The organism is Enterobacter sp. WPR_3_1 (genome assembly GCF_003635055.1).
Classification (GTDB): Bacteria; Pseudomonadota; Gammaproteobacteria; order Enterobacterales; family Enterobacteriaceae; genus Enterobacter; species Enterobacter ludwigii.
In genome coordinates this window covers 1-230686 of the sequence record NZ_RBXU01000008.1, presented here as the reverse complement: position 1 = coordinate 230686, position 230686 = coordinate 1, and the positions used below count along the sequence as shown (strand labels likewise).

General features: G+C 55.5%; 206 protein-coding genes, 7 tRNA genes, 2 rRNA genes and 1 other RNA gene (1 of these 216 cut by a window edge). 77 read left to right on the top strand and 139 right to left on the bottom strand.

The window, feature by feature from the left end:
- From BJ887_RS02900 to pdxB, 14 genes are all read right to left on the bottom strand, one after another.
- Positions 1–635, bottom strand: partial view of an ABC transporter permease gene (locus BJ887_RS02900; protein WP_008502590.1) — the 5' portion only. The gene continues 82 nt to the left of window position 1, outside the view; only the first 635 of its 717 coding nucleotides appear in the window; the start codon lies at positions 633–635; its stop codon lies beyond the left edge, outside the window.
- On the bottom strand, positions 632–1318 hold the full coding sequence (locus BJ887_RS02895) for a histidine ABC transporter permease HisQ (RefSeq protein WP_020883127.1): 687 nt from the start codon (positions 1316–1318) through the stop codon (positions 632–634). The genes BJ887_RS02900 and BJ887_RS02895 overlap by 4 nt, the downstream gene beginning before the upstream one ends.
- Positions 1319–1406: 88 nt before the next feature.
- Positions 1407–2189 carry a histidine ABC transporter substrate-binding protein HisJ gene (gene hisJ, locus BJ887_RS02890; protein WP_020883126.1) on the bottom strand — a complete coding sequence of 261 codons (783 nt, stop codon included), beginning with the start codon at positions 2187–2189 and terminating at the stop codon, positions 1407–1409.
- A 226-nt stretch (positions 2190–2415) separates the two neighbouring features.
- Positions 2416–3198: a lysine/arginine/ornithine ABC transporter substrate-binding protein ArgT gene (gene argT / locus BJ887_RS02885; RefSeq protein WP_014171026.1), complete on the bottom strand. Its 783-nt coding sequence runs from the start codon at positions 3196–3198 to the stop codon at positions 2416–2418.
- Between the two features lie 305 nt (positions 3199–3503).
- Complete coding sequence (locus BJ887_RS02880) at positions 3504–4073, bottom strand: UbiX family flavin prenyltransferase (protein WP_014171027.1); 570 nt, start codon at positions 4071–4073, stop codon at positions 3504–3506.
- 89 nt (positions 4074–4162) lie between these two features.
- Positions 4163–5680, bottom strand: coding sequence for an amidophosphoribosyltransferase (gene purF, locus BJ887_RS02875; protein WP_014171028.1), 1518 nt, complete (start codon positions 5678–5680; stop codon positions 4163–4165).
- Between the two features lie 36 nt (positions 5681–5716).
- The gene (gene cvpA, locus BJ887_RS02870; protein WP_000262116.1) at positions 5717–6205 is read right to left on the bottom strand and encodes a colicin V production protein; all 489 of its coding nucleotides are present in this window, start codon (positions 6203–6205) and stop codon (positions 5717–5719) included.
- Between the two features lie 210 nt (positions 6206–6415).
- On the bottom strand, positions 6416–7117 hold the full coding sequence (dedD, locus tag BJ887_RS02865; protein ID WP_121339216.1) for a cell division protein DedD: 702 nt from the start codon (positions 7115–7117) through the stop codon (positions 6416–6418).
- Positions 7107–8375 carry a bifunctional tetrahydrofolate synthase/dihydrofolate synthase gene (gene folC / locus BJ887_RS02860; protein ID WP_121339214.1) on the bottom strand — a complete coding sequence of 423 codons (1269 nt, stop codon included), beginning with the start codon at positions 8373–8375 and terminating at the stop codon, positions 7107–7109. Before folC ends, dedD begins: the two co-directional genes overlap by 11 nt.
- Positions 8376–8442: 67 nt before the next feature.
- The gene (accD, locus tag BJ887_RS02855; protein ID WP_108647979.1) at positions 8443–9348 is read right to left on the bottom strand and encodes an acetyl-CoA carboxylase, carboxyltransferase subunit beta; all 906 of its coding nucleotides are present in this window, start codon (positions 9346–9348) and stop codon (positions 8443–8445) included.
- A 154-nt stretch (positions 9349–9502) separates the two neighbouring features.
- The gene (locus BJ887_RS02850; RefSeq protein WP_121339212.1) at positions 9503–10162 is read right to left on the bottom strand and encodes a DedA family protein; all 660 of its coding nucleotides are present in this window, start codon (positions 10160–10162) and stop codon (positions 9503–9505) included.
- Between the two features lie 28 nt (positions 10163–10190).
- Positions 10191–11003, bottom strand: a complete 813-nt coding sequence (truA, locus tag BJ887_RS02845) for a tRNA pseudouridine(38-40) synthase TruA (RefSeq protein WP_025203571.1) — start codon at positions 11001–11003, stop codon at positions 10191–10193.
- A complete protein-coding gene (locus BJ887_RS02840) occupies positions 11003–12016 on the bottom strand; it encodes an aspartate-semialdehyde dehydrogenase (protein ID WP_014171035.1) in 1014 nt (337 codons plus the stop codon). Before BJ887_RS02840 ends, truA begins: the two co-directional genes overlap by 1 nt.
- Before the next feature lie 67 nt (positions 12017–12083).
- On the bottom strand, positions 12084–13220 hold the full coding sequence (pdxB, locus tag BJ887_RS02835; protein ID WP_121339210.1) for a 4-phosphoerythronate dehydrogenase PdxB: 1137 nt from the start codon (positions 13218–13220) through the stop codon (positions 12084–12086).
- Between the two features lie 113 nt (positions 13221–13333).
- On the opposite strand from pdxB, the gene flk reads away from it, so the two are divergent.
- Positions 13334–14338: a flagella biosynthesis regulator Flk gene (flk, locus tag BJ887_RS02830; RefSeq protein ID WP_025203569.1), complete on the top strand. Its 1005-nt coding sequence runs from the start codon at positions 13334–13336 to the stop codon at positions 14336–14338.
- Positions 14339–14414: 76 nt separating this feature from the next.
- On the opposite strand, the gene BJ887_RS02825 is transcribed toward flk, so the two are convergent.
- Together BJ887_RS02825 and fabB are read right to left on the bottom strand one after the other, a co-directional pair.
- A complete protein-coding gene (locus BJ887_RS02825; RefSeq protein WP_121339208.1) occupies positions 14415–15593 on the bottom strand; it encodes an MFS transporter in 1179 nt (392 codons plus the stop codon).
- A 206-nt stretch (positions 15594–15799) separates the two neighbouring features.
- Positions 15800–17017, bottom strand: coding sequence for a beta-ketoacyl-ACP synthase I (gene fabB, locus BJ887_RS02820; protein ID WP_014171039.1), 1218 nt, complete (start codon positions 17015–17017; stop codon positions 15800–15802).
- Between the two features lie 158 nt (positions 17018–17175).
- On the opposite strand from fabB, the gene mnmC reads away from it, so the two are divergent.
- Positions 17176–19173 carry a bifunctional tRNA (5-methylaminomethyl-2-thiouridine)(34)-methyltransferase MnmD/FAD-dependent 5-carboxymethylaminomethyl-2-thiouridine(34) oxidoreductase MnmC gene (mnmC, locus tag BJ887_RS02815; protein ID WP_121339206.1) on the top strand — a complete coding sequence of 666 codons (1998 nt, stop codon included), beginning with the start codon at positions 17176–17178 and terminating at the stop codon, positions 19171–19173.
- 50 nt (positions 19174–19223) lie between these two features.
- Here mnmC and BJ887_RS02810 read toward each other — a convergent pair whose 3' ends face one another.
- The 6 genes from BJ887_RS02810 to prmB are packed head-to-tail and all read right to left on the bottom strand — an operon-like array spanning position 19224 to position 23775.
- Positions 19224–19502 carry a YfcL family protein gene (locus BJ887_RS02810; RefSeq protein WP_020883115.1) on the bottom strand — a complete coding sequence of 93 codons (279 nt, stop codon included), beginning with the start codon at positions 19500–19502 and terminating at the stop codon, positions 19224–19226.
- Positions 19503–19515: 13 nt separating this feature from the next.
- A complete protein-coding gene (locus tag BJ887_RS02805) occupies positions 19516–20061 on the bottom strand; it encodes an elongation factor P hydroxylase (RefSeq protein ID WP_121339204.1) in 546 nt (181 codons plus the stop codon).
- Positions 20061–20870: a sulfite exporter TauE/SafE family protein gene (locus BJ887_RS02800; protein ID WP_014171043.1), complete on the bottom strand. Its 810-nt coding sequence runs from the start codon at positions 20868–20870 to the stop codon at positions 20061–20063. The genes BJ887_RS02805 and BJ887_RS02800 overlap by 1 nt, the downstream gene beginning before the upstream one ends.
- Complete coding sequence (mepA, locus tag BJ887_RS02795) at positions 20870–21694, bottom strand: penicillin-insensitive murein endopeptidase (protein WP_014171044.1); 825 nt, start codon at positions 21692–21694, stop codon at positions 20870–20872. Before mepA ends, BJ887_RS02800 begins: the two co-directional genes overlap by 1 nt.
- A gap of 2 nt (positions 21695–21696) precedes the next feature.
- On the bottom strand, positions 21697–22782 hold the full coding sequence (aroC, locus tag BJ887_RS02790; RefSeq protein ID WP_121339202.1) for a chorismate synthase: 1086 nt from the start codon (positions 22780–22782) through the stop codon (positions 21697–21699).
- A gap of 60 nt (positions 22783–22842) precedes the next feature.
- Positions 22843–23775 (bottom strand): 50S ribosomal protein L3 N(5)-glutamine methyltransferase, encoded by a 933-nt coding sequence (gene prmB / locus BJ887_RS02785; protein ID WP_014171046.1) that lies wholly within the window; start codon positions 23773–23775, stop codon positions 22843–22845.
- A 145-nt stretch (positions 23776–23920) separates the two neighbouring features.
- Here prmB and smrB point away from each other — a divergent pair, with 145 nt between their 5' ends.
- Entirely contained in the window at positions 23921–24472 is a 552-nt protein-coding gene (gene smrB / locus BJ887_RS02780; RefSeq protein ID WP_014171047.1) for an endonuclease SmrB, read from the top strand.
- Between the two features lie 48 nt (positions 24473–24520).
- Here smrB and sixA read toward each other — a convergent pair whose 3' ends face one another.
- The 4 genes from sixA to BJ887_RS02760 form a co-directional block, all read right to left on the bottom strand.
- On the bottom strand, positions 24521–25006 hold the full coding sequence (gene sixA / locus BJ887_RS02775; protein ID WP_014171048.1) for a phosphohistidine phosphatase SixA: 486 nt from the start codon (positions 25004–25006) through the stop codon (positions 24521–24523).
- A gap of 209 nt (positions 25007–25215) precedes the next feature.
- Positions 25216–27363, bottom strand: coding sequence for a fatty acid oxidation complex subunit alpha FadJ (gene fadJ, locus BJ887_RS02770; protein ID WP_121339200.1), 2148 nt, complete (start codon positions 27361–27363; stop codon positions 25216–25218).
- Positions 27363–28673: an acetyl-CoA C-acyltransferase FadI gene (gene fadI / locus BJ887_RS02765; RefSeq protein ID WP_032678623.1), complete on the bottom strand. Its 1311-nt coding sequence runs from the start codon at positions 28671–28673 to the stop codon at positions 27363–27365. Before fadI ends, fadJ begins: the two co-directional genes overlap by 1 nt.
- A gap of 239 nt (positions 28674–28912) precedes the next feature.
- A complete protein-coding gene (locus BJ887_RS02760) occupies positions 28913–29197 on the bottom strand; it encodes a YfcZ/YiiS family protein (protein WP_121339199.1) in 285 nt (94 codons plus the stop codon).
- Positions 29198–29569: 372 nt separating this feature from the next.
- Between BJ887_RS02760 and fadL the strand changes: the two genes are divergently transcribed.
- Positions 29570–30898, top strand: a complete 1329-nt coding sequence (fadL, locus tag BJ887_RS02755; protein ID WP_020883109.1) for a long-chain fatty acid transporter FadL — start codon at positions 29570–29572, stop codon at positions 30896–30898.
- Between the two features lie 63 nt (positions 30899–30961).
- Here fadL and mlaA read toward each other — a convergent pair whose 3' ends face one another.
- Positions 30962–31714 carry a phospholipid-binding lipoprotein MlaA gene (gene mlaA / locus BJ887_RS02750; protein ID WP_020883108.1) on the bottom strand — a complete coding sequence of 251 codons (753 nt, stop codon included), beginning with the start codon at positions 31712–31714 and terminating at the stop codon, positions 30962–30964.
- 315 nt (positions 31715–32029) lie between these two features.
- Here mlaA and BJ887_RS02745 point away from each other — a divergent pair, with 315 nt between their 5' ends.
- Positions 32030–32959, top strand: coding sequence for a formate/nitrite transporter family protein (locus tag BJ887_RS02745; RefSeq protein ID WP_020883107.1), 930 nt, complete (start codon positions 32030–32032; stop codon positions 32957–32959).
- A gap of 75 nt (positions 32960–33034) precedes the next feature.
- A tRNA-Arg gene (locus BJ887_RS02740) sits at positions 33035–33109 on the top strand.
- On the opposite strand, the gene BJ887_RS02735 is transcribed toward BJ887_RS02740, so the two are convergent.
- On the bottom strand, positions 33069–33743 hold the full coding sequence (locus BJ887_RS02735; RefSeq protein WP_121339732.1) for a helix-turn-helix domain-containing protein: 675 nt from the start codon (positions 33741–33743) through the stop codon (positions 33069–33071). The two genes, BJ887_RS02740 and BJ887_RS02735, sit on opposite strands and share 41 nt — an antisense overlap.
- A gap of 173 nt (positions 33744–33916) precedes the next feature.
- On the opposite strand from BJ887_RS02735, the gene BJ887_RS02730 reads away from it, so the two are divergent.
- The 3 genes from BJ887_RS02730 to ypdK all read left to right on the top strand — a co-directional run bounded on the left by BJ887_RS02730 (position 33917) and on the right by ypdK (position 36023).
- Positions 33917–34393 (top strand): WbuC family cupin fold metalloprotein, encoded by a 477-nt coding sequence (locus BJ887_RS02730; RefSeq protein WP_025203513.1) that lies wholly within the window; start codon positions 33917–33919, stop codon positions 34391–34393.
- A 283-nt stretch (positions 34394–34676) separates the two neighbouring features.
- Positions 34677–35597, top strand: a complete 921-nt coding sequence (gene lpxP / locus BJ887_RS02725) for a kdo(2)-lipid IV(A) palmitoleoyltransferase (protein ID WP_025203512.1) — start codon at positions 34677–34679, stop codon at positions 35595–35597.
- Between the two features lie 354 nt (positions 35598–35951).
- A complete protein-coding gene (gene ypdK / locus BJ887_RS02720) occupies positions 35952–36023 on the top strand; it encodes a membrane protein YpdK (RefSeq protein ID WP_099458937.1) in 72 nt (23 codons plus the stop codon).
- A 52-nt stretch (positions 36024–36075) separates the two neighbouring features.
- On the opposite strand, the gene alaC is transcribed toward ypdK, so the two are convergent.
- Positions 36076–37314, bottom strand: coding sequence for an alanine transaminase (gene alaC / locus BJ887_RS02715; protein ID WP_025203511.1), 1239 nt, complete (start codon positions 37312–37314; stop codon positions 36076–36078).
- Positions 37315–37699: 385 nt separating this feature from the next.
- Here alaC and BJ887_RS02710 point away from each other — a divergent pair, with 385 nt between their 5' ends.
- Both BJ887_RS02710 and BJ887_RS02705 read left to right on the top strand, forming a co-directional pair.
- Positions 37700–39397 (top strand): sensor histidine kinase, encoded by a 1698-nt coding sequence (locus BJ887_RS02710; protein ID WP_025203510.1) that lies wholly within the window; start codon positions 37700–37702, stop codon positions 39395–39397.
- Positions 39398–39410: 13 nt separating this feature from the next.
- Positions 39411–40142 (top strand): LytTR family DNA-binding domain-containing protein, encoded by a 732-nt coding sequence (locus BJ887_RS02705; RefSeq protein WP_020883103.1) that lies wholly within the window; start codon positions 39411–39413, stop codon positions 40140–40142.
- Positions 40143–40174: 32 nt separating this feature from the next.
- Here BJ887_RS02705 and glk read toward each other — a convergent pair whose 3' ends face one another.
- Positions 40175–41140: a glucokinase gene (glk, locus tag BJ887_RS02700; RefSeq protein WP_020883102.1), complete on the bottom strand. Its 966-nt coding sequence runs from the start codon at positions 41138–41140 to the stop codon at positions 40175–40177.
- Positions 41141–41345: 205 nt separating this feature from the next.
- Between glk and BJ887_RS02695 the strand changes: the two genes are divergently transcribed.
- Complete coding sequence (locus BJ887_RS02695; protein WP_047955921.1) at positions 41346–42581, top strand: ion channel protein; 1236 nt, start codon at positions 41346–41348, stop codon at positions 42579–42581.
- Here BJ887_RS02695 and ipdC read toward each other — a convergent pair whose 3' ends face one another.
- Entirely contained in the window at positions 42582–44240 is a 1659-nt protein-coding gene (ipdC, locus tag BJ887_RS02690) for an indolepyruvate decarboxylase (RefSeq protein ID WP_121339197.1), read from the bottom strand.
- 184 nt (positions 44241–44424) lie between these two features.
- Here ipdC and mgrA point away from each other — a divergent pair, with 184 nt between their 5' ends.
- Both mgrA and BJ887_RS02680 read left to right on the top strand, forming a co-directional pair.
- Positions 44425–45423 carry an L-glyceraldehyde 3-phosphate reductase gene (gene mgrA, locus BJ887_RS02685; protein WP_032678648.1) on the top strand — a complete coding sequence of 333 codons (999 nt, stop codon included), beginning with the start codon at positions 44425–44427 and terminating at the stop codon, positions 45421–45423.
- A gap of 127 nt (positions 45424–45550) precedes the next feature.
- Entirely contained in the window at positions 45551–45898 is a 348-nt protein-coding gene (locus BJ887_RS02680) for a DUF2502 domain-containing protein (RefSeq protein WP_014171067.1), read from the top strand.
- Positions 45899–45973: 75 nt separating this feature from the next.
- Here BJ887_RS02680 and BJ887_RS02675 read toward each other — a convergent pair whose 3' ends face one another.
- Positions 45974–47212: an Nramp family divalent metal transporter gene (locus BJ887_RS02675; protein ID WP_121339195.1), complete on the bottom strand. Its 1239-nt coding sequence runs from the start codon at positions 47210–47212 to the stop codon at positions 45974–45976.
- A gap of 350 nt (positions 47213–47562) precedes the next feature.
- On the opposite strand from BJ887_RS02675, the gene BJ887_RS02670 reads away from it, so the two are divergent.
- Positions 47563–48750 (top strand): NupC/NupG family nucleoside CNT transporter, encoded by a 1188-nt coding sequence (locus BJ887_RS02670; RefSeq protein ID WP_014171069.1) that lies wholly within the window; start codon positions 47563–47565, stop codon positions 48748–48750.
- Positions 48751–48794: 44 nt separating this feature from the next.
- On the opposite strand, the gene BJ887_RS02665 is transcribed toward BJ887_RS02670, so the two are convergent.
- From BJ887_RS02665 to BJ887_RS02655, 3 genes are all read right to left on the bottom strand, one after another.
- On the bottom strand, positions 48795–50984 hold the full coding sequence (locus tag BJ887_RS02665) for an EAL domain-containing protein (RefSeq protein WP_025203504.1): 2190 nt from the start codon (positions 50982–50984) through the stop codon (positions 48795–48797).
- Between the two features lie 213 nt (positions 50985–51197).
- Positions 51198–51273, bottom strand: a tRNA-Ala gene (locus tag BJ887_RS02660).
- Between the two features lie 42 nt (positions 51274–51315).
- Positions 51316–51391: transfer RNA gene (locus tag BJ887_RS02655), tRNA-Ala, on the bottom strand.
- Between the two features lie 217 nt (positions 51392–51608).
- Between BJ887_RS02655 and BJ887_RS02650 the strand changes: the two genes are divergently transcribed.
- Positions 51609–51971 carry a YfeC-like transcriptional regulator gene (locus tag BJ887_RS02650; protein ID WP_014171072.1) on the top strand — a complete coding sequence of 121 codons (363 nt, stop codon included), beginning with the start codon at positions 51609–51611 and terminating at the stop codon, positions 51969–51971.
- A 1-nt stretch (position 51972) separates the two neighbouring features.
- The gene (locus tag BJ887_RS02645) at positions 51973–52365 is read left to right on the top strand and encodes a YfeC-like transcriptional regulator (protein ID WP_014171073.1); all 393 of its coding nucleotides are present in this window, start codon (positions 51973–51975) and stop codon (positions 52363–52365) included.
- 44 nt (positions 52366–52409) lie between these two features.
- Here BJ887_RS02645 and gltX read toward each other — a convergent pair whose 3' ends face one another.
- A complete protein-coding gene (gene gltX, locus BJ887_RS02640; protein ID WP_014171074.1) occupies positions 52410–53825 on the bottom strand; it encodes a glutamate--tRNA ligase in 1416 nt (471 codons plus the stop codon).
- Positions 53826–54083: 258 nt separating this feature from the next.
- On the opposite strand from gltX, the gene BJ887_RS02635 reads away from it, so the two are divergent.
- The 5 genes from BJ887_RS02635 to BJ887_RS02615 all read left to right on the top strand — a co-directional run bounded on the left by BJ887_RS02635 (position 54084) and on the right by BJ887_RS02615 (position 54616).
- Positions 54084–54159, top strand: a tRNA-Val gene (locus BJ887_RS02635).
- 41 nt (positions 54160–54200) lie between these two features.
- Positions 54201–54276 (top strand) — tRNA-Val (locus BJ887_RS02630).
- A gap of 29 nt (positions 54277–54305) precedes the next feature.
- Positions 54306–54381, top strand: a tRNA-Val gene (locus tag BJ887_RS02625).
- 4 nt (positions 54382–54385) lie between these two features.
- Positions 54386–54461, top strand: a tRNA-Lys gene (locus tag BJ887_RS02620).
- A gap of 27 nt (positions 54462–54488) precedes the next feature.
- Positions 54489–54616: non-coding RNA, RtT sRNA (locus BJ887_RS02615), on the top strand.
- A 49-nt stretch (positions 54617–54665) separates the two neighbouring features.
- Here the strand turns inward: BJ887_RS02615 and BJ887_RS02610 are convergent.
- The 3 genes from BJ887_RS02610 to xapA form a co-directional block, all read right to left on the bottom strand.
- Positions 54666–55553, bottom strand: coding sequence for a LysR family transcriptional regulator (locus BJ887_RS02610; RefSeq protein ID WP_121339193.1), 888 nt, complete (start codon positions 55551–55553; stop codon positions 54666–54668).
- Between the two features lie 68 nt (positions 55554–55621).
- Positions 55622–56878 carry a nucleoside permease gene (locus BJ887_RS02605; protein WP_121339191.1) on the bottom strand — a complete coding sequence of 419 codons (1257 nt, stop codon included), beginning with the start codon at positions 56876–56878 and terminating at the stop codon, positions 55622–55624.
- A gap of 51 nt (positions 56879–56929) precedes the next feature.
- A complete protein-coding gene (gene xapA / locus BJ887_RS02600) occupies positions 56930–57754 on the bottom strand; it encodes a xanthosine phosphorylase (RefSeq protein ID WP_121339190.1) in 825 nt (274 codons plus the stop codon).
- A gap of 207 nt (positions 57755–57961) precedes the next feature.
- On the opposite strand from xapA, the gene BJ887_RS02595 reads away from it, so the two are divergent.
- On the top strand, positions 57962–58303 hold the full coding sequence (locus BJ887_RS02595) for a FlxA-like family protein (RefSeq protein ID WP_020883093.1): 342 nt from the start codon (positions 57962–57964) through the stop codon (positions 58301–58303).
- Here the strand turns inward: BJ887_RS02595 and BJ887_RS02590 are convergent.
- Positions 58300–59235 (bottom strand): LysR family transcriptional regulator, encoded by a 936-nt coding sequence (locus BJ887_RS02590; protein WP_014171080.1) that lies wholly within the window; start codon positions 59233–59235, stop codon positions 58300–58302. The genes BJ887_RS02595 and BJ887_RS02590 overlap by 4 nt on opposite strands.
- An 89-nt stretch (positions 59236–59324) precedes the next feature.
- On the opposite strand from BJ887_RS02590, the gene BJ887_RS02585 reads away from it, so the two are divergent.
- Entirely contained in the window at positions 59325–60320 is a 996-nt protein-coding gene (locus BJ887_RS02585; protein WP_014171081.1) for a bile acid:sodium symporter family protein, read from the top strand.
- On the opposite strand, the gene BJ887_RS02580 is transcribed toward BJ887_RS02585, so the two are convergent.
- From BJ887_RS02580 to zipA, 3 genes are all read right to left on the bottom strand, one after another.
- Complete coding sequence (locus BJ887_RS02580) at positions 60317–60532, bottom strand: putative quorum-sensing-regulated virulence factor (protein WP_121339188.1); 216 nt, start codon at positions 60530–60532, stop codon at positions 60317–60319. The two genes, BJ887_RS02585 and BJ887_RS02580, sit on opposite strands and share 4 nt — an antisense overlap.
- A 1-nt stretch (position 60533) precedes the next feature.
- Positions 60534–62549: an NAD-dependent DNA ligase LigA gene (gene ligA / locus BJ887_RS02575; protein WP_121339186.1), complete on the bottom strand. Its 2016-nt coding sequence runs from the start codon at positions 62547–62549 to the stop codon at positions 60534–60536.
- A 69-nt stretch (positions 62550–62618) separates the two neighbouring features.
- The gene (gene zipA / locus BJ887_RS02570; RefSeq protein WP_020883089.1) at positions 62619–63605 is read right to left on the bottom strand and encodes a cell division protein ZipA; all 987 of its coding nucleotides are present in this window, start codon (positions 63603–63605) and stop codon (positions 62619–62621) included.
- Between the two features lie 230 nt (positions 63606–63835).
- Here zipA and cysZ point away from each other — a divergent pair, with 230 nt between their 5' ends.
- The 5 genes from cysZ to crr all read left to right on the top strand — a co-directional run bounded on the left by cysZ (position 63836) and on the right by crr (position 68629).
- Positions 63836–64597, top strand: a complete 762-nt coding sequence (gene cysZ / locus BJ887_RS02565; protein WP_121339184.1) for a sulfate transporter CysZ — start codon at positions 63836–63838, stop codon at positions 64595–64597.
- A gap of 163 nt (positions 64598–64760) precedes the next feature.
- Positions 64761–65732: a cysteine synthase A gene (gene cysK, locus BJ887_RS02560; protein WP_020883087.1), complete on the top strand. Its 972-nt coding sequence runs from the start codon at positions 64761–64763 to the stop codon at positions 65730–65732.
- 317 nt (positions 65733–66049) lie between these two features.
- Positions 66050–66307 carry a phosphocarrier protein Hpr gene (ptsH, locus tag BJ887_RS02545; protein ID WP_000487600.1) on the top strand — a complete coding sequence of 86 codons (258 nt, stop codon included), beginning with the start codon at positions 66050–66052 and terminating at the stop codon, positions 66305–66307.
- 44 nt (positions 66308–66351) lie between these two features.
- The gene (gene ptsI / locus BJ887_RS02540) at positions 66352–68079 is read left to right on the top strand and encodes a phosphoenolpyruvate-protein phosphotransferase PtsI (RefSeq protein WP_014171087.1); all 1728 of its coding nucleotides are present in this window, start codon (positions 66352–66354) and stop codon (positions 68077–68079) included.
- A 40-nt stretch (positions 68080–68119) separates the two neighbouring features.
- The gene (crr, locus tag BJ887_RS02535; protein WP_003861316.1) at positions 68120–68629 is read left to right on the top strand and encodes a PTS glucose transporter subunit IIA; all 510 of its coding nucleotides are present in this window, start codon (positions 68120–68122) and stop codon (positions 68627–68629) included.
- 44 nt (positions 68630–68673) lie between these two features.
- On the opposite strand, the gene pdxK is transcribed toward crr, so the two are convergent.
- From pdxK to BJ887_RS02485, 10 genes are all read right to left on the bottom strand, one after another.
- Complete coding sequence (gene pdxK, locus BJ887_RS02530) at positions 68674–69510, bottom strand: pyridoxine/pyridoxal/pyridoxamine kinase (RefSeq protein ID WP_121339183.1); 837 nt, start codon at positions 69508–69510, stop codon at positions 68674–68676.
- 5 nt (positions 69511–69515) lie between these two features.
- A complete protein-coding gene (gene cysM / locus BJ887_RS02525) occupies positions 69516–70427 on the bottom strand; it encodes a cysteine synthase CysM (protein ID WP_121339181.1) in 912 nt (303 codons plus the stop codon).
- A gap of 112 nt (positions 70428–70539) precedes the next feature.
- The gene (gene cysA, locus BJ887_RS02520) at positions 70540–71634 is read right to left on the bottom strand and encodes a sulfate/thiosulfate ABC transporter ATP-binding protein CysA (protein WP_121339179.1); all 1095 of its coding nucleotides are present in this window, start codon (positions 71632–71634) and stop codon (positions 70540–70542) included.
- Positions 71624–72499 (bottom strand): sulfate/thiosulfate ABC transporter permease CysW, encoded by an 876-nt coding sequence (gene cysW / locus BJ887_RS02515; protein WP_020883085.1) that lies wholly within the window; start codon positions 72497–72499, stop codon positions 71624–71626. The genes cysA and cysW overlap by 11 nt, the downstream gene beginning before the upstream one ends.
- Positions 72499–73332 carry a sulfate/thiosulfate ABC transporter permease CysT gene (gene cysT / locus BJ887_RS02510; RefSeq protein WP_020883084.1) on the bottom strand — a complete coding sequence of 278 codons (834 nt, stop codon included), beginning with the start codon at positions 73330–73332 and terminating at the stop codon, positions 72499–72501. The genes cysW and cysT overlap by 1 nt, the downstream gene beginning before the upstream one ends.
- Positions 73332–74345, bottom strand: a complete 1014-nt coding sequence (gene cysP / locus BJ887_RS02505) for a thiosulfate/sulfate ABC transporter substrate-binding protein CysP (protein WP_014171093.1) — start codon at positions 74343–74345, stop codon at positions 73332–73334. Before cysP ends, cysT begins: the two co-directional genes overlap by 1 nt.
- A 175-nt stretch (positions 74346–74520) precedes the next feature.
- Positions 74521–75420: a Dyp-type peroxidase gene (locus BJ887_RS02500; RefSeq protein ID WP_121339177.1), complete on the bottom strand. Its 900-nt coding sequence runs from the start codon at positions 75418–75420 to the stop codon at positions 74521–74523.
- 92 nt (positions 75421–75512) lie between these two features.
- Positions 75513–76088 (bottom strand): RpoE-regulated lipoprotein, encoded by a 576-nt coding sequence (locus tag BJ887_RS02495; RefSeq protein WP_121339175.1) that lies wholly within the window; start codon positions 76086–76088, stop codon positions 75513–75515.
- 63 nt (positions 76089–76151) lie between these two features.
- Positions 76152–76601 carry a DUF2919 domain-containing protein gene (locus tag BJ887_RS02490; RefSeq protein WP_079231805.1) on the bottom strand — a complete coding sequence of 150 codons (450 nt, stop codon included), beginning with the start codon at positions 76599–76601 and terminating at the stop codon, positions 76152–76154.
- Positions 76588–77013, bottom strand: a complete 426-nt coding sequence (locus tag BJ887_RS02485) for a GNAT family acetyltransferase (RefSeq protein ID WP_020883079.1) — start codon at positions 77011–77013, stop codon at positions 76588–76590. The genes BJ887_RS02490 and BJ887_RS02485 overlap by 14 nt, the downstream gene beginning before the upstream one ends.
- A 212-nt stretch (positions 77014–77225) precedes the next feature.
- On the opposite strand from BJ887_RS02485, the gene amiA reads away from it, so the two are divergent.
- Both amiA and hemF read left to right on the top strand, forming a co-directional pair.
- Positions 77226–78101: an N-acetylmuramoyl-L-alanine amidase AmiA gene (amiA, locus tag BJ887_RS02480; RefSeq protein ID WP_014171098.1), complete on the top strand. Its 876-nt coding sequence runs from the start codon at positions 77226–77228 to the stop codon at positions 78099–78101.
- On the top strand, positions 78101–79000 hold the full coding sequence (gene hemF, locus BJ887_RS02475; protein ID WP_025203494.1) for an oxygen-dependent coproporphyrinogen oxidase: 900 nt from the start codon (positions 78101–78103) through the stop codon (positions 78998–79000). Before amiA ends, hemF begins: the two co-directional genes overlap by 1 nt.
- Before the next feature lie 18 nt (positions 79001–79018).
- Here the strand turns inward: hemF and maeB are convergent, their stop codons facing one another.
- Positions 79019–81298, bottom strand: coding sequence for an NADP-dependent oxaloacetate-decarboxylating malate dehydrogenase (gene maeB, locus BJ887_RS02470; RefSeq protein WP_014171100.1), 2280 nt, complete (start codon positions 81296–81298; stop codon positions 79019–79021).
- A 290-nt stretch (positions 81299–81588) separates the two neighbouring features.
- Here maeB and tal point away from each other — a divergent pair, with 290 nt between their 5' ends.
- Both tal and tkt read left to right on the top strand, forming a co-directional pair.
- Positions 81589–82539, top strand: a complete 951-nt coding sequence (gene tal / locus BJ887_RS02465) for a transaldolase (RefSeq protein ID WP_014171101.1) — start codon at positions 81589–81591, stop codon at positions 82537–82539.
- 19 nt (positions 82540–82558) lie between these two features.
- Positions 82559–84547, top strand: coding sequence for a transketolase (gene tkt, locus BJ887_RS02460; RefSeq protein ID WP_025203492.1), 1989 nt, complete (start codon positions 82559–82561; stop codon positions 84545–84547).
- Here the strand turns inward: tkt and BJ887_RS02455 are convergent.
- The 3 genes from BJ887_RS02455 to aegA all read right to left on the bottom strand — a co-directional run bounded on the left by BJ887_RS02455 (position 84544) and on the right by aegA (position 88330).
- Positions 84544–85587, bottom strand: coding sequence for a DUF1176 domain-containing protein (locus tag BJ887_RS02455; RefSeq protein ID WP_020883076.1), 1044 nt, complete (start codon positions 85585–85587; stop codon positions 84544–84546). The two genes, tkt and BJ887_RS02455, sit on opposite strands and share 4 nt — an antisense overlap.
- Before the next feature lie 108 nt (positions 85588–85695).
- Positions 85696–86286, bottom strand: a complete 591-nt coding sequence (gene nudK / locus BJ887_RS02450) for a GDP-mannose pyrophosphatase NudK (RefSeq protein ID WP_020883075.1) — start codon at positions 86284–86286, stop codon at positions 85696–85698.
- Positions 86287–86353: 67 nt separating this feature from the next.
- Entirely contained in the window at positions 86354–88330 is a 1977-nt protein-coding gene (gene aegA / locus BJ887_RS02445) for a formate-dependent uric acid utilization protein AegA (protein ID WP_121339173.1), read from the bottom strand.
- A gap of 152 nt (positions 88331–88482) precedes the next feature.
- On the opposite strand from aegA, the gene narQ reads away from it, so the two are divergent.
- Complete coding sequence (gene narQ, locus BJ887_RS02435; protein WP_121339169.1) at positions 88483–90177, top strand: nitrate/nitrite two-component system sensor histidine kinase NarQ; 1695 nt, start codon at positions 88483–88485, stop codon at positions 90175–90177.
- 142 nt (positions 90178–90319) lie between these two features.
- Positions 90320–93433 (top strand): multidrug efflux RND transporter permease AcrD, encoded by a 3114-nt coding sequence (acrD, locus tag BJ887_RS02430; RefSeq protein ID WP_121339167.1) that lies wholly within the window; start codon positions 90320–90322, stop codon positions 93431–93433.
- A gap of 109 nt (positions 93434–93542) precedes the next feature.
- Here acrD and ypfM read toward each other — a convergent pair whose 3' ends face one another.
- Positions 93543–93602, bottom strand: coding sequence for a protein YpfM (gene ypfM / locus BJ887_RS02425; RefSeq protein ID WP_015572204.1), 60 nt, complete (start codon positions 93600–93602; stop codon positions 93543–93545).
- A 387-nt stretch (positions 93603–93989) separates the two neighbouring features.
- On the opposite strand from ypfM, the gene BJ887_RS02420 reads away from it, so the two are divergent.
- The 3 genes from BJ887_RS02420 to BJ887_RS02410 are packed head-to-tail and all read left to right on the top strand — an operon-like array spanning position 93990 to position 95700.
- Entirely contained in the window at positions 93990–94340 is a 351-nt protein-coding gene (locus tag BJ887_RS02420; RefSeq protein WP_121339165.1) for an ArsC family reductase, read from the top strand.
- A gap of 10 nt (positions 94341–94350) precedes the next feature.
- Positions 94351–95478, top strand: coding sequence for a succinyl-diaminopimelate desuccinylase (dapE, locus tag BJ887_RS02415; RefSeq protein ID WP_014171110.1), 1128 nt, complete (start codon positions 94351–94353; stop codon positions 95476–95478).
- Positions 95479–95502: 24 nt separating this feature from the next.
- Positions 95503–95700 carry a YpfN family protein gene (locus BJ887_RS02410; protein ID WP_014171111.1) on the top strand — a complete coding sequence of 66 codons (198 nt, stop codon included), beginning with the start codon at positions 95503–95505 and terminating at the stop codon, positions 95698–95700.
- Between the two features lie 36 nt (positions 95701–95736).
- On the opposite strand, the gene ypfH is transcribed toward BJ887_RS02410, so the two are convergent.
- From ypfH to dapA, 6 genes are all read right to left on the bottom strand, one after another.
- Positions 95737–96432: an esterase gene (gene ypfH / locus BJ887_RS02405; protein WP_020883070.1), complete on the bottom strand. Its 696-nt coding sequence runs from the start codon at positions 96430–96432 to the stop codon at positions 95737–95739.
- Positions 96433–96505: 73 nt separating this feature from the next.
- Positions 96506–98479, bottom strand: a complete 1974-nt coding sequence (locus BJ887_RS02400; protein WP_032678662.1) for a tRNA(Met) cytidine acetyltransferase TmcA — start codon at positions 98477–98479, stop codon at positions 96506–96508.
- The gene (locus BJ887_RS02395) at positions 98479–99348 is read right to left on the bottom strand and encodes a neutral zinc metallopeptidase (protein ID WP_121339163.1); all 870 of its coding nucleotides are present in this window, start codon (positions 99346–99348) and stop codon (positions 98479–98481) included. The genes BJ887_RS02400 and BJ887_RS02395 overlap by 1 nt, the downstream gene beginning before the upstream one ends.
- Positions 99349–99467: 119 nt before the next feature.
- Positions 99468–100181: a phosphoribosylaminoimidazolesuccinocarboxamide synthase gene (purC, locus tag BJ887_RS02390; protein WP_008501631.1), complete on the bottom strand. Its 714-nt coding sequence runs from the start codon at positions 100179–100181 to the stop codon at positions 99468–99470.
- Between the two features lie 109 nt (positions 100182–100290).
- A complete protein-coding gene (bamC, locus tag BJ887_RS02385) occupies positions 100291–101325 on the bottom strand; it encodes an outer membrane protein assembly factor BamC (protein WP_020883067.1) in 1035 nt (344 codons plus the stop codon).
- Positions 101326–101341: 16 nt separating this feature from the next.
- A complete protein-coding gene (dapA, locus tag BJ887_RS02380; protein ID WP_014171117.1) occupies positions 101342–102220 on the bottom strand; it encodes a 4-hydroxy-tetrahydrodipicolinate synthase in 879 nt (292 codons plus the stop codon).
- 145 nt (positions 102221–102365) lie between these two features.
- On the opposite strand from dapA, the gene BJ887_RS02375 reads away from it, so the two are divergent.
- Positions 102366–102935 carry a glycine cleavage system transcriptional repressor gene (locus tag BJ887_RS02375; protein WP_047356595.1) on the top strand — a complete coding sequence of 190 codons (570 nt, stop codon included), beginning with the start codon at positions 102366–102368 and terminating at the stop codon, positions 102933–102935.
- On the top strand, positions 102935–103405 hold the full coding sequence (gene bcp, locus BJ887_RS02370) for a thioredoxin-dependent thiol peroxidase (RefSeq protein WP_047743042.1): 471 nt from the start codon (positions 102935–102937) through the stop codon (positions 103403–103405). The genes BJ887_RS02375 and bcp overlap by 1 nt, the downstream gene beginning before the upstream one ends.
- Before the next feature lie 121 nt (positions 103406–103526).
- Here the strand turns inward: bcp and BJ887_RS02365 are convergent, their stop codons facing one another.
- Positions 103527–104591, bottom strand: a complete 1065-nt coding sequence (locus BJ887_RS02365) for an AI-2E family transporter (RefSeq protein WP_014171120.1) — start codon at positions 104589–104591, stop codon at positions 103527–103529.
- Positions 104592–104812: 221 nt separating this feature from the next.
- Between BJ887_RS02365 and bepA the strand changes: the two genes are divergently transcribed.
- Together bepA and arsC are read left to right on the top strand one after the other, a co-directional pair.
- Positions 104813–106276, top strand: coding sequence for a beta-barrel assembly-enhancing protease (gene bepA / locus BJ887_RS02360; RefSeq protein ID WP_020883065.1), 1464 nt, complete (start codon positions 104813–104815; stop codon positions 106274–106276).
- Positions 106277–106294: 18 nt separating this feature from the next.
- Positions 106295–106651 (top strand): arsenate reductase (glutaredoxin), encoded by a 357-nt coding sequence (arsC, locus tag BJ887_RS02355; protein WP_014171122.1) that lies wholly within the window; start codon positions 106295–106297, stop codon positions 106649–106651.
- Here the strand turns inward: arsC and BJ887_RS02350 are convergent.
- Positions 106648–107472 carry an XRE family transcriptional regulator gene (locus BJ887_RS02350; protein WP_121339161.1) on the bottom strand — a complete coding sequence of 275 codons (825 nt, stop codon included), beginning with the start codon at positions 107470–107472 and terminating at the stop codon, positions 106648–106650. The two genes, arsC and BJ887_RS02350, sit on opposite strands and share 4 nt — an antisense overlap.
- Before the next feature lie 145 nt (positions 107473–107617).
- On the opposite strand from BJ887_RS02350, the gene celB reads away from it, so the two are divergent.
- From celB to BJ887_RS02335, 3 genes are read left to right on the top strand one after another with little or no spacing between them, the layout of a single operon-like run.
- Positions 107618–108937 (top strand): PTS cellobiose transporter subunit IIC, encoded by a 1320-nt coding sequence (celB, locus tag BJ887_RS02345; protein WP_014171124.1) that lies wholly within the window; start codon positions 107618–107620, stop codon positions 108935–108937.
- 3 nt (positions 108938–108940) lie between these two features.
- Positions 108941–109900: a N(4)-(beta-N-acetylglucosaminyl)-L-asparaginase gene (locus BJ887_RS02340; protein WP_113656118.1), complete on the top strand. Its 960-nt coding sequence runs from the start codon at positions 108941–108943 to the stop codon at positions 109898–109900.
- The gene (locus tag BJ887_RS02335) at positions 109897–111318 is read left to right on the top strand and encodes a M17 family metallopeptidase (RefSeq protein ID WP_063924712.1); all 1422 of its coding nucleotides are present in this window, start codon (positions 109897–109899) and stop codon (positions 111316–111318) included. The genes BJ887_RS02340 and BJ887_RS02335 overlap by 4 nt, the downstream gene beginning before the upstream one ends.
- A 56-nt stretch (positions 111319–111374) precedes the next feature.
- On the opposite strand, the gene BJ887_RS02330 is transcribed toward BJ887_RS02335, so the two are convergent.
- From BJ887_RS02330 to BJ887_RS02315, 4 genes are all read right to left on the bottom strand, one after another.
- Positions 111375–112076, bottom strand: a complete 702-nt coding sequence (locus tag BJ887_RS02330; protein WP_212479862.1) for a DnaA inactivator Hda — start codon at positions 112074–112076, stop codon at positions 111375–111377.
- A 95-nt stretch (positions 112077–112171) separates the two neighbouring features.
- A complete protein-coding gene (gene uraA / locus BJ887_RS02325) occupies positions 112172–113461 on the bottom strand; it encodes a uracil permease (RefSeq protein WP_014171128.1) in 1290 nt (429 codons plus the stop codon).
- A gap of 86 nt (positions 113462–113547) precedes the next feature.
- Positions 113548–114174, bottom strand: a complete 627-nt coding sequence (upp, locus tag BJ887_RS02320; protein ID WP_020883061.1) for a uracil phosphoribosyltransferase — start codon at positions 114172–114174, stop codon at positions 113548–113550.
- A 165-nt stretch (positions 114175–114339) separates the two neighbouring features.
- The gene (locus tag BJ887_RS02315) at positions 114340–115770 is read right to left on the bottom strand and encodes a 6-phospho-beta-glucosidase (RefSeq protein WP_025203484.1); all 1431 of its coding nucleotides are present in this window, start codon (positions 115768–115770) and stop codon (positions 114340–114342) included.
- Between the two features lie 266 nt (positions 115771–116036).
- On the opposite strand from BJ887_RS02315, the gene purM reads away from it, so the two are divergent.
- From purM to ppx, 4 genes are all read left to right on the top strand, one after another.
- Entirely contained in the window at positions 116037–117074 is a 1038-nt protein-coding gene (gene purM / locus BJ887_RS02310) for a phosphoribosylformylglycinamidine cyclo-ligase (RefSeq protein WP_014171131.1), read from the top strand.
- Positions 117071–117712: a phosphoribosylglycinamide formyltransferase gene (purN, locus tag BJ887_RS02305; RefSeq protein ID WP_014171132.1), complete on the top strand. Its 642-nt coding sequence runs from the start codon at positions 117071–117073 to the stop codon at positions 117710–117712. The genes purM and purN overlap by 4 nt, the downstream gene beginning before the upstream one ends.
- Positions 117713–117941: 229 nt before the next feature.
- Positions 117942–120002: a polyphosphate kinase 1 gene (gene ppk1 / locus BJ887_RS02300; protein ID WP_014171133.1), complete on the top strand. Its 2061-nt coding sequence runs from the start codon at positions 117942–117944 to the stop codon at positions 120000–120002.
- A gap of 3 nt (positions 120003–120005) precedes the next feature.
- The gene (ppx, locus tag BJ887_RS02295; RefSeq protein WP_020883058.1) at positions 120006–121544 is read left to right on the top strand and encodes an exopolyphosphatase; all 1539 of its coding nucleotides are present in this window, start codon (positions 120006–120008) and stop codon (positions 121542–121544) included.
- A 4-nt stretch (positions 121545–121548) separates the two neighbouring features.
- On the opposite strand, the gene BJ887_RS02290 is transcribed toward ppx, so the two are convergent.
- Positions 121549–123789 carry an EAL domain-containing protein gene (locus BJ887_RS02290; RefSeq protein ID WP_078774689.1) on the bottom strand — a complete coding sequence of 747 codons (2241 nt, stop codon included), beginning with the start codon at positions 123787–123789 and terminating at the stop codon, positions 121549–121551.
- Between the two features lie 370 nt (positions 123790–124159).
- On the opposite strand from BJ887_RS02290, the gene BJ887_RS02285 reads away from it, so the two are divergent.
- Positions 124160–124330, top strand: coding sequence for a YfgG family protein (locus BJ887_RS02285; protein WP_020883056.1), 171 nt, complete (start codon positions 124160–124162; stop codon positions 124328–124330).
- On the opposite strand, the gene BJ887_RS02280 is transcribed toward BJ887_RS02285, so the two are convergent.
- Positions 124327–125217 carry a LysR family transcriptional regulator gene (locus BJ887_RS02280; protein WP_040018114.1) on the bottom strand — a complete coding sequence of 297 codons (891 nt, stop codon included), beginning with the start codon at positions 125215–125217 and terminating at the stop codon, positions 124327–124329. The two genes, BJ887_RS02285 and BJ887_RS02280, sit on opposite strands and share 4 nt — an antisense overlap.
- A 97-nt stretch (positions 125218–125314) precedes the next feature.
- Between BJ887_RS02280 and BJ887_RS02275 the strand changes: the two genes are divergently transcribed.
- From BJ887_RS02275 to BJ887_RS02265, 3 genes are all read left to right on the top strand, one after another.
- Positions 125315–126508 (top strand): MFS transporter, encoded by a 1194-nt coding sequence (locus tag BJ887_RS02275; RefSeq protein ID WP_121339159.1) that lies wholly within the window; start codon positions 125315–125317, stop codon positions 126506–126508.
- Positions 126509–126619: 111 nt separating this feature from the next.
- The gene (locus BJ887_RS02270) at positions 126620–127087 is read left to right on the top strand and encodes a DUF6130 family protein (protein WP_020883054.1); all 468 of its coding nucleotides are present in this window, start codon (positions 126620–126622) and stop codon (positions 127085–127087) included.
- An 11-nt stretch (positions 127088–127098) separates the two neighbouring features.
- The gene (locus BJ887_RS02265) at positions 127099–127842 is read left to right on the top strand and encodes an alpha/beta fold hydrolase (RefSeq protein ID WP_047743058.1); all 744 of its coding nucleotides are present in this window, start codon (positions 127099–127101) and stop codon (positions 127840–127842) included.
- Positions 127843–127887: 45 nt separating this feature from the next.
- On the opposite strand, the gene BJ887_RS02260 is transcribed toward BJ887_RS02265, so the two are convergent.
- On the bottom strand, positions 127888–128334 hold the full coding sequence (locus BJ887_RS02260) for a helix-turn-helix domain-containing protein (protein WP_121339157.1): 447 nt from the start codon (positions 128332–128334) through the stop codon (positions 127888–127890).
- 113 nt (positions 128335–128447) lie between these two features.
- On the opposite strand from BJ887_RS02260, the gene BJ887_RS02255 reads away from it, so the two are divergent.
- Complete coding sequence (locus BJ887_RS02255; protein WP_121339155.1) at positions 128448–129665, top strand: MFS transporter; 1218 nt, start codon at positions 128448–128450, stop codon at positions 129663–129665.
- 41 nt (positions 129666–129706) lie between these two features.
- Here BJ887_RS02255 and iolB read toward each other — a convergent pair whose 3' ends face one another.
- The 10 genes from iolB to BJ887_RS02205 form a co-directional block, all read right to left on the bottom strand.
- Positions 129707–130519, bottom strand: a complete 813-nt coding sequence (gene iolB / locus BJ887_RS02250) for a 5-deoxy-glucuronate isomerase (RefSeq protein ID WP_121339154.1) — start codon at positions 130517–130519, stop codon at positions 129707–129709.
- A 9-nt stretch (positions 130520–130528) separates the two neighbouring features.
- Positions 130529–131419, bottom strand: a complete 891-nt coding sequence (gene iolE, locus BJ887_RS02245) for a myo-inosose-2 dehydratase (protein ID WP_121339152.1) — start codon at positions 131417–131419, stop codon at positions 130529–130531.
- Positions 131420–131433: 14 nt separating this feature from the next.
- Positions 131434–133338, bottom strand: a complete 1905-nt coding sequence (gene iolC, locus BJ887_RS02240; RefSeq protein ID WP_032680495.1) for a 5-dehydro-2-deoxygluconokinase — start codon at positions 133336–133338, stop codon at positions 131434–131436.
- 12 nt (positions 133339–133350) lie between these two features.
- Positions 133351–134484 carry a Gfo/Idh/MocA family protein gene (locus BJ887_RS02235; RefSeq protein ID WP_020883047.1) on the bottom strand — a complete coding sequence of 378 codons (1134 nt, stop codon included), beginning with the start codon at positions 134482–134484 and terminating at the stop codon, positions 133351–133353.
- Between the two features lie 8 nt (positions 134485–134492).
- On the bottom strand, positions 134493–135521 hold the full coding sequence (locus BJ887_RS02230; protein ID WP_014171147.1) for an ABC transporter permease: 1029 nt from the start codon (positions 135519–135521) through the stop codon (positions 134493–134495).
- Positions 135522–135532: 11 nt separating this feature from the next.
- Entirely contained in the window at positions 135533–137080 is a 1548-nt protein-coding gene (locus BJ887_RS02225; RefSeq protein ID WP_014171148.1) for a sugar ABC transporter ATP-binding protein, read from the bottom strand.
- 54 nt (positions 137081–137134) lie between these two features.
- On the bottom strand, positions 137135–138064 hold the full coding sequence (locus BJ887_RS02220) for a sugar ABC transporter substrate-binding protein (RefSeq protein WP_020883045.1): 930 nt from the start codon (positions 138062–138064) through the stop codon (positions 137135–137137).
- 31 nt (positions 138065–138095) lie between these two features.
- Positions 138096–139082, bottom strand: coding sequence for an inositol 2-dehydrogenase (gene iolG / locus BJ887_RS02215; RefSeq protein ID WP_025203474.1), 987 nt, complete (start codon positions 139080–139082; stop codon positions 138096–138098).
- Between the two features lie 301 nt (positions 139083–139383).
- Positions 139384–141309, bottom strand: a complete 1926-nt coding sequence (iolD, locus tag BJ887_RS02210) for a 3D-(3,5/4)-trihydroxycyclohexane-1,2-dione acylhydrolase (decyclizing) (protein ID WP_121339150.1) — start codon at positions 141307–141309, stop codon at positions 139384–139386.
- Between the two features lie 11 nt (positions 141310–141320).
- Positions 141321–142826 carry a CoA-acylating methylmalonate-semialdehyde dehydrogenase gene (locus BJ887_RS02205; protein ID WP_121339148.1) on the bottom strand — a complete coding sequence of 502 codons (1506 nt, stop codon included), beginning with the start codon at positions 142824–142826 and terminating at the stop codon, positions 141321–141323.
- A gap of 278 nt (positions 142827–143104) precedes the next feature.
- Between BJ887_RS02205 and BJ887_RS02200 the strand changes: the two genes are divergently transcribed.
- Positions 143105–143935, top strand: a complete 831-nt coding sequence (locus tag BJ887_RS02200) for a MurR/RpiR family transcriptional regulator (RefSeq protein ID WP_032680493.1) — start codon at positions 143105–143107, stop codon at positions 143933–143935.
- Between the two features lie 57 nt (positions 143936–143992).
- Here BJ887_RS02200 and guaA read toward each other — a convergent pair whose 3' ends face one another.
- Positions 143993–145570: a glutamine-hydrolyzing GMP synthase gene (gene guaA / locus BJ887_RS02195; protein WP_014171154.1), complete on the bottom strand. Its 1578-nt coding sequence runs from the start codon at positions 145568–145570 to the stop codon at positions 143993–143995.
- Between the two features lie 67 nt (positions 145571–145637).
- Entirely contained in the window at positions 145638–147104 is a 1467-nt protein-coding gene (guaB, locus tag BJ887_RS02190) for an IMP dehydrogenase (RefSeq protein ID WP_020883040.1), read from the bottom strand.
- A gap of 162 nt (positions 147105–147266) precedes the next feature.
- Between guaB and xseA the strand changes: the two genes are divergently transcribed.
- From xseA to BJ887_RS02175, 3 genes are all read left to right on the top strand, one after another.
- Entirely contained in the window at positions 147267–148640 is a 1374-nt protein-coding gene (gene xseA / locus BJ887_RS02185) for an exodeoxyribonuclease VII large subunit (protein ID WP_121339147.1), read from the top strand.
- 72 nt (positions 148641–148712) lie between these two features.
- Positions 148713–149732: a M4 family metallopeptidase gene (locus BJ887_RS02180; protein WP_014171157.1), complete on the top strand. Its 1020-nt coding sequence runs from the start codon at positions 148713–148715 to the stop codon at positions 149730–149732.
- Positions 149733–150083 (top strand): protealysin inhibitor emfourin, encoded by a 351-nt coding sequence (locus tag BJ887_RS02175; protein WP_032678683.1) that lies wholly within the window; start codon positions 149733–149735, stop codon positions 150081–150083.
- Here BJ887_RS02175 and BJ887_RS02170 read toward each other — a convergent pair.
- The 13 genes from BJ887_RS02170 to BJ887_RS02110 form a co-directional block, all read right to left on the bottom strand.
- A complete protein-coding gene (locus tag BJ887_RS02170; protein ID WP_025203470.1) occupies positions 150080–150301 on the bottom strand; it encodes a zinc ribbon domain-containing protein in 222 nt (73 codons plus the stop codon). The genes BJ887_RS02175 and BJ887_RS02170 overlap by 4 nt on opposite strands.
- A 52-nt stretch (positions 150302–150353) precedes the next feature.
- A complete protein-coding gene (locus BJ887_RS02165; RefSeq protein WP_040018145.1) occupies positions 150354–151388 on the bottom strand; it encodes an oxidoreductase in 1035 nt (344 codons plus the stop codon).
- A 65-nt stretch (positions 151389–151453) separates the two neighbouring features.
- A complete protein-coding gene (locus tag BJ887_RS02160; RefSeq protein WP_025203468.1) occupies positions 151454–152995 on the bottom strand; it encodes a peptide MFS transporter in 1542 nt (513 codons plus the stop codon).
- Between the two features lie 300 nt (positions 152996–153295).
- Positions 153296–154768, bottom strand: a complete 1473-nt coding sequence (gene der, locus BJ887_RS02155; RefSeq protein WP_020883033.1) for a ribosome biogenesis GTPase Der — start codon at positions 154766–154768, stop codon at positions 153296–153298.
- Positions 154769–154880: 112 nt separating this feature from the next.
- Entirely contained in the window at positions 154881–156059 is a 1179-nt protein-coding gene (gene bamB / locus BJ887_RS02150) for an outer membrane protein assembly factor BamB (protein WP_014171163.1), read from the bottom strand.
- A 10-nt stretch (positions 156060–156069) separates the two neighbouring features.
- On the bottom strand, positions 156070–156690 hold the full coding sequence (locus BJ887_RS02145; protein WP_020883032.1) for a YfgM family protein: 621 nt from the start codon (positions 156688–156690) through the stop codon (positions 156070–156072).
- Between the two features lie 13 nt (positions 156691–156703).
- A complete protein-coding gene (hisS, locus tag BJ887_RS02140; protein ID WP_020883031.1) occupies positions 156704–157978 on the bottom strand; it encodes a histidine--tRNA ligase in 1275 nt (424 codons plus the stop codon).
- An 81-nt stretch (positions 157979–158059) separates the two neighbouring features.
- Complete coding sequence (gene ispG, locus BJ887_RS02135) at positions 158060–159178, bottom strand: flavodoxin-dependent (E)-4-hydroxy-3-methylbut-2-enyl-diphosphate synthase (protein ID WP_014171166.1); 1119 nt, start codon at positions 159176–159178, stop codon at positions 158060–158062.
- Between the two features lie 26 nt (positions 159179–159204).
- The gene (gene rodZ, locus BJ887_RS02130; protein WP_014171167.1) at positions 159205–160221 is read right to left on the bottom strand and encodes a cytoskeleton protein RodZ; all 1017 of its coding nucleotides are present in this window, start codon (positions 160219–160221) and stop codon (positions 159205–159207) included.
- Between the two features lie 293 nt (positions 160222–160514).
- Positions 160515–161681: a bifunctional tRNA (adenosine(37)-C2)-methyltransferase TrmG/ribosomal RNA large subunit methyltransferase RlmN gene (locus tag BJ887_RS02125; protein WP_014171168.1), complete on the bottom strand. Its 1167-nt coding sequence runs from the start codon at positions 161679–161681 to the stop codon at positions 160515–160517.
- A gap of 169 nt (positions 161682–161850) precedes the next feature.
- A complete protein-coding gene (gene ndk, locus BJ887_RS02120; RefSeq protein ID WP_003860625.1) occupies positions 161851–162282 on the bottom strand; it encodes a nucleoside-diphosphate kinase in 432 nt (143 codons plus the stop codon).
- Positions 162283–162438: 156 nt separating this feature from the next.
- A complete protein-coding gene (gene pbpC / locus BJ887_RS02115) occupies positions 162439–164763 on the bottom strand; it encodes a peptidoglycan glycosyltransferase PbpC (protein WP_063156702.1) in 2325 nt (774 codons plus the stop codon).
- Between the two features lies 1 nt (position 164764).
- The gene (locus tag BJ887_RS02110) at positions 164765–169726 is read right to left on the bottom strand and encodes an alpha-2-macroglobulin (protein WP_121339145.1); all 4962 of its coding nucleotides are present in this window, start codon (positions 169724–169726) and stop codon (positions 164765–164767) included.
- 285 nt (positions 169727–170011) lie between these two features.
- On the opposite strand from BJ887_RS02110, the gene BJ887_RS02105 reads away from it, so the two are divergent.
- The 4 genes from BJ887_RS02105 to BJ887_RS02090 all read left to right on the top strand — a co-directional run bounded on the left by BJ887_RS02105 (position 170012) and on the right by BJ887_RS02090 (position 174645).
- Positions 170012–171556 (top strand): PTS transporter subunit EIIC, encoded by a 1545-nt coding sequence (locus BJ887_RS02105; RefSeq protein ID WP_121339143.1) that lies wholly within the window; start codon positions 170012–170014, stop codon positions 171554–171556.
- 12 nt (positions 171557–171568) lie between these two features.
- Positions 171569–172936 carry a 6-phospho-alpha-glucosidase gene (locus BJ887_RS02100; protein ID WP_121339141.1) on the top strand — a complete coding sequence of 456 codons (1368 nt, stop codon included), beginning with the start codon at positions 171569–171571 and terminating at the stop codon, positions 172934–172936.
- 90 nt (positions 172937–173026) lie between these two features.
- Positions 173027–173875 carry a 3-mercaptopyruvate sulfurtransferase gene (gene sseA, locus BJ887_RS02095; protein WP_121339139.1) on the top strand — a complete coding sequence of 283 codons (849 nt, stop codon included), beginning with the start codon at positions 173027–173029 and terminating at the stop codon, positions 173873–173875.
- Complete coding sequence (locus tag BJ887_RS02090) at positions 173875–174645, top strand: MurR/RpiR family transcriptional regulator (protein ID WP_121339137.1); 771 nt, start codon at positions 173875–173877, stop codon at positions 174643–174645. The genes sseA and BJ887_RS02090 overlap by 1 nt, the downstream gene beginning before the upstream one ends.
- Positions 174646–174662: 17 nt before the next feature.
- On the opposite strand, the gene sseB is transcribed toward BJ887_RS02090, so the two are convergent.
- From sseB to trmJ, 11 genes are all read right to left on the bottom strand, one after another.
- Positions 174663–175439: an enhanced serine sensitivity protein SseB gene (gene sseB / locus BJ887_RS02085; RefSeq protein WP_020883025.1), complete on the bottom strand. Its 777-nt coding sequence runs from the start codon at positions 175437–175439 to the stop codon at positions 174663–174665.
- Positions 175440–175535: 96 nt separating this feature from the next.
- Positions 175536–176822 (bottom strand): aminopeptidase PepB, encoded by a 1287-nt coding sequence (gene pepB, locus BJ887_RS02080; protein WP_020883024.1) that lies wholly within the window; start codon positions 176820–176822, stop codon positions 175536–175538.
- A gap of 53 nt (positions 176823–176875) precedes the next feature.
- Complete coding sequence (gene iscX, locus BJ887_RS02075; protein WP_014171178.1) at positions 176876–177076, bottom strand: Fe-S cluster assembly protein IscX; 201 nt, start codon at positions 177074–177076, stop codon at positions 176876–176878.
- A gap of 1 nt (position 177077) precedes the next feature.
- A complete protein-coding gene (gene fdx, locus BJ887_RS02070; RefSeq protein ID WP_014171179.1) occupies positions 177078–177413 on the bottom strand; it encodes an ISC system 2Fe-2S type ferredoxin in 336 nt (111 codons plus the stop codon).
- 1 nt (position 177414) lies between these two features.
- Positions 177415–179265, bottom strand: a complete 1851-nt coding sequence (gene hscA / locus BJ887_RS02065) for a Fe-S protein assembly chaperone HscA (protein WP_025203461.1) — start codon at positions 179263–179265, stop codon at positions 177415–177417.
- A 14-nt stretch (positions 179266–179279) separates the two neighbouring features.
- The gene (hscB, locus tag BJ887_RS02060) at positions 179280–179795 is read right to left on the bottom strand and encodes a co-chaperone HscB (RefSeq protein WP_014171181.1); all 516 of its coding nucleotides are present in this window, start codon (positions 179793–179795) and stop codon (positions 179280–179282) included.
- 76 nt (positions 179796–179871) lie between these two features.
- Positions 179872–180195 (bottom strand): iron-sulfur cluster assembly protein IscA, encoded by a 324-nt coding sequence (gene iscA / locus BJ887_RS02055; RefSeq protein ID WP_003860659.1) that lies wholly within the window; start codon positions 180193–180195, stop codon positions 179872–179874.
- Positions 180196–180208: 13 nt separating this feature from the next.
- Positions 180209–180595: a Fe-S cluster assembly scaffold IscU gene (iscU, locus tag BJ887_RS02050; RefSeq protein ID WP_003860661.1), complete on the bottom strand. Its 387-nt coding sequence runs from the start codon at positions 180593–180595 to the stop codon at positions 180209–180211.
- Between the two features lie 23 nt (positions 180596–180618).
- On the bottom strand, positions 180619–181833 hold the full coding sequence (gene iscS, locus BJ887_RS02045; protein WP_020883022.1) for a cysteine desulfurase: 1215 nt from the start codon (positions 181831–181833) through the stop codon (positions 180619–180621).
- A gap of 119 nt (positions 181834–181952) precedes the next feature.
- Positions 181953–182444, bottom strand: coding sequence for a Fe-S cluster assembly transcriptional regulator IscR (gene iscR / locus BJ887_RS02040; protein WP_020883021.1), 492 nt, complete (start codon positions 182442–182444; stop codon positions 181953–181955).
- A gap of 165 nt (positions 182445–182609) precedes the next feature.
- Positions 182610–183338 (bottom strand): tRNA (cytosine(32)/uridine(32)-2'-O)-methyltransferase TrmJ, encoded by a 729-nt coding sequence (trmJ, locus tag BJ887_RS02035; RefSeq protein ID WP_032669904.1) that lies wholly within the window; start codon positions 183336–183338, stop codon positions 182610–182612.
- Positions 183339–183468: 130 nt separating this feature from the next.
- On the opposite strand from trmJ, the gene suhB reads away from it, so the two are divergent.
- Entirely contained in the window at positions 183469–184272 is an 804-nt protein-coding gene (gene suhB, locus BJ887_RS02030) for an inositol-1-monophosphatase (RefSeq protein ID WP_020883019.1), read from the top strand.
- A 52-nt stretch (positions 184273–184324) separates the two neighbouring features.
- On the opposite strand, the gene BJ887_RS02025 is transcribed toward suhB, so the two are convergent.
- Positions 184325–185305: a nickel/cobalt transporter gene (locus BJ887_RS02025; RefSeq protein WP_121339135.1), complete on the bottom strand. Its 981-nt coding sequence runs from the start codon at positions 185303–185305 to the stop codon at positions 184325–184327.
- A complete protein-coding gene (locus BJ887_RS02020; RefSeq protein ID WP_047743086.1) occupies positions 185296–185934 on the bottom strand; it encodes a DUF1007 family protein in 639 nt (212 codons plus the stop codon). The genes BJ887_RS02025 and BJ887_RS02020 overlap by 10 nt, the downstream gene beginning before the upstream one ends.
- A gap of 125 nt (positions 185935–186059) precedes the next feature.
- Between BJ887_RS02020 and csiE the strand changes: the two genes are divergently transcribed.
- Positions 186060–187337: a stationary phase inducible protein CsiE gene (gene csiE / locus BJ887_RS02015; RefSeq protein WP_014171189.1), complete on the top strand. Its 1278-nt coding sequence runs from the start codon at positions 186060–186062 to the stop codon at positions 187335–187337.
- Here the strand turns inward: csiE and BJ887_RS02010 are convergent, their stop codons facing one another.
- The gene (locus BJ887_RS02010) at positions 187338–188477 is read right to left on the bottom strand and encodes a 3-phenylpropionate MFS transporter (RefSeq protein WP_040018154.1); all 1140 of its coding nucleotides are present in this window, start codon (positions 188475–188477) and stop codon (positions 187338–187340) included.
- A 173-nt stretch (positions 188478–188650) separates the two neighbouring features.
- Here BJ887_RS02010 and BJ887_RS02005 point away from each other — a divergent pair, with 173 nt between their 5' ends.
- A complete protein-coding gene (locus tag BJ887_RS02005; RefSeq protein ID WP_014171191.1) occupies positions 188651–189073 on the top strand; it encodes a DoxX family protein in 423 nt (140 codons plus the stop codon).
- Between the two features lie 54 nt (positions 189074–189127).
- Here BJ887_RS02005 and glyA read toward each other — a convergent pair whose 3' ends face one another.
- Positions 189128–190381, bottom strand: a complete 1254-nt coding sequence (glyA, locus tag BJ887_RS02000; RefSeq protein ID WP_040018155.1) for a serine hydroxymethyltransferase — start codon at positions 190379–190381, stop codon at positions 189128–189130.
- 304 nt (positions 190382–190685) lie between these two features.
- Between glyA and hmpA the strand changes: the two genes are divergently transcribed.
- Positions 190686–191876 carry an NO-inducible flavohemoprotein gene (gene hmpA, locus BJ887_RS01990; protein WP_121339134.1) on the top strand — a complete coding sequence of 397 codons (1191 nt, stop codon included), beginning with the start codon at positions 190686–190688 and terminating at the stop codon, positions 191874–191876.
- A gap of 95 nt (positions 191877–191971) precedes the next feature.
- On the opposite strand, the gene glnB is transcribed toward hmpA, so the two are convergent.
- From glnB to purL, 5 genes are all read right to left on the bottom strand, one after another.
- A complete protein-coding gene (glnB, locus tag BJ887_RS01985; protein ID WP_003860685.1) occupies positions 191972–192310 on the bottom strand; it encodes a nitrogen regulatory protein P-II in 339 nt (112 codons plus the stop codon).
- Positions 192311–192390: 80 nt separating this feature from the next.
- Positions 192391–193728, bottom strand: a complete 1338-nt coding sequence (gene glrR, locus BJ887_RS01980; RefSeq protein ID WP_121339132.1) for a two-component system response regulator GlrR — start codon at positions 193726–193728, stop codon at positions 192391–192393.
- The gene (gene qseG / locus BJ887_RS01975) at positions 193725–194474 is read right to left on the bottom strand and encodes a two-component system QseEF-associated lipoprotein QseG (RefSeq protein WP_025203454.1); all 750 of its coding nucleotides are present in this window, start codon (positions 194472–194474) and stop codon (positions 193725–193727) included. The genes glrR and qseG overlap by 4 nt, the downstream gene beginning before the upstream one ends.
- Before the next feature lies 1 nt (position 194475).
- A complete protein-coding gene (qseE, locus tag BJ887_RS01970) occupies positions 194476–195903 on the bottom strand; it encodes a two component system sensor histidine kinase QseE/GlrK (protein WP_025203453.1) in 1428 nt (475 codons plus the stop codon).
- Positions 195904–196437: 534 nt separating this feature from the next.
- Positions 196438–200325, bottom strand: coding sequence for a phosphoribosylformylglycinamidine synthase (gene purL, locus BJ887_RS01965; RefSeq protein ID WP_121339130.1), 3888 nt, complete (start codon positions 200323–200325; stop codon positions 196438–196440).
- A 267-nt stretch (positions 200326–200592) separates the two neighbouring features.
- Between purL and mltF the strand changes: the two genes are divergently transcribed.
- Positions 200593–202143: a membrane-bound lytic murein transglycosylase MltF gene (gene mltF, locus BJ887_RS01960; protein ID WP_014171200.1), complete on the top strand. Its 1551-nt coding sequence runs from the start codon at positions 200593–200595 to the stop codon at positions 202141–202143.
- On the opposite strand, the gene tadA is transcribed toward mltF, so the two are convergent.
- The 4 genes from tadA to murQ are packed head-to-tail and all read right to left on the bottom strand — an operon-like array spanning position 202031 to position 205500.
- Complete coding sequence (gene tadA, locus BJ887_RS01955; RefSeq protein WP_020883010.1) at positions 202031–202570, bottom strand: tRNA adenosine(34) deaminase TadA; 540 nt, start codon at positions 202568–202570, stop codon at positions 202031–202033. The genes mltF and tadA overlap by 113 nt on opposite strands.
- Positions 202571–202594: 24 nt before the next feature.
- The gene (gene yfhb / locus BJ887_RS01950) at positions 202595–203230 is read right to left on the bottom strand and encodes a phosphatidylglycerophosphatase C (protein ID WP_121339128.1); all 636 of its coding nucleotides are present in this window, start codon (positions 203228–203230) and stop codon (positions 202595–202597) included.
- A 3-nt stretch (positions 203231–203233) separates the two neighbouring features.
- Positions 203234–204595, bottom strand: a complete 1362-nt coding sequence (locus tag BJ887_RS01945) for a PTS transporter subunit EIIC (protein WP_014171204.1) — start codon at positions 204593–204595, stop codon at positions 203234–203236.
- An 11-nt stretch (positions 204596–204606) separates the two neighbouring features.
- Positions 204607–205500 carry an N-acetylmuramic acid 6-phosphate etherase gene (gene murQ / locus BJ887_RS01940; RefSeq protein WP_014171205.1) on the bottom strand — a complete coding sequence of 298 codons (894 nt, stop codon included), beginning with the start codon at positions 205498–205500 and terminating at the stop codon, positions 204607–204609.
- Positions 205501–205618: 118 nt separating this feature from the next.
- Here murQ and BJ887_RS01935 point away from each other — a divergent pair, with 118 nt between their 5' ends.
- Positions 205619–206467: a MurR/RpiR family transcriptional regulator gene (locus tag BJ887_RS01935; RefSeq protein WP_014171207.1), complete on the top strand. Its 849-nt coding sequence runs from the start codon at positions 205619–205621 to the stop codon at positions 206465–206467.
- Positions 206468–206523: 56 nt separating this feature from the next.
- Positions 206524–206784 (top strand): YfhL family 4Fe-4S dicluster ferredoxin, encoded by a 261-nt coding sequence (locus BJ887_RS01930; protein ID WP_020883006.1) that lies wholly within the window; start codon positions 206524–206526, stop codon positions 206782–206784.
- Here the strand turns inward: BJ887_RS01930 and acpS are convergent.
- The 11 genes from acpS to rpoE all read right to left on the bottom strand — a co-directional run bounded on the left by acpS (position 206781) and on the right by rpoE (position 216152).
- Positions 206781–207161, bottom strand: a complete 381-nt coding sequence (acpS, locus tag BJ887_RS01925) for a holo-ACP synthase (protein ID WP_040018160.1) — start codon at positions 207159–207161, stop codon at positions 206781–206783. The genes BJ887_RS01930 and acpS overlap by 4 nt on opposite strands.
- Complete coding sequence (pdxJ, locus tag BJ887_RS01920) at positions 207161–207892, bottom strand: pyridoxine 5'-phosphate synthase (protein ID WP_014171210.1); 732 nt, start codon at positions 207890–207892, stop codon at positions 207161–207163. Before pdxJ ends, acpS begins: the two co-directional genes overlap by 1 nt.
- Before the next feature lie 77 nt (positions 207893–207969).
- Positions 207970–208677: a DNA repair protein RecO gene (gene recO, locus BJ887_RS01915; RefSeq protein WP_121339126.1), complete on the bottom strand. Its 708-nt coding sequence runs from the start codon at positions 208675–208677 to the stop codon at positions 207970–207972.
- Between the two features lie 11 nt (positions 208678–208688).
- Positions 208689–209594 (bottom strand): GTPase Era, encoded by a 906-nt coding sequence (era, locus tag BJ887_RS01910; RefSeq protein WP_014171212.1) that lies wholly within the window; start codon positions 209592–209594, stop codon positions 208689–208691.
- Positions 209591–210271 (bottom strand): ribonuclease III, encoded by a 681-nt coding sequence (gene rnc, locus BJ887_RS01905; RefSeq protein ID WP_003860711.1) that lies wholly within the window; start codon positions 210269–210271, stop codon positions 209591–209593. Before rnc ends, era begins: the two co-directional genes overlap by 4 nt.
- A 222-nt stretch (positions 210272–210493) precedes the next feature.
- Positions 210494–211468, bottom strand: coding sequence for a signal peptidase I (gene lepB, locus BJ887_RS01900; protein WP_014171215.1), 975 nt, complete (start codon positions 211466–211468; stop codon positions 210494–210496).
- A gap of 15 nt (positions 211469–211483) precedes the next feature.
- Positions 211484–213283 carry a translation elongation factor 4 gene (gene lepA, locus BJ887_RS01895; protein WP_014171216.1) on the bottom strand — a complete coding sequence of 600 codons (1800 nt, stop codon included), beginning with the start codon at positions 213281–213283 and terminating at the stop codon, positions 211484–211486.
- Between the two features lie 185 nt (positions 213284–213468).
- Positions 213469–213945: a SoxR-reducing system protein RseC gene (rseC, locus tag BJ887_RS01890; protein WP_014171217.1), complete on the bottom strand. Its 477-nt coding sequence runs from the start codon at positions 213943–213945 to the stop codon at positions 213469–213471.
- Positions 213942–214895: a sigma-E factor regulatory protein RseB gene (gene rseB / locus BJ887_RS01885; protein WP_014171218.1), complete on the bottom strand. Its 954-nt coding sequence runs from the start codon at positions 214893–214895 to the stop codon at positions 213942–213944. Before rseB ends, rseC begins: the two co-directional genes overlap by 4 nt.
- Entirely contained in the window at positions 214895–215545 is a 651-nt protein-coding gene (rseA, locus tag BJ887_RS01880; protein WP_025203448.1) for an anti-sigma-E factor RseA, read from the bottom strand. Before rseA ends, rseB begins: the two co-directional genes overlap by 1 nt.
- Positions 215546–215576: 31 nt before the next feature.
- A complete protein-coding gene (gene rpoE / locus BJ887_RS01875; RefSeq protein ID WP_006176728.1) occupies positions 215577–216152 on the bottom strand; it encodes an RNA polymerase sigma factor RpoE in 576 nt (191 codons plus the stop codon).
- Between the two features lie 424 nt (positions 216153–216576).
- On the opposite strand from rpoE, the gene nadB reads away from it, so the two are divergent.
- A complete protein-coding gene (gene nadB / locus BJ887_RS01865; RefSeq protein WP_121339125.1) occupies positions 216577–218196 on the top strand; it encodes an L-aspartate oxidase in 1620 nt (539 codons plus the stop codon).
- On the opposite strand, the gene BJ887_RS01860 is transcribed toward nadB, so the two are convergent.
- Positions 218181–218918, bottom strand: a complete 738-nt coding sequence (locus BJ887_RS01860; RefSeq protein ID WP_040018164.1) for a tRNA1(Val) (adenine(37)-N6)-methyltransferase — start codon at positions 218916–218918, stop codon at positions 218181–218183. The two genes, nadB and BJ887_RS01860, sit on opposite strands and share 16 nt — an antisense overlap.
- A gap of 132 nt (positions 218919–219050) precedes the next feature.
- On the opposite strand from BJ887_RS01860, the gene srmB reads away from it, so the two are divergent.
- Complete coding sequence (gene srmB, locus BJ887_RS01855; RefSeq protein ID WP_020882998.1) at positions 219051–220379, top strand: ATP-dependent RNA helicase SrmB; 1329 nt, start codon at positions 219051–219053, stop codon at positions 220377–220379.
- 52 nt (positions 220380–220431) lie between these two features.
- On the opposite strand, the gene grcA is transcribed toward srmB, so the two are convergent.
- Complete coding sequence (grcA, locus tag BJ887_RS01850; protein WP_013098327.1) at positions 220432–220815, bottom strand: autonomous glycyl radical cofactor GrcA; 384 nt, start codon at positions 220813–220815, stop codon at positions 220432–220434.
- A gap of 314 nt (positions 220816–221129) precedes the next feature.
- Here grcA and ung point away from each other — a divergent pair, with 314 nt between their 5' ends.
- Positions 221130–221819 (top strand): uracil-DNA glycosylase, encoded by a 690-nt coding sequence (gene ung, locus BJ887_RS01845; RefSeq protein WP_025203444.1) that lies wholly within the window; start codon positions 221130–221132, stop codon positions 221817–221819.
- Positions 221820–221865: 46 nt separating this feature from the next.
- Here ung and BJ887_RS01840 read toward each other — a convergent pair whose 3' ends face one another.
- Positions 221866–222951 (bottom strand): tRNA/rRNA methyltransferase, encoded by a 1086-nt coding sequence (locus BJ887_RS01840; RefSeq protein ID WP_121339123.1) that lies wholly within the window; start codon positions 222949–222951, stop codon positions 221866–221868.
- Between the two features lie 204 nt (positions 222952–223155).
- On the opposite strand from BJ887_RS01840, the gene trxC reads away from it, so the two are divergent.
- From trxC to BJ887_RS01810, 5 genes are all read left to right on the top strand, one after another.
- On the top strand, positions 223156–223575 hold the full coding sequence (trxC, locus tag BJ887_RS01830; RefSeq protein WP_014171226.1) for a thioredoxin TrxC: 420 nt from the start codon (positions 223156–223158) through the stop codon (positions 223573–223575).
- A 69-nt stretch (positions 223576–223644) separates the two neighbouring features.
- Complete coding sequence (gene tapT, locus BJ887_RS01825) at positions 223645–224343, top strand: tRNA-uridine aminocarboxypropyltransferase (RefSeq protein WP_020882995.1); 699 nt, start codon at positions 223645–223647, stop codon at positions 224341–224343.
- Positions 224344–224378: 35 nt separating this feature from the next.
- Positions 224379–227042, top strand: coding sequence for a protein lysine acetyltransferase (gene pat / locus BJ887_RS01820; protein WP_121339121.1), 2664 nt, complete (start codon positions 224379–224381; stop codon positions 227040–227042).
- A gap of 110 nt (positions 227043–227152) precedes the next feature.
- Positions 227153–228508, top strand: a complete 1356-nt coding sequence (gene pssA, locus BJ887_RS01815) for a CDP-diacylglycerol--serine O-phosphatidyltransferase (RefSeq protein WP_020882993.1) — start codon at positions 227153–227155, stop codon at positions 228506–228508.
- Positions 228509–228553: 45 nt separating this feature from the next.
- The gene (locus tag BJ887_RS01810) at positions 228554–228877 is read left to right on the top strand and encodes a YfiM family lipoprotein (RefSeq protein ID WP_014171230.1); all 324 of its coding nucleotides are present in this window, start codon (positions 228554–228556) and stop codon (positions 228875–228877) included.
- On the opposite strand, the gene BJ887_RS01805 is transcribed toward BJ887_RS01810, so the two are convergent.
- The 3 genes from BJ887_RS01805 to BJ887_RS01795 all read right to left on the bottom strand — a co-directional run.
- Positions 228874–230169, bottom strand: a complete 1296-nt coding sequence (locus BJ887_RS01805; protein WP_020882991.1) for an MFS transporter — start codon at positions 230167–230169, stop codon at positions 228874–228876. The genes BJ887_RS01810 and BJ887_RS01805 overlap by 4 nt on opposite strands.
- 255 nt (positions 230170–230424) lie before the next feature.
- Positions 230425–230540: ribosomal RNA gene (gene rrf / locus BJ887_RS01800) — 5S ribosomal RNA — on the bottom strand.
- 63 nt (positions 230541–230603) lie between these two features.
- A 23S ribosomal RNA gene (locus BJ887_RS01795) occupies positions 230604–230686 on the bottom strand; the annotation flags it as partial.

Here is a 230686-nt window from a genome sequence, read left to right as displayed (position 1 = left end):
ATCAAATAAAGCACTGCCGCAATACCGAATGCGGTAAACGGCTGATAGGTTGCCGAGTTAATATCCCGGGCAATCTTCAGTAAGTCCGGCACCGTGGCGGTAAAGGCCAGCGCCGTGGAGTGCAGCATCAGAATCACTTCGTTACTGTACGCCGGTAACGCAATACGCAGCGCCGACGGCAGAATGATGCAACGGTAAAGCTTCACGGAGGAGAAGCCGTACGCACGCGCCGCTTCAATTTCACCGTACGGGACAGAGCGAATCGCCCCTGCGAAAATCTCGGTGGTATAGGCGCAGGTATTGAGCGTCAATGCCAGCACCGTACAGTTCAGACCGCTGCGGAAGAACGCATTGAGCATTTCAGTGCCTTTTACGATCTCAAGCGTGTACATCCCCGAATAGAACACCAGCAGCTGCACGTATAGCGGCGTACCGCGAAACACATAGGTAAACAACCAGATTGGGAACTGGATAAATTTATTGTTCGACACACGACCAATGGCAAGAAATACCGCCAGAATGCCGCCCATCACCACGGAGGAGATCAGAAGCCAGAGCGTAATGGCGACGCCGGTGAAGCGATAGCCATCTGTCCACAGCAGCGATTTCCAGTATTCCTGAATAATCTCAATCACAGATCAGCCCTCTTCACACCCACGGAGTAGCGACGTTCGAGCAGAAGCAGCACACCATTGGAGGCGGTCGTAAAGACCAGATAGATTACGCCACATACCACCGCAAAGTAGAACGGCTCCCAGGTGCTTTTGCCGGCAAGCTGGGTCGCTTTCACCACATCTTCCAGGCCAAGCAGAGAGACCAGCGCGGTTGCCTTAAGAATAACCTGCCAGTTGTTACCGATACCTGGAAGCGCATAGCGCATCATGGCCGGAAACATGATTCGACGAAACGTCTGTGAGGAGGTGAAACCGAATGCGGTTGCCGCTTCAATGTGGCCTTTCGGCACAGCCATATACGCGCCGCGGAAGGTTTCGGTGAAGTAGGCCCCGTAGATAAAACCGAGCGTAATAATACCGGCCACCATCGGGTCGATATCGATTTGTCCCATACCCATTGCGTCCGTCACGCTGTTAAGCGCAATCTGCAGACCGTAAAAGATCAGAAGCATCAGCACCAGATCGGGAACACCGCGAATCAGCGTCGTATAGCCTTCAAAAATCAGCGCCAGCGGCTTGTTAGCCGAAAGCTTCGCCCCTGCGCCCGCCAGACCTATCAGCACCGCCAGCACCACGGAGCTGAGAGCCAGCTCAAGGGTGACAAGCGCGCCCTGTAAAATAACGCCAGAAAATCCGTACAGCATACCGCGAGCCCTGTCGTATCGTGAGTGGTGGAACCGTGTCTTTTCCCCTCCCACAGTGGGAGGGGCTGCACGTTATTTGACGGGGCGATTAGCCGCCGTAAACATTGAAATCGAAGTATTTTTTCGCAATTTTCTCGTACGTGCCGTCAGCGCGCATTTCGGCAAACGCTTTGTTCAGCGCTTCACGCAGTTCGTTGTCTTCCTTGCGCAGGCCCATACCGGTGCCTACACCAAACAACTTCACATCCTTGATGGATGGACCGCCAAACTTATAGTCTTTGCCGACCGGCTGCTTCAGGAAGCCTTCGCTCGCCGCGACTTCATCCTGGAACGCCGCGTCAATGCGACCTGCCGTCAGGTCAGCGTAGATATTTTCCTGGCCCTGATAAGAGACGATTTCAATCCCTTTCGGCGCCCAGTGTTCGTTACCGTAGGTTTCCTGAGTAGTCCCCTGCAGCACGCCAACGCGTTTGCCTTTCAGCGACTCGAGAGTGGGCTGAATGTCGGAAGATTTGGCGACCACCAGACGTGAATCTGCCGCGTAGAGTTTGTCCGTGAAAGCAATCTCCTGCTGGCGTTTTTCAGTGATGGAGAGCGAGGACATAATCACGTCGATTTTTTTCGCTTTCAGCGACGGGATCAGCGCGTCCAGTGGGTTCTCAACGTAGGTACACTGCGCTTTGATGCGTTTGCACAGTTCGTTGGCCAGATCAATGTCAAAACCAACCAATTCACCTTTAGAATTCTTCGATTCGAACGGTGCATAGGTAGGATCGGTACCGATTCGAATTTTCTGCGGAATTGCTGCGAATGCCGCGGTGGCGCTGGAAAAGGCCAGCACCAGAGAAAGTGACAATACTAGTTTTTTCATATCTGTCCTCAACAAACTGTCTACATACGGGATTTTTACGACGACGGGGTGGTGCTAATGTGCCATCAATCCCCTCCGTCAGGCAAAGAATAATGCCTTTGAGCCGGGATTTTTTGCATTATAAATGCGTAAGTATGCACACAGCGATCCAATACAGTGCATTAATTGCACCATATTGGATCATCCCGCCCGACAATGCACCTCAGCAGTGCATTGCCGTCAGGTATTAGTCACCGTAGACGTTGAAGTCGAAGTATTTCTTCGCCAGTTTGTCGTAGGTACCGTCTTTACGCAGCTCAGCAAACGCTTTGTCGAAGGCGGCTTTCAGCTCGGTATCGTCCTTGCGCAGGCCGATACCCGTACCGTCACCAAAGTACTTTTTGTCTTTCACGGACGGGCCAGCAAAAGCGTACTCTTTGCCCGCTGGCTGTTTCAGGAAGCCTTCGCTCGCGGCGACTTCATCCTGGAATGCCGCATCCAGACGGCCTGCAGCCAGGTCAGAGTAGATCAGATCCTGGTTCTGGTACGCCACTACGTCGACGCCCTTCTCACGCCAGTTCGCATTGGCAAACCCTTCCTGCGTTGAGCCCTGAAGCACGCCGACATGCTTGCCTTTCAGCGAGTCGATGGTGGGTTGAATCGGGGAGCCTTTAGCGGCAATCAGACGTGAATCTGCAGCGTAAAGCTTGTCAGAGAAGGCAATCTCCTGCTGACGTTTTTCGGTGATAGAGAGAGAAGAGATAATGGCGTCGATTTTCTTGGCTTTCAGCGACGGGATTAACGCATCAAAGTCGCTGCCCACCCATGTGCATTTCACCGCAATGCGTTTGCACATTTCATTTCCCAGATCGATATCAAACCCAACGAAATCGCCTTTCGCATCCTTGGAAGAGAATGGCGCGTAGGTTGCGTCTGTACCGATACGAACTGTCTGTGGAAGCGCTGCGTAGCTACCTGCTGCCGCACTTAACCCCACCAGCAAAGACAGAGCCAGAACCGTCTTCTTCATACATTTACCCTCAAGTACCGTGATTTTATTATGTATTGTGTTGTGTGTTGTGTGTTGTGTGTTGTGTTGCAGGCTTCTCTATGCAGGTCTTATGCCACATTGCCGTCTGGTGAAAAGTTCGACGTTAAATATGTTAATAAAACGTTGCGATATTGCCTTAATGGTGAAAGATAGCAGGTCTGCCGAACGAACCGGAAAGAGAAAAAGGGAAAAAGCGAATTAAATGTCGAGGATATGATCGCCGTTGCATAATTGCCCTGAAACAGGGCACGTTATCTTTTCATGCACGCTGTGAGTGCACAGATTCAGGCACCCTGCCAGCGGGTGAAAAGGTCTTCAGGCAGGTCGATATCAAACTGATCGAGAACGCGGTTAACCGTCTGATTAATCACATCATCCAGTGAAACGGGCCGGTGATAGAACGCCGGTACCGGTGGCATGATCACCGCGCCGAGTTCAGCAGCCTGAGTCATTAAACGCAGATGTCCCAGGTGCAGCGGCGTTTCCCGCACGCAGAGAACCAGAGGACGACGCTCCTTCAGCACCACGTCCGCGGCGCGGGTGACCAGCGTGTCGGTATAGCTGTTTACAATGCCGGAGAGCGTTTTAATGGAACAAGGCAGGATAACCATGCCGGCCGTTTTAAACGAGCCTGAGGAGATGCTGGCGGCGATATCGCGGGCATCGTGGACCACATCCGCCAGCGCCTGGACATCACGCAGTGAGAGGTCGGTTTCAAGAGAGAGGGTCTGACGTGCCGCCTGGCTCATGACCAGATGCGTTTCCACTTCTGCCACGTCGCGCAGCACCTGTAACAGACGTACGCCGTAAATCGCGCCACTGGCACCACTGAGCCCAACAATGAGTCGTTTCATGATTTTCGCCCTAACTGATTTCAGGGCAGACTGTGCAGGATTTTGCGGGGAGTTGCAAGTGAGGGCAAATGCCCTCACTTGCACAGACATCAACCTTCGTTGTGCATCTCTAAACTTTCGAGATCGTTTTGCAGCTGGACGGCTTTCGCATCGTCGTTGCGCAGCGAATCAAGGTAGTCGAGGTACTGCTGGTCAACGTCTTTCGTCACGTAGACGCCATTAAACACGGAGCATTCGAACTGCTGAATATCCGGGTTCTCAGCGCGTACTGCGTCGATAAGATCGTTCAGATCCTGGAAAATCAGGCCGTCGGCACCGATGATCTGACGAATTTCGTCCACTTCACGACCGTGAGCGATCAGCTCGTTGGCGGTTGGCATATCGATGCCGTACACGTTCGGGAAACGAATTTCCGGTGCGGCTGAGGCCAGATACACTTTCTTCGCACCCGCTTCGCGCGCCATCTCAATAATCTGTTCTGAGGTGGTGCCACGAACGATGGAGTCATCCACCAGCAGGACGTTTTTATCGCGGAACTCAGCGCGGTTTGCGTTCAGTTTACGACGCACGGACTTACGGCGCAGCTGCTGACCCGGCATGATAAAGGTACGACCAACGTAGCGGTTTTTCACAAACCCCTGACGGTATGGCTTGTCCAGAATGCGGGCGATTTCCAGAGCGATATCGCAGGACGTTTCCGGAATAGGAATAACGACGTCGATATCCAGATCGTCCCATTCGCGGGCAATCTTCTCGCCAAGTTTTGTCCCCATGTTCACGCGCGCGCTGTAGACGGAAATCTTGTCGATAAACGAGTCCGGACGGGCGAAGTAAACATATTCAAACAGGCACGGATTGCTCACCGGGTTGTCAGCACACTGGCGGGTGAACAGCTGGCCCTTCTCAGTGATATAGACCGCTTCGCCAGGCGCAACATCACGCAGAAACTCGAAGCCCAGGGTATCCAGCGCCACGCTTTCAGAGGCAACCATGTATTCGGTACGACCATCACCGAGATCGCGCTTACCGAGTACCAGCGGGCGGATGCCGTTTGGATCGCGGAAGGCAACCATCCCGTGGCCGATAATCATCGCCACGCAGGCATACGCACCACGGATCTGGCGGTTAGTCGCGGCAACGGCGGCAAAAATGTTGTCTGCTTCCAGCGGGTAGTGACGGAAGTTATCCAGCTCGCTGGCAAAGATATTGAGCAGAATTTCAGAATCAGAGGTGGTATTAATGTGGCGACGTTTCTCTTCGAACAACTTCTTACGCAGCTCGTGCGCGTTGGTCAGGTTGCCATTGTGGGCAAGCGTGATGCCATACGGTGAGTTGACGTAGAAAGGCTGAGCCTCAGAGGCGCTGGAACTGCCAGCAGTAGGATAACGAACGTGACCGATCCCCATATTACCTTGCAGACGCTGCATATGGCGGGCTTCAAACACATCATTTACCAGACCATTCGCCTTACGTAAACGGAAGCAGTTGTTTGCATCAATGGTGATGATACCCGCAGCATCCTGCCCACGGTGCTGAAGCACCGTTAACGCGTCATAAATCGACTGGTTTACCGGCATGAAACCGGCGATACCGACAATACCGCACATTCGTCTTTTCCTCGTTAAGCCACATCTCAGAGCGCATTACGCTCTGGGCAAGAAACTCGACGAGCTTTGCAGATAGTCAAAGAACCATCTGATGATGAAACTGAACTCTGGAATGAGCTGCGATTTTTGCCAGTCTTCACTTTTGGAGAACCCGGTAAAGGTATCCAGGAAGAACAGGATCGCGGCCACAATCAGCACGCCTCGTAGTGCGCCGAAACAGATCCCGAGTACCCTGTCTGTTCCTGACAGACCGGTTTTCTCGACCAGCTGACCTATCACGTAATTTACGATAGCGCCGACAATCAGCGTCGCGATAAACAGCACCGCGATAGCGATTCCATTTCGGACCAGTTCATCTTCAAAGCCCGTGAACCAGACAGACAGGTAAGTGTAGTAATGACTGGCAACAAAGAAAGCACAACCCCAGGTTACCAGCGATAACGCTTCACGAACAAAGCCACGGATCAGGCTAACCAGACAGGAAAAACCAATCACCGCAATGATGGCGTAATCAATCCAGACCATATGTGTCCCACGATTTAACGCCCTGTCATCCAGTTCGGGGCGAATTCTAACAGAAAAAGAAAACGTTTGCGTAGGGATTTCCTTCCCGCGCGTAAATAAAAAAGGCGCTGAAAAAATGTTCAACGCCGTGGCTTTTTACGTCTCTGTGGACGTCTGCCGTCACTCTTCCCCCCACCCTCTCCTCATAGAAAGGATAAGGTGAGGGAGGGGTTAGTTCGCGCTGTAGCTCATCACCACACCGCTCAGGCCGGAGATCTGCTTCAGCTCACCCAGCGATCCTTTAAGCTTATCTTTGGAAGCTTCTGGCCCCACGAGAATACGGGTAATTTTACCCTGTACCGGCGTGGAAGGTGAAGTGTAAACACGATATCCCGCACTGCGCAGTTTACCCACCACCTCATTGACCTTATCGGCATTTTTCAGCGCACCCAGCTGCACGACGTAGGCTTTGCCCGTCGGAGCGGCTTCCTGCTGAGCCGGTTTCGCCGGAGGCGGTGTCTCTGTCGCTGCGGCAAGCTGTTCGCTCGTTTTATCCCGCTGCGGTTTCGGCTGCGTTTTTTCGACCGACTTCGTTTTCTCAGCCGGTTTAGGCTGCACGACCGGAACCGGTACAGGATCGATATCGTTGGTGTTGCTCGCCGCCAGACGAGACGGATCAAGAGACGGCGCAGCCGCATCGCCCGCGCGAACCTCTTCCGCTGCGCCTTCCGGCGGCTGAGCAGGAAGGGCCTGTGTCGCCGCAGGCAGCATATCCGGCTCGTCGCGATCGCCCGGTTTCGGTACCAGAGGAATGGCTGCAAACTCATCCTGATAGTGCTTTTTCTGCCCGTCGAGCAGGCCCGGGAGAATAATGACTCCCAGCGCCACCAGCACTATTGTTCCTGCTAAACGGTTCTGAAACTTACTCGCCACCGGTTCTCCCCGCGTCCATCACTTCCATGACATGTGCCACCGTGTGGAACGAACCACACACCAGCACGGTATCTTCTGGTTTAGCATCCGCCATCGCGGCATGCCAGGCCTGAGCCACGCTATTATAGATTGCGCCTTTGCCGAGATGTTCCATCAACTGCTCAGCGGTCGCCCCGCGTGGCCCCTCCAGAGGAGCACAATACCAGCTATCGACCACACTCTCCATGCAGGCCAGCGTACCGCCAATATCTTTATCATGAAGCATACCGATAACCGCCAGCACGCGCCCGGTTTTTGGTAACGATTTGAGACGTCCCGCGAGATACGCCGCGGCATGCGGGTTGTGCGCCACATCGAGGATCAGGCGCGGTGACTCGCTGACAATCTGGAAACGCCCGGGCAGGATCGCCCGCTCAATGCCCTCGCGAATCGCCTGCTCGCTCACCGCCAGACCGCTTGCGCGCAGTGCCGCCAGCGCGGTTGCCGCGTTAGGCTGCGGCACCTGCGGCAATGGCAGGTTGTCCAGTGCGCCCTGCGCATCGCTAAAGCGCCAGACGTCTGCCTGAACCTCATACTGCCACTCTACGCCACGGCGCAGCAGACGCGCACCCGTCTCATTCGCCACCTCTGCAATGGTGTGCGGCATATCCGGCTCGCCGACCACGGCAGGTTTATTCGTCCGGAAAATCCCAGCTTTCTCGCGACCAATGCTTTCGCGATCCGGCCCCAGCCAGTCGGTATGATCCAGCGCAATGCTGGTCACGACGGCCACATCCGCATCCACCATGTTGGTAGCATCAAGACGCCCGCCGAGGCCGACTTCCAGAATCACCACGTCCAGCTGCGCCTGCTTAAACAACCACAGTGCCGACAGGGTGCCGTATTCAAAATAGGTTAATGAAATTTCACCGCGCGCGGCTTCAATTTCCGCGAAAGAGGCGGTATGCGCTGATTCCGGCAGCTCGCGATTTTGCACACGCACCCGCTCGGTATACCGCACGAGGTGTGGAGAGCTGTAAACACCAACCTTATAGCCTGCTGCCATCAGGACAGACTCCAGCGTGCGGCACGTCGTGCCTTTACCGTTCGTTCCGGCAACGGTGAACACAAACGGCGCTGGTTTCAGTACGTCGAGACGCGCGGCAACCTGGCTTACGCGCTCAAGCCCCATATCGATGGTTTTACTGTGCAGGTTTTCCAGATAAGAAAGCCACGCGGCCAGGGGCGACGTGGCTTGGGGAATGCTTTTATTTTCCATGATGCCCGGTCATTAACAGTTGAGAAAGCAAAAGGGCAGCGCCATCCGGCCCTGCCCTTTTCAGTTATCAGGCCTCGGGTTCCTGATCCGGTACCACCACGCCTTCGCGCGGCTCATCCGGGTTCGGCGCTGGCAGATTCATCATCTTCGCCAGGATGCTTGCCAGTTTCAGGCGCATCTCCGGACGGCGGACGATCATGTCGATAGCGCCTTTCTCGATGAGGAACTCACTGCGCTGGAAGCCCGGCGGCAGTTTTTCACGTACGGTCTGTTCGATGACGCGTGGACCCGCAAAACCGATCAGCGCTTTCGGCTCAGCGATGTTCAGATCGCCCAGCATGGCAAAGCTTGCGGAAACGCCACCCATCGTCGGGTCGGTCAGCACGGAGATGTACGGCAAACCGCGCTCCTGCATTTTCGCCAGCGCAGCAGAGGTTTTCGCCATCTGCATCAGCGACATCAGCGCTTCCTGCATACGTGCACCACCGGAAGCGGAGAAGCAGATCAGCGGGCAGTTGTCTTCCAGCGCCTGCTCAACGGCACGCACAAAGCGCGCACCCACGACAGAGCCCATTGAGCCACCCATAAAGGAGAACTCAAACGCGGCAGCCACCACCGGCATCGTGTGCAGGGTGCCTTTCATGACGATCAGCGCGTCTTTCTCGCCGGTCTCTTTCTGTGCAGAGGCCAGACGGTCTTTGTATTTTTTGGAATCACGGAACTTCAGCACGTCTTTTGGCTCAAGCTCGCTACCCAGTTCTACCAGAGAACCTTCGTCCAGCAGGCTATGCAGGCGATTACGCGCCGTCATACGCATGTGGTGGTCACACTTCGGACACACCTCAAGATTGCGTTCCAGCTCTGCGCGGTACAGAACCTGGCCGCAGCTATCACACTTCGTCCATACCCCTTCAGGAATGCTCGCTTTACGAGTCGGGGTTATGTTGCTTTTAATTCGTTCAATCCAGCTCATTGATAACCTTTCTGCCTGAACCTGGTCGTATGCCAGTTTTGCTATAAGAGGCGAATAATGCCATTTTTGCCTCCAACAGACCATGAATGTTGCACATTAAAACATAACAGCCCGAAACTTTGGATAAAAAAGTGGTCGAACCGCCAGTATGCATTTACTTCGCTTGCTTTGCTGCCGCACGTCGGTGACGAATAATCTCAATAACCCCAGGCAGTACCGAAAGCACAATAATCGCTACAATCAGTAACTTAAGGTTTTCCTGGACCACCGGGAGATCGCCAAACAGGTAGCCGGCATAGGTAAACAGCAGCACCCACAGCAGCGCGCCAACAACGTTATATGCCGCAAAGTGACGATAGGACATATGCCCCATTCCCGCCACAAACGGTGCAAATGTACGCACAATAGGCACAAAACGGGCAAGGATAATGGTTTTGCCGCCATGGCGTTCATAGAACGCATGGGTTTTGTCGAGATAGCTGCGACGGAAAATTTTCGAGTTCGGATTGCTGAAAAGCCGCTCACCAAACACCCGTCCAATCGTGTAGTTCACCGCATCACCAATAATCGCGGCGATAACCATCAACACAACCATCAGATGCACATTCAAATCGTTAGTCGGTAACGCGGATAACGCGCCGGCCACGAACAGCAGTGAATCCCCCGGCAGGAACGGGGTGACAACCAGACCGGTTTCACAGAACAGAATGAGGAACAGAATAGCGTAAACCCAGACGCCGTACTGCGCGACCAGCTCCGCCAGGTGAACATCAATATGCAGGATGAAATCAATCAAAAAACGTATTACGTCCATTTTGTCTAAGCCTTAATTGCACCTTTGATTAGTCCGCTAAAAACAGCGGGCCCATTGGCGGTTTCGGCAGGTCAAACCGATCCGGATAGTCTACCGAGACCAGATACAGCCCTTCCGCTTTCGCCGTGGCTGCCGCAAGCGTTCTGTCCTTCGCTGCCAGCAGTTCTGCAATCCAGCTCTCCGGCTGGTGTCCGGCACCCACTTCCATCAGGCTGCCCACAATATTCCGCACCATATGATGTACAAAGGCATTGGCTTTGATATCCACCACCACATACGCGCCATAACGGCTGACGTTTATGTGCATGACATTACGCCACGGCGTACGGGACTGGCACTGCACCGCACGGAACGAGGTAAAGTCATTTTCACCAATCAGACACTGCGCCGCACGATGCATACGTTCAGCATCAAGCGGTTCATAAAAATGCGTCACGCCCTGGCTTAACACCGCCGGACGTAGACGCTGATTGTAGATGACATAGCGGTAACGGCGCGCGGTGGCGCTGAAACGCGCATGAAAATCATCGGGAACATCTTTAACCCAACGAACTGCAATGTCTCCAGGTAAATTCGCATTCACCCCCAGCGTCCATGCGGCGTCCTTTCGCACAGCGGTGGTTTCAAAATGAACCACCTGCCCCGTGCCGTGAACGCCGGCATCCGTACGCCCGGCACAGAAAACGCTTATCGGTTCGTTCGCCACCTGAGAGAGCGCTTTTTCCAGTTTTTCCTGGACGCTGCGCACCTCATTTTGACGCTGCCAGCCATAATACTTACTGCCATCGTACTCAATACCGAGGGCAATTTTATGAACAGGCTTGTGATCCACTTCTGACATCAGTACAGGTACTCCTGCACGAGTTTCTCCGCAATTTTCACCGCCATCAGCGCGCCGCCAAAGCGAACGTTATCGGCAACTGACCAGAACTGGATCTGCTCAGGCATTCCGTAATCGTTACGCACGCAGCCAACAGACAGATGTGCACTACCGGTCGCATCACCAACCTGCGTCGGGAACTCACTCTCTTCGGAGAGGGCGATATCCTCACCGCGACCAAACGCGTCACGCGCTTCTTCTGCGGCGAGCGGGCGCAGCGCTTCAAAACCGACCATCTGTGCGTGGCCGTAGAAGACAGGAGACTGCACGCAGCTGGCAGAGATCATCAGGCCATCATCCTGCAGGATTTTGCGGACTTCATCGACAATACGGCGCTCTTCGCGCACGCTGCCTTCGCGATCCGGCAGCAGTGGCAGCATGTTAAACGCCAGCTGGCGACCAAAATAGTCGTCTTCATCAATCGGAACGCCGCTCAGCAATTTCGCGCTCTGCCCGGCCAGCGCGTTAACCGCTTGCTTGCCGTTGGCAGACGCAGACAGCAGGCTGGTAACGAAGATACGCGACAGGCCGCCTTCGTCGATCAGCGGTTTCAGCGCGGTAAGCAGCTGACTGGTCAGGCTGTTCGGTACGGCGATAACGTTGCGGTTACGGTAGTCTGCCAGCACAAACGGGTTCACATCCGGCACCACCAGCGGCACATCCGGCTCAAGCGCGAACAGACCGCTTAAATCAATCACCAGACAACCCGAGTTGGTGGCCTCTTCAATGTAAGACGCCGTAGCCTCAGCACCGGCTGCAAAAAACGCCAGCTGCGCCTGAGTCCAGTCGAACCCGGCCGCATCCTGAACCATGACAGATTTACCGCCAAAACGCAGATGTTCACCCGCGCTATCTGTACGCGCCAGCGCATAGATATCACCCACCGGGAACTGACGCTCAGCAAGGGTTTCGAGCAGGGCTTCACCCACGGCACCCGTGGCACCTAAAATGGCAATGTTCCAGCCTTCAGACATGGTGGTTTACTCCAGAAATAAAAAAGCGTCCCTGTCGGAGTATCCAACAGGGAGCATTAAGAAGACATTAATGTGCCGGGTGATGAACGGCGTTAAAACCCAGTTTATGCAGCTGCGTCGCAGCCGTTGCGTCGTCGCAGATCACATACAGGGAAGACCACTCGCGGCGCTCAACATAGTTCTTGCGCAGCTTATCAAACTCACCCGGAATACCCGCCACTTTACGCAGCAGCGCGTCATCGCGGCGCACATCATACACCAAAAGGACCAGTCGTTTCAGCGTTGCCTGATCGAGTGGTCCGTGCAGGGTAATGCGGCCAAATTCAGGCGCAGGCAGTAAGGTATCCAGCGCCACCTGCTGTGGATGGCCGATAAAGGCGCTATAGGCCTCAAAGACCTGCGTCGTGCCGCGGGCTTTTCCTTCAAGGGTATAACCGGCAATATGCGCCGTTGCGACGTCCACCTTGTTAAGCAGTGCAACGTTAAGCTCCGGCTCCGGCTCCCAGACGTCCAGCACCACGCTAAGCGCTTGCCCTTCGTCCAGACATTTCAGCAGCGCAAGGTTATCGACCACCGGGCCCCGGCAGGCATTTATCAGAATAGTGCCAGGCTTCAGACGACGGATCAGGGCTTCGTCAGCAAGGTGCAGCGACTTATAAGGCCCCTCTTTAAACAGCGGCGTATGGAAAGTGATCACATCGCACTGTGCAACCAGTTCATCCAGCGAACGGAAGTCGCCTTCATCACCGTTGTCTTTACGCGGCGGATCGCACAACAGAGTGCGAATGCCTAACGCCTCAAGACGTTTATGCAGGCGCCCGCCCACGTTGCCCACACCAACAATCCCGACGGTACGGTCCTGCAACGCAAAACCGTCGCGCTCTGCCAGCATCAGCAGGGAGGAGAAAACATATTCCACGACCGCAATGGCGTTGCAGCCCGGCGCGGCTGAAAAACCGATCCCCGCCTGCTTAAGCCATTTATCATCCACATGATCCGTCCCTGCCGTTGCGGTCCCGACAAATTTCACCGCTTTGCCGGAGAGCAACGCCTCATTTACTTTGGTTACCGAGCGCACCATCAGCGCGTCTGCATCATCCAGCTCGTTTACCGGGATCGGCCGACCCGGGACAGCCTTAACGTTGCCGAGGCGGCTAAAGAGCTCGCGGGCATAAGGCATATTTTCATCAACGAGGATTTTCACGTCTGAGTACCTGTTTGAGAGGAAGAAAACCCATCAAGTGTGCCATAATCTGGCCGCCAGGCATATACGTCTGCCAGGTTTACGCTGAGTTTTGACTTTAAGGATTTTTGACGATGCAGCCCATTTCAGGTACGCCGCCGCGCCCTCCGGGTGAAGGCCCTGTCACACCAAACGTTGCAGGCGAACAACCGCTATCCACACAACAGCGCACCGTGCTGGAGCGACTGATCACGCGTCTGATCGCGCTGACGTCGCAGCAAAACGCGGAAGTCTGGGCTGGGGTAAAGCACGATTTAGGTGTCAGGAACGACGCACCTTTGCAGTCGCGCCATTTCCCTGCTGCCGAGCAAAACCTGAACCAGCGGATTGATACTGCACAGCAGAATCACAGCACACGCCAGATTGTCTCGCAGCTGACCGAGCTGTTGGGCCAGGGAAATAACCGCCAGGCGGTGAGTGATTTTATTCGCCAGCAGTTTGGTCAGACCGCCCTGAGCCAGCTGACCCCGGAACAGCTCAAAACCGTACTGACGCTGCTGCAAACCAATCAGCTGTCAATTCCACAGCCTCAGCAACGCCCTGCGACCGAGCGTCCGCTGCTGCCTGCCGAGCACAACACGCTCAAGCAGATGGTGACCAAGCTGGCCGCCGCCACCGGCGAACCGACGAAGCTTATCTGGCAATCAATGCTGGAACTCTCCGGCGTAAAAGCGGGCGAGCTGATCCCGGCGAAACAGTTTACGCATCTGGTGACCTGGCTACAGGCGCGTCAGACGCTCAGCACCCAAACCGCTCCAACCCTGCACACGGTTCAGGCGGCACTTAAGCAGCCGCTGGAGCCGAACGAATTTGACGCCATTCGTGATTACGCCCAGCAAACCTGGCAGGCCACACCGCAAACGGTACTGACCACCGCGCAGGTGCAGGATGTGCTCAATCAGATTTTTGTTCGCCGCGCCGAACGCGAAGGGGGCGTGCCGGAAGCACGAAACATTCAGCCAATCTACAATCCGCTGTTTGCGCCGGTGGTGGAAACGTTCAGAACCCTCTCTGCCCGTCCAGGGTTGATGTTTATTGCGTTAATGATTGCACTGGCGATTTTCTGGCTGGTCGCATAACGGTTTCGCCCGGTGGCGCTACGCCTGCCGGGCCGACAGCACACCGGGGAAGGCTTGCCGCCCCGGCACTTAACCGCTAAGACTGACGAAACGCCACCAGCGTCACCACAATGCCCACAACCGCTGCAACCGCGCCCGCCAGGAAAACAGACGGATACCCGAACGATGTCGCTAACAGACCTGCCAGCGGCCCGGTTACCCCGTATGAGATATCCTGAAACGCCGCATAGCCGCCAAGCGCCGTGCCACGCACCTGCGGGGCGACACGTTTTACCACCTCCACACCCAGCGCCGGGAAAATAAGCGAACATCCGCAGCCGGTCAACGCCGCGCCTAACAACGCTACGGACGCAACGGGTGCACTCCACAGTATCAGCAAACCCAGGGTTTCAATCACCAGTGACGCCACTGCAACCTTCACGCCGCCAAAACGATCCGGCATCCAGCCGAACAGCACGCGCATTAAGACAAATGCGCCACCAAAGGCGGTCAGCGTAAAACCTGCCATCGCCCAGCCGCGGCTCATAAAGTAGAGCGAGACGAACGTACCGATTACCGCAAAACCGACGCCCTGCAGGGCCAGGCCAAGGCCCGGCTGCCAGATTTGACCCACCACGCTCCACAAAGACGGGCGCTCCCCTTTATGGGCAGGAACTTTACGCACCGGACCGTTGAATGCCCATGCCAGCAGCGGCAGCATCAGGGTGGTCGCTGCCAGCGCGGCAAAGCCAAAGTGGCTGTGAATAAGCAACCCGAGCGGGGCGCCTGCGGCAAGCGCGCCATAAATAGCCATGCCATTCCAGGACATGACTTTGCCGGAGCGCGCAGGCCCCACCAGCCCCATACCCCATGTCAGCGTACCGGTCAGGAGCTGGCTTTCACCAAAGCCCAGGATTAAACGCCCCACGATCAGCAGCGAAAATTTATACGCAGCGTCAATCGGCAGGAGAGCGGCCAGCAGCCATGCACCTCCCGCCAGACCACAGGCAAACATGCCCTGTAACGCCGAGCGTTTTGCCCCGTGCTGATCCGCCAGACGTCCGGCATAACCGCGGGTTAATACCGTAGCCAGGAACTGAATACCCACGGCGACGCCGACCATGGTGTTGCCATAGCCCAGCTCCTGATGAACAAACAGCGGGATCACCGGCAGCGGCAGGCCGACGGTCATATAGGTCAGGAACACCGCAAACGCGATGCGAAACAGCGAGACGTTCGCTGAAGAGGTTGTTTCTGTTTGAGTGACTGCAGTCATGCTTTACTCCGAAATGAAGAGTAAGGCGGGGAAAAACCACGCCCCCTCTTCCTGATAACCAGGATTTAGGTGCGTTGGTTGACGTTGAACGCTTACGCATTATCGTGAGGATAATGTTGAGGTAGGAAGTTTGCCTGCGAGATCAGCCGCTTGTCAATGCATAAAAAAAGGGAGCCGTCAGGCTCCCCTTTTGAATCAGTCAGAACTTATGCGTTGTACTTACGCATCACCAGCGTGGCGTTAGTACCGCCGAAACCGAAGCTGTTGGACATGACGGTAGTCAGTGTCGCTTCTTTTGGCTGGGTCACGATGTTCAGACCTGCGGCCTGCTCGTCCATCTCGTCAATGTTGATGCTTGGGGCGATAAAGCCATTTTCCAGCATCAGCAGAGAGTAGATCGCTTCCTGAACGCCAGCAGCCCCCAGAGAGTGACCGGTCATGGCTTTGGTCGCGGAGATAGCCGGGCTGTTGTCGCCGAACACTTCACGGATCGCACCCAGCTCTTTCACGTCGCCTACCGGAGTAGAGGTACCGTGGGAGTTCAGGTAGTCGATTGGTGTGTCAACGCCGTGCATCGCCATCTTCATGCAGCGCACTGCGCCTTCACCGGATGGAGCCACCATGTCAGCGCCGTCAGACGTTGCACCGTAGCCCACGATCTCAGCGTAGATGTGCGCACCACGCGCCAGCGCGTGCTCCAGCTCTTCAACCACAACCATACCGCCGCCGCCTGCGATAACGAAACCGTCACGGTGCGCATCATAGGTACGGGATGCTTTATCCGGAGTTTCGTTATATTTGGTGGACAGTGCCCCCATTGCGTCGAATTCACAGGCCATTTCCCAGCCCAGTTCTTCGCCGCCGCCAGCAAACACGATATCCTGTTTACCCAGCTGGATCTGCTCAACCGCATTACCGATGCAGTGTGCGGAGGTCGCACAGGCAGAGCTGATGGAGTAGTTAACGCCGTGGATTTTGAACGGGGTCGCCAGGCAAGCGGAAACCGCTGAACCCATAGCTTTAGTCACAACATAAGGACCTACCGCTTTCAGACCACGTGGGCTACGCATTGCGTCGGCACCAAAGACCTGCGCTTTAGATGAGCCACCGGAACCGGCGATCAGACCTACGCGTGGGTTGTTCTGGTAAACTTCCGCGCTCAGACCCGCATCCGCAATCGCTTCCTGCATGGAGAGATAAGCATAAATAGAGGCATCGTTCATGAAACGAACCACTTTACGGTCAATCAAACCGGTGGTGTCCAGTTTGACGTTACCCCATACGTGGCTACGCATACCTGAATCTTTAAACTCTTCAGAGAAAGTGATCCCGGAGCGTCCTTCACGCAGAGATGCCAGGACTTCCTGCTGGTTATTACCGATGCTGGAAACGATGCCCAGGCCAGTAATCACTGCACGTTTCATTCAATACCTCTGTAAGTCGCACTATATTAAGTTTCGAGTCGCACAATAGCGTACACTTGTACGCCGAACAAGTCCGATCAGACATTTTCTGCGGAAATTTGCACCGATGGACGCACATCGTTAAGATCGTGTCACTGCCTGTCAGACGAGTAACTTACGTGAAACAAAACGCTATACAACCCGCCAACCTCGAATTCAACGCTGAGGGTACACCTGTTTCCCGAGATTTTGATGACGTCTACTTTTCTAATGATAACGGACTGGAAGAAACCCGCTATGTTTTCCTCGACGGAAACCAGTTAAACGCCCGTTTCCCCACGCATCCGCGCAGTCTGTTCGTGGTCGCCGAGAGCGGGTTTGGTACCGGTCTGAATTTTCTCACCCTCTGGCAGATGTTCGATCAGTTTCACGCTGCTCACCCTGACGCTACACTGCAAAGATTACATTTCATCAGTTTTGAAAAATTTCCGCTCACCGCGCATGACCTTCGTCTCGCCCATCAGCACTGGCCGGAACTTGCGCCATGGGCGGAGCAGCTTCAGGCGCAGTGGCCGCCGCACCTCGGCGGCTGTCATCGTCTGCTGCTTGACGGCGGGCGCGTCACGCTGGATCTGTGGCTCGGCGACATCAATGAACTGACCGATAAGCTTGATGATTCAATGAATCAGAAAGTGGACGCATGGTTCCTTGATGGTTTTGCCCCCGCCAAGAATCCGGACATGTGGAGCCAGCATCTGTTTAACGCAATGGCACGCCTGGCGCGTCCCGGCGCAACGCTCGCGACCTTCACCTCGGCAGGCTTTGTCCGCCGCGGATTGCAGGAGGCCGGCTTTACCATGCAAAAGACCAAAGGTTTTGGTCGCAAGCGCGACATGCTGGTCGGAAGAATGGATCAGACGCTGGAGATCCCCGCTCAGACGCCCTGGTTTTCACGCAGCGCCAGCACATCACGAGAGGTAGCAATTGTCGGCGGCGGGATTGCCAGCGCCCTGCTTTCGCTCGCGCTTTTACACCGTGGCTGGCAGGTAACGCTCTACTGCGCCGACGACGCGCCGGCAAAGGGCGCTTCCGGCAACCGCCAGGGGGCGCTCTACCCACTGTTAAGCGCTCACGATCCGGCGCTGAGCCAGTTTTTCCCGGTAGCCTTTACCTTTGCCCGGCGCCTGTATGATGCCCTGCCTGTGGCGTTTGACCACGACTGGTGTGGCGTTACGCAACTGGGCTGGGATGAGAAGAGCCAGCAAAAAATCGCGCACATGTTGTCGCTGGGTCTGCCGCTCGAAATTGCCCGGGCGGTGAATGCGCAGCAGATAACCGAAACCGCGGGCGTCGATACGGGCTGCGACGGTATCCACTATCCGCTCGGTGGCTGGCTGTGTCCGGCAGATCTGACGACGGCAGCCATTGCGCTGGCGCAGTCGCGCGGGTTGACGGTGCACTATTCCCGCCAGGTCGCCTCACTTCACCACACGGAGCACTGGAACCTGCATTTCACCACGGGCGAAGAGGCGCAGCATACCTGCGTAGTGCTGGCCAACGGTCACCCTATCAGCCAGTTCAACCAGACGGAAAAGCTGCCGCTTTACCCTGTCGGCGGCCAGGTCAGCCATATCCCCACCTCGCCAGCGCTGGAAAAACTGCAGCAGGTACTCTGCTACGACGGCTATCTGACGCCACAAAATCCGTCCAACGGCCACCACTGCATTGGTGCCAGCTACCATCGCGGTGAGACCGACATGCGCTACAGCGAAGACGATCAGCAGCAAAATCGCCAGCGCCTGCTCAACTGCTTCCCGCAGGCCGACTGGGCAAAAGAGGTGGATATCAGCGCCGGTGACGCGCGCTGTGGCGTACGCTGTGCCACCCGGGACCATCTGCCGATGGCGGGAAATGTGCCTGACTATGAAGCAACGCTTGAGGCCTATCAGGATCTTGCTGAAAACCGTGATACCGCGGTGAGTGCGCCAGTTTATCCGCAGCTGTTTATGCTCGGGGGACTCGGTTCACGGGGATTATGCTCAGCGCCGTTGCTGGCCGAAGTGCTGGCGGCACAGATGAGTGATGAGCCCGTTCCGCTGGACAGCGTTACGCTTGCGGGGCTCAATCCCAACCGTTTGTGGGTACGGAAGTTACTGAAAGGAAAAAGGGTGAAGTAACGTGCGGGCCGATGTCCTCCCTCTCCCACCGGGAAAGGGAGGAGAAATGACTACCTGGCTTTTGCCTGCTGGAACAGGGTGTCCCACATACCCAGCACTAATGACTGGTCACGCGGAGAGAGTTCCCCTGCCTGGATCGCTTTCTCCAGGCTGCGGCTCACTTCATCATGAATGGCCTCGGCAGAGTGATCGTCCCCTGCTTCCAGCTCAGCGACAGCCAGCGTCAGGTGACCACGCAGATAACCGCTGGCGAACAGCTCATCATCACTGGCGTGTTCCACCATGTCATCAATTAACGCCAGAATGCGTGATTCAAATTCTGCGATCATCTTCTTTCCTCTGTTAAAGATCTTCCGGCCAAGGGAAGCATTCCGCCGTGATCTCCGGCGTGTGGTAATAATTCTGTAAGGACTCGATCAGGCGTGCCGGACGTTCCGGGATGCCTTTCTCAAGGTACTCCATCACCTGCGCATGAACGCGGCGCTGGAAGACAATACGGTCTGGCTCGACCTCTCCTTCGAGGTTGTCACAGCTGACGTTGAACGGGAAACCTGCCGCCACACAGAATAACCATTCCAGCGCCTGCGGTTTCACCTCCACATCCTCAAACTGGCTCTGCGTGGCGGCGTCACGGCCGTCCGGACAATACCAGTAGCCGAAGTCCACCTGCTCACGACGCGCTTTCCCCGCTATACACCAGTGCGAAATCTCGTGTAACCCGCTGGCGTAAAAGCCGTGCGCGAACACGATACGGTTATACGGCACGTCCGCATCAGCAGGAAGATAGATCGGTTCGTCGTCGCCTTTAATCAGACGGGTATTAAAATCATCAGCAAAACAGCCATCAAAAATCTCAATCAGCTGTTCGTATTTATGGGTTGTGTTCATTAATTCATTCCCAGCCAGGTGAGGATCTCTTGTCCATGGCTGTCATAAAGCAGTTTGGCACTCATGACCGCTGAGACGACAACAATCATCGGGCGAATGAGCTTCTGTCCTTTGCTTAATACCAGACGCGAGCCCGCGCGTGCGCCTAAAAACTGCCCTGCCATCATCACAAACCCGGTTGCCCAGATAACTTTGCCACCAATGATAAACAGCAGCAGGCCGCCGACGTTTGACGTCGCATTGAGCACTTTGGCGTGGGCGGTGGATTTAGCGAGATTAAAGCCGGCCAGCGTCACGAACGCAAGGGCATAGAACGAGCCTGCTCCGGGGCCAAAGAAGCCATCGTAAAACCCGACGCAGCCACCCGCGATAAGAGCGAACGGCAGGCCATGCAGACGTCGCTGCCGGTCTTCTTCCCCGAGCTTTGGCATCAACAAAAAGTAGAGACCGATGCAGATAACCAGAATGGGGAGGATCTGGCGCAGAATATCGGACTGTACATGCTGAACCAGCAGTGCACCCGAGGTCGAACCAATAAAGGTCATCAGGATATTGAGCTTCTGGTCAGCCAGACTGACGACCTTACGGCGAATAAAATAGAGCGACGCGGAGAGCGAGCCGCCGCACGCCTGAAGCTTGTTAGTGGCGAGCGCCTGTGCCGGGCTCATGCCCGCGGCCAGCAGCGCCGGTACGGTTAACAAACCACCGCCGCCCGCCAGAGCATCAATAAACCCGGCCAGCATCGCCACAAAGAAAAGCACCACCAGCAGAAGCGGCGACACCATAAACAGTTCGACGAAATTATCCATTAAAGTACATGCTCATCCAGTAGCGCCTGGCAGGAAGGCGGCAACGGAGGCGGTGTCTTCTTCTCAGGCTTAGAGGTTCCAGGTTTTGCCGGCTCAAACCAGCTCTGCAGTTCCGCACCACAGCCATCGCCTGGCGGGGGTAACGGCTGATCTTCACATTCCAGGCTGTTTGCCGGGCAGCGCAGACGAACGTGCATATGTGCACGATGCTGGAACCACGGGCGCACTTTACGCAGCCAGTCGCGATCGGTGCCGGCATCCAGGCAGAGCTGCTGCTTGATGGCCGGGTTCACGAAAATCCGCGTGACATCGTTATCTTTCGCCGCCAGCTTAATCATGCTGAAGACGTCCTGCGTCCACAACGATGGCACGACGTTTTTACCGTCGCGCGCCACCAGATCCAGCGCCTGCGGTTTCAGCAACTGGGCTGAACTCCAGCGCGCTTTCGGCAGTTGCAGGAAGATATCGACATCGAGACCGGTCTGGTGACTGGCGTGTCCGCCGTTGAAGCGACCGCCGGCAGGCATTCCCATATCGCCAATCAGCATCGTGCCCAGCCCCAGGTTATGCACCTGGTTTCCCAGACGCTGGATAAACAGCACCAGATCCGGGTGGCCAAAATAACGACGCTGGTCGGTACGCATCACCTGATAGGTATCGGACTGCAGCGGAAGTTCCTGTGCCCCAACGATACAGCCGTTCGAGAACGCGCCAATAGACTGCGCGCTGCCCGCCACAGGATGGGTAATTTTCTGCCATGGCGTCGCGGCCAGACTGGCTCCACTGGCAAGCAGTGCCAGCAGAGCAATGACGGTTTTTTTCATGTTTACCAGCGTGGAATGGTGGTCGTCACATCCGCATTCTGCGCGCGCTGGCGCAGGTAGTGATCCATCAGTACGATCGCCAGCATCGCTTCTGCGATCGGCACCGCACGGATCCCCACACAGGGATCGTGACGTCCTTTAGTGATCATCTCAACTTCTTCGCCAGAGCGGTTAATCGTGTGGCCTGGCACGGTAATGCTGGAGGTCGGTTTCAGCGCAATATTGGCAATAATCTGCTGACCACTGCTGATACCGCCGAGGATGCCGCCCGCGTGGTTGCTCTGGAAACCGTCTTTGGTGATTTCGTCGCGGTTCTGGCTGCCCCGCAGCGCAACGACGTCAAAACCGTCGCCAATTTCTACGCCCTTCACCGCGTTGATGCTCATCAGCGCGTGAGCGATGTCCGCATCCAGACGGTCAAATACCGGTTCACCCCAGCCTGGCGGTACGCCATCAGCCACGACGGTGACTTTGGCACCAATGGAGTCGCCCTCTTTTTTCAGGCCACGCATCAGTTCGTCCAGCGCTTCCAGCTTATCTGCATCGGCACAGAAGAACGGATTTTGCTCGACCAGAGCCCAGTCTTTAATAGCCAGTGGAATATCGCCCATCTGGGTCAGACAGCCGCGGATCACAATGCCAAATTTCTGCTGCAGGTATTTTTTGGCGATAGCCCCTGCCGCAACGCGCATCGCGGTTTCACGGGCAGACGAACGTCCGCCGCCGCGATAATCACGGAAGCCATACTTTTGTTCGTAGGTGTAATCGGCGTGTCCGGGACGGAACACATCTTTGATGGCGCCGTAATCCTGCGAGCGCTGATCGGTATTTTCAATCAGCAACCCGATGCTGGTGCCGGTGGTGCGGCCTTCGAAAACGCCGGAAAGAATTTTGACCTGGTCCGGCTCGCGACGCTGCGTGGTGTAGCGAGAAGTCCCCGGACGACGACGGTCGAGGTCGTGCTGTAAATCGGCTTCGGTCAGTTCGATGCCTGGCGGTACGCCGTCAACGATACAGCCCAGTGCCAGCCCGTGCGATTCACCAAAGGTGGTCACCCGGAATAATTGTCCAATACTGTTTCCTGCCATCACGGCTCCGATGTCGTTATTTGTGTTTGAGCGTTGTGAAACGGGCCGAAGCCCGCTGGATTAATCTTTGTAAATGCTGAAGTATTCGCGCGCGTCAAGCAGCTGCGCTTTGGTCAGCATAAAGACGCCGTCACCGCCGTTATCGAACTCAAGCCAGGTGAACGGCACATCCGGGTACTGCTCTATCAGATGTACCATGCTGTTGCCCACTTCACAAATCAGAACACCGTCGTCGGTCAGATAATCCGGCGCGCAGGCCAGAATGCGACGGGTAAGCTTCAGGCCATCAGAGCCTGACGCCAGACCCAGCTCCGGCTCGTGGCGATATTCGTTTGGCAGATCGGACATGTCTTCCGCATCAACATACGGCGGGTTGGTGACGATCAGATCGTACTGCAGCGTTGGCAGATCGCGGAACAGATCGGAGCGGATTGGCGTAACGTGATGGATCAGACCGTGCTCTTCAATATTGTGCTCGGTCACAGCCAGCGCATCGGTGGAGATATCCACGGCATCCACTTCCGCTTCCGGGAAGGCGTACGCACAGGCAATCGCGATACAGCCGCTGCCGGTACACATATCAAGGATATGCTCTGGCTGATGGTTAATCAGGCCTTCAAAGTGGTTGTTGATCAGTTCGCCAATCGGCGAGCGCGGCACCAGAACGCGTTCATCAACATAGAACTCGTGACCACAGAACCAGGCTTTGTTGGTCAGATAGGCAACCGGAATGCGCTCGTTAACGCGGCGGATAACACGCTCCACGATACGGTGCTTTTCGCTGGAGGTCAGGCGTGCGGTACGCATGTCTTCCGGAATATCGAGCGGCAGGTAGAGGGACGGCAGCACCAGTTGAACGGCCTCATCCCACGGGTTATCGGTACCGTGCCCGTACCAGATATTTGCGGCGCTGAAGCGGCTAACCGACCAGCGCAACATGTCCTGTATGGTATGCAGCTCGTTTACTGCTTCATCGACAAAAATTTTATCCACTCTTTCCTCCAGGGCATGCTCGCATAATTTTCGGCGGCTAGTTTGCCATGAAGACGGCGATAAATCAGCAATGACGCGTCGCGCTTGAGGTTAAAAAATGCGTTTAGTCGGGTACACTGTCGGAAATACGAGATGAGAATGACCCATGAAAAAGAAAACATCCCTTAGCGAGGAGGATCAGGCGCTCTTCCGTCAGCTGATGACCGGGACGCGTCAAATCAAGCAGGACATCATTGTCCACCGTCCGATGCGCAAAAAAATCACGGAAGTCCCGGTCAAGCGATTGCTCCAGGAGCAGGCGGATAATAGCCACTATTTTTCAGATGAATTTCAGCCGCTGCTCAATACGCAGGGCGCGGTAAAGTACGTACGGGAAGATGTCAGCCACTTTGAGCTGAAAAAATTACGCCGGGGGGATTACTCGCCCGAACTGTTTCTTGATCTGCACGGTTTGACGCAGATGCAGGCGAAGCAGGAGCTGGGCGCGTTAATTGCCGCCTGTCGTCGCGAACATGTTTTCTGCGCCTGCGTGATGCACGGCCACGGCAAACATATCCTGAAGCAACAAACACCGCTGTGGCTGGCTCAGCATCCCCACGTGATGGCGTTTCATCAGGCACCCAAAGAGTACGGCGGAGATGCCGCATTACTGGTGTTGATTGAAGTAGAAGAGTGGCAGCCGCCAGAATTACCCTGACAGGACGGCGGGAGGCATGTTCTGCTCCCCGCCATATCGCACGTCACATCAGATAGCTTTTGCCATCTTCAGATTGCACGGACTCATTTGCCAGTTGAAGACCCCTTTGCCTGTTTCGTCGAGAGCGACGTTGGCAATGGCGGAAGTCGTGAACATCGGCGGCGTCTCGCCCGGGCACAGCTCAGATACCAGATAGCCAACGAGTGGCAGGTGGGAAATGACCAGCGCGGAAGCGACACCTTCATTGCACAGCGCCTGAAGATAAGCGCTGACAAGGCCGACATCACCGCACGGGGTGAGTTCCGGGAGAACATCCACACTGGCTGGCAGGTTCATACACTCCCCCACCACTTCCAGCGTCTGTTCTGCACGCAGGAACGGACTCACCAGAACGCGTTCGATGTCCACTTTTTGACCTTTAAGCCAGGTCGCCATCAGACGAGATTCGTCGCAGCCACAGACGGTCAAAGGACGTACTGAGTCACTGGCGGCATCGAGTGCCGCGTCGCCGTGACGCATGATAAAAACTTGCATATTGCACCGCTTTTGTTAACCAGAATCACCGGCGTTGACTACCCGCGATTACCGCTCCGAGGTAGAAAACCCGATGGTCGGGCATTGTGCCTGATCCATTCGGTGAATGAAACGCTGTTTTTTACCTCAATGGCGTAAGTATAGTCAATCTCTGTTTACAAAATCGCCAAAACAGGTTCATACACTTCAGGATTTACCCTTTTTTGACCTCAACTTACGAGGACAGTTTCCCTTGAAGGCCAAAATGTCTGGCCCCGTTCCGCCATCTGCAATAATTCGTCACACGGTGTAAACCGCGGACCGTATTGCGAGGCCAGACGTTGCAGGATTGCAACCACTTCACCCGCACCGAGAGTGTCCATGTAACGGAACGGGCCGCCGAGGAACGGCGGGAAACCAATGCCAAATACCGCACCGATGTCACCATCGCGCGCGCTTTTAATCACCTGCTCACCAAAGCAGCGTGCCGCTTCATTAAGCATCATCATCACACAGCGTTCAGCACATTGAACGGGTGACAGTTTTCCCTGACCGGTTGTCGGAATAAGCCCATAAACCGAAGGGTCGACCTGTTTCTTGCTTTTACGCCCTTTCGCGCCGTAAAGATAGAAACCGCGTTCATTTTTTCTGCCTTTGCGATCGTCCTTCAAAATTGCAGAAACAATGTTTGCAGGCGGGCTAAAACGATCTCCATAAGCATCTTCCAGCACAGGTATAATTTTAGTGCCGGTGTCGATTCCCACCTCATCCAAAAGTTGGATTGGGCCAACGGGGAACCCAAACTTCACCAGCGCCTCGTCGACGTGTTCGATCTTCTCCCCTTCCGTCAGCAGCCGCATCGCTTCATTTATATAAGGCGCCAGAATGCGGTTAACGTAAAAGCCGGCTTTGTCCGCCACCACTATCGGTGTCTTACCCTGCATTTTGGCCAGTTTAACCACGGTAGCAACGGTTTGCGGGCGGGTGCTGGCGTGCGGGATAACCTCCACCAGCGGCATTTTTTCAACCGGACTGAAATAGTGCAGGCCAATCACCTGCTCCGGACGCTGGGCTCTGGCCGCAATATCGCCAATGGGCAATGACGAGGTGTTCGACGCAAAAATGGTATGGGGTGCGCAATGTTGCTCAACGTCAGCCACCATCTGCTGCTTAAGCGCCAGGTCTTCAAACACCGCTTCAATCACCAGATCGCGATGGGCAAAACCGCTGTAGTCTGTCGTGCCGGAGATCAGTGCCAGGGTTTTATCACGCTCATTGGCCTTGATATGGCGGCGTTTAACCTTTTGATCAAGGTTCTGCCAGCTGTACTGCAGCGCGTGATTGATTCCCTTCGCATTGATGTCTTTGATACGTACAGGCAATTTGCCTTTGCTGGCGGTAACAAAAGATATTCCGCCCCCCATCAGCCCGCCACCCAGTACGCCAATGGCATGCAGCGGGGCAGGCTGCGCCTCGCTGCCGGGGTCTTTTTTTACCTCTGTACTGGCAAAAAAGATGTTACGCAGCGCCTGAGACTGCGGCGTCATCGCCAGCTCGCCAAAGGCTTTTGCTTCTGCGGCATAGCCGCTGCTGCTGCCCTGAGATAACCCCACTTCAATAACCTCAAGGATACGTTTCGCCGCCGGGTAGTTGCCTTTGGTTTTTTGTTCGGTTTTCTTGCCCGCCATGCTGAACAGGAGTGTGCGGCCCAGTGGCCCGGCCAGCACGCGTTCACGCACCGGCAGAGGACGTTTTGCCTGCCGTCCTTTGAGCGCCAGTTCAACCGCCGCCTCAAGCAAAATGGCGTGAGGAACCACCTCGTCGACCAGGCCGGCTTTCAGCGCCTGACGGGCACGCAGTTGTTTGCCGGTTAATATCATTTCCAGCGCAGTGCTGACCCCAACCAGACGCGGCAGACGCTGCGTCCCGCCGGAGCCTGGCAGGAGGCCTAACTGTACTTCAGGCAGGCCCAGAACGGTTTTCGCATCGTCGGTACAAATGCGGCTGTGACAGGCCAACGCCAGCTCCAGCCCACCGCCCAGACAGGCACCGTGGATCGCCGCGATGACCGGGATAGACAGCGCATGGATCTCCGCCATGACCTGTTGCCCCTGACGCGCCAGCTCTTCGGCTTCCTGAGCGTTTTGCGCCCGGGCAATCATGTTGATATCGGCTCCGGCAATAAAGTTGTCCGGTTTCGCCGAGATAAACACCAGGCCGCGAATCGCTTTGTTCTCGCGGATCTGCTTTAGCATCGCGCGCACCTGAACGCCGAACTCGGCTTTCAGGGTGTTCATCTTCTCGTTGGGAACATCGATAGTAATAACGGCGACGTTATCGAGACGTACCGTCAGATTAAATGCAGATGGCATATCCATTATTCAGCCTCCAGGACCATTGCCGCACCCAGACCACCCGCTGCGCAGGCGGTTACGAGGCCAAAACCACCACCCCGGCGGCGTAACTCATGTAATGTCTGGGTGATCATCCTCGCCCCCGTCGCCGCAAATGGATGACCGTAGGCGATGGAGCCACCCAGGACGTTAAATTTGCTCTGATCCACTTCGCCAGTGGCATGCGCCCGGCCAAGAACATCGCGCGCGAAACGTTCACTCGCCAGCAGTTGTATGTTTGCCAGGGTTTGTGCAGCAAAGGCTTCGTGCATATCAATGAGGGTTAAATCCGCGAGGGTCAGTCCCGCGCGTTCCAGCGCCAGCGGTGTGGACCACGCCGGCCCTAACAACATGTCCTGCCACACATCTATCGCCGTGAAGGCGTAGCTGCGCAGGTAGCCCAGCGGTTTTATGCCCAGCTCTTTGGCACGGGATTCCGTCATCAGGATCACCGCGGCGGCACCGTCCGTCAGCGGAGTACTGTTGGCGGCCGTGACGGTACCGTGTTTGCGGTCAAATGCCGGACGGAGCCTGGCGTAATCCGCCATCGTCGAGCTGCCGCGAATATTGTTATCTTCTGAGAGCGGTTCACGGTATGGCGGGATGTACGCCGTCATGACTTCATCAGCCAGTTTGCCTTCCGACCAGGCTTTCGCCGCCAGCTGATGTGAGCGATGAGCCAGCGCATCCTGCTGCTCACGGGTGATCCCGTAAGTTTTTGCCATCTGCTCGGCGGTATCGCCCATTCTCAGACCGGTGGAATACTCCGCCACTGCGGGCGGTACAGGCATAAGGTCACGCAGGCGTAAGCGGGAGAAAAGTTTGAGTTTCTGACCGACGGTACGGGCTTTGTTGGCGTCAACCAGGATCCGGGCCAGCTTTTTACTGACCCCAATCGGCAGAACCGAAGAGGAGTCCGCCCCGCCGGCGATCCCAGCGCGAATGGTACCTGCCATCAGGCTTTCAGCCACGTTAGCCACCGCCTGGAAGCTGGTAGCACATGCCCGGCTGACGCTGTAGGCATCAGTGTGGACGTTCATCCCCGTACCGAGGACGATTTCGCGCGCAATATTGGGTGCTTCAGGCATCTGCACAACCTGGCCAAAAACCAGCTGCTCGATGACCTCAGGCGGAATTTCGCTGCGAGCCAGCATCTCCCCCACCACCATTTTCCCCAGATCGACAGCCGGTATGCCATGAAACGCTGTCGCCTGACGTGCAAATGGCGTACGTAATCCACTGACAATGGCAATGCGATCGCCCTGACGGGTAATAAGCGGTAACGCCTGACTCATAACCTTCCCCTGTAAAATTTTTTACTCAAACATAAAGTGGTCTGACCTGATAACAGTCTTAACCATTTTTTTACATTCAGCCAATCAGGGAAACGAAAAAGTGCGAGCTAAGGCACAGAGAAGAAAAAGAAAATGCCTCTGCGAAAATGAAAGCAAAACGGTAACCCGAAGGTTACCGTTTTAGTGTGCACCCTCTACTGTGAGAGAGGGGCCAGGATGAGGGCATTACGCCGTTGAGGTTAGCGCAGACCCAACTGGAAAATCAGCGTTTCCGCCTCGCAGGCGAACACAAAGTCGATATCCAGCTTCACGCCGCCGTCCACGTCAGTAAAGGTGGATGTGATTTCGCACGGATCGGATTCGACCTCACGTGCACGTTTGCTCAGCGCGGCCAGGGTTTCTTCCGCTTCGGCGCGGTTGCTGAATACGCGGCTGTAAGAGGCGGTGCAATCGGAGTTGTCCATGATGGTACCAACATCCATACAGCAGCAAACCGGGGTTTCATCAGCACTGCATTTACTCATAGCTCAATTTCCTCTGTATTCGCGCAAGGCGCGAGATAAACACGATGCTGCTATTTTACGCCCCGGGGCTGGCTCTCTCCAGCCGTTAATGGCGCAAAAGCGGATAAGTGACCAATATCACACTAAAAAATGATCTAGAACAAAAATCACCCTTTCAGACGATTCGCAATGGTCACAATTTTGCCAACCAGATCTCGTTTCAAGAAACATGTTTGAAAATATTAATAAACAAACTTGCAACATTCTGGCTGGTCAGACCTATACTCTCGCCACTGGTCTGATTTGTATGTCATACCTCAGACCCTACACTTCGCGCTCCTGTTACGGTATGTAACAATTATTGAATAAAAATAACTCAATGAGGTTATGGTCATGAGCCAGAAAACCCTGTTCAAAAAGACTGCGCTGGCAGTCGCAGTGGCAATCGTCTCTACGTCCGCCTGGTCCGCGGGCTTTCAGTTAAACGAATTTTCTTCCTCTGGCCTTGGCCGTGCGTATTCCGGGGAAGGCGCAATTGCTGATGATGCGGGCAACGCGAGTCGTAACCCTGCACTGATCATGATGTTCGATCGTCCGACCTTCTCTGCTGGTGCAATCTTTGTTGATCCGGGTGTTGATATCTCGGGCCGCTCGCCAACAGGCGCCAGCCTGAAGGCAGACAACATCGCGCCAACAGCCTGGGTGCCAAACCTCCACTTCGTTGCGCCAATTAATGACCAGTTCGGCTGGGGCGCTTCCGTGACGTCTAACTACGGTCTGGCTACCGAGTTTAATAATAACTACGCCGCAGGGGCGTATGGCGGTAAAACCGACCTTGAAACCCTGAACCTGAACCTGAGCGGTGCTTACCGTCTGGACAACCACTGGAGCTTCGGCGTCGGCTTTGATGCGGTTTATGCTAAAGCGAAGATCGAGCGCTACGCGGGTGACCTGGGTAAAGTCGTTGCTGGCTCAGGCGCTCTGCCGCCGATTCCGGGTCTGGCACAGCAGGTTGCAGGTATTCCGGCAGATACCCAGATTGCTTACCTTAAGGGTGACGAATGGGGCTTCGGCTGGAACGCCGGTATCCTTTATGAAATCGATAAAAATAACCGCTACGGTTTAACTTACCGTTCCGAAGTGAAAATTGACTTCGATGGCGATTATAAGAGCAGCCTGCCTTCAGCCTATAACCAGATTCTGGGTAGCTTCGGCCTGCCAATGGGCACCGACGGCCGTACCACTGGCGGTTCTCTGAGCCTGCACTTGCCAGAAATGTGGGAACTGTCGGGTTATAACAAAGTGGCGCCGCAGTGGGCGGTTCACTATAGCCTGACCTACACCAGCTGGAGTCAGTTCCAGGAGCTGAAAGCGACCAACAGCAATGGTGACACGCTCTTCTATAAAGATGAAAGCTTCCGTGATGCCTACCGTATCGCGCTGGGTACCACCTACTATATGGATGACAACTGGACATTCCGTACCGGTATTGCCTTCGATGATAGTCCTGTACCGGCTGACAAGCGTTCCATCTCCATTCCGGACCAGGACCGCTTCTGGCTGAGCGCAGGTGCAACCTATGCCTTCAATAAAGATGCTTCTATCGATGCGGGCATCTCTTACATGCACGGTCAAAAAGTTAACTTTAAGGAGGGGCCGTATGAGTTCTCTTCTGAAGGTAAAGCCTGGCTGTATGGCATGAACTTCAACTACGCGTTCTAATCGCGCAGGGATTAAAAAAGGTGAGCATGGCTCACCTTTTTTCTTTATTCCGGGTCGATATCTTTATTCCGAGTCGATATCTTTTAATTCGTTCTCGATTGCTTTCGCGTTCGGATTCTCTTCCGGCTTCAGCTTGCCGCCATTGGCAATAAAGTCGTGATTCTGGAAGTAAGCTTCGCGGACCATAATATACGGGTCAGAAGACTGACGCAGCAGACCGTCCGAATCAAGCAGTTGCGCACGCGTCTCGATCCCTTCCACCGTCCATTTCCCTACCGACAGCGGCCAGGTCAGCCACGACAGAACCGGATACAGCGTATCCACCATGTCGCCGCCGTCATCACGTACGGTGAAACTGCCGTAGAATGGCAGATGAACATACGGACCATAACCCACGCCATAATGCCCCATCGTACTGCCGAAACGGTGCGGTTGCTCACGCTGAAGTTTCGGGTTCGCCATACCGGCAACATCGATGAAGCCCCCCATCCCCAGCAATGAGTTCAGGAAGAAGCGGGTAAAGTGCACCATACCCTGATACGGATCGCCCTGCAGGAAGTAGTTCACCATCACCGCAGGTTCTTCCAGGTTACTGGTGAAGTTACTCAACCCGTTACGCGCAGGTTGTGGAACATAATCACGCCATGCAACTGCCACCGGGCGAACCACATACGGGTCCAGCACGTTGTAGTTGAAGCTGTACATTGAGCGGTTAAATCCTTCGAGAGGATCGGAGCGTCCCGTTTGCTCTCCAGAGCTGGCGCAGCCCACAAGCATCGTCGCGCCCAGCGCAAGCGCCGACAGCCGAAGTTTCATAAATATCTCCCTGTTCAGTATGGCTATCGTTGATTGCCATCCGTAACGGAGCATGGGTTGCTCCGCCTGTAAACGTGCAAGTGATTGTAACAGCACGTTTACCGATGTCTACGAGCACAATTACGGGCAGTAACCACCGTCACTCTGATCTCAGCATAGCCTGGCTTTTAGAATTCGTTTCGCTGGCAATTTTATAATGTCTTTTAATGAGATGTATCGCCTTTGTTGCCATTGCCGCCAATTTAAGAGCATCCCCACGGGCATTTCATTAAAAGCCGCTACGCTTTATAGAAAGATCATCGTGTTGGAGTGGCTATGAAAGAAGTGGGCGAAGAAAAAATTGGCGAGAGTAATGAGGAAATTGAAATTGAAAGCGAGGAAAAAGAGCGCGGTGAGGAGATAGAAATCAATGAAGATCGCCTTCCTTCCCGTGCGATGGCGATCCATGAACATATCCGACAGGATGGCGAAAAAGAGATGGAGCGTGATGCCATGGCTCTGTTTTGGTCGGCCATCGCGGCAGGCTTGTCGATGGGCGCCTCACTCCTCGCCAAGGGCATATTCCATGTGCAACTGGAAGGGGTACCCGGTGGGTTTTTACTTGAAAATCTCGGCTACACCTTTGGCTTTGTGATTGTCATTATGGCGCGCCAGCAGCTGTTTACTGAAAACACCGTTACCGCCGTTCTCCCGGTGATGCAAAACCCTACCCTCGGTAATTTCGGTTTACTGATGCGTTTATGGAGCGTGGTGCTGCTGGGGAATATCATCGGTACAGGCGTGGCGGCATGGGCATTTGAATATATGCCGATATTCGATGAGCCCACCCGGGATGCCTTCGTGAAAATCGGTATGGACGTAATGAAAAACACGCCGTTCGAAATGTTCTCGAATGCCATCATCTCCGGCTGGATAATCGCGACCATGGTGTGGATGTTTCCTTCCGCGGGCAGTGCCAAAATTGTCGTGATCATATTAATGACCTGGCTGATAGCACTGGCTGACACCACGCACATCGTGGTCGGAACCGTTGAAATCCTCTATCTGGTCTTTAATGGTACGCTTCACTGGAGCGATTTTTTCTGGCCGTTCGCCCTGCCGACGCTGGCAGGCAATATCTGCGGCGGAACGTTTATCTTCGCACTGTTAAGCCATGCGCAAATCCGTAACGACATGTCTAATAAGCGCAAGGCCGAACAGAAAGCGCGGGAAAACGATGATAAATCTGCAAAAAAATCGACCTGAATGGTGACTCTTTGAGCAGTCAGGCGGCGATGAGCTTAACGCAAAGTGTAAATGAGGCTATACTCGTGCCGCCTTGTCCCCTTAGTTAAATGGATATAACGAGCCCCTCCTAAGGGCTAGTTGCAGGTTCGATTCCTGCAGGGGACACCATGCTCTCATCGGCGCGCCGATACACCGGCACAAGGCGAGTCGTTCCGGTAAGATTATCAAATACCTGTTTTTCCGCAGTGGTAATTCTCATTCCGGTCTTTCTCAGACGCGACACCTCAGCAGCAATCCGCTGGATCCCAAACCAGAACAGCGCATCGAGTGCGGTTACCTCCAGACCACTTAACAGAGCACGCTTCAGACGTTCCGTGGGGGGCTTAATTTCTTTGGCTATCTGCAGAAAAGGTTCCGCGGTCAATTGTGTCGCTTCCGTTCGCCGTATACGTGTGGACAGATGATATTGAAAAACGTCAGGTACACCGCTCAAATCGGACTTCACGCTCCAGACACAGCCAAACCGTTTCCCGTTAAAAATGACATTCTTCTGGCTGAGCTGCAGTTCATCACGCAAGCCGGCAATTAACTGAGGTGTCCGCACGAGCAGCAGGCGGAAAGGCAGCTCAAAGCTGGTAACGTAATCGACATTGGTCAGGGCAATACGCAGACGCGCCTCGGCCCCGGCCTGGATCGCCTTGCACTCGCTTAAAACGTCGGCCCACTGACGGGTAAGACGCGGAGGTTCATTCGCCTCTGTAAATCTGTATTTTTCAATCTGATAATCGATTTGCTCTGTCACCCGCTTTTCCCTGTCAGTCACGTTTTAGCCGCTAAAGAGAATTTAGCAGCACAGGTTATTATGCTCCAGAGGTGATGTGCAGTGATTGAACCCTCATTTATACGGGTTATGTTATTCCGTATTACAATTCCACTGCTTTACTCCACAGGCCCTCTTCTCTTTAGGCAACCACCATGAAACAAATCACGCTCTCCGATTTGAAGCAACAAAGTGAAGCGGCGGCTAACGCCCCGCGTTTACGCGCACATCGTAACTTTCATCCTGAACTGAGCGACCCGGTTCAGCGGCTGGCCATCGCGATGGAACCAGGCACCTATGTTCGCCCTCATCGTCATCCGCATACCTTTGAGCTGTTACTTCCCCTTCGCGGGCGTTTTGTCGTGCTGAATTTTGACGACCAGGGCGTCGTCACCCGTCGCGTCGTATTAGGTGAAGCGTGTATGGCGCTGGAGATGGAGGCGGGAACCTGGCATGCCGTGCTGTCACTGGATCACGGCGGCGTTATTTTTGAAGTTAAACACGGTGGCTATCAACCGGTGGCTGATGAGGATTTCGTTACCTGGGCCCCCGCCGAGGGAGAGCCCGGTACAGCCGCGCTGATGGCATGGTATAAACAGGTACAGCCTGGCGATGCGGCCTGGAAAGCATAACGACTGCTTTCAAAATATCCAAACAGATGCCGTCGCGCATCTGTTCTGGTTTATAAAAACAGAAAAATCAAAGACCTTTCGAATTGCCGCTTTTTTAATCAAGCACGAATAATAGCACATACCGTATAAAGGGTGCTACATTATACCGCCCACCCAACGTCAGCAATGGCCAGGCAACGCCGTAAAGATCGGTAAAGCCTGCAACCATGACCTTGTACTACGGTCTAACAGGTACGTGGTTACGCAATGCGTGACTTTCACCGACTTTATATAGGTTCCCATTATTTTGTCACAATCCAAATTCAAACGCGCGTTTCTGCACCCGCGTTACTGGTTCACATGGTTTGGTCTTGGCGTGCTCTGGTTACTGGTTCAGCTTCCTTATCCCGTAATCCGCATTCTGGGCTCCAGGCTTGGCAGCGCATCGCGCCACTTCCTTAAACGTCGTGAGTCTATTGCGCGTAAAAATCTCGAACTTTGCTTTCCACAGTACAATGCGGAACAGCGCGAAAAACTGATTGCTGAAAACTTTAAATCTATCGGCATGGCTCTGCTTGAAACCGGTATGGCATGGTTCTGGTCTGATGAGCGTGTTCGTAAATGGTTTGATGTGGAAGGCCTGGATAACCTGAAACGTGCCCAGTTGCAAAACCGCGGCGTGATGGTGGTCGGCGTTCACTTTATGTCTCTGGAACTGGGGGGTCGCGTCATGGGGCTTTGCCAGCCGATGATGGCAACCTACCGTCCGCACAACAGCGCCGTGATGGAATGGGTGCAGACACGTGGTCGTATGCGCTCGAATAAGGCGATGATCAGCCGTAACAACCTGCGCGGCATGGTTGGCGCACTGAAAAAAGGTGAGGCCGTCTGGTTCGCACCGGACCAGGATTATGGCCGTAAAGGCAGTAGCTTCGCTCCGTTCTTTGCGGTGAAAGATGTCGCCACGACCAATGGTACCTTTGTGATTTCACGTCTTTCCGGTGCCTCCATGTTGACCGTCACGATGGTCAGAAAAGCGGATAAATCAGGCTATCGTCTGCATATCTCCCCTGAGATGGCTAACTATCCGGAAAACGAAGGCGAAGCCGCTACGTTCATCAATAAAGTTATCGAAATGGAAATCATGCGTGCGCCTGAGCAATATCTCTGGATGCATCGCCGTTTCAAAACACGCCCTCTTGGCGAAGCCTCGCTGTATATCTAAATTCCAGAAGGTTAGTTTCGTTAAGAAACTAACCTTTTCAATGACCTGTAATCACGCTGTGTACTGTCTTTCTTTGCGTCGCTCAAAGTGAATTTATTGCGTTCTGAAATCAAACTGTCGCCGTTCCACGACACTCGTAAGTGACGGAAATTATTTAAAAAAATCCCTCTTGTCACCCCCCATTTTTAGGCGTACATTAGCGCCGTCTGGCAACAGGAAAGCACAGAATTCTGAGCGGGAGTCAGCGGTATTACGGGAAAAATCTTATTTCCGCTATAAGCCAACTTCAGCTCTCTATAATCAGGTGGACTCTGTTTTTAAATGCGTACCACAAGATACGCGGAGCGATGAAACGTGAAATATTTCTTTATGGGCATTTCGGTGATTGTTTTAGTCTGGGCCGGAACGTTTGCCCTGATGATCTAGTGAAGAACATGCAGTCAAAAAAACAGGAGCCGATGGCTCCTGTTTTTTTATGTCATGATGACGCGTGATGTTCGGTGACGCTTTTCGATGAGAGAAGTCCGTCGGCGCGGAACATACTCTTGATGCCCCTCACCGCCTGCCGGATGCGGTCACTGTTTTCAATCAGAGCGAATCGCACATGGGTGTCGCCATAATCACCAAAGCCAATGCCCGGCGAGACACATACCTTCGCGTCCTGCAGCAGCTTTTTGGCAAACTCCAGCGATCCCATTGCCGCATACGGCTCCGGAATTTTAGCCCAGACGTACATGGACGCTTTTGGCATGTCCACCATCCAGCCCGCTTCATGCAACCCTTTGACCAGCACATCACGGCGACGCTTATACTGCGCAGCAATCTCATGCACACACTGCTGATCGCCTTCAAGTGCTGCAATAGCCGCGACCTGAAGCGGGGTAAAGGTACCGTAGTCGTGATAACTCTTGATGCGCGCCAGGGCATTCACCAGCGTCTTGTTGCCCACCATAAAGCCGATGCGCCAGCCAGCCATGTTGTAGCTTTTCGACAGCGTAAAGAACTCAACCGCCACATCGCGTGCGCCAGGAACCTGCATAATCGAAGGGGCTTTCCAGCCGTCATAGACAATATCGGCATAGGCTAAATCATGCACCACCAGCACGTCGTAACGTTTGGCCAGGGCGACCACTTTTTCAAAGAAATCGAGCTCTACGCACTGCGCCGTCGGGTTCGACGGAAAACCGAGGATCATCATCTTAGGTTTCGGGTAGCTTTCGCGAATCGCACGTTCCAGTTCGTTAAAGAAATCGACCCCTTCCACCAGTGGTACGGAGCGAACCTGCGCTCCAGCAATCACTGCGCCATAAATGTGAATCGGGTAGCTCGGATTGGGCACCAGTACGGTATCACCATGATCCAGTGTCGCCAGCATCAGATGCGCCAGCCCCTCTTTTGAGCCGATGGTGACAATCGCCTCGCTTTCAGGGTCGATATCGACCTGGTAGCGATCCTGATACCAGCGAGAAATTGCACGACGTAATCGAGGAATACCGCGAGAGGTGGAGTAGCCGTGCGTATCCGGACGCTGAGCAACCGTACATAATTTCTCAACAATATGCGGTGGTGTTGGGCCGTCAGGGTTACCCATGCTGAAATCAATAATATCTTCGCCGCGCCGACGCGCAGCCATTTTCAGTTCAGCAGTGATGTTGAATACATAAGGGGGGAGACGATCGATACGCGTAAAACGGCGTTCAGGACTGAATTCAGCCATAGATTCCTCAGATTAACGTTAGCGCCCGGACCGTCCGAGCGACGCTGCCACCGATGTGGCATGTTTAGAAAATAACCTGAAAAAAATCATGCTGTCGAGAGGGAAATGAAAAAAAAGAGTGCGCGCTAAAATCGGAACCCTGCTGCATTGAAAAGCGGAAGCGTCCGAGTGACAGCCTCTTTCTGATATCTGTTGTGTAACACGATGATATCAAAACCGTTACCTGCTCAGGCGTTATCACAAAAAAATCGGGAGACTTCAGCCCTCTCCTGATAATCCCCTTTGCAAAACAGGGTTTTTCCCCATTTGATAAACCTGACGGATAGCTGGTCAATACGCGCCAGGTTTTTTATCATGGTTCTTTCCCGTTTTCCCTGGTCTACTCGTGCACGAAATATTCAATATGCTGCTGGCGGTTTTTGACCGTGCGGCATTAATGCTGATTTGCCTGTTTTTCCTTATCCGCATTCGCCTGTTCCGCGAGCTTTTGCACAAGTCTGCGCACTCGCCAAAAGAGCTGCTGGCCGTAACCGCGATCTTCTCGCTGTTCGCGTTGTTCAGCACATGGTCCGGCGTGCCGGTCGAGGGATCGCTGGTTAACGTGCGTATCATTGCCGTCATGTCCGGCGGGATTTTGTTTGGCCCATGGGTCGGCGTCATCACCGGACTGATTGCCGGTACGCACCGTTACCTGATTGATATCGGTGGCGTGACGGCAATTCCCTGTTTTATTACCAGTATTATTGCCGGGGTGCTGTCAGGATGGATTAACCGCAAGATCCCGAAAAAGCAGCGCTGGCGCGCCGGGATCATCGCTGGCATGGTGTGCGAAACGCTGACCATGATCCTGGTGGTGGTATGGGCCCCCACTATCGCACTGGGGCTGGATATCGTTTCGAAAATCGGTATTCCCATGATCCTCGGCAGCGTCTGCATCGGTTTTATCGTGCTGCTGGTACAAAGCGTTGAGGGAGAAAAAGAGGCCAGTGCCGCGCGTCAGGCCAAGCTGGCGCTGGATATCGCCAACAAAACGCTGCCACTCTTCCGCCATGTGAACGCGGAGTCGTTACGTCAGGTCTGCGATATTATCCGCCGCGATATTCATGCCGATGCGGTCGCCATTACCAATAACGACCACGTACTGGCTTACGTCGGCGTCGGGGAACACAATTACCGCGATAATGACGATACCATTAGCCCCACCACCCGACAGGCGATCAACTACGGTAAAATCATCATTAAGAACAATGATGAAGCTCACCGAACGCCGGAAATCCACTCCATGCTGGTGATTCCGCTGTGGGAAAAAGGCGTGGTAACGGGCACACTAAAAATCTACTACTGCCACGCGCACCAGATCACCTCCACGCTTCAGGAGATGGCCATCGGCCTGTCGCAAATTATCTCTACCCAGCTGGAAGTTTCCCGTGCAGAACAGCTGCGCGAGATGGCAAATAAGGCAGAACTGCGCGCGCTTCAGAGCAAAATCAATCCTCATTTTCTGTTTAACGCGCTGAACGCCATCTCGTCCTCCATCCGGATGAATCCGGACACCGCGCGTCAGCTTATATTCAATCTGTCGCGCTACCTGCGCTACAACATTGAACTGAACGATGACGAGCAGATCGACATCAAAAAAGAGCTGTATCAGATCAAGGACTATATCGCGATTGAGCAGGCCCGTTTTGGTGACAAGCTCACGGTGATTTACGATATCGATGAAGAGGTCAACTGTGTGATCCCAAGCCTGCTGATCCAGCCGCTGGTGGAAAACGCGATTGTTCACGGCATTCAGCCGTGTAAAGGTAAAGGCGTGGTCACCATCAGCGTAACCGAAAGCGGTAACCGCGTGCGCATTGCCGTGCGCGATACCGGCCACGGTATTGATCCAAAAGTCATTGAGCGCGTGGAGTCTAACGAAATGCCGGGCAATAAAATTGGACTGCTGAACGTGCACCATCGGGTCAAGCTGTTGTTCGGCGACGGACTGCACATTCACCGTCTCGAACCCGGCACCGAAATTGCTTTTTACGTCCCGAATGAACGCTCCCCCGTTCATGCGGCGACATCACTGTTGCCATAGGCCGGAGTAATCAATGAAAGTCATCATCGTGGAAGATGAAATTCTGGCTCAACAGGAGCTGAGCTGGCTTATCAAAACGCACAGCCAGATGGAGATTGTGGGTACCTTTGAGGATGGTCTGGACGTACTCAAGTTTTTGCAGCATAACCGGGTCGACGCCATTTTTCTGGATATCAACATTCCATCACTGGACGGCGTATTACTGGCGCAAAATATTAATCAGTTTGCCCATAAGCCGTTTATTGTTTTCGTCACCGCCTGGAAAGAGCACGCCGTAGAAGCCTTCGAACTGGAAGCGTTTGACTATATTCTGAAGCCTTACCAGGAATCGCGTATTGTCAGCATGCTGCGAAAGCTGGAAGCCGCATGGCAACAACAGGCCACGCCTGCTAACGCAAGCCCGGCGATACGTGAAAACGACACCATAAACCTGGTCAAGGATGAACGCATCATCGTGACGCCTATCGACGATATCTACTATGCCGAAGCGCACGAGAAGATGACGTTTGTCTATACACGGCGTGAATCGTACGTGATGGCAATGAACATCACCGAGTTTTGCAATAAACTGCCGGCGGCGCACTTTTTCCGCTGCCACCGTTCGTTTTGCGTCAATCTAAACAAGATCCGCGAGATCGAACCGTGGTTTAACAACACCTATATTTTGCGTCTGAAGGATCTTGATTTTCAGGTCCCGGTGAGTCGCAGCAAGGTGAAAGAGTTCCGCCAGCTGATGCATCTGTAAAAATCCCCTCTCCCGCAGGAGAGGGATAGTCGTCAGAGGATTTGACCCAGTACCTGACGCAGGTGCGCGCCCGAGCCAAGCAGGCCAGGGTTATCGTGCACAATCAGGTACACAGGGATGTCCTGCACATAGCTTCTGAAGCGACCTTTGTCTTCAAACGCACCGCGGAAGCCTGAGGCTGTAAAGAAGTCGAGGAAACGCGGTACGATCCCGCCCGCGATATAGACTCCCCCGAAGGTACCCAGCGTCAGCGCCAGGTTGCCGCCAAACCGTCCCATGATCACACAGAACAGCGACAGCGCACGGCGACAGTCGATGCAGCTGTCCGCCAGCGCGCGCTCGGTCACATCTTTTGGCTGCAGATTCTCCGGCAGACGGCCGTCTGATTTTACAATCGCCCGGTACAGATTCACCAGACCCGGACCGGAAAGCACGCGCTCGGCGGAGACATGGCCGATTTCAGCGCGCAGCTCTTCGAGGATAATGCCCTCTTCTTCGCTGTTGGGCGCAAAGTCCACGTGACCGCCCTCACCCGGCAGGCTTACCCAGCGCTGGTCGACGTGAACCAGATGTGAAACGCCAAGACCGGTACCGGCACCGTAGACCGCAATCGGCTTACCTTCTACTGGCGCTGTACCGCCAAATTGAATCAGATGCTCTGGCTTCAGCATCGGGATCGCCATGGACACGGCAGTAAAGTCATTGATGATTTCAAGATGCGCAAAACCAAGGTTTTTTTTCATCTCAGCGATGGAAAATGCCCAGACATGGTTGGTCATCGCCACCCAGTCACCGGTAATCGGGCAGGCAATGGCGATACATCCGTCTTCGATGCTCACCTGTTGCTCTTCAAGATAGACCCGAACAACGGCCTCAAGACTTGGATAATCCAGCCCTGAATAGGTTTTCGCCCGGGAAATTTCACCGCTATTTACATCGCATAGGGCAAGGCGAGCATTCGTGCCGCCCACATCGCCTACCAAAGCATACTTTGTCATTCTTCTACTGCTCCGCTAAAGTCAGAATAAATCTTTGGGACACTGTAAGTTCAAGGCGTGATAACAACAACGACCGGAAGGTGAATGCCCGTGGATTATCGATCTTCGTCACAGAATAACTTTACCGTTTCAGCACCTTTTGCACTATTGCCATAAAGCTGATTGTGCAAAGTAACGTAATAGCGTTTTGTACAAGGAAATCATCATGCTCCATCCGCGAGCCAGAACCATGCTCTTACTGGCAATACCGGCGCTGATTATTGGCGTTGCCTCAAGTCTGGTGCTCATTGTCGTGATGAAAGTCGCGTCGGTGTTGCAGGCGATGTTATGGACGGCGCTTCCTGCACAACTGGGCATCAGCGTGGATTCGCCGGGATGGATCATGTTGATGCTGACGCTCACCGGCGTTGCGGTGGGTCTGGTGATCCGCTTTAGCCCCGGGCACGCCGGGCCGGATCCGGCGCTTGAGCCACTGATCGGTGCGCCCGTTCCCCCCTCGGCGCTGCCGGGGCTGATTATCGCGTTGATCCTGGGTCTGGCGGGTGGCGTCAGCCTTGGTCCTGAACACCCCATCATGGCGGTAAACATTGGTATGGCGGTCTTTCTCGGTTCGCGCATTTTACCCCGGGTCGGTGCGCTGGACTGGACCATCCTCGCCTCTGCAGGCACCATCGGGGCGCTTTTCGGCACGCCCGTTGCCGCCGCCCTTATTTTTTCTCAGACGCTTACCAGCAATAACGACGTCCCGCTCTGGGATAAACTCTTTGCGCCGCTGATGGCCGCTGCGGCTGGTGCGCTCACGACCAGTCTGTTTTTCCATCCTCATTTCTCACTCTCTCTGCCCCACTACGGTCAGATGCATATTGCCGATATTTTCAGCGGTGCCATCGTCGTCGCGATCGCCATTGCACTCGGGATGATTGCGGTATGGTGCCTTCCGCGCCTGCACCGTCTGATGCACCGGCTGAAGCACCCGGTGCTGATTCTGGGGGCGGGTGGTCTGATGCTGGGCGTGTTAGGGGCTATCGGCGGAACGGTAACGCTGTTTAAAGGCCTTGATGAAATGCAGCAGTTGGCTTTCAGCCAGGTGTTCAGCGTGTCTGATTACCTGCTGTTTGCGCTGGTTAAACTGGCGGCGCTGGTGGTGGCTGCTGCATGTGGGTTCCGCGGTGGGCGTATCTTCCCGGCGGTGTTTATCGGCGTGGCGTTGGGGCTGATGCTGCATGAACATGTGGATGCGGTGCCGGCAGCGATAACGGTCTCTTGCTCAATTCTGGGGCTGGTGCTGGTGGTGACGCGCGATGCGTGGCTGAGCCTGTTTATGGCGGCGGTAGTGGTGCCGGATTCAACGCTCTTCCCCCTGCTCTGTATCGTGATGTTGCCCGCCTGGCTTCTGCTGGCGGGCAAACCGATGATGATGGCCTGGCGAAACGACAAGTAATCAGGCGTTATTACGCGCTTCCAGAGCCTTGGTAAGCGCCCCGAGCAGCGGCGGGATATCCGCTTTCGGGAGCATCACCTCAATCAACGAGAGCCGCTCGTGGTGCGCCACTTTTTCAAGTACGTCCGCCAGCTGTTCCGCTTCACTGACCCGCCAGCACTCAGACTGAGGATCGAGGCTCAACGCCTGCGGAATGTGCGTCCAGTTCCACAAAGCAATGTCGTTATACCGCTGCTCCGCCCCGTGGATAGCCCTTTCAACCGTGTAGCCTTCGTTGTTGAGCACCAGAATAATGGGGTGCTGTTTATCACGCAGCATCGAGCCTAGTTCCTGAATGGTGAGCTGGGCCGCGCCATCCCCCGTCAGCACAATCACGCGCCGGTTCGGGCATGCGGTTTGTGCACCAAACGCCGCCGCCAGCGTGTAACCAATCGAGCCCCACAGCGGCTGGACGATAAAGTTCACATCAGCTGGTAAACGCAGATCAATCGCGCCGAAGGCCGATGTTCCCTGGTCGGCAAGGATAATGTCCCCCGGGCGAATAAAGGTTTGCAACGTTCTCCAGAAATTCTCCTGGGTAAGCGAACCGTCCGGCTGCGGGAACGGTATTGCGCCGGATGATGATGACATAAGGCCATCGTGCACGTGCTGTTTGCAGAGTTCGACCAGCGTCTCAATCGCCTGGTTCATTGGGATGCCGGTAAACCAGACATCCTCGACGCGTGCGGCATGCGGCTGGACTTCAATGGTTTGCGCCGGGGTAAGCTGGTGCGTGAACCCGGCCGTCAGGGTATCGGTAAAACGCGTGCCAACACACAATACCGTGTCAGCCCCTTCAATCGCCTCTTTTACCGCACCGGTGCTGGCTGAACCACTGTATGTACCGTAAAAACCCGCCTGACGCTCGTCGAATATCCCTTTTCCCATCAGCATGGTGGCGTGCGCCATCGGTACCTCTTTCACCCACTTCTGTAGCGCATGCTTCAGGCCATGGCGCAGAACAAGGAAGTCGGCCAGCAGCGCGGTACGTTTGCTCATCGCCAGTTTGTTCTCAGCAGCATCCCGGAACGCTTTCAGGCAGGCGCTATCGGCATGAGCCTGCTTATGAGTGAGAGCGTTTACAGGCGGCGTGGCGGCTTTTTTTGCCACATCGGCGGGTAACATCAGATAACCGGGGCGACGTTCCCGAAGCATGGTTGTCAACACACGGTCGATTTCATAACAGGCATTTTGTTCGGTAAGGACCGCCTGTGCGACGGTGATCGGCTCACTCATATGATAAAAGTGACGGAACTCCCCATCCCCCAACGTATGATGCAGCAACTCTCCCCTTTGCTGTGCCGCCGTACCCGGCGCCCCCACTATATGTAAAACCGGGACATGCTCGGCATAGCTGCCGGCAATGCCGTTCATGGCACTTAACTCCCCAACGCCGAATGTGGTCAGCAGCGCGGCAAAGCCCTTACATCGGGCGTATCCGTCAGCGGCATAGGATGCGTTCAGCTCATTGGCACAGCCCACCCAACAAATATCCGGGCTGTCTATTACGTGGTCGAGAAACTGCAGGTTATAGTCGCCCGGCACGCCAAACAGATGATCGGCACCACAATCTGTAAGACGGTCCAGCAGGTAATCGGCGACGCAGTATGGGGTTCGCATAACAGGTGTCCTTCTGACGTTGACCTCACTTTGAGTATTAAAGAAGCGTGATGGCTGTCCAGAATTGGTCGTAAGAAGGGCATGGAAAGAATGCTTTACAAAAAAGGCTGCGCTATGCTCTTTTTTTTCACGTTAATGTAAACGTATACACTGATTTTTCCTTTCAGCGCCAGAGGGCATCAGAATGGGTTACCAGCCGGACAAAAATCGTTATCAGACAATGCAGTATCGCCGCTGCGGGCAAAGCGGACTCAAGTTGCCCGCCATCTCACTCGGGTTGTGGCACAATTTTGGCGACGCCACGCTTGTCGAAAACAGCCGTCAACTTTTACAGCGCGCGTTCGATCTGGGTATTACGCATTTCGACCTTGCCAATAATTACGGTCCTCCTCCCGGCTCAGCCGAACGTAACTTCGGTCGCATTTTGCAGGAAGATTTCCTGCCATGGCGCGACGAGCTGATCATCTCGACCAAAGCGGGTTATACCATGTGGGATGGCCCATACGGCGACTGGGGGTCACGCAAATATCTGGTTGCCAGCCTGGATCAAAGCCTGAAGCGTATGGGGCTGGAATATGTGGATATCTTCTATCATCACCGTCCTGACCCACAAACGCCACTGCTGGAAACCATGAAAGCGCTTGACCATGTGGTGCGTCAGGGAAAAGCCCTTTACGTCGGGTTATCAAATTACCCTGCAGAACAGGCCCGCAAGGCTATCGATATCCTGAATGACCTTGGGACGCCGTGTCTGATCCACCAGCCGAAATATTCGATGTTTGAACGTGCGCCAGAGGAAGGCCTGCTGGACGTGCTGCAGGAAAAAGGCGTCGGCTGCATTCCCTTCTCGCCGCTGGCGGGGGGACAGCTGACTAACCGCTACCTGAACGGTATTCCTGCAGACTCGCGTGCGGCAAGCGGCAGTAAGTTCCTTAATCCCGATCAGATCACCGAAGAGAAGCTGGAGAAGGTTCGTCAACTGAACGCGCTGGCGGAAAGCCGCGGCCAGAAACTATCACAGATGGCGCTGGCGTGGATTTTACGCCACGAGTCGGTAACGTCAGTGCTGATTGGGGCCAGTAAAACCGCCCAGATTGACGATGCCGTGGCAATGCTGGAAAACCGCCATTTCTCGGCGGAAGAACTGGCAATCATTGATGGGATCCTGAACAGCTCAAAATAAAATCACTTTTAGCAAAAAGTGCTCTCATTCATGAATTAGGAGTTGAGGCGATGAAACGAGCCTTTACCAACTCGTAATATTGCGTTAACAGGCCCCACAAAGGCCCCGATCGTGAAGGAGAAAGAGTATGTTCAGGTCACTGATTCTTGCAGCGGTATTACTGGCTTCGGCCCCGCTGATCGCCACTGCGGGCGAAATCACCCTGTTGCCATCAGTTAAATTACAAATTGGCGATCGTGACGACTACGGCAGATACTGGGACGGTGGCTACTGGCGCGACCGTGATTACTGGAACCGTCACTATGAGTGGCGCGGCGACCGCTGGCGCAGACATGATAATGGCCTGCATCGCGGCTGGTACAAAAACAACGCCTATGAACGTGGTTACCGTGAAGGCTGGAACGATCGTGACGACCGCCGCGGTGGCTGGGGTCACGGTGGCAGAGGACACGGTGGTCACGGCCATCATCACTAATGCGTCATCACTAATGCATCATCAGTAATGCAAAAAGGAGCCTCCCGGCTCCTTTTTCTTTCGTTCAACGCGACGCTATAACCCCAGAGCAGTGCCGACCAGGAGCCACAGGTTCAACGACACCACTACCGCCACAATGACCCAACCGGTTCGTTTCACCAGCGTGCTGTTCACCAGTTCGCCCATCAGGCTTTTGTCACTGGTAAAGATCAGCAGCGGCACCAGTGCAAGCGCGATACCAAAACTCAGCAGTACCTGGCTCATGACCAGAATTCTCGTGGGATCCAGCCCCATCAGAATCACAACAAAGGAGGGCAGCATGGTCACGGAGCGACGAACCCAAAGCGGAATGTGGAAACGGACAAAGCCCTGCATCACCACCTGCCCTGCCAGCGTCCCCACAACCGTTGACGAGAGACCGGCCGCCACCAGGCTCAGCCCGAATATCGTGGCAGCAGCGTGGCTCAGTAACGGTTCCAGCGTAAGGTATGCCTGGTCGAGATCGGCAATACCGGTGTGACCGTTAAAATGGAAAGCGGCGGCAGCGGTCGCCATCATCGCCAGGTTCACAAAACCGGCAATGGTCATGGCGATCGCCACATCCCATTTCGTCGCAGAGTAACGCTCTTTGCGCGTCCCACCGTGCAGGTGCTGTGTCAGCGAGGAATGCAGGTAAATGACATGCGGCATGATGGTTGCGCCCAGCACCCCGGCGGCCAGGAACACCGCTTCAGAGGTTGGCAGGCTCGGGATAATCATCCCTTTGCTGAGCTGTGCCAGATTCGGCTGAGAGAAAATCAGCTCGACGATATAGGCCGCCGCCACAAACAGCAGCAGCCCACCGATAACTTTTTCCAGCGGTTTTTGACCGCGACGCTGCAGCATCAGGATCAGGAAAGTGGCAATCCCGGTGAGCACCGCGCCCTGAAGCAGCGAGACGCCGAGGATCAATTTAAAACCAATCGCGGCCCCGATGAATTCGGCGAGGTCGGTTGCCATGGCGATAATTTCCGCCTGAACCCAGTAAAGCCATACCGCCGGACGCGGATAGTGATCGCGAATTTGTTCAGCCAGGTTTTTGCCCGTGGCAATCCCCAGCTTCGCGGACAGCATCTGAATCAACATGGCCATCAGGTTAGCCCACACGACCACCCAGAGCAGCTTATAGCCGAAGCTGGCCCCGGCCTGAATATTGGTCGCAAAGTTACCTGGATCGATATAGCCGATGGCAGCAATGAACGCAGGTCCCATTAACGCGAACCGCAACTTGCGCGCTGCTCTGCCATTGCTACCCTCTACGCGACTGTTTGTCATTTCTGCCTCTGGAAATATAGCCTTTGCTATGTTTAATGCTATCAAAATGAGAATGATTATCAAGATCATTTAGTGAGTTTATTGTGATTTCTCTGATAGCTTTGAACAATAGACGGGCGGGTAAGGTGGGGCGATCTAACAAAACCTGCAATCGCGCACGCTTTTGTGAAGACTAGCACACAAACTTAACTTTTCACGCATTTACCTAACATAACAAAAATGTATTGTGGATCACTAATTTTGAGACTCGTCACAGGATGTAACTATAGTGTGTCCTTGATCTCGTTTTCTTTTCGCTTGTTACATAGAATGTGCACGAAAATTAAACCTGCCTCATATTTGGAGCAAATATGGACCGCGTCCTTCATTTTGTCCTGGCACTCGTTGTCGTTACTGCGCTTGCGTTATTGGTCAGCCATGACCGTAAAAAAATCCGCATCCGCTTTGTTGTTCAGCTTCTCGTTATTGAAGTTTTGCTCGCGTGGTTCTTCCTGAACTCCAACGTGGGGCTTGGCTTCGTAAAAGGCTTCTCCGAAATGTTCGAAAAACTGCTCGGATTCGCCAACGAAGGGACGAACTTTGTCTTCGGTAAAATGAACGACGAAGGTCTGGCGTTCTTCTTCCTGAAGGTACTGTGCCCTATCGTCTTCATCTCTGCGCTGATCGGTATTCTGCAACACATTCGTGTGCTGCCCGTCGTTATCCGCGCCATTGGTACCGTACTCTCCAAAGTTAACGGCATGGGTAAACTGGAATCGTTCAACGCCGTCAGCTCCCTGATCCTGGGTCAGTCTGAGAACTTCATCGCCTATAAAGACATCCTCGGTAAGATGTCCCGCAACCGCATGTACACCATGGCAGCCACCGCAATGTCTACCGTCTCCATGTCTATCGTGGGTGCGTATATGACGATGCTGGAACCTAAATACGTGGTTGCCGCGCTGGTCTTGAACATGTTCAGTACCTTTATCGTTCTCTCTCTGATCAACCCGTACCGTGTTGACGAAGGCGAAGAAAACCTGCAGATGGCAAATCTGCATGAAGGTCAGAGCTTCTTCGAAATGCTGGGTGAGTACATTCTGGCTGGTTTCAAAGTGGCGATTATCGTTGCGGCGATGCTGATCGGCTTTATTGCCCTGATTTCTGCTCTGAACGCCCTGTTCGCAGCGGTTCTGGGTATCTCCTTCCAGGGCATTCTGGGCTACATTTTCTACCCGGTTGCCTGGGTGATGGGTGTTCCTGCACATGAAGCGCTGCAGGTAGGCAGTATCATGGCGACTAAACTGGTCTCTAACGAATTCGTTGCGATGATGGATCTGCAGAAAATTGCCAGCACGCTCTCTCCACGTGCGGAAGGCATCCTGTCCGTGTTCCTGGTCTCCTTCGCTAACTTCTCTTCCATCGGAATTATCGCCGGTGCGATTAAAGGTCTGAATGAAGAACAGGGTAACGTGGTTTCTCGCTTCGGTCTGAAGCTGGTTTACGGTTCTACGCTGGTGAGCGTACTGTCTGCCTCTATTGCGGCACTGGTACTGTAACACCTGCAGCGAAATAAAAACCGGGAGCTCAGCTCCCGGTTTTTTTATGTCCGTAATTCATTAAGCGGTTTGGGTTTGCCAATCAGGTAACCCTGCAGATAGTCGACCCCGAAGTGAAGCAGCTTCTCCCGCTGTTCCGGCGTTTCAACATATTCGGCCACCACACTCAGTGATTTCGTCTTCGCCAGGTTGCAAATCGACTGCACGATCATCGCATCCATATCGTCGGTACAGATATCTTTCACAAAGCACCCGTCAATTTTGATGATGTCCGCCTGCAAACGTCTGAGACGTTCGTAGTTGGCATATCCGGTGCCGAAATCATCAATCGCGATCCGGAAACCGCAGTCCCGCAACTGCTGAATGTTTTTGATACTGCTGCCCGAATTAGAGAAAGCCTGCTCTTCGGTGATCTCAATCACCACCGCCTGTGGTGCTACGCCATAGCGTTCAAAGAGCGAGCAAATCTCGATGGCCACCTCTTTTTGCATCAACGTCAGGGGCATCAGATTGACAGAAAAACGCACACCGGCATGCGTCGCTGGATGATCGCGCAGCCACACCAGTAATTTTTCCATCACGCACATGTCAAAGCGGTGGCTCAGGTTAAACTGGGCAATCAGCGGTATAAAGCGGTCTGGGGTGATGATCTCGCCCTCGCTTTCCATGCGCGTCAGTATTTCGTAATACCCGCTACCATCTGCCTTCTGGATTGGCTGGGCGTATAAATGAAACTGTCCGGCATCCAAAGCATGTTTAATGCGTGCTAACATCAAAACCCGCTCGGTTGTTTGTCCTGATGCCACCTCGAGGCTATTGGTGAGCGCCAGTACATTATGCGCTCCGCAAGATTGCTCAGCCAGCCAGCTGAGCTGCCCCAGCGTATGGTGTAACTTCTCACCGTTTTCAACCATTCCCCAGGAAGCGCCAAATTCAATATCCAACCCGGTGTTGTTCCAGACAATCTTACGGCTGTTCAGCTGATCGACCATATGCTGCAGGCGCTCAGCGGTTCCCGGCCCCAGCAATACCAGCACCAGTTCGCTGCCCGGGAGCTGGAAAAGCCGCTCATCTTTTTGCAAAAATGGCTGCAGCGAGGTGGTCACCATCCGTTTGCAATGCACCCGCATAAGAATGCCGTAGTGACGACTCAAGAACTCGAGGTTGTCCATTCGCAGACAGCACACTTTGGCATCAGGGTGGTCCTGCAGAAAATCTTCCAGTGCACGAATGTTCGGTAAACCGGTCAGCGGATCGGTTAGCGCCCTGTCCTGCCAGTCCTGCTTCAGCCACTCGCTGCGCTGATAAATCCGCGACATATAGAGCAAACAGATGGCGAAAGAGATAAGGACAGACAAAATAAAGGAGAGCGAATGGCCTGACTCCACGCCATTGAGGAAATTATAGTTATAGGTCAACAGCAGAAGTGCGGATGCCGCCCAGAAAAGAGAAATGAGCGCGTAGCTCAGGCGACTGATCCCTAACGTAAAGAGAATAAAAATCACTGGCATTAAATAGCCCGCAATAATAGGTGACTCAAAAGGAGCACATAAAATTGCGAGGATGACGATTAAAAGCATCAGCCAGACTAATATATATAGCGATTTCTTTTGAAAAAACACGGGCTTCACACTGCGTCGCCAGAAGGTGATGGCATAACGTGGATTAATTATCATTCTTAACGGGTAATAGAACATCATGGTAAATATCAACGCCGCGCAGATCAGACTTTGTATATCGACTACGTTATAAATTGCGGTACCTTCACCGAAGAAGGTTGAGATAGTAACCGGGAAATGGAACAAATAACCTGCCAGGTACATCGACACTTTTATGCCTATCGGTACCATAAAGCCGAGCCAAAATATCCGTAACCCAATATGCTTGTTCGGCACGCAGTAGCGCCAGCGCTTGCCCAGTATGATCCTGAGGATGCCGCACCCCGCAAACACCGAGAACGTCTGACAGAACAATAAAACTGAATATTGTAGCGGTGCTAAATCAATGCTGAATATATTAGTGATAGTAAAACTTAACAGAACAGGAATAACCGCCCGACGCCCAAATACCAGAATAACCGCCAGCATTACGCTTAAAGGCAGCCATGCTAAATATACGTCATGACCATTAACAACAGCGCGCGGAGAGATATAACGGGAGAATGGCACCGCAACCAGGCAAAGCGCCAGGGCAGTTATAAATATCTTTACATTATTGTAAGTTTTTCTATTCATTAAGTTAGATAATCTATTTTCCATTCGTATCATTGACCGGATGGATAATAGGTTTATTAATTGCGCGAATCAAGTTGAAGTCTATTTATAGACCGCTTTATTGATTTTGATTGAGGTGAGGTACAAAAACACCTCTATTTCAGCAACAAATTAGGGTGAAGAGTTTTACAAAAGCATAAAAAAACCCCCGTCTTTCGACGAGGGTTCAAATTTTGGTGGAGCTAAGCGGGATCGAACCGCTGACCTCTTGCATGCCATGCAAGCGCTCTCCCAGCTGAGCTATAGCCCCACATGTTGACTTTACTGACCGCACTCTGTTGGGTTCAGAGTGTGGTGGAGCTAAGCGGGATCGAACCGCTGACCTCTTGCATGCCATGCAAGCGCTCTCCCAGCTGAGCTATAGCCCCATCGTAAAGCTGTCATGTTGACGGGCGGCATAATATGAATTCCGCTGCGGAGTGTCAACGGCAAAATCAATGACGGCGGTTCAATCGCCGAAAAATCATGCAAATGAATCACTTTGCGAGTCTGCTCGCAGTCATGAGTTAAGCCTGTCACATTTTCCTCTAAAACGGTGCTATAAAATGAGCCGTTAATTAACCCCACGAATATTCAGGAAATTGCATGATCAAGGAACGAATGACGCCAGAAGAGTTAGCCCTGCTCACTGGCTATAGCCGCCAGACCATCAATAAATGGGTACGCAAAGAGGGTTGGATTACATCGCCAAAACCAGGAGTCCAGGGCGGCAAAGCGCGTCTGGTGCACGTTAATGAAAAAGTGCGTGAGTTTATCCGCAGCGCGCGCCGGGCAAGTGAAACGTCTGAGATACCAGAAAGTGCCAGCCATGATGGCTCGCTTCACTCCCTGCTCCTGACGCTGGCAAATGAAATGACGCCGGAAGAGCAAAGGCAGATGACATCACTGTTACTGCGGGAAGGGATTACCGGATTGTTGCAACGTTTAGGGATACGCGACCAGAACTGATATGAAAAGATTCCGTAGCAAAATGACCACAGAAGAGCTGGCAGAAAATTTGGGTGTTGCACGGCAAACGGTGAACCGCTGGATACGCCAGCAGGGATGGAAAACCGAGGGCGTCAATGGGGTGAAAGGCGGACGTGCACGGCTGATTCACATTGATGCCCGCGTGAAGGAGCACATCATGAGCCTCCCGGCTGTCCGTAACCGTCAGGCGGTGTACCATCTGGCGGAGGTGACATCGTTGTACAGTGACCCCTCCTCTACTTTGCGTCCTGGGATCATCGAGACGCTGGAGAATATGACGCACCTTGAGCAGGAACGTCTGGATGCGTTACTGAAGCGAGAAGGGATACGCGGCTTTCTTGCACGTCTCGGCATTGCTGAATTTAATGCATAAAAAAACGGCAGGTTTCCCTGCCGTTTTTCATGGTTCAGGCGTTATTACTGCTGGTTTTCGCGCTCAGTAATAAAATCCAGCGCCTTGTTAATGCGCGCTACGCTGCGTGATTTACCAATGGCATGAACGGTAACATCAAGTGCCGGAGACTGACCCGCACCGGTGACTGCCACACGCAGTGGCATACCCACTTTGCCCATACCAACTTCCAGCTCATCTGCCGTCGCCTGAATGGCATGATGCACATTCTCGGCAGTCCAGTCAGTCATCGCCGCCAGTTTGTCACGCACCACTTCGAGTGGCTGACGCGCAACCGGACGCAGGTGCTTCTTCGCCGCGTCTGCATCGAACTCGTCAAACTCTTCATAGAAGTAGCGGCAGCTTTCAGCGATCTCTTTCAGCGTTTTGCAACGCTCGCCGAGCAGTTTCACCAGTTCCGCCAGTTCAGGGCCAGTACGAGTATCAATATTTGCCTGCTCAATGTGCCACTGCAGGTATGTCGCCACATATTCCGGCTGCATGGTATTGATGTAGTGGTGGTTCAGCCAGAGCAGCTTATCAGTGTTAAACGCGCTCGCAGATTTGCTCACCGCGCCCAGAGAGAACAGATTGATCATCTCTTCACGGCTAAAGATCTCCTGATCGCCGCTGGACCAGCCCAGACGCACCAGATAGTTCAGAAGCGCTTCCGGCAGATAGCCGTCGTCGCGATACTGCATGACGCTGACCGCACCGTGGCGTTTAGACAGTTTTTTGCCGTCGTCGCCATTGATCATGGACACGTGCGCATAGACCGGAACAGGGGCGTTCAGCGCTTTCAGGATGTTGATTTGACGTGGAGTGTTGTTGATATGGTCTTCGCCACGGATAACATGCGTGATTTCCATATCCCAGTCGTCAACCACAACGCAGAAGTTATAGGTTGGGGAACCGTCGGTGCGGCGGATGATCAAATCGTCCAGCTCCTGGTTGCTGAATTCGATCGGGCCCCGGATCTGGTCGTCAAAAATTACCGAGCCGTCCTGCGGGTTAGCAAAACGCACCACGCACGGTTCATCAGCAGCATGCTCGCTATGGTCATGGCGGCAGCGGCCGTCATAACGCGGTTTTTCACCCTTCGCCATCTGATCTTCACGCAGCGCATCAAGGCGTTCTTTGGAGCAATAGCATTTATACGCTGTACCCGCGACCAGCATCTCATCAATCACGGCGTTGTAGCGGTCAAAACGTTTGGTCTGGAAATACGGGCCTTCGTCCCACTCCAGATTGAGCCAGTTCATACCATCCATAATGGCTTCAATTGCTTCCGGCGTGGAGCGCTCAAGATCGGTGTCTTCAATACGCAGTACGAACTCACCTTTGTTGTGGCGTGCAAAAAGCCAGGAATAGAGAGCGGTACGTGCACCACCGACGTGCAGATAGCCTGTCGGGCTCGGCGCGAAGCGAGTTTTGATTTTCATGAAATGGCCTTACGTTATAAAGATGCCGGCAATCGGCAAATCCTGGGAAAAAAACAATGGGCAATATTCTATCACTGTGGGGGGATTCCTCAATGTTGATCCCTTTATCGTGAGGGAGTTTGCGATTTTTGTTTAGAAATCATGCGTCATCGCCCGTTTCGCGATCGTTTTGTTTAATTTTACGACGAACGAATAAAAACTTTAGAAAATGCGTTGACTCATTTTCAACTCTCCCTATAATGCGACTCCACACAGCGGGGGTGATTAGCTCAGTTGGTAGAGCATCTCCTTTACACGGAGGGGGTCGGCGGTTCGAGCCCGTCATCACCCACCATCTACTTAAGTAGACTCGCAGTGTAGATAAGTATTGAGATTGGGCGATTAGCTCAGTTGGTAGAGCATCTCCTTTACACGGAGGGGGTCGGCGGTTCGAGCCCGTCATCGCCCACCATTCTCACCTTATCGCAGCAGTTCCGAAATGGGCGATTAGCTCAGTTGGTAGAGCATCTCCTTTACACGGAGGGGGTCGGCGGTTCGAGCCCGTCATCGCCCACCATTTCGGGTCGTTAGCTCAGTTGGTAGAGCAGTTGACTTTTAATCAATTGGTCGCAGGTTCGAATCCTGCACGACCCACCAATGTAAAAAAGCGCCCTAAAGGCGCTTTTTTGCTATCTGCGGTATGGATGATTCGAACCTGCAGCAGGTCCGAGCCGAACGCAGTGAGGCAACGGAGCCGTTTACGGCGACGGCCCGAAGGGCGAGCGAAGCGAGTCATCCTGCACGCCCCACCAATGCAAAAAAGCGCCCTAAAGGCGCTTTTTTGCTATCTGCGGTATAACATCACTCTTCCGTCAACGTTGCTATCAACGACTTAATCGCCGGCGTCGCCTGCTTCTCGTCATACACCACATACAAATCTGCCGGTATACGTACCTGTAATGGACGAAATACCACACCGGGCCACTGCATTTGCGCATAGCTGTCAGCAGCTAACGTAATCCCCATTCCCATACTGATCATTGCCAGCACCGTCTGCGGTTCATCGGCTTCACGCACTATCATCGGTGAAAAACCGGCCTGCTGACACACTCGCTGTAAGAACGACCAGTCAGAATGCGCAGACGGCATAGTTACAAAGTACTCATTCTGTAGTTCGGTGAGCGCAATTGCGCTTTCCCCCACCAGCCGGTGATCCTCCGGCAGCGCAACCAGAAATGCCGCATCCCGTAAGCGGATACTGGTAAATCCTGCAGTGGGCTCGGTTGCCATTCGCCAGATCCCGACATCCAGCTCCCGACGCTCCAGCAGCGCCATTTGCATTACCGGCGACTTTTCACGAAAGACGACATCAACGTTCGGATGCTCTTTCAAAAATGTGCGCATGACCGTGCGCACTTCGCTCCACATGGCGGTACCGACAATGCCCAGCGCAATCCGCCCCGCCTCACCCCGTCCAATTTGTTCGACCCGCGCCAGTGCCTGGTTTGCGCTGGCAAGCAGTCGATGGGACTCTTCCATCAATACTTTACCCGCATGGGTCAAGGCGACGCTTCGTGAGTGGCGAATAAACAGTAAGGTACCGAGCTGACTTTCCAGCTCTTTTATATGCAGGCTCAACGGCGGCTGCGACATATTGAGCCGGGCCGCAGCCCGTCCAAAATGAAGTTCCTCAGCGACGGCCAGAAAATAGCGCAGCAGCTTAAGGTCGGTTCGGTAGACGCGTTCCATCAACACATATCCTGGCGATAACACTTATGCTCCCACCTTAAAGCCTTTCACCGCCTGCCGGGAAAACTTTAATGCGCAACTGTGCGCAACTCGCTGTTTTTACTGGTGTGGCGATAGTTAAAGCTGAAATAAAACACCACGGCGAGCATCAACGCATACGCCGCAAATACCAGCCAGATGGTCTGCCAGTCTTTCACCCCATCCACGGAGAAATAATCTACCGCCGCGCCGCTCAATACCGATCCGAAATAAGCACCGATACCGTTAACGGTCGTCATAAACAGCCCTTGCGCGCTGGCGCGGATATCAGCGCTTACCTCCTGTTCGACAAACACCGAACCGGAGATGTTGAAGAAGTCGAACGCGCAACCGTAGACCAGCATTGACAGCATCAACAGCCCGACGCCTGTCGCGGAAGGATCGCCATACGCAAAGAGTCCAAACCGCAGCATCCAGGCCACCATGCTCATCAGCATCACGGTTTTTATGCCAAAACGTCGGAGGAAGAAAGGAATGGTCAGGATGAACAGCACCTCTGACATCTGCGAGACGGAGAGCAAAATAGAAGGGTATTTAACGATAAAGCTTTCCACATACGCCGGATTACGCGCAAAATCATGCAGAAAGGGGCTACCGAAAGTATTGGTGATTTGCAGCACGGCGCCCAGCAGCATCGCAAACAAAAAGAACACCGCCATTCGGGGCTGTTTAAACAGGACGAACGCATTCAGGCCAAGTTTGCTTGCCAGCGTCGATGAGGTTTTATTCTTCGCCACCGGAATGGCCGGTAACGTCAGTGAATAGAGCGCCAGTACCAGCGACGCGGCAGCAGCAATGTAGAGCTGAATGTTAGTTAACTCTGCCCCCATCAGGCTTATGGCCCACATCGCCACAATGAAGCCTACCGTGCCATAGACCCGCACCTTTGGAAAATGGGTCACCGTGTCCAGCCCTGCCTGCTCAAGACAGGAGTAGGAAAGGGTATTCGATAGCGCAATGGTCGGCATAAAGGCCATGGCATTAACCAGCATGACCCAGAACATCAGCCCCGGTTCATTGACCTGCGCGGCATAGCAAAGCGCAACAGCACAGACGAGATGGCAAATCACATATGCACGATCTGCCCGCAACCACTTATCGGCAATAATGCCCACCAGCGAGGGCATCACGATCGCGGCAAGCCCCTTCGAGCTGTAGACCATCCCCACGTCAGAGCCGGAAAAACCCAGGGTGTTAATCATGTAAGCGCCGAGAGTAACGAGCCAGCTTCCCCAGATAAAATATTGCATAAAGGACATCATCTTTAAGCGCGTCGTGATGTTCATACCCGATTCCTTATAGCAGAGTGGCCCTCACGGGCCACGGTGTTGTTTCGCTCAGGCAAGCTGGCGCAGAAAACCGCAGATAAGATCGATGAAGTTCTGGCGAGAGAGTTCGGCGGCGGCAAGTGTTTGTTCATGCGACAGTTTTACATCGCTCAAACCTTCAGCAAGGTTGGTTATGGCCGAAACGGCGACCACCTTCAGGCCACAGTGGCGCGCCGAGATCACTTCCGGCACCACTGACATTCCCACCACATCTCCGCCGATGATCTGCATCATGCGGATCTCAGCCGCGGTTTCGAAGTTAGGGCCTGGATAAGAGACAAACACCCCCTCATGCAATGGAAAGCCCTTCTCGCTCGCCACGGTCTGCAGCAGGGCACGGCAATCTGCATCATAAGCATTGGCCAGCGAGAAAAAACGGTCGCCAAAACGGTCATCGTTCAGCCCGACCATCGGGGTACCCGGCAGGGTGTTGATGTGGTCGCAGAGGGCAACCAGGCTTCCCGGTTCAACCTCCGGACGTAACGAACCGGCGGCATTGGTACTGAACAGCAGTTCGCAGCCCAGCAGTTTGAAGGTGCGGATTGCATCGGTCATGACGGCGATGCCGCGGCCCTCATAGAAGTGACCGCGCCCTTTCATACAGGCGACCGGAACACCGGCAAGATGCCCCAACACCAGCTCACCGGCGTGACCGTGAACGGTGCTCACCGGGAAGCCCGGCAGTTTTTCATAGCTCAGTACCACAGCGTCAACAATCTGCTCGGCGAGCGCGCCAAGACCTGAGCCGAGAATAAACGCAACCCGCGGAGTGAAGTCAGGTTTAGCGGCACGAATGATGTCGGCAGAGAGCCAGGGATTATTCGAGAGGGTCATAAAAGCTCCTTGAGAATTAAGATCGCGATATCACCGATCGCATGACCTTAGTCTTATATCTGGAGCCTGCGGGTTACCTCCAATACACTTTCTCTGCACCATCAATACTGATTTGGTATCAATACCTTTCCCTGCCAGATATGGCAGTTTTGCTCAAGCTAATTGCGTTGGCGCCGATACCTCTGTTTTACAGCGAGAGGAAAAAGTATGACGACCATTCAGGCTACAACCCAGCCCATTCAAACCAGCGGTGGCGGGAGTCGTTCTTCCGGCGGCAACGATATCGCTGCCCAAATCAGCCGCATCACTGACAAGATAACCAAGCTGACTCAACAGCTAAAAGAGGTTGCGAACGGTTCCGGCAGTGCGGAAGAGAAGAAGAAGCAGCAGGAGCTTATCCAGGTGCAAATCAAAGTGCTGCAGGCACAGCTCGCACAACTGCAGCGCCAGCAGGCGGAAGAAGCCCAGAAGAAACAAGAGCAAAGTCTGGTCAACGTGGAAGGTCCGAAGAACGCATCAGACAATCATCAAATAGACATCTACGTCTAACGCTCTGTTGAGTTAAACAGTGGATCGCGTATACGGGCCTCGGTTAATCGTTGCGCCTGGATACGCACCACTTCCCAGATAGCCTGCGCAGCCCCGGAGAGCGAACGGTTTTTTCGCCGTACCAGCATCAGTTTTCGCTCAATAGCAGGCGTCAGTCGCTTCACGACCAGACGGCTTCCCTGCGGCAAAGGGAGCGCCAGGGCGGGTAATACACTGATCCCTATGCCGGCCTCCACCATGGGAAACAGCGTTGCCGGGTGTCCAATCTCCTGCACAATGGTCGCCTTAACGCCCTGCGTCACCAGCGCAGAATCAATCAGCGGACGGCTGCCTGAGGCATAATCCTGTAATACCAGGTTCGCTCCCTGCAACGCCTGCCAATGAACAGACGGCTGCGCGGCTAGCGGATCGTCGTCCCGGCAAAGCAACAGAAACGGCTCAGAAAGCACAATTTCACACTCCAGGTCACTCACCTGACCGGGATCGATAACAATACCAAAATCCACATCGCCCTGACGGATGCTCTCCAGCACCCACTGCTGCGGCCTGTCATGCAAAACAAAATCGATATCCGGATAGCGATGATTACCCTCTGCAATACACTGCGGGATAAGGTGCGCGGATATCGTCTGGCTGGCCGCAACCCGCACGGTACCCGACAGCTGCTGCCCCAGTCGACCTACATCTCTGAGCGTACTGTTGAGTTCGTCCAGCAGCCGTTCAAGGCGCTGAGCCAGCTGCTGTCCGGCTTCCGTGAGCACGACTTCACGCGTGGTGCGATCAAGCAACCGGACACCCGTCTGGCTCTCCAGCTCTTTCACGCTGTGGCTTACTGCGGACTGGCTCAGGCCGATGATCTCCCCTGCCCGGCTGAAGCTGCGGGCATGGGCTACGGTGACGAAGATGCGAAGCTGGCGTAAGGAATAATTCATCTGTTTAATTCATGAATGGATGCAATAAATCAATTTTATTTCTCAAACGGAAAAAAGCACAATAGCGATATCTGTTTTCAGGAGTCATTATGAAACTATTTCGTATTCTTGATCCGTTTACGCTTACTCTGGTTGTCACGGTATTACTGGCCTCCTTCTTCCCTGCGCGGGGCGGGTTCGTTCCTTTTTTTGAAGGACTGACGACCGCGGCCATCGCGCTGTTGTTCTTTATGCACGGCGCAAAGCTCTCGCGCGAAGCCATTATTGCGGGAGGGAGTCACTGGCGACTGCACCTCTGGGTGATGTGCAGCACGTTCATCCTCTTTCCTGTACTCGGCGTGCTGTTCGCATGGTGGGCACCGGTGAATGTCGACCCAGCCCTTTATACCGGCTTCCTGTATCTGTGCATTCTGCCGGCTACCGTGCAGTCCGCTATCGCGTTTACCTCTCTGGCGGGAGGTAACGTCGCAGCCGCAGTCTGTTCAGCGTCGGCATCCAGCCTGTTAGGGATTTTCGTTTCGCCGCTGCTGGTGGGTCTGCTGATGAACATGCACGGCGCGGAAGGTAACCTGGAACAGGTAGGTAAAATCTGTCTGCAGCTGCTGTTGCCGTTTGTGCTGGGCCATCTCTCTCGCCCATGGACGGGCGCGTTTGTTGCAAAGCACAAAAAATGGATCTCAAAAACCGACCAGTCGTCGATTCTGCTGGTAGTCTATTCAGCCTTCAGTGAAGCGGTTGTGAATGGCATCTGGCATAAGGTGGGCGCAGGCTCGCTGCTGTTTATCGTGGTGGTCAGCCTTGTTCTGCTGGCGATTGTGATTGGCGTAAACGTCTTTGTGGCCCGCAAGTGCGGCTTCAACAAAGCCGATGAAATTACCATTGTCTTCTGTGGCTCGAAGAAGAGCCTGGCGAACGGCATTCCTATGGCAAACATTCTCTTCCCGACCTCAATGATAGGGATGATGGTACTGCCACTGATGATTTTCCATCAGATCCAGCTGATGGTCTGCGCGGTGCTGGCGCGTCGTTACAAACGCCAGACGGAAAAACAGGCGCAGGAAGAGACCCGCGCCGCGAAAGCTTAAGGACGTTTCAGGGGCTGAACCAACTGCGTCAGCCCCTCGGTTTTAATCAGTAACGTGATAGCCATCAGCTCACCCAGTCGTCCAGCCGGGAACCCATCTTTGCGGGCAAACCACAGCAAATAATCTTCCGGTAAATCAATCAGCCTGCGGCCTTTATATTTACCGAATGGCATCTCCGTGTTGGCGATCTCAACGAGCAGCTCTTTCTCCACGTTACTCTCCTAACAGGCGCATCATTTCCGCTTCGTCGATAACCTCAATGCCCAGCTCCTGAGCTTTAGCAAGCTTCGAACCGGCGGCTTCCCCGGCAATAACCAGGTCGGTTTTCTTCGACACGCTGCCTGCCACTTTTGCGCCCAGCGCAACCAGTCGTGCTTTAGCATCATCACGGGAAAGCTGGCTCAGGCTGCCGGTCAGAACGACCGTTTTGCCGGCAAACGGGCTGTCGATCTCGTCAGCGTTGACCACGACCGGAGCCGGCCATCTGATGCCCTCTTCCAGCAGCTTGCCGATCACCTCGCGGTTGCTCTCTTCGGCAAAGAAGTTGAAGACATGCGTCGCGACGACAATCCCCACGTCCGGGACTCTCTGCAGCTCGTCAATACTCGCCTTCTCCAGGGCTTCCAGCGTACCGAAATACGCCGCCAGGCCCGCCGCCGTGGCTTCGCCCACTTCGCGAATACCGAGCGCATAAAGGAATCGGGCAAAGGTTGTCTCTTTGGCAGCATCCAGGGCATTAACCACATTCTGGGCCGACTTCGGTCCCATGCGATCAAGACCCGTGAGTTTACCCGCGGTCAGTTTGAAGAGATCTGCAGGCGTATGAACATATTCTTTCTCTACCAGCTGATCGATAATTTTGTCACCCATTCCGTCGACGTCCATCGCCCGACGGGAAACGAAGTGCTTCAGTGACTCTTTACGTTGTGCCCCGCAGATTAAGCCGCCCGTACAGCGAGCCACCGCTTCACCTTCAACGCGCTCAACGTCAGATCCACATACCGGGCAATGCGTCGGGAACACGATGGCGCGCGTATCGTCAGGACGCTCTGACTCAACCACGTTCACCACCTGCGGGATAACATCGCCCGCGCGACGAATCACCACTTTGTCACCAATGCGCAGGCCGAGACGTTCAATTTCATCGGCGTTATGCAGCGTGGCGTTACTCACCAGCACGCCAGCAACCTGCACCGGCTCCAGACGGGCAACCGGGGTAATCGCGCCCGTACGGCCCACCTGGAACTCCACGTCACGGACAAAGGTCATCTGCTCCTGCGCCGGGAATTTAAACGCCACTGCCCAGCGTGGCGCGCGCGCCACAAAGCCTAACTGCTCCTGCAGCGCAAGTGAGTTAACCTTGATAACCACGCCATCAATATCAAAACCAAGCGTCGGGCGGTCTTCTTCCACTTTGCGGTAGAACGCCAGCACGGCTTCCGGGGAGTCGCACAGCTGAACACGGTTACTCACCGGCAGGCCCCACGCTTTAAACTGCAATAAACGTCCGAGATGGGTATCCGGCAGTTCACCGCCTTCCAGAATCCCGACACCATAGCAGAAGAAAGTAAGCGGTCGCTTCGCGGTGATACGGGGATCAAGCTGGCGCAGGGAGCCTGCCGCCGCATTACGCGGGTTAGCAAACACTTTCCCGCCGGTACGGCGCGCCTCTTCGTTGATTTTCTCGAAGCCCGCCTGCGGGAGGAATACTTCACCGCGCACTTCCAGACGGGCTGGAATATTATCCCCTTGCAGCTTCAGCGGGATCGCACGGATGGTGCGTACGTTAGTGGTAATGTCTTCACCCGTCGTACCATCACCCCGCGTCGCGGCACGCACCAGCACACCGTTTTCATAGAGAAGGCTGACCGCCAGACCATCCAGCTTCAACTCGCAGCACCAGGTCAGGGAGTCGCTGCTTTTGAGGCGATCCTGCACGCGCTTGTTAAACGCGAGGAAGCTCTCTTCATCAAAGACGTTGTCCAGAGACAACATTGGCACTTCATGACGTACCTGACTGAAAGCACCCAGCGGCTCCGCACCCACGCGCTGCGTGGGTGAGTCGGGCGTAATCAATTCCGGGTGCTGCGCCTCTAGCTCTCGCAACTCGCGCATCAGACGGTCATACTCCGCATCCGGCACTTCCGGCGCGTCCATAACATGATAGAGGTATTCATGATGGCGAAGCGTGGTTCGCAGTTCAGTGAGTTGTTGTTCGATTGAGTCCATATCACACCATCAATGAGAAAAAACCCCCGACATGCGGGGGTTGAAGAGGAGTCGATGTAAACGCGATGATTACGCGTTGGCTTCCTTAACTTCGCGGATGCGGTCCTGATACTCGCGCAGTTTCTGCGGCGTCATCATACGACGCTGATCGTCGAGCACCACACCACCGACTTCGTCAGCAATGTGCTGCGCGGACTGCAGCATCAGCTTAAAGTTTTGCAGTTCATCACCGTAGGACGGCACCTGCATGAAGATAGTGACACCCGGCGTCACGAAATCACCGGTCATTTCCGGGTCAAAGGTGCCAGGGTTAACCATATTGGCCAGGCTAAACAGCGCCGGACCGCTACCGTCAGGACTCAGGTGACGATGGAAAATATTCATGTCGCCAAACTTGAAGCCTGCCTGTTGAATGCTGTTAAGCAGGACATCGCCATTCAGGTGGGTGCCATGATGCGCAGCCACGTTCATGATGATGACCGCTTCTTTACGCTGCGGTTTTTCAACAACCGGTTCTGGCTCAACCACGGGCTCTGGTTCAACGAGCGGGGCCGGCGCAGGCTGAGGTGCAGGCTGCACGTGAACAGGCTGCTGCGGTTGGTGTACCGGCTGTGCAGGCTGTTGTGGCGCGGGTTGCTGCACAGGCTGTTGCTGAACCGGCTGTGGCGCAGCAGGCTGCTGATGGACAGGCTGTTGCGGCGGCTGACGCACCGGCTCTTCTCCAGGCTGCGGCGCCTGCTGGCGCGGCTGTGCAGAAGCATACGGCGGTTGATACTGGTGCTGCGGAGGCTGACGAGGGGCTTCATGCTCCCCATGAGCCGCGCCGGGCGCAGTATTGACCCGATGAACACGAACTTCACCCACGCCGTCGTCGTCGCTTCCGTCGATGTCATTTTCACTGTCATCGTCATCACGACTGGACTTCATGCGCTTCAGTGGGCGATCGCGAAACATAGAGGAACGCTCTTTACGGCTGGTCCAGAAACCATGTACCAGTAAAGCGATTATGGCGATCGCGCCAACAATGATTAATATCAGACGCAAATCCTGCATCATTATATTCTCTGTTGTTCTAACACCTTGCCACCACGGCAAACATTTACTCACTAAGAGTATTTGCCGTTTACGTCAAGTGCAAGTGTGTGCAGAGCATTCACAGCATAAAGATGAACTAAATCGTGCTTTTTGCTGTTTTTTCGAACATTTCCGAACTGGTCATTGGTCCGTAAGTGGATAATATAGGCGGGCAATTCCACTGGTTGTGAAAAAAGGAGTACAGCCTGGTTATGGTTTCAACATCATCTTCTCCCCCGCGCAGCGGCGTCTGGTATTTTTCTCAGGGCTGGAAACTGGTCTCACTGCCGGGGATTCGTCGCTACGTCATTCTGCCGTTGCTGATTAACATTATCCTGATGGGCGGCGCGTTCTGGTGGCTGTTCACCAAACTGGAGAGCTGGATCCCTTCGCTGATGAGCCATGTGCCGGACTGGCTGCAGTGGCTGAACTACCTGCTCTGGCCGGTTGCGGTCATCTCCGTGCTGCTGGTGTTCGGCTACTTCTTCTCGACGATTGCAAACTGGATAGCTGCGCCGTTTAACGGCCTGCTGGCAGAACAGCTGGAAGCACGTCTTACCGGTGCAACGCCGCCGGATACGGGCATGCTGGGGATCATGAAAGATATCCCACGCATCATGAAGCGCGAATGGCAGAAGTTTGCCTGGTATCTTCCCCGCGCCATTGTGCTGCTTATCCTTTATTTTGTCCCTGGCGTCGGTCAGACGGTGGCCCCGGTGCTGTGGTTCCTGTTCAGCGCCTGGATGCTGGCAATCCAGTACTGCGATTATCCGTTCGATAACCACAAGGTGCCGTTCAAAACGATGCGCAGCGCCCTGCGTACGCAAAAAGTCGCGAATATGCAGTTCGGGGCGCTGACCAGTCTGTTCACCATGATCCCGGTGCTCAACCTGTTCATCATGCCGGTCGCCGTTTGCGGCGCAACGGCGATGTGGGTTGACTGCTACCGTGCTAAGCACGCGTTATGGAAGTAATGCAAAAATGTGTAAAAAGGGGGTGGCTTATGCCGCCCCTTATTCCATACTGATCCCCATTATTTCCTTGCAGTATATAGATATGCGAATTCCTTACTTCCCCCTACCTGTTCAACAGGTATGCTGGGACGGTATCCCAATTTCATACAGTTAAGGACAGGCCATGAGTAAGATTTATGAAGACAACTCGCTGACTATCGGTCATACGCCCCTGGTTCGACTGAACCGTATCGGTAATGGACGCATTCTGGCGAAGGTCGAATCACGTAACCCGAGCTTCAGCGTGAAGTGCCGTATCGGTGCAAATATGATTTGGGATGCTGAAAAACGTGGCGTGCTGAAGCCAGGCGTTGAGCTGGTTGAACCGACCAGCGGTAACACCGGTATCGCACTGGCCTATGTTGCGGCGGCGCGCGGTTATAAACTGACGCTGACCATGCCTGAAACCATGAGCATCGAACGTCGCAAACTGCTGAAAGCGCTGGGCGCGAATCTGGTGCTGACCGAAGGTGCCAAAGGCATGAAGGGTGCGATTCAGAAAGCAGAAGAGATTGTTGCCAGCGATCCGGCGAAATATCTGCTGCTGCAGCAGTTCAGCAACCCGGCGAACCCGGAAATTCACGAAAAGACCACCGGCCCGGAAATTTGGGAAGATACCGACGGTCAGGTTGATGTATTTATCTCCGGTGTAGGCACCGGCGGAACCCTGACTGGCGTGTCGCGCTATATAAAAGGCACAAAAGGTAAAAAAGACCTGATTACCGTTGCCGTGGAACCAACCGACTCGCCGGTGATCACCCAGGCGCTGGCGGGCGAAGAGATTAAACCCGGCCCACATAAAATTCAGGGTATCGGTGCCGGCTTCATTCCGGGCAACCTGGATCTGAAGCTTATTGATAAAGTGGTGACCATCACCAACGAAGAAGCTATCTCTACCGCACGTCGTCTGATGGACGAGGAAGGTATTCTGGCGGGCATCTCTTCCGGTGCTGCTGTTGCGGCAGCGCTCAAACTTCAGGAAGATGAGGCCTTTACCAATAAGAATATTGTGGTTATCCTGCCTTCATCGGGTGAGCGTTACTTGAGCACCGCACTGTTTGCCGATCTGTTCACTGAAAAAGAACTGCAACAGTAATGCCAGCATGTTAATAACGCGTAAAAAAGCACCTTTTTGGGTGCTTTTTTGTGGCCTGCTTCAAAGTTTTACCCCTCCTGGCATTGATTCACCCCGTTGGGTCTGGTATTTAAACCAGCAATTATTTTGATGCGTGAAATTAATCAGTGAACGAAATAGCCTTGCTGAATCGATTTTATGATTTGGTTCAAGTCTTGCTTTCGCTGCATAATGTTTAATGACGATCGAAACGTCAGCGCTAACAATACAGGCTAAAGTTAAGTCGCCAGGCTAGACTTTAGTTCCACAACACTAAACCTATAAGTTGGGGAAATACAATGTTCCAGCAAGAAGTTACCATTACCGCTCCGAACGGTCTGCACACCCGCCCTGCTGCTCAGTTTGTTAAAGAAGCGAAAGGCTTCACTTCTGAAATCACTGTGACTTCCAACGGCAAAAGCGCCAGCGCAAAAAGCCTGTTCAAACTGCAGACTCTGGGTCTGACTCAGGGTACCGTTGTCACCATCTCTGCTGAAGGTGAAGACGAGCAGAAAGCAGTTGAGCATCTGGTAAAACTGATGGCTGAGCTCGAGTAAGTTTCCGGGTTCTTTTAAATATCAGTCACAAGTAAGGTAGGGTTATGATTTCAGGCATTTTAGCATCCCCGGGTATCGCTTTCGGCAAAGCACTGCTGCTGAAAGAAGACGAGATCGTCATCGACCGGAAAAAAATTTCTGCCGACAAGGTTGATCAGGAAGTTGAACGTTTTCTGAGCGGTCGTGCCAAGGCATCTGCGCAACTGGAAGCAATCAAGACTAAAGCTGGCGAAACTTTCGGTGAAGAAAAAGAAGCCATCTTCGAAGGGCACATCATGCTGCTCGAAGATGAGGAGCTGGAGCAGGAAATCATAGCCCTGATTAAAGATAAAAGCATGACGGCAGACGCTGCTGCGCATGAAGTTATCGAAGGTCAGGCAACTGCCCTGGAAGAACTGGATGATGAATACCTGAAAGAACGTGCGGCTGACGTACGTGACATCGGTAAGCGCCTGCTGCGCAACATCCTGGGTCTGGCCATTATCGACCTGAGCGCTATTCAGGATGAAGTCATCCTGGTTGCCGCCGATCTGACCCCGTCTGAAACCGCACAGTTGAACCTGAAAAAGGTCCTCGGTTTCATCACTGACGCGGGCGGCCGTACCTCCCACACCTCTATCATGGCGCGTTCTCTGGAACTGCCTGCCATTGTGGGTACCGGTAGCGTCACCTCTCAGGTCAAAAACGACGATTATCTGATTCTGGATGCCGTAAACAACGTGGTTTACGTCAACCCAACTAACGAAGAGATCGAAAAACTGCGCGCGGTTCAGGAGCAGGTTGCGACTGAAAAAGCGGAACTCGCTAAGCTGAAAGACCTGCCAGCCATCACTCTGGACGGTCATCAGGTTGAAGTGTGCGCAAACATCGGTACCGTACGTGACGTCGATGGCGCTGAGCGCAACGGCGCGGAAGGTGTGGGTCTCTATCGTACTGAATTCCTGTTCATGGACCGTGACGCGCTGCCAACTGAAGAAGAACAGTTTGCTGCGTATAAAGCTGTGGCTGAAGCGTGTGGCTCTCAGGCGGTTATCGTCCGTACCATGGATATCGGTGGCGACAAAGAGCTGCCGTACATGAACTTCCCGAAAGAAGAGAACCCGTTCCTGGGCTGGCGTGCGATTCGTATCGCGATGGATCGTAAAGAGATCCTGCGCGATCAGGTTCGCGCTATCCTGCGTGCGTCTGCTTTCGGTAAACTGCGCATCATGTTCCCGATGATCATCTCTGTTGAAGAAGTGCGTGCACTGAAGAAAGAGATCGAAATCTACAAACAGGAACTGCGCGACGAAGGTAAAGCATTTGACGAGTCAATTGAGATCGGCGTGATGGTGGAAACACCTGCGGCGGCGACCATTGCGCGTCATTTAGCCAAAGAAGTTGATTTCTTTAGTATCGGTACCAATGATTTAACGCAGTACACCCTGGCAGTTGACCGTGGTAATGATATGATTTCACATCTCTACCAGCCAATGTCACCGTCCGTACTGAACTTGATCAAGCAAGTTATTGATGCTTCTCATGCAGAAGGTAAATGGACTGGCATGTGTGGTGAGCTTGCAGGCGACGAACGTGCTACACTTCTGTTGCTGGGTATGGGTCTGGACGAATTCTCTATGAGCGCCATTTCCATCCCGCGCATTAAGAAGATTATCCGTAACACGAACTTCGAAGATGCGAAGGTGTTAGCAGAGCAGGCTCTTGCTCAACCGACAACGGACGAGTTAATGACGCTGGTTAACAAGTTCATTGAAGAAAAAACAATCTGCTAATCCACGAGATGCGGCCCAAATTACTGCTTAGGAGAAGATCATGGGTTTGTTCGATAAACTGAAATCTCTGGTTTCTGATGATAAGAAAGACTCCGGAACTATTGAGATTGTTGCTCCGCTCTCCGGCGAGATCGTCAACATCGAAGACGTGCCGGATGTAGTGTTTGCTGAGAAAATCGTTGGTGATGGCATTGCTATCAAACCAACTGGCAACAAAATGGTTGCTCCAGTTGACGGCACCATCGGTAAAATTTTTGAAACCAACCATGCGTTCTCTATCGAATCTGATAGCGGTATCGAACTGTTCGTTCACTTCGGTATCGACACCGTTGAACTGAAAGGCGAAGGCTTCAAACGTATCGCGGAAGAAGGCCAGCGTGTTAAAGTTGGCGACCCGGTCATTGAATTCGATCTGCCACTGCTGGAAGAAAAAGCCAAGTCTACCCTGACGCCGGTTGTTATCTCCAACATGGACGAAATCAAAGAACTGATCAAACTGTCTGGCAGCGTCACCGTGGGTGAAACCCCGGTTATCCGCATCAAGAAGTAATTCTTGCCGCACAGAAAAATGGCGCCTTCGGGCGCCATTTTTGTTTATGCGGGCAGTATAAGCTCGTCGTAGCCTTTCGACTGCGTATAAATCATCACATCTGTGACGCGGTCTCCTGCCATGCGAATCGCATCGGCAACGGTTTTGCCCTCAACGATCCCGCTCACCAGCTCTGAACAGAAGAGGTCGCCCGTGCCTTTCAGGTCCGTTTCAACACGCGGATGCGCACTGACGGTCACACCGTCTCGGGTAACCAGCACCACGTGAATATTCTCCGGATCGTCCGCCACCGGCGCGCTGGTGATGGCCACCCATTTCAGCGTGTCGGAAAGTAACCCCTGCGCTGACGCTATGGCACTTTCAGGCGTACGACACGGTTTACCGCTTAACACTTCCAGCTCAAAGACGTTAGGCGTGATCCCCTGCGCCAGTGGCAGCAGGTACTCCCGATACGCCTCAGGGATATCAGGTTTTACATACATCCCACTGTCAATATCGCCAATAACGGGGTCAACCAACACCAGCAGGTCAGGATGCTGCGCTTTGATCGTGGTGAGCCACTGCGCCAGGCATTTTATCTGGCTGGCACTGCCCATGTAGCCCGTGGTAACGGCTTTAAGCTCGCGCAGGATCTCGCGCTCTTCCAGCGCCTTAAGATACCCGCTGAACCACTCATCGGGGATCACGCCACCGTAAAAGGTATCGTAGTGCGGCGTGTTGCTGAACAGCACGGTCGGCACGGCGGTGACGGTCAGCCGGTGGGTACGAATGTTCGGCACCGCAATGCTGTTCCCCACGCTGCCGTAAACCACCTGCGACTGTACCGCGACAATATCGGTTTGCTGCGCCCGGGTGTTATCCCGGAATAAAATCATCTCCATGACGCTTAAATCCCCGCCCCCTGCGTATAACTCTCTTCACCAAAGACGCCGGTAGAAAGATAGCGATCGCCGCGGTCGCAGATAATCGCCACCACGACAGCCCCGGGATGTGCCTTCGCAACACGCAATGCTCCCGCTACCGCGCCACCCGAGCTGACCCCGCAGAAGATACCTTCACGCACGGCCAGTTCACGCATCGTATTCTCCGCCTCGCGTTGATGAATATCCAGCACCTGATCCACCAGCTGGGCGTTATAAATGCCCGGCATGTATTCCGACGGCCAGCGGCGAATACCCGGTATGCTGCTCCCCTCTTCCGGCTGCAGACCCACAATCGTTACCGCCTTTTCCTGCTCGCGCAGAAAACGGGATACGCCGGTAATGGTCCCTGTCGTGCCCATGCTGGAGACGAAGTGAGTGATGCGCCCGTTGGTCTGCTGCCAGATTTCCGGACCGGTAGTGGTGTAGTGAGCGTAGGGGTTATCCGGGTTATTAAACTGATCGAGCAGTTTGCCTTCACCGCGTTCGGCCATGGCTAGCGCCAGGTCGCGCGCCCCTTCCATCCCCTCTTCTTTAGAGACCAGAATCAGTTCGGCACCATAGGCGCGCATCGCCGCACGGCGCTCCTGGCTCATGTTATCGGGCATCAGCAACGTCATGCGATAGCCTTTCAGCGCGGCAATCATTGCCAGCGCAATACCTGTGTTACCGCTGGTGGCTTCAATCAGCACGTCGCCGGGCTGAATTTCACCGCGTTTCTCGGCCTGCACAATCATGGACAATGCAGCCCGGTCCTTCACCGAACCGGCAGGGTTATTGCCTTCGAGTTTGACCCAGATTTCGCTGCCGTTGTCCGGCCCCATGCGCTGAAGTTTGACCAGAGGGGTGTTGCCGATGGTGTGTTCTAATGTGTTCAAGATCGCTGTCCAATAAAAAGCCCGGTGGCGCGCAGCGCTCCGGGCATACGGAGATCATATTCCAGACCGGCTAAGCGCAGCGCCTCCGGTCAAACTACGTGTCATTAACCTATCAGGCTGACTCCGCCAGAGCAATATCCTCGCGCGTCTCTATGCGCTCATTGCCATGATAAATACGGGCATGCTGCAGCCCAACAAACAGGCGTTCGCCCCGGTACGGCGGCTCGTCATCACGCATCACCACCGTCAGCGGCTCGGTATACCAGCCCAGCGGCTGTACCACCAATTGGGTGTAGTGCCCTTTAGGGCTAGCTTCCAGCACCTGCACCGGCAGCGGTGAATCCAGACTCGTCCGGCGGCTCACGTCCACTTCCCAGGGACGCAGGAACAGATCGACCGGCCCCTGATGTGCGGAGGTGTATCCCAGCGGCCAGCGGTGTGCGCCCACGTGGAATTGCCCACCGCGGATGGTGCCCTGCAGCCGGTTAACTTCGCCCATAAACTCGAGGACAAATCGGGTCGCCGGTTCACGCCAGAGCTGCTCTGGCTCATCAACCTGCTCGATGTTCCCCTGGCTCATCACCACCACGCGGTCCGCGACTTCCATCGCCTCTTCCTGATCGTGGGTGACGAAGACGCTGGTGAACTTCAGCTCTTCATGCAGCTGACGCAGCCAGCGGCGTAACTCTTTACGCACCTGCGCATCCAGCGCGCCAAACGGCTCATCCAGCAGCAGAATTTGCGGCTCAACGGCCAGGGCCCGCGCCAGCGCAACGCGCTGCTTCTGGCCGCCGGAAAGCTGCGCCGGGAAGCGGTCAGCCAGATGCGCAAGCTGTACCATCTCCAGCAGTTTGGTCACTTTCGCTTTGATGGTGGCCGCATCCGGGCGCTCGCGGCGAGGCAGCACGGTCAGACCGAAAGCGATGTTATCAAACACGGTCATATGGCGGAACAGCGCGTAATGCTGGAATACAAAGCCCACTTTACGGTCGCGGGCGTGCATACGGCTTACGTCGGTACCGTGAAAACGAATATGTCCGCTGGTCTGATGCTCAAGCCCGGCGATAATGCGCAGCAGCGTGGTTTTACCCGAGCCAGACGGCCCGAGCAGTGCCACCATTTGTCCGGAAGGGATATCCAGCGAGATATCATTCAGCACCTGGGTGCGACCAAAAGACTTCTTAATATTGGCAATCTCAATGCTCATGATTTCCCTCCTGGTGCTGACGTTTTTCCTGATTCTCTAAACGCCACTGCACCACACTCTTCAAAAACAGGGTCAAAATCGCCATCAGCGTCAGTAACGCTGCGGCAGTAAAGGAACCGACAGTGTTGTAGTCCTGTTCCAGTAATTCAATCTGTAACGGTAACGACAGCGTTTCGCCGCGGATGGATCCCGAGACGACCGAAACTGCACCGAACTCGCCTATGGCGCGGGCATTGGTCAGCACGACGCCGTAGAGCAGCGCCCAGCGAATATTCGGCAGCGTCACGCGGCGGAACATCTGCCAGCCGGATGCGCCCAGCAGAATTGCCGCTTCATCTTCGTTGCTGCCCTGGCTTAACATCACCGGGACCAGTTCGCGCACCACAAACGGACAGGTTACAAACACCGTGACCAGCACCATGCCCGGCCAGGCGAACATGACCTGCAGGTTATGCTCATCCAGCCAGCCGCCCAGCGGGCCGTTAGAGCCGTAAAAGAGCAGATAAACCAGACCGGCCACTACCGGCGACACGGCAAACGGGATATCCAGCAGGGTCAGCAGCAGCTGACGTCCCGGGAAGTTAAAGCGCGTTACCAGCCAGGCCAGCAGCGTACCGAACACCAGGTTGACCGGCACTGTGATAAGCGCAATCAGGACGGTCAGCCAGATGGCGTGCAGCATATCCGGGTTCGCCAGGTTTTCCAGCGCGGGCATCAACCCCTTGCTGAACGCCTGAACAAAAATATAAATCGTCGGCACGACGAGAATGAAGGCGGACACCAGCACGCCCGTACCAATCAGAAACCATTTTCCCCAGTTGATACGGGGAGCATCGTATCGCTTCAATTGAGTAACTTCCGCCATCAGTGACCTACCACGCGTCGACCAAAGCGACTTTGCAGAGTGTTAATTGAGTAGAGCAGCAGCAGCGATGCGGCAAGAATGACCGAGGCAATCGCGCTCGCCGCCGGGTAATCAAACTCCTGCAAGCGGATAAAAATCATCAGCGAGGTGACTTCGGTTTTCCACGCAATGTTCCCGGCAATGAAAATAACCGCGCCGAACTCACCGAGGCTACGGGTAAACGACAGCGCGATACCGGCCAGCAGCGCCGGAGAAAGCTCAGGCAGGACGACCTTGCGGAAGCTTTGCCAGCGCGTGGCACCCAGCGTTTCCGCCGCTTCTTCGTATTCAGGACCTAACTCTTCGAGCACTGGCTGCACGGTGCGTACAACAAAAGGAATGCTGGTAAAGGCCATCGCGACCGCGATACCGAGCCAGGTATAGGTCACTTTGATATCAAGCTTCGCCAGCCACTCACCGTAAAACCCGTTCACGGAAAAGAGCGAGGCAAGGGTTAACCCCGCCACCGCCGTCGGCAGCGCAAACGGCAGGTCCATTAACGCGTCGAGCAGCGTACGACCCGGGAAACGGTAGCGGGTTAAGATCCACGCCATCAGCAGGCCAAAGGCCCCGTTAAAAATGGACGCCACAAACGCCGACAGCAGCGTCACCTTATAGGCTGCGACGACCTGCGGGTTGGTTATCACTTCCCAGTACTGCGCCCAGCTCATTTGCGCAAGCTGCATCACCAGCGCGCTGAGCGGCAACAATAAGATCAGGCAGACGAACAGCAGGCTGGTCCCGAGGCTTAAGGTAAAGCCCGGCAGCACACGTCTGGTAGAGACTGCAAACATTACTTACGCCCCGCCGCCAGCAATTTGTCTAACTCACCGCCGCTGGCAAAATGCGTTTTCATGACATCAGGCCAGGAGCCGAAATGGTCTTCCACGCGGAACAACTCGGTCTGCGGGAATTTATCCTTCAGTTTGTTCATCACATCCGGGTTATTCACGCGGTAGTAGTAATCGGTAATGATCGTCTGCGCCTGTGGGCTGTACAGGTAGTTGAGGTAAGCTTTTGCCGCTTTCTCTGTGCCGTTGGACTGCACGTTTTTATCTACCCACGCTACCGGGAACTCGGCGAGGATATTGGTTTTCGGGATAACGACCTCGAAACCCTGCGCCTCGTACTGTTTGCGGATATTATTCACTTCCGACTCAAAGCTGATCAGCACATCGCCCAGGCCGCGCTCTGCAAAGGTCGTGGTCGCGCCGCGACCGCCGGTATCAAACACCTCGACGTTTTTCAGGAACTGGGTCATGAACTGCTCGGTTTTCGCTTTATCGTTACCGTCAGCTTTGTCCGCCGCGCCCCACGCTGCCAGATAGGTATAGCGCGCGTTACCGGAGGTTTTTGGATTCGGGAAAATCAGCTTCACGTCGGAACGCACCAGGTCATTCCAGTCGTGGATATTTTTCGGGTTGCCCTTACGCACCAGGAAACCCATGGTGGAGTAGAACGGTGAGCTGTTGTTCGGCAAACGACTCTGCCAGTCAGCGGCGATCAGCTTGCCTTTGTCGTGCAGGATCTGCACGTCAGTGACCTGGTTATAGGTCACCACATCCGCTTTCAGCCCCTGGAGAATGGCCAGCGCCTGCTTGGACGACCCTGCGTGTGACTGTTTAATGGTCAGCTTGTCGCCGTTGTTGTCTTTCGCCCACTGCTGTTCAAACGGTGGGTTAAGGGCGGCAAACAGCTCGCGGGAAACATCATACGAACTGTTCAGCAGCTCAGTAGCCTGCGCCTGTGCCACCAGCAGCAAACCTGCCAGTGCCAGCGATCCTTTTTTCAGTACAGTAACGGCCATTGCGCACCCTTATAAATGTGATGACTATCTTATAGTCATAATATTTATAACGAGGACGAAAGGAGTAACGGTTTTATATACCGTTTGGTGATTTACAAGCAGAAAAGAGAATAAGGGTGCAGCCCGTCGTGGTCCGCACCCCAGCCCTCACCGTGCGGGAGAGGGTGGAAAGCACTTACAGCGCCAGCAGACGCTCGACGGACGGGGCGAAGTAGTAGCCGCCGGTCACCGGTTTGGTGAAGCGCAGCATGGCGTCACGCTTGCCGTCGGTATCGCCAAACATGCTCAGCAGCTGCTGTTCGATGTTATGCAGGCGCGCGCAGTACGCACAGAAGTAAAGACCGTGGGTACCGCTTGCTGTGCCGTATGGCAGGCTCTGGCGAACAATCTTCAGACCTTTCCCGTCTTCCTTGAGGTCAACGCGGCTCAGGTGAGAGGTGACAGGACGGGCATCGCCGTCGATCTCTTCGTTGGCCTCTTTCGTACGGCCAATCATCATCTCCTGGTCATGCACGCTCATGCGGTTCAGCTGCTTGAGGTTGTGCTCCCAGCGCTGGACGAATACATAGCTGCCGCCCGCGTCGACACCGTCTTTGATTACCGCCACTTCACGACGCGTCTCTTCACCCGCCGGGTTTTCAGTTCCGTCAACGAAGCCGCTCAGGTCGCGTTCTTCCACCCAACGGAAACCGTGGATCTCTTCCTGAACGTCAATGCTGTCACCAAAAGCCGCAACCGCCACCTGGGCAACGGAGAAGTTCACATCATGACGCAGCGAGAGAATGTGGATCAGCACGTCGAACTGCGTTGCGGGTGCCAGGCCTTTACCGTAAGGGATAAAATCCTTCAGCTCTTCGGCACCTTCGCCACCGCTCAGTTGACGCCAGACGTTATGACCAAAGGCAACGACCGCGCCCAGGTGGGCGTCCGGGAATTTGGCCTGGAAGGTGGCCAGCTTATCAACGAACGCTTTACTGGCCGCACGCAGGGCATCCACATCCCCTTTAACATTGGCTTCAATCCAAATCGCCGCGCGGCAATGTTCTGGCAAAATGCCACTCTGAACCTGAGACATCGCTCCTCCTGAAATAAAGATGCCACGTCAGCGTGGCATTGATGGCGGCTATTATACCCGTATTTCAGCGAGACGGTTTGTTCAGGCGCAAATTACTGCTTCCAGATAATTTTGCTCACTTTCCAGCTTTTCAGCGTGTCGTCAGACGGCATTAAACCTTCCGGACCACTCCAGGTACCGGTGAAGAGATAGCTGATGTGCTGGCTGCCCTGCGCTTTACATTCCACCGCCACGCCGTCGTCAGACGGGGCGCTGGTGCAGTTGCCGAAGGCCTGTTTATAGAGTTCGCTAAACGGGGTTCCCACTTTCACACCGCTTTCGGTTGGAATGCCGTCGTCCATCACAGCAATACGGTTTACCGTGCCTTTATCACCGTTAATCACCAGCGCCAGCGTGTCACCCTTCAGCGCTTCGAAATAACGCACGATATTGCCGTTTTCTGTTTTCATGCCGCTGCGCAGGCGATAACCGTCACCCAGTGCATCCTGAAGGGCGTCCTGATCCAGCGCCGTCGCGGCGGTAATTTTCCCCACGCCCTGCTCGGTCACTTCCGTTGAAGAGCCAAACCAGTTCCACGGATAGGCCGCAGACCAGTTAATTGATGAGAGCGTTGAACAGCCGGTTAACGCCAGCGGGAGAGCGCATAAAAATAAACGCAGCGATTTCATTGAAACGTCCTTACGTGTTAAATCAACGCTTGTTGGAGTGCGGTATCGGCAAAAAGTGCCAGGTTAATCTTCCTGATGCGTAAAACAGGCGCGAAGGCGGGGATTCGTCAGCAGCCACAGCAGCGCCACGATATCCGCCACGAGCAGCGCAATACCGCTCCCCGTAAGCGGTTCACCGCCCCACCAGAGCACCGGTTGCCAGACGAGCAGCGCAAGCTGAGCGAGGATCAGCAGCCAACGAAGCGCACCCCACAGGCGCGGGATCGTATGCCGTCGCCCGCTGCATAAAAACGCCACCACCGCCGGCACGCCCGGCAGCAAGCCGAGCCAGAAGGCATCGTGATCGGGATAGAAGAGCGTCAGAAGGGTATCGCCCTGCCCGCGCGACGCGGCGGCCATCACAAACAGCACCCAGGTACGGGCCTGCAGCAGCAAAACGCACCAGAACAAAAAGGGCAGCCTGACACGCCCTTGCGCATCATAATCTGCCGGATGGATCTCAGTACTCTTCATCTTCTATCAGGCGCTTACCTAAGCTCAGTACGTCCGCGTGTTCATAACCCAGACGTTCATACATGCCCAGCACTACGTCGTTATCTTCCCGCACCATGATCTGAATCTTCGGGCAGCCGCGGGCAATGAGTTTCTTTTCCAGCCGATTGAGCAGCGCATTGGCGATGCCGCGCGCACGAAATTCCGGGTGCACGCCCAGATAATAGGCCGAGCCGCGATGGCCGTCGTACCCGCCCATCACTGTTCCCACCACCTCGCCGTTGACTTCTGCAACCAGAAACAGACTGACGTCGTGATTCAGCTTACGTTCAATATCCATTTCCGGATCGTTCCACGGACGCAGCAGATCGCAGCGCTCCCAAAGGGTGATCACCTCTTCGAAATCTTCCTGGCGAAAAACGCGTATCTCCATGGTATTAACCGCCTTTTCGGGTTTAAAAACAGTGATTATGGCGTGAACATCGCGTTTAGCCAATAACCGGGGAAAAACTCGCCAAAATTTGGCATAATGTCACTTTGTCACGTATTGAAATGAAAAGTAAAACAATTCTCAATAAGGACTGTCGTAACGCTAATCACGATACGATATAACACCAGGACCCCAATTTTTACAATTCAGGCCGCATGAGCACATTCAAACCATTAAAAGCACTCACATCGCGTCGTCAGGTTCTCAAAGCGGGGCTGGCGGCCTTAACGTTAACGGGCATCGCACAGCAGGCTCAGGCAAAAGAAGAGAGCACGCTCAAAACCAGTAACGGACACAGTAAACCGAAATCGAAAAAGCCGGGCGCGAAGCGTCTGGTCATGCTGGACCCCGGTCACGGCGGAATTGACACCGGCGCTATTGGTAAAAACGGTGCGAAAGAAAAGCATGTCGTGTTAGCGATTGCAAAAAATGTGCGCGCAATTTTACGCAGCAATGGCATTGACGCCCGCCTGACGCGTTCTGGCGACACGTTTATTCCGCTGTACGACCGCGTAGAGATCGCCCACCAGCACGGTGCCGATCTGTTTATGTCGATTCACGCGGACGGTTTTACCAACCCGTCGGCGGCGGGGGCTTCGGTGTTCGCCCTCTCCAACCGTGGGGCGAGTAGCGCCATGGCGAAATATCTCTCCGATCGTGAAAACCGGGCGGATGAGGTTGCGGGGAAAAAAGCCACCGACAAAGATCATCTCTTACAGCAGGTGCTGTTTGACCTCGTTCAGACGGACACCATTAAAAACAGCCTGACGCTCGGCTCGCATATTCTGAAGAAGATTAAACCGGTGCATCGCCTGCACAGCAGGAGCACCGAACAGGCGGCGTTCGTGGTGCTTAAGTCGCCGTCAATTCCGTCCGTGCTGGTGGAGACGTCGTTCATCACCAACCCGGAGGAGGAACGCCTGCTCGGCACCACCGCGTTTCGCCAGAAGATCGCCAACGCCATCGCCTCAGGCATAATCAGTTACTTCAACTGGTTCGATAACCAGAAAGCGCACTCCAGGAAACGTTGATGAAACCCAATGCACAGCTGGTAAAAACATTCCTGCTGCAGCTGCAGGATGAGATTTGCCAGAAACTGGCCGCCGCAGATGGCGGTGAATTTCAGGAAGATAGCTGGCAGCGCGAAGCCGGTGGCGGCGGACGCAGCCGCGTGCTGCGTAACGGCGGCATCTTTGAGCAGGCTGGCGTCAATTTTTCCCACGTCCACGGAGACGCGATGCCCGCTTCCGCCACGGCCCATCGACCAGAACTGGCAGGCCGCAGCTTCGAAGCAATGGGCGTATCGCTGGTGGTTCATCCGCACAACCCGTATGTGCCGACCAGCCATGCCAACGTGCGCTTTTTCATTGCTGAAAAACCCGGGGCCGATCCGGTCTGGTGGTTTGGCGGCGGTTTTGACTTAACGCCCTACTACGGGTTTGAAGAAGATGCCGTGCACTGGCACACCACCGCACGCGATCTCTGTCAGCCGTTTGGGGACGACATCTACCCGAAATTTAAAAAATGGTGCGATGACTATTTTTATCTGAAGCACCGCGATGAGCAGCGCGGCATTGGCGGGCTGTTCTTTGACGATCTCAACACGCCAGATTTTGATACCGCATTCAGCTTTATGCGGGCGGTAGGTGAAGGGTATACCGGGGCCTATCTGCCGATCGTGGCGCGGCGTAAAGATACCGACTACGGCGTGCGCGAGCGCGAGTTCCAGCTTTACCGCCGTGGGCGCTACGTAGAGTTCAACCTGGTATGGGATCGCGGTACGCTGTTTGGCCTGCAGACCGGCGGGCGCACGGAGTCCATTTTGATGTCGATGCCGCCGCTGGTTCGCTGGGAGTACAGCTACGAACCAAAAGAAGGCAGCCCGGAGGCTGCCCTGAAAGACTTTATTACGATTCGGGACTGGGTGTAATACCGGCAGGCGCAGCGCTTACAGCGGCTGCGTCTGCGCTTCAACCACCGCCAGTGCCACCATATTCACGATACGACGCACCGAAGCAATCGGCGTCAACACGTGCACTGGCTTCGCCACGCCCATCAGTACCGGTCCTACGGTGACCCCTTCAGAGCTGGAGACACGCAGCAGGTTGTAACTGATGCGGGCCGCTTCCACGTTCGGCATAATCAACACGTTTGCAGAACCTTTCAGCGGGCTGTCCGGCATGCGTTCGTTACGAATGCTCTCCACCAGCGCAGCATCACCGTGCATCTCGCCGTCAATCATCAGTTCCGGCGCACGCTGGCGAACCAGCTCCAGCGTCTGGCGCATTTTGCACGCCGCCGCTGATTTCGACGAACCGAAGTTGGAGTGCGACAGCAGCGCTACCTTCGGTTCAATCCCAAAGCGACGCACGGTTTCTGCCGCCATCACGGTGATCTCCGCCAGCTCTTCCGGGCTCGGATCGTCGTTGACGTAGGTGTCGGCAATAAAGGTGTTGCCGCTTGGTAGCAGCAGCGCGTTCATCGCCCCGGCGGTGTGGACCCCTTCGCGATAGCCGAAGATCTCCTGCACCACGCTGAAGTGCTCGTGGTAATCACCGATCGTGCCGCAGATCAACGCATCCGCTTCACCGCGGTGGACCATGATCGCCCCGATCACCGTGGTGTTGCTGATCACGGCCTTTTGCGCCTGCTCCTGGGTGATCCCGCGACGTTTCATGATCGCGTAGTATTCGTTCCAGTACTCTTTAAAGCGCGGATCGGATTCGTTATTAACGATCTCAAAATCCACACCCGCTTTGATCTGCAGCCCCAGCTTTTGAATACGCATCTCGATAACGCTCGGACGACCGATCAGGATTGGCTTCGCCAGACCTAAGGTGATCAGCTCCTGCGTGGCATGCAGAACACGCGCCTCTTCCCCTTCTGCCAGCACCACGCGTTTCGCGTCGGCACGCGCCTGGGAGAAAATGGGCTTCATAAACAGGTTGGTTTTGTAGACAAACTCGGTGAGCTTATCGACGTAAGCATCGAAATCTTTGATGGGGCGCGTCGCCACGCCGGAGTCCATTGCCGCCTTAGCAACCGCCGGGGCGATTTTGACAATCAGACGCGGGTCGAATGGTTTTGGAATGATGTAGTCCGGGCCAAAGCTCAGATCCTGGTCACCATACGCCGAGGCGACCACTTCGCTCTGCTCGGCATGCGCCAGTTCCGCAATGGCATGAACGGCCGCGAGCTTCATCTCTTCGTTGATCGCCGTAGCGCCCACGTCCAGCGCCCCGCGGAAGATGAACGGGAAGCAGAGAACGTTGTTCACCTGGTTCGGGTAATCGGAACGACCGGTACAGATAATGGCATCTTCACGCACGGCTTTTGCCAGCGGCGGCAGAATTTCCGGTTCCGGGTTTGCCAGCGCCAGAATCATTGGCGCACGCGCCATTTTCTTCACCATCTCCTGGGTCAGCACTTTCGGGCCTGAACAGCCAAGGAAGATATCCGCGCCGTCAATCACGTCCTCCAGCGTGCGTTTACCGTCGTCTTCTACCGCGTAGGCCGCTTTGGTTTCCGCCATGTTCGGCTCACGGTCCTTGTAGATAACGCCTTTGGAGTCGCAGACCACAATGTTGTGCTTCTGCATGCCCAGCGCCACCAGCAGGTTCATACAGGCGATTGCCGCCGCGCCTGCGCCGGAGACCACCATACGCACGTCAGAGAGATTTTTCTCAACCACACGCAGACCGTTCAGAATGGCCGCGGTGCTGATAATCGCGGTACCGTGCTGGTCATCATGGAATACGGGAATGTTCATACGCTCGCGCAGTTTCTGCTCGATATAGAAACATTCCGGCGCTTTGATGTCTTCGAGGTTGATCCCACCGAAGGTCGGTTCCAGCGCGGCAACCACATTGATGAATTTATCAGGATCGAGCTCATCCACTTCGATATCGAACACGTCAATACCGGCAAATTTCTTGAACAGAACGCCCTTGCCTTCCATCACGGGCTTACCGGCCAGCGCACCAATATTGCCTAATCCCAGCACCGCCGTCCCGTTAGAGATTACGGCGACCAGGTTGCCACGCGCGGTGTATTTATAGGCTGCCAGCGGATCTTTTTCGATTTCGAGGCACGGCGCCGCGACGCCGGGTGAGTAGGCCAGCGCCAGATCGCGCTGAGTCGCCAGCGGTTTTGTCGGGGAGACCTGAATTTTACCTGGGACAGGGAACTCGTGGAAATCGAGAGCACTCTGTTTTAACTGATCATCCATCTTATTTTTCCTTTCACGTATCGGTCAAAAGGGTGACGTTTGCGATCCTGAAGCACACCCTGGTGTGCCGCCTAGTATCGCCGCAGGCAGCCACATAAACTTTGAAGGCTGCCAAACTCTCACCATTGCAGAATAAAAATTGTTATCAATTTATAACAACCATGTTACCCGTCTCAGAAAGCAATGCCTCCCCCGTCTGCTATGCTTTTTTGTTAAGTCCATCATGATTTTCGCAGAAGTGTGAACTAACGCACTCGAGTAACTCTTTTATTTCCAAGGAGTAATTATTTATGAACCAACTAGACGGCATCAAACAATTCACTACCGTGGTCGCCGACAGCGGTGATATCGAGTCGATTCGCCACTATCAGCCCGAAGATGCGACCACTAACCCTTCGCTGCTGCTCAAAGCGGCCGGTCTTGCTCATTTTAGTCATCTGATTGATGACGCTATCGACTACGGTAAACAGCGCGGTAAAACACAGGAGCAGCAGGTCGCCGAAGCGAGCGACAAGCTGGCCGTTAATTTCGGTGCGGAAATTCTGAAAAGCATCCCGGGACGCGTCTCTACCGAAGTGGACGCCCGCCTCTCCTTCGACCAGGAGAAGAGCATCACGAAAGCCCGCCGCCTGGTTGAGCTCTACCAGGAGCAGGGCATCGATAAATCGCGCATTCTGATTAAGCTGGCCTCAACCTGGGAAGGGATCCGCGCGGCGGAAGTTCTGGAAAAAGAGGGGATCCATTGCAACCTGACGTTGCTGTTCTCCTTTGCGCAGGCGCGCGCCTGTGCCGAAGCCGGCGTCTTCCTGGTGTCTCCGTTCGTCGGGCGAATCTATGACTGGTATCAGGCTAAACAGCCGATGGATCCGTACGTGGTGGATGAGGACCCGGGCGTGAAATCGGTACGTAATATCTACGACTATTACAAACAGCACCGCTACGAAACCATCGTGATGGGTGCCAGCTTCCGCCGTACCGAGCAGATCCTCGCCCTGGCAGGCTGTGACCGCCTGACCATCTCCCCTAACCTGCTTAAAGAGCTGCAGGACAAAGAGGAGACGGTTATCCGCAAACTGGTGCCCACATCAACCGTCCTCCCCAAACCTAAAGCCATGACCGAAGCGGAATTCCGCTGGGAGCACAATCAGGACGCAATGGCCGTCGAAAAACTGGCGGAAGGCATCCGCCTGTTCGCCGTCGACCAGCGCAAACTTGAAGATCTTCTTGCCGCCAAACTTTAACCTTGCCACGGAGTGAATTATGTCCCGTAAAGAGCTAGCCAATGCCATTCGCGCCCTCAGCATGGATGCCGTGCAGAAGGCCAATTCCGGCCACCCTGGCGCCCCCATGGGCATGGCTGACATTGCCGAAGTGCTGTGGAATGATTTCCTGAAGCACAACCCGAACGACCCCAGCTGGTACGATCGCGACCGTTTTATTCTCTCTAACGGCCACGCCTCCATGCTGCTCTACAGCCTGCTGCACCTTTCCGGCTACGACCTGCCGCTATCCGAGTTAAAAAACTTCCGCCAGCTGCACTCAAAAACGCCGGGCCACCCGGAGATAGGCTATACGCCGGGTGTGGAGACCACCACCGGGCCGCTCGGCCAGGGGTTAGCCAACGCGGTCGGGCTGGCGATTGCCGAACGCACGCTGGCGGCGCAGTTTAACCAGCCAGACCACGAGATTGTCGATCACTACACTTATGTGTTTATGGGTGACGGCTGTCTGATGGAGGGGATTTCTCACGAAGTCTGTTCGCTGGCGGGCACGCTGGGGCTGGGCAAGCTGATCGGATTTTACGATCACAACGGTATCTCCATCGACGGGGAGACCAAAGGCTGGTTTACCGACGACACGGCAAAACGGTTTGAGGCCTACCACTGGCACGTAGTGCATGAAATTGACGGCCACGACCCAGAAGCGGTGAAAAAAGCGATTCAGGAAGCGCAAAGCGTGAAGGACAAACCGTCCCTGATCATCTGTCGCACCACCATCGGTTTCGGCTCACCGAACAAAGCGGGTAAAGAGGAAGCCCACGGTGCGGCGCTGGGTGAAGAAGAAGTGGCGCTGACCCGGCAGAAGCTGGGCTGGAAATACCCGCCGTTTGAGATCCCGAAAGAGATCTACCGCGAGTGGGACGCCCGCGAAGAGGGTGAAAAAGCCCAGCACGCGTGGAATGAAAAATTTGCCGCCTATCAAAAAGCCCACCCGGAACTGGCCGCTGAATTCTCGCGCCGCATGAGCGGTGGCCTGCCGGAGGACTGGGATGCGAAAACCCAGGCGCTGATTGAAAATCTGCAGTCTAACCCGGCAAAAATTGCCACCCGTAAGGCCTCGCAAAACACCCTGAACGCCATCGGCCCCCTCCTGCCTGAACTGCTGGGCGGCTCCGCGGATCTGGCTCCAAGTAACCTGACCATCTGGTCTGGCTCAAAATCGCTGAAAGAGGATATTGCCGGGAACTATATCCACTACGGGGTGCGTGAGTTCGGGATGACCGCCATTGCCAACGGCATCGCCCATCACGGCGGGTTTGTGCCCTACACTGCTACCTTCCTGATGTTCGTTGAGTATGCCCGTAACGCGGCGCGTATGGCGGCATTAATGAAAGCGCGGCAGATCATGGTCTACACCCACGATTCGATTGGTCTGGGTGAAGACGGTCCCACGCACCAGGCCGTTGAGCAGCTGGCGAGCCTGCGTTTAACGCCTAACTTCAGCACCTGGCGTCCGTGCGATCAGGTCGAAGCGGCGGTTGGCTGGAAGCTGGCGGTTGAGCGCCACACGGGGCCAACGGCATTAATTCTGTCGCGGCAAAACCTGGCCCAGATTGAACGCACGCCGGAGCAGGTAAAAAATATCGCCCGCGGTGGGTACATCCTGAAAGACAGCGGCGGCAAACCGGATGTCATCCTGATTGCTACCGGTTCTGAGGTGGAAATTACCGTGAAGGCCGCGGAAAAACTGACCGCCGAAGGTCATGCGGTACGCGTGGTATCCCTGCCGTCCACCGACATTTTTGATGCTCAGGATGAGGCCTACCGTGAATCGGTCCTGCCCTCTAACGTCGCAGCCCGTGTGGCCGTCGAGGCGGGTATCGCCGACTACTGGTACAAATATGTCGGGCTGAAGGGTGCCATCGTCGGGATGCGTGGGTACGGCGAGTCGGCGCCTGCCGACAAGCTGTTCCCGTATTTTGGCTTTACCGTTGAGAATGTGGTTGAGAAGGCGCTGAGCGTAATTTAGCGCGTGATCCACAACGTGGGCCAGGCATCTGGCCCATTCCAGTTATCGCAGCTGGGCTCTTCTGCATAACGCACCAGGCGGAAACGCTGGCCGTCAAAACGCCAGCGCGTCTGGACCCCACAATCGCCAATACCGCGACCCAGCGCGAGCGTAGTCAGCTCGCGCGTTTTCTCATCAAAGCGGGCATTCATCAATTCGATTTCACTGCTATCGTCCGCAGGGGTGAAAGGCAGACGCAGCCTTACGCTGCGGGAAGAAAACGGCTTTTTGCGCGATACCAGCCAGGCCAGATCGACCGTGTTATACGCCCCCGCCTCACAGCTAATAATCAGCAATGCTTTCTCATCGGTTAACGCGGTGACGCGCACTTCACGGCGGTTAGGATCGAGCGAGCACTGGCTGTTGTTCATCCGCCAGGTGCCATAATCCAGCAGGTCGTTCAATTCGGCGTGGGAGAGCGGCGTCGGCGTCGGATTGACTACCGCCACCTTTTTTAAGGCGGGTGCAGGCGGCACGCTTAACGGCGGATCGTCACCTTTTTTAATCCAGGCCGTTTCACTCCCGACACGTTTCTGCTGCGCGTCAATAAACAACAGCGCGGCTTTCAGGCCGTTCAGAGAGATAACCTGGTCACCGCCGCGCAAGGTCAGGGCTTTTCCTTCCTGGATATTTTTCAGAAACGCCGTGATGGTGGCGGCATCATCACTTTTCAGATGCCACGGGGTTAACTGCCAGTGCTGCCGATCCAGCTTGAGAGGAACCTTATCCAGCAACAACCGTGGCGCAATATCCGCTTCTTTCACGGCAGGGTCAGCAAGGCCGCCGAGATCGATACGCAGCGTAGCGTCGGTTTTCGCGCCGGCACTGCGGCTGAGCGTCATGACTAGCCCCCGGTGTTCACCGGTATTGCGTGCGAGGCAAAAATTCTGGTTATTGCAGGTCACCTGCCAGTCAGAAAACAATTGCTGGGCAGGCGCAGCCCACACCTGCGAGGAGGTGAGCACGCAAAACAGGCAGAGAAGAGAGACGCAATAGCGCATGAATGGCACAATCCCGGAACGAAAACGCTTAACTGGGCTGTATCTTCGTGTTCCCGCCCGGGTTGCTCAATCGGATTTATCGGATAGATTTATCCGAAATACAATCTATTACCGTTCGAAAGAGGCGTTCATCAGCCCGGTCGTTTGAAGATACTGTAGTAATATCACAGCTTTACCATCCCTGATTTCCCCGGCATGCATCATCTCCAGCGCCCGGGAAAACGGCAACTCCAGCACTTCAATATCTTCATCTTCCACGCCACCGCCGCGGTGAGTACGCTGCGCATCGCTGTATTCCGCGATGAAGAAGTGGACGATTTCCGTCACGCCGCCAGGAGACATAAACAGCTCGAAGACTTTTTTGACCTCTCCCACTTCAAAGCCAGTCTCTTCGACGGCCTCTTTGCGGATGCACACTTCCGGCTCGTCGTCATCAAGCAGGCCCGCACAGGTTTCAATCAACCTTCCGTCAGGGTTGCCATTGACCCATGTTGCTACCCTGAACTGACGGATCAGCACCACACTCTGCTTTTCACGGTTATAGAGCAAAATGGTGGCGCCATTGCCGCGGTCATAGACCTCGCGTTTATGGCGGATCACTTCACCGTTATTACGGGTTAAATCGTAAGTGATGTTACGCAGGACAAAGTAGTTTTCAGAAAGGATTTTGTCTTTGATAACGTCAATTTTCAGGGTCATACGGGCTCCACGACACAATGAGTCTTCCTATAGTACGCCGTGAAACCCGCTTTGTCGCCCGCCTGGTTTAGTGCGTTTTCGGCACACTGACCTCAAGCCAGTCGAGGATCCCCCGCGCCGCATGACGTCCTTCCGCCATCGCCGTCACCACCAGATCAGCACCGCGCACCGCATCACCGCCGGCGAAAATTTGCGGGTTAGACGTCTGGTAACGATAGCGACTTTCCACCGAGGCAATGATTCGCCCCCAGTCATCGGTGTTGACGCCCTGACTCTCCAGCCAGGGCATGGCATGTGGGTTAAAACCAAAAGCCATAATCACCGCATCGGCCGGCATGACAAACTCGCTGCCCTCCACCGGGACGGGTCGACGACGCCCCTGCGCATCCGGCTCTCCCATCCGGGTGCGCAGCATCCGGATGCCGTTAACCTTGCCGTCAGCAGCAAGGGTCAATTCAACGGGCTGGACGTTAAATTCAAATGCGGCTCCCTCTTCTTTCGCATTCTTCACCTCTTTTTTCGAGCCCGGCATATTGGCTTCATCCCGGCGATAGGCGCAGGTGACTTTTGCCGCGCCGTGACGTAACGCGGTGCGCACGCAGTCCATTGCGGTATCGCCCCCGCCCAGCACCACCACGTTAAGCCCACGGGTGTCGATAAACGGTTCGTTGGCCGTCGCGTCCAGCCCCATGACGTGGCGCGTGTTCCCCACCAGGAACGGCAGCGCATCGTAGACGCCCGGCGCATCTTCATGGGGGATGCCTGCTTTCATCGAACGATAGGTTCCCACGCCAATGAACAGGGCGTCGTAATCTGTTTGCAACTGAGACAACGACACATCGCTGCCCACGTCGCAGTTCAGCTCGAAGTGAACCCCCATCGCAGTAAAAATCTCTCTGCGTCGTGCGAGCAGGGATTTATCCAGCTTAAAGGCCGGAATGCCGAAGGTCAGCAAGCCGCCGATTTCGGGATGCCTGTCATAGACCGTCACGCTCACTCCGCTGCGCACCAGCACATCCGCGCATGCCAGTCCGGCAGGCCCCGCGCCGATAATCGCGACGCGTTTTCCCACCGAAGAAACGCCAGACATATCCGGTCGCCAGCCCAACGCCAGCGCCTGGTCAGAGATGTAGCGCTCGAGGTTGCCAATGGTCACCGACCCTGACGCATCGCGCACGGTGCAGGCACCTTCACATAACCTGTCCTGCGGGCAGACCCGGCCGGTAATTTCAGGTAAACAGTTGGTCTGATGAGAAAGTTCGACCGCGCCGAGGATGTCACCGGCGTTAATCCGTTCAATCCACTGCGGAATGTGGTTGTGCAGCGGGCAGGTCCATTCACATATGCTGTGCTCCCCGCATTTCAGGCAGCGCGATGCCTCGCGTCTGGCCTGTTCGGTCCGAAACGGCAGGTATATTTCATTGAAATGGCCAACCCGCTCTTCGGCAGCCAGTTTGTCGGGCTCGCCGCGTGGTGGTGTGTTGTGCATCTGCTGCAGTTTGGTGGGTGCCGTCTCCTCGCTGACTGCCTCACTGTGCCAGGGCTGCGCCTCCAGCCTGGCGGTACGCTGACGGCGCGATTTTGCCAGGTTATCCAGCACGTCTGGCGTCGCCAGCGTCAGCACATCTGCCGGGCAATTTTCGATACAGGCCGGGCCCTGCGGGCGGGTCAGGCAGAGATCGCATTTATACGCCGAGGCTTTTGCACTGCCGTTGTCGAGTGGCGTAACGATAATCTCCATCGTGCCGAAGGGACAGGCAACCACGCAGGCTTTACAACCGATGCATTTTTGTTGATTCACCTGTACGCTGTCATCGCGTTTGCTGATGGCGCCGTTCGGGCAACTGAGTGCACACGGGGCATTTTCACAGTGGTGACAGGTGACGGGGCTGTTCTGCGCGCCAGAGTTAAGGACCGTAATACGGGGATGGAAATGGCGCTCGCTCAGGACATGGTGCTCATCATTATGCGCCATTACGCAGGCAACTTCGCAGGCATGGCACCCAATACATTGCTGGCTGTTAGCCATAATAAAACGATTCATAACGACACCTGTTTTTGGTTCAATAACCTTATTCTTTGTATGAATATGGTATTTACTCATCACAGCGTCGTCAGGCAATGTTCAATTGCCCGGAATGCCAAACTATTTCCAGTGAACCTGTGGCAGATCAATTTTATTCAGGAAGCCGTTCTGTGACCGTTAAACGCCCTGTTTCCGCAAGCCTGGCCTGGGCTTTCTTTTCGATGATTGTGTTATCCGTTCTGACCAGCACCATCGCGCTGCTGACGCTTGCCAGCAGCCAGCGTGACGCCGAAGCCATCAATATTGCGGGTTCACTGCGTATGCAGAGTTACCGGCTGGGCTATGAGATGCAGCGCAACAGCCCTTCCCTGACACAGCATCGCCAACACTGGCAACACACCCTGAGCGCACCTGCACTACAAAAGCTGAACCGCTGGTACGTGCCGGACGATGTCAAACAGCGCTACCAGCAGCTGCATCTGGCCTGGCAGGAGATGGATACGCACATCGCCCACGGCGATCTCGCATGGTATCAAACCCATATCGAAGATTTTGTTGGCCGCATTGATGCCTTTGTGCTCGCCCTTCAGCACTATACCGAACATAAAATTCAGACGGTGACCCTGCTCTCGCTGGCCGGTGCGCTGGGGATCCTGCTGCTGACGGTGTTTACCCTGCGACGCATCCGTCGCCAGGTGGTCTTGCCCCTCAACAATCTGGTCGCCGCAAGCGAACGCGTTGAACGGAGACAATTTGATACCCCGGCACCGGATACCACTTTGCCGAATGAACTCGGTCAGCTGTCCCGCGCCTTTAACCATATGTCGGCGGAGTTACACACCCTCTATCGCTCGCTTGAAGATTCGGTTGCGGAAAAGACCCGGCACCTGAACGAGGCGCATCAGCAGCTCGAAATGCTGTTCAAATGTTCGCAGGCGCTTAACACCGGACAGATAGACAGTCACTGTTTCCGGCATATATTGCAAATCGTCCATGAATACACCCGGATGAATTATCTGGAGTTACGGACCAGCGACGACTGGCGTCTGTGTGAAGGGAGTGAGGCAGCCGACATGCCGCTGCAAAACCTGCCGGTGCTGATGCAGGACACGCTCTACGGCGAGCTGCGCTGGCAGAGCGAGACGGACAGCGTCCCGCTTCCGCTGATGAGAAGCGTGGCGACAATGCTCGGGCGCGGGCTTTACTTCAACCAGGCGCAAAAGCATTACCAGCAGTTGCTGTTGATGGAAGAGCGCGCGACGATTGCCCGCGAACTGCATGATTCCCTCGCGCAGGTGTTGTCGTATCTGCGGATCCAGCTTGCGCTGCTTAAGCGTGCCGTACCGCAAGAGAATGCCCCCGCGCAGACCATCATCACCGACTTCTCCCGCGAGCTTAACAATGCCTGGCATCAGCTTCGCGATCTGCTCACCACCTTCCGCCTGACGCTCAACCACGCTAACCTGCCGGCAGCCCTTCAGGAGTCACTCGACGGTCTGCAGAGCCAGACGCAGGCAAAGCTGCATCTTGACTGTCGCCTCTCCTCGCTGGCCCTTGACGCACAAAAGCAGGTGCATCTGCTGCAGATCGTGCGTGAAGCGGTGTTGAACGCAATCAAGCACGCGCAGGCCAGCGAGATCACCGTAAGCTGTATCACCGCCGTGGACGGCACGCACAGCGTGAGCATTCGCGACAATGGCATCGGGATTGGCGAAGCCAGCGAGCCGCCGGGGCATTACGGGCTGAATATTATGCGTGAACGCGCGGAACGGCTCGGCGGTACCCTGCACTTTTCGCAGCCACAAAATGGGGGAACGCAGGTAAGCGTGACATTCCCTTCGTCGCTGGCGTTAACAGGTAAATAACCGTAAAGGGGGCAGCGCAGAGAAACGCGCATGATAATTTACATTATCTCCTTTATTTCTCCACGTTTGGTCTTCGTCTTGCCGCTAAAGTGGTGCGGGCAATAAACAATAATGACGTGCAGCAAAACGAGGTCAATTTTTCATGGCGAATTTTTTCATCGATCGCCCCATTTTTGCCTGGGTACTTGCCATTCTGTTGTGTCTGACAGGTGTCCTGGCCATTACTTCACTTCCCGTTGAGCAATACCCCGATCTGGCACCCCCTAACGTGCGTGTCACAGCAAACTATCCCGGCGCCTCGGCACAGACGCTGGAAAATACCGTGACGCAGGTTATCGAGCAGAACATGACGGGTCTGGATAACCTGATGTACATGTCCTCACAAAGCAGCGCCACGGGCCAGGCGACGGTGACCCTGAGCTTTACGGCCGGGACTGACCCGGATGAAGCGGTGCAACAGGTACAAAACCAGCTGCAGTCAGCCATGCGAAAACTGCCGCAGGCAGTACAAAATCAGGGCGTTACCGTACGTAAAACGGGGGATACCAATATTTTGACCATCGCGTTTGTCTCCACCGATGGTTCCATGGATAAGCAGGATATTGCGGACTACGTTGCCAGTAACATTCAGGACCCGCTCAGCCGTATTAACGGCGTAGGGGATATCGACGCCTACGGGTCACAATACTCAATGCGCATCTGGCTCGATCCTGACAAGCTGAACAGCTTCCAGATGACGGCGACTGACGTGACGGACGCCATCAAGTCGCAGAACGCCCAGATTGCCGTAGGGCAGCTGGGAGGAACGCCTTCCGTCGAAAAACAAGCCCTGAATGCCACCATTAACTCGCAATCGCTGCTTCAGACTCCGGAGCAGTTCCGCAACATCACCCTGCGCGTGAATCAGGACGGTTCAGAAGTGCGGCTGGGCGATGTCGCCACGGTGGAAATGGGCGCGGAAAAGTACGACTACCTGAGCCGCTTTAACGGTAATCCCGCCTCCGGCCTGGGGATTAAACTGGCCTCCGGCGCAAATGAAATGGCGACGGCGAAACTGGTGTTAGACCGCCTGGACGAGCTGTCGAACTATTTCCCTCACGGCCTTGAATACAAAGTCGCCTACGAAACCACCTCCTTCGTTAAAGCGTCGATTGAGGATGTGGTGAAGACCCTGCTGGAAGCCATCGCGCTGGTCTTCCTGGTCATGTACCTGTTCCTGCAAAACTTCCGGGCGACGCTGATCCCGACCATAGCCGTCCCCGTGGTCCTGCTGGGCACCTTCGCGGTGCTTTACGCGTTTGGCTACAGCATCAACACGCTGACGATGTTTGCAATGGTGCTGGCAATCGGCCTTCTGGTGGATGATGCCATCGTGGTGGTTGAAAACGTCGAGCGTATCATGAGCGAGGAAGGCCTTTCCCCGCGCCAGGCCACGCGTAAATCGATGGGGCAAATACAGGGCGCGTTAGTCGGCATCGCCATGGTGCTTTCGGCGGTCTTTATCCCGATGGCCTTCTTTGGCGGCACAACCGGCGCCATTTACCGCCAGTTCTCGATAACCATCGTCTCGGCAATGGTGCTTTCGGTACTGGTGGCGCTGATCCTGACCCCTGCGCTCTGCTCTACCCTTCTTAAGCCTTTGCACAAAGGCGAGCAGCATGGTCAGAAAGGGTTCTTTGGCTGGTTTAACCGCATGTTTAACCGCAATGCCGCGCGCTATGAATCCGCCGTCGGTAAAGTGCTGCACCGCAGCCTGCGCTGGATGCTGATTTACGTAGTGCTGCTGGCCGGAATGGTCTGGCTGTTCCTGCATCTGCCTACCTCGTTCCTGCCAATCGAGGACCGGGGAATGTTCACCACCTCCGTGCAACTTCCGAGCGGCGCGACGCAGCAGCAGACGCTGAAAGTGGTCGAAAAAGTCGAACAGTACTTCTTCACCCAGGAGAAAGATAATGTGGTGTCGGTCTTCTCCACCGTGGGCTCTGGCCCGGGCGGTAACGGGCAGAACGTCGCCCGTATGTTTGTACGCCTGAAGGACTGGGACGAGCGCGACACAAAAACGGGGACCGCGGCGGCCATCATTGAACGCGCCACCCACGCGTTTACGAAGATCAACGAAGCGCGCGTCTTTGCCAGCAGCCCACCGGCCATTAGCGGGCTGGGCAGTTCTGCCGGGTTTGACATGGAGCTGCAGGATCACGCCGGTGCAGGCCACACGGCGCTGATGGCGGCGCGCGATAAGCTGTTAGCGCTGGCGGGCAAAGACGCTGACCTGACCCGCGTTCGTCATAACGGCCTGGATGACAGCCCGCAGCTGCAGGTGGATATTGATCAGCGTAAGGCGCAGGCTCTGGGTGTTTCCATCGACGACATTAACGACACCCTGCAGACGGCCTGGGGCTCAAGCTATGTGAATGACTTTATGGATCGTGGGCGTGTGAAAAAAGTGTATGTCCAGTCCGCCGCGCCGTTCCGTATGTTGCCGAATGATATTAACCGCTGGTTTGTTCGTAATAACGCAGGCGGGATGGTGCCGTTCTCGGCGTTCGCCTCGTCACACTGGGAGAGTGGTTCGCCGCGTCTGGAACGCTATAACGGCTATTCGGCGGTAGAAATCGTCGGTGAAGCCGCGCCGGGCGTCAGTACCGGTACCGCCATGGACACCATGGAGAAACTGGTGCAACAGCTGCCTGCCGGGTTTGGGCTGGAGTGGACGGCGATGTCTTATCAGGAGCGGCTCTCCGGGGCACAGGCGCCTGCGCTTTACGCGCTTTCCCTGCTGGTGGTCTTCCTCTGTCTTGCCGCGCTGTATGAAAGCTGGTCCGTTCCGTTCTCGGTCATGCTGGTGGTGCCGCTTGGCGTCATCGGTGCGCTGCTGGCGACCTGGATGCGCGGTCTGGAGAATGATGTGTACTTCCAGGTAGGGCTGCTCACCGTGATCGGCCTGTCGGCGAAAAACGCGATCCTGATTGTTGAGTTTGCCAATGAGATGAATGCCAAAGGCCACGAGCTGATGGCGGCCACACTGCATGCCTGCCGTCAGCGCTTGCGTCCGATCCTGATGACGTCGCTGGCATTTGTCTTTGGGGTATTACCGATGGCAACCAGCACCGGTGCGGGCTCCAGCAGCCAGCATGCGGTAGGTACAGGGGTGATGGGGGGCATGATTTCGGCAACCGTCCTGGCCATTTATTTTGTGCCCCTGTTCTTTGTGCTGGTGCGTCGCCGCTTCCCGCTGAAGGAACGTCCTGAATAACAGTACGTAATAAAAAAGGCGGCTCTCAGGGCCGCCTTTTAGGGTGTGTGATTAATTCACACTATGGTTATTTTACTTATTTAAGTGCTCTTGCAATTCTTACTGAATGTCATTTACGAAGCATGCCTTCGATAAAATCTTTCCAGTTCCCCAGTTCACGTTCAATCATAACTACCTCTCTTATTATTATGCGCATTCTACGAAAACGTATCATCATTGTGAAGACCGTCTAACCTATCGCTGTGATTGTACCCCGCTACTGTCAGGGATTTATGATAAATATGAACGCAGGGCCTTAAATTTTGTGTGACGCTCAGCAATATTTTGAAATAACCATACAGGCAGGTGAGATTTAAATTACCGCCTGAGTTCATTAGCATTTTCGGTCTTATGGACATCTATGCTTAAATGATGAAAGAATATTCAGCGTACAGTTGTGAGTTGAATTAAGAAGAAGTGTAAATCAAGACAATTCCTGAATGTGTTATATTCCACTTAAGGATATATCTTCGAAATTACTGAACATTTAATCATCATAAGAACAAAAGGATTCACCATGGTTGTGATGTACGGCATTAAAAATTGCGACACCATCAAAAAAGCACGCCGCTGGCTGGAAGCGAGCAACGTGGAGTACCGTTTCCATGACTATCGCGTTGACGGGCCTGATGCAGAATTTCTGCATACCGCTATCAAGGAACTGGGTTGGGAGGCGCTGCTAAATACCCGTGGTACCACCTGGCGTAAACTGGATGAAGCCGTCCGGGCTGGCATCACCGACGCCGACAGTGCCGCCAAACTGATGCTCGAAATGCCGGCAATCATCAAACGCCCATTGCTCTGCGCGCCCGGGCAGCCTATGCTGCTGGGTTTCAGTGAAACCCTTTATTCCGACTTTTTTCGTTGAGGTGTAGTTTATGTCATGCCCGGTCATTGAGCTGACTCAGCAGCTTATTCGCCGTCCCTCCCTTAGCCCGGACGACGCAGGTTGTCAGGCATTAATGATTGAGCGCCTGCGTGCCATCGGTTTCACCGTTGAACGCATGGACGTTGGCGACACCCAGAACTTCTGGGCGTGGCGCGGTCAGGGCGAAACGCTGGCCTTTGCCGGACATACCGACGTCGTTCCCGCAGGTGATGCGGATCGCTGGATCAACCCGCCGTTTGAACCGACTATCCGCGATGGCATGTTGTTCGGGCGCGGTGCGGCAGACATGAAAGGCTCGCTGGCGGCGATGGTCGTGGCGGCAGAGCGCTTCGTTGCCCAACATCCGAACCACAGAAACCGCCTCGCGTTTCTGATCACCTCTGACGAAGAAGCCAGCGCCCACAACGGCACCGTGAAGGTCGTTGAGGCGCTGATGGCCCGCAATGAGCGTCTCGACTACTGCCTGGTTGGTGAGCCGTCCAGTACGGAAGTGGTGGGAGACGTCGTCAAAAATGGTCGCCGTGGTTCGCTGACCTGCAATTTGACCCTTCATGGCGTTCAGGGGCACGTTGCCTATCCACACCTGGCCGATAACCCGGTCCATCGCGCGGCACCGATGCTGAACGAACTGGTGACCATTGAGTGGGACAAAGGCAATGAGTTCTTCCCGCCGACCAGCATGCAGATTGCAAACCTGAAGGCCGGTACCGGCAGCAACAACGTGATCCCGGGTGATTTCTTTGTCCAGTTTAACTTCCGCTTCAGCACTGAACTGACCGATGAGATGATCAAAGCGCGCGTTATCGCGCTGCTGGAAAAATATAATCTGCGTTACACCGTGGACTGGTGGCTTTCCGGCCAGCCGTTCCTGACCCAGCGCGGCAAACTGGTGGATGCGGTAGTGAACGCCATCGAGCACTATAATGAAATTAAGCCACAACTGCTGACGACAGGTGGCACCTCAGACGGACGCTTTATTGCCCGGATGGGGGCCCAGGTTGTCGAACTGGGGCCGGTGAACGCAACCATTCATAAAATAAATGAATGTGTGAATGCTGCTGATTTGCAGCTGCTGGCCCGTATGTATCAACGAATTATGGAGCAACTCGTCGCCTGACGAACGCTCTGAGAGGAATAGCGAATGGACTGGCTTTCAAAGTACTGGTGGATTCTGGTGTTAGTGTTTCTGGTCGGCGTGTTACTTAACGTCATTAAAGATCTTAAGCGCGTTGATCACAAAAAGTTTCTCGCCAACAAACCGGATCTTCCACCGCATCGTGATTTTAACGATAAGTGGGACGATGATGACGACTGGCCGAAGAAAGACCAGAAGAAGTGATTCTCTGTCCCCTCTCCTGCGGGAGAGGGGGCTACATCACATAAACTCGACGATATCATCGTCATTTGGCTTGCCGCCGCTGAGCGCTTCATCAAAGTAGTGCTTCGGTACGGTATAACGCAGATGATCGAGCGCAAACTGCATGCTGCGGTCATCAATCGCGTGCCCCAGATCGTCTACAATATCCAGCGTCACATCCCCGCCTTCGCGGATCAGTGCTTCCTGCGCGGCAACCGCATGCGAAAGTTCAATCACACGGTCTTCACCACCGTGGATCAGATGGATCGTGGTCTGCGTCGTCGCGCGTTGCGGTAACGTCGCAAAGCGCCCGTTAAAAGCAATCACACGCGACACCAGGCCTGGCTGCGCTTTTACGCTCTCCAGGGACATGATAGACCCCTGCGAAAAGCCAATCAGCGCGGTCGCATCGGCACCAACGCCGCTCTGCTGCTGCCAGTAACGCACGGTGTCGATAAAGACAGGCATGACGGCGTCAATACGTGCCTGACGGTTCTCTTCCGTAACGCCCTGAACGGAGAACCACTGCCGTCCGTTCGGACCACACGGCTCCACCCCGCCAATACTGACAATCAGCGCCTGCGGAAATATCGGGGCAAACCAGCTGCCAATCTGGCCCATATTGACGGCGTTATCGCCAACACCATGAAACAGAAGCAGTAACTGTTTAGCCGGTTTATCAGGGCTTTGAACAACAAAATGATCGTGTTTCATGGCGGTCTCCTTATTTGATGGCCTGGATTCTACGCCTCTCAGGAGGAATGACCATGCCACTTTACTGAAGAAGTCATTGAAAAAATTGCCATTGCAAAATGTCGTCTTTCAGCTGCTGACAGCGTGCAGGTTCAAGGCTTTCAAGCGCTTGCGCCGTTTCACTGCGAAGCCTGGCCAGTAACGCTTTTCGCCCCGAAAGAAGCAGTTCAGCGCTGAGCCGGGCGTCATCACTTCTCGCCTCCACTTTCCCGCGCAGGGCGGGCAGCGGCATGTCCACGCTTAGCAGCAACCGTGTTAACGCCGCGACGGAGGTAGAAAACGCGCGGTGGGCAAAGGCAAAGCCCGCCAGCTCCAGCCAGTCGTCACTATTAAGGGTAGCCTCCCAGCCATCGTCCACCGGGATCTTTTCACCGTTCAGGGCCGATAACACGCGCGCATCGCGGCGCAGTCGCTGATGCGCCTGCTCACACAGCTGTCGCCCCGCGTCGCTGAGGGGCAGCAAGGCCATTGCGGTATAACAGCCGCTGCTGGCTTCGCGATGGCTGCCCATGCGCACCAGCACAAAGCCGCATCGCTGCCAGAAACGCCACAGTTCATCGGTATAGCCAAAGCTCACCGACAGGTAATCCTCGCCGCTTGCGTTGCGGATCAGTGCCTGTCCGATGCCTTCCCGTTGACGACGAGGATGTACCGCTATTCGGGTCACCCGTCGGCCTTTGAGCGTCGCCGCCAGCGGGGAGCCGCCATGCGCGGCAAGGGACTGCGCCACCAGGTTCCCGCGAGGACGGCGGAACCCCGCCCAGACGGCACGGCTGAGCTGTGCCGTTAATCCCCCCTCTTCCACCAGCCAGAGCGCCCCGGCAATGACAGAGTCCGTTTGGGCGACGGCGAAGTGCTGGCCGGGCGCGTCCATCATGCGGCGTAAATCAAGCGGTGAGGTGCGGTAATGTGCCGCACAAAGCAGCTCATACACACTCGCCGCCAGCGCCGGGTTGCTCGCCCAGGCTTCCGGAGCCAGAGAGGTCAACTGTATGGCGCCTGTTGGGCTGCGATCGATAAGCGTATCGTCAAACAGCAGTGCGCTGGCGACGACCCGCTCAAGAGGACATCCTGCAGCCCAGCGTACCGGGGTTGATAAGGTATACCGCTGCAACCCGCTGAACCGGCTACAGAACTTAAGCAGAAAGCCTCTTCCTGTTCCTTCGTAACCCTGCACCGTTGTGGTCAGCAGGACGCACGGGAAACGGTCGACCAGCTTTTCAAGCAGCGGTCCGGGGATAGCGGCGGCTTCGTCGACAATCAGCCAGTCGGCCTGCTCTTCAGAGGCCAGCAGCGCGTCCGGGGCCATAAAGTGAAAACGTTCGCCGGCAAAACGGGCGATAACCTCCGTCGCCCCTTTTGATGGCGCGGTGACAATGGCACTGCCCTGCGTGCGGCTCAGCAGCATTCCCGCCAGCGCAGACTTCCCGCGTCCGCGCGGGGCCGTAACGGCCACAACGCCGCGTTTCATGGCCAGGAGTGCTGCCAGGATCTCAGCCTGCTCGCGCTGCGGCGCACCGCTGGCAGGCTGCCAGTCAGGGGCGTCGGATCGTGCGGGAAGCGATAAAGGCTGGTGCTGAAGCCAGACTATCGCCTCAGGATCCTCGGCAATCGTCCGGCAAAAGTGGTGAATAAAATTTGGCGTGGCGATGGGTTCGGCGCTGTCACTCCAGCGCAGGGAATCGCTGTCAGGTTGTTCCGCCCACACGTCAGGGGGCGGTACCAGCAGCACCAGAAGGCTACCGGCACGCAGCGTCCCGCTCAGGGCCGCAAAGGCTGAGACGTCAAACCCGGCGCGGGCATCAAAAATTGCGTGCCGGAACTCGCGTCCCAGCAGCCCGCTGATGGCTCTGGACGCGTTATCCGCCAGCCACAGCCAGTCTCCGGGCAAGGCATCACGCAGGGCTGATGCCTGCGTGAATGTCCACTGCTCATCGCCGCTGAGCACCACCAGCTGACGATGACCTTTGTGCTCAAGCTCGCGAATCAGATGTTCAAACGCCACCATTACATGGCTTTGCCGAAGGTATTACACTGCGCAGGGTCACCGCTGTCGAAACCGCGTTTGAACCAGCTGTATCGTTGTTGTGACGTGCCGTGAGTAAAGCTGTCCGGCACGACGCGGCCCTGGCTCTGCTGCTGAAGACGATCGTCACCGATAGCCTGCGCGGCATTGAGCGCCTCTTCCAGGTCACCGGATTCCAGTACGCCCTGCTGCTGCATATTGTGCCCCCAGACGCCCGCGAAGCAGTCCGCCTGCAGTTCCATGCGTACGGAAAGACGGTTTACCTCAACCTGAGAGGCGTTTTGCTGAAGCTGGCGTACTTTGGGTTCTATCCCCAGCAGTTTTTGCACATGGTGCCCGACTTCATGCGCAATGACGTAGCCCTGGGCAAAATCGCCGTCAGCGCCAAGCTTGCGTTTCATGTCATCATAGAAAGAGAGATCGATATAGACGGTGCTGTCTGCCGGACAGTAGAACGGCCCCATCACCGACTGTCCGGTGCCGCATCCGGTACGGGTTGCGCCACGGTACATCACCAGCTTGGGTTGCTGATAGGTACGCCCCATTTTTTCGAACAGCTGACCCCAGGTTTCTTCTGTGGTGGCGAGAATAACGGAGGTAAATTTGGCCGCTTCATCCTCGTTCGGGCTGATTGAGCGCTCAGAATGCTGCTGTTGCTGCAGAGGCTGGCCGGTCATTAAACCGGTCAGATCGACACCGTAGTACCCCGCGACCAGCACCACAATCAGCAGAATAATCCCGCCCTTTCCGCTGGGTAACCGGAAGCCAGGCCCACCCATTGAAGGACCGCCGCCGCTATCGCTGCGCCTGTCTTCTACATTGTCACTTTCACGACGCCCTTGCCAGCGCATAACCACCTCGAACTATTCCATTAATAATAGCTATGATCGTAGGCGGTTAACGGCAAGATTACCATAGGAAACAAGGGTAAGACGCCAAAGGATATACATATCCTTTGGCGATGAGGGAGTTAGTCGAGCTTAACGCCTAAACGGTGAGCAACCGCTTCGTACGCTTCAATCAGGCCACCCAGGCTCTGACGGAAACGGTCTTTGTCCATTTTATCCAGCGTTTCTTTATCCCACAGACGGCTGCCGTCCGGAGAGAACTCATCACCCAGAACCACTTCGCCTTTGAACAGGCCGAACTCCAGCTTGAAGTCGACGAGGATCAGACCCGCGTCATCAAACAGTTTTTTCAGCACGTCGTTGGCTTTGTAGGTCAGTTCTTTCATGCGCGCCAGGTTCTCTTTATTCACCCAGCCGAAGGTTTCGCAGTAAGAGTCATTGACCATCGGATCGTGCATGGCATCGTTTTTCAGGAACAGGTCAAAAAGCGGTGGATTCAGCTCAATACCTTCTTCAATACCAAGACGCTTCACCAGGGAGCCTGCTGCGCGGTTACGAATGACGCACTCAACCGGAACCATATCCAGTTTTTTCACCAGACATTCCGTATCGGACAACAGCGCTTCCATTTGGGTCGGGATACCCGCTTCGGCCAGTTTGGTCATAATGAAGTGGTTGAACTTGTTGTTCACCATGCCTTTACGATCGAACTGCTCAATGCGTGCGCCATCCCCTGCTGACGTATCATTGCGGAACTCGAGCACCAACAGATCCGGGTTTTCCGTGCTGTATACGGTCTTCGCTTTGCCACGATACAACTCAGCTTGCTTCTGCATCTTCATTACTCCTGGTGTGATGATTGGTGTTCAAAACTGGGGATATTATGCCACGCACACGTTTGCGTAGCACGAAAATAAAAAGGGCTGGATTAACCAGCCCTCGTATTTATTTGCTGAATGCAGCCTGGAAGACGGCCACCAGCGCATCGTTCTGCGACTGGGTCAGCGTGTGGCCTTTCGGATCGATAAACTGCAGACTGCTGCGGTTATCGAGGTCACCTACCTGAATCTTGTAGTCGCCGGAAGCCAGCTGTGGATCGGTGGCGCCCAGTTCCTGCCATGCACTGTCAGACAGCGGCTTATAGGTTGCCGTCATGCTACCGGTTGAACGGGTGCTGTCGGTCACTTTCATGCCCACTTTTTCCAGCGTCGCTGGCAGGCGCTGCCAGGTCTGGTTAAACGGTGCACGCACAACCAGCATTGGCAGACCGGTGTCATCCGCACCGCTCTGAACGTCAAACGTCGCGCCGTTGCGGCTCTGCGCTGCGTTAGCGGCGTCGCTGGCGTTCTTATCCAGACCCGCGGCAATCACGTTCAGCATTTCAGTGCTGTAACGCTGCATTGATGCGGCATCCGCAACCGGTTTACCCGCCTGCTCCAGGTTCAACAGCTTAACGGTAACCGCCTGCTGATAACCCTGAGGTTTAACGGAGACTTGATAACGCCCACGGTACTGCTGATCTTCGTCCAGACGGTTCCACTCGATCCAGTCGGTGGTCAAGGTCTGGCTGGCATCATCGCGTTTATCGATGGTGTAGTTCTTCGCCTGAATGACGCTCACAACCTGCGGCCACAGGGTGGTACCGCGGGCGCTTTCAACCAGCAGCGACGCCGTATCACCGGTGAACTGGGTACGCGCCCCGCTCACCAGCGCCAGAGGCTGTGCTGGCGGACGAATATCGAGCGCTTTACCGACCAGGCCGCTGCCGTTGGTCACGGGAATATTGTAATCGCCGTTCTGAATCGGCAGGATCATACCAGCCGGTGCGTGAAGTTCAGCAAGCGGGGTCGCATCCAGATAGGATTCATCACCGCTCACCTGGCGCTTGTAGCGCGAGTCTGAACTACAGGCAGCGAGCAGCATAACAAGCGAAACACTCGCAACCTTCGCCAGGCGCGACTTCTGTACTGAATAAGCCATCAAATCTCCCTAAACTCTACAGCAAACCGGCATGCTTCAGCGCTGCTGTGACAATTTCACGACCGTGGTCGGTAATCGGTGTCATTGGCAGACGCAGCGTATCGGTTGCTACAAGTCCCAACTCCTTACACGCCCATTTCACGGGGATCGGATTGGGTTCGACAAATAATTTATTATGCAACGGCATCAGACGCTGATTAATCACGCGAGCTTCATCAAAGTGACCGGCAGCCGCCAGTTTGCACATTTCAGCCATATCGCGGGCCGCAACGTTCGCCGTTACGGAGATCACGCCATGGCCACCGAGCTGCATAAAGTCCAGTGCGGTCGCATCATCGCCGCTCAACAGGATAAAGTCGTCTGAAACCAGCTCTTTGATCTGATGAACGCGGCTTAAGTTCCCTGTCGCCTCTTTAATCCCGATAATATTTTTTACTTTCGAGAGACGACCAACGGTTTCCGGCAGCATATCGCAGCCAGTACGGGACGGCACATTATACAGAATTTGTGGCAAGTCAGTATGTTCTGCGATGGCTTTGAAATGCTGGAACAGACCTTCCTGAGTAGGACGGTTGTAATAAGGGGTCACCGTCAGACAGCCCACGATGCCGCTGTCGTTAAAACGTTTGGTCAAACTGATAGCTTCTGCCGTGGCGTTAGCGCCTGTCCCTGCGATGACCGGGATACGCCCGTCAGCCAGTTCCAGGGTCAGCATCACCACATCGCCGTGCTCTTCGTGGCTTAGCGTTGCAGATTCACCGGTAGTCCCTACCGAAACGATCGCCGAGGTTCCATTGGCGACATGGTAATCAATCAGCTTCTTCATGCTTGACCGGCAGACATTACCTTTTTCATCCATCGGTGTAACAAGCGCGACAATACTTCCCGTGAACATGAGCCATCCTCTGTGCGAACAAGAGCCTCAATGGTACGTTTGGAACTGTAATAAAAGCAAGCGACCTGAGGCCCTCAGGCGGTTGTATGCATGTTTTTTTTATGCTTTCCTTAGGAAGACTTAACCATGCAAAGGAAGAACAGGTTTGACAACCTCATCACAACATTACCTGGTTATCACTGCGCTGGGTGCTGACAGGCCGGGTATCGTGAACACCATCACCCGCCATGTGAGCAGCTGCGGCTGTAATATCGAGGACAGCCGTCTGGCTATGCTGGGCGAAGAGTTCACGTTTATTATGCTGCTGTCCGGGACATGGAATGCCATTACCCTTATCGAATCGACCCTGCCGCTCAAAGGTGCGGAGCTGGATTTGCTGATCGTGATGAAACGCACCACTGCTCGCCCACGTCCGGCCCTGCCCGCGACCGTCTGGGTGCAGGTTGAAGTCCCCGATTCCCCCCATCTGATTGAGCGCTTCACCGCGTTATTTGACAGCCATGAGATGAATATTGCCGAACTCGTTTCCCGAACGCAGCCGGGTGACGGCAGCGCCATTCCCACCCTTTTTATTCAGATTACCGCACACAGCCCTGCCTCGCAGGATGCGTCAAATATCGAGCAAGCGTTCAAAGCCCTCTGTACAGAATTAAACGCGCAAGGCAGTATAAGCGTCGTCAATTATTCGCAGCATGAACAGGATGGAGTTGAGTAATGAACCCACTGAAAGCCGGTGACATCGCACCGAAATTTAGCTTACCTGACCAGGATGGTGAGCAAGTAAATTTGACCGACTTCCAGGGACAGCGTGTTCTGGTCTATTTTTACCCGAAAGCCATGACCCCGGGCTGCACCGTACAGGCCTGCGGCTTACGCGACAACATGGACGAGTTGAAAAAAGTCGGCGTGGAAGTGCTGGGTATCAGCACCGATAAGCCAGAAAAGCTGTCACGATTTGCTGAAAAGGAGCTGCTTAACTTCACGCTGCTTTCTGACGAAGAGCACCAGGTATGCGAGCAGTTTGGCGTCTGGGGCGAGAAGACCTTTATGGGCAAAACCTACGACGGCATTCACCGTATCAGCTTCCTGATTGACGCGGACGGTAAAGTTGAACATGTGTTTGATGACTTCAAAACCAGCAACCACCACGACGTGGTGCTGAACTGGCTCAAACAAAGCGCCTGATCGTTGGGCTGCGGCTTCGCCTGACCCGACCTACGCGGTAAATGCAATACGGTAACGCAGGTTACCGTTTTTGATATTTGCCCCTCTCCCCACGGGAGAGGGTATCAGGCCGCACAACTATCTACTTATCCTCAACCGCGGGCACATCCGGCCACGCGTGAACCACTGCTTTGATCAGCGTTGCCAGCGGAATGGCAAAGAACACGCCCCAAAATCCCCACAGCCCGCCGAAAATCACCACGGATAAGATAATCACCAACGGATGCAGGTTCACCGCTTCGGAGAACAGCACCGGCACCAGCAGGTTGCCATCCAGTCCCTGAATGATCAGGTACACCGCGAAGCAGCTCCAGAACTCGGTCCCCAGACCAAACTGGAACAGCGCAACGCCGACAACCGGAATGGTCACCACAAAGGCACCGATGTAGGGAATGAGCACCGACAGCCCCACCAGCACCGCCAGCAGCAGCGAGTAGTTAAGCCCGAAAATTAAAAAACCAATCCAGGTAGCCACACCCACCACAATCATCTCCAGCACTTTGCCGCGAATGTAGTTGGTGATCTGCTGGTTCATCTCTTCCCACACCTGCCCGGCCAGCCCGCGATTACGCGGCAGAATGCGCCGCACCGCGTTCAGCATCTGCTCTTTATCTTTGACGAGGAAGAAAACCATTAACGGAACGAGGACAAGGTAGACGGCCAGTGTGAGCAACCCTACCAGCGACGCCAGGGAATATTTCACCACGGAATCACCCATTGTCATGATGCGGGCGCGCATGTTTTCGGCCATCGCATCAATGATCCCGGCATCCATCAGGGCGGGATATCGGCGCGGCAGCGTGGCGGCAAAATCAGAAAGCTTATTCAGCATGCCGGGCATATCGCGGATAAGGTAAATCCCCTGTTGCCAGGCCACAGGCATAACGACAAACGACATTAACAGCAGAATGCCGACAAACAGCACCAGGACGATACTGGTCGCCCAGCGACGGGAACAGCCTATATTTTCCAGACGCGCCGTTGGCCACTCCAGCAGGTACGCCAGCACAATCGCGACCAGCAGGGGGGCGAGAAGACCGCTGAAGAAGAACAGAATGCCGAATCCGGCGACGAGAATAACCAACAAAGCAATGGCTTCCGGGTCGCTAAACCGACGGCGGTACCACTGCATTAACATTTCGAGCATACAACCCTTCCCTGAATCGGATGGCGGGAGTGAGAACGTGAATTGTATCTAACTGTCACAAAAAAGACTTTCGCTTTTTGTCTCCCTGCCACGATCCGCAAAACCCTGATGAATGGGATTTTCTTCATGCCTCAACACGGCTACACTCGCAGGGCAGTGGAGATGAACGATATGCCGGTTCATCGGTCAAATTAGCACATCCCAAATACAGGACAGTGGTTATGTTCAGGCAGTTGAGAAAAACACTGGTTGCGACACTGATTGCCGCACTGACGGTCGGTCAGGTGTTGCCAGCTTTCGCTGACTCGTCCGATTCATTGCCGGACATGGGCACTACAGCAGGAAGCACGCTCTCCATTGGGCAGGAAATGCAGATGGGGGATTATTACGTTCGTCAGCTGCGTGGCAGTGCGCCGCTGATTAACGACCCGTTGCTGGTTCAGTACATTAACGGGCTGGGCATGCGCCTGGTCGCGCACGCCAACTCGGTAAAAACCCCCTTCCACTTCTATTTAATCAATAATGACGAAATCAACGCCTTCGCCTTCTTTGGCGGCAACGTGGTGCTGCATTCGGCGTTATTCCGTTACTCTGATAATGAAAGTCAGCTGGCCTCGGTCATGGCGCACGAAATCTCTCACGTCACCCAGCGCCACCTTGCCCGCGCAATGGAAGACCAGAAGCGTAACGCTCCGCTGACCTGGGTTGGCGCATTGGGTTCCATTCTGCTGGCAATGGCCAGCCCGCAGGCCGGGATGGCGGCGTTAACCGGTACGCTGGCGGGAACACGTCAGGGGATGATCAGTTTCACCCAGCAAAACGAACAGGAAGCGGATCGTATTGGCATTCAGGTGCTGCAACGTTCGGGCTTTGACCCGCAGGCCATGCCGAGCTTCCTCGAAAAGTTGCTCGACCAGGCGCGCTACTCCTCCCGTCCGCCGGAAATTTTGCTGACGCACCCCTTACCGGAAAGCCGTCTGTCGGATGCGCGTAACCGTGCCAACCAGATGCGCCCGGTCGTGGTTCAGTCGTCGCAGGATTTCTACATGGCAAAAGTGCGAACGCTTGGAATGTACAATTCCGGGCGTAACCAGCTGACCAGCGACCTGCTGGATGCGCTGGCGAAAGGCAACGTGCGTGAGAAAAACGCGGCTCAGTATGGCCAGGCGTTACAGGCGATGGAAGCCAGCAAATATGACGAAGCGCGTAAAACGCTGCAGCCACTTCTCGCCGCCGATCCGAATAACCCGTGGTATCTCGATCTCGCCACGGATATCGATCTGGGGCAGAAAAAAGCCACCGATGCGATTAATCGCCTGAAAGGGGCAAAAGAGGTGCGGACTAACCCGGTGCTTCAGCTTAACCTGGCGAATGCTTACTTACAGGGTGGTCAGCCTGCTGAAGCGGCGAACATTCTGAACCGCTACACCTTTAACAATAAAGACGATCAGAACGGCTGGGATCTGCTTGCCCAGGCAGAAGCGCAGCTGGGCAACCGCGATCAGGAGCTTGCGGCACGCGCCGAAGGCTTTGCCCTGGTGGGGCGTCTTGATCAGGCGATTTCCCTCCTGAGCAGTGCCAGTTCACAGGTTAAGCTCGGCAGTCTGCAGCAGGCCCGTTACGATGCGCGTATCGATCAGCTTCGCGGTCTGCAGCAGCGCTTTAAGCCGTACGAGAAGATGTAATAAAGGAGAATTCAGGTCATGACAGACGCGGTAAAAATCTACCACAACCCACGCTGCTCGAAGAGCCGCGACACCCTTAGCCTGCTGAAGTCGAACGGCATTGACCCGGAAGTGGTGCTGTATCTGGAGACACCGCCAGATGCACAGACGCTTCGTCAGCTGCTGCACATGCTGGGAATGGGCAGTGCCAGAGAGCTAATGCGCCAGAAAGAGGACCTGTATACGTCGCTCAATCTGAATGACAGTCGTCTAACCGAGGCTGAGCTGATTCAGGCGATGGTTGAAAATCCGAAACTGATTGAGCGCCCCATTGTGGTCGCAAACGGCCAGGCGCGTATTGGACGCCCGCCGGAAGAGGTGCTCGAGATTCTCTAATCCTTACGCCGCAGCGCTTCCAGAAAGGCCTGCGGCGTGCTCTCTCCCAGCTTTTTCTGCGCTTTGCCCCGATTGTAAAACTCGCACATCTCGATCAATACCTGCCCTAACGGAACAGCATTCACTCGTGGAATGATGTCGCCGAGCGGTACCGCAACCTGCACGGCCTTGTGCCTGGTCGGCTGTACTTTTACGGCAGGTTCACCCGCGGGTAAGTCGGGTTCAAAACCGAAAGTCTCAACAGATTGGATATCAGCCGGACAGGCGTTCAGCAACTCACACATCCAGTTGTTCAGCAGCTGTGATGAAATTCCCGCATAGAGCCGGGCATAACACCAGCCGCTCACCGGTTCGCGCCCCCACAGCAGATGCTGCTCCCCGCCATCATCCATATGCAGCGATAAAGGCTGGTGATGCACCAGCAGTTTTGTGGGTAAAACGCCTGCCTTTAGCGCTTTTTTCCCCTGAAGTTCAACGCCCTTGCGTTTCGCAGAAGCGGGACGGAGATAACGGTTCAGTGTCGCCCGCGAAACGGAAATCCCCAGCACCTCGTTAACCAGCAGCAGCAGTTCATCCAGCGGTGCGCCCGTGATATCACGCAGCGCATTAACGAGGTCAACCTGCTCTTGTCTCATCGCTTTGTGTATCACTTTTGGGGTCGTATGGTTGTCAGAAACCCGATCGCGATTGCGCCATCGCCGCACGGTCGTCACGGAAATACCCAGCTCTATAGCCAGTTCTCTGTCGCTTTTGTCGGATTGTTGCAGATAGCGACGGATCCGCGGCGTGGTGGTGGCATTGGCGTGCAATTTGATTTCCATCGCTGTAACTCCATAACCAATCTCATGAGATTTATAATATCTTAGCGAGTGCTTTGTGACCTGTTTCACCTTTCAGCCACCGCGCTTCACTGATAATCCACAGACATAACATAACAACACCCCTCAATCTTGTACGGAGTTCACAATGAACAATGTTCTGGGATTTCTTGAAGCAAAACTGATGCCGCTGGCGGCCAAAACCGCGCAACAGCGGCATCTGGGCGCCATACGCGGGGCCTATGTTTCCTTCATGCCGTTTATCATCGTCGGCTCGATTCTGCTGGTCATCTCCTCTTTTCCGAACCAAACCTATCAGCAGTTTATGTCTCAGGCATTTGGTGAAAGCTGGAGTGCCATCATTGAAATTCCGTTCAACGCGGTGTTCTCAACCATGTCGCTGTTTATCAGCTTCCTGGTGGCGTTTCGCCTGGCTGAACACTACGGCGAAGATCGCATCTCCTGCGGCATTCTGGCTCTGGTCGCCTTTTTAATCCTGACACCTTTTATCAAAGTGGCCGAAAACGGCGGTATCACGGTCATGCCGGTGGAGTGGATTGGCAGCAAAGGGCTGTTCGTGGCGATGATTGGCTCTCTGCTGTGGACGGAGCTGTTCTGCTGGCTGAAGCGCAAAAAGCTGGTCATCAGAATGCCTGATGGCGTGCCGCCGGCGGTGCAGGAATCGTTCGCCGCGCTGATCCCGGCCCTGCTGGTAATGATTCTGGTGCTTATTATCCGCATCATTTTCGAAAACACCCACTACAACACCATTCACCAGTTTATTTACGAGGTGGTCGCCACGCCGGTTCGCCACTACGGGACCTCCTATTTCGGCGCGCTGATGACGGTGTTCAGCATCACCATTCTGTGGTCTGTGGGCATTAACTCAGGCTCAATGATCAACGGCATCATTCGCCCGCTGTGGATGGAGAACCAGACCGATAACATCGCCGCCATCCAGGCGGGTACGACGCCGCCGCACATTATCACCGAACAGTTTTTTGACATGATCTGGATGGGTGGCGCAGGGGCAACGCTCTCGCTGGTGATTGCGATGCTGATTTTTGCCCGCAGCAAAAACATGCGCGAGGTGGCGCGTCTCGGCGCGGGGGCCTCGGTGTTTAACATCAACGAGCCGATTCTGTTTGGTCTGCCGGTTATCATGAACCCCATCATGCTGATCCCGTTCAATCTGGTGCCGCTGGTCCTGGTTACCGTGCAATATGCTGCGATGAAAATGGGTGCCGTCGCTGTGACCACCGGGGTGTTTATCCCCTGGACGTTACCGCCGGTGATCAGCGGGTTTATCGTCACGGGGCATCTCAGCGGCAGCGTGATGCAGCTTATCAACCTGCTGATTGGCGCCATGCTGTATCTGCCTTTCATGCGTATCGTGGATAAACAATACCGCGCCGCGGAGATTGCCACCGTGACGCAAACCGACCCAACCCTTGCAAAACAGGAGTAAAGCATGTGGGGAATTATCGCAACCTGGCGAATGGCGCTTGAAGGGGTCACGGAGTCTGCGTCTGCGCTGGCTGCGGGGAAACCGGTAGCAGAAGCGGTGGTCGATGCCGTTGCTGCCGTCGAGGACTTCCCGTTGTATAAATCCGTCGGCTACGGCGGGCTGCCAACCGAAAATGGCGAAGTCGAACTGGACGCGGCGTATATGGATGGCGATACGCTTGCGTTTGGGGCCGTGGGAGATCTGGTTGATATTGCGAACCCGGTGCGTGTCGCCCATGCGCTAAGCCGCCAGCGCTATAACAGCCTGCTGGTCGGCCAGGGCGCGCGCGAATGGGCGCTGAGTCAGGGGTTTGCCAACAAAACCATGCTTACCGACCGCGCGATGCAGCATTACCGTAAGCGCTGCCGGGAGACGCTGGACAAAGGCTTAAGCCCGTACGATGGGCATGACACCGTCGGGATTATTGGCCTCGACAAAAGGGGGTCGATGAGCGTGGCGACCTCCACCAGCGGTCTGTTTATGAAAAAGCGCGGCCGTATTGGCGACTCGCCGATTATCGGCTCCGGCTTTTACTGCGACAGTGAAACCGGTGCCGCCACCGCCACCGGCGTGGGGGAAGACCTGATGAAAGGCTGCACCAGCTACGAAATTGTTCGCCGCATGGCACAGGGCATGTCACCGCAGCAGGCGGCGGACTCGGTGGTCTTCGAACTGGAAGACAAACTGATGTCGCACTTTGGCCGCGCGGGCGATCTCTCGGTGGTGTGCATGAATAATAAAGGCGAATTCGGCGCCGCAACCAACATCAAAACCTTCTCATTTGTGGTGGCAACGGCCCGCCAGCCTCTCACCGTATTTCGCGCCGAGCGCCTGCGGGAAAAAACGCACTATCAGCCCGTGGATGAGGAATGGATGCAGGCCTATGCCGCGCGGATCCGCGCGCCAGTTGAGGAGTCACAATGATTACCTTTGAGCTTATCACCGCCCTTGCAGACGCAAAGCCCCAGAGTCATCTTATTGCCCGGGCCGCCTGCGCGTTACTGCCGGACACCGCACTCATCGCTGAAATGCGTGAACAAAGCACCGTCGCGGATACCCGCTTTGGCTGTGCTCCGTTTGCCAGAATCACGCTGCTGCCGGATGCGCTCTGGCAGGACAGTCTGACAGAAGGGTTACTCACCGCCCTCCGTCCACTGCTGGCAGCCCCGGTCAGCGCCGATGTGGTACTGGATGTCACGGATATTGACGAGGTGGTACTGACGCAGGTTCTGCGTTTTCTCTTTAACCAGGCGCATGACCTTCGCGATCTGCAGCTTAAGAAAACCGATGGCAAAAGCGTTCGCCTTCGCCATGTCACCGCCCTGTGTCATCCGCAACAGCGTGAAAGGCTGGACGCTCTCTTCCAGCAACAGCAGGCCATTGCCCGAGGAATGGTCGCCGCGCGACGTCTGGCGGATATGCCGTCCGATCGCTGTACGCCGCAGTATGTCGTCGACGAAGCGCAAAAGCTGTGCGCCGCCTTCCCCGCCCTGCGGTGTGAAGTGCTTGATGAGAAGCAAATTATTGAACAGGGACTGGGGCTTCTGCATGCCGTCGGTAAAGGCGCGACCTGTCCACCGCGGCTGCTGGCCATTCACTATAACGGCATCGCTGATGGCCCGGTACGCTGTTACGTGGGCAAAGGCATAACGTTTGATACCGGTGGCCTGTGGCTGAAGGAAGGCGCGGGCATGTACACCATGAAATATGACATGTGCGGGGCAGCGAACGTGCTCGGGTTGATGCTGAGCGTGGCAGAACTCGGCCTGCCGGTTCGTATTATGGGCGTACTGGCGCTGGCGGAAAACGCCATAGGACCGGATGCAATGCAGCCGGGCACGGTGGCCAACGCCTGCAACGGTATCACGGTTGAAATCAACAATACCGATGCCGAAGGCCGGCTGGTACTGGCGGATGCGATCGCCTGGGCCAGCCAGCGTCATCCGCAGGCTCGCTATATTATTGATATGGCGACTTTAACCGGTGCCGTCGTGAAAGCGCTGGGGTACGAGCTGAGTGGGTTAATGACGCAGGACGAAGCGCTGCGTCAGGCGCTCACCCACGCGGGGAAACGGAGCGGTGATGAGGTGTGGTCCCTGCCGCTGGATGCACGGTTAAAAAAACAGACCGACAGCGCCATCGCCGACCTGTGCAATACCCCACCCAATAATGCGGCGATCAGCGCATCGGCGGCCTGGCTGTTACACCATTTTTGCCCGCCGACCATTCCTTGGGCCCATCTGGATATTAGCGGCACGGCGCTGTGGCGTGAAAACGGAAAAAGCGTGGCCTCGGGCAGACCCATTCCACTTCTGGTTGAGCATTTGCTGGAAGACAGGTGAGTTTTAGCCAGTGGCACTGGTTCTCCCTCTGCGCCAGGCAGAGGGAGAAAAGCGCATCACAGCTTCAGAATATCTTTCACAAAAGGAATGGTCAGCTTGCGCTGCGCGGTAATCGAGGCGCGATCGAGCTGATCGAGCGTATCAAAGAGCGTGCGCATTTCCCGGTCCAGGCGCTTGAGCAGGAAACGCCCCACGTCTTCCGGGAGTTCAAAGCCGCGCAATCTTGCGCGCAGCTGTAACGCCTGAAGTTTGTCTTCATCCGACAGCGGCTGCAGCTTGTAGATTTGCCCCCAGTCCAGACGGGAAGCCAGATCCGGCAGCCCCAGATTCAGCTGGCGCGGCGGACGATCGCCGGTGATCAGCAGCCGGGTTTTCCCCGACTCCAGAATGCGGTTATAGAGGTTAAAGATCGCCATTTCCCATGGCTCATCCCCCGCCACACATTCGATATTATCGATGCAGACCAGTGAGAGATGTTCCATTCCCTCCATGACTTCAGGCACAAACCAGGTACGTTTATCCAGCGGCACATAGCCTACCGCATCACCCCGCGCGGAAAGCTCCGCACAGGCGGCATGCAACAGGTGGCTGCGCCCCGCGCCTTCGCGTGACCAGATATAGATGTATCCGCTGTGTTCCTGACGCAGCACGTTTTGCAGTGCAGCCAGTAAAGAGGGGTTATCACCCGGCCAGAAACTCGCAAAAGTTTCGTCGTCAGGGAGATAGAGTGGCAGAGAGAGCTGTGCCGGTCCGTTCAGAAGTACCTCAACCAGATCTTACATAAAATCGGCGGTGAGTTTAGCACGGAACGTGCAAGGAGAGAACCGGGCGGATCGTCCGCCCGGTTTTACGATCAATGTGACGCTTTTTCGCTGTCTTCGGCATCCAGCACCACTTCTTCCGGGCGCAGGACGGAGATCAGTTTGAAGATCAGGCTCAGGCCCACACCCACGATGGTCGCGAGCGCCATGCCTTTCAGTTCAGCCGCACCGATGTGCACCTTCGCGCCGCTCACGCCGATGATCAGGATCACGGAGGTGAGGATCAGGTTTTGCGCTTTGCTGTAGTCCACTTTGGATTCAATCAGCACGCGAATACCGGACGCGCCGATCACACCGTACAGCAGCAGAGAGACGCCTCCCATTACCGGTACCGGAATGATCTGGATAGCCGCCGCCAGTTTGCCCACGCAGGAGAGCAGGATGGCGATGATTGCCGCGCCGCCAATGACCCAGGTACTGTAGACACGGGTAATCGCCATCACGCCGATGTTCTCACCGTAGGTGGTGTTAGGCGTAGAACCAAAGAAACCGGAGATAATGGTAGAGAGGCCGTTGGCAAACATCGAGCGGTGCAGACCCGGGTCGCGGATCAGGTCACGTTTAACGATGTTTGCCGTCACCACCAGGTGACCTACGTGCTCAGCAATAACCACCAGCGCCGCGGGCAGGATCGTGAAAATGGCAAACCATTCAAAGCGCGGGGTATAGAAGGTTGGCAGTGCGAACCAGTGCGCTTCAGCAATAGGCGTGGTATCAACAACGCCCATCACGAAGGAGAGCGCGTACCCCGCCAGCACACCGATCAGGATCGGGATAATCGCCATAAAACCGCGGAACAGCACGGAACCAAATACCGTTACGCCCAGTGTCACCATCGAGATGATGATAGTTTTGGAATCCGGTGACTGCCCGTCAGCAGGCAGCAGGCCGGCCATATTGGCCGCTACGCCCGCCAGCTCCAGACCGATGACGGCGACAATGGCCCCCATTGCGGCAGGCGGGAACATAACGTCCAGCCAGCCGGTACCGGCCTTCTTCACAATGAAAGAGACCAGGCAGAACAGGACGCCACACATAATGAAGCCGCCCAGCGCCACTTCATACCCCAGCGGCAGCAACAGCAGAACCGGTGAAATAAAGGCGAAGCTTGAGCCGAGATAGGCAGGGATTTTGCCTTTACAGATAAAGAGGTAAAGCAGCGTACCCACACCGTTGAACAACAGCACGGTAGCCGGGTTAATGTGAAACAGGATTGGCACCAGCACGGTTGCGCCAAACATGGCGAACAGGTGCTGCAGACTAAGCGGGATTGTCTGTAAAAGCGGCGGTCTTTCACTCACCCCGATAGCACGGCGCGTCATAGTGTTTTCCTCTGAGTAGTATTGTTGTTGGCGTTTTATTCAAAAAAAAGCCGACTATCAAAGTCGGCTTCATTATCGTTATTCGATTATTTAGTACCAAAAATCTTATCGCCGGCATCGCCAAGCCCCGGGATGATGTACCCGTGCTCATTCAGCCCCTGGTCGATAGACGCGGTATAGAGTTCGATGTCCGGGTGCGCTTTTTCCAGCGCCGCGATACCTTCTGGTGCAGCAACCAGCACCAGCACTTTGATGCTGCTGCAACCGGCTTTTTTCAGCAGGTCGATGGTGGCAATCATTGAACCGCCGGTCGCCAGCATCGGGTCAACCACCAGGGCCATACGCTCGTCGATGTTAGACACCAGCTTCTGGAAGTACGGTACCGGCTCCAGGGTCTCTTCGTCGCGGTAGACCCCGACCACGCTGATGCGCGCGCTTGGCACGTGCTCCAGCACGCCTTCCATCATGCCGAGGCCGGCACGCAGGATGGGCACAACGGTAATTTTCTTACCTTTGATCTGCTCAACCTGAACCGGGCCGTTCCAGCCCTCGATGGTCACTTTTTCCGTTTCCAGGTCAGAGGTCGCTTCATAGGTCAGCAGGCTGCCGACTTCAGAAGCCAGTTCGCGAAAACGCTTCGTGCTGATGTCATGCTCACGCATCAGGCCCAGCTTGTGTTTAACGAGTGGGTGCTTCACTTCCACAATCTTCATTCTCTTTCTCCTCTGAGGGGGCAACCGCAAAAAAATCGCGGGATTATACCGCTTTTTTCGGATTGCACCATACCCAACTTGCTTGACGTACATCAAGCAAAGTGTTTTAGAGGCAAAAAAGCCGGAGGGCAAGCTCCGGCTTTTTGCGTTTTTACTCTGCTGGAATTAAAGAGTGTCGCCGTTGCTGGCTATCACCTGCTTATACCAGTCAAACGACTTCTTCTTACTGCGGTTCAGGGTACCGTTACCTTCATTGTCTTTGTCGACAAAGATAAAGCCGTAGCGTTTTTTCATTTCACCCGTTCCGGCAGACACCAGGTCGATACAGCCCCACGGGGTATACCCCATCAGATCAACGCCATCTTCGACCACCGCTTTTTTCATTTCGCGGATGTGCGCGGCAAGGTAATCAATACGGTACTGGTCATTCACCGAACCGTCGCTCTCCTGCACGTCGATGGCGCCAAAGCCGTTCTCCACGATGAACAGGGGCAACTGATAGTGATCCCAGAACCAGTTCAGGGAGTAACGCAGGCCCACCGGATCAATCTGCCAGCCCCAGTCAGATTTCTGCACGTACGGGTTGGAGACCAGGCTCTTACTTTCGTCGTAATCCAGCTCCGGGTTATCCGCCGTCGCTTTGGTGGCGAAAGACATGTAATAGCTAAAGCCAATGTAATCGACACACCCCTGCATCAGCGCCGCGTTATCTTCTTCTGTGATATCCAGCGTGAAACCGCGACGAGCAAAGTAGTTAAGCAGATGCTGTGGGTACTTGCCGCGCACGTGGACATCGGTGAACCAGTAGCGACGGTGCATGGCGTTCATCGCCATCATCATATCGTCCGGGGCACAGGTCAGCGGATAGATTGGACACATGGCAATCATGCAGCCGATCCGCAGCGACGGGTTAATGTCGCGCCCGGCCTTCACCGCCAGGGCGCTGGCCACCAGCTCATAGTGTGCCGCCTGGAACATCACCGGCTCGCGGTCTTCGCCCGGCTCGTACTTCAGACCGGAGTTGGTAAACGGTGCAAAGTCTTCGTGGAAGTTGGCCTGGTTATTGATCTCGTTAAAGGTCATCCAGTACTTCACTTTATGCTGGTAACGTCTGAACACAACCTCCGCAAAGCGAACAAAGAAGTCGATCAGCTTACGGTTACGCCAGCCACCGTATTCGGTGACAAGGTGGAACGGCATCTCGAAATGGGAAAGGGTAATAACCGGCTCGATGCCATACTTCAGGCACTCGTCAAACAGGTCGTCATAGAATTTCAGGCCAGCTTCGTTAGGCTCCAGCTCGTCCCCTTTCGGGAAGATACGCGTCCAGGCGATGGAGGTACGGAAGCATTTGAAGCCCATCTCGGCAAAGAGTTTGATGTCCTCTTTATAGCGATGGTAGAAATCGATGGCTTCATGGTTAGGGTAATTTTTCCCTGGCAGCACGCCGTTGGTGATTTCACGCGGCACGCCGTGCGCGCCGGCGGTCATCACATCGGCAACGCTGATCCCTTTACCGCCCTCGTTCCAGCCCCCTTCCAGCTGATGCGCTGCGACCGCACCGCCCCACAGAAAATCTGCTTTGAATCCAGACATACACTTTCCCTCATTCTGCGTTATTTTCTGCAAAAACAATTACAGAAACCGGTTTCATTCTGATGATGTGCAAAGGGGCTTTCTGTTGCAAGGAGAAAACCGAAACCGGTTTCATTTTCGTGAACAGACTCAACTTTAGGCGCATTCGCAGGGCCTGCTGAAAAAAAAATCCTCTCGCCGAGAATAGGCTCGCAAACGTTTGCCTGGACTGTTAGAATTGCGCCGATTTTTCTTACTAGCTATGCAATCGCGTGGGGACTTGAGCCGTGACCAACAAAACTTCTCTCAGCTACAAAGATGCCGGTGTTGATATTGACGCAGGTAATGCGCTGGTTGACCGAATCAAAGGTGTGGTGAAAAAAACCCGCCGCCCGGAAGTGATGGGTGGTCTGGGTGGATTCGGCGCACTGTGCGCACTGCCGCAAAAATATCGTGAACCTGTTCTGGTCTCGGGTACTGATGGTGTAGGGACGAAACTGCGCCTGGCGATGGATTTAAAACGTCACGACACGATCGGTATCGATCTGGTCGCGATGTGTGTTAACGACCTAGTGGTTCAGGGCGCAGAGCCGCTGTTCTTCCTGGATTACTACGCGACCGGAAAACTGGACGTGGATACCGCAGCAAGCGTCATTAACGGCATTGCCGAAGGGTGTCTGCAGTCTGGCTGTGCGTTGGTCGGTGGTGAAACCGCCGAAATGCCCGGTATGTATCACGGCGAAGATTATGACGTCGCAGGCTTCTGCGTTGGCGTAGTAGAAAAATCAGAAATTATCGACGGCAGTAAAGTGGCTGATGGTGATGTGCTGATCGCGTTGGCCTCCAGCGGCCCGCACTCGAACGGCTACTCTCTGGTGCGTAAAATCCTCGACGTGAGCGGCAGCGATCCACTGACCACCGAGCTTGATGGCAAGCCACTGGCTGACCATCTGCTGGCGCCGACCCGCATCTACGTGAAAAACGTGCTGGAGCTGATCGAGAAGGTTGACGTGCACGCCATTGCCCACCTGACCGGTGGCGGCTTCTGGGAAAACATTCCGCGCGTCCTGCCGGACAACACCCAGGCGGTGATTGACGAATCGTCCTGGCAGTGGCCGTCCGTCTTTAACTGGCTGCAGACTGCGGGCAACGTGAGCTCACACGAGATGTACCGCACCTTTAACTGTGGCGTGGGCATGGTTATCGCGCTGCCAGCAAGCGAAGCGGATAAGGCGATTACGCTGCTGACCGACAAAGGTGAAAACGCGTGGAAAATCGGTATTATCAAAGCATCCGATTCCGAACAGCGTGTGGTCATTGAATGAAAAACATTGTGGTGCTCATTTCCGGTAACGGAAGCAATTTGCAGGCGATAATTGACGCCTGCAAACAGAAGAAAATCAACGGCACCATTCGGGCAGTATTCAGCAATAAGGCCGACGCGTTCGGCCTTGAACGTGCCCGGGAAGAAAACATTCCCGCGCACGCGCTGGAAGCCAGCCAGTTCTCCGGACGTGAAGCGTTTGACCGGGAACTGGTTCAGGAGATTGATGCCTACGCGCCTGACGTTGTCGTGCTGGCGGGGTATATGCGTATCCTGAGCCCGGCCTTTGTCGGGCACTACGCTGGTCGTCTGCTGAATATCCACCCTTCCCTCCTGCCGAAGTATCCCGGCCTGCACACCCATCGTCAGGTTCTGGAAAACGGCGATGAGGAGCACGGTACCTCCGTGCATTTCGTTACCGACGAGCTGGACGGCGGGCCGGTGATCCTGCAGGCAAAGGTGCCGGTCTTTGAAGGTGACAGCGAAGACGACGTTACCGAACGCGTGCAGACGCAGGAACACGCCATTTATCCTCTGGTGGTAAGCTGGTTTGTTGACGGGCGTCTTCAGATGCGCGACGGTGCCGCCTGGCTGGACGGCGTCAGGCTCCCTGCACAGGGTTATGCCGCTGACGAGTAGTTTGTTTGATGTGCCCGGCGGCGCGACGCCTGCACGGGCCTGTGGTCTTCACTGTCGGGTGAGCACCGCGCTTCCCGACATGCCCTTCCCCCAACCCTCTAAAATCCCCCAGAAAAAAAATAACTGTCATACTTTTCTGGCACTGTTGGACATATCGTGGAAATGCTCGCCATAATAAGGACGAGACGGATTTACCACGTCCTGTGATTGAACTGGAGTGTGAGCTGTAATGGGTCAGGAAAAGTTATATATCGAGAAAGAGCTAAGCTGGTTAGCATTCAACGAACGTGTACTCCAGGAAGCGGCAGACAAAAGTAACCCGCTTATCGAGCGTATGCGTTTTCTGGGGATTTACTCCAACAACCTGGATGAGTTCTACAAGGTTCGCTTTGCCGAACTGAAACGGCGAATCATCATCAGCGAAGAACAGGGCTTAAACTCTCACTCGCGCCATCTGCTGGGCAAAATTCAGTCGCGCGTATTGAAAGCCGATCAGGAGTTTGACGGCCTGTATAACGAACTGCTGCTGGAAATGGCACGCAATCAAATCTTCCTGATTAACGAACGTCAGCTTTCTGTTAACCAACAAACCTGGCTGCGCCACTATTTCAAACATTACCTGCGCCAGCACATTACCCCTATTCTGATCAACCGCGAAACCGATCTGGTGCAGTTCCTGAAAGATGACTACACCTACCTCGCGGTGGAAATTATTCGTGGCGACACGATTCGTTACGCATTGCTTGAGATCCCGTCCGATAAGGTGCCGCGCTTTGTGAACCTGCCGCCGGAAACCCCGCGCAGACGCAAGCCAATGATCCTGCTCGATAATATCCTGCGTTACTGCCTGGACGACATCTTCAAGGGCTTCTTCGATTACGACGCGTTAAACGCCTACTCCATGAAGATGACCCGTGACGCCGAATACGATCTGGTGCACGAGATGGAAGCCAGCCTGATGGAGCTGATGTCATCCAGCCTGAAACAGCGCCTGACGGCGGAGCCGGTGCGCTTTGTTTATCAGCGCGATATGCCAGATGCCATGGTGGAAATGCTGCGCGACAAGCTGACCATTTCTCGCTATGACTCCATCGTGCCGGGCGGTCGTTACCATAACTTTAAAGACTTTATTGGCTTCCCGAACGTCGGCAAGGCCAATCTGGTGAACAAACCGCTGCCGCGTCTGCGCCATCTCTGGTTCGATAAATTCCGCAACGGTTTCGACGCCATTCGCGAGCGCGATGTCCTGCTCTACTATCCGTATCATACGTTTGAACACGTGCTGGAACTGCTGCGTCAGGCTTCGTTCGACCCGAACGTACTGGCGATCAAAATCAACATCTACCGTGTGGCAAAAGATTCCCGCATCATCGACGCGATGATCCATGCGGCGCACAACGGCAAAAAAGTGACCGTGGTGGTTGAGCTGCAGGCGCGCTTCGATGAAGAGGCAAACATTCACTGGGCGCGCCGTCTGACGGAAGCCGGTGTCCACGTTATCTTCTCAGCACCTGGGCTGAAAATTCACGCCAAGCTGTTCCTTATCTCCCGTAAAGAGGGGGAGGACGTGGTGCGTTATGCCCACATCGGGACCGGGAACTTTAACGAAAAAACCGCGCGAATTTATACCGACTACTCGCTGCTGACTGCCGATGCACGCATCACTAACGAGGTTCGCCGGGTGTTCAACTTTATTGAGAACCCGTACCGCCCGGTCAGCTTCGATTATCTGCTGGTCTCGCCGCAGAACTCACGCCGCTTGCTGTACGACATGATCGATAAAGAGATCGCCAATGCCCAGAAAGGGCTGTCGTCGGGCATTACGCTGAAACTCAACAACCTGGTCGACAAAGGACTGGTGGATCGTCTGTATGCGGCGTCCAGCTCCGGCGTTCCGGTCAATCTGCTGATACGCGGTATGTGCTCACTGATCCCTGAACTCGAAGGCATTAGCGACAATATTCGCGTGATCAGCATTGTTGACCGCTACCTGGAACACGATCGGGTCTATATTTTCGATAATGCGGGTGATAAACAGGTCTATCTCTCTTCTGCAGACTGGATGACGCGCAATATTGACTACCGAATTGAAGTCGCGACACCGCTCCTGGATCCGCGGCTGAAGCAGCAGATCCTCGATATCATCGAGATTCTGTTCAGCGATACGGTGAAAGCACGCTATATCGACAAAGAACTCAGTAACCGCTATGTACCGCGCGGCAATCGCCGTAAAGTGCGGTCGCAACTGGCGATTTACGACTATATCAAATCACTCGAGCAACCCGATTAACCTATGCCGATAAATGATAAGACCCCACGCCCGCAGGAATTCGCCGCGGTCGATCTTGGTTCTAACAGTTTCCACATGGTCATCGCCCGTGAGGTGGATGGCGCGTTGCAGATCATCGGTCGTCTGAAGCAGCGTGTACACCTGGCGGATGGTCTTGATGAGCGCAGCATGCTCAGCGAAGAGGCAATGGAGCGAGGCTTAAACTGCCTGTCGCTGTTTGCTGAACGCCTGCAGGGCTTCTCACCCTCCAGCGTATGCATTGTAGGCACCCACACGTTGCGCCAGGCGCTGAACGCGCCTGAATTCCTCAAGCGGGCCGAAAAAGTGATCCCCTACCCCATTGAGATCATCTCCGGTAACGAGGAAGCCCGTCTGATTTTCATGGGTGTTGAACACACTCAGCCGGAAAAAGGACGCAAGCTGGTCATCGACATCGGCGGCGGCTCTACAGAACTGGTGATCGGCGAAGATTTTGAGCCGCGTCTGGTCGAAAGCCGTCGTATGGGCTGCGTCAGCTTTGCGCAGATGTATTTCCCGGGTGGCGCAATCAGCCGCGAAAACTTCCAGCGCGCGCGCATGGCCGCTATCCAGAAACTGGAGAACCTGGCCTGGCAGTACCGTATTCAGGGCTGGAACGTAGCGCTGGGCGCATCGGGCACCATCAAAGCGGCACATGAAGTGCTGCTGGCGATGGGTGAAAAAGATGGGTTTATCACCCCAGAGCGCCTGACCTTGCTGACCGAAGAGGTGCTGAAACATAAAAGCTTTGACGCCTTAAGCCTGCCGGGTCTTTCCGACGAGCGCAAAGCGGTATTCGTACCGGGGCTGGCTATCCTGTGCGGCGTATTTGATGCGCTGGCAATTAAAGAGCTGCGTCTTTCCGACGGCGCGCTGCGTGAAGGTGTGCTGTATGAAATGGAAGGCCGTTTCCGCCATCAGGATATTCGTAGCCGCACCGCACAAAGCCTGGCAAACCAGTACAATATCGACCGCGAACAGGCGAAGCGCGTGCTGGAAACAACCGTTCAGATATACGACCAGTGGCAGGAGCAGAACCCTAAACTGGCGCATCCGCAGCTTGCCGCCCTGCTGAAATGGGCAGCGATGCTGCACGAAGTGGGACTGAATATTAACCACAGCGGAATGCACCGCCACTCAGCCTATATCCTGCAAAACAGCGATCTGCCTGGCTTCAACCAGGAGCAGCAAACCATGATGGCGACCCTGGTGCGCTACCATCGTAAAGCCATCAAGCTTGACGATCTGCCGCGCTTCACGCTGTTTAAGAAGAAGCAATTCCTGCCGCTTATTCAGCTGCTGCGTCTCGGCGTCCTGCTCAATAACCAGCGTCAGGCCACGACCACCCCGCCCACGCTGAAGCTCAAAACGGATGACAACCACTGGACCCTGAGCTTCCCGCCAGACTGGTTTAGCCAGAATGCGCTGGTGCTGCTGGATCTGGAAAAAGAACAGCAGTACTGGGAAGCGGTCACCGGCTGGCTACTCAAAATCGAAGAAGAGAGCTCAGACGTCGCGGCGTAACCCCTCAGGCCTCGACCGGCGACGCCTCTGCTTCCAGCAGTGACTCAAGCGCCACCGGTCTGCCAATCAGATAACCCTGTACATAATCGATACCTAGCGCGTGAACCGCGCTACGTATCTCTTCTGTTTCGACATACTCCGCGACCACCAGCATTTTCTTCATTCGCGCCAGATGGCAAATCGAGGCCACTATCTGATAGTCCAGACTGTTGTTGACGATATTGCGGATAAAGCTTCCGTCTATCTTAAGGATATCGGCGTCCACGCTTTTCAGCCGCGCGTAGCTCGCATAGCCGGTACCGAAATCATCAATCGCAATGCGTACCCCCATTTTTTGCAACTTCCTGAGGGTATGTAACGCCTGCTCACCACTGCCGAAGGTGCTGCACTCGGTCACTTCAAATATCAGCTGCCAGGGTTCGACGGCGTATTTCGCCAGCAGACGACTCACCTCAGCCGGGAACTGCGCACGGCACACGGTGGAAGGGCCCAGATTAATGGCAAAACGCTGGCCGGGCAGATGTACCCGATGCTCTGCCAGGAAGCGTAGCGTGTTCTCCAGTACCCACAAATCAACCCGCGACGACAGGCCAAACTCCTGGGCGACGGGCAGGAATTGCAAGGGAGAGAGCAACGCCCCGTTTGCATCCGACATCCGCAGCAACACCTCGTGGTAGCAATCGCCCCGCACGCCGCAAACCGGCTGGACCAGCAGAGTAAACGCGTTACTGTCGAGCGCACTTTGCAGACGGCTCATCATCGCAACCTTGTCCTTCAGGCTACGCTGGAGATGGACAGCACCGCGCTGCTGCAGATTTTCCGGATGGTTGGTCGAAATCGACAGATCGGCAATTACCCCCAGTTCACCGAGGACCAGATAGAGATGGGTCACCGGTGAGCGCACATAGCAGTAGCTCACGCCCACCTGAGGCTGCAGCGGCATCCCATCCCAGACAAAGCGGAACTGTTTAATATGCTCGTCCAGCGCCTCAATGCGTTGCTGGTGCGATTCCGCGTTAAGGCGAACCGCCAGGTCACAGCCGGTGAGGTGATAGACCCGCTCACTGGGCTGCAAGGTGCCATTGACCCACTGCGCCAGCTGCTGTTTATACAGGATCCGCAACAACACTCCGTAATTTCGGCCCAGCACCTCCAGCTCCGGAATGCGCAGCAGACAGAGCGCCGACCACGGGTTTTTGGCAAGATCGCGCGACAAGGCCCGCAGGTTCGGCATATGGACAACCGGGTCGAGTAGCGCCAGCCTGCGGGAACGTTTATTCGCGGCGCGCTGGCAGGTGGCCAGCATCGACATGTAAATCACCACAAACGAAAAGACCAGATAGCTGGAAGAGGTAATTGCCAGCTGAATGTCATACCCGGACTGTTGAGGGATATAGCGGTAAAAATAGTGAATAGACACCAGCAGCACCGGGGTCCAGATAAGCGACATCAGCTTATAGCCAAACCGCATCGCTCCCCAGAGCATCACCGGCATCAGCAACGACAGGGTGTAGTTGGTGGTGAAAATCGAGCTGTTTTCGTTCATCGGGAGCAGCAGCAGGGTAAGCAGCCCGCCAAGCGCAATGGCCCACAGCAGAAATTCAATGACCGTCACCTTTTTGTCTATCTGCATTCGCACCTGCGAGACAAGACTTCTGATATACCGCGGATGGCGAATCAGACGGATCAGTAAATAGCTTAACGGCACGCCCGTCAGCCCGCTGACCAGCAGCGTCTGATAGTTAATCAGCGTGCGAATATTAAGCGGGGTCAACCCCTCCAGGCTCTGACGGCTCTCATACACACCCAGATAGAGGGCAAACTGAAACAGCAGCAGAAACAGCGTCGCGGGGCAAAAGGCCTGCCAGAAGATACGCTGCGCCATCAGTCTGACATCCCCGTAAGCCGTCATGCTGCGTCTGGGCGCAAACACCCGATACCCTCCCCAGCTGAGCACAACAGGGACAATAAAATGAAAAATGCCGGCGATGGTTTCGAACAACCCAACCGACGGGTAGTAGCGGATGAACAGTGACAATACGATGCCGGGAAGCGCTTCCAGACCAAAAAACATCATCACCGAAAGCAGAAAGGAGAGAGGTAAATAATAGAGTGCCACCAGACCATCGCCCAATCGGGTAAAGGTATTGGCAACGCTTAATACAGGCAGTAAACCCACCGGTAAAATAAGCGGTAAAGCCCACCAGCGGTCTTTATTGTTTTTCAGGAAAGAAATAATGTTCATAGATGCCCGTTTAAACCCCTTTCGCTCCAGAGGGAAATGAAGACAGGCATCCAACCTGACGTACCTGCCGCCCGACAACGTGCGGGGCGAACAGTATGGAGGTGGGATTTTAAATACCAGGCCAGGGAAACCGTTGACTTAAATCAAACTAATTTACTCAAACGATCCTTTCTTACATTTTTTTTGAAATAGTTTTCTTCATATTATCAATATGGTAAATGCAATTATTAATTTCAATAACATTAATTAATGTAACTATTGACGGTTATTTACACATTTGCGAATTGACCCTCTCTTCCCGCTGTGCCTTAATATCCCTGTCGCCCAAAAGGGCATGCCCAGGAAAAACACAGTGAGTCAGGCCACGCGTATGCGAAAACGACATCAGTTCAACACCCGGATGACCCGCATCATACTGCTTATCAGCTTCCTGTTTTTCTTCGGCCGCTTCGTTTACTCCTCTATTGGCGCCTGGTATCACCATCAGGACAAGGCCCAGTCACAGCAATCCAGCCTGACCGTTGATTCAGCCGATCGCTAACGCGTCGAAGGATTTTGTAATATCCGAATTATCCCTGCTATTCCTTTGCTCAGGATTTTATCCTGGCGCATCACCACAGCCAGCTGTCGCTGCAGCACGGGGGTGAGCGACATCACGCATAGCCCTTCGCGGTCAGCCGCCAGGTCTACGGCCATACGCGGCACGATACTGTAGCCAAGCCCCGCACGTACCATCCGCTTGATCGCCTCGATGCTGCCCAGCTGCATCACCGGCGTGAGGATTCGCCCCTCGGCCGCAAACCAGCCGTCGATCAGCGCCCGGGTGCCGCTGCCTGATTCAAAAGCAATGAATGGCTGCGCGTGCAACGCAGCGGGCGTCAACGGCTGAAAACCGTCCTGCTGGTCCAGCGACGCGATAAAAACAAACTCTTCGTCCATCACCGGCGTAACGTCGAGCGCTCTTCCGCTCACCGGTAACGTCACCAGCCCCATATCAAGACGGTTTTCTTCAATTGCCCGGACGATGTCGAGCGTATTGCCGGTCGTCACGCCCACTCTGAGAAGCGGATAGTCACGTCCGAGCTGCTGTAACAGCGGCGGCAGAAGATGAATGCAGGCCGTTGCGCCCGTACCAAGCGTAATGGTGCCACTCACGTCGTGGCTGAACTCACTCACGGACCGAATGGCTTCATCCACCGCCTGCTGAATACGCTCCCCGTGCACCAGCAACGCCTGCCCGGCAGCCGTGGGTTTGATACCCCGCCCGGTACGCTCTACCAGCCGGGTTTGCAGAAACTGCTCCAGCTGGCGGATTTGCAGGCTGACGGCCGGCTGGGAAATGCCCAGCAGGTCCGCCGCCGCGGAAAAACTGCCGCGCTGGATAACCAGACGGAACGTCGCGAGATAGCCCAGGTTGAGCGTTGTCATTCAAAGTTTCTCTTATACAGCGCATAAGGTGACTGACCTGCCAGCACAATAGCGCGCTCGCTATGCTCAGGACAACTGCATAACGGAATGAAAAACAATGAAAACACCTGCCCTTCCCCGTCACCTCGCCCTCCGGGCAGGTTGTCATCAGCTTATCAACTGGGGGATCTCGTTTTATATGCCCGGGACCTTTGCCCAGGCCATTGTGGCCGACCGGGGGTGGTCATCACCGCAGCTCTACCTCGGCCTGACGCTGGCGATGCTGGTAATGGCGATGGTCTCCCCTTTTGTCGCCCGACTGCTGGCGTACGCTGGCGGGCAGAACGTGGTGATGAGCGGAACGTTACTGATTGCTGCAAGCTGCGCGGGCATGGCATATACGCAGACGCTGTTCGGCTGGTACGGTGCCTGGCTGGTTGCCGGTATCGGGATGCGGCTGTCGCTGTATGATGCGCTGTTCGCCGCGCTGGTGAACCTGTACGGCCAGCAGGCACGCAGAACGATCTCGCGCATCACGCTCGCAGGCGGGCTGGCCTCAGCGGTTTTTTGGCCGCTGGGTGAGGGGCTGCTGAAAGTGATGAGCTGGCAACACGCATTGCAGATCTACGCCCTCTTTGGCCTTCTGAGTGCGGTGCTGATTCGCACGCTTCCCCACCAGCGGCTGGCGGCCCCCCCGCACGTTACCGCGCCGCCCGTGCGCGAGGAACGGCGTAACGGCTGGCGGTATGCCACGTTTATTGCCCTCATGACCTTTGTCTCTAACGGCACGTCCACCCATCTGCCAGAGTTCATTGCCAGTTTTGGCCTGCCGGTCGCCATCGGCATGCTGTGGGGAGTTGGCCAGACGGGCGCACGCGCCACGGAGGTGCTGGCGGGTGCACGCTTAACCCCGCTCAACCTCACGCTCCTGACCGCCCTCGCCATGCCGCTCTGCTTTGTTATCGGGTTAAGCAGCTCGCTGTTTGTCGGGTGTGCCGCCGGTTTTGTGCTGGGCTACGGCGCCATCAACGGGCTGATGACGATAGTAAAAGCCACCCTGCCGCTGACGCTTTTCAGCGCCGAAAGCTATGCCCGCCGTACCGGCATGCTGCTCATTCCCGCACAGCTTATGGCCGCGGCATCGCCGTTTGCCTATGCATGGCTAAATAAAACGCTGGGGATCGCCGGCGCAATGTGGGTTTCCACCGCGCTGACGCTGGTGATTGCCGGGCTGGCGATAGCGATTGTGCGCAGTGCCGACCCCGCGCGAAATGATGAAATGTATCCCACTGTATCCGGAGCGCCACGCTGACAAGCCGGTACAAAACGCCGTTCCCCGCAAACATCCCGGATACATAAAAATGGTTTTCTGTGTCTGTCATTGTTTAAAACCGAATTTGAAACCGATTGAGGAGAGACTCAGATGATCCGTCGTTATTTACTGCTCCCTGCACTTGTTCTGGCGTCAGCAACCTGCTCCTGGGCCGCACCGCTGGATAACCTCAGCGCTGCCGACGTCAACGGCCCTGCCGCTGTTGCCCCGCTGGAACGTCCACAGCCGGCCGCTAAGCTGATTGTCGATCCACCGCTTGCCGGCCCGCTGAGCAAAGGGGCGGTCTTTATTCAATACCGGGCTGAAAACCTGCGCATCGAGCCGGTATTCGGGCCCGATGCGCTGAAGGTCACGCCACGTATCGGCCATATCCATGTCGTGGTCGATGACGCCCCCTGGCACTGGGCCGATACCAGCGGAGAGCCAATCATTCTGGTTGGGTTACCCGCCGGGAAGCATAAAGTGACCATAATTCTGGCCGACCCCACGCATAAACCCATCGACCATAAAACCATTGAATTCACCGTACCGCCTCACGCAACGGTCCATCATTTTTAAGGAGCCAGACAATGAAAGCACGCTCTGTACTGACGGCGGGTCTGCTGGCGCTTTCCGCCAGCGCCTTTGCTGAGAGCAAAACCAGCGTGGTGCTGGTCCATGGCGCGTTTGCCGATGGCAGCAGCTGGAACAAGGTCATTACCCGGCTGCAAAAACAGCATACCGAGGTGATCGCCGTCCAGCTGCCGCTCACGTCGCTTAAAGATGACGTTGCCGCCACCCGGCGCGCCATTGCACGGGCGCATGGCGATGTGGTGCTGGTAGGTCATTCCTGGGGCGGAACGGTGATCAGCGAAGCGGGCAACGATGCACGGGTAAAATCCCTGGTGTACGTAGCGGCCTTTGCGCCTGATTCCGGCCAGTCGACGGCGGACCTGGCGGGAAGTTACCCACCGCCAGCGGGGAGTGCGGATATCGCAAAAACGGCAGACGGGTATTTGTATCTCCCGCCAGAAGCCGTGATGAAAGACTTCGCACCGGATGCAGGCGCCGTTGAACAGCAGACGATTGCAGCCACTCAGGGGCCGATCAAGGCCGACGCGTTTGCGGAAAAAGTGAGCCATGCGGCCTGGCATGAAAAGCCAAGCTGGTTTGTGGTCAGCAAAAATGACCGGATGATTAACCCGGAGCTTGAACGTGCGATGGCGAAAACGATCCACGCGAAAACCACGGAAGTGGCAGCAAGCCACGTGTCGATGGTGAGTCAACCGGATGATATTGCCCGCACGATTGAGCAGGCAATCACAAACCATTAAGCATGACACAACAGCCCGCGTATCGCGGGCTTGCAGAGCGTCGGGTTACGTCACTTTCTGCACTTCAGTATCTTGCGCCTTCAGCGCCGTTCCATCCTGCGCTGCTGGCGCCATCAGGGGAACCGGCTTGCCGGTATGCCTGTCGATCAACAGCGAGTGGCGCTCCCCGCGTTCAAACAGATGCTGCTCTCCCCACTGGCGAAGCGCAACGACGATGGGAAACAGGCTTTCGCCTTTGTCCGTCAGGACATATTCCTGATACGACGTACCGTCCGACGCCCCCTGCATCGCGAGAATGCCCGCGTCGACCAGCTTGCGCAGCCGGTCAGCCAGAATGTTGCGCGCAACCCCGAGATCCCGCTGAAAATCCCCGAAACGGCGCATGCCGTCAAAAGCATTACGCACAATCAGAAGCGACCAGCGATCGCCAATCAGATCGACGCTGCGGGCAACGGGACAGAATTCCTGTTCAATCGGTTTACGAGACGGCACAGCGTTACCCCGGCAGGTCAGTCAACAATAACTGGTTGCAGTTTAAAACTGCATAGTCTAGCCTTCAACTGGTTTCTTTTTAAAACCACCTTACCCAGGGCGAGGATTTGAACATGTCACACGCGTCACCACTACCGTCAGATCGAAAAACCGGGCACGTCCGCTCAGGCGACATGCCGCGTAGCCTGGTGTGGCTGTTCGCCCTCGCCAGCGGCTTAAGCGTGGCCAACGTCTATTACGCACAGCCGTTGCTTGACGCGTTGTCCAGAGACTTTGGCATCAGCCATGGTGCCATTGGCGGCGTGGTCACCGCCACGCAGATTGGCTGTGCTCTGGCTCTGCTGTTCGTGGTTCCTCTGGGGGATAAAGTGGATCGCCGGCGTCTGATGGCGCTACAGCTTGTCGTACTGGTGGCCGCTCTGGTCGCGGTCGGCATGGCGCAGACGTCAACGATGCTGCTGGCGGGTATGCTCGCCACCGGCATGGCAGGAACGGCCATGACGCAAGGGCTTATCGCCTATGCGGCCAACGCCGCGTCGCCGCATGAGCAAGGCCGCGTTATTGGTGCGGCACAAGGCGGGGTATTTATGGGCCTGTTAGTGGCCCGCGTCGTCTCCGGAGGCATCAGTGATATCGCGGGCTGGCGTGGCGTGTATCTCTCTGCCGCCGGGCTGATGATCATTATTGCGTTTCCGCTGTGGTGGAGGCTGCCCCGCTTGCCTGTGGTGCCTGAAACGATGAGTTACCCGCGCCTGATTCACTCAATGCTGACCCTGCTGCGGGAAGAAAAAGTCCTGCAGGTGCGCGGCGTACTGGCTTTACTGATGTTCGCTGCGTTCAATATTTTCTGGAGCGCCCTGGTGCTGCCGTTAAGTGCCCCACCCTATAACTTATCGCATACCGCCATTGGTGCTTTTGGCCTGGCCGGAATGGCAGGCGCGTTAGCGGCAACCCGGGCCGGAGAGTGGGCCGATCGAGGATATGCCCGGCGCACCAGCGCGGCTGCACTGGTCTTGTTACTCCTGGCTTGGTGGCCGATTTCACTGATGGATCGTTCGCTCGGCATTTTGCTCATTGGCATCGTGCTGCTCGATTTGGGCGGGCAGGCGCTGCATGTCACCAACCAGAGCCTGATCTTTCGCGCCCGCCCCGAGGCGCATAGCCGGCTGGTCGGGCTTTATATGCTGTTTTATGCCGTCGGCAGCGGTCTGGGCGCGCTGAGCACCACGATGACGTATGCCATCGCGGGCTGGCAGGGCGTCTGCCTGACTGGCGCAGCGGTGAGCCTGGTGGCGCTGGTGTTCTGGTGGGTAACGCGCAAAACAGGATAAGGGTGATAAAAAAAGCCCGCGGGGTGCGGGCTTCTGCAACGTCAACGTGGATAGTCGCGGTTGATCCACGCGTGATCGTCTTCCCAGGTGAACATCCATTTTCGCACCGGACCGGCCATCACGTTGAGATAGTAGCTGTCATAACCAGCCAGCGTCGCCACCGGATGGTAGCCCTTCGGCACCATCACCACGTCGCGGTTATAAACGGCCATACACTCATCCAGCGACCTGTCGTCGGTATAGACCCGCTGCATGCAGAATCCCTGCCCGGGGTTGAGGCGATGATAGTAGGTCTCCTCCAGATAGGTTTCCTGCGGTGGATTATCCGTATCGTGCTTATGGCTCGGGTATGAACTGGTGCAGCCTTCGTGGGTCCAGACCTCAACCACCAGCAGGCTGTCGGCGGGTTGATCTTCCGGCAGAATGTTGTGCACGTAGCGCTGGTTATGGCCTTTACCACGCGCCTGCGCGTCGATATCCTGCGGAGCGATAAGCCGTGTCGGAAAGGTCCCTTTGCCGGGTGCGGCGCAGACCGCCAGCTCCAGCGTCGTCAGCGCCTTAATCTGCACCGTCTCCTGCGGCGTGACGTAGACCGCCCAGGGCTTTATACGCTCAAACGGGCTCATCCGCTCGCCGATGTCAGTAAACTGCGCGGTAGGTGTGCTGATAGAGGCCCGTCCGGCCACCAGCACCAGACAGCGCTCTTCGCTGACGGCGGGCAGCGTCAGCGTCTGCCCCTCCTGCAGTTCATATGCTTCAAAGCCAACGTATCCCCAGCCCGCGTGTTCCGGCGTGACGGACTGGGTGCGGCCCTCCGCACTCGGCGGTTGCCAGCGTGATAACAGACGTGACATGTCACCTCCTCAGATAAGCCCGGCGTCACGCGCCAGACGGCTCAGGTTGTTATACCCCAGACGGGCGTAGGTCAGCGGGTGAGCGATAGCAGGATCCTGCTCCGCCTCCACCACCAGCCAGCCGTGATAATCCTGCGCCTTCAGCAGCCGCATGATGGGCGGATAGTCCACGCAGCCGTCACCCGGTACGGTGAAGACCCCACTCAGCACCGCATCAAGGAAACTGGTTTTGCGGTTTTTGACGTCCGCCAGCACGTCGGCGCGCACGTCTTTGCAGTGAACATGGTTAATGCGCGATGCCCAGCGCTGGGCCACCGCCAGCGGATCAGCCCCGGCAAAGGTCAGATGGCCGGTGTCCAGCAGCAGGCCCACCTCTTCACCGGTATGGGTCATCAGGTTATCGACATCTTCAGCGGACTCAATGACCGTTCCCATATGGTGATGGTAGGCAATCTGCCCCCCCTGCTGCTGCGTGTAGCGGGCAAAAGCGGTCAGCTTCTCGCCGTACTCTTGCCAGCGCGCGTGCGGGAAGCGCGGGCGAAGATGAACCGGCGTCTGTTGCTCGCCGTGAATACAGCCGCTCACTTCGGCGAATACCAGCACCTTAGCCCCCAGTTCGCGCAGCAGCGTCAGGTGTGACTGCACGGCGGCAATCTCCTCCTCCACGCTACGCTCCAGCAGACGCCCTGAATACCAGCCGGAGACCAGCTGCAGATCGTGGCGCTGCAAAATGGGGCCAAGCAGGCGCGCCTCACGCGGGAATTTATTGCCCAGTTCGAAACCGGCAAAACCGGCCTCTTTCCCTTCGCTCAGACAGGTATCCAGCGGCGTCTCCGCGCCGAGTGAAGGCAGATCGTCGTTCGTCCATGTCAGCGGGTTAATGCCTAATTGCACACTCATTGTCGTCTCCTGAATTATGCGTGTCCGCGCTCGCGCCACCAGGCGATAAGCTGCAGGTAATTGTCCCGGATGCGTGCCACCAGCTGCGCATCGTCAATATCGTGTTTCAGCCATGCACGGGACGCATCGCCAAACAGCGTGCGTCCTACGGCAAAGCCCTTCACCAGCGCGTGTCCCGAGGCGGCTTTAAAATCAGCACGAAGCTGCTCAGCCGGGGCGTCCAGCCCGAGGATCACCACGCCACGGCAGTGTGGATCCCGACGTTCAATAATCTCGCTCAGCGCCGTCCAGCCATCGGCAGAGAGCGGCGGCAGTTTCCACCAGTCGGGATAAATCCCCAGGTTGTAAAAACGCGAGATGGCGCGCAGGTAAAGCTCATCGCTGCGCGGCATGCTGGCTGGCAGGATCACCTCCAGCAGCAGTTCATGACCGGACTGGCAGCAGGCGTGGTAGACCTCTGCGATTTTCTGCTCCTGCTCCAGACGCAGGCCGTGCGCATCTTCCGGATGGAAAAAGACCAGGCATTTCACCACATGCTCCTGCGGCCAGCTGATGAGCTGCGTGCCGATGTTACCGTGCTCCATCTCCAGCGGCCGGGAGCCCGGCAGCTCAATAGGGCGGCCTATCCACCACCCTTCACCGGTAATCGCGTTCAGGGCGTCCTGACCAAAAGTGCCGTCACACAGCAGACCGGCTTTGCCCTCAAGCCCTGCGCTGCTGGCCGCCTCACGGCTGGCCTGCAGAATAAGCTGCTTCAGCGCCGGGATGCGCTTCAGGGATGCCCCGCACTGCAACGCCATATCTTCCAGCTGGCTGCGATGATCGAAGGCCATCACGCACAGCTCCGGCCACTCACGGCGGCGGGTGGTGACGCGGTGCAGATGGTTCAGGCGCGCGTCAAGATCGGGACGCGGCACCGACGCCGCACGCGACAGGTAGTCGTCCAGCTCAGCCTTGCTCGGCATCGCCGGGGCACAGCCGTGGCGGGACACCACCAGCGCACCACACGCGTTGGCATAGCGGCAGGCCTGCTCCCAGCCTTCGTCGTTAAGGTAGCCGCGCAGCAGGCCGGACATAAACGCGTCGCCCGCACCGAGCACGTTCAGCACCTCAACGCGCACGCCGGTCACCGTCAGACCCTCATCCAGCCGGGGCGGTATAGCGTCGGTATACACCGAACAGCCAAGCGCTCCACGCTTGCAAACCAGCGTAGCGTTACTCACGGCGCGCACGCGACCCAGCGCCTGCAGGGTATCGGTACTGCCACCTGCAATGTGGAACTCTTCTTCGGTGCCGACAATGACGTCGAAAAGGTGCAGCACCTCCTGCAGTTCACGGGTCACGTTTTCCGCGGCAATAAAGCGCGTCTCCCCGTCCCCTAATGAGGTCAGCCCCCACAGTACCGGACGGTAGTCGATATCCAGCACCGTGCGAACACCGTGACGGCGGGCATAGTTAAGCGCCGTCAGCACCGCGTCACGGGTCTGAGGGTGCGAGAGATGGGTCCCGGTGATGGCAAGGCACCGTGCGGAGGCTATGTAGCGTTCGTCCACATCGCTGGCCGTGATGGCCATATCCGCGCAGTTATCGCGATAAAAAATCAGTGGAAAGGTGTCCCGGTCTTTAATGCCGAGGAGCACCAGCGCCGTCAGGCGTTCTTTGTCGGTGATCAGATGGCTGGTATCGCAGCCCACCTGGTGTAATTCTTCTCGTAGGAAGCGTCCCATATGTTCATCACCGACGCGTGCCAGCATCGATGAGCGCAGCCCCTGACGCGCCGTCCCGTAGGCCACGTTGCCGGACGAGCCGCCGAGATATTTCGCGAAGCTCGACACATCCTCAAGACGGGCACCAATTTGCTGACTGTAGAGGTCTACCGCCACGCGGCCCATGCATATCACATCAAACTGCTTTTCCACGTTGATACCTCATCAGACAATGTCGTTCACGTTCAGCCAGCGGCCTTCCTGGTGTGAGAGTGCGATGGCGTCCAGCACCCGCGAAACCTTCCAGCCCTCTTCAAAGTCCGGCCACATCGGCACATCAGCGGCAATACCGTCGACCAGGTCGCGTACTTCCACCGTTTTTTGATCGTTAAAGCCGATACCATGGCCCGCTCCCATGCAAAACGCGCCATAGTCCGGATGTGATGGACCCACAAGCAGCGTGCGGAATCCCTGGCGGTTTACCGGGTCGTCATGCAGATAGAGCTTCAGTTCCGCCATCCGCTCCTGGGTAAAACTGATGGCCCCTTTGGTGCCGGTTATCACATACGACAGTCCCATCTTGCGCCCGCAGGCGACGCGGGACGTTTCAATCACCCCTTGTGCTCCGCCGGCGAAACGGACCATCGCGTGCGCCTGATCTTCGTTTTCAACCGCAACGTTTTGCGACGAACCGGCCTGCGCCGGGCGCTCAGGCACAACAATTTTTAAATCACCGCAGACCTGCTGAATGTCCCCGACCAGATACTGCGCCATGTTGACGATATGCGCCGCCAGGTCCCCCAGTGCACCCAGCCCGGCGGTCTCTTTAAAACAGTGCCAGTGAATGGGAGAAAGCGGGTCGGCCATATAATCTTCGTTGTGGGTACCGTAGAAGTGGATCACCTCGCCAATCTCGCCGCGGGCGATGATCTCTTTCGCCAGCTGTGCCGTCGGGTTTTTCATGTAGTTAAAACCCACCAGCGTTTTCACCCCTGCCCGCTTCGCGGCGTCCACCATTTCACGTGCGTCATGGGCATTCAGCGCCAGCGGCTTTTCCGAGTAGACATGCTTACCGTGGCGAATGGCCTCCAGCGCCATCTCTTTATGCAAATGGTTGGGCGAGCATATATCCACGACATCAATCGCCGGGTCAGCCACCAGTGCCCGCCAGTCGCCGGTTGAGCGGTTGAAGCCAAAGGCCTGCGCCCGCTCTGCCGCCAGCGCGGGTGTCACTTCCGCCACCATCTCGCGCACCAGTTTGCCGCGCAGGGTAAATACCGTCGGCGCCTGGGCATAGGCGATGGCATGCGCCTTGCCGATATACCCGGTGCCAATCAATCCAATACGAACCTCTTTCATCCTGATCCTCACAATGCGCCGCGACGGCTCTTGGCATAGGTGTCGAATGCCACCGCCAGAACGATAATTAATCCGGTGATTATTTGCTGGTAATAGGCCGAGACGTTCATCAGCACCAGACCGTTAATCAGGATCCCCATAATGATGGAACCAATGATGGTGCCGCCGATGCGTCCATAGCCGCCCATCAGCGAAGTGCCGCCGATGACTACCGAGGCGATAACGCGCAGTTCAAAGGAGATCCCGGCGACCGCTTCCGCACTGCCAAGACGAGCGCTGAGAATGAAGCCCGCCAGTCCCGCCAGACAGCCAATCAGCACATAGACACTCACCAGCACGCGCTTCACGTTGACCCCCGCCAGGCGCGCTGCCTCCGGGTTACCGCCGATGGCATAGACGAAGCGTCCCCAGCGGGTTTTATGCAGCGCCAGATACCCGCCAAGCGCCACGATGGCGAAAATCCAGATTGGAATGGAGATGCCAAGCAGCTCCCCGCGTCCCCACCAGCGGTAACCCGGGTCGAAACCTGCAATGGGCGCGCCGTCGTTGATCACCAGCGTCAGGCCACGCCAGATGGTCATCCCGCCGAGGGTGACGATAAACGGCGGCAGGCGCAGGCGGGTTACGCCCAGGCCGTGCAGGAAGCCAATCGCCGTGCCCATCGCCAGACAAATGCCCAGCCCAATCAGCCAGCTCATGCCGCCCCAGGCGTTCGGATCAACGGTGGTGAAGTTGTCGCCCTTAATCACGTATGCGGCGGTCATGGCGCAGACCGCCAGGATGGAGCCGACAGAAAGATCGATACCGGCAGTCAGAATGACGAAGGTCATCCCCACGGCCATGATCCCGTAGATGGACACCTCGGTCAGGATGTTGAAAATATTGCGTTCAGAGAAAAAATTGCTGTTCTGCGACTGAAAGAAAATCAGCAGCAGGATCATGAAAATCAGTACCCCGAAGCGCTCGAAGAAGGCGATGGGATCGAGGCGTCCGCTGCGTTTCACCGGAACCTGCGTTTTAGAAATCATCTGCGTCATGGAAAACTCCGTTATGCCGCGTTGAGGGCGTTGTGGTTGATGGCCATCATCGTCATCAGCCGCTCTTCGTTAGCGTCGTCGCCGTGGATCTCACCGGTCACCCGGCCTTCACTGAGCGTGATGATCCGATCGGATACCGCCATCACTTCAGGCAGATCGGAGGAGATCACGATCACCGCCACGCCCTGTTTGGCCATATCAAACAGCACCTGGTGCACTTCCGACTTGGTGCCCACGTCGATACCGCGCGTCGGCTCATCGACAATCAGCACCCGAGGGTTCAGCGCCATGCAGCGCGCCAGGATAACTTTCTGCTGGTTACCGCCGGAGAGCTTGCGCACCTCCTGCGCGCTGTTGACCATTTTGATCTGCAGCGCCTTGCGGTAGGACTCAATCAGATCGTCCTCTTTGCGGGTATTCACAAACCAGCGCCACTGCATCAGAGAAGAGAGACTGGAGAGCGACAGGTTGTCGCGAATCGATAACCCCAGTACCGCCCCCTCTTTCTTGCGATCTTCCGGGACCAGCGCGATGCCCTGCTCAAGGGCGTACATCGGGTCGCGCGGTTGATACGGGACGCCGTCCAGTTCAAAGCTGCCCGAGGTAAAGGCATCCGCCCCGAACAGGCAGCGCGCCACTTCGGTGCGACCTGCACCCACCAGGCCGGCAATGCCCAGTACTTCTCCGGCGTGGACATGGAAGCTGATGTCATGCAGGGCAATGCCGTGCGGATCCAGCGGCGGTTTTTCGCGGCTCAGCCCTTTTACTGCCAGACGAACCGGCTTGTTTTCATGATGGGTTTCGCTGGCGGGACGACGATTAAAGGCCACGTCACGCCCCACCATCAGACGGATCAGCTGCTCGACATTGGTTTGCGCCACGGCGCCACTGCCGGTGAAACGGCCGTCCTGGAAAACGGTAAAGCGATCGCAAAGCTGGAAAACTTCGTGCAGTCGGTGGGTAACGTAAATAATGCTCACCCCCCGGTTTTTCAGCTCGCGCACCACGCGGTGGAGGCTTTCCACCTCGCTGTCGCTCAGCGCCGCGGAGGGTTCATCCATGATGATCAGCCTGGCGTTCAGCGTCAGCGCCCGGGCAATCTCGACCATCTGCTGCTGGGCTACGCTCAGACGGGCGACAGGCGTGGTTGGCGCAACGTTCAACTGCAGATAATCGAGGATCACCTGCGCCTCCTGGTTCACCGCTTTTTCGTCGACAATCAGGTTACGTTTACGCGGCTCGCGCCCGAGAAACATGTTTTCCGCGACGGTCATATTGGGCAGCAGGTTAAATTCCTGATAGATAGTGATAATGCCCTTGTTTTGCCGCTCAACCGGTGAATCGTCCACCGGCAGCGTGTCGCCGTTGAACCAGATATCCCCGCGCGTTTGCGGCTGTGCGCCCGCCAGGGCTTTCAGCAGCGTGGATTTCCCCGCTCCGTTCTCACCCAGCAGCGCGTGGATCTCCCCGGCACCGACGGTGAGCTGTGCGCTGCTCAGCGCCCAGACGCCAGAAAAGCTTTTTGCCAGGTCGGTCACTTTCAGTAAGGGTTGCGACATCGGTCTGCTCCTCCTTAATAGTGAGCCGCCACCTGCGCGGCGGCTCCGGATAAATCAGTTACCGGCCTCACTGATGCGCTCAGCCTGCTGCAGATTTTCTTTGGTGATAAGCGTTGGCGGGTAGTCCGCGCCGGTGATGGCTTTCTTCTCACGCACGTTGGCCACCAGCTGGCTCATCGCCGTTTGTACCGCGAAGCCCGGGCGCTGATCCGCTGTGACCGCCAGCCAGCCGTCGCGCACGCGCGCCAGCGCCTCAGGGACCGCGTCAAATCCGGTCACCAGAATTTCGCCTGGTTTCACGCCCTGGCCCTGCAGCGCTTCAATTGCGCCCAGTGCCATGTCGTCATTGGCGGAGAGGATCACCTGTGGGCGTTTCGGCAGTGACGGCAGAACGCTTTCCACAATGCGCATCCCTTCAGAACGCATCCAGTTGCCGGTCTGATCGGCAACGATCTTGTACTTGTCCCCGCCCGCCTTCAGGCTGTCGCGGATCCCTTTGGTACGTTCAATGTTGGAGGAGGAACCTGGCTGGCCGGTGAGCAGAATAATGTCTGCCCCGTTGGGGAATTTGCTTTTAACGAAGTCGCCAATCGCCTGCCCGCCTTTGTAGTTGTTGGCACCAAAATGCGGCACCTTCTTCTGGCTGTCGACGGAGCGGTCAAGCGTCACAACGGGCAGATTCGCATCCTGAATTTCATCCACCGCGCTGGAGACGGCATTGACGTCATTCGGGGAGACGATGAACCCCTGCGCACCACGGGTGATGGCGTTTTCCAGGTCAGCGACCTGTTTCGGCGAGCTGCCCTGCCCGTCCAGTACCTGAAGCTTTACGCCCATCTCTTTTGCGGCTTTTACCGCGGTACGCTGCATGTGAACTTCAAACGGCATCGCCAGGTTTGGTGTACTGAAAACAATTTGCTCGTTTTCGGCCATTGCTGCCCCGGCGGTCATGGCGATGAGGGCGGCTAAGATCAGTTTTTTCATTATTATGTCTCTCTGTGTAGGGTGGTTGTGTTTAGAGGACGATCTCACGCTGGCTACGCAGGGATTCCAGCGCTTTATCCGCCAGGTACAGCGCACGTTCACCATCGTCGCCGCTACAGTCAGGCGTCGCTTCGCCGCGCAGCACCGCAACAAAGTGTTCCCACTCCGCGGCGTAAGCGGATTTGTAGCGCTGCAGGAAGAAGTGTTCCGGCAGCGCGCCGGTGCAGCCCTGTTTGCCGTAGTGCTGCACCTGATTTTCAAGAATATTGCCCGCGCACAGCAGGCCTTCTGAGCCGTGCAGTTCCAGGCGCTGGTCGTAGCCATAAGAAGAGCGGCGGCTGTTGACGATGGTCGCCATCGCGCCGGAGGCATATTTCAGTACGATAAACGCGGTATCGATATCCCCCGCCTCGCCAATCGCCGGATCCACCAGATTGCTGCCCTGGGCATACACCGACACCGGCTCTTCGCCCATGATGAAGCGCGCCATATCAAAATCGTGAATGGTCATGTCGCGGAACATACCGCCGGAAACGCGCACATATTGCGCCGGTGGCGGGGACGGGTCGCGGGAGATAATCAGCAGCGATTCGGGCTTACCGATCCGCCCGGCCTGCACCTCGGTTTTGACCCGGCGAAACTGCGGGTCAAAGCGGCGGTTAAAACCGATAAACAGCGGTACGTTGTACTCGTTAACCACTTTCAGGCAGTCGCGCACGCGGGCAAGATCCAGGTGTACCGGCTTTTCACAGAAGATCGCTTTGCCGTGGCGGGCGGCCATCTCAATCAGATCCGCGTGGGTGTCCGTCGCAGACGCGATCAGTACGGCATGAACGTTTGGGTCGCTCATCGCGTCCTCCAGGCTCTGCAAACGAGCCTGATATTGCGTGGCGAGGCGGGTGGCAAATTCCTGATTCGGGTCGACCACAGACCAGAGCGTGGTCTCACTGTGGCTGGCGATGTTAGCTGCATGTACCTGGCCAATTCGGCCAGCGCCCAGTAAAGCAATGTTAAACATAACGGCTCCCGGTGTTGGTGAATGCTGTGAACTAACGACCCCTTAAATAAAACATTTATTTCATTTTTATAAATAGTGAAAATTATATTTTTGAGTGCGGGTTAACACTTTTGAGATGATTGAGATAAATTTTGTTATCAATCTCACAACATGGAAGAAGGTGCTACTAACCCCTCACCCCTGCCCTCTCCCCAAAGGGGCGAGGGAGAAAAGAGTGCACTACACCATCCCCTCTCCCCTTTGGGGAGAGGGTTAGGGTGAGGGGAAAATGAAATGAAAATTTCGTTATGGCGGGAAATACTTAATACTGGCGAGCTTTTTTCACCTGCGCCTGGGTTTGCTCGGCGGCTTTGCGCACCGCAGACGATCCCGCGACCTGCGCATCACCGGTTCGCCACCATGACGCGTAATCATGGGTCATGGTTTTTGGCAGCACTTTGATATCCAGCAGCGTTGGGCCAGGATGCGCCCGCGACGCCTCCAGCGCCGCCAGCAGACTCTGCTCGTCGTGGACCCGCCACGCGCGACAGCCGTAGCTTTCCGCGTTCTGGGCGAAATCGACTTTCACCAGCGGCCCGTCAAGCCGGCCTGAATCTGGGTTTCGATGACGGTTTTCCGTACCGAAGCTCCCCATCCCGTGCCCCATCTGCAGGTTATTAATGCAGCCGAAGCTGGCGTTATCAAACAGCAAAACGGTGACGTTGATCCCCTCCTGCACCGCGGTTTGTAGCTCGGAGTGCAGCATCATGTAGGAGCCATCCCCCACCATGGCGTAAACCGGCTGATGCGGGCTGGCAAGCTTCGCGCCTATCGCCGCCGCAATCTCATACCCCATGCAGGAGTAGCCGTACTCCAGGTGATAACTGTCCGGCGTCTTCACCTGCCAGAGGCGCTGTAAATCCCCGGGCAGCGATCCGGCCGCGCCCACAACGATGGCGTTATCTTCGATATGTTGATTGATAAGCCCCAGCACCCGCGTCTGGGTCAGGCGGGTATTGAGCGCCTCACCGTATTCCGCCAGCTGCGCATCAAGGTGCCCTGCCACTTCAGGCGCATCGTCGGGATGCCACTGACGGCCCCATAAGCGCTGGCACTCCGCATGCCAGGCAGATTTCGCCTGAGCAATCTCCTCTCCCCAGTGGCTTCGGTACGCCGGGAGCGCCTGCGTTAAAGCGTGTAGCCCGGTTTGCGCATCGGCAATCAGCGCCGTGGCATCCAGTTTCACGGCATCAAACTCGGCGACGTTTAAAAGCAGGAACTCGACGTCCGGATGGGAAAAGAGCGCTTTGGAGCCGGTGGTAAAGTCCGTCAGGCGCGTGCCGATGCCAATCACCAAATCCGCCCTGGGTGCAAGCTGGTTAGCGGCCATTCCGCCCGTCACACCGATCCCTCCCAGATTAAGGGGGTGATCGCTTACCAGCGCCCCCTTTCCGGCCTGGGTTTCGGCAAACGGCAGTTGCAGCGTCTCGACAAATTCCCGAAATGCCTCATGCGCGCCGGAATAACGCACGCCCCCGCCACACACCACCAGTGGACGGCGTTTACGGGCAATCAACGCCTGTGCCTGGGCCAGACGCTGGGGATCAGGCGGACGGCGTTCAATGTGATGCACGCGACGCGCAAAGAAGCTCAGGGGATAATCCCAGGCTTCGCCCTGTACGTCCTGCGGCAGGCAAATGGTCACAGCCCCCGTCGCTGCGGGGTCAGTAAGCGTTCGCATCGCATTTAACATCGCGCTCATTAACTGTTCCGGACGGTTAATGCGGTCCCAGTAGCGTGAAACGGGACGGAAGCAGTCGTTGGTGCTGATACTGAGATCGTGGTACTGCTCGATTTGCTGCAAAACCGGATCGGGCTGGCGGCTGGCATAGATATCCCCCGGTAACAGCAGGAGCGGAATGCGGTTCGCGGTGGCGGTCGCCGCGGCCGTCACCATATTAGCCGCGCCGGGCCCGACGGATGAGGTGACGGCAAAAATGCGCCGACGGCGATGCTGTTTGGCGAATCCGGTCGCCATATGGGCGATGCCTTGTTCGTTACACCCCTGCATCACCTGCAGGTGGCCAGGATCCTGCTCCAGTGCCTGGCCGATACCCAGCACGTTACCGTGACCAAAAATGGTCGCCACGCCCTCCACGAAGGGCGTTTCTTGTCCATCAATGGAGACATATTGTTGATTAAGGAATCTGACCAGGGCCTGAGCCATGGTCATACGTTCGGTTTGCATAAAACCTCCTGTCAGCCCAGCGTCGGCATGGAGAACGCAGCGCCAGTCTCCTGCTGCATTTCCGGCCAGCGTGCGGTGATGGTTTTCATTCGGGTGTAGAAACGCACGCCGTCGTTGCCGTGGACGTTCAGCGCACCAAAGATCGAACGCTTCCAGCCACCAAAACTGTGGAACGCCATCGGCACCGGGATCGGCACGTTCACCCCAACCATCCCCGCCTGCACCTCTTCGCAGAAGCGGCGCGCGCAGCCACCGTCACGGGTAAATATTGCCGAGCCATTACCATATTCATGCCGGTTAATCAGGTCCACCGCGCAGCTGTAATCTGCAACACGCACCACAGAAAGTACCGGCCCGAAAATCTCTTCTTTATAGATGGTCATCTCCGGCGTGACGTTATCGAACAGCGTTGGTCCGACAAAATAGCCCTGCTCGTGGCCTTTCACGCTGAACCCACGGCCATCCACGCGCAGGCGGGCTCCCTGAGTTTCCCCGCTGTCGATATAGCCCAGCACTTTGTTACGGTGTGCCGAGGAGATAAGCGGCCCCATTTCGTTCTCAGGCGTCTGGTCCAGACCCGGTCCGACGCGCAGCGCGGCAATTTGTTTTTCGAGCCGGGAACAGAGTTCATCAGCGGTGTTATCCCCCACCGCCAGCACCACCGACAGCGCCATGCAACGTTCTCCCGCCGCGCCGAAGGCAGCGCCCATAATCGCGTTCGTCGCCATATCCATATCGGCATCCGGCATTAAGATGCAGTGGTTTTTTGCCCCGCCCAGCGCCTGACAGCGTTTACCGTGGGCGGAGGCGGTCTCGTAAATGTATTGGGCGATCGGCGTTGAACCGACAAAGCTCACAGCCTGCACGCGCGGGTCAGTCAGCAGCACGTCAACCGACTCTTTATCGCCCTGCACCACGTTAAACACGCCGTCAGGCAGGCCGGCGTCTTTCAGCAGTTTTGCCAGCGCGAGCGCCAGAGAGGGATCTTTTTCCGACGGTTTCAGCACGAACGTGTTGCCGGTGGCCAGCGCAATCGGGAACATCCACATCGGCACCATTGCCGGGAAATTAAACGGCGTGATCCCGGCACATACGCCGAGCGGCTGCATCAACGAGTGGCTGTCGACACCGGTGCCGACATTAGCGGAGTGCTCACCTTTTTGCAGATGCGGGATGCCGCAGGCAAACTCCACCACTTCCAGGCCGCGGGTCAGCTCGCCCACCGCGTCGGAGAAGACTTTGCCATGCTCTTCGCTGATGATGCGGGCCAGGCGCTCCATGTTCTCTTCCAGCAGCGCTTTGAAGCGGAACATCACGCGTGCGCGTTTAAGTGGAGAATGACGCGCCCAGCCAGGAAAAGCCTGCTGTGCTGCGGCAATCGCCTGTTCGGTTTCCTGTGCCGTACTCATCACCACCTGACGGATCTGCTCTCCGGTGGCCGGGTTGAAGATTGCCTGAACGCGCTGGCCTGAACCGGTGACACACTCGCCGTGAATAAAATTCGCTACCGTCTCCATCCTTAACCTCTCGCTGTTGATACGTGACTGTTACCTGAACACTATATATGAAACAAATATTCCATTTTAAGTTGAAATAAAATAAATGATGATTATTGTGATCAAGGATGGATTTTTATGTTAACAGCCACCATCACCGGTGCAGCCTGCGCTATTAAGGCATTTCAGGCGTTGAAATGCGTGAAGCTTCTGTTTCATTTTTGAGGCCAGATGGACGGCCGGCATTTAAAAAACGCGGTTTTGCGTTTAGAATCATAAAACTATGCATAGGGGGTAAAATGACCACAGCAACCAGCCTGAATGAGCTGCAGCAGCAAATCCGCGATCGCTACGATAGCCTGAGCAAGAGGCTGCAGCAGGTCTCCCGCTATGTGCTGGATAATACCAACAGCGTGGCCTTTGATACGGTCGCCGTCATTGCCGAGCGTGCCGATGTGCCGCCGTCAACGCTGATCCGTTTTGCCAATGCTTTTGACTTCACCGGCTTCAACGAGATGAAACAGCTGTTTCGCATGAACCTGGTGGAAGAGACCGCCAGCTACAGTGACCGCGCCCGGCTGTTTCGCGAAATGGAAAGTCAGGCCGTCCCGGAAACCCCGCTCGATATTCTGCAGGAGTTCGCCCGTTCAAATGCGCAGGCCCTCCAGCAGCTGGCTGCCCGCGCCGAGCCGGAGATGCTGGAGCGCGCCGTGCAACTGCTGGCCGAAGCCGACACAATCTATATCGCCGGGTTACGCCGCTCGTTTAGCGTCGCCGCCTATCTGACCTACGCCCTGAGCCACCTGGAGTGCCGCCCTATTCTGCTCGACGGAATGGGGGGGATGCTGCGTGAGCAGATCAACCGCATCAAGGCGCAGGACATTGTGGTATCGATCAGCTTCTCGCCGTATGCGGAAGAGACGGTGATGGTCAGCGAAACCGCCGCCAGCGTCGGCGCGCGGCAGATTGTGATCACCGACAGTCAGATAAGCCCGCTGGCCACCTTCAGCGATCTCTGTTTTGTGGTGAAAGAGGCGCAGGTTGACGCGTTTCGCTCGCAGTCGGCGACGCTGTGCCTGGTGCAGTCGCTGGTGGTAGCGCTGGCATATCGGCTGGGCAGTGGGAAGTAACGGAGAATAAAAAACCCCCTGCGCAAGCAGAGGGTTTGGGGTGATATCAGGGGAAAATCATTCCCACTCAATCGTAGCCGGTGGCTTACCGCTGATGTCATACACCACGCGGGAGATACCGTTCACTTCGTTGATAATGCGGTTAGAGACGCGGCCCAGGAAGTCGTACGGCAGGTGCGCCCAGTGCGCGGTCATGAAGTCGATGGTTTCCACCGCACGCAGGGAAACAACCCAGTCGTACTTACGGCCATCGCCCATCACGCCGACAGAGCGCACCGGCAGGAACACGGTGAACGCCTGGCTCACTTTGTTGTACAGGTCAGCTTTGTGCAGCTCTTCAATGAAGATAGCGTCCGCGCGACGCAGCAGGTCGCAGTACTCTTTCTTCACTTCGCCCAGCACACGCACGCCCAGACCAGGACCCGGGAACGGGTGACGGTAGAGCATGTCGTATGGCAGACCCAGTTCCAGGCCAATCTTACGTACTTCATCTTTGAACAGCTCACGCAGCGGTTCAACCAGGCCCATCTTCATCTCTTTCGGCAGGCCGCCCACGTTGTGGTGAGATTTGATGACGTGTGCTTTACCGGTTGCGGAAGCCGCGGATTCAATCACGTCAGGGTAGATGGTGCCCTGCGCCAGCCATTTAACGTCTTCCAGCTTCAGCGCTTCTTCATCGAACACTTCAACGAAGACGCGACCGATGATTTTACGTTTCGCTTCCGGATCGTTCTCGCCGGCCAGCGCGTCGAGGAAGCGCTTCTCGCCTTCCACGTGAATGATGTTCAGACCGAAGTGGTCGCCGAACATATCCATAACCTGCTGCGCTTCATTCAGACGCAGCAGACCGTTGTCCACGAATACACAGGTCAGGTTTTTGCCGATTGCGCGGTGCAGCAGCATCGCGGTGACAGAGGAGTCAACACCGCCGGACAGGCCGAGGATCACTTTGTCATTGCCAACCTGCTGGCGGATACGCTCAACGGCGTCGTCGATGATTTTTGCTGGCGTCCACAGTGCTTCACACTGGCAGATATCACGCACGAAGCGTTCCAGCATGCGCATACCCTGACGGGTGTGGGTCACTTCCGGGTGGAACTGCACACCGTAGAAGCGTTTTTCTTCGTTCGCCATAATCGCAAACGGGCAGTTATCGGTGCTGGCAACGGTCACAAAGTCAGACGGGATGGCGGTGACTTTGTCGCCGTGGCTCATCCACACGTCCAGCAGCGGTTTGCCGTCTGCGGTCAGGGAGTCTTCGATACCGCGAACCAGCGCACTGTCGGTGACGACTTCAACCTGCGCGTAGCCAAACTCACGCTCGTTAGACCCTTCTACGTGGCCGCCCAGTTGCATGGCCATGGTCTGCATACCGTAGCAAACGCCGAATACCGGCACGCCCGCTTCAAACACGTACTGCGGTGCGCGTGGGCTGTTCTCTTCGGTGGTGCTTTCCGGGCCGCCGGACAGGATGATGCCGCTTGGATTGAATTCGCGAATCTGTGCTTCCGTGACATCCCATGCCCACAGTTCACAGTAAACGCCCAGTTCACGTACGCGACGTGCCACCAGTTGAGTGTACTGAGAACCAAAGTCCAGGATGAGAATGCGATGTTTATGAATGTTTTCCGTCATTGACGCTAATTCCGAGGCAAGTGAAACAAATACAGAGCGCCCGGCATGAGCCGGGCGCGGAAATTTATCAGGAGCCCAGACGGTAGTTCGGGGACTCTTTGGTGATCGTCACGTCGTGAACGTGGCTCTCCTGGATACCCGCACCGCTGATGCGTACGAATTCCGCTTTAGTACGCAGCAGGTCGATGGTACCACAGCCGGTCAGACCCATACAGGAGCGCAGGCCGCCCATCTGCTGGTGAATGATCTCTTTCAGGCGGCCTTTATAGGCAACGCGGCCTTCGATACCTTCCGGTACCAGTTTGTCAGCGGCGTTATCGCTCTGGAAGTAACGGTCGGAAGAGCCTTTGGACATCGCGCCCAGGGAGCCCATACCACGGTATGATTTGTAAGAACGGCCCTGGTAGAGTTCGATTTCGCCCGGGGATTCTTCAGTACCGGCCAGCATGGAGCCAACCATGACGGCTGCAGCACCTGCTGCTATCGCTTTCGCGATGTCGCCAGAGAAGCGGATACCGCCGTCAGCGATAACCGGAATACCGGTGCCTTCCAGCGCTTCAACCGCGTCGGATACAGCGGTGATCTGCGGAACGCCTACGCCAGTCACGATACGGGTGGTACAAATAGAGCCAGGACCGATACCGACTTTCACCGCGCTGCAGCCTGCTTCAGCCAGTGCGCGAGCGCCTGCGCCCGTTGCAACGTTACCGCCGATGATCTGCAGGTCTGGGTATTTCGCACGGGTTTCACGAATACGTTGCAGAACGCCTTCGGAGTGGCCGTGAGAGGAGTCAATCAGCAGTACGTCAACGCCCGCAGCCACCAGCGCGTCAACACGCTCTTCGTTACCTGCACCCGCGCCAACGGCAGCACCTACGCGCAGACGGCCATGCTCGTCTTTACAGGCGTTAGGCTTACGTTCTGCTTTCTGGAAATCTTTAACGGTGATCATGCCCAGCAGGTGGAAGTTCGCGTCCACAACCAGTGCTTTCTCAACGCGCTTCTCGTGCATTTTAGCCAGCACGACGTCACGGGTTTCGCCTTCACGGACGGTTACCAGACGCTCTTTCGGGGTCATGTATACGCTGACAGGCTGGTTCAGGTCAGTCACGAAACGCACGTCACGGCCGGTGATGATGCCCACCAGTTCGTTATCTTCGGTGACAACCGGGTAACCGGCGAAACCGTTACGTTCGGTCAGGGCTTTCACTTCGTGCAGGGTAGTGGTTGGCAGAACGGTCTGTGGGTCAGACACGATACCGGATTCATGTTTCTTCACGCGGCGAACTTCTTCAGCCTGACGCTCGATAGACATGTTTTTATGAATAAAGCCGATGCCACCTTCCTGTGCCAGGGCGATAGCCAGGCGCGCTTCAGTCACGGTGTCCATTGCCGCAGAGAGCATAGGAATGTTCAGGCGAATCGTTTTCGTCAACTGCGTGCTGAGATCGGCAGTATTCGGCAGAACGGTGGAATGAGCGGGAACGAGGAGGACGTCGTCAAACGTCAGTGCTTCTTTAGCGATACGTAGCATGGGCAATATCTCTGACCTGGTGGGTGGTTAAATATTGCCGTGGCATTATACAGAGCGTAACCGATTGCATCCACACTTTTTTATAAAAAAACCTTGCACTCCCCTCTCAGCAGGTTACTATCGACTGAATAACTTGCTGATTTAGAATTTGATCCCGCTCACATGTTATCCACTCAATCCCCCGCAATTTTTACTGTCAGCCGCCTTAATCAGACGGTTCGTTTGCTGCTTGAGCAGGAAATGGGGCAGGTCTGGATCAGCGGTGAAATCTCTAACTTCACGCAGCCTTCATCTGGTCACTGGTACTTCACGTTAAAAGACGACACCGCTCAGGTGCGCTGTGCAATGTTCCGCAACAGCAACCGCCGCGTGACGTTTCGCCCTCAGCATGGTCAGCAGGTTCTGGTTCGCGCCAATATCACCCTGTATGAGCCGCGCGGCGATTATCAAATCATCGTCGAAAGTATGCAGCCTGCGGGCGAAGGTGTGTTGCAGCAGAAGTACGAGCAGCTAAAAGACAAACTCTCGCAAGAGGGTCTGTTCGATCAGCAGTTCAAAAAACCGCTCCCCTCACCTGCCCACTGCGTTGGGGTGATTACGTCAAAAACCGGGGCGGCACTGCATGACATACTTCATGTCCTCAAACGCCGCGACCCGTCCCTGCCCGTTATCATCTACCCGACCGCTGTTCAGGGTGATGACGCACCGGGTCAGATTGTCCGCGCTATTGAACTTGCAAACGCACGTCAGGAGTGCGACGTGCTGATTGTCGGGCGTGGCGGCGGTTCGCTGGAAGACCTGTGGAGCTTTAACGACGAACGCGTGGCACGGGCCATTTTCGCAAGCCAGATCCCGGTCGTCAGCGCCGTCGGCCACGAAACGGACGTGACAATAGCTGATTTTGTGGCGGATTTACGCGCGCCAACGCCCTCCGCAGCCGCGGAAGTGGTGAGCCGCAATCAGCTGGAGCTGCTGCGCCAGCTGCAGAATGGTCAGCAGCGTCTGGAAATGGCGATGGACTATTTCCTGGCCAACCGGACGCGCCGGTTTACCCAGCTTCATCATCGCCTGCAACAGCAGCATCCGCAATTGCGGCTGGCCCGTCAGCAAACCGTGCTGGAGCGTCTGCGTCAGCGAATGAACGTCGCGCTGGATATTCAGCTCAAGCGCGCGGTCTCGCGCCAGCAGCGTATTACTCAGCGCCTGAACCAGCAGAACCCACAGCCGAAGATTTATCGCGCGCAAACGCGTATCCAACAGCTTGAGTATCGACTGGCAGACACTATCCGTGCACGTCTTAGCACCACACGTGAACGCTTTGGCAACGCCGTGACCCACCTCGAGGCGGTCAGCCCGCTCTCGACGCTGGCACGAGGCTATAGCGTAACGACCGCCACCGACGGTAAAGTGCTGAAGCAAACGAAGCAGGTGAAAGCCGGAGATGTTCTCACCACCCGTCTGTCAGACGGCTGGGTGGAGAGCGAAGTGAAAGAGATTAAACCGGTGAAAAAAACGCGCCAGCGAAAAACCGGATAATTCTTCGTCGGTTACAAACTATACTGCTGCTATTCCCTTTTATCTGGCCTTGCCCGAACTAAGGAGAGCAGCATGTCTTATCTTCACAGCGTCATTCCCCCCTATATTCTTCGTCGCATTATCGAAAGTGGTTCTGAGCCGCAGCAGCGCTGCGCCCGTCAGACGTTAACGCATGTGCAAACGCTCATGGCGCATATGCCGGGCAAACCCGCCGCGCCGCACGTCAATAAAGCCGGTCAACTGGAGCGTGATATTTACGATGCCAGACAGACGCAGGAGCTGCCGGGTACCCAGGTGCGTTATGAGGGCCAGCCGTCAAATGGCGATGTGGCCGTTGATGAAGCCTACAATTATTTGGGGGTCACTCATGATTTCTTCTGGAAAATGTATCAGCGCGATTCGCTTGATAATAAAGGCCTGATCCTGACCGGTACCGTGCACTATGGCCGGGAATATCAGAACGCCTTCTGGAATGGTCAGCAGATGGTCTTTGGTGATGGCGACGGCGAAATATTTAACCGCTTTACTATTGCCATTGACGTCGTGGCCCACGAGCTAAGCCACGGTGTCACCGAGACCGAAGCCGGGCTTATCTATTTTGAGCAGTCTGGCGCGCTAAATGAATCATTGTCAGATGTATTTGGCTCGCTGGTCAAACAGTACCATCTCAAACAGACCGCCGATGAAGCCGACTGGCTGATTGGTGAGGGGCTGCTGGCAGACGGTATTAACGGCAAAGGGCTGCGCTCCATGTCAGCGCCCGGCACCGCCTATGACGATCCTCTGCTCGGTAAAGACCCGCAGCCTGGGCACATGAAAGACTTTATCAAAACGCGCGAAGACAACGGCGGCGTACACCTGAATTCAGGTATTCCCAACCGGGCGTTTTATCTGGCCGCGAAGGCGATTGGGGGTCATGCCTGGGAAAAAGCGGGATATGCCTGGTACGACACAGTTTGCGACCGTCACCTGGCGCAAGATGCCGATTTTGAGGCCTTCGCAAAACTGACGGTTGCCCACGGCGAGAAACGGTCCGGTGGCGACGTGGCGGCTGCGATAAAACAAGCCTGGGAACAGGTGGGAGTGCTGTAAATGCAGGTTCCGGAACTCACAGATGACGCCGTCGTTGAGCTGGCCCGGGAAGGCGGCGTCGCTTTTATTCCTAAGCTAAGCGGCCAACGCACCATTACGCTTTCGTCACTCAACGAGGCCCAGCGTCAGCGCGTGGTAAACATCCTGGAGCAGGCATTTCCACGCGGCCAGCCGCCGGGTGAACCCACCTCGCCAGGGAGTGGCGATCAGCGTTATTTTCGCATCCAGATAATCTGGACTCAGCACAATCAGGCCCAGTACACCGATATGATTGTGCTGGTGCCTGAGCAGGAAGCCCCTGAGTCGCTGGTCGAGCTGTGGCAGAAAGGCGAAGGCTGCGTGTGTGATTAAGCCTCAGCCGGGACAAACTCCACGCGCTTTTTCGAAATCAGGCCGTGGCCGTTCTGGCAGAAATAATCCACCGCACCGCAGGCTTTTAAGACCTGGAGTGGCTGATGACATTCCGGGCAGCGGGCTTCGAGCGCGATATCCTTATCGCAGTGCTCACAGTGGGCGACGCCATTTTGCACTTCAAGCTCTGCGTGGCAATCCGGGCAGGTAATCGACATGATGACTCCTTTGCTGGGCATTCTGTAATACGTTGATATTAACACGCAGCACTCAGTGCGGGCCACGCAGCTGTTGCTGTAAGGTCAGCAGCAGTTCTACTTCCGCCATTCGACGGCGTGTCGTCCGGCTCACTTCTTCCGGGTCACATTCGAACAGACTTTTCTGCCCCAGAATGCGCTCTGCCAGGCAGTGCGTATAAATCGTGCCTGGAATATGCCAGCGCTGAACCCGATCGCCGTCCGTCAGCACGAGCACATCTTCTGCTCCGTGACGATCGTGGCTTATGACGCGCCCGTCATGCAGATACAGCCGTAACCCTTTTTGCCCGCCTGACGGTCCCGCATATTTGTTGAGCCAAATCTCCACCGGAATGCCACTAAGCTGCCCGCGAAGATGAGCGCTGCCCTCTGCCGTGGTGAGATCGCCCTGTTTGATCTCACGCCCAAGCCGGTCAGTAGCGGCCACCACCTGCAGCGTCATATCATCCCCGCCCCCCAGATAACGCACCGTTTCACGCAGCATCGCCAGCACATGCGTGCCGATGTCCAGGATAACGCCGTCAGGATGGCGAAGCGTGCGGGTGTCCACTTCACCCGTCGCGAAGTTAAGCGCGACAGGTTCTCCTTTTGCGTTAAACCCGCTCGGTTCCTGCAAAAAACCGTCAATTCTGGCGATATCAGCAAAAGTCCCGATCAGCCCAAGCTGAACCGTTGCGAGGCGCGCCATCCAGTGGTCAAGTGCGAGCACACGGGACGCCGCACCGGGCAACGCCAGCAGTCTGTTCAGTTTTTCGAGCTGCGAGAGCGTGGCGACGATGGGTTTTTCAACCACGATCCGCGCCACCGGAGACGCCAGGGCGTACTCCAGCACCTCAAGATGCTGCAGAGAAACCGTGGTAATAAACAGGGTATCAAGAGGATGCGAGAGAAGTTCGGTGAGAGAGGCGCAGCGCGTTACGCCTTCAGGGTGCCTGCCAGGCTGAACATCAAAACCCAGGCAGTGCAGTGAATCGCCATACAGATTGTGTAGTGCGGGTAAATAAGCGGTTTCCACCACCGCGCCAAGCCCAACAAACCCTAACAGCATCTTCTACCTCGTCGAGTAAATTACCGGGGCAAACGCCTGCCCCGGTATCGACGAGCGAGGCGTTATCAGGCGTTAGCGGCCGGTTTAGTCTGCGCATTTTCCAGCATGCGACGTACCGGAACAATGAGGACGATCAGCACCGCAGCACAAATCAGCAGCGCGATGGAGCAACGTGCGAAGAGATCCGGCAGCATATCTAGCTGGTCGGCCTTCACGTGACCGCCAATCAGACCTGCCGCCAGGTTGCCCAGCGCACTTGCGCAGAACCACAGGCCCATCATCTGCCCACGCATTCTTTCCGGTGCCAGCAGCGTCATGGTCGCCAGACCAATCGGGCTCAGGCACAGTTCCCCCAGCGTCAGCATCAAAATGCTCCCCACCAGCCAGAATGGCGACACGCCCGCGCCACCGTTATTCAGTACGTTCTGCGCAGCCAGCATCATCAGACCAAAGCCTGCGGCGGCACACAAAATACCAATAACAAACTTGGTGATACTGCTCGGACGAATGTTCATGCTGGCAAGTTTCGGCCAGGCCCAGCTGAATACCGGCGCCAGCAGGATGATGAACAGGGCGTTAATCGACTGGAACCATACCGCCGGGATTTCGAAGTCACCGATCATGCGGTTAGTGTAGTCGTTGGCAAAGAGGTTGAATGACGTTGGCTTCTGCTCGAAGGCGGACCAGAAGAACGCAGCGGAGACCAGCAGAATAAAACAGACCAGAAGTCTGGCACGCTCTTTACGATTCAGGCCCGCAAAAAGGAACAGGTAGATAAAGTAGAGGGCAACGGACGCCGCAATCACGTAAACCAGCACGCTGGCTACCGCAACCGGGTTAATCACAATCACACCCTGCGCGATCAGCGTAACGATAACAGCTACACCCACAGCCAGCGCCAGCAACCATGCGCCCACGCCGTTTCTTTTCACCACCGGGCTATTCCAGGTCGAGTCCAGCCCCACTTCGCTGTCATAGCGTTTCATTGCCGGAACCGCAAACACGCGGAAGATGATCAGGGCAACCAGCATCCCGATGCCACCAATGCCGAAGCCCCAGTGCCAGCCGTGAGATTTAATCAGCCAGCCGGAAATCAAAGGCGCGATAAACGAGCCCATGTTGATGCCCATGTAGAACAGCGAGAAACCACCGTCACGACGCGCATCGCCTTTTTTGTACAGCGTCCCCACCATGACCGAGATACAGGTCTTAAACAGACCAGAACCGAGCACGATGAACATCAGGCCGATAAAGAACAGGTTATCGCCCATGATGGCCGAAAGCGCAATCGACAGGTGGCCGAGCGCAATCAGGATAGATCCGTACCAGACGGCTTTCTGCTGGCCGAGCCAGTTATCCGCCAGCCAGCCACCCGGCAGTGCGGCCAGGTACATGGTGCCGGCAAAGATGCCCACAATTGCCGACGCGTTTTCACGTGCCAGCCCCATCCCGCCGTCATACACGGTGGCAGCCATAAACAGGATCAGTAATGGGCGAATGCCGTAAAACGAGAAACGTTCCCACATCTCGGTAAAGAACAGCGAACCGAGCGGATAAGGGTGGCCGAAGAACGTTCGGCTTTCTTTTTGATTAACAGAGGATTGCATAATTCTCCCAGGAAGGTATGTGTCGTGCTTGTAAACACCAGCATGTACGCCGGCCAGTTACGTATCTGACCGATTTTTTACATGCGGCGAAAAGTTAGTTAACCATTTGATAACCAGTCGCTAGTTTTGTCTAGTACCGGACCCTGGACTTTAAGATGAAAATTCGATGATTGTCTACTTTCTTAGATTTAAACTTGGTTAAAAGTGAATAGTGATTGACATCACACAGAGAGGACTGGCGGTATGAGCGGGCGAAAAAAAGCCCGCGATCAACGCGGGCTTCAGAAAGAACGGCAACGCTTATTTGCTTTTCTTAATGTGCTTAATCAAACGCTTACGCTTACGCATCTGATTTGGCGTCAGGGTATTGCGCTTGTTGGCGAACGGGTTCTCCCCTTCCTTGAACTGGATGCGGATTGGCGTGCCCATTACGTCCAGTGATTTACGGAAGTAGTTCATCAGATAGCGCTTGTAGGAATCCGGCAGGTCTTTAACCTGGTTGCCGTGAATTACCACGATTGGTGGGTTATAACCCCCGGCGTGAGCATATTTCAGCTTCACGCGACGACCACGCACCAGCGGCGGCTGATGGTCTTCTGCTGCCATGTTCATGATACGGGTCAGCATGGCGGTGCTCTGACGACGGGTGGAGCTGTCGTACGCTTCACGCACGGACTCAAACAGATTACCTACACCGCTGCCGTGTAACGCAGAGATAAAGTGCACGCGAGCAAAGTCGATAAAGCCCAGACGGAAGTCGAGCGTCTCTTTCACCTGCTCTCTCACCTCATTACTCAGGCCATCCCATTTGTTGACCACGATAACGAGTGAGCGCCCACTATTCAGAATGAAGCCGAGCAGAGAAAGGTCTTGATCGGAGATACCTTCACGCGCATCGATGACCAGCATGACCACGTTGGCATCTTCAATCGCCTGCAGGGTCTTGATAACGGAGAATTTTTCCACCACATCGGTGATTTTCCCGCGCTTACGTACGCCTGCGGTGTCAATGAGCACATACTCACGCTCATCGCGCTGCATCGGGATATAAATACTGTCGCGGGTGGTGCCCGGCATGTCGTAAACGACCACACGCTCTTCGCCGAGGATACGGTTAGTAAGTGTAGACTTACCTACGTTTGGACGGCCCACGATAGCCAGTTTGATCGGCAGATCCTGCGGGTTGAAGTCGTCTTCAGGCTCTTCCTCGCCCGCTTCGCCGTCTTCGAACTGCGCCCAATATTCGGCGTCTTCATCGATCTCTTCCGGCGGGTTAACTTCATCAACCCACGGCAGCAGAACAGTTTCCAGCAGGCTGGTCACGCCACGGCCATGAGATGCCGCGATCGGGTAGATTTCGCCCAGACCTAAGGACCAGAAATCCGCAACCGCCTGGTCTGCATCAATACCGTCAGTTTTGTTCGCCACCAGGAAAGTGGGTTTTTCACGCGAGCGCAGATGTTTCGCAATAGCGGAGTCCGCCGGCATCAGGCCTGCGCGAGCGTCCACCATAAACAGAACCACGTCAGCTTCTTCAATCGCCAGCAGCGACTGTTCCGCCATACGGGTTTCAACACCATCTTCTGTCCCGTCAATACCACCGGTATCAATACAGATGAACTCGCGTCCTTCTACTTCTGCACGACCGTACTTACGGTCACGCGTCAGCCCCGGGAAATCCGCAACCAGCGCATCACGGGTGCGTGTTAAACGGTTAAAAAGAGTGGATTTTCCAACGTTAGGGCGCCCGACAAGCGCGACCACAGGTACCATGTTTGAAGCCTCATAAAATTCAAATAAACGTCGCATTTGCGGCGTTTTTAAAAATGTCAAAACGGCTCCTGAGTGAACAGGAGCCGTTTAGTATACTACAACCGCTGGGTAATTAACGCGTGATCGCGTACAGCGTGCCGTCTTTTGCCTGAATCAGCAGTTTGCCGTCAGCCACGACCGGTTCCGTCAGGAAACCTGAGCTGTCGACTTTTTGCTGAGCAACAAAACGACCGTTGTCCGGGTCAATCCAGTGCATATACCCTTCGCTATCACCCACCACCAGGCTACCGTTATACAGTGCTGGTGCGGTCAGCAGACGGTGCAGCAGATCGCTTTGCGTCCACAGCGTAACACCACCTTCGGTGCTGAGCGCCAGCAGACGGTCGTTCTGATCGACCATATAGATACGGTTGCCATCAACCACGAAATCATTTACCGAGCCCAGTTCACGTTTCCACATGACCTGGCCGCTGCGCAGATCCAGCGCGGTCAGGTTACCGTTATAGGCCAGTGCGTAAACCACACCGTCTACGATAACCGGGGTCGTGTCGACATCGCTCAGACGATCGATTTCCGTTGAGCCTGTCGCCTGGGAAATACGCTGCTGCCAGATCATCTGGCCTTGCTGCATCAATACCGCACTTACACGACCGTTGTCACCGCCAACAATGGCAGCACCAAAGGCGGTAGCCGGCGCAGATTCACCGCGCAGGGACAAGGAAGGCATATCCAGGTTCACGGTCCATTTCACCAGACCATCGGCTTCGTTCAGCGCCTGCAGCTGGCCGTTGCTGGTGTGGATCAGTACCATGCCGTCGCTCACGACCGGACGAGACAGAGACTCACCGGCCACGGAGGTTTGCCATGCAACAGAACCATCGCTGGTGTTGAGAGCATAGACCTGGGCTTTTTCGCTACCCACGTACACATGCCCACCGGCAACGGTCAGACCGCCAGAAAGCAGTGCCGGTTTACGAGAGAACCAGCCGTCTTTTTCCGCCAGGTTAACCGACCACACTTCTTTCCCGTCATCGGCATTAACCGCCTTCACGGTACCTTTGCGGTCAGCCGCATAGATAACGCTGTCGGCAAAAGCCGGGTGCAGGTTGGAATAAAAATCACCAATACCATCGCCCACGGAGGTGCTCCACGCGGTGGACGGGGTAAACTGGTTTTCAACAGTCGGCAGTGGGGACATTTTCACAACGTCTTCTTCGCCACTGAACAGTGAACAGCCACTCAATAACGTAACAGAAAGCAGTCCTGGCAGAAGTAATTTACGCAATTGCATCGGGTCCCTCTCAGACGGACAAATTATTTATTTTCATCTGCATCATTTCGCTCAGCGCAGGTGAAGCTTTGCTCTCTACGCCAGCTTGCCACGCTTTACGCGCGCCCGCTTTGTCACCTTTGCTCAGCAGTGCTTCACCGCGCAGATCGGCAACAATGGCAGCAAAACCTTCGCCTTTGATGGTATCGAGCGTTTTCAGCGCATCGTCAGCTTTTTTCTGCTGAACCTGAATACGAGCCAGGCGCAGATTGATTACCGCTTTCAGATTTTCATCACTGGCGGCGGTTAGCCCTTGTGACAGCAGGCTAGCGGCTTTATCCAGCTCGTTCTTATCAACGTACTGCTGCGCCACTTCCAGTGCGGCCAGCGCACCGTAGGTGTTTTTGTTGTCAGCGGCAAATTTCTCTGCCGCCGTCAGCGTTTGCGGCTGATCGGCACGGATTGCGCTAACGGTATTTTCATACGACAGCGACGCGTCACGCGCGGAGTCCGCCTGATGACTGTTCCAGTAACGCCAGCCTACCAGCGCACCGACACCTAAAATAACCCCAACAACCAGCGCCTTGCCGTTTTCGACAAAGAAGCGTTTAATCGCGTCGACCTGATCGTGTTCGTTCTCGTAAATTTCCACGCAGTCCTTCTCCTTAGCCCAATAGAGTGCGCAAGTGCGCCGCAACGCCGTCCTGCGTTACCGTTGTCTGCTCACCAGAGCGCAGGTCTTTCACAACCACTTCGCCGTTAGCCACTTCGGACTCGCCCAGCACCAGTGCAATACTTGCGCCCCATTTATCGGCACGAGCAAACTGTTTTTTGAAGTTGCCGCCGCCATGGTTGGTCATCAGCTTCACGTCCGGCAGTGCATCACGCACACGTTCCGCAAGCTGCATTGCCGCAGGCTGCGTTTCCGCGCCTGAGGCTACCAGGTATATATCGACAACGGAATCTGCTTTAAATTCCGGATTTACTGCCTGAACCAGCAAAACAAGTCGTTCAAGACCCATGGCGAAGCCAACGCCAGGGGCTGGACGACCACCAAGCTGCTCAACCAGACCGTCATAACGACCGCCGGCACACACGGTGCCCTGGGAACCGAGGCTGGATGTCACCCACTCGAACACGGTGCGGTTGTAGTAGTCCAGACCGCGCACCAGACGCTGGTTCACGGTATAAGCAATGCCCGCGGCTTCCAGCAGTTTGCACAGACCCGCAAAGTGCTCACGTGACGCTTCGTCCAGGTAGTCGCCCAATGCAGGTGCATCGTTCAACAGCGCCTGTACGTCAGGATTTTTGGAATCCAGCACGCGCAGTGGGTTGCTGTACATACGACGTTTGCAGTCTTCGTCCAGCTTCTCTTTGTGCTGCTCCAGGAACGCAACCAGTGCGTCACGGTAGTTCGCGCGTGCTTCCAGAGAACCGATGGAGTTCAGTTCCAGTGAGACATGCTCAGCAATGCCGAGCGCACGCCACCAGCGGGCAGTCAACATAATCAGTTCGGCGTCAATGTCCGGGCCCTGCAGGCCAAAGACTTCCACACCCAACTGGTTGAACTGGCGATAACGACCTTTCTGTGGACGTTCGTGGCGGAACATCGGGCCGATATACCACAGGCGCTGCTCCTGATTGTACAGGAGACCATGTTCGATGCCGGCGCGTACGCAGCCCGCCGTGCCTTCCGGACGCAGTGTCAGGCTGTCGCCGTTGCGGTCCTCGAAGGTGTACATCTCTTTTTCAACCACGTCGGTCACTTCGCCGATCGCGCGTTTGAATAACGGGGTCTGCTCTACAATCGGCAAACGGATTTCGCTGTAACCGTAGCTGCCGAGCACCTGTTTGAGTGTGCCTTCAATGCGCTGCCAGATGGCGGTTTCGCCAGGCAGATAATCGTTCATGCCGCGGATGGCTTGAATGTTTTTTGCCACGTTTATTCTCTTTCTATATACAAAAAAGAACCCAAAGAATGGGTTCAATCATACATGGGAAGCGCCACGCTTCCCATCACGTTATTTTTCAACCTGCTGAATGCTGATGCGCTGCGCTTCATCCATCATTGTTGCTTTGGCACGGATGCGAGCTTCAAGCTGGTCGATCATGTCACTATTATCCAGACGATCTTTACGCACGCCATCTTCATAGAGACCACTTTTCTTGTTACCGCCGGTGACGCCGAGCGTTGACACCAGGGCTTCACCCGGACCGTTCACCACGCACCCGATGATGGAGACGTCCATCGGGGTGATGATATCTTCCAGACGTTGCTCAAGCGCATTCACCGTGCCAATCACGTCAAATTCCTGACGTGAACAGGTTGGGCAGGCAATGAAGTTGATCCCACGTGCGCGGATACGCAGTGATTTGAGGATATCGAAACCGACTTTGATCTCTTCTACCGGATCGGCCGCCAGCGAAACGCGCAGGGTGTCACCGATCCCTTCCGAGAGCAGCAGCCCCAGACCGATCGCCGATTTAACGGAACCGCTACGAAGGCCACCGGCTTCCGTAATCCCGAGGTGCAAAGGCTGATCGATCTGTTTTGCCAGCAGGCGATAAGACTCTACTGCCAGGAACACATCTGAGGCTTTTACGCTGACTTTGAACTGATCGAAGTTCAGACGATCAAGATGATCAACGTGACGCATCGCGGATTCAAGCAGCGCCTGCGGCGTTGGCTCACCGTATTTTTCCTGCAGATCTTTTTCCAGGGAACCGGCGTTAACGCCGATACGGATAGGAATATTTTTATCGCGGGCGCAATCCACCACCATGCGGATACGCTCTTCGTTACCGATGTTGCCCGGGTTAATACGCAGGCAGTCGACGCCATATTCAGCAACTTTCAGCGCAATGCGGTAATCGAAGTGGATATCAGCAACCAGCGGAACGCTGACCTGCTGTTTGATCAGTTTGAACGCCTCTGCGGCATCCATTGTCGGCACGGAGACGCGAACAATGTCCGCGCCTACACGTTCTAACGCTTTGATCTGATTGACCGTCGCTTCCACGTCTGTGGTGCGCGTGTTGGTCATCGACTGGACGGCGATAGGGGCCCCATCGCCGATTGGCACATTACCAACGTAAATCCGTTTCGATTTTCTACGTTGAATCGGAGCCTGGTTATGCATGAAAAATCTCCCGCGTTGCCCGTCTGTTACTGTGCTGCTGATTGTTCGGCATTAACGGTAAGACGCGCAACCTGGTTAGTTCTGATAAAGCGGCTCAGGTCGACAGGTTTTCCTTGATACTGGATCTGTACTGCTGCCGGAGCGCCGATTTTAAGTTTATACGGTGCTTGGCCAGTTAGGTTTAACGTGCCATCTTTACGCTGCAGACCACTGAACAGTTTTTTACCTGTTGCATCGGTCACTTCCAGCCAGCAGTCAGCAGAGAAGTTCATCACCAGCGCATTTGGGTCCGCCGCCGGCGCAGCCGTTCCGGCCGGGTTGGTTGGCAGTGACGCAGCACCGTTGTCCGCAGGCTGAGTGGCCGCTGGCGCGTTGGTCGCGGTATCCACGTTTGCCTGAGAAGGGGCAACCACCGCGTTTGGATCCTGAGCCTGAGGCGCAGGGGTATTAGCCGTTGCGGCGGGTGCCTGCCCGGCATCGGTTGCAGGCGCATCGGTCGCGGCAGTCTGCGGCTCGCTGGAGGTGGCAGCACCTTCGGTATTCAGCGGCACGCTCTGAGCGTTGTCATTGCCGGACTGATTGAGCTCGGCGGAGGATTGATCGGCCATGGTGGTGATCTCTTCCTGCTGCGCCTTGTGGTTTTGCCACCACCATGCGCCCGTCAGGCCGATCACCACAAACAGCACCAGCCAGGTAAAGCTCATCAGCCAGCCATCACGTTTTTTACGACGTTTTCCCAGGGAGAAGGTCTGCATCGGCGCAACTTTTGCTGCGCGGACCGGTGCCTGCTTCTCCATCATTGGCAGTAATTCTTCTTCAGGGATATGCACCAGTTTTGCATAAGAGCGGATGTAACCACGCAGAAATGTTGAAGCCAGATCGGCCGGAGCCTTATCTTCTTCAATATCGCGAACCGTGGAAACCTTCAGACATAAGCGTTCTGCAACGGCTTGCTGGCTGAGTCCGAGTTGTTCACGGGCGTTGCGAAGACGAACGCCAGTGGAGAGTGCTTCATGTTGGTCGTGAGTGGCTTCAGTATTCATTCGCTACAACTACTGGTACGTGAAAAAAAAGGGTTCAGGTGCCGGTAAGTCACAATGCCACCCGCACCGCGAAAGTTCTGATCAGTTAACCTTGAACAGACAGTATAAGACTGTCAGCCCGGAGATGACAGCACAGCCCTGCCCGTCAGGATAAACTGTTGTTACGTCGTTACATACTGCCCGAAAGTCGGATGAAACGCACCGTAATTATTGATCAGTCATCACGAATCTGACTGATTATTCAGTAAGATTATGCTTCACGGCGCAAATAATGCGCCGTGAGTGCATAAGAATCAAACAGCTTTGACCGCAATCGTCTCGCCCTGCATACGTTTACGCAGGGTACGTTTGGTACGGTCAATCACATCACCTGCCAGCTGTCCGCATGCAGCATCGATATCATCACCACGGGTTTTACGCACGATAGTGGTGAAACCATACTCCATCAGCACCTTGGAGAAACGGTCGATACGGCTGTTCGAGCTACGGCCATAAGGCGCGCCCGGGAACGGGTTCCATGGAATCAGGTTGATTTTGCACGGCGTATCTTTCAGCAGTTCAGCCAGCTGATGCGCATGCTCGGTACCGTCATTTACGTGATCGAGCATGACATACTCGATCGTCACGCGGCCCTGGTTCGCGTTGGATTTCTCCAGGTAGCGACGCACGGCGGCGAGGAAAGTTTCGATATTGTACTTTTTGTTGATAGGTACAATTTCGTCACGGATTTCGTCGTTTGGTGCATGCAGGGAGATCGCCAGCGCAACGTCAATCATGTCGCCCAGCTTGTCCAGTGCAGGCACTACGCCTGACGTCGACAGCGTTACGCGACGCTTGGACAGACCAAAGCCGAAGTCATCCAGCATGATTTCCATCGCCGGAACGACGTTGGTCAGGTTCAGCAGTGGCTCGCCCATGCCCATCATCACTACGTTGGTGATTGGACGGGTCCCGGTTACTTTCGCCGCACCGACGATTTTCGCCGCACGCCACACCTGGCCGATAATTTCAGACACGCGCAGGTTACGGTTGAATCCCTGTTGAGCGGTTGAGCAGAACTTGCACTCCAGCGCACAGCCTACCTGAGAGGAGACGCACAGCGTAGCGCGGTCTTCTTCCGGGATGTAGACGGTTTCAACGCGCTGATCGCCAACGGCAATCGCCCATTTGATGGTGCCATCGGCAGAGCGCTGCTCCTCCACCACTTCTGGTGCACGGATTTCAGCCACTTCTTTGAGCTTATTGCGCAGCACTTTGTTGATGTCAGTCATGTCATCAAAGTTGTCGCTGCAATAGTGGTACATCCATTTCATGACCTGATCGGCACGAAACGGCTTCTCGCCCATCTCTTTAAAGAACTCGCGCATCTGCTGACGGTTCAGATCCAGCAGGTTAATTTTTCCATTTTTATTTGGAACCGCAGGAATGGCGACTTCGGAGGTATTCACTAATTCAGACATAATTTTTTCCGGCCTCGTTGTTACACGTTATGGCCCATGGAGGGTTGAAAAGAAACGCCCCGGAAAGCAGTCTGCTCGTCCGGGGCGTTGCATTGTACAAAGTCTGGCGCAGGGATGCCACGTCTGCACGCGGCATTTACGAAAATAATGTGTAAACGAAACCGTTAAATTAACGGGTACGTGGACACACTTCGCCTTCAGCGAAGAAGAACGCGATTTCACGAGCGGCAGATTCAACAGAATCGGAACCGTGGGTGCCGTTCTCGGTGAAGCTGTCTGCATAGTCAGCGCGCAGGGTACCAGCCAGTGCGTTATCCGGGTTGGTCGCACCCAGCAGGTCACGGTGACGCTGTACTGCGTTTTCGCCTTCCAGTACGGATACAACGATCGGGCCAGAAGTCATGAACTCAACCAGACCGTCGAAGAATGGACGACCTTCGTGCTCAGCGTAGAAACCGCGAGCCTGCTCAACGGTCAGGTGCAGCATTTTGGTGCCAACGATTTTGAACCCTGCTGATTCAAAGCGAGCAAAGATGCTGCCAATAACGTTTTTTGCCACCGCGTTTGGTTTGATGATGGAAAAAGTACGTTCAATAGCCATGATAACCTCTGTAAATGTTCTGTTGTTTTTCATACCTGAGTATGGTGTGGCGCGGATTATAATGAGCAATAGCGCCATTGCCTATGGATTCAGGTAACATTTTTTTAAAATGAGACGAAGATTAGCAACAGCTCACAGCAGAAGAGACGTTTAACGCTACTGCAGCGTGAAATTCACCGTCGCCACCTGCCCCGCTTCATCCATCACCAGCACCTGATAATCGCCTGATTTATCAAGCTGCAAGGTGTAAACCCGGCTCTTCACCGCCAGCGGTTCGCCATTCAAAAACCACCAGCGTTCACCGCTATTGCCGGTGGCCTGTAGCGGTAACGAGACGCGGGATTCCCCCGGCAGACGCTTGATAACCGCGCCTTCACGCACGCCAGTCAACATCAGCGGTGCAGGTGAGTCCTGCGACAAGGGCGGACAGGTAGCCGATGGCGAAGGGATCCGTGCTGAGCGCCGCTCGGCTGCAGGCAGCCAGGGTTCCAGCGGCAGCGGCCAGACATCCAGAACTTTCTCGGTCGCATCCGGGCAGTCTGCCGCCACGCGTTTGCCCTCTTTATCCAGCCAGACCGGGAAACGGATCCCGCGAATACCTTCCTGTTCCGGTAGGAGCAATGTCGGCGGCTCGCTGCCGTCCAGCAGCCAGGTCGCCAGGCGACGACGGCAATTTTCGCTCCCTTCCGGCAGCGACTGGCCGCCCGGCCAACAGATGACGCCGCGCCCCACACCGTCAGGACGCGGGTCGCGTGGCAGACGCGCCTGATCGAGCGTTGAACCAGACTGCAGTACATTATTCACCTGGTTAAGCAGAGGTACCGCGCTCGCAAACCCAAACTGACCCGCCACAGGCGTGCCGTCCGGTCGTCCGGTCCAGATCCCAATAACGTAACGGGCATTCAGCCCTACCGCCCATGCGTCACGGTAGCCATAGCTGGTTCCCGTTTTCCATGCCAGAGGTACCACCTGCGGCAGCGCATTGTCCGGCAGCGGCTGCGCCTCATTGGCCAGAATACGGCGAATGATCCACGCCGAGCCCTGGGATAACAACGGCCGCTCTGACAGGGGATCGCCTGGCTGTAAGCGCAGCCGGCCCGCTTTACCGTGTCGGGCGAACGCGCTATAGGCCGCGGTGATATCGGCCAGCCGCGCCCCTGCCCCGCCCAGGATCAGCGATAAATTCGGCTGTGCGCCAGCAGGTAAAATCAGCGGCAAACCTGCATTACTCAACATCGCAGCAAAACGTTTTGGTCCGTATGCCTCGAGCACCTGCACGGCGGGCAGATTAAGGGAACGTACCAGCGCTTCACTCATACTCACCGGCCCATGAAACCCACTGTCGAAATTACCCGGGCGATAATCCCCCGTTTTTCTTGGAACATCCTGGAGCAGCGATGCCGGGTGGATCAAACCGTCGTCCAGCGCCATACCGTAGATAAAGGGCTTGAGCACCGATCCCGGCGATCGGATCGCATTCACCATATCCACATGGCTAAACCGGGTGTCATCGTTAATGTCGACCGATCCCACCCAGCCACGCACTTTCATATCCGTGTGATCGACGACGATCATTGCCAGCGAACTGCGTGCTGGCAGGCGGGATTTCCAGTTCATCGCCAGTTCTTCAAGCTGCCGCTGCAGGGACGCATCTAAGGTAGTCACAATTTTAGTATCGCGACTTTTGCTGAGCATCATGCGCGAAAAGAGCGGTGCCAGCTGCGGCATTTGCCGGGGCGCCAGCCATACCGCTTCTTCACGGGACTCCTTAACCTGGCTTGCCGACCAGACGCCCTGCGTCACCATCCGGTCGAGCACTTTGTTGCGTGCCGCTTCTGCACGTTCCGGCCAGCGGTCAGGACGCAACCGGCTTGGCGCCTGCGGCAATACGGCGAGCAGCGCCGCTTCGGAATAGCTGAGCTGCGAAGGTGGTTTGCCGAGGTAGGTCCAGCTTGCCGCACCAATCCCCTGCAGCGTACCGCCAAACGGGGCGCGGTTAAGATAAAGCGTGAGGATGTCGCGCTTAGAGAGGTGCCACTCAAGCTGCATGGCTCGCCAGAGCTGACGAATTTTGCCACCAAAAGTGCGCGGATGCGGATCCAGCAGGCGCGCCACCTGCATGGTGAGCGTGCTGCCGCCTGAGACAACCCTCCCGGAGGTAAGATCCTGCCAGGCGGCGCGCAGCACAGAGAACGGATTCACGCCTGGATGGTCCCAGAACCAGCGATCTTCATACTGGATCAAGGCTTCAAGATAGCGGGGAGAAACCTCTTCGAGAGTGACCGGATAGCGCCAGATCCCTTCGCTGTCGGCAAAACGCCAGAGCGGCGTGCCCTTTTCGTCCACCACCACCCGTGCGGGGTTGACCTCTTTCAGAGGCAACGGCCACAGGCGATCAGCGGCCAGGATCAGCCCCCATAAAACGAGAAGCGCTCCCGCCAGCCACAGCCAGCGGGAGCGTATCAGACGTACAAGCCGCATATTACGGTACAACAATCAGCGGGCCACTGGCCGCACCTGTTGCCCGCCACTGCGGAACATACATGGACTCCACCATCGGGACCGGCACCTCATAGGTTCCCGGCGTCACGGCGCGCGCCAGATAAACCAGCGTGACCGGCTGCCCTTCGTTAACCGGCACCGCCGCCACAAAGCGATCGTCGCGGAATTCCATATGCTGAATATCCGCCTGCTGCATCTGACTGAGCAGGTTCTGCACTTCGCTGCCGCTGTCCTGCAGGCTGGCGCTGCTGCTCGCCAGGTTCTGGTTTTCCAGTTCCAGTCCCGCCGGGAGGAGATCGACAACCAGCGCATCCGGCACGTTCTGGCTGGCCTTCACTTCAAGCCATACCAGCACCAGCTCGCCGCTCTTCAGTGACGTGAGCGACTTTGTGCTGCCGTCGGTTGCCAGAATATGGCGTTCAATCTGCAGCACGTTAGACGATGGCTGAGGTGCAGATGCCGGATAACCGGTGCTATCAAGGCGTACCCACAGCGGTGTGCTACCGGTATTGGTCACCTGCAGCGCGCCAAGCTGGTCGCCGTTCACGTTCTGTACCTGGGCTTTATCACCGCCTGATGCGGTATCCGCCAGAGACGTTTGCGCCTGCCATGTGCCGGACAAAGTTTGCAGCGAGCGTCCGGCCAGGAACAGGGCGTTACTCTCCTGGGTCGAGAGCCAGCGCTGGCTGAAAGCTTGTTCCGACAAGGCGGTCAGCAGCGTATTTTGCGCATCCGGCAGAAGCTTGTACTCCTCAAGCAGAGAGAGCATCAGCGCATTATCACGAAGCGCACTGCCATAATCGGCCATCCAGTTCTTGCTGTCGTTACGCGGCGTTTTGATGGCCAGACCCAGCGCCTGCTGGCTGCGCGGTGCGTCGCCCATCAATTTAAGCGCCATCCCCAGTTGCATCAGCGGTAGCCCGGAAGCGGCCTGTCCGTGACGCTCCCAGATTTCACGCAACGCACCAAGCGGGGCCTTTTGCTGGCGAGCCAGCACCAGCGCGGCATAGGCCTGCACCGCAAATTTACTGGCCTGGGTATCATCGCTGTAGCGGATGGACATCATGCCCGGGTCCTGCAGGTAACGCAGCAAGCGGCTGTTGGCGTTGTTAACCGCCTCAGCAGGCACGCTGTAGCCCTGCTCGCCTGCACGAACCAGGAAGTCAGTGACATAGGCGGTGAGCCAGTACTCCTCCGGACCGTTTTTATCCCAAAGCGCGAAACCTCCGTCATCACGCTGCATCTGCAGCAGACGGGAGATTCCGATATCAATGGCCGCACGGCGCTTGTCATCTGTATCCCCTTTGATGCCAAGCGCGGTCAACTGCGCCGCGTTGGTGTAGAGCGACGGGAACAGACCACTGGTGGTTTGCTCCAGACAGCCATACGGGTATGCCTGCAGCTCACGAATATAGCGCGCCAGATTCAGAGGCGGTTTCCCGCTCAGCAGCAATTGTCCCTGTAGCGTGGCAGGAGAGAAGCCATTAAGGTGCTGCGCCGGTGCACTCCACGACTCACCGGGATTCAGCATGGCACCGGTGTTAACGGTCTGCGCCGGGAATGCCGGACGAACGCCGATTTTCCAGCTCTTCTGTTGTGCAGCGAAAGTCTCGCCCGGCAGCTGCAGGCCGGTCACCTGAGCGGTCACTTCACCGTCACCGTAACCATCCAGTGCACGTACCGGGATAAACAGGGTGCTGCGCGCGCCCGGCGGTAACTTCACGGGCTGCGGCTGTGCGCCCTCAAGCGACAGCTTGCCGGTAGCGGTAAAGGCAACGTTCAGCGTTTGCGGCTGGTCCGTCAGGTTGGTCACATCCAGCGTCAGGCGTGAGGTATCGCCGCTTGCCAGGAAGCGCGGCGTGTTCAGTTCGGTAATGATTGGGGCGGCGACAATCACTTTACCTTCGCTGCTGCCGAAATCATCTTCCGTCCAGGCCTGCGCCATCAGACGCAGCTCGCCATTGAAGTCTCCAATGGGCAGCGCCACGGTCCCTTCACCGTTAGCATCGAGCTCGACCGGCTGCGCCTGCTGGGCAATGATAGTCACGTGGTTCACCGGTGGTTTACCGCCGCGCTTAAGCTCATCGCCGTCACCACCAAAGCGCAGTGCAGCCATGCGGCCCTGCCCTTCAATGACCTGACCGTAAATATCGTAGATATCCGCGCCGTAGCGCTTCTGACCGAAGAACGCTTCCCACGGATCCGGGGTAACGTAATCGGTGATGTTCAACACGCCGCTGTCCACTGCCGAGATCAGCACATTCACTTTCTGCGGAACGGCGCCTTCTTTGACGCTGGCCTTCACCTTCACGGACAGCGTCTGGTTTGGCCGCATTTTCTGCGGATTTTCCAGCGCGACATTCAGGCGGCGATTCTCATCGCCCATCGGCAGATGCAGTAACCCGACGGCACGTTTCGGCGTCGCTGATTTGGATTTATCGCCAGGGCGTACCACCAGCGTGCTGAGATAGAGATCGTGACGTTTCCAGGCCTTATCCACCGGGATTGAGAGATCGAGTCCGTTGGCCGGTACGTCGATCTCTTTCCACCACAGCGGCCCTTCGCTGGACTCGATCATCGCATAGCCTTTACCCGCCGCCGGGGCAGCGATATGCAGTTGGATGGTATCTCCCGGCTGATAGGAAGGCTTGTCCAGTTTCATGGTCACACGGTCAGGGCGAGCGGCACCGGTGCCGTCGCTATTATCCTGCCAGCTGTAGCCGGCCCAGAAGCGCACGCTGCTGACCATGTCGTCCGGCGCTTTGACCTCCAGACGGTACGAGCCCCACTCCACCGGGAAGGTCACTTTACCGGTTTCATCGGCCTTGAGGGTCAGCTCCTGCTCGCCCTCCACCAGGTCTTTCTGATCAAACTGTGACTGCCAGCCATCGCTCTCTGACCAGTTCCAGTAGTAGTCACGGCGCTCACGGATCAGGCGAACCTGTAACCCGGAAACCGCCTTTTTTGCCCCGCTGGCATCGGCATAGACGATATCAAAGCTGGCATTGCCGTTTTCATCCACGATCGGCTGGTTGACGGTAGTGTCAGTGCGGTAGTCGTAAACGGCCTTACTGGCAAACTGAGGACGGATACCCGGCAGATCGGCCGCCGGCCAGATGGCCTGCTCAGCACGGCGCGTCACCGGGCGACCGCCCGATTCCAGAAGGCTGGCCTGCAGGATCAGCTGCAGCGGTGAATGCGCCTCTTTCCACTGGCTTTCGGTCGAGACCTGTCCGCGCCCCTGTTCATCAAGGGTTAGCTGAACTTCATCCAGGCTGCGGCTCAGGTTCTCTTCGGCGATATCACCGAACTGGAAGCCCGGTAGTGCAGCGACGGCTTCGCGCAGCGGTCGCAGGAAAAGCTGGCCTTGCAGGGAATTTCCGTTGGCAGGTGCGCCATACAGGTAATAACCCGCAATGTTAAAGTCGACGTTATCCTCGGTGGAAACCGGCGCTTTTTGTCCCGTCAGATTAAGCGCCATACGCTCCGGCATAAAATCTTCAACGTGGAAATCCCACAGGCGCTGTTGGTTATCGCCGGTATTGGCGCGGATATGCCACATACCGGTCTGCGCCCCGCAGTCCAGGGAATAATTGAAGCGATAGAGGCCGTTCTCAGGCTGGACGACAACCGTGCGTGCCACCTGTCCGTCCGGGCGCAGTACGTCGAGTTTAACCGGCTGGGCAGGAAGCGGTTTACCGTCGCTGTCGCGCAGCAAACCATTGAGGATCACCGTTTCGCCAGGGCGATAGAGATCGCGCGGGCCAAACATAAAGAATTGCTTGCTGTAGCCTGGGCTACCTGCGATATCAAACTCCGCCAGATCGAGGGCCGGAAGCTTGAGGTCAAGCAGCGTGGTCTGTCCGTCTTTGCTGGCCAGAATCAGCGCGGCTTCTTTGTCAGTCTCAAGTTTTGCGTGGCCGTCAGCATCGCTGTTCGCTTCGGCAAGCGTCTGCCCTTTATCATTCAACAGGGTGACGGTAACGCCGGATTGCGCCGCGCCATCTTCCAGGCTCTGGGTGAAAATATCCAGACGGTTATGATAACGGTGAGCGGACAACCCAATATCACTTAAGGTAAAGAGCGTCGCGGCATTGCTGTAGTTATAGTGCCCGGCCTGATTCATGACCGCGATGTACACGCCTGACTGCTGGAGCGGCTTAATATCCCGCAGCGGCAACAGCAGTTTTTCACGGGTGTTGCGTGCCGGATTGAGGTCAAACCGGCCGGTATACACCAGGTCCGCCATTTTGAGCAGATTATCGGACTCCCAGTTGGTCAGGGAGTTACGGTACTCCCACTGGCTGACAAAGGAGGCCAGGGATTCAGGCTTCACGCGGTAGAAATTCACGTCAACATTGTTGACGTTGAGCGCCATTACCGGCAGACCTTCCACCACCTTGCCCGGCAGCAGCGAGCCACGGCTGGCAAAACCGACCGTCGGTTCAACATCCCGGGTAGTCAGGGCTTTTTCGTAATCGATACCAAATGTCGCTTTGTTCAGCGCCTGCAGATCACGTTCAACGGTGACAACCAGATTGCGGTTGGGTTCCAGATGGCGCAGGCGTAGCTCTTTCAGGTTAGGTGCGAGTTCCCACGCCCCGTCAACCTTGCCGCTTTTTTTATCCACCACATGCACTGTTTTGGCGAAATCCTGATCGGGATTAAGCGGAACAGAGAAGGTCAGCACCAGCGTGGCCGCGCCATCAAGCTGCACCTCTGAAGTATCCAGCAGGGTGAGCGCTTTGCCCTGACTCTGTGCCGCCAGCGTTGCCAGCTTTTCAGCGTCCGGCTTTTCCGGTGCTTTCGGTGCTTTCGGTGTCGTTGCTGTGGATGCTGCGGGAGCCGCAACCTGAGAGTTATCGTCGCTGTTATCACAGCCGACAAGCGAAAATGTGGTAAGCAGCGCGAGAGAAATCGCGGCTAAGCGAAACGGTGTCATCCTTTGTCCCTGGCCCATGGAGCCTGTTGGTCGTCTTCCGGATAAGTATTATCCGCAAGTTTCATTAATACAAAAAGTCTAATTTTAGAATCTGGAAAGCACCTCGCAGAGCGACGACGCCTTTACTCAGGCACTGCTATGCCGATCACAGTCGCAAACGTCACATGTTACCTTTTACGTCATTTGTTTTTAAAACAAGAAGATAGCTGGATTACCTCGCCTTTAGCCTGCTAGCTTTAAGCTCAAGACGCACCCCGAGTGCGCGGTTCACTAAGAGAGACAGTCATGAAACGAGCCGTGAACGCCCTACAAAATTTCGGAAAATCGTTGTACGGACCGGTACTTATCTTACCGATCGTCGGTCTGTTTATCGCATTCGGTAACGTCCTGGGGAACGGTAACCTCGCAGAGTATGTGCCGTTTCTCGGCCATCCGCTGATTCAGCATGTTGGTCAGCTTATCGCGAAATCGGCCGTGTCAGTACTGGTTAACCTGGCGCTGGTGTTTGCCGTCGGGATACCGATTGGCCTGGCCACGCGTGATAAAGGCTATGCGGCCCTGATCGGCCTGGTGACCTTTGTTGTTTTCATTAACGCGATGAACGTTACGCTGCAGCTCCAGGGCGAACTGGCCCCCGCTGACCAGATGAAAGCCGCCGGGCAAAGTATGGTGCTGGGCGTGCAGGTGCTGGAGATGGGCGTTTTCGCCGGGATCCTGACCGGGGCGCTGTCCGGATACCTGTACAACAAGTACTCCGGCGTACAGTTTAACGGCGCGATGGCCATCTATTCCGGCCACTGTTTCGTCGCCATCGTCATGCTTCCTGTCTCAATGCTGCTCGGCGTCGTGATGAGCGAACTGTGGCCATTTGCCCAGCATGGCATCAGCGCACTGGCGCTGGCGATCAAAGGTTCCGGGCCTTTTGGGGTGGCCATTTACGGCTTCCTGGAACGCATTCTGGTGCCGACCGGCCTGCATCATCTGGTCTATACCCCCTTCCTGTATACCGAACTTGGGGGTACGCAAGAGGTATGCGGCACGGTTTATCAGGGCGCACGCAATATCTATTTCGCCGAAATGGCTTGTCCGGAAGTGAAGCAGTTGAGCAGCACGGTAGTGTGGGACGCGCGCGGCATCAGCAAAATGTTTGGCCTGCCCGCGGCGGCGCTGGCGATGTACATGACCGCCAGGCCGGAGCGCAAAGCGGCAGCCAAAGCCATCCTGATCCCGGCAGCATTAACCTCTTTGCTGGTGGGCGTTACCGAGCCGATTGAGTTTTCGTTCCTGTTCGTCGCTCCGCTGCTGTTTGTGGTACATGCGGTGCTGACCGGCATCGGCATGATGCTTTTCTCCCTGTTCGGTGTTCATGCCATCGGCGCTAACGGAATTATCGATTTTATTCTTTATAACCTGCCGCTCGGCACGGAGAAGTCCAACTGGCCGATGTACATCGTGGTCGGGCTCATCATGTTCGCGCTCTATTTTGTGGTGTTCCGCTTCCTGATCCTGCGCTTCAACATGAAGACGCCGGGACGCGAGGATGACGATCAGGAGACACGCCTGTACAGCAAACAGGAGTATCAGGCGAAGGTGAACAATGACGGGCTGGGTGAATCCATCGTGGTGGGACTGGGAGGCCGGGAAAACATTGAGGTAGTGGATAACTGCTACACCCGCTTACGCGTCACGGTGAAGGATGTCTCCATCATCGACGAGCCGCGTCTGAAAGCGACCGGCGCGAAAGGGATTATCAAACAAGGTAACAACGTTCAGGTGGTCTACGGGCTGCATGTCAAAAAAATGCGAGAAGCCGTTGAGACGTTTCTCTGAGAGGAGCTAAAGATGTTTACACCCCCTTTTATTCTGTCGATTGCCGGTGGCGGCAGCACCTATACGCCAGGTATCGTGAAAAGCCTGATGGTACGCCTGCAGGACTTCCCGCTGGCCGAGATTCGCCTCTACGATATCGACGAAGCACGCCAGAACACCATTGCATCGGTGGTGGAGAAGGTCATTCGCGACCATAGCCAGAGCATTACCTTCACCGTGACTACAGACCCGGAAGTCGCGTTCAGCGGGGCGCACTTTGTCTTCGCCCAGATGCGTGTCGGCCAGTACAGAATGCGTGAGCAGGATGAGAAGATCCCGCTGCGCCACGGCGTGGTGGGCCAGGAAACCTGCGGTCCTGGCGGGCTGGCATACGGCCTGCGCACGATCCTGCCGATGGTCGAGCTGATCGACCTGGTGGATCGCTACGCGCATGAAAAAGCCTGGATCGTGAACTATTCCAACCCGGCAGCGATCGTTGCGGAAGGGGTGCGCCGCCTGCGACCGGACGCCCGCGTGCTTAATATCTGCGATATGCCAGTGGCAGCGATGCGTAACATGGGGGCCATTTTGGGTGTGGACCGCCACAAGCTGGAGGTGGACTACTTTGGTCTGAACCACTTCGGCTGGTTTACCCGCGTGCGGGTGGACGGCGAGGACAAGCTGCCGGAACTGCGTCGGCATATCGCGAGGTTCGGCCTGCTGACGGAAGATGCGGCCAAAACGGATCCGCAGCACTCGGATCCGTCGTGGGTGAAAACCTGGCGCAACATCAAGCCCATCATGGATAACTTCCCGGAATATCTGCCAAACCCCTATCTGCAGTACTACCTGATGCCAAACCAGATTGTGGAGCATCAGAACCCGGACTATACCCGCGCGAACGAAGTGATGAACGGGCGTGAGAAAAAGCTGTTTGCCGCCGCAGAAGAGTATAAGCGTACCGGGATTTTACCGGATGCCTTCCACGTGGGCGTCCACGGCGAGTTTATTGTCGATGTCGCCTGCTCGCTGGCATTTAACCTGCGTCAGCGCCATCTGGTAATGGTGGAAAACCGCGGGGCGATAACCAATCTGCCGTACGACGCGGTGGTGGAAGTCCCGGCCTACATCACCTCTGAAGGGCCAGAGCCTATCCGCGTGGGTCGGGTCCCGCTGTTCCATCAGACGCTGCTACAACAGCAGCTCGCCTCTGAACAGCTGCTGGTGGAAGCGACCATTGAAGGCAGCTACGAAAAAGCGCTACAGGCGTTCACCCTGAACCGTACCGTGCCCACCATGGAGCACGCAAAAGCGATTCTTGATGACATGATTGACGCCAACCGTGACTACTGGCCTGCGCTGCAAAAAGCCTGGCAGAACGGTGAAGCGGTGAAAAAATAGGGTCGTGCTCGCGAGTTGAACGTGGTTTGCTTGTCGGTGTCAGAAAAAACACCGACAATCCTTTTTTACGGAAAAGAATGGAGGCAACCCATGTCCACCTCATATTTTGTCGCCGCCGACTGGCTGATTGAGCACGGTGACGATCCAGAAGTACAGATTATTGACGCGCGTATGGCACCTGCCGGGCAGGAACACCTTCGCGATATGGTCGCAGAATACCGCGCAGGGCATTTGCCGGGCGCGGTATTTTTTGATATTGAAGCCCTGTCCGACCATAACTCCCCTCTCCCGCACATGCTGCCGCGCCCAGAAGCGTTCTCCGTGGCGATGCGCGAACTTGGCGTTAATCGTGACAAACACCTCGTGGTTTACGATGAAGGTAACCTCTTCTCCGCACCGCGCGCCTGGTGGATGCTGAAAAACTTTGGCGTGGAGAAAGTCTCAATTCTGGCAGGCGGCCTCGCGGGCTGGAAGCGTGATGAACTGCCATTACAGCAGGGCGACGTGACGCTGCCGGAAGGCGAGTTCGACGCGACGTTTGATGCGCATCAGGTAAAACGTCTGACCGACGTGCTGGTGGTCAGCCATGAAAAAACGGCGCAAATTGTCGATGCCCGCCCTGCAGCGCGCTTTAACGCCCAGGCGGATGAACCGCGTCCGGGGCTGAAGCGCGGCCATATTCCCGGCGCGTTGAATGTGCCGTGGGGCGATCTGGTGTTTGAAGGTGAATTAAAAACGACCGATGAGCTGCGCGCCATTTTTGATCGTCAGGGCGTGGATTTGCGTCGTCCCGTTATTGCCAGCTGCGGGTCCGGCGTCACGGCCTGCGTGGTGATTCTGGCGCTCGCCACACTCGGTGTAAACGACGTGACGCTCTATGATGGCGCCTGGAGTGAATGGGGTGCACGAGACGATTTGCCCGTTGAACCGGCCAAATAATGGATAACCGTCTGGCCACGCTGTTAACGCGCGGGGCGTCACTGACCCGCGCGGAATATCGCGTGCTGGCCCACCTGACAGATCATCCTCTGCTGGTGGGCAATATTACGGTGCGCGAACTGGCGCAGGCGACGTTCGTCTCAACCGCTACCATTATGCGTTTGTGTCAGAAATTAGGCTTCAGCGGTTTCAGCGAATTTATCTGGCACTGCAAACAGCTGTTAACCGAGACGCCGTATATCGCCGCGCAGGCACAACAGCGCCCGGAACTGCCGGCGCTTTTCAGTCAATTTATCGCGAACTATCAGCAAACCTTTCAGTGGGTAACGCAGGAGAAGCGCGCGCAATTTTCGACGTTACTGCGCCAGAAAGAGAGCTTCTTTCTTTATGGCGCCGGCTTCTCTTATCTCTTCGCCGAGTACCTCACCAAGAAATTGCAGGTGCTGGGCAAAACGGCGTTTATTTCCGGGCCGGGGGATAGCCGGAACATTTTCCTCAGCAACGCTGCGCGGTATCAGGTGTTTATCGCCGTCTCACGCAGCGGTGAAACCGAACAGGTGCTGGATAAAGCGCGGATCGCGAAAAACGTGGGGATGACGGTCGTGGCTTTTACGCGCGCTTCGGCCAATACGCTGGCGGGAATGGCAGATTTGCACTTTGCCTTATATGACGAGGCGGTACATTACGCCGCAGAAGCCGCTGGCGTGACGTCGTTTGAGTCGAATCTGGTCCTGCTGATGGATTTACTGCTACTGGAAGCGACGGGGTGAAAAATCACCCCGCGTAATCAGATAATGCGGGTGGTTTTGAGATCGCGCAGGAATCCGCCCCAGCGACGCTCGTAAAACGGCGTGATGTGCTCGGTAATAAAGTGGCTGATGCCCTTCTCATCCTTCTTCACCTGACAGATATCGATCGGCTCATCACCCGGCAGCGTATCGGTGGCAACACTGCCCGCAGCCTGAATAATCTCCTCGATATCGCCATCTGCTTCAATGCCAATCAGCAGTACCGGCTGTTCATCCGTGCTCTCTTTAACAGAGCAGAGGAACGCGCGCCTCACGGGTTTGAGGGTTTTGAATAGCGTGGTCAGCGAATCAATCATCTGCGCAGGGGGTTCGGCTACTTCAGACAACAGCAGCGTTTCGCCCCCTTCCAGCACTTCCTGCGTACTGAGCGGGTTGCCCTCCTCGCCAATCAGATGGTTGATTTCACGCGGGGTGAACTCTTTCCCGGTTGGCAGTTTGGCGTTGAGGAACAAGGTCTGGCCCAGCGTCATTTCGAACAGAGTGCGCACCGGCATCACCACGAACGCCTGCTCGTCTTCAACAGCCTGCTGCAGCGCTTCCAGCGAGGTGAAGAACGGGATCACCGACGTGCCGTCGTCTTTCTCCCAGTGGAGCAGGTCCAGCGCGCTGTCTTCAACAACCTGTTCGCCTTCCGCTGCGGTACCCGGAACCCAGACGGTGGACTCCAGCAACGTGCGGAAAAATGCCGGACGGTGGGCGGGCTCGGTCGCCGCCTGTTCCAGCAGAGTTTCTAATTCGTTTTTCGTTTCAGACATAGTTTTGCTACTTCAACATAATGTCGGCTGGCGCAAAGCTAACAGGCCTACAAAACCGTAGGCCCGGACAAGCACAGTGCCGCCGGACAAAGACAATTACTCGGCAGTCAACAGGTTCGCGATAGTACGCACGCCCAGTCCCGTTGCCCCTGCAGACCACTGCTCAACGGCCGCTTTACGGTAGGTTGCGGAGCAGTCGATGTGCAGCCAGCCTTCGTGATAGTTCTCAACGAAGTGAGACAGGAAGCCGGCCGCCGTGCTCGCACCCGCCGGATAGGCTGCGCTCGCGGTGTTGTTCAGTTCGGCGAAGTTAGACGGCAGCTGGCTGCGGTGGAATTCGGCCAGCGGCAGACGCCAGAACGGTTCGTTCTCCGCGGCCGCGCTTGCCAGCAGACGGGCTGCCAGTTTGTCGTCAAAGCTGAACAGCGCATGGTAGTCGTTGCCCAGCGCGGTTTTCGCCGCACCGGTCAGGGTCGCCATGTCGATAATCAGCTCTGGCTTCTGCGCAGACGCGTCGATGAGACCATCGGCCAGCACCAGACGACCTTCCGCATCGGTGTTCATCACTTCCACGTTTTTACCGTTACGGTAGCGAATGATGTCGCCGAGCTTAAAGGCATTACCGCTCACCATGTTGTCCGCACAGCACAGGTAAAGCTTCACGCGCTTGTTCAGACCGCGCGTAATGGCAAACGCCAGCGCGCCAGTGATGGTTGCCGCACCGCCCATATCGGACTTCATGGAGTCCATGAACGCGCTCTGCTTCAGACTGTAACCGCCGGTATCGAACGTGATGCCTTTCCCGACCAGGCAGGCAAATACCGGTGCTGCTTTATCACCGGTTGGGTTGTAATCCAGCGCCAGCAATACCGGAGGACGCTCGGAACCGCGACCCACGGTGTGGATCCCCATATAGTTCTGCTCGCGCAGGTCTTCACCTTTGGTGATGCGGTAAGACATTTTGTCGCCCGCCACGCCGCACAGCAGGTCAACGGCGCGCTGCGCAAGTTGTTCAGGACCCAGCTCTTCTGCCGGGGCGTTAATGGTATCGCGCACCCAGTCGATAATGGTCAGACGGCTTTCCAGCTCTTTCTGACCCGCTTCGTCGAGCGTCGCCCACTCGATTTTACGGCTGCCTTTCGGTCCTTTGTAACCCGCCCAGAATGCCCAGCTGCGGTCGATATCCCAGCCTTCGCCGTCCAGGGTGACATGTTTAATGCCCAGACCATCAATTTTGCGCGCCGCGCGCTGGATCAGACCCAAATCATCGTTGCCAGTCAGGTGCAGGGTAATACCGTCGTTGTTGATACTGTAGGTGGCTTTCTCGCCCCAGCGCGCGTCAGCAGGCTGATTCGAGATCGTAATCTTCATCGCTTCGGTCATTTTATTTATCCTTATTAGCAAACGGGCCGCCTGAAGGCAGCCCGTAAGGTGATTTATTCTGCTTCATCTAACCAGACTAACAGAATCGCCTCCAGAATTTTTTCATTGGATGCGTTTGGATCGTCGTCAAAATCGTCTAAATCGCAGATCCACTGATGCATATCGGTGAAGCGTACGGTTTTAGGATCGAGATCGGGGTTAGCGTCGTAGAGCGCTTCACCGATTTCACGGCTGTCAGTCCACTTCAGTCCCATATCAGTGCTCGCGTGCGTGGTTGATGGTGTAGCGTGGGAATTCCACGACCAGATCTTCATCGGTCACCAGAGCCTGGCAGCTCAAACGGCTGTCTGGCTCCAGACCCCATGCTTTATCCAGCATGTCGTCTTCATCTTCGGTGCTCTCGGCCAGAGAGTCAAAACCTTCACGCACGATGCAGTGGCAGGTTGTGCAGGCACAGGATTTTTCACAGGCGTGTTCCACTTCGATACCGTTACGCAGGGCAACATCGAGAATGGTCTCACCGGTCTTCGCTTCCAGAACAGCACCATCCGGACAGAGGTCCGCATGAGGCAAAATAACAATCTTTGGCATATTAAACCTCGTCCACGGACTGGCCTTTCAGCGCGACGCGGACAGATTTGTCCATGCGGCGAGCAGCAAAGTCCTGGGTTTGTTTATCAACGTTTTTAATGGCTTCTTCTATTGCATCAGCATCATTGCCTTCGGCCACTGCGCTTAAGCGCGCGGCAGCCTCGTCAATCACCTGACGCTCAGCGGCGCTTAACAGCGCGGCGTCGGCAGCGAGCGCACCGTTCAGACTTTCCAGCACGCGTGCGGCTTCAACTTTCTGTTCTGCCAGCATACGCGCCTTCACATCCTGTTCGGCGTAGCTCATTGAATCCTGAATCATGGAGGCGATCTCACCATCGGTCAGGCCGTAGGACGGCTTCACCTGGATAGACGACTCAACGCCGGTGGATTTCTCCATCGCCGTGACGCTCAGCAGGCCGTCCGCATCCACCTGGAAGGTAACGCGAATATGCGCACCGCCCGCAGGCAGCGCAGGAATACCGCGCAGCGCAAAGCGCGCCAGTGAACGACAGTCCTGCACCAGCTCGCGCTCGCCCTGCATCACATGGATGGACATTGCGGTCTGGCCGTCTTTGAAGGTGGTGAATTCCTGCGCTCGCGCCACCGGAATGGTGGTGTTACGCGGAATGACTTTCTCCACCAGTCCCCCCATGGTTTCTAAACCCAGGGAGAGCGGAATAACATCCAGCAGCAACATCTCGCTGTCCGGCTTGTTGCCGACCAGAATATCCGCCTGGATAGCCGCGCCCACGGCAACCACTTTATCCGGGTCGATGGACGTCAGCGGCGTGCGGCCAAAGAATTCACCCACCCGTTCACGCACCAGCGGTACGCGCGTGGAGCCGCCAACCATGACCACTTCCAGCACCTCGTCAGCCTCAACGCCCGCATCTTTCAGTGCGCGACGGCAGGCCAGCAGGGTGCGTTTCACCAAAGGCGCGATCAGGTCGTTAAACTGTTCCCGGGTGATTTCCCCCTGCCAGCCCGCCACGTTGACGGTGACAGACTGCGCATCGCTCAGCGCGATTTTCGCGTCGATGGCCACGTCCAGCAGTTCACGCTGCACGCGTGCATCGCTGCGATCGGGGATACCCGCCTGCTCGCGAATGAAATCAGCGAGCAGATGGTCGAAGTCATCGCCACCCAGCGCAGAATCACCGCCGGTAGCCAGCACTTCAAACACCCCACGGCTTAAGCGCAGGATAGAGATATCAAAGGTCCCGCCACCCAGATCGTAAACCGCAATCACCCCTTCCTGACCGGAGTCCAGGCCGTAGGCAATGGCGGCCGCCGTCGGTTCGTTCAGCAGGCGCAGAACGTGCAGTCCCGCCAGACGCGCCGCGTCTTTGGTGCCCTGACGCTGTGCATCATCAAAGTAGGCCGGAACGGTAATGACCACGCCATCGAGATCGCCGCCGAGCGTTGCCGTAGCACGCGCCGCCAGCGCTTTGAGGATATCAGCAGAAACGCGGATCGGGTTCAGCAGCCCCGCTGTCGTGGCAATCATTGGCAGGCCGTTTTCACTGGCCTGCAGCTGATACGGCAAATGCGGATAACGGGTCTGAATATCGGCGAGGGAGCGGCCCATCATGCGTTTTACGGAACTGATGGTGTTCGCCGGATCGCGCGCGGCGTTCGCGCGTGCGTCGTAGCCAACCGCGTGGCCCTGCTGTTGGTAGTGGACCACGGAAGGCAGCAGATGACGGCCCTGCTCGTCAGCCAGCGTTTCCGCCTGGCCGCTTCGCACGGTCGCCACGAGAGAATTGGTGGTGCCCAGATCAATACCTACCGCCAGACGACGCTGGTGCGGTGCGGCACTTAAGCCAGGCTCACTAATTTGTAATAAGGCCATAATTGCTTCCGAAATTAAAAATCGAGCAGCTTTTCTTCGAGTTGTTCAGCACTGCTTCGCAGTTTATCGAGAAAACGGAGTTTGCGCACAGTGTCTGCCGCCACATCCCAGGTCTCGTTGTTCAGTTGCTCCACCATCAGTTGATGGCGGGTATCGAACATGCCTTTTACGCGCTTGATGAAGCTTTCCAGACGCGCTTCATCTTTGGCCTGTTCAATCTCATCCAGCTCTTCACGCAGTTCCAGCTGTTCCATCAAAAACGCCGTATCACGCACGGTGTGCTGTTCACTCGCCAGATCAAAGCCATGAAGCGAGAGCAGATACTCAGCGCGAGACAGTGGATGGCGCAGCGTCTGCCAGGCCTGATTGATGGTCGCAGATTGCGATACCGCAGCCAATTGCTCTGACTGAGTACCACTGGCGAATTTATCCGGATGATACTGACGCTGCAGATCCTGGAAGCGGATCGTCAGCGCCTGGAGATCAATCGGGTATTGAGCGGGTAGTCCGAAGAGAGTGAAGTAATCCATAACAATCTCAGGGGTAGCCTGTTAGAACAAACCCCACGCACAGGAGTCCTGCGGTGGGGTTTCGTATGACGCGCGGTTAAACGTGGAAGCTTTCGCCGCAACCACACTCGTCTTTGACGTTCGGGTTCGTGAATTTGAACCCTTCGTTCAGGCCTTCTTTTACAAAGTCCAGCTGAGTGCCATTGAGGAATTGCAGGCTTTTGCCATCGACCACCACCTTCACGCCCTTGTCTTCAAACACGGTGTCATCAGACGCCGGTTCGTCAACAAACTCCAGTACGTAAGCCATACCAGAACAGCCGGAGGTACGTACGCCCAGTCGCAGGCCAAAGCCTTTACCACGGTTCGCCAGAAAAGAGCTTACTCGCGCGGCAGCGCTGTCGCTAAGGGTAATCGACATACTCAAACCTCAATTATTTTGCTTCACGTTTGCTTTTGTAATCCGCAATGGCGGCTTTGATCGCGTCTTCTGCCAGGATAGAACAGTGAATTTTCACGGGTGGCAGTTCGAGTTCTTCAGCAATATCCGTGTTCTTGATTGCCTGTGCTTCGTCCAGAGACTTGCCCTTCACCCATTCGGTGACCAGGGAGCTGGAGGCGATAGCAGAACCGCAGCCGTAGGTCTTGAAGCGCGCGTCTTCAATGATACCTTCATTGTTGACTTTAATCTGCAGCTTCATCACGTCGCCACACGCTGGCGCACCGACCATACCGCTACCTACGCTTTCGTCGCTGTTGTCAAAAGAGCCAACGTTGCGCGGGTTCTCGTAATGATCAATAACTTTTTCGCTATATGCCATGTTGAATTCTCCTTATGTACCGATTAGTGATGTGACCATTCAATGCTGTTCAGATCCACGCCCTGCTTGAACATTTCCCACAGTGGAGAAAGGTCACGCAGACGACCGATGGAGTTGCGAACCAGCTTGATGGTGTAGTCAATCTCTTCTTCGGTAGTGAAACGACCTAAAGAGAAACGGATAGAGCTGTGTGCCAGCTCGTCAGTCATGCCCAGTGCGCGCAGCACGTAGGATGGCTCCAGGCTTGCAGACGTACAGGCAGAACCGGAAGAAACCGCCAGGTCTTTCAGCGCCATAATCAGCGATTCACCTTCAACATAGTTGAAGCTGACGTTGAGAATGTTTGGTGCGCCCTGTTCGAGATCGCCGTTCAGATACACTTCTTCCATATCTTTCACGCCATCCCACAGACGGTTACGCAGCGTGCGCAGGCGCGCCATCTCGGTTTCCATCTCTTCTTTCGCAATACGGTAAGCTTCGCCCATACCCACGATCTGGTGAACAGGCAGCGTACCGGAACGCATACCGCGCTCGTGACCGCCACCGTGCATCTGTGCTTCGATGCGGATACGCGGTTTACGACGAACGTACAGTGCACCAATACCTTTCGGGCCATAGATTTTGTGGCCGGAGAAGGACATCAGGTCCACTTTCAGCTGGCTCAGATCGATAGGCAGTTTGCCCACGCTCTGGGTGGCGTCCACATGGTAGATGATGCCGCGCGCACGGCACATTTCGCCGATGGTCGCGATATCTTGCACAACGCCGATTTCGTTGTTTACGTGCATGATGGAGACCAGAATGGTGTCATCACGCATGGCCGCTTCGAGCTCTTTCAGGTCGATGATACCGTTGCTCTGTGGTGCCAGGTAAGTCACGTCGAAACCTTCACGCTCGAGCTGACGGCAGGTGTCCAGCACGGCTTTGTGTTCGGTTTTGCTGGTGATGATGTGCTTGCCTTTTTTCTGATAAAAGTTGGCCGCACCTTTGATCGCCAGGTTATCGGATTCGGTCGCACCGGAGGTGAATACAATCTCACGCGGGTCGGCCCCCACCAGGTCAGCAATCTGATTACGGGCGATATCTACCGCCTCTTCAGCATGCCAGCCAAAACGGTGTGAACGGGAAGCTGGGTTACCAAAGTTTCCGTCCAGGGTCAGACACTGCATCATTTTCTCGGCAACACGCGGGTCCACCGGCGTGGTTGCGGAGTAGTCGAGATAAATCGGTAATTTCATTGCTCTATAAACTCCGTACATCGCTTCAATGCAAGGAATCAGGCAACCGGCTGGATGTACGACCGAGTACACGGAGCGAGCGAACGCTCCGGCCTGATTCTGAAATACTTATCTTTTTATTACGCGCGTAATTTGACGTCGATCGCGTCCTGCCCGCGGGTGCTGCGTTGGGAGTCCTGGCTGTGCTGACGGCCAGAGACATCCAGAACTTCCTGGTTATTTACCAGTTCACCTAAGGTGATGTTGTTCAGGAAGCCGGTCAGACGATCGCTCAGGTCGCGCCACAGCGCGTGGGTCAGGCACTTATCGCCGCCCTGGCAGCCGCCTTTACCCTGGCAACGGGTCGCATCAACGGATTCGTCAACGGCACTGATCACTTCGCCAACTGCAATACTGCCCGCGTCTTTACCCAGCAGATAACCGCCGCCTGGGCCACGAACGCTGGAAACCAGTCCATTTTTACGCAGTCTGGAGAACAGCTGCTCCAGATAGGAGAGGGAGATCCCTTGTCGTTCAGAAATATCAGCCAACGGAACCGGGCCCGCTTCGGAGTTGAGCGCAACGTCCAGCATCGCGGTCACGGCATAACGCCCTTTAGATGTCAGTCTCATGTCTTACTTAACCTCAAACTCGCCCCTGCCCGGGGTTTTTTATAGTAAAATGGGGGTATTGCATAGCAGGGCCAAGTCTGACATTCCTGACTAAAATGGTCAACTATTTACTTGACTGTTTTAGTCAGGTATTTAACCTTCCGTGCCGTATCACCAGGATGGGCACTACTCTTTATTCTTTTGCTCAATCGACGCCAGAATCCCGCGCAGAATGTTCAGTTCCTGGCTTTCCGGACGTGCACGGGTAAACAGGCGGCGCAGCTTGTTCATTACCTGCCCCGGGTGACCTTCACGGATGAAACCGGTAGAGAGCAGGGTCTGCTCCAGGTGACCATAGAAGCGCTCCAGATCGTCCACCAGCGGGTAGACGGCCTCTTCCTGCGGCTCTGCCGTTGCTTTTTCCTGCGTCGCCAGCCACGCCATACGCACTTCATAGGCAATCACCTGAACGGCCATTGCCAGGTTCAGGGAGCTGTATTCCGGGTTAGCGGCAATGGCCACGTGGTAATGGCACTTCTGCAGTTCATCGTTGGTCAGGCCCACGCGTTCACGGCCAAACACCAGCGCTACAGGAGCCTGTTCGGCTTCAGAGACGCTTTTCAGACCGCATTCACGCGGATCCAGCATCGGCCACGGCAGTGTACGGGAGCGGGCGCTGGTCCCGACCACCAGACTGCACCCTGCCAGGGCTTCGTCCAGGGTATCCACGATCTGCGCGTTACCAATGACATCGCTGGCACCCGCAGCCAGAGCGATAGCCTGTGAGTCGGGTTTCACCAGTGGGTTAACCAGCCACAGGTTCGTTAAGCCCATGGTTTTCATAGCGCGGGCTACGGAGCCCATATTGCCAGTGTGCGATGTCTCGACCAGCACGATTCGAATGTTTTGCAGCATAGTTTTAATGTCTGGATTCTGTGTCTGAAGAATATTCGGCCATATTATCATAAACGAGAGACATATTCCGATCTCGCTGCTATACTCTGCGCCGATTTTCCCGTTCTTTAACATCCAGTGAGAGAGACCGATGCATCCGATGCTGACCATCGCCGTGCGCGCAGCGCGCAAGGCGGGTAATGTAATTGCCAAACACTACGAAACGCCAGATTCTGTTGAAACCAGCCAGAAAGGCAGCAATGATTTCGTAACCAACGTCGATAAAGCCGCTGAAGCGATTATTATCGATACCATCCGCAAATCTTACCCGCAGCACACCATCATCACCGAAGAAAGCGGTGAACTTGAAGGTACCGATCAGGATGTTCAATGGGTTATCGATCCACTGGATGGCACCACCAACTTCGTCAAACGTCTGCCACACTTCTCCGTGTCTATCGCAGTACGCATTAAAGGCCGTACTGAAGTCGCCGTGGTTTACGATCCAATGCGTAACGAACTGTTCACCGCAACCCGCGGTCAGGGCGCGCAGCTGAACGGCTACCGTCTGCGCTGCAGCAATGCACGCGACCTCGACGGTACCATTCTGGCAACCGGCTTCCCGTTCAAGGCGAAGCAGCACGCAACCACTTACATGAATATTCTGGGCAAACTGTTCACCGAATGCGCGGACTTCCGTCGCACCGGTTCTGCCGCGCTGGACCTGGCCTATGTGGCTACCGGTCGCGTTGACGGTTACTTTGAGCTGTCACTGAAGCCGTGGGATTTTGCAGCGGGCGAGCTGATCGCGCGTGAATCAGGCGCCATTGTTTGCGATTTCACCGGCGGCCACAACCATCTGACGACCGGCAACATCGTTGCAGGTAACCCACGTGTTGTTAAAGCCATGCTGGCAAACATGCGTGATGAGCTGAGCGACGCGCTGAAGCGTTAATCCAGCCTGCGGTGCCCTCTCCCGCCGGGAAAGGGCACCATGCTGTACCTGACTAAAACGGCCTTAATCCCCTTCCCACCGGCACCGCACTCATCCACATCGTTACCGCAGCCACCAGCAGAATCATCCCGCCCGCCAGCGCGAGCGTTGTCCATCCGACCTGCCGCCACAGCACCAGCGTTTTATTGCCGCTGAGTTTGACCGCCAGTTGACGGAAACTGTGCACCAGCAGTGCCAGTGACGAAATCGTGAGTGACGTCCCGGCCGCCATGGCCAATGCCGAGAGCATTCCCCAGCCAAATACACCCATCACCTTACTGAACAACAGCACCATGATTGCCCCTGAACACGGACGCATGCCCATTGAGAGCACAACCATCAGCCGCGCTCGCCAGTCATCACCGTTCTTCAGCTGCGCCTGCGTCGGCAGATGCTGATGTCCACAGCCGCAGTTCGCAGTGTGTTCATGGTGCGGCGCGAAAGCCCTGAACTGGGGTTTGTGCAGCAAAGCCCGCAGTTTTTTCAGTGCCCGCCAGCACAGGAGCAGACCCAGCACACCGACCAGCGCGTAACTGCCCTTCTCCAGCCAGAAACTGCTGATATGCAGCTGACGAGCAGGAAGGCGTAATAACGACAGGACGACCACCACCAGCGCAATCGCCACGCCGCCCTGAAGCAGCGAAGATGCGAGGGTCAACCCAATGCTTGATTTGAGCCTGGACGGATGGGTCGCAAGCCAGGTCGCGATCACGATTTTGCCGTGTCCCGGCCCCAGCGCATGCAGGACACCGTAGAGAAAGCTGAAGGCCAGAAGAGAACCGCCTGCCTTCGTCGGGTTCTCCGCCACCGCCTTCAGTAAGCCGCTCATCTGCTGGTTGACCTCGCGCTGCCAGACAATGCTTTTCATCATCACCTGCGGCCAGGCGTGCCATAGCCACAACGCGCCGCACACGGCCAGCAGCAAAAAGAGCGCCAGCGGCCAGAGATGAAGCCAGCGGCGTGATTTTCGTGCCGAAGATGCGATCACTGACATTGCAACGTCACCTGCTGTGCGAACTGTTTACCCAGCTCCATGTCTTCGGGTGGGGCATCTTCTTTATCGAGAGAGACCGCAAAATTGAGCGTCTCTTCGCTCGGTTTTGGCGTGTGCATTGCCATCTTGCAGGTTTTTTGCAGGGCTGCCGGTAGCGTCACATCACTCTCCTCTGCGTAATGCATATCGACATAGTAAGTGGGATCAAAGGTGGAAAACGTATAGGTCTGCCCAGCCAGCGGCTGCGGATGCGCCAGCGGCAGGACAAACGTCAGTACCGCCTGATGTCCGTCGCGGGTCATGCCATATTCCGTCGGCCGATTCATAAATTTCACCTTTTGTCCGTTGTGCCAGAACTCGGTGAAATAGTGCTGACCAAGCACGTTGGCCATCACTTCCGCCGCCAGCTTTTTCCAGATTTCATCCCCGGGTTTTGCATTCCCGGCATCGTACAGCAGGTCAGCCGAGGTGATCTCATCCATCGTCCAGCGCATTTTCAGGCCACTGAGCTGCGTTCCGTCCGTTACCAGCTCGGTTTTCAGGCTGATAAAACTGTGAGGATGCGCGACGACAGCAAAGGGGATCACCGTCAAAAATAACGCCATTGCGCTTTGTTTAACTGTTTGCATCAATTCCTCACGTCATAAATTCTGTGATGTTCGCCAGCAATCCTGAGTGAAAGGCCTGCCGGCGCGCTTTTCAGCGCCCATCCTTTAGCTATTCTTATCAAACATTCCCACTGGATACCCGACAGATGATGACGACGCTTGAAATTCCATCTGTGCTTTCCAGTTCGCAGCGCCGCTGCCAGGTGCTTTTAATGCTTTACCTGCCCGATGCTGCCGTTACCGCACAGAGCATTATCGCTGCCAATGGCGTGGACGACGCTATGGCACGGCAAGATATAGCCGAGACGCGCGATGAAATCCAGCGCTATCACCGGCTCGACATCGTCACGTACCATGACGGCAGCTACCGGATTGAAGGCTCAGCCCTGAATCAACGTTTATGCCTGTTGCACTGGCTGCGCAGGGCTATGCGGCTGTGTCCGCAATTCGTTTCGCATCAGTTTACCCCCGCGCTGAAAACCGCGCTTAAACAGCAGGGCATTGCCCGGCCTCTCTATGACGATACCAACCTGCGGGCGTTGATCAGCTTCTGCTCGCGCAAGCTTCAGCGCCCGTTTGATTGCCGGGACGTACAGTTTTTGCAGCTCTATCTGCAGTATTGCCTGATGCAGCATCATCTGGGGAATACCCCGCAGTTTTCATCGGTGCAGCGTAACTGGACGCAATCAAGAGGGGAATATTTCACCGCTCAGGAGATTGTTCGTCACTGGAAACGCCGTGTGCCACAAGGGACCCACAGCGATGAACAACTTTTTCTCGCGCTGCTGTTTATGATGCTGCGCACTCCTGACCCTGTGCTTGATAAGCATCAGCAGGATCAGCGTCTGCGCCGGGCAATTGTGCGCATGGTCGCCCGTTTTCGGGCGCAAACCGGGATGAACTTCAGCGATGAACAGGGGCTGACCGATCAGCTTTATATTCATCTGGCCCAGGCGCTGGACCGTTCGCTGTTTGAGATAGGCATCGACAATAGCCTGCCGGAAGAGATCCATCGTCTCTACCCCCGCCTGTTACGCACCACCAAAGAGGCGTTGTTTGAGCTGGAAGCGGAATTCGGGCTGCGTTTTTCTGATGAAGAGATGAGCCTGGTGGCGGTCATTTTCGGCGCCTGGCTGATGCAGGAGACCGATCTGCATGAGAAGCAGGTGGTGTTATTGACGGGAGAGGATAAATCCTGTGAGGACGTGATAGAGCAGCAACTGCGCGAATTGACGTTGCTGCCGCTCAACATTCGATATCAGACGCTGCAGGCCTATCAGAAAGAGGGGGCACCGCGCGAAGCGGCGCTGGTCATCACCCCTTATCCGACCGCCCTGCCCCTGTTCTCACCACCGCTGATCCACGCCGTTGAGACGCTGAACACGCAGCAGCAAGAACATATTCGCGCCATGCTGGAATCGTAGCTAGACGCGCGCGGCGACTTTAGGACGAACGAACATCGCCGGTAGGGCGACAAGCGCCATGACCCAGAAGACCCCGTGTCCCAGATGCTGGTAAAGGAAGCCCGCAAAGACCGTCATCACCGCAATGCTGCCGCCCATCGCCACTGCCGAATAAACCGACTGCAACCGAATGACATCCCCGCCTTCACGCGCGGCGATATAGCGCATGGCCGCCAGGTGACATACCGTGAAGGTGCCGCAGTGCAGAATTTGCGCCACGATCAGCCACGGCAGTTCCGTCGTCCAGCCCATAATGCCCCACCGTACGACGCCACAGACTGCAGAAAGCAGGAGCAGATCGCGCGCGCCGAAGCGCCGGAACAGCTTTTTGCTCAGCGCGAAGATAATCACTTCAGCGACCACACCGAGCGACCACAGGTAACCCACTGCAGATGCGGAGTATCCTGCCCCCTGCCAGTAGATGGCGCTGAAACCATAGTACGCCGCGTGCGCGCCCTGCAGCAGACAGACGCAGGCCAGGAAACGCCAGCTTTGTGCCACCAGGCTTCGCCAGGCCGGCCAGCCGGCGCTTTCCTGATGACGGCTCTCACCTTGCGGCATTACCGATGGACGCAACAGCATCCCCAGCAGCATGGAGGCAATACCGATACTCAGCAGCGCAAGGATCGCACGGTAATCGTAAAGGCTAACCAGTTTACCTACCAGTGCAGAGCCGATGACAAAGGCAATTGAGCCCCACAGCCGCACGCGGCCATAATCCATCGTTATCTGTTTTTGCCAGGTGTTTGCCAGGGCATCCGTCAGCGGAACCAGCGGCGAGAAAAAGAGGTTAAAACCGACCATCACCACCATCAGCCATGCAAACTGGTGGCTCACCCAGAAACAGGCGACAAAGACCAGCGTCAACAGCGCCAGAATGCGTACCGCCTTAATCAGCAAGGAGGGATCGCTGACGCGCGGTGCGATCAGCAGGCTTCCCAGGAAACGTGCCACCAGACCAGCGCCAAGCAGGATACCTATGGTCTCGGGCGTCAGGCCGATCCCCTTGAGCCAGACGCTCCAGAAAGGCAGAAAAATACCGTAGCTAAAGAAATAGGTGAAATAACTGAGCGCCAGCCAGCGCGTGGAATGCAAGACCATGAATCCCTCCCGAAATGGAGGCCATAGTCTGGCGAGAATACAAAAATTAAGCAAGTAGATAGCCTGCTATAAATTAACGAAAATTTAACATATTGTGCAGTCATCTGACTTATGGCAGGGAATGAAAATGTGTATTACGTTTAAATTACTCCACTTGCAGAGGTATTTCTGCCATGAACTCACTTCGCTATTTAGATTTCGGCCAGGCACGTCACCTGTTGCTGTTAATAGGTCGTATCGCGCTTGTCGTACTGTTTATTATCTTCGGCTATCCAAAACTGACGGGGTTTAGCGGGACCGTACAATATATGACGTCGCTGGGTACACCCATGCCCATGCTGGCGGCCATTATTGCGGTGGTAATGGAGGTGCCTGCCGCCATCCTGATCGTGCTGGGCTTTTTCACCCGCCCTGTTGCCGTACTCTTTGTATTTTACACGCTGGGTACCGCGATTATCGGCCACCACTACTGGGATATGACCGGTGATGCCGTCATGCCGAATATGATTAACTTCTACAAGAATATCAGTATTGCCGGAGCGTTTATTTTACTGGCGATAGTGGGACCGGGAGCCCTCTCCCTTGACCGGCGTTAACCCATAAAAAAAGGCCGCGATTGCGGCCTTTTTTATTTCTGCAAAACAGAAAGATTATGCGTATACCGGGAAGCGTGCGCAGATTTCCAGAACTTTACCTTTAACGCGCTCGATAACCGCTTCGTCATTGATATTGTCCAGAACGTCACACATCCAGCCTGCCAGCTCTTTCACTTCCGCTTCTTTAAAGCCGCGGCGAGTAACAGCCGGAGAACCGATACGGATACCGGAGGTCACGAACGGGCTCTTCGGATCGTTTGGCACGCTGTTTTTGTTCACGGTGATGTTGGCACGGCCAAGGGCAGCGTCAGCTTCTTTACCGGTCAGGTTTTTATCAACCAGGTCCAGCAGGAACAGGTGGTTCTCAGTACCACCGGAAACCACTTTGTAACCGCGGTTCAGGAAGACGTCCACCATCGCTTTGGCGTTTTTAGCAACCTGCTGCTGGTAAACTTTAAACTCTGGCTCCATCGCTTCTTTCAGCGCCACCGCTTTCGCCGCGATAACGTGCATCAGTGGGCCGCCCTGCGCGCTTGGGAATACGGCAGAGTTCAGCTTTTTGTACAGCTCTTCGTCGCCACCTTTTGCCAGGATCAAGCCACCGCGTGGGCCCGCCAGGGTTTTGTGCGTGGTGGTGGTTACAACGTGAGCATGCGGAACCGGGTTCGGATAAACGCCTGCAGCAATCAGGCCGGCAACGTGCGCCATGTCAACGAACAGGTAAGCACCGATGCTGTCTGCGATTTCACGCATTTTTGCCCAGTCAACGATACCGGAGTAAGCAGAGAAACCGCCGATAATCATCTTCGGTTTGTGGGTCTGCGCCTGCTTCGCCATGTCTTCGTAGTCAATTTTACCGGACTCATCAATGCCGTAAGGAATGATGTTGTACAGTTTGCCAGAGAAGTTAACCGGAGAGCCGTGAGTCAGGTGGCCGCCTTGCGCCAGGTTCATACCCAGAACGGTATCGCCCGGTTGCAGCAGCGCGGTGTAGACCGCGAAGTTAGCCTGAGAGCCAGAGTGCGGCTGTACGTTAGCGTAGTCGGCGCCAAACAGTTCTTTAGCGCGATCGATGGCCAGTTGCTCAACGATGTCAACGTACTCGCAACCGCCGTAGTAGCGTTTGCCCGGGTAACCTTCAGCGTATTTGTTGGTCAGCTGAGAACCCTGCGCCTGCATTACGCGCGGGCTGGTGTAGTTTTCGGAGGCGATCAGTTCGATGTGCTCTTCCTGACGTACTTTTTCCTGCTCCATAGCCTGCCACAGTTCGGCATCATAATCGGCAATGTTCATTTCACGCTTTAACATCCGCATCTCCTGACTCAGCTAACAATAAAATTTTGGCCTGAAAAGGCAGTCCTGTTGGACGACGGGCAACAGTATAACTGATTAGTTCTGTGATAACAGGTCTTGACAAACGATTTTACGCAAACGTTTTCCTACCCGCCACGCAAGGGTTTGAGGAATAAAGCCCTCATCATTTTCAACGGATTTCTTTTCAGGTTTGTGATGCATATTTTTCACGTTGCAAAGAACCATTTACAACGCAGGGGTATTTTTTATAAGATGCATTTAAAATACATCATTAAAAACACCACTGAAGGACGCTGCTATGCTCGACGCTCAAACCATCGCCACAGTTAAAGCCACTATTCCCCTGCTGGTCGAAACCGGCCCGAAACTCACCGCCCATTTCTACGATCGTATGTTTACGCATAACCCGGAGTTGAAAGAGATTTTCAACATGAGCAACCAGCGTAACGGCGATCAGCGCGAAGCCCTGTTCAACGCCATCGCAGCCTACGCCAGTAATATCGAAAACCTGGCGGCGTTGCTGCCTGCCGTGGAAAAAATTGCGCAGAAGCACACCAGCTTCCAGATCAAACCCGAGCAGTACAACATCGTCGGCGGCCATCTGCTGGCCACACTGGATGAGATGTTTAGCCCGGGTCAGGAGGTGCTGGACGCGTGGGGAAAAGCCTACGGCGTGCTGGCAAATGTGTTCATTAATCGTGAAGCACAGATCTACAGCGAAAACGCCAGTAAGACAGGCGGCTGGGAAGGTACCCGCGCTTTCCGCATCGTCGAGAAAACGCCGCGCAGCCAGCTCATCACCAGTTTTGAGTTCGAGCCGGTGGATGGCAAGCCGGTCGCTGATTATCAGCCGGGGCAGTATTTGGGCGTGTGGCTGAAGCCTGAAGGTTTCCCACACCAGGAGATTCGCCAGTACTCCCTGACCCGCAAACCAGACGGTAAACGTTATCGCATTGCCGTAAAACGCGAAGATGGCGGCCAGGTATCAAACTGGCTGCATAACGAGGCTAACGTGGGTGATGTGGTTCATCTGGCCGCGCCTGCGGGCGATTTCTTTATGGCGGTTGAGGCGAATACGCCGGTCACCCTGATCTCAGCCGGGGTGGGCCAGACGCCAATGCTGGCGATGCTCGACACCCTCGCTAAATCAAACCACAGCGCGCAGGTAAACTGGTTCCACGCCGCCGAGAACGGTGAAGTGCACGCGTTTGCCGATGAAGTGAATGCGCTGGCTTCAGGTCTGCCACGCTTTACCGCCCATACCTGGTATCGTCTGCCGACGGATGCCGACCGTGCAGCCGCACGCTTTGACAGCGAAGGTCTGATGAATTTGAGTCAGCACGAAGGGGCATTCAGCTCGCCGGAGATGCAGTTTTACGTCTGCGGACCGGTAGCGTTTATGCAGTATGCCGCGAAGCAGCTGGTGGAGTTGGGTGTGAATAAAGACAACATTCATTACGAATGTTTCGGGCCGCATAAAGTACTGTAATCGCCCGATGGCGCTACACTTTCCCGGCCGGTGAGGTTTTGCAGGCCGGGTAAGCATAGCGCCACCCGGCTGAATCAGGAATCAGGTACTGACGATTAAATCGCGGCGTCGTCTTCTTCACCGGTACGGATACGGATCACGCGTGCCACATCAAAGACGAAGATTTTACCGTCGCCAATTTTGCCGGTCTGCGCCGTACGGATAATGGTATCCACACAGGTATCCACGATATCGTCGCTCACCACGATTTCAATTTTCACTTTTGGCAGAAAGTCCACCATGTACTCTGCGCCACGGTAAAGTTCGGTGTGGCCCTTCTGGCGACCAAAACCTTTCACTTCCGTCACTGTCATCCCGGTGATGCCCACTTCCGCCAGCGCTTCACGCACATCATCCAGTTTGAAAGGTTTAATAATCGCATCAATCTTTTTCATGGTGGGTCCTTAAACTCTTGCCTGTAAGCTGCTTCGTAATCGGTTGCTCACAGTATCATACTCATTCAGATTTTGCGGTACTACTCTTTAAAATCGTTTGCTTCCAGCTCATGGCGGGAGAGCAGCTTGTAGAACTCGGTACGGTTGCGCCCGGCCATACGCGCCGCATGGGTTACGTTGCCTTTGGTTATCTGCAGGAGCTTGCGCAGATAGTTCAGCTCGAACTGATTACGCGCCTCTGCAAACGTCGGCAGCGCGGTGTTTTCCCCTTCCAGCGCCTGCTCCACCAGCGCGTCGCTAATGACGGGTGACGAAGTCAGCGCCACGCACTGTTCAATAACGTTCACCAGCTGGCGCACGTTGCCCGGCCAGCTTGCAGCCATCAGCCGTTTCATCGCATCGGTGGAAAACGCCCGGACAAAAGGCTTATGCCGATCGGCCGCCTGACGCAAAAGATGGTTTGCCAGCAGCGGAATATCTTCCGCCCGCTCGGCCAGTGCCGGAATTTTCAGGTTCACCACGTTCAGACGGTAGTAGAGATCTTCACGAAACTCGTTGCGCGCCATGACTTTTGGTAAATCGCGGTGCGTGGCCGAAATGATACGCACGTTAATATCGATATCGCGGTTACTGCCGAGGGGGCGCACTTTTCGCTCCTGCAAAACACGCAGCAATTTGACCTGCAGCGGTGCCGGCATATCGCCAATCTCGTCCAGAAAAAGTGTGCCGCCTTCTGCCGCCTGGAAAAGCCCTTCCCGGCTGCTCACCGCCCCGGTGAACGCCCCGCGGGCATGACCAAACAGTTCGGACTCAAGCAGTTGTTCAGGGAGCGCACCACAGTTAATCGCGATAAAGGCGTTTTTGCTGCGCGGGCTGGCGTTATGGATAGCCTGGGCAAGGATCTCTTTCCCGGTACCGCTCTGGCCGTTAATCAGCACGCTAACGTCTGACTGCGCCACCATCCGGGCCTGTTCGAGCAGACGCAGCATAATCGGGCTGCGGGTGACGATAGACTCCCGCCACGCTTCATCATTCGACGGAGCCGCGTGCTCAAGCGCGCTGTCGATAGCCTTATAGAGGGCATCTTTATCTACCGGCTTGGTCAGGAAGCTGAATACCCCCTGCTGCGTCGCGGCAACGGCATCCGGAATCGATCCGTGCGCCGTCAGGATGATCACCGGCATGCCAGGCTGCTGCTTCTGGATCTCCGCGAACAGCTGCAGGCCATCCATTTCATCCATTCGCAGGTCGCTAATCACCAGATCAACCTTCTCGCGGTTCAGGACTTTCAGCCCCTCCTGCCCGCTTTCAGCCGTCACCACGCTGTAGCCTTCACTGACCAGACGCATCCCCAGCAGCTTTAACAGCCCCGGATCGTCATCCACCAGTAAGAGATGGGCAGGTTTTCGGCTTGTCATGGCTTCACATCCTCTTGTTTCTGCGCATCACCGTCTGGCGTCGCGGCTGACCCTTTTGGCGCATCAGGCAGATAATTTCCGGCCGGTTTACGCGTCGAGAGCTGTCTTTCGATGTCGGTCAGGTTTTCAAGCTTGCGCGTCGTGGTATCCAGTTGAGCACGCAAGTGCTGCTCCTGCTGGCGCAGCGTATCAAGCTCGCTGTCGGTGGATTGCTGTAATTTGCTGTAGCGAAAACGCTCTTCAGACAACTGCAGTTGCAACGCCTGACCATCACGCCAGAGCTGATACACCGGGCGCACCTGCGCCGGAAGATTTCCGACAAACGTGTCCAGCCGCGTGACGTTGGTGCGACGCTCAACGGGGGTGATTTTCGCATCCGCGAGTAAAATTCCACGCTTGAACGCGTCCTGCCAGGTATCGTCATTGAGCATCGCCGCTTGCGAGCGCGCCTCGACCGGCGCCAGACGCTGAGCGCAATCTATTCCACGTAGCCAGAACAGCGGATTGCTCTCGACGTCATGCCCCGACAGATTCCAGATGTCGTCACAGCGGGTCGACAGAAAATCTGCCAGCTGATTATCTGGCCATTTATCTTGTTGTTTATCGCTAATCGCACTTTGCGGCACATGGGAAACACAGCCCGCCAGAAATAAACAGGGCAGGCTCAGGCGAAACATATTGCTGGAAAACACCGCGCGCACGGCGCGGGAAAAGACGTGTGACATACTCACCAGGCATAGATTCATTTCATTGATTTTTCCGGCTCAGGGGCAGTTCAATACGGAAGCAAACATCTGACCGTTCGTCCGTGGCAATTTTCAGCTCACCCTGCATGCGTCGTATGCAGTCCCGGGCAATACTCAGGCCCAGCCCACTTCCTTTTACCGCCCCTTTCCGCTGATGACTTCCCTGGAAAAAGGGTTCAAAGATCATGGTTTTTTCGTCATCAGGGATTGGAGTGCCGGTGTTAGCGACGTCAATAAACACCCGTGAACCATTCGTATAACTTCGGATATAAATGTTACCGGATTCAGTACCATAGTGCACCGCATTGGAGTAAAGATTATCCAGAACGCTCATCAACAGCATCGGTTCCGCGAGGCAGGTTGGCTCACTGAGCTCCACCCCGGTATGCATCATTTTAGCTCTTGCTGGCAAGCTATGGGCGGAGATCACCATATCCACCAGCGGCGCAATATCAACGTTTTCCAGCACCACCGCGCCATCCGCCAGCTTGCGGTTGTAGTCCAGCAATTGCTCAATCAGCTTTTGCAGATTGCGGCTGCTGGCATCCAGGATGTCGACAATCTCTTTCTGTTCGGGCGTAAGCGGCCCCGCCACTTCATCCGCCAGCAGTTCCGTTCCTTCGCGCATGCTGGCAAGAGGCGTTTTAAGCTCATGGGAAATATGGCGCAAGAACTGATGGCGCTGGGATTCCAGCCATGCCAGACGTTCAGAAAGCCAGATAATGCGCTGGCCAACAGAGCGCAACTCGCGCGGGCCTTTAAAGGCGACCGTATCCCCGAGAGACTTCCCCTCGCCCAGGCGGTTAATCATGCGCTGGATACCCTTCACCGGGCCGATGATCATGCGGGTAAAGAGCAGAACCAGACCGAGGCTGACGAGGAACAGCACCAGCGCCTGCCAGCCAAAGAACTGGCCACGTTCCGCAATCTCCTGCTGCAGCTGTTGCCCGCGCGAGAAGATAACCGTGCGGGTAGACTGCACCATCTCGGTATTGGCATTCGCAAAGGCTTCCAGACGGGCAGCCGCTGCGGCATCCGGGCCGCTGTTCTTACACTGCAGTTGCGCCAGATCGTTCAAATCCTGACGTAACGCCTGATAAAGCTTATCGTCCGGCAGCACCCCTGCATGGGCGTCCAGCATTTCACTGTAGCGTTTACGTTGATTCTGATAGACCTTTTCCAGAGTAGGATCGTCAAGCACGCAGTACTGGCGATAGCTGCGTTCCATCTCCAGCGCGGCGTTAGTCATCGCTTCACTGCGTCGGGCGTCGATCAGCGTCGTGCGGTTAGTCAGTGCCGCCTGCGCACTCAACGCGTTGAGACTCTGCCACGCCTGCCATGCCAGGATCAGCAAAGGCAGCAGGATCAGCAGAAAGGCCATCATGACAAGCTGTCGCAGGGAACGAGGAAAAACGGGCCAGCGTTTCAACGCATTACTCTCTTTATCGGGGTTTGAGGAGAGCGTAACTGAGTCTGCCCTTCAGATACAACAAAGCCGGGTAAAAACCCGGCTTTGTCATGGAATGAGGCGGTGCCTAACTCGACGTTTCGCCCTGGCCTGATAAAGCAACGCTATGATCAGTAGTTGGACGGCAGGCACCTTTTTGTGCGTCATTCGAAGTTTATGTAGCACGTCCCGAAGGGGCTGACATAAGAAGGTGAATGAGCCACTGATTAATATTATGCAACACTCGTGCCATAATGCAAAACAATAAATTATCTTGTTGATATTTATCTATTTTATGCAATTATGCTGTTAATTGCCCGCTGAATGATTTCCAGGCTAAGTGTCGCTAAAAAGCAACACCTTAACGACAACCCACCACACCCTATATAATTCAATGAGTTAAATGTCTCCTTTTGGAGACACCACGAATAGCGGATTGTCGCGGTTTTGCGACAGGCACAAAAAAGCCCGGTGGCGTTTTCACGCACCGGGCCTGCTGTGGTAGTAGCGGTACGCTTAACCTAGCTGTTTACGCGCATTACGGAAGATACGCATCCACGGGCTGTCCTCGCCCCAGTTTTCCGGGTGCCAGGAGTTGCTCACGGTACGGAACACACGTTCCGGGTGCGGCATCATAATGGTCGCACGACCGCTTTCGCTGGTCACCGCAGTGATACCGTTCACCGAACCGTTCGGGTTAGCCGGGTAGGATTCTGTCACCTTGCCGAAGTTATCGACAAAGCGCAGCGCCACCAGACCTTTGCTTTCAAGCTGAGTCAGATGAGCTGCATCGCGGACTTCAACCTGGCCTTCGCCATGGGAAACGGCGATTGGCATCTGCGACCCTACCATGCCCTGCAGCAGCAGAGACGGGCTTTGGGTCACTTCCACGAGGCTGAAACGCGCTTCAAAGCGGTCAGACTGGTTACGCACAAAGCGCGGCCAGGCTTCGCTACCGGGGATCAGCTCGCGCAGGTTGGACATCATCTGGCAACCATTACATACGCCCAGCGCCAGCGTTTGCGGACGGTGGAAGAAGGTTTCAAACTCGTCGCGGACACGGCTGTTGAAGAGGATGGACTTCGCCCAACCCTCACCTGCCCCCAGCACATCGCCGTAAGAGAAACCACCGCAGGCCACCAGCGCCTGGAAATCTTCCAGACCGGTACGCCCGGCCAGCAGGTCGCTCATGTGAACGTCGATGGCATCAAAGCCCGCACGGTAGAAGGCAGCAGCCATCTCAACGTGGGAGTTGACGCCCTGCTCACGCAGTACGGCCACTTTCGGACGCGCGCCGGTCGCAATGTACGGCGCGGCGATATCTTCGTTGATGTCGAAGGAGAGCTTCACGTTCAGGCCAGGATCGTTGTCGTTAGCCTTCGCGTTGTGTTCCTGATCGGCACACTCCGGGTTGTCACGCAGGCGCTGCATCTGCCAGGTGGTTTCAGCCCACCACATACGCAGGGTAGAACGGCTCTCGCTGAACACCGCGTGGCCATCCGCTTCAATGACAAAGCGGTCGCCCTGCACGGCTTTACCCAGATAATGCACGCAATCTGCCAGGCCGTGCAGAGCCAGTACGCTTTCAACCGCGTCACGATCTGCGGCACGCACCTGAATCACCGCGCCCAGCTCTTCGTTAAACAGCGCCGCCAGACGATCCTCGCCCAGCGTCGCGATGTTCGCTTCAACGCCGCAGTGCCCGGTGAAGGCCATCTCAGCCAGAGTAACCAGCAGGCCGCCGTCGGAACGGTCGTGGTAGGCCAGCAGTTTACGCTGTGCCACCAGGGCCTGGATGGCGTCGTAGAAACCTTTTAACTGCGCCACATCACGCACATCTGCCGGCTTATCACCCAGCTGACGATAAACCTGCGCCAGCGCGGTCGCTCCCAGCGCATTATGACCTTTACCCAGGTCAATCAGCAGCAGGGCGTTATCTTCAGTCACCAGCTGTGGCGTCACGGTATGGCGCACGTCTTCTACGCGGGCAAACGCGGAGATGATCAGCGACAGCGGAGAGGTCATCTCGCGCTGCTCGTTACCCTCCTGCCAGCGGGTCTTCATCGACATGGAGTCTTTACCCACCGGAATGGTCAGGCCAAGTGCCGGGCAGAGCTCTTCACCCACCGCCTTCACGGCTTCATACAGGCCCGCATCTTCGCCCGGGTGGCCCGCTGCGGCCATCCAGTTCGCGGAAAGTTTGATACGTTTAATGTCGCCAATCTGCGTTGCGGCAATGTTGGTCAGCGCTTCACCAACGGCAAGGCGAGCAGACGCGGCGAAGTCCAGCAGAGCGACCGGGGTACGTTCGCCCAGCGCCATCGCTTCACCGTAGTAGCTGTCGAGACTCGCGGTGGTGACGGCACAGTTAGCCACCGGGATCTGCCACGGGCCAACCATCTGATCGCGCGACACCATACCGGTCACGGTACGGTCGCCAATGGTGACCAGGAAGGTTTTCTCCGCCACGGCCGGCAGGTGCAGAACGCGATTGACCGCGTCAGCCACGGTAATGCCCTGACGATCCAGCGCTTTGCCAGCTGCTTTACGGGTCTCAACGTCGCGGGTCATCTTCGGCGTTTTGCCGAGCAGCACGTCCAGCGGCAGATCGATCGGCTGGTTGTCGAAATGGGTGTCGCTCAGGGACAGGTGCAGCGCTTCGGTCGCTTCACCGATGACGGCATACGGGGCACGCTCGCGGCGGCACAGCTCGTCAAACAGCGGCAGCTGATCGGCAGCGATGGCCAGAACATAACGTTCCTGGGATTCGTTACACCAGATTTCCAGCGGGCTCATGCCTGGCTCATCACTCAGGATGTCGCGCAGGTTGAAACGACCGCCACGACCACCGTCACTGACCAGCTCCGGCATGGCGTTGGACAGACCGCCCGCGCCTACGTCGTGAATAAAGAGGATGGGGTTGGCATCACCCAGCTGCCAGCAGCGGTCAATGACCTCCTGGCAACGGCGTTCCATCTCCGGGTTATCACGCTGTACGGATGCAAAATCGAGATCCGCATCAGACTGACCGGAGGTCATAGAGGAGGCAGCCCCGCCGCCCAGGCCGATGTTCATTGCCGGGCCACCCAGGACGATCAGCTTCGCACCGACTACGATCTCGCCTTTTTGCACGTGATCGGCGCGAATGTTACCGATCCCGCCAGCCAGCATGATCGGTTTGTGATAGCCGCGCAGCTCTTCGCCGTTGTGGCTCTCCACTTTCTCTTCGTAGGTACGGAAGTAACCGTTCAGCGCAGGACGTCCAAATTCATTGTTGAACGCCGCCCCGCCCAGTGGGCCTTCGGTCATGATATCCAGCGCGGTCACAATGCGTTCCGGCTTGCCGAAATCTTCTTCCCACGGCTGTTCAAAGCCCGGGATGCGCAGGTTGGAGACGGAGAAACCGACCAGACCGGCTTTTGGTTTAGCACCCCGTCCGGTTGCGCCTTCGTCGCGGATTTCCCCGCCAGACCCGGTCGCCGCACCCGGCCACGGCGAGATCGCCGTCGGGTGGTTATGCGTTTCGACTTTCATCAGGATATGCGCCGGCTCCTGATGGAAATCATAGCGCCCTGCTTCTCGATCGGCGAAGAAGCGGCCCACGTCAGAACCTTCCATCACCGCGGCGTTGTCTTTGTAGGCAGACAGCACGTGGTCAGGCGTTTTTTCCATGGTGTTTTTGATCATTTTGAACAGCGACTTCGGCTGCTCTTCACCGTCGATAATCCAGTCGGCGTTGAAAATCTTGTGACGGCAGTGCTCAGAGTTTGCCTGAGCGAACATGTAAAGTTCGATGTCGTTCGGGTTGCGGTTCAGCTTAACAAACGCATCCTGCAGGTAGTCAATTTCGTCTTCTGCCAGTGCCAGACCGAGACGCAGGTTGGCGTCAATCAGCGCCTGACGGCCCTGCCCCAGCAAATCGACGCTCTGTACCGGCGCAGGCTGATGGTGGGAGAAGAGTTTCTGCGCATCGTCCAGAGAGGCAAAGACACTCTCCATCATGCGGTCGTGCAGCTCAGCGGCAACGGTTTGCCACTGCGCATCGGTCAGGGTAGAGGCTTCAACGTAGTACGCCACGCCGCGCTCCAGACGGTTAATCTGGTTCAGACCACAGTTGTGGGCGATGTCGGTGGCTTTGGAAGACCAGGGGGAGATGGTGCCTGGACGAGGCGTCGCAAGGATCAGTTTGCCGGTTGGCGTATGGCTGCTCAGGCTTGGACCATATTTGAGCAGGCGTTCCAGCTGTACTCGCTCCTCTGCATTCAGGGGTGCATTCAGGTCAGCAAAATGGACATACTCAGCGTAAATATTGCTTACCGGAAGGTCGGCTGCCTGAAAACGTGCCAGCAGTTTATTGATACGGAAGGCAGACAGTGCAGGCGAACCACGCAGAATTTCCATCATAAGTCTCTCGTCTTCGAAGCGCCGGGGCGCTTACAGTGTGCGCAAGGGGGGAAAACGGGCGTCATTATAGAGAATCCTGAGCGTCGACGAAACCGTTTGCGTCGAAATAAAATCAACGTTTACGTTTAACAATAGATGTGACCTCTCTCTCTAATTTGTTGCCAAGTGGCGTAACTTTACGCAAAATGCCGCTCATTCAATGGCAAACCTTATTCTTAACATGGCTACAGCATACTGAGGCACCCGGCGTCGCAGAGAATTAACTAATTGAAAAAATTAAAGATTAATTATCTGCTCATCGGCATTGTAACGTTGCTGCTGGCAGTGGCCCTCTGGCCTTCCATCCCCTGGTTCGGTAAAGCCGAAAACCGTATCGCCGCCATACAGGAGCGGGGGGAATTGCGCGTCAGTACCCTCAACTCGCCGCTGATTTACAGCGACATTAACGGCAAAACGATTGGCCTGGATTATGAACTGGCGCAGCAGTTTGCCGACTATCTTGGCGTGAAGCTCAAAATTACCGTCCGTCAGAATATCAGCCAGCTGTTTGATGACCTGGATAACAACGATGCCGATATCCTTGCGGCCGGGCTGGTGTACAACAGCGAGCGCAGCAAGAACTATCAGCCAGGCCCAACCTACTACTCCGTTTCGCAACAGCTGGTCTACCGGGTCGGGAGCCTGCGCCCGCGAACGCTGGCGGCGATTAATGCTCAACAGTTGACCATCGCCCCGGGCCACGTCGTGATTGACGATCTGCGTGAGCTCAAGGAGAAGAAATTCCCGGACCTGAGCTGGACGGTTGATCCTAAGCTCGGTACGACTGAGCTGCTGGACCAGGTAAAAGATAAAAAACTGCCCTACACCATCGCTGATTCGGTCGCGATCAGCCTTTTCCAGCGCGTGCACCCCGAAATCGCGGTGGCGCTGGACGTGACAGACGAACAGCCGGTGACCTGGTTTAGCCAGCTTGATGACGATCAGACCCTCTCTGCGGCGATGCTCGATTTCTTCAACACCATCAATGAAGACGGTACGCTGGCGCGTCTGGAAGAGAAATACCTCGGCCACGGTGACGATTTTGATTACGTCGACACCCGAAGCTTCTTGCGCGCAGTCGATAGCGTGCTGCCAGACCTGCAGCCGTTATTTGAGAAGTATGCCCAGGAGATCGACTGGCGATTACTGGCAGCGATTTCTTATCAGGAATCCCACTGGGATACTCAGGCCACCTCGCCCACTGGCGTTCGCGGCTTAATGATGCTCACTAAAAATACCGCTCAGAGCCTTGGGCTGACTGACCGTACCGATGCAGAACAGAGCATCAGCGGCGGCGCACGGTATCTGCAGGATATGATGGGCAAAGTGCCGGAGACGGTGCCTGAAGAGGAACGGATCTGGTTTGCGCTGGCAGCCTACAACATGGGTTACGCGCACATGCTTGACGCGCGCGCGCTGACGGCGAAAACGAAAGGTAATCCGGACAGCTGGTCAGACGTAAAACAACGCCTGCCGCTGTTGAGCCAGAAGCCGTGGTACAACAAGCTGACCTACGGTTACGCGCGCGGGCATGAAGCCTACGCCTACGTGGAAAATATCCGTAAATATCAGATTAGCCTGGTGGGTTATCTGCTGGAGAAGGAAAAAGAGGCGGCAGAAGCAAATCAGCTGGCCCAGAGTTATCCGGTGGTGGCACCGGACGAACTTACTCGCCCGACAACTTCAATTCTGCCTTTTGTTGCTTTTTCTGCTGACGGCGCATTCGAAAGAAATCACTTAATAGCCCCGCACACTCTGGTGCAAGTACCCCACCGATAGTCTGCACCTGGTGGTTCATTCCCGGGTGTCCCAGTACGTCCATCAGCGAACCGGCCGCTCCGGTTTTTTCATCCCGCGCGCCAAAGACCAGCGTGCCGATACGGCTATGCACCATCGCGCCGGAACACATAACGCACGGCTCAAGCGTGACATACAGCGTGGTATCAAGCAGACGATAGTTTTGCAGCACCATTCCGCCCTGACGAAGGGCCATGATTTCAGCGTGCGCAGTCGGATCGTGACGGCCAATCGGGCGGTTCCACCCTTCCCCTATCACCTGGTTATTGTGGACAAGCACAGCACCCACGGGCACTTCCCCCTCGTCCCAGGCGCGCTGGGCAAGCGTAAGCGCATGGCGCATCCAGTATTCATGATCGCGTTCAGGGTTGCACAACGGTTGATACTCCAGTCTAAAAGCGGGCGGCATTATACACACCCGCTATAGATAAGACTATTCGAGTTGCTGAAGTTCGCCTGCGGGCGTGACGCGCCAGCGATGCTGGCAAAAATAGAGCAGTGGGTTGTCCTGCTTGCTGTCGCTGTAGCCGCTGTAAAGACGCAGTGGCGTACCGATTCGCTTCTCCAGTTGCACCACCTTTTCATGTCCCAGGCAGCGCATGGTCAGTACCCATCCACCGTACCCGCGGGTAATTTGCGTGGCGATAAGATTCACCCGCGGCAGCCACGGGGTATCATAATAGACCTGTTCCACCAGCGCTTGCGGGGATCCGGTAATCAACCAGATGTCGGCATCGTTCGCGTCGAGATAGCTGGTGAGCCTTGCCTGAACAACCGGAAACGCGGTCACATGCCCGCGAAACCAGTGCACAAAGTCCTGCTGAAGCTGTTTAAGCTGCGCTTCGCTGCGTCCAAAGGTACAGCCCCAGAGCAACAGGCTCATTGGCCAGCGCGCTGCCCGACCTTTTAGCAGCAGCGCAATGCCAATTACGGGTAAGAGAGGTAATACGAGCAGCGCATTCAAAGGCTGACGCCGCAGCAGGTAGCGCATAAACGTACCAAACATATCCTGCTGATGCAGCGTACCGTCCAGGTCGAAAAAAACAACGCGACGCTCGTGATTTGCCAAACCTTACTCCTCTGGATCGTTGAATCCTAACAGCCAGGTAAACAGGAACCCGGCGATCACCGCTACCAGATAGCCTAACAGATAGAGCATAACTTTTCCGGTCACGATGGTGAGCGCCAGCGGCAGCCCGGAGATCCCGAAGGTGATCACCGTTGCCACTTTCCAGTAGCTGATCAGCGCTCCGCCTACCGCCCCTCCCAGGCAAGCACCGAGGAACGGTTTCCCCAGCGGCAGCGTGACGCCGAAAATCAGCGGCTCGCCAATTCCGAGTAATCCGACCGGCAACGCACCTTTGATCACTTTTTTCAGCCGCGCGTTGCGGGTTTTCATCAGTACGGCAATCGCCGCCCCGACCTGCCCCACGCCAGCCATCGACAGGATGGGCAGCAGCGCGTTGTAACCGTGCGCCTGCACCAGCTCGACGTGGATCGGCACCAGCCCCTGATGCAGACCGGTCAGTACCAGCGGCAAGAAGGTGCCTGACAGCACGGCACCCACTAACAGACCGCCGCGATCGATAGCCAGCGATGCGCCATGGGCGATGGCCTCAGAGATCCAGCCCCCCAGCGGTTGCAACGCCACAATAGCCACGCTGCCGGTGATCAATGTCGTTAACAGTGGATTGAGGATCAGCTCAATTGATCCAGGCAGGAGGGTGCGCAGTTTCTTCTCGATCCAGCACATCAGGATGACCACCAGCAGCACGGCAATCACCCCGCCGCGGCCAGGCTGGAGCGCCTCACCAAACAGGGTTATCTGCGCCAGTTGTGGGCTGGACAGAATACCTGCCATCACTCCGCCCATGGCCAGCGAGCCGCCAAAGACCTTCGCGGTGTTGACCCCCACCAGAATGTTCATGATGGCAAACACGGCGCTGCCGAAAATCCCGAGAATGCCTAATAAATTAGGATACTGGGTCGCGAAGTCCCCTACGATATCCGGACGCTTAAGAATATTGATGATCCCGGTGATTAAGCCAGAGGCAATAAACGCCGGGATCAGCGGAATAAAGACGTTGGCCAGTTGTCGCAGCGCATCGCTCATGGGGGCTTTGTATCGGGCCTTTGCCTGCGCCTTCGTACGTTCGACGTCATCGATCGCCACGCTTTCGCCGCCGACCATCAGCGCACGCATGGCATCCACAACCTGCGCCGCCTTTCCCGGCCCGACAATCAGCTGGTGCTGTTGCCCCTGTTTAACGTAACCACTCACGCCGGAAAGCTGCTTCAGACGCGGCACATCAAGCTGCTCGTCGTTATGCACCTCGACGCGCACGCGCGTCATGCAATTTTCCAGACGCTGAATATTTTTTTCCCCACCGATCCCCTGCAGGATATCGCTGGCGAGCGCTGCTGTTTTGTCCATACACGCCTCTGTTAGTTTTCTAATGCCGCCCGTAAGAACCCGTTATGGGCATTGAGCCTTGCTCTGGCGGCCGCAGCGTCCAGTCCGCTCAGGATCATCAGAATGGCCGGTTTAACATCGTGATCGGTTTGTTTCAGTACCGCTTCCGCCTCTTCGCGGCTTGCTCCCGTCGCCTCCATGACCATACGGCAGGCTCTGTCCACCAGCTTGACGTTGGTCGCTTGCATATCCACCATCAGGTTCTGATAAACCTTGCCAAACTTCACCATCGCGCCAGTGGAGATCATGTTGAGCACCAGCTTTTGCGCGGTGCCAGATTTCAGACGCGTAGAACCGGTTAACGCTTCCGGGCCGACAACCGGAGAGATAGCGATAGCAGCGACCTGCGCAATCGGCGAGCCAGGATTACAGGAAATCGCCACCGTGGTGCAGCCCGTCTTGTTGGCATACTCCAGACCGCCGATAACGTACGGCGTACGCCCGGAGGCCGCCAGCCCAACAACCAGATCCTGAGCGGTCAGATTTAACCCCTTCAGGTCATCCTCACCGAGCTGTTTGTTGTCTTCCGCTCCTTCCACGGCTTTCAGCAGCGCGCCAGGGCCGCCAGCAATTAACCCGACGACCAGACCGTGCGGCACACCAAACGTTGGCGGGCATTCAGAGGCATCCAGCACACCAAGACGCCCGCTGGTTCCGGCGCCCATGTAGATAATGCGACCACCGGCCTTCAGTGCTTCCGCCGCCGCATCGACAGCTTTCGCCACCTCGGGTAATGTCTCTTTCACTGCCTGCGCGACCAGCGTATCCTGTTGATTAAAACGGTTAACCAGCTCCAGGGTGCTGAGCGCATCCAGATCCATGGTTTGTGGGTTACGCGTTTCAGAAACAAGTGAGCCAAGATTCATCTTTTGTACCTCAAGAATTTTTAATTCATAATAATCTCACTATAATGGAATATAAAATTCATTCAGGCGAGCAAAATTCGTATTTGCGCAGACAATCACAATTTCGCCAGGAGAACCTATGAACTGTTTAATTCGCATTCGCCAGCGTTATGCAGGCTTTGCTCAAAGCGATAAAAAGCTGGCGGATTTTCTGCTCTCTCAGCCCGACCATGCCCGCCATCTCAGCTCGCAGCAGCTGGCGAGTGAGGCCGGAGTGAGTCAGTCGAGCGTGGTGAAATTTGCCCAGAAGATTGGCTTTAAAGGCTTCCCGGCTCTCAAGCTGGCGATTAGCGAAGCGCTGGTGAGTAACCCCAATCCGCAGTCGATGCCGGTGCATAATCAGATTCGTGGCGATGACCCGATGCGTCTGGTGGGAGAGAAGCTCATCAAAGAGAATGTCGCGGCCATGCATGCCACCCTTGATGTGAATACCGAAGAAAAATTACTGGAAAGCGTGGCGATGCTGCGTGCAGCGCGACGTATTATTTTGACCGGGATAGGCGCGTCCGGACTGGTGGCACGTAACTTTGGCTGGAAGCTGACAAAAATAGGTTACAACGCCATTGTCGAGCAGGATATGCACGCCCTGCTGGCGACCGTGCAGGCGATGGATGCTAACGATCTGCTGCTGGCGATCTCCTATTCCGGCGAACGCCGCGAGATCAATATGGCTACCGATGAAGCCTTACGCGTAGGCGGTAAGATTCTGGCCATCACCGGGTTTACTCCCAACGCGCTGCAGCAGCGGGCTACGCGCTGTTTATATACTATCGCGGAAGAGCAGGCTACGCGCAGCGCGGCGATCTCCTCGACAAGTGCGCAAATGATGTTGACCGACCTGCTGTTTATGGCCCTGGTGCAACAGGATCTGGAGCACGCGCCAGAGCGTATCCGGCACAGTGAAGAGCTGGTAAAAAAACTGGTTTGAACAGGTAATGAGCGTATAATGCCCGCCCTGTTTGTGTTGTTTCTGAGAATTTCCTGATGGCGCTGTTAATCACCAAAAAATGCATCAATTGCGATATGTGCGAACCGGAATGCCCGAACCAGGCGATTTCGATGGGCGAGAGCATTTATGAGATTAACAGCGACCGCTGCACTGAATGCATCGGCCACTACGAAACGCCGACCTGTCAGAAAGTGTGCCCAATCCCCAATACCATCCTGAAGGATCCGGCACACGTTGAGAGCGAAGAGCAGCTTTGGGATAAGTTTGTCCTGCTGCATCACGCGGACAAACTTTAACTTTCGATAATCACCGTCGCGCAGGCGTAGTGGCGTTCATCGGCGAGCGTCACATGCATGTGATTTACGCCGAGTTTCTCTGCCAGCGTTTGCGCCTCACCCCATAAACGCAGGCGTGGTTTACCCAGCTCATCGTTAAACACTTCAAACTGGTTAAACGCCAGACCGTTACGAATACCGGTGCCGAAGGCTTTGGCTGCCGCCTCTTTGACGGCAAAGCGCTTGGCCAGAAAACGTACCGGCTGCTGATGCGTCTCCCAGATGGCCCATTCGTTATCGCTCAGCATGCGTCGTGCCAGGCGATCGCCACTACGGGCGATCACCGCTTCAATGCGGGCTATTTCAACGATATCGGTGCCTAAGCCCAGAATAGCCATTACTGACGCGCTTCCAGCATCAGGCGTTTCATTTCTGAGACCGCCTCTTTCAGGCCACTCATTACCGCACGGCCAATAATAGCGTGGCCGATATTCAGCTCATGCATTTCTGGCAGGGCTGCAATAGCCTTGACGTTATGGTAGGTCAGGCCATGCCCGGCGTTAACTTTCAGCCCCAGGCTCGCGGCATAGGTGGCCGCATTGGCGATACGCTCCAGCTCTTTGGCCTGCGTAGTTTCGTCTTTCGCATCAGCGTAACAGCCGGTATGAATTTCAATATAGGGCGCGCCCACTTCGGCAGCCGCTTTGATCTGTGCTACATCGGCGTCGATGAACAGAGAGACCAGGATACCCGCCTCAGCCAGACGCTTGCAGGCATCACGCATTTTGTCGCGTTGACCCGCCACGTCCAGGCCCCCTTCGGTGGTCACTTCCTGACGTTTTTCCGGTACCAGGCAGCAGAAATGCGGCTTCGTCTCGCAGGCAATCGTCAGCATCTCTTCCGTGACCGCCATCTCCAGGTTCATGCGGGTATCCAGCGTCTGACGCAAAATGCGCACATCGCGGTCGGTAATATGACGGCGGTCTTCACGCAGGTGAACGGTAATGCCATCGGCGCCAGCCTGCTCAGCGATGAACGCCGCCTGAACCGGATCGGGATAAGCCGTGCCGCGTGCATTACGCAGCGTGGCGATGTGATCAATGTTGACGCCTAACAGTAATTCAGCCATGACAATCCTCGGTATTTTAGTTCGTGTCCCTGCCTCCCTCTCCCTCAGTGAGAGGGCTGGGGCGAGGGTCTGATACGTTAACGTTTCGGCATAAACTGCCTGAACAATTCGCGGCTCTTTAAGGGCTTGCCGCCAAGATACGGCTTGAGCGCAATCCGGGTAAAGCGTTTTGCTGCGCGAAGGGTATCCTGATCGGGAAACTCACGCGCATACAGCGCTCTAAGCTGTCGCCCGGTAAAGGTGCTGTTATCTATCACGACGCTGGCGATAAAGCCTTTTTCTTCACGGTAGCGATAGGTCATCGCATCCTCTACCTCGTCTCCGCTCCCTGCACAATGCAAAAAATCGACCCCGTAGCCCAGGTGTCCGAGCAGCGCCAGTTCAAAACGACGCAGGGCAGGTTCGGGCGTACCGGTAGCGCCGGCCAGCGCCTGGATACAGTGCAGGTAATCAAAGAAAAGTTCAGAGAAGCGAGTCTCATGCTCCAGAACACGTGAGATGAGTTCGTTGACATAGAGACCGCTGTACAGCGTGATACCAGTAAGGGGGAGCGCCAGAGAGACGGCTTCGGCACTGCGCAGGGTTTTGACTTCCCCACGCCCGCCGAAGCGTACCAGCAGCGGAGTGAAAGGCTGTAAGGCGCCCTTCAGGCCGGAGCGTTTGGAACGTGCGCCTTTAGCAACAAGGCGCACACGGCCCGACTCTTCCGTGAAAACGTCCAGCATAAGGCTGGTCTCGCTCCACGGACGGCTATGGAGGACAAAGGCACGCTGCCATCCATCCACGATGTTCAGTCTTAGACGTCGTCGCCGTAACCGAGGCTGCGCAATGCACGCTCATCATCGGCCCAGCCTGATTTCACCTTCACCCACAGTTCAAGGTGAACCGGGGCTTCAAACATGTCCTGCATGTCTCTGCGCGCTTCAATGCCGATGGTTTTGATCTTGGCACCTTTGTTGCCGATCACCATCTTCTTCTGCCCTTCGCGCTCAACGAGGATCAGGCCGTTGATGTCATAGCCGCCGCGTTCGTTGGTCTGAAAACGTTCAATCTCAACCGTTACGGAGTACGGCAGTTCCGCGCCAAGGAAACGCATCAGTTTTTCACGGATGATCTCAGAGGCCATAAAGCGCTGAGAACGATCGGTGATGTAATCTTCCGGGAAGTGATGAATCGCTTCCGGCAGATGTTTGCGCACGATGCCTGCGATGGTATCGACGTTCAGACCGGTCTCGGCAGACAGCGGGACGATATCAAGGAAGTTCATCTGGCTTCCCAGCCACTGCAGGTGCGGCAGCAGATCGGCTTTTTCCTGCACGTTGTCCACTTTGTTGACCGCAAGGATCACCGGCGTTTTACCGTCGCGCAGTTTGTTCAGCACCATTTCGTCGTCAGGCGTCCAGCGGGTGCCTTCAACCACGAAAATCACCAGCTCTACGTCGCCAATCGAGCTGCTCGCCGCCTTGTTCATCAGGCGGTTGATGGCGCGCTTCTCTTCCATGTGCAGGCCCGGGGTATCAACGTAGATCGCCTGATAGGCGCCTTCCGTGTGGATACCGACGATGCGGTGACGCGTGGTCTGCGCCTTACGGGAAGTAATGGAAATTTTCTGCCCAAGCAGATTATTCAACAGGGTAGATTTGCCAACGTTCGGACGTCCGACGATGGCAATAAACCCGCAATACGTTTTTTCTTCGCTCATTCCAGCTCCAGCATTTTTAACGCCTGTTCGGCGGCAGCCTGTTCAGCCTTACGACGGCTAGAACCTGTGCCGACCACCGGTTCACTCAGGCCACTGACCTGGCAATGGATGGTAAATTCCTGATCGTGCGCTTCGCCCCGCACCTGTACCACCAGATAGGATGGCAGCGGGAGGTGGCGACCCTGCAAATATTCCTGCAGACGCGTTTTCGGATCTTTTTGTTTATCGCCCGGACTGATTTCGTCCAGACGGGTTTGATACCAGTTAAGGATCAGCTTTTCTACAGTCTGAATATCGCTGTCCAGGAACACACCACCAATTAATGCTTCGACCGTGTCGGCAAGAATAGATTCACGACGGAAGCCGCCGCTTTTCAGTTCACCCGGCCCAAGTCGCAGACATTCGCCCAGTTCAAATTCACGAGCGATTTCCGCCAGGGTATTACCCCGAACCAGCGTCGCGCGCATGCGGCTCATATCACCTTCGTCCACACGTGGGAAACGATGATAAAGCGCATTCGCGATCACGAAACTTAAAATAGAGTCACCCAGGAACTCGAGGCGCTCATTATGCTTGCTGCTGGCACTGCGGTGGGTTAATGCCTGTTGCAACAACTCCTGATGATGAAAAGTGTAGCCCAGCTTCCGTTGAAGCCGATTAATTACGATGGGGTTCATGCGATACCAGTAAATGAATGCGTCAAAAATGCAGCACACGAAACCGACCTGAGAAGACCAACGCGGTTTCGTGTGCCGTGGCACCCTTGCAGGGCCAACCTTAAACTTCGGGGGAATATTCTATACACAACGACAGGGGATGTCGTTAGTCCAAAGAGATTTATCGCTGAAATAATTCACGTAGCCGCTAATTAACGCGGCTACGCGTTCATTTAATGAGAATTAATGGATCCCGCCGATACGATTCAGGCGAACGCCGGTCGGCCATTCGCCTTCCTGCTTCTCAAAACTCATCCAGATAGCGGTCGCTTTACCTACCAGATTCGCTTCCGGCACAAAGCCCCAGTAACGGCTGTCCGCGGAATTATCGCGGTTATCACCCATCATGAAGTAGTGTCCCGGTGGTACGATCCAGCTGGCCAGCTGTTGGCCAGGCTGCCGGTAGTACATCCCCACTTGATCCTGCGCGATTGGCACGGTGAGGATACGGTGGGTCACATCACCCAGCGTCTCTTTACGTTCAACCAGGCGAATACCGTCCTCTTTGGTCTCGCCTTTGGGCACCTGGAAGAAACCGCTGGTCGCTTCACCGCCGTTACGGCGAGCAAAGGTCTGCACAAAATCACTTGGCTCAACGTTTGAGTAAGTGATTGGCAGCGCGTTTTCACACGCGGTACCGGAGCTGCAGCCAGGCTGAACGGTAACTTCTTTCGCCACCGGATCGTAGGTGACTTTATCACCCGGCAGACCCACTGCACGCTTGATGTAATCCAGACGCGGATCTTCCGGGTATTTAAACACCACGATGTCGCCACGTTTTGGATGACCGGTTTCGATCAGCGTTTTCTGGTAGATCGGATCTTTAATCCCGTAGGCAAACTTCTCAACCAGAATAAAATCGCCAATCAGCAGCGTTGGCATCATTGAACCAGACGGGATCTGGAACGGCTCGTAAATAAACGAGCGGACAACCAGCACAATCGCCAGCACCGGAAATACCGATGCCCCGGTTTCCAGCCAGCCCGGTTTCGGGCCGACTTTCTTCAGGGTTTTCGCGTCCAGCCCATCGCCAGTGGCTGCCTGTGCGGCAGCCTGACGTTCATGGCGTTTTGGGGCGAAAATAAACTTATCCAGACACCACAACAAACCTGTCACCAGGGTAGCAATGACCAGAATCAGGGCAAACATGTTCGCCATGCCAACTCCTTAGGGTTATTTGCCGTCTTTACCAACATGAAGGATGGCAAGGAATGCTTCCTGCGGCAGTTCGACGTTACCGACCTGCTTCATACGCTTCTTACCTTCTTTCTGTTTCTGCAGCAGCTTTTTCTTACGGCTGACGTCACCGCCGTAGCATTTCGCCAGAACGTTTTTACGCAGCTGTTTCACAGTAGAACGGGCAATAATGTGGTTACCAATGGCGGCCTGAATCGCGATATCAAACTGCTGACGCGGGATCAGCTCTTTCATCTTCTCAACCAGCTCACGGCCACGGTATGGCGCATTGTCGTTGTGAGTGATCAGTGCCAGCGCATCCACACGCTCGCCGTTGATCAGCACGTCCACACGCACCATGTTAGACGCCTGGAAGCGTTTGAAGTTGTAATCCAGTGACGCATAGCCACGAGAGGTAGACTTCAGGCGATCGAAGAAGTCGAGGACCACTTCCGCCATAGGGATTTCGTACGTCAGCGCAACCTGATTACCGTGGTACACCATGTTGGTCTGTACGCCACGCTTCTCAATACACAGCGTAATAACGTTACCCAGGAACTCCTGCGGCAGCAGCATATGACACTCTGCAATGGGCTCGCGCAGTTCTTCGATATTGTTCAGCGGCGGCAGCTTGGACGGGCTATCGACGTAGACGATCTCTTTGTTGGTGGTCTGCACTTCGTACACAACGGTCGGTGCCGTGGTGATCAGATCCAGATCGTATTCACGCTCCAGACGCTCCTGGATGATCTCCATGTGCAGCAGACCAAGGAAGCCGCAGCGGAAGCCGAAGCCCAGCGCCGTGGAGCTTTCTGGTTCATAGAACAGGGAAGCATCGTTGAGGCTCAGCTTGCCGAGCGCATCACGGAAGTTTTCATAGTCGTCAGAGCTGACCGGGAACAGACCCGCGTAAACCTGCGGTTTAACCTTTTTAAAGCCTGGCAGCGCTTTGTCTGCCGGGTTACGTGCACCGGTCAGGGTATCGCCCACTGGCGCGCCGAGGATGTCTTTAATGGCGCAGACCAACCAGCCTACTTCGCCACATTTCAGCTCGGTACGGTCAACCTGTTTTGGCGTGAAGATACCCAGACGGTCAGCGTTGTAAACCTGGCCAGTACTCATTACCTTGATTTTGTCGCCTTTACGCATGGTGCCGTTTTTAATACGCACCAGCGAGACAACGCCCAGGTAGTTATCAAACCAGGAGTCGATGATCAGCGCCTGCAGCGGGGCATCCGGGTCACCTTCTGGTGCCGGGATATCACGCACCAGGCGTTCCAGCACGTCGGTCACGCCCACGCCCGTTTTAGCGGAGCAGCGCACCGCATCGGTCGCGTCGATGCCGACAATATCTTCAATCTCTTCCGCTACGCGCTCAGGATCGGCAGCTGGCAGGTCAATTTTGTTCAGAACCGGCACAACCTCGAGATCCATTTCCATCGCGGTGTAGCAGTTTGCCAGGGTCTGGGCTTCAACGCCCTGCCCGGCATCCACAACCAGCAGCGCGCCTTCACAGGCCGCCAGCGAGCGTGAAACTTCATAGGAGAAGTCAACGTGGCCTGGGGTGTCGATAAAGTTCAGCTGGTAGATTTCGCCATCAGCCGCTTTGTAATCAAGCGTAACGCTCTGCGCTTTGATGGTGATACCGCGTTCGCGTTCCAGGTCCATGGAGTCCAGAACCTGGGCTTCCATTTCACGATCAGACAGGCCACCGCAAATCTGGATAATACGGTCAGACAGCGTCGACTTACCGTGGTCAATGTGAGCAATGATCGAAAAGTTACGTATGTTCTTCATATAGTTAAATAATTATGCCTTACGAATTCCTGGAGGCCGCTGTTCTTAGCCTGACGTTTTTCAGTGCGAAAACGCCGCATTCTACACTACATCCCCGTTACCTGGAAATGTACTTAGCGCCAGGTATAGCGTGAAGAAATGGCGTTTTCTGTTTTAGGACGTAAAAAAGGACAAAGCCCGATGGATCACCGGGCCTCAGAAGAGAGCGTCTCTACACGAAGCTGGTCGGGTGCTAGCCCAACGCTGAGAATAACAGGCTGCCACTCTTCGCGTGCGGCGAGCTTCGGGGAAAGAGCTTTGGCCAGCCAGAATCCCCCTACGCCGCCCAATGCCGCACCACACATGGCGGCCACATCGGTACCAAACAGCATCTGGAATACGCCGCCCATAACAAACAGCCCCACCAGCGGAGAGAGATAAACCAGCATGGCGGACGTGAGCAGGCTACCTTCTGCAATTCCCAGCTCCACCTTTTGCCCCACCATCAGCGGCCGATCGCTTGGCACGGAAATGGTATGCGAGGTTTGCGGCCCGAGCTTATTCAGCACGCGGCTACCGCAACCGGCTCTGGAAGCACAGCTATTGCATGAGGCCTTAACATCACAGCTCACCAGCGCAATGCCATTCTGCCACGATACGACCGTAGCCCACTCTTTAATCATTGTGCAGCCCTGAATTTAATGCTGTCGGAAATACGCTTCGCCGTTTGTGGCGGTAATTCACCCACAATGGTGATCTCTGCATTATCGCGAACCGTGGTGCTGACCGTTCTGCGTCCGGTACGAAGCATTTGTTCAGAACTGTTTGCCGATGCGCGGTTAATGTTCACCGAGAAACTGAACAAACCATCGGAATAAAGACGCGATTCAACCGGTGTTTCAATGGTTGGCAGTTGTCGGCGGCTGCTGGAGACTTCGCTAAACCCTTGCGGGATCCAGGAAGGAACCCAGTTGAAGTTGACGGAATCACCCGCCGGTACCGAAAGCAACGGCGGCAGGCTGGCTTTCGCCAGATTCTGCATGCTATTACCCACCTGATTGTTCACGCTAAAGGAGATAACGCGGAACTGTTCCAGCGTTTCACCATCACGGTCAAGCAGGTCTACACGCATTGGCAGCTTGGTTTCGGCGTCAATCCAGACGATATAGCTGTAGCGCGTTCCGTCACGGGCAACAACGCGGATCACCTCACACAGTCTGTCCGCAATGCGCGTACGCCCTACTGAAATGAAATCATAGTAAGGCGCAAGACGTTTGAAGTCGGTGTAGATAAGCGATGGCAGAGAATCGACGATATAATCGCCATTCAGCGTGAAAGGCTCCAGACCGGGTTCGAAATAACTGATTTCGTTACCACGCTGGACAACTTCCCGACGCGGGCCATCCATCTGTAAAAGCTGGGCGAGCGGCTGGTTATCAAGACGGGCATGGCGGTATCGTAACGACTCGACGCCCTGCTTATTGATACTGATAAATGCCAACTCGTAATTGAGTGACTGGCTGGCCAGATTCATTTGCTGCAACAACGCCCCGGATGAAACATCAGCCGAGGCGTTGGCAGAGAAGAACAGGCTACCCGCCATCAGAGACATGGCGAACCAAAGTTGCTTCATTACTGCGATTGCGTTCCTAAAGTTTGGTTTCCGGGCACCTGCACAGCCGCTTGCTGGGTTTGTGCCTGCTCAAACTGAAGCTGTTCAGAGTGCAGACGACGCTGCAACTCGTAATCCTGCAACATCGCATTAATGCGACGGCGTTGCTCCTGAACCTGCTGTTGCTGGCCGCCGCTGGCGGATGCATCAGCCGGAACACCCAAACTTACCGGGCTGGCTTTGCCCATCATCGGCAGTGTGTTGAACACTGGCGCTTCTGGCTGCTGATTAGTTTCAGACTGAGTATTATAGTGCTGGACGCCAACGATAACTGCAAGCGATACGCATGCAGCCACACCCATTTGGGTGAGCTGGCTGGCCCACGGACGCACCTTGTGCCAGAACGGCATTTTCTGCCACTGGTGAGGCGCAGGTTGAGCTTCAGGAATCAGCGGAGTGGTCTGACGGACAGGCTCATTTTCAATGGCCGCCATCACGCGAGCTGAGATATCGAAATGGAGAACCTCGCCGGTGTCACCGCGAAGGGTGTCACGGATGAGATGGTAACTCTCCCAGGTCTCTTGCATTTCGGGAGAATGAGACAGCTCGTTGAGCAGCTCACTATCCAGCGTTTCACCATCCATTAAAGCGGAAAGTTTTTCTTTCTGCATGCCTAATACCTTTTCCAGTATCCCGCTATCGTCAACGCCTGATAAGCGGTTGAACTTTATTATCAATTGCTTCTCGCGCACGGAAAATACGTGAACGTACCGTGCCGACCGGACAATCCATGATGGCGGCTATCTCTTCATAGCTCAGACCATCCAACTCCCGTAACGTAATTGCCATGCGTAAATCTTCCGGGAGCGACTCGATCGTGCGAAAAACGATTTGTCTCAGTTCTTCTGACAACATTAAGTTCTCAGGGTTCGAAATTTCTTTCAGCGCACCGCCACTTTCGAAGTTTTCGGCGTCGATTGCGTCCACATCACTTGAAGGCGGACGGCGACCCTGAGCGACCAGATAATTCTTTGCCGTATTGACCGCAATACGGTACAGCCAGGTATAAAAAGCACTATCTCCCCGGAATGAATCCAGCGCGCGATAGGCCTTAATAAAAGACTCTTGTACTACATCAGGCACATCGCCTGACGGTACATAGCGGGAAACCAGGCTCGCCACCTTATGCTGGTAGCGCACCACCAGTAAGTTAAAGGCTTTCTGATCTCCCTTCTGGACCCGTTCAACCAGGACCTGGTCCGTTAACTGCTCGCTCATCCGAGGTAATGTCTCCCCAAACCTAAATTCCACGCGTTATCGAAACGCCACTCTTAAAAAACCGCACTTTGAGCAAGCACCGAATTAGAGTGTCTGATCTTCAATAAGTTCCGTAACGCCTTTGTTTTTGTTCATCGCGCCGCAGACTGTTCATTTTCTCTCATTATAAGTCTGTTCACGATACGCACCACTTTATGACAAGAAACATCTCTTTTCCCGCCAGAAGAGTAACGCAACCCAGTCTTTATTTCACCACAAAATCTGACGCTAACGATCTGCTTCGCAAAATATTTTCTTTCTTTTACGTGGTTTTAATCCTCCGCCTCGAGTTTAGCGGTTACAACTCACATCAAAAAAAACGTGCGATATCTCGCATTCGGATGCTATTCTGACCAAACACTGTTTAGTAAATTAAACAAAAATCATGAACACAACACCTGAACTGCATTGTGATGTACTGATCATCGGTAGCGGCGCTGCCGGTCTCTCCCTGGCACTGCGTCTGGCCGAACATCAGAGCGTTATCGTTCTGAGCAAAGGGCCGATGAGTGAAGGTTCTACGTTTTATGCCCAGGGCGGTATTGCCGCCGTGTTTGATGAGACAGACAGCATTGCGTCGCATGTCGACGATACGCTGATTGCCGGGGCCGGGATCGTGGATGCACATGCCGCAGAGTTTGTGGCCAGTAATGCCCGTCATTGCGTGCAGTGGTTAATCGATCAGGGCGTATTATTTGATACACAGGTACAACCAAACGGTGAAGAGAGCTACCACCTGACCCGCGAAGGCGGGCATAGCCACCGCCGTATCCTGCATGCCGCAGACGCTACCGGTAAAGAAGTCGAAACCACGCTGGTCAGCAAAGCCCTCAGCCATCCTAACATTCGGGTCCTTGAGCGCAGCAATGCCGTTGACCTGATTATTTCCGACAAGATTGGCCTTCCGGGTACGCGTCGTGTCGTGGGTGCCTGGGTCTGGAATTGCAATAAAGAAAAGGTTGAGACCTGTCAGGCGAAGGCCGTAGTACTGGCGACTGGCGGTGCATCCAAAGTGTATCAGTATACCACCAACCCCGATATTGCCTCCGGAGACGGGATCGCCATGGCCTGGCGCGCCGGTTGTCGCGTGGCAAACCTTGAATTCAACCAGTTTCACCCGACCGCCCTGTTCCATCCTCAGGCGCGTAATTTCCTGTTGACGGAAGCCCTGCGCGGTGAAGGCGCATACCTGAAACGTCCTGACGGCTCCCGCTTTATGCCGGACTTTGACCCCAGGGGCGAGCTGGCACCGCGCGATATCGTTGCCCGCGCCATCGACCATGAAATGAAGCGTCTTGGCGTGGACTGCATGTATCTGGACATCAGCCATAAGCCGGCAGAGTTTATCCGCCAGCATTTCCCGATGATCTACGAAAAGCTGCTGGGTCTGGGGATTGATTTAACCCGCGATTCGGTGCCCATCGTGCCTGCCGCCCACTATACCTGCGGGGGCGTAATGGTTGACGATCATGGTCGCACCGATGTGGATGGCCTGTATGCTATCGGTGAAGTAAGTTATACCGGGCTTCATGGCGCGAACCGGATGGCGTCGAACTCACTGCTGGAGTGTCTGGTTTACGGCTGGTCTGCCGCGGAAGATATCACGAAGCGCATGCCTTACGCCCGTCAGACTGAAAACCTGCCTGCCTGGGATGAAAGCCGCGTGGAAAACCCGGATGAGCTGGTCGTTATTCAGCATAACTGGCACGAACTGCGGCTGTTTATGTGGGACTACGTCGGGATTGTGCGGACCACGAAACGTCTTGAACGCGCATTACGCCGTATCACAATGCTGCAGCAGGAAATCGATGAATATTATGCCAATTTCCGCGTATCCAATAATCTGCTGGAGCTGCGCAATCTGGTTCAGGTTGCCGAATTGATTGTTCGCTGCGCGATGATGCGCAAAGAGAGCCGCGGTTTGCACTATACCCTCGACTACCCCGAGCAGCTGGCCGAGTCCGGCCCGTCGATCCTCTCCCCGCAGGTTCACATAAACAGATAAAACGCCTGGGTCAGAGCGGTGTAATCTTCGGAATAACGCTGGTCTGGCCCACGGATCACCATTCGGTCGTTAAAGCATTCACCTTCTTTGGGTGAGAGCGCCAGCAGCACGCGGTGCGGCAATCGCCCTTCGGTATCCGCAATATCGGTGCGTAAACGTAATTTCCAGCCAATCTCTTGCGCTATGCCAATAAACGCATTGCCGGTGCTTTCTGGCAGAACCACGCAGAAAAACCCCTCTTCTGAAATAAGCTCTGCGGCACTGATCAGCAGCGCCTTATGGTCGAGGGAGCCGGTATAACGGGCCTGTTCACGCTCAGGCGTTCCGCACTCAACACCGGGCGCGTAGTAGGGAGGATTGCTGACAATCAGGTCGTAACGCGCGGTTTGCTCCGGCGTCCAGTCGAGCACATCTGCACATTCAACGTTAATCCGGGCGGCCCACCGAGATTCAGCCGCATTTTCACTCGCCTGCTCCGCCGCCTGCGCATCCAGCTCCACCGCATCTATGGTGACATGCGCTTCGGTACGTTGCGCCAGCATCAGCGCCAACAGCCCGCTGCCCGTCCCAATATCCAGAATACGCTTTACACCTGCGACAGGTGCCCAGGCACCCAGTAAAATACCGTCTGTACCGACTTTCATGGCACAGCGATCGTGAGCGACAAAAAATTGTTTAAACGTAAAACCATCGCGGCGCAACTGCGCTTTGAGTTGAGACATGTCAGGGCAACCTTCTAAGTGAAACTGGAGTAGCATAGGGGAAAGCGAAGTGGCCGCAAAGCGATATCCATACAAACAGATGAAGATTACAGCCGTAACGTCTATAATCAGCGCCCCACACAGAGGTAGAACATGACTGTAACGACTTTTTCCGAACTTGAACTCGATGAAAGCCTGCTCAATGCACTTGAGAGCAAAGGCTTTACACGCCCGACCGCCATTCAGGCAGCGGCCATTCCGCCTGCGCTTGAGGGCCGCGATGTGCTCGGTTCTGCGCCAACCGGCACGGGGAAGACAGCAGCTTACTTGCTGCCTGTGTTGCAGCATCTGCTCGATTTTCCACGTAAAAAATCAGGCCCGCCGCGTATTTTGATCCTGACGCCGACGCGCGAGCTGGCGATGCAGGTTGCCGATCACGCCCGCGAGCTGGCGGCCAATACCCATCTGGATATCGCCACGATCACTGGCGGCGTTGCGTATATGAACCACGCCGAAGTGTTCAGCGAAAATCAGGACATCGTCGTTGCGACGACCGGTCGCCTGCTGCAGTACATTAAAGAAGAGAACTTCGACTGCCGCGCGGTAGAAACACTGATTCTGGACGAAGCTGACCGTATGCTGGACATGGGCTTCGCGCAGGATATCGAACATATCGCGGGTGAGACGCGCTGGCGTAACCAGACGATGCTGTTCTCTGCCACCCTTGAAGGGGACGCGATCAAAGACTTCGCAGAGCGCCTGCTGGAAGATCCGGTGGAAGTTTCCGCGACGCCGTCCACGCGCGAACGCAAGAAGATCCACCAGTGGTATTACCGTGCAGATAACCTTGAACACAAGGTTGAGTTACTTAAGCACCTGCTGAAGCAGGACGATGCCACCCGTACCATCGTCTTTGTGCGTAAGCGCGAGCGTGTGCATGAACTGGCTGAAATGCTGCGTAATGCCGGAATCAATAACTGCTATCTCGAAGGCGAGATGGCGCAGGTTAAGCGTACCGAAGGGATTAAACGTCTGACTGATGGTCGCGTGAACGTGCTGGTCGCAACAGACGTTGCTGCACGCGGGATCGACATTCCGGACGTCAGTCACGTCATTAACTTCGATATGCCACGCAGCGGCGACACCTATCTGCACCGCATTGGCCGTACCGGCCGTGCCGGACGCAAAGGTATCGCGATCTCTCTGGTCGAAGCGCATGACTACCTGCTGCTGCAGAAAATTGGCCGCTACGTTGATGAGCCACTGAAAGCACGCGTTATTGATGAGCTTCGCCCGACCACACGTGCACCGAGTGAAAAAATGACGGGCAAACCGTCTAAAAAAGCGCTCGCAAAACGTGCTGAGAAAAAAGAGAAAGAAAAAGAGAAGCCGCGCGTGAAGCAGCGCCACCGCGATACCAAGAATATTGGTAAACGCCGTAAACCAAGCTCTGCCGCACCAGAGACGAAAACTGAAGAGTAAAAAAAGCCGGGGAAAACCCCGGCTTTTTTATTCCACCCCCGAGACTGAAACCTTACAGGCTTTCAGTAAAGGTACGCGCAATAACGTCGCGCTGCTGTTCCGGGGTCAGAGAGTTAAAACGTACTGCATAACCTGATACACGAATGGTCAGCTGTGGGTATTTTTCCGGGTGCTTAACCGCATCTTCCAGCGTTTCACGACGCAGCACGTTCACGTTCAGGTGCTGACCACCTTCAACGCGCACTTCCGGTTTTACTTCCATTGGGATTTCACGGTATTCGATTTCGCCCAGTTTGTTCACCGGAACGATTTCATCTTCAGCAAAACCCGCTTTCGCTACTACACAGCGCGCTTCATTTTTCTCGCTGTCCAGCAGCCAGAAAGAGTTGAGCAGGTCGTCATTTGCAGCTTTAGTAATCTGGATACCTGTAATCATGTGTTGCCTCCCTTAGGCTACATTAACTGGTGTCGGCCTCGCGCGGCCAATTGGTAAAACCATTGTTTCTTGTGTGTATATATATCACTCGCACCCCGGTCATTTATTGATTTAAATCAACAAAAACACCAACCACACAAAGAGTGTGGTTTGATTTTATTGCTCCAGATCAATTTCATTGCTTTGCCAGCTCAACTCCTTTCGCATCTATTCAAAATAAATTGAATGACTTACGGTGATTTTATGCCTGGGATTTTGCACCCCGGGTTTTAGCGGTTAAGCTAGGCGCAGAATGTGATTCGCAGGAGAGCGAGATGACGACACCGTTGACCTGGCACGATGTGCTGGCAGAAGAGAAACAGCAGCCCTATTTTATTAACACCCTCAGCACCGTTGCGGCAGAGCGGCAGTCTGGCCAGACGATTTATCCGCCACAAAAGGATGTTTTCAACGCGTTTCGCTATACCGAACTCAGCGATGTGAAAGTTGTTATCCTCGGTCAGGATCCTTACCACGGACCGGGACAGGCTCACGGGCTTGCTTTCTCTGTACGTCCTGGGGTTGCTATCCCCCCTTCGCTTCTGAACATGTACAAAGAACTCGAAAAGACCGTGCCCGGGTTTACCCGGCCCACTCATGGTTATCTGGAAAGCTGGGCGCGCCAGGGCGTGCTGTTACTGAATACGGTACTCACCGTACGCGCCGGTCAGGCACATTCTCACGCCAGCCTGGGCTGGGAAACCTTTACCGATAAAGTCATCAGCCTTATCAACGAGCATCGTGAAGGGGTGGTGTTTTTACTGTGGGGTTCCCACGCGCAGAAGAAAGGGGCGATTATCGACAGGCAGCGTCATCATGTCCTGAAGGCACCGCATCCGTCACCGCTGTCAGCGCATCGTGGTTTCTTTGGTTGTAATCATTTTGTTCTGGCGAACGAGTGGCTGGAAAAACGTGGCGAAACGCCAATTGACTGGATGCCAGTGTTACCGGCTGAGAGTGAGTAACGCATCGGATGTGCCCGTTTTTAGCGGGCACATCCGACGCACAGTATTATGCTTTATTCTGGCGCCACCATTCCGCCAGCAGTACGCCAGTCGCAACGGAAACGTTCAGACTTTCAACATTGCCTGTACCGTCGATAGAGACGCTCAGATCCGCGCTGGAAAGCGCAGCATCCGACAGGCCATCACGCTCCTGACCCAGCACCAGCACCATTTTACGCGGCAGTGTCGCTTTAAACAGCGGCGTAGCGGCATGGCTGGAGGTCGTGACGATGGCATATCCCGCATTACGGAACTGCTCAATAGCATCCAGAACGCTGTCGCCGGTGATCGGCTGAACATGCTCTGCCCCGCCCTCTGCGGTACGGATCGCGGCACCCGATTCCAGCAGCGCGGCATCCTGTAACAGCACGCCTTTCACGCCAAAGTGCGCGCAGCTACGCATCATTGCACCCAGATTATGCGGGTTGCCCACATCTTCAAGCGCCAGCACGCAGTCATCGGCTTCCGCCTGGCTAACCCACTGCTGTACGGTAGTCCCGTTACGTTTTTTGATCAGGAAGCACACGCCACCGTGGTGTTCAGTGCCTGATGCTTTCGTCAGCTCAGCGTCATCCACCACATGGTAGGCTTTACGGTTTGCCGCCATCCAGCGCAGCGCTTCTTTAAAGCGCGGGGTTACGCTCTGGATAAACCATGCGCGAACGATGCACTCAGGACGGCTCTGGAACAGCGCCTGGCAGGCATTCTCGCCATAGACTCGGGTCTCTTCTGCACGCTGACGGCGCAGCACTTCCGGGTCAATAAAGCTTTTCCCGCTGATACCACCGTGATCGGCTTTTTCAGGCGCCTCTTCACCAGGGGCACGAGAAACGGTACGCCAGGGGGATGAACCCTCGCGCGAGAAATCATCGCGTTTGCGATCGTCACGCTTGCGGTCATCACGTTTGCGGTCATCATTGCGGTTATTTCTGTCATCGCGGGCGGGGCGACGGCCACCGTCTGCACGAGAAGACGCCGGACGCCCGCCACCTTTTCCGGTACGCGGATTTTGGGTGCGTTTATCGGAGTCATCATCACTGCGGACATACATCACTTTGACCTTGCCGCTTTTGTTTTTCATTTCGTCGTTCATGCTTTTCTCCACCAGCGCTGCGCGAAGCGCGCAGATTACCCGATGTGCAAGCTCATAGCCATAAATTCGTACAAAAGCCTGTGACTATTGTTCTCATTGAATAAAACGCATTGTCGTTTCAAACAGGCTGAATGATAATATGTAACATATTAGAAACATTATCGGCATTCTGCCGCTGTCCCACGGCTCTATCAGAGGTTAGTTATGAATACCGTATGTGCCAACTGTCAGGCTCTTAATCGCATTCCGGACGATCGGATTGAAGATGGTGCGAAATGCGGGCGTTGTGGCCATGAACTGTTTGATGGCGATGTTATCAACGCTACGGGTGCTACGCTGGACAAACTCCTCAAGGACGATCTTCCGGTGGTTGTCGATTTTTGGGCACCGTGGTGTGGTCCGTGCCGTAGCTTCGCGCCTGTCTTCGAAGATGTTGCCGAAGAACGCAGCGGCAAAATGCGTTTTGTTAAGGTCAATACCGAAGCAGAACGTGAGCTGAGTGCACGCTTTCGCATTCGCAGCATCCCAACCATCATGATTTTCAAAAATGGTGAAGTGATCGACATGCTTAACGGTGCTGTTCCTAAAGCACCGTTTGATAGCTGGTTAAACGAATCGCTGTAACATTAACGGGGCGCATCTTGTGCCCCGTTCCTTCCTCTGCGAAAATAGGGTTTTTCCTGCACTTCGCCCATGACTGATAACGCTGTTCTTCAACTGCGCGCCGCACGCCTGGCCCGCGCGACTCGCCCTTTTCTTGCCCGCGGCAATCGTGTTCGCCGCTGTCAGCGTTGTCTGCTGCCGCTAAAAGTTTGTCTGTGCGAGACCCTTGCGCCGAGCACGGCGAAGAGTCGTTTTTGCCTGGTCATGTTCGATACCGAACCAATGAAACCCAGCAATACCGGACGCCTTATTGCCGACATTCTGCCGGATACCGCGGCATTTCAGTGGTCACGCACGGAACCGCCTCAAGCCCTGCTCGACTTAGTGGCAAACCCGGACTATCAGCCAATGGTCGTATTTCCGGCCTCGTATGCTGGCGAAGATCGCCAGGTACTTTCGGCACCGCCATCTGGTAAACCGCCGCTGTTTATTATGCTGGACGGAACCTGGACCGAAGCGCGAAAAATGTTCCGCAAAAGTCCTTATCTCGATTCATTGCCGGTGATTTCGGTCGACCTTTCCCGCGTCTCGGCCTACCGCCTGCGAGAAGCGCATGCTGACGGGCAGTACTGTACTGCTGAAGTGGCGATTGCCCTTCTGGATTTAGCGGGAGATACCGTCGCGGCAGGTGCGCTGGGGAGCCATTTCTCCCGCTTTCGTGAACGCTACCTGGCAGGAAAAACCGTTCATAAGGGCAGCGTCACAGCAACTGAGACAGAAAACGTTTAAAATCATCAGGTCGCTTGCATTCACAGGAGGCCTGCATGAGCCAGCGAGGGTTAGAAGCGCTACTTCGTCCTAAATCCATTGCCGTTATCGGTGCATCAAAGAAACCGGATCGCGCAGGCTATCTGATGATGCGTAACCTGCTGGCTGGCGGATTTAATGGCCCCGTCATGCCTGTGACGCCTGCCTATAAGGCTGTTCAAGGGGTGCTGGCATGGCCGGACGTGCAGAGCCTGCCTTTCATACCGGACCTTGCCATCCTGTGTACAAATGCGAAACGTAATCCAGCCCTGCTGGAGTCGCTCGGCAGGAAAGGATGTAAAACCTGCATTATTCTCTCGTCTCCGCCCGAACAGCAGCCGGAGCTTCTGGCATGCGCCAGTCGCTACCAGATGCGCATTCTTGGGCCAAACAGTCTGGGCCTGCTCGCCCCGTGGCAGGGGCTGAATGCCAGCTTCTCCCCGGTCCCTATCCGCAAAGGCAAACTCGCATTTATTTCGCAATCGGCTGCGGTATCGAACACGATCCTCGACTGGGCGCAACAGCGTGAGATGGGGTTTTCCTACTTCATTGCTCTGGGTGACAGCCTGGACATCGACGTTGATGAACTGCTCGATTTTCTGGCTCGCGACAGCAAAACCAGCGCCATTCTTCTTTATCTTGAGCACCTGAGCGACGCCCGTCGTTTTGTATCAGCTTCCCGTAGCGCGTCCCGTAACAAACCGATTCTGGTGATCAAAAGCGGGCGTAGCCCCGCCGCCCAGCGTCTGCTGCAGTCGCATTCCGGCATGGATCCCGCCTGGGATGCCGCGATTCAACGCGCAGGTTTGTTACGGGTTCAGGATACACACGAGCTTTTTTCCGCCGTCGAGACGTTAAGCCATATGCGTCCATTACGCGGTGAGAAGTTAATGATTGTCAGTAATGGCGCGGCTCCTGCCGCACTTGCACTGGATGAACTGTGGCTGCGCAATGGCAAGCTGGCCACCCTGGGTGAGGAGACGCTACAACGCCTGAAAGAGGCGCTGCCGGCAAGCGTTAGCCCAGGCAATCCCCTCGATTTGCGCGATGACGCAAGTAGCGATCACTATATCAGGGCGATCTCCCTTTTACTGGATAGCCAGGATTTCGACGCGCTGATGATTATTCACTCCCCCAGCGCGGTCGCTCCCGGGAGTGAAAGCGCGCGCGCACTGATTGACGCCGTCCGGAACCATCCTCGTGGAAAATATGTCACCCTGCTGACCAACTGGTGCGGTGAGTTCTCTTCCCAGGAGGCACGACGCCTGTTCAGTGAAGCCGGTCTGCCCACCTACCGCACTCCGGAAGGCACGATTACGGCGTTCATGCATATGGTGGAGTATCGCCGCAACCAGAAGCAGCTCCGTGAAACCCCGGCTTTACCGGGGAACCTGACGGCGAACACGGCGGATGTTCACCGGCTTTTACAGCAGGCTATCGAAGAGGGAGCCACCTCGCTTGATACGCACGAAGTGCAGCCGATTCTAGGCAGTTACGGGATGCAAACCCTGCCCACCTGGATTGCCGGCGACAGCGCCGAAGCCGTGCATATTGCCGAACAAATTGGCTATCCCGTTGCCCTCAAGCTTCGCTCACCGGATATCCCGCATAAGTCTGATGTCCAGGGGGTGATGTTATACCTGCGGACTGCGACCGAGGTACAGCAAGCCGCTGATGCCATATTCGACCGGGTCAAAATGGCCTGGCCTCAGGCGCGGATCCACGGGTTGCTGGTGCAAAGCATGGCTAATCGCGCGGGCGCTCAGGAGCTGCGCGTGGTGGTTGAATACGATCCTGTCTTTGGCCCGCTTATCATGCTGGGGGAAGGCGGCGTCGAGTGGCGTCCTGAGGAGCAGGCGGTCGTGGCTTTGCCACCACTGAACATGAACCTGGCGCGTTATCTGATCATTCAGGCCATCAAAAGCAAAAAAATACGGGGCCGAAGCGCGCTGCGCCCTCTTGATATTGCCGGGTTGAGTCAGTTCCTGGTGCAGGTGTCTAACCTGATTGTTGATTGCGCGGAGATCCAGCGGCTGGACATCCACCCGCTGCTCGCCTCCGGCAGTGAGTTTACGGCCCTGGACGTCACGCTGGATATCGCGCCTTTCGAGGGTGACAGGGAGAGCCGCCTTGCGATCCGTCCGTATCCTCTGCAGCTGGAGGAGTGGGTGGAGATGAAAAACGGGGAGCGCGCGTTGTTCCGCCCTATCCTGCCGGAAGATGAACCGCAGCTGCGCACGTTCATCTCTCAGGTAACGAAAGAGGATCTTTACTATCGCTATTTTAGCGAAATCAACGAATTTACCCACGATGATTTAGCCAATATGACCCAGATCGACTACGATCGAGAAATGGCATTTGTCGCCGTTCGTCGTTCCGATAAGGGCGATGAGATCCTCGGCGTTACGCGTGCTATTTCCGACCCGGATAATGTTGATGCGGAGTTTGCTGTGCTGGTGCGCTCCGATCTGAAAGGGTTGGGTCTGGGGCGACGGCTGCTGGAAAAACTCATCAGTTATACGCGAGATCACGGATTGTTACGCCTCAATGGCATTACTATGCCTAACAATCGCGGTATGGTGACCCTGGCGCGAAAACTTGGATTTGACGTTGATATTCAGCTGGACGAAGGTATTGTGGCCTTATCCCTGAGCCTGATATCAGCGGATAAAGCCGAGTAAGCTACTGGAAATGTTACCCACTTTGGACGGGACTGGTGGTATCATTGTCCGCTTATGTTGTTTGCATGGTACAGACAACCCTTCAATGAACAGAGAAGAAACGCACTGTGATGTTGTCAAAATTTAAGCGTAATAAACATCAACAACACCTTGCTCAACTACCGAAGATTTCTCAGTCAGTTGATGATGTAGAGTTCTTTTACGCTCCCGCCCATTTTCGGGAGACGCTTCTGGAAAAGATTGCCGGCGCTACGCGTCGCATTTGCATTGTGGCCCTGTATCTTGAACAAGATGAAGGTGGGCGCGCGATCTTAAATGCGCTCTATGAAGCCAAGCGTCAACGTCCGGAACTGGATGTTCGAGTGCTGGTCGACTGGCACCGCGCTCAGCGTGGCCGTATAGGCGCTGCTGCTTCAAACACCAATGCTGACTGGTATTGCCGCACGGCGCAGGAAAATCCTGGCGTCGATGTGCCCGTTTACGGCGTACCTGTAAATACCCGAGAAGCGCTCGGCGTCCTTCATTTCAAAGGGTTCATCATTGATGATAGCGTGCTGTACAGCGGCGCGAGCCTGAATGATGTTTACCTTCATCAGCTCGATAAATATCGATATGACCGTTACCATCTGGTTCGTAATCCCCAGATGGCGGATATCATGTTTAACTGGGTTGATAAGAACTTAGTACAGGGTCGCGGCGTAAATCGTCTTGACGATCCACACCGTCCTAAAAGCCCGGAAATTAAAAATGATATCCGCGCGTTCCGCCAGGAACTGCGTGATGCGGTCTACCATTTCCAGGGCGATGCCAATAACGAAGAGCTATCCGTTACACCGCTGGTGGGGTTAGGCAAATCAAGCCTGCTGAACAAAACGATTTTCCACCTGATGCCGTGTGCGGAGCAGAAACTCATCATCTGCACCCCTTACTTCAACCTTCCCGCCGTGCTGGTGCGTAATATCATTCAGCTGCTGCGTGATGGTAAAAAAGTTGAAATTATCGTCGGTGACAAAACGGCTAACGACTTCTTTATTCCTGAAGATCAACCGTTCAAGATTATCGGTGCCCTCCCTTATCTCTATGAGATTAACCTGCGCCGTTTCCTGAGCCGTTTACAGTATTACGTTAACACTGACCAGCTGGTCGTGCGTCTGTGGAAAGATGAAGACAACAGTTATCATCTGAAAGGGATGTGGGTCGACGATGAATGGATGCTGCTTACGGGCAATAACCTCAACCCTCGCGCCTGGCGTCTGGATCTCGAAAATGCCATCCTGATCCATGACCCGAAACATGAGTTAGCGACCAGTCGTGAACGTGAGCTCGAGCTTATTCGCACGCATACCACTGTGGTTCAGCATTACCGTGAACTGCAGAGCATTGCCGATTACCCGGTGAAAGTCCGCAAGCTTATTCGTCGCCTGCGTCGAATCCGTATTGACAGACTTATCAGCCGTATTCTGTGATGTCCAGGCCCTGTCAGCGACAGGGCTTTTTTTTGGAGTCCGCTAATGCGTATTCTTCTCTTGCTGAGTGCTCTCTTTCTCAGTGGCTGTAGCCATATGGCTAACGATAGCTGGTCCGGGCAGGATAAAGCGCAACACTTTCTCGCCTCCGCGATGTTGTCCGCTGCCGGTAATGAGTATGCACAACATCAGGGGTACAGTCGGGATCGTAGTGCGGCAATCGGCCTGATGTTCTCTGTAAGCCTTGGGGCTTCAAAAGAACTGTGGGATAGCCGCCCCGCGGGGAGCGGCTGGAGCTGGAAAGACTTTGCCTGGGACGTAGCCGGTGCCACGACCGGCTATGCCGTGTGGCAGATGGCTCGCTATTAGAGACGAATACCTTTACCCTTTCGATGCAACATCAGGGAGACAATAAAGGCCAGTGCCCCCATCACCGTCACGTACCAGAAGAAGGTTGTTTCCGTTCCCCATGATTTAAGCGACAGCGCGACGTACTCCGCAGAGCCACCGAACAGCGCATTGGCGACCGCATAAGAAAGCCCTACCCCCAAAGCGCGTACCTGTGCCGGGAACATCTCAGCCTTCAGGATCCCACTGATCGATGTGTAAAAACTGACAATGACCATCGCCAGCATGACCAGACCAAAGGCGGCATACGGTGAGGAAACGTGCTGAAGCGCAGTTAAAATGGGAACAGTACATAACGCGGACATGCCGCCAAAGATCAGCATTGACGTGCGACGCCCTATTTTATCGGAGAGCGCGCCAATAAGTGGCTGAATCAGCATAAAGACGAACAACGCGACGGTCATGATAGCGCTGGCGACGTTGGCGTGCATGCCCGTGGTGTTCACCAGATATTTTTGCATGTAGGTGGTGAAGGTGTAAAAGCTGAGAGAACCGCCCGCGGTGAACCCGAGAACCATCAGGAAAGCTTTGCGGTTACGCCACAGCCCTTTAAACGATCCCGCCTCCTTCAGCGCCCGGACCTCTTTTTGCGAGGTTTCATCCAACTGACGACGCAACCAGAGTGCGACGACCGCCAGTACAGCGCCCATCGCGAAAGGAATTCGCCATCCCCACTCATGAAGCTGGCTGTCGGTAAGGACCTGCTGCAGAATAACCACCACCAGAATGGCCAGAAGCTGGCCACCAATAAGCGTGACGTACTGGAAAGAGGCGTAAAATCCTTTCCGGCCTTCAAGGGCAATTTCACTCATGTAAGTGGCGCTGGTACCGTATTCTCCTCCAACAGAAAGTCCCTGGAACAGACGAGCCAGTAGCAAAAGAGCCGGCGCCCATGTCCCGATAGCGTCATAACCGGGAAGACAGGCGATCACCAGCGAGCCAAAGCACATCATGCAGACCGAAATCAGCATGGATGCCTTACGTCCTCGACGGTCTGCGATCCGTCCAAACAACCATCCACCAATGGGGCGCATTAAGAAGCCCGCAGCAAATACGCCAGCCGTTTGCAGAAGCTGTGTGGTGGTGTTGCCGGACGGGAAGAAGATATGTGCGAAGTAAAGTGAACAGAATGAGTAGACGTAAAAGTCGAACCATTCCACCAGGTTCCCTGAAGAGGCACTGACGATTGCCCATACCCTTCTACGGGAATCACTGGCAGCCAGCGTCCCGTTCGATGTTATGCTTTCTGTCATTGTGATTATGCTCCTGCCATAAAAACGGCATGCTGAGTCCTGAGAACTCACGATCTTGTAAAGCAAATGTTATTATTTTGTTATAAATAACATTGAGAGTAAGATCACATTTTCTGTTAGCAAGGTAAGTTATAGGATAAAGACTAAGGGTCGTTGGCTGGTGTGGCGGTGTGCTGTCTGATGCTCTCTCCGGCGACGGGAAAAACCCAAAGCAAAAAACCCCGCACCATACGGTACGGGGTTCTTTTAATTGATGCCTGGCAGTTCCCTACTCTCGCATGGGGAGACCCCACACTACCATCGGCGCTACGGCGTTTCACTTCTGAGTTCGGCATGGGGTCAGGTGGGACCACCGCGCTAAAGCCGCCAGGCAAATTCTGTTATCTGTATCAGCTGAAAATCGTCTCTCATCGCCAAAACATCTTCGGCGTTGTAAGGTTAAGCCTCACGGTTCATTAGTATCGGTTAGCTCAACGCATCGCTGCGCTTACACACCCGACCTATCAACGTCGTAGTC

Coding starts and splice junctions, on each gene's coding strand:
- csiE (WP_014171189.1), top strand. CDS start 186,060: ATGATGACGACGCTTGAAATTCCATCTGTGCTTTCCAGTTCGCAGCGC.
- bepA (WP_020883065.1), top strand. CDS start 104,813: ATGTTCAGGCAGTTGAGAAAAACACTGGTTGCGACACTGATTGCCGCA.
- iscR (WP_020883021.1), bottom strand. CDS start 182,444: ATGAGACTGACATCTAAAGGGCGTTATGCCGTGACCGCGATGCTGGAC.
- BJ887_RS02025 (WP_121339135.1), bottom strand. CDS start 185,305: ATGTCAGTGATCGCATCTTCGGCACGAAAATCACGCCGCTGGCTTCAT.
- amiA (WP_014171098.1), top strand. CDS start 77,226: ATGAGCACATTCAAACCATTAAAAGCACTCACATCGCGTCGTCAGGTT.
- hscB (WP_014171181.1), bottom strand. CDS start 179,795: ATGGATTACTTCACTCTCTTCGGACTACCCGCTCAATACCCGATTGAT.
- pdxK (WP_121339183.1), bottom strand. CDS start 69,510: ATGGAGATGATTTTATTCCGGGATAACACCCGGGCGCAGCAAACCGAT.
- glrR (WP_121339132.1), bottom strand. CDS start 193,728: ATGACAAGCCGAAAACCTGCCCATCTCTTACTGGTGGATGACGATCCG.
- BJ887_RS02670 (WP_014171069.1), top strand. CDS start 47,563: ATGGACCGCGTCCTTCATTTTGTCCTGGCACTCGTTGTCGTTACTGCG.
- aegA (WP_121339173.1), bottom strand. CDS start 88,330: ATGAATCGTTTTATTATGGCTAACAGCCAGCAATGTATTGGGTGCCAT.
- BJ887_RS02585 (WP_014171081.1), top strand. CDS start 59,325: ATGAAACTATTTCGTATTCTTGATCCGTTTACGCTTACTCTGGTTGTC.
- BJ887_RS02810 (WP_020883115.1), bottom strand. CDS start 19,502: ATGATCGCAGAATTTGAATCACGCATTCTGGCGTTAATTGATGACATG.
- guaA (WP_014171154.1), bottom strand. CDS start 145,570: ATGACGGAAAACATTCATAAACATCGCATTCTCATCCTGGACTTTGGT.
- accD (WP_108647979.1), bottom strand. CDS start 9,348: ATGAGCTGGATTGAACGAATTAAAAGCAACATAACCCCGACTCGTAAA.
- cysT (WP_020883084.1), bottom strand. CDS start 73,332: ATGTTTGCAGTCTCTACCAGACGTGTGCTGCCGGGCTTTACCTTAAGC.
- BJ887_RS02675 (WP_121339195.1), bottom strand. CDS start 47,212: ATGACAAACAGTCGCGTAGAGGGTAGCAATGGCAGAGCAGCGCGCAAG.
- BJ887_RS02020 (WP_047743086.1), bottom strand. CDS start 185,934: ATGCAAACAGTTAAACAAAGCGCAATGGCGTTATTTTTGACGGTGATC.
- BJ887_RS02680 (WP_014171067.1), top strand. CDS start 45,551: ATGTTCAGGTCACTGATTCTTGCAGCGGTATTACTGGCTTCGGCCCCG.
- BJ887_RS02255 (WP_121339155.1), top strand. CDS start 128,448: ATGTCACACGCGTCACCACTACCGTCAGATCGAAAAACCGGGCACGTC.
- BJ887_RS02645 (WP_014171073.1), top strand. CDS start 51,973: ATGAAAAGATTCCGTAGCAAAATGACCACAGAAGAGCTGGCAGAAAAT.
- BJ887_RS02420 (WP_121339165.1), top strand. CDS start 93,990: ATGGTTGTGATGTACGGCATTAAAAATTGCGACACCATCAAAAAAGCA.
- rodZ (WP_014171167.1), bottom strand. CDS start 160,221: ATGAATACTGAAGCCACTCACGACCAACATGAAGCACTCTCCACTGGC.
- ung (WP_025203444.1), top strand. CDS start 221,130: ATGACGACACCGTTGACCTGGCACGATGTGCTGGCAGAAGAGAAACAG.
- BJ887_RS02005 (WP_014171191.1), top strand. CDS start 188,651: ATGAACTCACTTCGCTATTTAGATTTCGGCCAGGCACGTCACCTGTTG.
- BJ887_RS01840 (WP_121339123.1), bottom strand. CDS start 222,951: ATGAACGACGAAATGAAAAACAAAAGCGGCAAGGTCAAAGTGATGTAT.
- hscA (WP_025203461.1), bottom strand. CDS start 179,265: ATGGCCTTATTACAAATTAGTGAGCCTGGCTTAAGTGCCGCACCGCAC.
- mgrA (WP_032678648.1), top strand. CDS start 44,425: ATGGGTTACCAGCCGGACAAAAATCGTTATCAGACAATGCAGTATCGC.
- tapT (WP_020882995.1), top strand. CDS start 223,645: ATGACTGATAACGCTGTTCTTCAACTGCGCGCCGCACGCCTGGCCCGC.
- tadA (WP_020883010.1), bottom strand. CDS start 202,570: ATGCCGCCCGCTTTTAGACTGGAGTATCAACCGTTGTGCAACCCTGAA.
- BJ887_RS01860 (WP_040018164.1), bottom strand. CDS start 218,918: ATGTCTCAACTCAAAGCGCAGTTGCGCCGCGATGGTTTTACGTTTAAA.
- pdxJ (WP_014171210.1), bottom strand. CDS start 207,892: ATGGCTGAATTACTGTTAGGCGTCAACATTGATCACATCGCCACGCTG.
- acpS (WP_040018160.1), bottom strand. CDS start 207,161: ATGGCTATTCTGGGCTTAGGCACCGATATCGTTGAAATAGCCCGCATT.
- BJ887_RS02730 (WP_025203513.1), top strand. CDS start 33,917: ATGAAACAAATCACGCTCTCCGATTTGAAGCAACAAAGTGAAGCGGCG.
- ypfH (WP_020883070.1), bottom strand. CDS start 96,432: ATGAAACACGATCATTTTGTTGTTCAAAGCCCTGATAAACCGGCTAAA.
- BJ887_RS02705 (WP_020883103.1), top strand. CDS start 39,411: ATGAAAGTCATCATCGTGGAAGATGAAATTCTGGCTCAACAGGAGCTG.
- BJ887_RS02340 (WP_113656118.1), top strand. CDS start 108,941: ATGTGGGGAATTATCGCAACCTGGCGAATGGCGCTTGAAGGGGTCACG.
- cysA (WP_121339179.1), bottom strand. CDS start 71,634: ATGAGCATTGAGATTGCCAATATTAAGAAGTCTTTTGGTCGCACCCAG.
- BJ887_RS01805 (WP_020882991.1), bottom strand. CDS start 230,169: ATGACAGAAAGCATAACATCGAACGGGACGCTGGCTGCCAGTGATTCC.
- maeB (WP_014171100.1), bottom strand. CDS start 81,298: ATGGATGATCAGTTAAAACAGAGTGCTCTCGATTTCCACGAGTTCCCT.
- fadJ (WP_121339200.1), bottom strand. CDS start 27,363: ATGGATATGCCATCTGCATTTAATCTGACGGTACGTCTCGATAACGTC.
- BJ887_RS02290 (WP_078774689.1), bottom strand. CDS start 123,789: ATGAACATTATTTCTTTCCTGAAAAACAATAAAGACCGCTGGTGGGCT.
- BJ887_RS02110 (WP_121339145.1), bottom strand. CDS start 169,726: ATGACACCGTTTCGCTTAGCCGCGATTTCTCTCGCGCTGCTTACCACA.
- zipA (WP_020883089.1), bottom strand. CDS start 63,605: ATGATGCAGGATTTGCGTCTGATATTAATCATTGTTGGCGCGATCGCC.
- acrD (WP_121339167.1), top strand. CDS start 90,320: ATGGCGAATTTTTTCATCGATCGCCCCATTTTTGCCTGGGTACTTGCC.
- bamC (WP_020883067.1), bottom strand. CDS start 101,325: ATGGCTTATTCAGTACAGAAGTCGCGCCTGGCGAAGGTTGCGAGTGTT.
- BJ887_RS02100 (WP_121339141.1), top strand. CDS start 171,569: ATGTTTACACCCCCTTTTATTCTGTCGATTGCCGGTGGCGGCAGCACC.
- trmJ (WP_032669904.1), bottom strand. CDS start 183,338: ATGCTGCAAAACATTCGAATCGTGCTGGTCGAGACATCGCACACTGGC.
- grcA (WP_013098327.1), bottom strand. CDS start 220,815: ATGATTACAGGTATCCAGATTACTAAAGCTGCAAATGACGACCTGCTC.
- BJ887_RS02805 (WP_121339204.1), bottom strand. CDS start 20,061: ATGAACACAACCCATAAATACGAACAGCTGATTGAGATTTTTGATGGC.
- purN (WP_014171132.1), top strand. CDS start 117,071: ATGAAAAACATTGTGGTGCTCATTTCCGGTAACGGAAGCAATTTGCAG.
- BJ887_RS02485 (WP_020883079.1), bottom strand. CDS start 77,013: ATGGAGATACGCGTTTTTCGCCAGGAAGATTTCGAAGAGGTGATCACC.
- BJ887_RS02840 (WP_014171035.1), bottom strand. CDS start 12,016: ATGTCTGAAGGCTGGAACATTGCCATTTTAGGTGCCACGGGTGCCGTG.
- iolE (WP_121339152.1), bottom strand. CDS start 131,419: ATGAGTGTGCAATTAGGCATTAACCCGCTGACATGGACGAACGACGAT.
- iolD (WP_121339150.1), bottom strand. CDS start 141,309: ATGCAAACCGAACGTATGACCATGGCTCAGGCCCTGGTCAGATTCCTT.
- cysK (WP_020883087.1), top strand. CDS start 64,761: ATGAGTAAGATTTATGAAGACAACTCGCTGACTATCGGTCATACGCCC.
- BJ887_RS02090 (WP_121339137.1), top strand. CDS start 173,875: ATGGATAACCGTCTGGCCACGCTGTTAACGCGCGGGGCGTCACTGACC.
- BJ887_RS02315 (WP_025203484.1), bottom strand. CDS start 115,770: ATGTCTGGATTCAAAGCAGATTTTCTGTGGGGCGGTGCGGTCGCAGCG.
- iscU (WP_003860661.1), bottom strand. CDS start 180,595: ATGGCATATAGCGAAAAAGTTATTGATCATTACGAGAACCCGCGCAAC.
- iolB (WP_121339154.1), bottom strand. CDS start 130,519: ATGTCACGTCTGTTATCACGCTGGCAACCGCCGAGTGCGGAGGGCCGC.
- BJ887_RS01930 (WP_020883006.1), top strand. CDS start 206,524: ATGGCGCTGTTAATCACCAAAAAATGCATCAATTGCGATATGTGCGAA.
- tal (WP_014171101.1), top strand. CDS start 81,589: ATGAACCAACTAGACGGCATCAAACAATTCACTACCGTGGTCGCCGAC.
- BJ887_RS02850 (WP_121339212.1), bottom strand. CDS start 10,162: ATGGACGTAATACGTTTTTTGATTGATTTCATCCTGCATATTGATGTT.
- BJ887_RS02285 (WP_020883056.1), top strand. CDS start 124,160: ATGCGAAAACGACATCAGTTCAACACCCGGATGACCCGCATCATACTG.
- fabB (WP_014171039.1), bottom strand. CDS start 17,017: ATGAAACGTGCAGTGATTACTGGCCTGGGCATCGTTTCCAGCATCGGT.
- BJ887_RS02175 (WP_032678683.1), top strand. CDS start 149,733: ATGCAGGTTCCGGAACTCACAGATGACGCCGTCGTTGAGCTGGCCCGG.
- BJ887_RS02280 (WP_040018114.1), bottom strand. CDS start 125,217: ATGACAACGCTCAACCTGGGCTATCTCGCGACGTTCCGTCTGGTTATC.
- BJ887_RS02400 (WP_032678662.1), bottom strand. CDS start 98,479: ATGGTGGCGTTTGAACATCTGATTCGCGAGCTTGAGCACAAAGGTCAT.
- BJ887_RS02410 (WP_014171111.1), top strand. CDS start 95,503: ATGGACTGGCTTTCAAAGTACTGGTGGATTCTGGTGTTAGTGTTTCTG.
- pbpC (WP_063156702.1), bottom strand. CDS start 164,763: ATGCGGCTTGTACGTCTGATACGCTCCCGCTGGCTGTGGCTGGCGGGA.
- BJ887_RS02230 (WP_014171147.1), bottom strand. CDS start 135,521: ATGACGCAGATGATTTCTAAAACGCAGGTTCCGGTGAAACGCAGCGGA.
- truA (WP_025203571.1), bottom strand. CDS start 11,003: ATGTCAGAAGTGGATCACAAGCCTGTTCATAAAATTGCCCTCGGTATT.
- BJ887_RS02265 (WP_047743058.1), top strand. CDS start 127,099: ATGAAAGCACGCTCTGTACTGACGGCGGGTCTGCTGGCGCTTTCCGCC.
- ispG (WP_014171166.1), bottom strand. CDS start 159,178: ATGCATAACCAGGCTCCGATTCAACGTAGAAAATCGAAACGGATTTAC.
- nadB (WP_121339125.1), top strand. CDS start 216,577: ATGAACACAACACCTGAACTGCATTGTGATGTACTGATCATCGGTAGC.
- BJ887_RS02610 (WP_121339193.1), bottom strand. CDS start 55,553: ATGGAACGCGTCTACCGAACCGACCTTAAGCTGCTGCGCTATTTTCTG.
- trxC (WP_014171226.1), top strand. CDS start 223,156: ATGAATACCGTATGTGCCAACTGTCAGGCTCTTAATCGCATTCCGGAC.
- der (WP_020883033.1), bottom strand. CDS start 154,768: ATGGTACCTGTGGTCGCGCTTGTCGGGCGCCCTAACGTTGGAAAATCC.
- BJ887_RS01810 (WP_014171230.1), top strand. CDS start 228,554: ATGCGTATTCTTCTCTTGCTGAGTGCTCTCTTTCTCAGTGGCTGTAGC.
- guaB (WP_020883040.1), bottom strand. CDS start 147,104: ATGCTACGTATCGCTAAAGAAGCACTGACGTTTGACGACGTCCTCCTC.
- cysZ (WP_121339184.1), top strand. CDS start 63,836: ATGGTTTCAACATCATCTTCTCCCCCGCGCAGCGGCGTCTGGTATTTT.
- pepB (WP_020883024.1), bottom strand. CDS start 176,822: ATGACCGAAGCGATGAAGATTACGATCTCGAATCAGCCTGCTGACGCG.
- BJ887_RS02500 (WP_121339177.1), bottom strand. CDS start 75,420: ATGTCTCAGGTTCAGAGTGGCATTTTGCCAGAACATTGCCGCGCGGCG.
- rseA (WP_025203448.1), bottom strand. CDS start 215,545: ATGCAGAAAGAAAAACTTTCCGCTTTAATGGATGGTGAAACGCTGGAT.
- uraA (WP_014171128.1), bottom strand. CDS start 113,461: ATGACGCGCCGTGCTATCGGGGTGAGTGAAAGACCGCCGCTTTTACAG.
- iolG (WP_025203474.1), bottom strand. CDS start 139,082: ATGTTTAACATTGCTTTACTGGGCGCTGGCCGAATTGGCCAGGTACAT.
- BJ887_RS02350 (WP_121339161.1), bottom strand. CDS start 107,472: ATGGAAATCAAATTGCACGCCAATGCCACCACCACGCCGCGGATCCGT.
- gltX (WP_014171074.1), bottom strand. CDS start 53,825: ATGAAAATCAAAACTCGCTTCGCGCCGAGCCCGACAGGCTATCTGCAC.
- BJ887_RS02880 (WP_014171027.1), bottom strand. CDS start 4,073: ATGAAACGACTCATTGTTGGGCTCAGTGGTGCCAGTGGCGCGATTTAC.
- bamB (WP_014171163.1), bottom strand. CDS start 156,059: ATGCAATTGCGTAAATTACTTCTGCCAGGACTGCTTTCTGTTACGTTA.
- folC (WP_121339214.1), bottom strand. CDS start 8,375: ATGGAAAATAAAAGCATTCCCCAAGCCACGTCGCCCCTGGCCGCGTGG.
- ptsH (WP_000487600.1), top strand. CDS start 66,050: ATGTTCCAGCAAGAAGTTACCATTACCGCTCCGAACGGTCTGCACACC.
- tkt (WP_025203492.1), top strand. CDS start 82,559: ATGTCCCGTAAAGAGCTAGCCAATGCCATTCGCGCCCTCAGCATGGAT.
- hisJ (WP_020883126.1), bottom strand. CDS start 2,189: ATGAAAAAACTAGTATTGTCACTTTCTCTGGTGCTGGCCTTTTCCAGC.
- suhB (WP_020883019.1), top strand. CDS start 183,469: ATGCATCCGATGCTGACCATCGCCGTGCGCGCAGCGCGCAAGGCGGGT.
- ndk (WP_003860625.1), bottom strand. CDS start 162,282: ATGGCTATTGAACGTACTTTTTCCATCATCAAACCAAACGCGGTGGCA.
- ligA (WP_121339186.1), bottom strand. CDS start 62,549: ATGGACTCAATCGAACAACAACTCACTGAACTGCGAACCACGCTTCGC.
- cvpA (WP_000262116.1), bottom strand. CDS start 6,205: ATGGTCTGGATTGATTACGCCATCATTGCGGTGATTGGTTTTTCCTGT.
- BJ887_RS02650 (WP_014171072.1), top strand. CDS start 51,609: ATGATCAAGGAACGAATGACGCCAGAAGAGTTAGCCCTGCTCACTGGC.
- upp (WP_020883061.1), bottom strand. CDS start 114,174: ATGAAGATTGTGGAAGTGAAGCACCCACTCGTTAAACACAAGCTGGGC.
- mepA (WP_014171044.1), bottom strand. CDS start 21,694: ATGAAAAAAACCGTCATTGCTCTGCTGGCACTGCTTGCCAGTGGAGCC.
- BJ887_RS02170 (WP_025203470.1), bottom strand. CDS start 150,301: ATGTCGATTACCTGCCCGGATTGCCACGCAGAGCTTGAAGTGCAAAAT.
- ptsI (WP_014171087.1), top strand. CDS start 66,352: ATGATTTCAGGCATTTTAGCATCCCCGGGTATCGCTTTCGGCAAAGCA.
- ipdC (WP_121339197.1), bottom strand. CDS start 44,240: ATGCGAACCCCATACTGCGTCGCCGATTACCTGCTGGACCGTCTTACA.
- pat (WP_121339121.1), top strand. CDS start 224,379: ATGAGCCAGCGAGGGTTAGAAGCGCTACTTCGTCCTAAATCCATTGCC.
- aroC (WP_121339202.1), bottom strand. CDS start 22,782: ATGGCAGGAAACAGTATTGGACAATTATTCCGGGTGACCACCTTTGGT.
- purL (WP_121339130.1), bottom strand. CDS start 200,325: ATGATGGAAATTCTGCGTGGTTCGCCTGCACTGTCTGCCTTCCGTATC.
- BJ887_RS02595 (WP_020883093.1), top strand. CDS start 57,962: ATGACGACCATTCAGGCTACAACCCAGCCCATTCAAACCAGCGGTGGC.
- BJ887_RS01935 (WP_014171207.1), top strand. CDS start 205,619: ATGAACTGTTTAATTCGCATTCGCCAGCGTTATGCAGGCTTTGCTCAA.
- BJ887_RS02395 (WP_121339163.1), bottom strand. CDS start 99,348: ATGCGCTGGCAAGGGCGTCGTGAAAGTGACAATGTAGAAGACAGGCGC.
- BJ887_RS02760 (WP_121339199.1), bottom strand. CDS start 29,197: ATGAGTAAATGCAGTGCTGATGAAACCCCGGTTTGCTGCTGTATGGAT.
- BJ887_RS02665 (WP_025203504.1), bottom strand. CDS start 50,984: ATGAATAGAAAAACTTACAATAATGTAAAGATATTTATAACTGCCCTG.
- BJ887_RS02365 (WP_014171120.1), bottom strand. CDS start 104,591: ATGCTCGAAATGTTAATGCAGTGGTACCGCCGTCGGTTTAGCGACCCG.
- fdx (WP_014171179.1), bottom strand. CDS start 177,413: ATGCCAAAGATTGTTATTTTGCCTCATGCGGACCTCTGTCCGGATGGT.
- glk (WP_020883102.1), bottom strand. CDS start 41,140: ATGACAAAGTATGCTTTGGTAGGCGATGTGGGCGGCACGAATGCTCGC.
- srmB (WP_020882998.1), top strand. CDS start 219,051: ATGACTGTAACGACTTTTTCCGAACTTGAACTCGATGAAAGCCTGCTC.
- BJ887_RS02160 (WP_025203468.1), bottom strand. CDS start 152,995: ATGCAATCCTCTGTTAATCAAAAAGAAAGCCGAACGTTCTTCGGCCAC.
- BJ887_RS02695 (WP_047955921.1), top strand. CDS start 41,346: ATGCTCCATCCGCGAGCCAGAACCATGCTCTTACTGGCAATACCGGCG.
- BJ887_RS02590 (WP_014171080.1), bottom strand. CDS start 59,235: ATGAATTATTCCTTACGCCAGCTTCGCATCTTCGTCACCGTAGCCCAT.
- BJ887_RS02335 (WP_063924712.1), top strand. CDS start 109,897: ATGATTACCTTTGAGCTTATCACCGCCCTTGCAGACGCAAAGCCCCAG.
- purF (WP_014171028.1), bottom strand. CDS start 5,680: ATGTGCGGTATTGTCGGTATCGCCGGTTTCATGCCGGTAAACCAGTCG.
- iscA (WP_003860659.1), bottom strand. CDS start 180,195: ATGTCGATTACCCTTAGCGACAGCGCTGCCGCGCGAGTAAGCTCTTTT.
- BJ887_RS02800 (WP_014171043.1), bottom strand. CDS start 20,870: ATGGATAATTTCGTCGAACTGTTTATGGTGTCGCCGCTTCTGCTGGTG.
- rnc (WP_003860711.1), bottom strand. CDS start 210,271: ATGAACCCCATCGTAATTAATCGGCTTCAACGGAAGCTGGGCTACACT.
- ppx (WP_020883058.1), top strand. CDS start 120,006: ATGCCGATAAATGATAAGACCCCACGCCCGCAGGAATTCGCCGCGGTC.
- BJ887_RS02745 (WP_020883107.1), top strand. CDS start 32,030: ATGAAAGAAGTGGGCGAAGAAAAAATTGGCGAGAGTAATGAGGAAATT.
- BJ887_RS02275 (WP_121339159.1), top strand. CDS start 125,315: ATGAAAACACCTGCCCTTCCCCGTCACCTCGCCCTCCGGGCAGGTTGT.
- bcp (WP_047743042.1), top strand. CDS start 102,935: ATGAACCCACTGAAAGCCGGTGACATCGCACCGAAATTTAGCTTACCT.
- era (WP_014171212.1), bottom strand. CDS start 209,594: ATGAGCGAAGAAAAAACGTATTGCGGGTTTATTGCCATCGTCGGACGT.
- BJ887_RS02495 (WP_121339175.1), bottom strand. CDS start 76,088: ATGAAATCGCTGCGTTTATTTTTATGCGCTCTCCCGCTGGCGTTAACC.
- BJ887_RS02105 (WP_121339143.1), top strand. CDS start 170,012: ATGAAACGAGCCGTGAACGCCCTACAAAATTTCGGAAAATCGTTGTAC.
- BJ887_RS02235 (WP_020883047.1), bottom strand. CDS start 134,484: ATGAAAGAGGTTCGTATTGGATTGATTGGCACCGGGTATATCGGCAAG.
- rpoE (WP_006176728.1), bottom strand. CDS start 216,152: ATGAGCGAGCAGTTAACGGACCAGGTCCTGGTTGAACGGGTCCAGAAG.
- BJ887_RS02825 (WP_121339208.1), bottom strand. CDS start 15,593: ATGACTGCAGTCACTCAAACAGAAACAACCTCTTCAGCGAACGTCTCG.
- argT (WP_014171026.1), bottom strand. CDS start 3,198: ATGAAGAAGACGGTTCTGGCTCTGTCTTTGCTGGTGGGGTTAAGTGCG.
- hmpA (WP_121339134.1), top strand. CDS start 190,686: ATGCTCGACGCTCAAACCATCGCCACAGTTAAAGCCACTATTCCCCTG.
- BJ887_RS02010 (WP_040018154.1), bottom strand. CDS start 188,477: ATGGTCTTGCATTCCACGCGCTGGCTGGCGCTCAGTTATTTCACCTAT.
- BJ887_RS02490 (WP_079231805.1), bottom strand. CDS start 76,601: ATGAAGAGTACTGAGATCCATCCGGCAGATTATGATGCGCAAGGGCGT.
- flk (WP_025203569.1), top strand. CDS start 13,334: ATGCAGCCCATTTCAGGTACGCCGCCGCGCCCTCCGGGTGAAGGCCCT.
- fadL (WP_020883109.1), top strand. CDS start 29,570: ATGAGCCAGAAAACCCTGTTCAAAAAGACTGCGCTGGCAGTCGCAGTG.
- cysW (WP_020883085.1), bottom strand. CDS start 72,499: ATGGCGGAAGTTACTCAATTGAAGCGATACGATGCTCCCCGTATCAAC.
- BJ887_RS02605 (WP_121339191.1), bottom strand. CDS start 56,878: ATGAACATCACGACGCGCTTAAAGATGATGTCCTTTATGCAATATTTT.
- glyA (WP_040018155.1), bottom strand. CDS start 190,381: ATGTTAAAGCGTGAAATGAACATTGCCGATTATGATGCCGAACTGTGG.
- lepB (WP_014171215.1), bottom strand. CDS start 211,468: ATGGCGAACATGTTTGCCCTGATTCTGGTCATTGCTACCCTGGTGACA.
- lepA (WP_014171216.1), bottom strand. CDS start 213,283: ATGAAGAACATACGTAACTTTTCGATCATTGCTCACATTGACCACGGT.
- dapE (WP_014171110.1), top strand. CDS start 94,351: ATGTCATGCCCGGTCATTGAGCTGACTCAGCAGCTTATTCGCCGTCCC.
- murQ (WP_014171205.1), bottom strand. CDS start 205,500: ATGAATCTTGGCTCACTTGTTTCTGAAACGCGTAACCCACAAACCATG.
- sseA (WP_121339139.1), top strand. CDS start 173,027: ATGTCCACCTCATATTTTGTCGCCGCCGACTGGCTGATTGAGCACGGT.
- cysP (WP_014171093.1), bottom strand. CDS start 74,345: ATGGCCGTTACTGTACTGAAAAAAGGATCGCTGGCACTGGCAGGTTTG.
- sseB (WP_020883025.1), bottom strand. CDS start 175,439: ATGTCTGAAACGAAAAACGAATTAGAAACTCTGCTGGAACAGGCGGCG.
- BJ887_RS02180 (WP_014171157.1), top strand. CDS start 148,713: ATGTCTTATCTTCACAGCGTCATTCCCCCCTATATTCTTCGTCGCATT.
- BJ887_RS02895 (WP_020883127.1), bottom strand. CDS start 1,318: ATGCTGTACGGATTTTCTGGCGTTATTTTACAGGGCGCGCTTGTCACC.
- dapA (WP_014171117.1), bottom strand. CDS start 102,220: ATGTTCACGGGAAGTATTGTCGCGCTTGTTACACCGATGGATGAAAAA.
- rseB (WP_014171218.1), bottom strand. CDS start 214,895: ATGAAGCAACTTTGGTTCGCCATGTCTCTGATGGCGGGTAGCCTGTTC.
- sixA (WP_014171048.1), bottom strand. CDS start 25,006: ATGCAAGTTTTTATCATGCGTCACGGCGACGCGGCACTCGATGCCGCC.
- nudK (WP_020883075.1), bottom strand. CDS start 86,286: ATGACCCTGAAAATTGACGTTATCAAAGACAAAATCCTTTCTGAAAAC.
- BJ887_RS02455 (WP_020883076.1), bottom strand. CDS start 85,587: ATGCGCTATTGCGTCTCTCTTCTCTGCCTGTTTTGCGTGCTCACCTCC.
- BJ887_RS02220 (WP_020883045.1), bottom strand. CDS start 138,064: ATGAAAAAACTGATCTTAGCCGCCCTCATCGCCATGACCGCCGGGGCA.
- BJ887_RS02270 (WP_020883054.1), top strand. CDS start 126,620: ATGATCCGTCGTTATTTACTGCTCCCTGCACTTGTTCTGGCGTCAGCA.
- iscX (WP_014171178.1), bottom strand. CDS start 177,076: ATGGGACTGAAGTGGACTGACAGCCGTGAAATCGGTGAAGCGCTCTAC.
- fadI (WP_032678623.1), bottom strand. CDS start 28,673: ATGAGTCAGGCGTTACCGCTTATTACCCGTCAGGGCGATCGCATTGCC.
- BJ887_RS02165 (WP_040018145.1), bottom strand. CDS start 151,388: ATGCTGTTAGGGTTTGTTGGGCTTGGCGCGGTGGTGGAAACCGCTTAT.
- purC (WP_008501631.1), bottom strand. CDS start 100,181: ATGCAGAAGCAAGCTGAGTTGTATCGTGGCAAAGCGAAGACCGTATAC.
- iscS (WP_020883022.1), bottom strand. CDS start 181,833: ATGAAATTACCGATTTATCTCGACTACTCCGCAACCACGCCGGTGGAC.
- BJ887_RS02200 (WP_032680493.1), top strand. CDS start 143,105: ATGACCACAGCAACCAGCCTGAATGAGCTGCAGCAGCAAATCCGCGAT.
- alaC (WP_025203511.1), bottom strand. CDS start 37,314: ATGGCTGAATTCAGTCCTGAACGCCGTTTTACGCGTATCGATCGTCTC.
- BJ887_RS01945 (WP_014171204.1), bottom strand. CDS start 204,595: ATGGACAAAACAGCAGCGCTCGCCAGCGATATCCTGCAGGGGATCGGT.
- arsC (WP_014171122.1), top strand. CDS start 106,295: ATGACAGACGCGGTAAAAATCTACCACAACCCACGCTGCTCGAAGAGC.
- xapA (WP_121339190.1), bottom strand. CDS start 57,754: ATGACCCTCTCGAATAATCCCTGGCTCTCTGCCGACATCATTCGTGCC.
- xseA (WP_121339147.1), top strand. CDS start 147,267: ATGTTATCCACTCAATCCCCCGCAATTTTTACTGTCAGCCGCCTTAAT.
- mlaA (WP_020883108.1), bottom strand. CDS start 31,714: ATGAAACTTCGGCTGTCGGCGCTTGCGCTGGGCGCGACGATGCTTGTG.
- ppk1 (WP_014171133.1), top strand. CDS start 117,942: ATGGGTCAGGAAAAGTTATATATCGAGAAAGAGCTAAGCTGGTTAGCA.
- crr (WP_003861316.1), top strand. CDS start 68,120: ATGGGTTTGTTCGATAAACTGAAATCTCTGGTTTCTGATGATAAGAAA.
- qseG (WP_025203454.1), bottom strand. CDS start 194,474: ATGAATCTATGCCTGGTGAGTATGTCACACGTCTTTTCCCGCGCCGTG.
- BJ887_RS02125 (WP_014171168.1), bottom strand. CDS start 161,681: ATGTCTGAATTAGTGAATACCTCCGAAGTCGCCATTCCTGCGGTTCCA.
- hemF (WP_025203494.1), top strand. CDS start 78,101: ATGAAACCCAATGCACAGCTGGTAAAAACATTCCTGCTGCAGCTGCAG.
- celB (WP_014171124.1), top strand. CDS start 107,618: ATGAACAATGTTCTGGGATTTCTTGAAGCAAAACTGATGCCGCTGGCG.
- pssA (WP_020882993.1), top strand. CDS start 227,153: ATGTTGTCAAAATTTAAGCGTAATAAACATCAACAACACCTTGCTCAA.
- smrB (WP_014171047.1), top strand. CDS start 23,921: ATGAAAAAGAAAACATCCCTTAGCGAGGAGGATCAGGCGCTCTTCCGT.
- BJ887_RS02205 (WP_121339148.1), bottom strand. CDS start 142,826: ATGGAGACGGTAGCGAATTTTATTCACGGCGAGTGTGTCACCGGTTCA.
- BJ887_RS02225 (WP_014171148.1), bottom strand. CDS start 137,080: ATGTCGCAACCCTTACTGAAAGTGACCGACCTGGCAAAAAGCTTTTCT.
- glnB (WP_003860685.1), bottom strand. CDS start 192,310: ATGAAAAAGATTGATGCGATTATTAAACCTTTCAAACTGGATGATGTG.
- rseC (WP_014171217.1), bottom strand. CDS start 213,945: ATGATTAAAGAGTGGGCTACGGTCGTATCGTGGCAGAATGGCATTGCG.